At 47.6% G+C, this 230,686-nt stretch carries 207 protein-coding genes and 4 tRNA genes (1 of these 211 cut by a window edge); 109 read left to right on the forward strand and 102 right to left on the reverse strand.

Annotated elements, in window-relative coordinates; all coding sequences use genetic code 11:
• A partial coding sequence (locus tag Q369_RS0106085) for a transposase (protein ID WP_031526922.1) occupies positions 1-251 on the reverse strand: 251 nt, incomplete at its 3' end.
• Between the two features lie 105 nt (positions 252-356).
• Positions 357-458: a helix-turn-helix transcriptional regulator gene (locus tag Q369_RS29825; RefSeq protein ID WP_084165657.1), complete on the reverse strand. Its 102-nt coding sequence runs from the start codon at positions 456-458 to the stop codon at positions 357-359.
• A 264-nt stretch (positions 459-722) separates the two neighbouring features.
• Between Q369_RS29825 and Q369_RS0106090 the strand changes: the two genes are divergently transcribed.
• Positions 723-944, forward strand: coding sequence for a hypothetical protein (locus Q369_RS0106090; protein ID WP_031526923.1), 222 nt, complete (start codon positions 723-725; stop codon positions 942-944).
• Between the two features lie 205 nt (positions 945-1,149).
• On the opposite strand, the gene Q369_RS28235 is transcribed toward Q369_RS0106090, so the two are convergent.
• The 5 genes from Q369_RS28235 to Q369_RS0106130 form a co-directional block, all read right to left on the reverse strand.
• The gene (locus Q369_RS28235; protein WP_051663941.1) at positions 1,150-4,530 is read right to left on the reverse strand and encodes an ExeM/NucH family extracellular endonuclease; all 3,381 of its coding nucleotides are present in this window, start codon (positions 4,528-4,530) and stop codon (positions 1,150-1,152) included.
• Positions 4,531-4,573: 43 nt separating this feature from the next.
• Entirely contained in the window at positions 4,574-6,322 is a 1,749-nt protein-coding gene (locus Q369_RS0106100) for an alkaline phosphatase D family protein (protein ID WP_031526925.1), read from the reverse strand.
• A gap of 397 nt (positions 6,323-6,719) precedes the next feature.
• A complete protein-coding gene (locus Q369_RS29830; RefSeq protein ID WP_084165658.1) occupies positions 6,720-6,962 on the reverse strand; it encodes a T9SS type A sorting domain-containing protein in 243 nt (80 codons plus the stop codon).
• Positions 6,963-8,653: 1,691 nt separating this feature from the next.
• Complete coding sequence (locus Q369_RS29455; RefSeq protein WP_229206751.1) at positions 8,654-8,995, reverse strand: site-specific integrase; 342 nt, start codon at positions 8,993-8,995, stop codon at positions 8,654-8,656.
• Between the two features lie 445 nt (positions 8,996-9,440).
• Positions 9,441-9,513: transfer RNA gene (locus Q369_RS0106130), tRNA-Lys, on the reverse strand.
• A 292-nt stretch (positions 9,514-9,805) separates the two neighbouring features.
• Between Q369_RS0106130 and Q369_RS0106140 the strand changes: the two genes are divergently transcribed.
• Together Q369_RS0106140 and Q369_RS0106145 are read left to right on the forward strand one after the other, a co-directional pair.
• Positions 9,806-10,420 carry an SH3 domain-containing protein gene (locus tag Q369_RS0106140; RefSeq protein ID WP_229206752.1) on the forward strand — a complete coding sequence of 205 codons (615 nt, stop codon included), beginning with the start codon at positions 9,806-9,808 and terminating at the stop codon, positions 10,418-10,420.
• 75 nt (positions 10,421-10,495) lie between these two features.
• On the forward strand, positions 10,496-10,960 hold the full coding sequence (locus Q369_RS0106145; RefSeq protein WP_031526932.1) for a CHRD domain-containing protein: 465 nt from the start codon (positions 10,496-10,498) through the stop codon (positions 10,958-10,960).
• A 67-nt stretch (positions 10,961-11,027) separates the two neighbouring features.
• Here the strand turns inward: Q369_RS0106145 and Q369_RS0106150 are convergent, their stop codons facing one another.
• The 4 genes from Q369_RS0106150 to Q369_RS0106165 all read right to left on the reverse strand — a co-directional run bounded on the left by Q369_RS0106150 (position 11,028) and on the right by Q369_RS0106165 (position 13,810).
• Positions 11,028-12,263 carry a DEAD/DEAH box helicase gene (locus Q369_RS0106150; RefSeq protein ID WP_031526933.1) on the reverse strand — a complete coding sequence of 412 codons (1,236 nt, stop codon included), beginning with the start codon at positions 12,261-12,263 and terminating at the stop codon, positions 11,028-11,030.
• A 78-nt stretch (positions 12,264-12,341) separates the two neighbouring features.
• A complete protein-coding gene (locus Q369_RS0106155) occupies positions 12,342-12,641 on the reverse strand; it encodes a chaperone modulator CbpM (RefSeq protein ID WP_031526934.1) in 300 nt (99 codons plus the stop codon).
• A 12-nt stretch (positions 12,642-12,653) separates the two neighbouring features.
• Positions 12,654-13,535 (reverse strand): DnaJ C-terminal domain-containing protein, encoded by an 882-nt coding sequence (locus Q369_RS0106160; protein ID WP_031526935.1) that lies wholly within the window; start codon positions 13,533-13,535, stop codon positions 12,654-12,656.
• A gap of 47 nt (positions 13,536-13,582) precedes the next feature.
• On the reverse strand, positions 13,583-13,810 hold the full coding sequence (locus Q369_RS0106165) for a VF530 family protein (RefSeq protein WP_031526936.1): 228 nt from the start codon (positions 13,808-13,810) through the stop codon (positions 13,583-13,585).
• An 83-nt stretch (positions 13,811-13,893) separates the two neighbouring features.
• Between Q369_RS0106165 and Q369_RS0106170 the strand changes: the two genes are divergently transcribed.
• Positions 13,894-14,877: a Gfo/Idh/MocA family protein gene (locus Q369_RS0106170; protein WP_031526937.1), complete on the forward strand. Its 984-nt coding sequence runs from the start codon at positions 13,894-13,896 to the stop codon at positions 14,875-14,877.
• A 224-nt stretch (positions 14,878-15,101) separates the two neighbouring features.
• Here the strand turns inward: Q369_RS0106170 and Q369_RS0106180 are convergent, their stop codons facing one another.
• A complete protein-coding gene (locus Q369_RS0106180; RefSeq protein ID WP_229206753.1) occupies positions 15,102-15,416 on the reverse strand; it encodes a hypothetical protein in 315 nt (104 codons plus the stop codon).
• Between the two features lie 3 nt (positions 15,417-15,419).
• On the opposite strand from Q369_RS0106180, the gene Q369_RS0106185 reads away from it, so the two are divergent.
• From Q369_RS0106185 to Q369_RS0106215, 6 genes are all read left to right on the forward strand, one after another.
• Complete coding sequence (locus tag Q369_RS0106185) at positions 15,420-16,352, forward strand: methylated-DNA--[protein]-cysteine S-methyltransferase (RefSeq protein WP_229206754.1); 933 nt, start codon at positions 15,420-15,422, stop codon at positions 16,350-16,352.
• 157 nt (positions 16,353-16,509) lie between these two features.
• A complete protein-coding gene (locus Q369_RS0106190; RefSeq protein ID WP_031526940.1) occupies positions 16,510-17,115 on the forward strand; it encodes an outer membrane beta-barrel protein in 606 nt (201 codons plus the stop codon).
• A gap of 94 nt (positions 17,116-17,209) precedes the next feature.
• Positions 17,210-18,112 (forward strand): hypothetical protein, encoded by a 903-nt coding sequence (locus Q369_RS28240; RefSeq protein ID WP_157488072.1) that lies wholly within the window; start codon positions 17,210-17,212, stop codon positions 18,110-18,112.
• Positions 18,102-19,088: a tRNA (adenosine(37)-N6)-dimethylallyltransferase MiaA gene (miaA, locus tag Q369_RS0106205; protein ID WP_051663943.1), complete on the forward strand. Its 987-nt coding sequence runs from the start codon at positions 18,102-18,104 to the stop codon at positions 19,086-19,088. The genes Q369_RS28240 and miaA overlap by 11 nt, the downstream gene beginning before the upstream one ends.
• Positions 19,085-19,537, forward strand: a complete 453-nt coding sequence (locus Q369_RS0106210) for a hypothetical protein (protein ID WP_031526943.1) — start codon at positions 19,085-19,087, stop codon at positions 19,535-19,537. Before miaA ends, Q369_RS0106210 begins: the two co-directional genes overlap by 4 nt.
• 315 nt (positions 19,538-19,852) lie before the next feature.
• On the forward strand, positions 19,853-21,133 hold the full coding sequence (locus Q369_RS0106215; RefSeq protein ID WP_031526944.1) for a citrate synthase: 1,281 nt from the start codon (positions 19,853-19,855) through the stop codon (positions 21,131-21,133).
• 101 nt (positions 21,134-21,234) lie between these two features.
• On the opposite strand, the gene pdxH is transcribed toward Q369_RS0106215, so the two are convergent.
• On the reverse strand, positions 21,235-21,876 hold the full coding sequence (gene pdxH, locus Q369_RS0106220) for a pyridoxamine 5'-phosphate oxidase (RefSeq protein ID WP_031526945.1): 642 nt from the start codon (positions 21,874-21,876) through the stop codon (positions 21,235-21,237).
• A 104-nt stretch (positions 21,877-21,980) separates the two neighbouring features.
• Here pdxH and Q369_RS0106225 point away from each other — a divergent pair, with 104 nt between their 5' ends.
• The 4 genes from Q369_RS0106225 (at position 21,981) to Q369_RS0106240 (ending at position 24,981) form a co-directional block, all read left to right on the forward strand.
• The gene (locus tag Q369_RS0106225; RefSeq protein ID WP_031526946.1) at positions 21,981-23,885 is read left to right on the forward strand and encodes a DUF349 domain-containing protein; all 1,905 of its coding nucleotides are present in this window, start codon (positions 21,981-21,983) and stop codon (positions 23,883-23,885) included.
• Positions 23,886-23,998: 113 nt separating this feature from the next.
• A tRNA-Thr gene (locus tag Q369_RS0106230) sits at positions 23,999-24,071 on the forward strand.
• Positions 24,072-24,233: 162 nt separating this feature from the next.
• Entirely contained in the window at positions 24,234-24,410 is a 177-nt protein-coding gene (locus Q369_RS29245) for a hypothetical protein (protein WP_169739238.1), read from the forward strand.
• The gene (locus tag Q369_RS0106240; RefSeq protein ID WP_031526947.1) at positions 24,391-24,981 is read left to right on the forward strand and encodes a GNAT family N-acetyltransferase; all 591 of its coding nucleotides are present in this window, start codon (positions 24,391-24,393) and stop codon (positions 24,979-24,981) included. Before Q369_RS29245 ends, Q369_RS0106240 begins: the two co-directional genes overlap by 20 nt.
• A 71-nt stretch (positions 24,982-25,052) precedes the next feature.
• On the opposite strand, the gene Q369_RS0106245 is transcribed toward Q369_RS0106240, so the two are convergent.
• Positions 25,053-25,346: a hypothetical protein gene (locus tag Q369_RS0106245; RefSeq protein WP_031526948.1), complete on the reverse strand. Its 294-nt coding sequence runs from the start codon at positions 25,344-25,346 to the stop codon at positions 25,053-25,055.
• 194 nt (positions 25,347-25,540) lie between these two features.
• The gene (locus Q369_RS29650; RefSeq protein WP_262485481.1) at positions 25,541-25,669 is read right to left on the reverse strand and encodes a hypothetical protein; all 129 of its coding nucleotides are present in this window, start codon (positions 25,667-25,669) and stop codon (positions 25,541-25,543) included.
• Between the two features lie 146 nt (positions 25,670-25,815).
• Between Q369_RS29650 and Q369_RS0106255 the strand changes: the two genes are divergently transcribed.
• The 6 genes from Q369_RS0106255 to Q369_RS0106280 all read left to right on the forward strand — a co-directional run bounded on the left by Q369_RS0106255 (position 25,816) and on the right by Q369_RS0106280 (position 36,587).
• Complete coding sequence (locus tag Q369_RS0106255; protein WP_031526949.1) at positions 25,816-28,650, forward strand: TonB-dependent receptor; 2,835 nt, start codon at positions 25,816-25,818, stop codon at positions 28,648-28,650.
• 19 nt (positions 28,651-28,669) lie between these two features.
• Positions 28,670-29,743, forward strand: coding sequence for a phytase (locus Q369_RS0106260; RefSeq protein ID WP_031526950.1), 1,074 nt, complete (start codon positions 28,670-28,672; stop codon positions 29,741-29,743).
• 93 nt (positions 29,744-29,836) lie between these two features.
• Positions 29,837-30,442: an RNA polymerase sigma factor gene (locus tag Q369_RS0106265; RefSeq protein ID WP_031526951.1), complete on the forward strand. Its 606-nt coding sequence runs from the start codon at positions 29,837-29,839 to the stop codon at positions 30,440-30,442.
• 90 nt (positions 30,443-30,532) lie between these two features.
• Positions 30,533-31,627, forward strand: a complete 1,095-nt coding sequence (locus Q369_RS0106270; protein ID WP_031526952.1) for a FecR family protein — start codon at positions 30,533-30,535, stop codon at positions 31,625-31,627.
• Between the two features lie 35 nt (positions 31,628-31,662).
• On the forward strand, positions 31,663-35,040 hold the full coding sequence (locus Q369_RS0106275; RefSeq protein ID WP_229206755.1) for a TonB-dependent receptor: 3,378 nt from the start codon (positions 31,663-31,665) through the stop codon (positions 35,038-35,040).
• Between the two features lie 29 nt (positions 35,041-35,069).
• The gene (locus tag Q369_RS0106280; protein WP_031526954.1) at positions 35,070-36,587 is read left to right on the forward strand and encodes a RagB/SusD family nutrient uptake outer membrane protein; all 1,518 of its coding nucleotides are present in this window, start codon (positions 35,070-35,072) and stop codon (positions 36,585-36,587) included.
• 82 nt (positions 36,588-36,669) lie between these two features.
• Here Q369_RS0106280 and Q369_RS0106285 read toward each other — a convergent pair whose 3' ends face one another.
• Positions 36,670-37,215, reverse strand: coding sequence for a YciE/YciF ferroxidase family protein (locus tag Q369_RS0106285; protein WP_031526955.1), 546 nt, complete (start codon positions 37,213-37,215; stop codon positions 36,670-36,672).
• 188 nt (positions 37,216-37,403) lie between these two features.
• Here Q369_RS0106285 and Q369_RS0106290 point away from each other — a divergent pair, with 188 nt between their 5' ends.
• Together Q369_RS0106290 and Q369_RS0106295 are read left to right on the forward strand one after the other, a co-directional pair.
• Complete coding sequence (locus tag Q369_RS0106290) at positions 37,404-38,561, forward strand: zinc-dependent alcohol dehydrogenase (protein WP_031526956.1); 1,158 nt, start codon at positions 37,404-37,406, stop codon at positions 38,559-38,561.
• Between the two features lie 8 nt (positions 38,562-38,569).
• Positions 38,570-39,052 (forward strand): hypothetical protein, encoded by a 483-nt coding sequence (locus Q369_RS0106295; RefSeq protein ID WP_035333100.1) that lies wholly within the window; start codon positions 38,570-38,572, stop codon positions 39,050-39,052.
• A gap of 83 nt (positions 39,053-39,135) precedes the next feature.
• Here the strand turns inward: Q369_RS0106295 and Q369_RS0106300 are convergent, their stop codons facing one another.
• Both Q369_RS0106300 and Q369_RS0106305 read right to left on the reverse strand, forming a co-directional pair.
• Positions 39,136-40,713 carry an FAD-dependent oxidoreductase gene (locus tag Q369_RS0106300; RefSeq protein WP_035333102.1) on the reverse strand — a complete coding sequence of 526 codons (1,578 nt, stop codon included), beginning with the start codon at positions 40,711-40,713 and terminating at the stop codon, positions 39,136-39,138.
• Positions 40,714-40,769: 56 nt separating this feature from the next.
• The gene (locus Q369_RS0106305; protein ID WP_229206756.1) at positions 40,770-42,005 is read right to left on the reverse strand and encodes a PQQ-dependent sugar dehydrogenase; all 1,236 of its coding nucleotides are present in this window, start codon (positions 42,003-42,005) and stop codon (positions 40,770-40,772) included.
• A gap of 168 nt (positions 42,006-42,173) precedes the next feature.
• On the opposite strand from Q369_RS0106305, the gene Q369_RS0106310 reads away from it, so the two are divergent.
• From Q369_RS0106310 to Q369_RS0106330, 5 genes are all read left to right on the forward strand, one after another.
• Complete coding sequence (locus Q369_RS0106310) at positions 42,174-43,082, forward strand: LysR substrate-binding domain-containing protein (protein ID WP_031526960.1); 909 nt, start codon at positions 42,174-42,176, stop codon at positions 43,080-43,082.
• Between the two features lie 91 nt (positions 43,083-43,173).
• Positions 43,174-44,175 carry an NAD(P)/FAD-dependent oxidoreductase gene (locus Q369_RS0106315; protein ID WP_031526961.1) on the forward strand — a complete coding sequence of 334 codons (1,002 nt, stop codon included), beginning with the start codon at positions 43,174-43,176 and terminating at the stop codon, positions 44,173-44,175.
• Positions 44,165-44,497 (forward strand): 2Fe-2S iron-sulfur cluster-binding protein, encoded by a 333-nt coding sequence (locus Q369_RS0106320; RefSeq protein ID WP_229206757.1) that lies wholly within the window; start codon positions 44,165-44,167, stop codon positions 44,495-44,497. Before Q369_RS0106315 ends, Q369_RS0106320 begins: the two co-directional genes overlap by 11 nt.
• 154 nt (positions 44,498-44,651) lie before the next feature.
• Positions 44,652-44,942, forward strand: coding sequence for a putative quinol monooxygenase (locus Q369_RS0106325; RefSeq protein WP_031526963.1), 291 nt, complete (start codon positions 44,652-44,654; stop codon positions 44,940-44,942).
• 47 nt (positions 44,943-44,989) lie between these two features.
• The gene (locus Q369_RS0106330) at positions 44,990-45,502 is read left to right on the forward strand and encodes a DinB family protein (RefSeq protein ID WP_157488074.1); all 513 of its coding nucleotides are present in this window, start codon (positions 44,990-44,992) and stop codon (positions 45,500-45,502) included.
• Between the two features lie 6 nt (positions 45,503-45,508).
• Here the strand turns inward: Q369_RS0106330 and Q369_RS0106335 are convergent, their stop codons facing one another.
• The 9 genes from Q369_RS0106335 to Q369_RS0106375 form a co-directional block, all read right to left on the reverse strand.
• The gene (locus Q369_RS0106335; RefSeq protein ID WP_051663944.1) at positions 45,509-47,707 is read right to left on the reverse strand and encodes a polysaccharide lyase family 8 super-sandwich domain-containing protein; all 2,199 of its coding nucleotides are present in this window, start codon (positions 47,705-47,707) and stop codon (positions 45,509-45,511) included.
• 26 nt (positions 47,708-47,733) lie between these two features.
• Positions 47,734-49,599, reverse strand: a complete 1,866-nt coding sequence (locus tag Q369_RS0106340) for a heparinase II/III domain-containing protein (RefSeq protein ID WP_031526966.1) — start codon at positions 49,597-49,599, stop codon at positions 47,734-47,736.
• Positions 49,596-50,888: an alginate lyase family protein gene (locus tag Q369_RS0106345; protein WP_229206758.1), complete on the reverse strand. Its 1,293-nt coding sequence runs from the start codon at positions 50,886-50,888 to the stop codon at positions 49,596-49,598. Before Q369_RS0106345 ends, Q369_RS0106340 begins: the two co-directional genes overlap by 4 nt.
• Positions 50,889-50,978: 90 nt before the next feature.
• Positions 50,979-51,962 carry a DUF4466 family protein gene (locus Q369_RS0106350; RefSeq protein WP_031526968.1) on the reverse strand — a complete coding sequence of 328 codons (984 nt, stop codon included), beginning with the start codon at positions 51,960-51,962 and terminating at the stop codon, positions 50,979-50,981.
• Between the two features lie 18 nt (positions 51,963-51,980).
• Positions 51,981-52,388 carry an SGBP N-terminal domain-containing protein gene (locus tag Q369_RS0106355; protein WP_031526969.1) on the reverse strand — a complete coding sequence of 136 codons (408 nt, stop codon included), beginning with the start codon at positions 52,386-52,388 and terminating at the stop codon, positions 51,981-51,983.
• 42 nt (positions 52,389-52,430) lie between these two features.
• Positions 52,431-54,269 (reverse strand): RagB/SusD family nutrient uptake outer membrane protein, encoded by a 1,839-nt coding sequence (locus Q369_RS0106360; RefSeq protein ID WP_031526970.1) that lies wholly within the window; start codon positions 54,267-54,269, stop codon positions 52,431-52,433.
• Between the two features lie 11 nt (positions 54,270-54,280).
• Positions 54,281-57,424 carry a SusC/RagA family TonB-linked outer membrane protein gene (locus Q369_RS0106365; protein ID WP_084165661.1) on the reverse strand — a complete coding sequence of 1,048 codons (3,144 nt, stop codon included), beginning with the start codon at positions 57,422-57,424 and terminating at the stop codon, positions 54,281-54,283.
• Positions 57,425-57,578: 154 nt separating this feature from the next.
• On the reverse strand, positions 57,579-58,160 hold the full coding sequence (locus Q369_RS0106370; RefSeq protein WP_031526972.1) for a TetR/AcrR family transcriptional regulator: 582 nt from the start codon (positions 58,158-58,160) through the stop codon (positions 57,579-57,581).
• Between the two features lie 64 nt (positions 58,161-58,224).
• The gene (locus Q369_RS0106375; protein WP_031526973.1) at positions 58,225-58,974 is read right to left on the reverse strand and encodes an SDR family NAD(P)-dependent oxidoreductase; all 750 of its coding nucleotides are present in this window, start codon (positions 58,972-58,974) and stop codon (positions 58,225-58,227) included.
• 311 nt (positions 58,975-59,285) lie between these two features.
• On the opposite strand from Q369_RS0106375, the gene Q369_RS0106380 reads away from it, so the two are divergent.
• Positions 59,286-61,136, forward strand: coding sequence for a sulfatase family protein (locus tag Q369_RS0106380; RefSeq protein WP_031526974.1), 1,851 nt, complete (start codon positions 59,286-59,288; stop codon positions 61,134-61,136).
• A gap of 118 nt (positions 61,137-61,254) precedes the next feature.
• Here Q369_RS0106380 and Q369_RS0106385 read toward each other — a convergent pair whose 3' ends face one another.
• Together Q369_RS0106385 and Q369_RS0106390 are read right to left on the reverse strand one after the other, a co-directional pair.
• Positions 61,255-61,968, reverse strand: coding sequence for a thioredoxin domain-containing protein (locus tag Q369_RS0106385; RefSeq protein WP_031526975.1), 714 nt, complete (start codon positions 61,966-61,968; stop codon positions 61,255-61,257).
• A 179-nt stretch (positions 61,969-62,147) separates the two neighbouring features.
• Positions 62,148-63,794, reverse strand: coding sequence for an arylsulfatase (locus tag Q369_RS0106390; protein WP_031526976.1), 1,647 nt, complete (start codon positions 63,792-63,794; stop codon positions 62,148-62,150).
• Between the two features lie 245 nt (positions 63,795-64,039).
• On the opposite strand from Q369_RS0106390, the gene Q369_RS0106395 reads away from it, so the two are divergent.
• Entirely contained in the window at positions 64,040-65,332 is a 1,293-nt protein-coding gene (locus Q369_RS0106395; protein ID WP_229206759.1) for an alginate export family protein, read from the forward strand.
• A gap of 158 nt (positions 65,333-65,490) precedes the next feature.
• Positions 65,491-67,890: an ABC transporter permease gene (locus Q369_RS0106400; protein ID WP_031526978.1), complete on the forward strand. Its 2,400-nt coding sequence runs from the start codon at positions 65,491-65,493 to the stop codon at positions 67,888-67,890.
• Between the two features lie 45 nt (positions 67,891-67,935).
• Here the strand turns inward: Q369_RS0106400 and Q369_RS0106405 are convergent, their stop codons facing one another.
• Positions 67,936-69,825 carry a PAS domain S-box protein gene (locus Q369_RS0106405; protein WP_084165662.1) on the reverse strand — a complete coding sequence of 630 codons (1,890 nt, stop codon included), beginning with the start codon at positions 69,823-69,825 and terminating at the stop codon, positions 67,936-67,938.
• A gap of 190 nt (positions 69,826-70,015) precedes the next feature.
• Here Q369_RS0106405 and Q369_RS0106410 point away from each other — a divergent pair, with 190 nt between their 5' ends.
• Both Q369_RS0106410 and Q369_RS0106415 read left to right on the forward strand, forming a co-directional pair.
• Entirely contained in the window at positions 70,016-75,343 is a 5,328-nt protein-coding gene (locus tag Q369_RS0106410) for a S8 family serine peptidase (RefSeq protein ID WP_031526980.1), read from the forward strand.
• Positions 75,344-75,512: 169 nt separating this feature from the next.
• A complete protein-coding gene (locus Q369_RS0106415; RefSeq protein ID WP_031526981.1) occupies positions 75,513-75,890 on the forward strand; it encodes a RidA family protein in 378 nt (125 codons plus the stop codon).
• A gap of 265 nt (positions 75,891-76,155) precedes the next feature.
• On the opposite strand, the gene Q369_RS0106420 is transcribed toward Q369_RS0106415, so the two are convergent.
• Positions 76,156-76,596, reverse strand: a complete 441-nt coding sequence (locus tag Q369_RS0106420) for a VOC family protein (protein ID WP_031526982.1) — start codon at positions 76,594-76,596, stop codon at positions 76,156-76,158.
• Between the two features lie 453 nt (positions 76,597-77,049).
• On the opposite strand from Q369_RS0106420, the gene Q369_RS0106430 reads away from it, so the two are divergent.
• The gene (locus Q369_RS0106430; RefSeq protein WP_031526983.1) at positions 77,050-77,451 is read left to right on the forward strand and encodes a VOC family protein; all 402 of its coding nucleotides are present in this window, start codon (positions 77,050-77,052) and stop codon (positions 77,449-77,451) included.
• A gap of 88 nt (positions 77,452-77,539) precedes the next feature.
• On the opposite strand, the gene Q369_RS0106435 is transcribed toward Q369_RS0106430, so the two are convergent.
• Complete coding sequence (locus Q369_RS0106435; protein WP_051663946.1) at positions 77,540-78,127, reverse strand: RNA polymerase sigma-70 factor; 588 nt, start codon at positions 78,125-78,127, stop codon at positions 77,540-77,542.
• A 175-nt stretch (positions 78,128-78,302) separates the two neighbouring features.
• Here Q369_RS0106435 and Q369_RS28245 point away from each other — a divergent pair, with 175 nt between their 5' ends.
• From Q369_RS28245 to Q369_RS0106465, 4 genes are all read left to right on the forward strand, one after another.
• On the forward strand, positions 78,303-79,253 hold the full coding sequence (locus Q369_RS28245; protein ID WP_084165663.1) for a FecR family protein: 951 nt from the start codon (positions 78,303-78,305) through the stop codon (positions 79,251-79,253).
• A gap of 86 nt (positions 79,254-79,339) precedes the next feature.
• Entirely contained in the window at positions 79,340-82,894 is a 3,555-nt protein-coding gene (locus Q369_RS0106445) for a SusC/RagA family TonB-linked outer membrane protein (protein ID WP_031526986.1), read from the forward strand.
• Positions 82,895-82,947: 53 nt separating this feature from the next.
• Positions 82,948-84,399 (forward strand): RagB/SusD family nutrient uptake outer membrane protein, encoded by a 1,452-nt coding sequence (locus Q369_RS0106450; RefSeq protein ID WP_031526987.1) that lies wholly within the window; start codon positions 82,948-82,950, stop codon positions 84,397-84,399.
• A 900-nt stretch (positions 84,400-85,299) separates the two neighbouring features.
• Positions 85,300-85,962 (forward strand): hypothetical protein, encoded by a 663-nt coding sequence (locus tag Q369_RS0106465; RefSeq protein ID WP_031526990.1) that lies wholly within the window; start codon positions 85,300-85,302, stop codon positions 85,960-85,962.
• Between the two features lie 402 nt (positions 85,963-86,364).
• On the opposite strand, the gene Q369_RS0106470 is transcribed toward Q369_RS0106465, so the two are convergent.
• A tRNA-Lys gene (locus Q369_RS0106470) sits at positions 86,365-86,437 on the reverse strand.
• A 347-nt stretch (positions 86,438-86,784) separates the two neighbouring features.
• Here Q369_RS0106470 and Q369_RS0106480 point away from each other — a divergent pair.
• Positions 86,785-88,125, forward strand: coding sequence for a WG repeat-containing protein (locus Q369_RS0106480; RefSeq protein WP_084165665.1), 1,341 nt, complete (start codon positions 86,785-86,787; stop codon positions 88,123-88,125).
• 170 nt (positions 88,126-88,295) lie between these two features.
• On the opposite strand, the gene Q369_RS28250 is transcribed toward Q369_RS0106480, so the two are convergent.
• A complete protein-coding gene (locus tag Q369_RS28250) occupies positions 88,296-88,532 on the reverse strand; it encodes a hypothetical protein (protein WP_051663948.1) in 237 nt (78 codons plus the stop codon).
• A gap of 219 nt (positions 88,533-88,751) precedes the next feature.
• Here Q369_RS28250 and Q369_RS0106490 point away from each other — a divergent pair, with 219 nt between their 5' ends.
• Complete coding sequence (locus Q369_RS0106490; protein ID WP_031526992.1) at positions 88,752-90,050, forward strand: amidohydrolase/deacetylase family metallohydrolase; 1,299 nt, start codon at positions 88,752-88,754, stop codon at positions 90,048-90,050.
• 68 nt (positions 90,051-90,118) lie between these two features.
• On the opposite strand, the gene Q369_RS0106495 is transcribed toward Q369_RS0106490, so the two are convergent.
• A complete protein-coding gene (locus Q369_RS0106495) occupies positions 90,119-91,519 on the reverse strand; it encodes a Gfo/Idh/MocA family protein (RefSeq protein ID WP_031526993.1) in 1,401 nt (466 codons plus the stop codon).
• A 158-nt stretch (positions 91,520-91,677) separates the two neighbouring features.
• Between Q369_RS0106495 and Q369_RS0106500 the strand changes: the two genes are divergently transcribed.
• The 3 genes from Q369_RS0106500 (at position 91,678) to Q369_RS28255 (ending at position 94,027) form a co-directional block, all read left to right on the forward strand.
• A tRNA-Leu gene (locus Q369_RS0106500) sits at positions 91,678-91,761 on the forward strand.
• A 42-nt stretch (positions 91,762-91,803) separates the two neighbouring features.
• The gene (locus tag Q369_RS0106505) at positions 91,804-93,015 is read left to right on the forward strand and encodes a tyrosine-type recombinase/integrase (RefSeq protein ID WP_031526994.1); all 1,212 of its coding nucleotides are present in this window, start codon (positions 91,804-91,806) and stop codon (positions 93,013-93,015) included.
• A 52-nt stretch (positions 93,016-93,067) separates the two neighbouring features.
• A complete protein-coding gene (locus Q369_RS28255; RefSeq protein WP_051663949.1) occupies positions 93,068-94,027 on the forward strand; it encodes a hypothetical protein in 960 nt (319 codons plus the stop codon).
• Between the two features lie 23 nt (positions 94,028-94,050).
• Here Q369_RS28255 and Q369_RS0106515 read toward each other — a convergent pair whose 3' ends face one another.
• The 17 genes from Q369_RS0106515 to Q369_RS0106605 all read right to left on the reverse strand — a co-directional run bounded on the left by Q369_RS0106515 (position 94,051) and on the right by Q369_RS0106605 (position 112,684).
• The gene (locus Q369_RS0106515; protein WP_031526996.1) at positions 94,051-94,506 is read right to left on the reverse strand and encodes a DUF5675 family protein; all 456 of its coding nucleotides are present in this window, start codon (positions 94,504-94,506) and stop codon (positions 94,051-94,053) included.
• Between the two features lie 5 nt (positions 94,507-94,511).
• Positions 94,512-94,841 carry a hypothetical protein gene (locus Q369_RS0106520; RefSeq protein WP_031526997.1) on the reverse strand — a complete coding sequence of 110 codons (330 nt, stop codon included), beginning with the start codon at positions 94,839-94,841 and terminating at the stop codon, positions 94,512-94,514.
• A complete protein-coding gene (locus Q369_RS0106525; RefSeq protein WP_031526998.1) occupies positions 94,828-95,145 on the reverse strand; it encodes a hypothetical protein in 318 nt (105 codons plus the stop codon). Before Q369_RS0106525 ends, Q369_RS0106520 begins: the two co-directional genes overlap by 14 nt.
• 3 nt (positions 95,146-95,148) lie before the next feature.
• Complete coding sequence (locus tag Q369_RS0106530; protein ID WP_031526999.1) at positions 95,149-95,523, reverse strand: hypothetical protein; 375 nt, start codon at positions 95,521-95,523, stop codon at positions 95,149-95,151.
• Between the two features lie 216 nt (positions 95,524-95,739).
• Positions 95,740-98,067: a hypothetical protein gene (locus tag Q369_RS0106535; RefSeq protein ID WP_031527000.1), complete on the reverse strand. Its 2,328-nt coding sequence runs from the start codon at positions 98,065-98,067 to the stop codon at positions 95,740-95,742.
• A 39-nt stretch (positions 98,068-98,106) separates the two neighbouring features.
• On the reverse strand, positions 98,107-98,931 hold the full coding sequence (locus Q369_RS0106540; RefSeq protein ID WP_031527001.1) for a hypothetical protein: 825 nt from the start codon (positions 98,929-98,931) through the stop codon (positions 98,107-98,109).
• Positions 98,928-99,911 (reverse strand): DUF6712 family protein, encoded by a 984-nt coding sequence (locus tag Q369_RS0106545; RefSeq protein ID WP_031527002.1) that lies wholly within the window; start codon positions 99,909-99,911, stop codon positions 98,928-98,930. The genes Q369_RS0106540 and Q369_RS0106545 overlap by 4 nt, the downstream gene beginning before the upstream one ends.
• Positions 99,889-100,557: a hypothetical protein gene (locus tag Q369_RS29365; protein WP_205624305.1), complete on the reverse strand. Its 669-nt coding sequence runs from the start codon at positions 100,555-100,557 to the stop codon at positions 99,889-99,891. The genes Q369_RS0106545 and Q369_RS29365 overlap by 23 nt, the downstream gene beginning before the upstream one ends.
• A gap of 512 nt (positions 100,558-101,069) precedes the next feature.
• A complete protein-coding gene (locus Q369_RS0106565) occupies positions 101,070-101,771 on the reverse strand; it encodes a hypothetical protein (RefSeq protein WP_157488076.1) in 702 nt (233 codons plus the stop codon).
• 92 nt (positions 101,772-101,863) lie between these two features.
• The gene (locus Q369_RS0106570; protein ID WP_157488078.1) at positions 101,864-102,952 is read right to left on the reverse strand and encodes a hypothetical protein; all 1,089 of its coding nucleotides are present in this window, start codon (positions 102,950-102,952) and stop codon (positions 101,864-101,866) included.
• A gap of 20 nt (positions 102,953-102,972) precedes the next feature.
• A complete protein-coding gene (locus tag Q369_RS0106575; protein ID WP_031527008.1) occupies positions 102,973-103,509 on the reverse strand; it encodes a hypothetical protein in 537 nt (178 codons plus the stop codon).
• Between the two features lie 30 nt (positions 103,510-103,539).
• Positions 103,540-104,385: a S49 family peptidase gene (locus Q369_RS0106580; protein WP_031527009.1), complete on the reverse strand. Its 846-nt coding sequence runs from the start codon at positions 104,383-104,385 to the stop codon at positions 103,540-103,542.
• A 118-nt stretch (positions 104,386-104,503) separates the two neighbouring features.
• Complete coding sequence (locus Q369_RS0106585) at positions 104,504-105,352, reverse strand: LamG-like jellyroll fold domain-containing protein (protein ID WP_031527010.1); 849 nt, start codon at positions 105,350-105,352, stop codon at positions 104,504-104,506.
• 4 nt (positions 105,353-105,356) lie between these two features.
• The gene (locus Q369_RS0106590) at positions 105,357-107,462 is read right to left on the reverse strand and encodes an SGNH/GDSL hydrolase family protein (protein ID WP_031527011.1); all 2,106 of its coding nucleotides are present in this window, start codon (positions 107,460-107,462) and stop codon (positions 105,357-105,359) included.
• A gap of 6 nt (positions 107,463-107,468) precedes the next feature.
• The gene (locus Q369_RS0106595) at positions 107,469-108,011 is read right to left on the reverse strand and encodes a hypothetical protein (protein ID WP_031527012.1); all 543 of its coding nucleotides are present in this window, start codon (positions 108,009-108,011) and stop codon (positions 107,469-107,471) included.
• 136 nt (positions 108,012-108,147) lie between these two features.
• A complete protein-coding gene (locus tag Q369_RS0106600) occupies positions 108,148-108,690 on the reverse strand; it encodes a hypothetical protein (RefSeq protein ID WP_031527013.1) in 543 nt (180 codons plus the stop codon).
• A 109-nt stretch (positions 108,691-108,799) separates the two neighbouring features.
• The gene (locus Q369_RS0106605) at positions 108,800-112,684 is read right to left on the reverse strand and encodes a hypothetical protein (RefSeq protein ID WP_031527014.1); all 3,885 of its coding nucleotides are present in this window, start codon (positions 112,682-112,684) and stop codon (positions 108,800-108,802) included.
• 241 nt (positions 112,685-112,925) lie between these two features.
• Between Q369_RS0106605 and Q369_RS0106610 the strand changes: the two genes are divergently transcribed.
• The gene (locus tag Q369_RS0106610; RefSeq protein ID WP_031527015.1) at positions 112,926-113,918 is read left to right on the forward strand and encodes a hypothetical protein; all 993 of its coding nucleotides are present in this window, start codon (positions 112,926-112,928) and stop codon (positions 113,916-113,918) included.
• A 32-nt stretch (positions 113,919-113,950) separates the two neighbouring features.
• On the opposite strand, the gene Q369_RS0106615 is transcribed toward Q369_RS0106610, so the two are convergent.
• The 9 genes from Q369_RS0106615 to Q369_RS0106655 form a co-directional block, all read right to left on the reverse strand.
• Positions 113,951-115,381, reverse strand: coding sequence for a hypothetical protein (locus Q369_RS0106615; protein ID WP_031527016.1), 1,431 nt, complete (start codon positions 115,379-115,381; stop codon positions 113,951-113,953).
• A gap of 4 nt (positions 115,382-115,385) precedes the next feature.
• A complete protein-coding gene (locus Q369_RS0106620) occupies positions 115,386-117,386 on the reverse strand; it encodes a DUF5977 domain-containing protein (protein WP_031527017.1) in 2,001 nt (666 codons plus the stop codon).
• Between the two features lie 65 nt (positions 117,387-117,451).
• Complete coding sequence (locus tag Q369_RS0106625; RefSeq protein ID WP_031527018.1) at positions 117,452-118,045, reverse strand: hypothetical protein; 594 nt, start codon at positions 118,043-118,045, stop codon at positions 117,452-117,454.
• Positions 118,042-118,530, reverse strand: coding sequence for a hypothetical protein (locus Q369_RS0106630; RefSeq protein ID WP_031527019.1), 489 nt, complete (start codon positions 118,528-118,530; stop codon positions 118,042-118,044). Before Q369_RS0106630 ends, Q369_RS0106625 begins: the two co-directional genes overlap by 4 nt.
• On the reverse strand, positions 118,527-118,799 hold the full coding sequence (locus Q369_RS0106635; protein WP_031527020.1) for a hypothetical protein: 273 nt from the start codon (positions 118,797-118,799) through the stop codon (positions 118,527-118,529). Before Q369_RS0106635 ends, Q369_RS0106630 begins: the two co-directional genes overlap by 4 nt.
• Positions 118,796-120,106 (reverse strand): hypothetical protein, encoded by a 1,311-nt coding sequence (locus Q369_RS0106640; protein ID WP_031527021.1) that lies wholly within the window; start codon positions 120,104-120,106, stop codon positions 118,796-118,798. The genes Q369_RS0106635 and Q369_RS0106640 overlap by 4 nt, the downstream gene beginning before the upstream one ends.
• A gap of 1 nt (position 120,107) precedes the next feature.
• Positions 120,108-120,419: a hypothetical protein gene (locus Q369_RS0106645; RefSeq protein ID WP_031527022.1), complete on the reverse strand. Its 312-nt coding sequence runs from the start codon at positions 120,417-120,419 to the stop codon at positions 120,108-120,110.
• Positions 120,420-120,679: 260 nt separating this feature from the next.
• Positions 120,680-122,236, reverse strand: a complete 1,557-nt coding sequence (locus tag Q369_RS28265) for a terminase large subunit domain-containing protein (RefSeq protein ID WP_051663950.1) — start codon at positions 122,234-122,236, stop codon at positions 120,680-120,682.
• Positions 122,205-122,840, reverse strand: a complete 636-nt coding sequence (locus Q369_RS0106655; protein ID WP_031527024.1) for a hypothetical protein — start codon at positions 122,838-122,840, stop codon at positions 122,205-122,207. Before Q369_RS0106655 ends, Q369_RS28265 begins: the two co-directional genes overlap by 32 nt.
• A 153-nt stretch (positions 122,841-122,993) precedes the next feature.
• Between Q369_RS0106655 and Q369_RS0106660 the strand changes: the two genes are divergently transcribed.
• From Q369_RS0106660 to Q369_RS0106670, 3 genes are read left to right on the forward strand one after another with little or no spacing between them, the layout of a single operon-like run.
• Positions 122,994-123,701 (forward strand): hypothetical protein, encoded by a 708-nt coding sequence (locus Q369_RS0106660; RefSeq protein WP_031527025.1) that lies wholly within the window; start codon positions 122,994-122,996, stop codon positions 123,699-123,701.
• Positions 123,702-123,736: 35 nt separating this feature from the next.
• Positions 123,737-124,585: a hypothetical protein gene (locus tag Q369_RS0106665; RefSeq protein WP_169739239.1), complete on the forward strand. Its 849-nt coding sequence runs from the start codon at positions 123,737-123,739 to the stop codon at positions 124,583-124,585.
• Between the two features lie 41 nt (positions 124,586-124,626).
• A complete protein-coding gene (locus Q369_RS0106670) occupies positions 124,627-125,556 on the forward strand; it encodes an HNH endonuclease (protein ID WP_031527027.1) in 930 nt (309 codons plus the stop codon).
• A gap of 60 nt (positions 125,557-125,616) precedes the next feature.
• Here Q369_RS0106670 and Q369_RS29835 read toward each other — a convergent pair whose 3' ends face one another.
• The 10 genes from Q369_RS29835 to Q369_RS0106725 form a co-directional block, all read right to left on the reverse strand.
• Entirely contained in the window at positions 125,617-126,324 is a 708-nt protein-coding gene (locus Q369_RS29835) for a DUF3850 domain-containing protein (RefSeq protein WP_205624306.1), read from the reverse strand.
• Positions 126,324-126,584, reverse strand: coding sequence for a hypothetical protein (locus Q369_RS0106680; RefSeq protein WP_031527029.1), 261 nt, complete (start codon positions 126,582-126,584; stop codon positions 126,324-126,326). Before Q369_RS0106680 ends, Q369_RS29835 begins: the two co-directional genes overlap by 1 nt.
• An 89-nt stretch (positions 126,585-126,673) precedes the next feature.
• Positions 126,674-127,045 (reverse strand): hypothetical protein, encoded by a 372-nt coding sequence (locus Q369_RS0106685; RefSeq protein ID WP_031527030.1) that lies wholly within the window; start codon positions 127,043-127,045, stop codon positions 126,674-126,676.
• Positions 127,045-127,239, reverse strand: a complete 195-nt coding sequence (locus Q369_RS0106690) for a hypothetical protein (protein WP_031527031.1) — start codon at positions 127,237-127,239, stop codon at positions 127,045-127,047. Before Q369_RS0106690 ends, Q369_RS0106685 begins: the two co-directional genes overlap by 1 nt.
• A gap of 8 nt (positions 127,240-127,247) precedes the next feature.
• Positions 127,248-127,649 (reverse strand): single-stranded DNA-binding protein, encoded by a 402-nt coding sequence (locus Q369_RS0106695; protein WP_031527032.1) that lies wholly within the window; start codon positions 127,647-127,649, stop codon positions 127,248-127,250.
• Between the two features lie 37 nt (positions 127,650-127,686).
• Entirely contained in the window at positions 127,687-128,010 is a 324-nt protein-coding gene (locus Q369_RS0106700; protein ID WP_031527033.1) for a hypothetical protein, read from the reverse strand.
• 273 nt (positions 128,011-128,283) lie between these two features.
• A complete protein-coding gene (locus tag Q369_RS28270) occupies positions 128,284-131,103 on the reverse strand; it encodes a BT4734/BF3469 family protein (RefSeq protein WP_051663951.1) in 2,820 nt (939 codons plus the stop codon).
• On the reverse strand, positions 131,100-131,387 hold the full coding sequence (locus Q369_RS0106715) for a hypothetical protein (RefSeq protein ID WP_031527034.1): 288 nt from the start codon (positions 131,385-131,387) through the stop codon (positions 131,100-131,102). Before Q369_RS0106715 ends, Q369_RS28270 begins: the two co-directional genes overlap by 4 nt.
• Before the next feature lie 233 nt (positions 131,388-131,620).
• Positions 131,621-131,797, reverse strand: a complete 177-nt coding sequence (locus Q369_RS28990; protein ID WP_157488080.1) for a hypothetical protein — start codon at positions 131,795-131,797, stop codon at positions 131,621-131,623.
• Between the two features lie 176 nt (positions 131,798-131,973).
• A complete protein-coding gene (locus Q369_RS0106725; RefSeq protein ID WP_031527035.1) occupies positions 131,974-132,330 on the reverse strand; it encodes a hypothetical protein in 357 nt (118 codons plus the stop codon).
• A gap of 129 nt (positions 132,331-132,459) precedes the next feature.
• On the opposite strand from Q369_RS0106725, the gene Q369_RS0106730 reads away from it, so the two are divergent.
• The 3 genes from Q369_RS0106730 to Q369_RS0106740 all read left to right on the forward strand — a co-directional run bounded on the left by Q369_RS0106730 (position 132,460) and on the right by Q369_RS0106740 (position 134,556).
• Entirely contained in the window at positions 132,460-133,164 is a 705-nt protein-coding gene (locus tag Q369_RS0106730; protein ID WP_031527036.1) for an XRE family transcriptional regulator, read from the forward strand.
• Positions 133,165-133,212: 48 nt separating this feature from the next.
• Positions 133,213-133,800 carry a hypothetical protein gene (locus tag Q369_RS0106735; protein ID WP_031527037.1) on the forward strand — a complete coding sequence of 196 codons (588 nt, stop codon included), beginning with the start codon at positions 133,213-133,215 and terminating at the stop codon, positions 133,798-133,800.
• Between the two features lie 273 nt (positions 133,801-134,073).
• A complete protein-coding gene (locus Q369_RS0106740; RefSeq protein ID WP_051663952.1) occupies positions 134,074-134,556 on the forward strand; it encodes a hypothetical protein in 483 nt (160 codons plus the stop codon).
• 8 nt (positions 134,557-134,564) lie between these two features.
• On the opposite strand, the gene Q369_RS0106745 is transcribed toward Q369_RS0106740, so the two are convergent.
• Positions 134,565-135,179, reverse strand: coding sequence for a deoxynucleoside kinase (locus Q369_RS0106745; protein WP_031527039.1), 615 nt, complete (start codon positions 135,177-135,179; stop codon positions 134,565-134,567).
• A 183-nt stretch (positions 135,180-135,362) separates the two neighbouring features.
• On the opposite strand from Q369_RS0106745, the gene trhO reads away from it, so the two are divergent.
• The gene (gene trhO, locus Q369_RS0106750; RefSeq protein WP_031527040.1) at positions 135,363-136,349 is read left to right on the forward strand and encodes an oxygen-dependent tRNA uridine(34) hydroxylase TrhO; all 987 of its coding nucleotides are present in this window, start codon (positions 135,363-135,365) and stop codon (positions 136,347-136,349) included.
• Between the two features lie 2 nt (positions 136,350-136,351).
• On the opposite strand, the gene Q369_RS0106755 is transcribed toward trhO, so the two are convergent.
• Complete coding sequence (locus Q369_RS0106755) at positions 136,352-136,846, reverse strand: GNAT family N-acetyltransferase (RefSeq protein ID WP_031527041.1); 495 nt, start codon at positions 136,844-136,846, stop codon at positions 136,352-136,354.
• Between the two features lie 117 nt (positions 136,847-136,963).
• Here Q369_RS0106755 and surE (Q369_RS0106760) point away from each other — a divergent pair, with 117 nt between their 5' ends.
• Both surE (Q369_RS0106760) and Q369_RS0106765 read left to right on the forward strand, forming a co-directional pair.
• Complete coding sequence (gene surE, locus Q369_RS0106760) at positions 136,964-137,731, forward strand: 5'/3'-nucleotidase SurE (protein WP_031527042.1); 768 nt, start codon at positions 136,964-136,966, stop codon at positions 137,729-137,731.
• Positions 137,732-137,745: 14 nt separating this feature from the next.
• The gene (locus tag Q369_RS0106765; RefSeq protein WP_031527043.1) at positions 137,746-139,311 is read left to right on the forward strand and encodes a GH3 family acyl-acid amido synthetase; all 1,566 of its coding nucleotides are present in this window, start codon (positions 137,746-137,748) and stop codon (positions 139,309-139,311) included.
• Here the strand turns inward: Q369_RS0106765 and Q369_RS0106770 are convergent, their stop codons facing one another.
• Positions 139,312-139,926: a LysE family translocator gene (locus tag Q369_RS0106770; RefSeq protein WP_031527044.1), complete on the reverse strand. Its 615-nt coding sequence runs from the start codon at positions 139,924-139,926 to the stop codon at positions 139,312-139,314.
• Position 139,927: 1 nt separating this feature from the next.
• Positions 139,928-140,473, reverse strand: coding sequence for an NUDIX domain-containing protein (locus Q369_RS0106775; protein WP_031527045.1), 546 nt, complete (start codon positions 140,471-140,473; stop codon positions 139,928-139,930).
• A gap of 47 nt (positions 140,474-140,520) precedes the next feature.
• Here Q369_RS0106775 and Q369_RS0106780 point away from each other — a divergent pair, with 47 nt between their 5' ends.
• Together Q369_RS0106780 and Q369_RS0106785 are read left to right on the forward strand one after the other, a co-directional pair.
• Positions 140,521-141,534: a cation diffusion facilitator family transporter gene (locus Q369_RS0106780; protein WP_031527046.1), complete on the forward strand. Its 1,014-nt coding sequence runs from the start codon at positions 140,521-140,523 to the stop codon at positions 141,532-141,534.
• A 24-nt stretch (positions 141,535-141,558) separates the two neighbouring features.
• Positions 141,559-142,482, forward strand: a complete 924-nt coding sequence (locus tag Q369_RS0106785; RefSeq protein WP_031527047.1) for a sugar phosphate isomerase/epimerase family protein — start codon at positions 141,559-141,561, stop codon at positions 142,480-142,482.
• A 192-nt stretch (positions 142,483-142,674) separates the two neighbouring features.
• On the opposite strand, the gene folE is transcribed toward Q369_RS0106785, so the two are convergent.
• Together folE and Q369_RS0106795 are read right to left on the reverse strand one after the other, a co-directional pair.
• The gene (gene folE / locus Q369_RS0106790; protein WP_031527048.1) at positions 142,675-143,364 is read right to left on the reverse strand and encodes a GTP cyclohydrolase I FolE; all 690 of its coding nucleotides are present in this window, start codon (positions 143,362-143,364) and stop codon (positions 142,675-142,677) included.
• Entirely contained in the window at positions 143,324-143,740 is a 417-nt protein-coding gene (locus Q369_RS0106795; protein WP_031527049.1) for a 6-pyruvoyl trahydropterin synthase family protein, read from the reverse strand. The genes folE and Q369_RS0106795 overlap by 41 nt, the downstream gene beginning before the upstream one ends.
• A 342-nt stretch (positions 143,741-144,082) precedes the next feature.
• Here Q369_RS0106795 and Q369_RS0106800 point away from each other — a divergent pair, with 342 nt between their 5' ends.
• The 5 genes from Q369_RS0106800 to Q369_RS0106820 all read left to right on the forward strand — a co-directional run bounded on the left by Q369_RS0106800 (position 144,083) and on the right by Q369_RS0106820 (position 149,035).
• On the forward strand, positions 144,083-145,309 hold the full coding sequence (locus Q369_RS0106800; protein ID WP_031527050.1) for a sugar MFS transporter: 1,227 nt from the start codon (positions 144,083-144,085) through the stop codon (positions 145,307-145,309).
• A gap of 3 nt (positions 145,310-145,312) precedes the next feature.
• Positions 145,313-146,404, forward strand: coding sequence for a GHMP family kinase ATP-binding protein (locus Q369_RS0106805; RefSeq protein WP_031527051.1), 1,092 nt, complete (start codon positions 145,313-145,315; stop codon positions 146,402-146,404).
• Positions 146,405-146,477: 73 nt separating this feature from the next.
• On the forward strand, positions 146,478-148,481 hold the full coding sequence (gene ispG / locus Q369_RS0106810; RefSeq protein ID WP_031527052.1) for a (E)-4-hydroxy-3-methylbut-2-enyl-diphosphate synthase: 2,004 nt from the start codon (positions 146,478-146,480) through the stop codon (positions 148,479-148,481).
• A gap of 21 nt (positions 148,482-148,502) precedes the next feature.
• A complete protein-coding gene (locus tag Q369_RS0106815) occupies positions 148,503-148,682 on the forward strand; it encodes a DUF6728 family protein (protein WP_031527053.1) in 180 nt (59 codons plus the stop codon).
• Positions 148,679-149,035 (forward strand): MmcQ/YjbR family DNA-binding protein, encoded by a 357-nt coding sequence (locus tag Q369_RS0106820; protein ID WP_031527054.1) that lies wholly within the window; start codon positions 148,679-148,681, stop codon positions 149,033-149,035. Before Q369_RS0106815 ends, Q369_RS0106820 begins: the two co-directional genes overlap by 4 nt.
• A gap of 80 nt (positions 149,036-149,115) precedes the next feature.
• Here Q369_RS0106820 and gldC read toward each other — a convergent pair whose 3' ends face one another.
• Positions 149,116-149,457: a gliding motility protein GldC gene (gene gldC / locus Q369_RS0106825; protein ID WP_031527055.1), complete on the reverse strand. Its 342-nt coding sequence runs from the start codon at positions 149,455-149,457 to the stop codon at positions 149,116-149,118.
• Positions 149,458-149,515: 58 nt separating this feature from the next.
• Positions 149,516-150,244: a DUF4197 domain-containing protein gene (locus Q369_RS0106830; RefSeq protein WP_031527056.1), complete on the reverse strand. Its 729-nt coding sequence runs from the start codon at positions 150,242-150,244 to the stop codon at positions 149,516-149,518.
• Positions 150,245-150,350: 106 nt separating this feature from the next.
• Between Q369_RS0106830 and Q369_RS0106835 the strand changes: the two genes are divergently transcribed.
• Genes Q369_RS0106835 through Q369_RS0106855 form a run of 5 tightly spaced genes read left to right on the forward strand, consistent with a single transcriptional unit; the run spans position 150,351 to position 155,537 of the window.
• Complete coding sequence (locus tag Q369_RS0106835) at positions 150,351-151,622, forward strand: competence/damage-inducible protein A (protein WP_031527057.1); 1,272 nt, start codon at positions 150,351-150,353, stop codon at positions 151,620-151,622.
• A gap of 49 nt (positions 151,623-151,671) precedes the next feature.
• The gene (locus Q369_RS0106840; protein WP_031527058.1) at positions 151,672-152,952 is read left to right on the forward strand and encodes a dihydrolipoamide acetyltransferase family protein; all 1,281 of its coding nucleotides are present in this window, start codon (positions 151,672-151,674) and stop codon (positions 152,950-152,952) included.
• The gene (locus Q369_RS0106845; RefSeq protein WP_031527059.1) at positions 152,952-153,485 is read left to right on the forward strand and encodes a 5' nucleotidase, NT5C type; all 534 of its coding nucleotides are present in this window, start codon (positions 152,952-152,954) and stop codon (positions 153,483-153,485) included. Before Q369_RS0106840 ends, Q369_RS0106845 begins: the two co-directional genes overlap by 1 nt.
• Positions 153,482-154,159, forward strand: coding sequence for a response regulator (locus Q369_RS0106850; protein WP_031527060.1), 678 nt, complete (start codon positions 153,482-153,484; stop codon positions 154,157-154,159). The genes Q369_RS0106845 and Q369_RS0106850 overlap by 4 nt, the downstream gene beginning before the upstream one ends.
• Position 154,160: 1 nt before the next feature.
• Entirely contained in the window at positions 154,161-155,537 is a 1,377-nt protein-coding gene (locus Q369_RS0106855) for a sensor histidine kinase (protein WP_031527061.1), read from the forward strand.
• Positions 155,538-155,763: 226 nt separating this feature from the next.
• On the opposite strand, the gene Q369_RS0106860 is transcribed toward Q369_RS0106855, so the two are convergent.
• The 3 genes from Q369_RS0106860 to Q369_RS0106870 form a co-directional block, all read right to left on the reverse strand.
• On the reverse strand, positions 155,764-156,510 hold the full coding sequence (locus tag Q369_RS0106860) for an acyl-CoA desaturase (protein ID WP_031527062.1): 747 nt from the start codon (positions 156,508-156,510) through the stop codon (positions 155,764-155,766).
• A gap of 134 nt (positions 156,511-156,644) precedes the next feature.
• Positions 156,645-157,304 (reverse strand): DUF4159 domain-containing protein, encoded by a 660-nt coding sequence (locus Q369_RS0106865; protein WP_031527063.1) that lies wholly within the window; start codon positions 157,302-157,304, stop codon positions 156,645-156,647.
• A 202-nt stretch (positions 157,305-157,506) separates the two neighbouring features.
• A complete protein-coding gene (locus Q369_RS0106870) occupies positions 157,507-158,220 on the reverse strand; it encodes an RsmE family RNA methyltransferase (protein ID WP_031527064.1) in 714 nt (237 codons plus the stop codon).
• A 390-nt stretch (positions 158,221-158,610) separates the two neighbouring features.
• Between Q369_RS0106870 and Q369_RS0106875 the strand changes: the two genes are divergently transcribed.
• Positions 158,611-159,621 (forward strand): glutamine synthetase beta-grasp domain-containing protein, encoded by a 1,011-nt coding sequence (locus Q369_RS0106875; protein WP_031527065.1) that lies wholly within the window; start codon positions 158,611-158,613, stop codon positions 159,619-159,621.
• Positions 159,622-159,697: 76 nt separating this feature from the next.
• On the opposite strand, the gene Q369_RS0106880 is transcribed toward Q369_RS0106875, so the two are convergent.
• Positions 159,698-160,249: a hypothetical protein gene (locus Q369_RS0106880; RefSeq protein WP_031527066.1), complete on the reverse strand. Its 552-nt coding sequence runs from the start codon at positions 160,247-160,249 to the stop codon at positions 159,698-159,700.
• 36 nt (positions 160,250-160,285) lie between these two features.
• Positions 160,286-162,472 carry a glutamine synthetase III family protein gene (locus tag Q369_RS0106885; protein ID WP_031527067.1) on the reverse strand — a complete coding sequence of 729 codons (2,187 nt, stop codon included), beginning with the start codon at positions 162,470-162,472 and terminating at the stop codon, positions 160,286-160,288.
• A 150-nt stretch (positions 162,473-162,622) separates the two neighbouring features.
• Between Q369_RS0106885 and Q369_RS0106890 the strand changes: the two genes are divergently transcribed.
• A complete protein-coding gene (locus Q369_RS0106890) occupies positions 162,623-164,458 on the forward strand; it encodes an LTA synthase family protein (protein ID WP_031527068.1) in 1,836 nt (611 codons plus the stop codon).
• A 37-nt stretch (positions 164,459-164,495) separates the two neighbouring features.
• Positions 164,496-165,824: a tRNA (N(6)-L-threonylcarbamoyladenosine(37)-C(2))-methylthiotransferase MtaB gene (gene mtaB / locus Q369_RS0106895; protein ID WP_031527069.1), complete on the forward strand. Its 1,329-nt coding sequence runs from the start codon at positions 164,496-164,498 to the stop codon at positions 165,822-165,824.
• Positions 165,825-165,926: 102 nt separating this feature from the next.
• Here the strand turns inward: mtaB and Q369_RS0106900 are convergent, their stop codons facing one another.
• The 3 genes from Q369_RS0106900 to Q369_RS0106910 all read right to left on the reverse strand — a co-directional run bounded on the left by Q369_RS0106900 (position 165,927) and on the right by Q369_RS0106910 (position 169,182).
• Entirely contained in the window at positions 165,927-167,246 is a 1,320-nt protein-coding gene (locus Q369_RS0106900; protein ID WP_031527070.1) for an ammonium transporter, read from the reverse strand.
• A 45-nt stretch (positions 167,247-167,291) separates the two neighbouring features.
• Positions 167,292-168,488, reverse strand: a complete 1,197-nt coding sequence (locus tag Q369_RS0106905) for a porin (RefSeq protein WP_031527071.1) — start codon at positions 168,486-168,488, stop codon at positions 167,292-167,294.
• Positions 168,489-168,834: 346 nt separating this feature from the next.
• A complete protein-coding gene (locus Q369_RS0106910; protein ID WP_031527072.1) occupies positions 168,835-169,182 on the reverse strand; it encodes a 4Fe-4S binding protein in 348 nt (115 codons plus the stop codon).
• A 166-nt stretch (positions 169,183-169,348) separates the two neighbouring features.
• Between Q369_RS0106910 and Q369_RS0106915 the strand changes: the two genes are divergently transcribed.
• A complete protein-coding gene (locus Q369_RS0106915) occupies positions 169,349-170,326 on the forward strand; it encodes an acyl-CoA reductase (RefSeq protein ID WP_229206760.1) in 978 nt (325 codons plus the stop codon).
• Positions 170,327-170,330: 4 nt separating this feature from the next.
• On the opposite strand, the gene Q369_RS0106920 is transcribed toward Q369_RS0106915, so the two are convergent.
• The gene (locus tag Q369_RS0106920) at positions 170,331-171,137 is read right to left on the reverse strand and encodes an alpha/beta hydrolase (RefSeq protein ID WP_031527074.1); all 807 of its coding nucleotides are present in this window, start codon (positions 171,135-171,137) and stop codon (positions 170,331-170,333) included.
• Positions 171,138-171,241: 104 nt separating this feature from the next.
• On the opposite strand from Q369_RS0106920, the gene Q369_RS0106925 reads away from it, so the two are divergent.
• The 7 genes from Q369_RS0106925 (at position 171,242) to Q369_RS0106955 (ending at position 178,580) form a co-directional block, all read left to right on the forward strand.
• Entirely contained in the window at positions 171,242-171,949 is a 708-nt protein-coding gene (locus tag Q369_RS0106925; protein ID WP_031527075.1) for an esterase family protein, read from the forward strand.
• 36 nt (positions 171,950-171,985) lie between these two features.
• Complete coding sequence (locus Q369_RS0106930) at positions 171,986-173,143, forward strand: glutathione synthase (protein WP_031527076.1); 1,158 nt, start codon at positions 171,986-171,988, stop codon at positions 173,141-173,143.
• Positions 173,144-173,167: 24 nt separating this feature from the next.
• On the forward strand, positions 173,168-174,268 hold the full coding sequence (locus tag Q369_RS0106935; RefSeq protein ID WP_031527077.1) for a carboxylate-amine ligase: 1,101 nt from the start codon (positions 173,168-173,170) through the stop codon (positions 174,266-174,268).
• Between the two features lie 137 nt (positions 174,269-174,405).
• Entirely contained in the window at positions 174,406-175,248 is an 843-nt protein-coding gene (locus Q369_RS0106940) for a type 1 glutamine amidotransferase (protein ID WP_031527078.1), read from the forward strand.
• Complete coding sequence (locus tag Q369_RS0106945; protein WP_031527079.1) at positions 175,241-176,431, forward strand: hypothetical protein; 1,191 nt, start codon at positions 175,241-175,243, stop codon at positions 176,429-176,431. Before Q369_RS0106940 ends, Q369_RS0106945 begins: the two co-directional genes overlap by 8 nt.
• A gap of 49 nt (positions 176,432-176,480) precedes the next feature.
• Entirely contained in the window at positions 176,481-177,692 is a 1,212-nt protein-coding gene (locus Q369_RS0106950) for an aspartate aminotransferase family protein (RefSeq protein ID WP_031527080.1), read from the forward strand.
• Positions 177,693-177,701: 9 nt separating this feature from the next.
• The gene (locus tag Q369_RS0106955) at positions 177,702-178,580 is read left to right on the forward strand and encodes an aldose 1-epimerase family protein (RefSeq protein WP_031527081.1); all 879 of its coding nucleotides are present in this window, start codon (positions 177,702-177,704) and stop codon (positions 178,578-178,580) included.
• A 21-nt stretch (positions 178,581-178,601) separates the two neighbouring features.
• On the opposite strand, the gene Q369_RS0106960 is transcribed toward Q369_RS0106955, so the two are convergent.
• From Q369_RS0106960 to Q369_RS0106980, 5 genes are all read right to left on the reverse strand, one after another.
• The gene (locus Q369_RS0106960; RefSeq protein ID WP_031527082.1) at positions 178,602-178,997 is read right to left on the reverse strand and encodes a hypothetical protein; all 396 of its coding nucleotides are present in this window, start codon (positions 178,995-178,997) and stop codon (positions 178,602-178,604) included.
• Positions 178,994-179,185, reverse strand: a complete 192-nt coding sequence (locus Q369_RS29840; RefSeq protein ID WP_031527083.1) for a type II toxin-antitoxin system HicA family toxin — start codon at positions 179,183-179,185, stop codon at positions 178,994-178,996. Before Q369_RS29840 ends, Q369_RS0106960 begins: the two co-directional genes overlap by 4 nt.
• A 105-nt stretch (positions 179,186-179,290) precedes the next feature.
• Positions 179,291-179,623 carry a thioredoxin gene (gene trxA / locus Q369_RS0106970; protein ID WP_031527084.1) on the reverse strand — a complete coding sequence of 111 codons (333 nt, stop codon included), beginning with the start codon at positions 179,621-179,623 and terminating at the stop codon, positions 179,291-179,293.
• Between the two features lie 86 nt (positions 179,624-179,709).
• Entirely contained in the window at positions 179,710-183,360 is a 3,651-nt protein-coding gene (gene dnaE, locus Q369_RS0106975) for a DNA polymerase III subunit alpha (protein ID WP_031527085.1), read from the reverse strand.
• 52 nt (positions 183,361-183,412) lie between these two features.
• Positions 183,413-184,084, reverse strand: coding sequence for a DUF2461 domain-containing protein (locus tag Q369_RS0106980; protein WP_031527086.1), 672 nt, complete (start codon positions 184,082-184,084; stop codon positions 183,413-183,415).
• A 337-nt stretch (positions 184,085-184,421) separates the two neighbouring features.
• On the opposite strand from Q369_RS0106980, the gene Q369_RS0106990 reads away from it, so the two are divergent.
• From Q369_RS0106990 to Q369_RS0107010, 5 genes are read left to right on the forward strand one after another with little or no spacing between them, the layout of a single operon-like run.
• Positions 184,422-184,715 carry a type II toxin-antitoxin system RelE/ParE family toxin gene (locus tag Q369_RS0106990; RefSeq protein ID WP_031527088.1) on the forward strand — a complete coding sequence of 98 codons (294 nt, stop codon included), beginning with the start codon at positions 184,422-184,424 and terminating at the stop codon, positions 184,713-184,715.
• Between the two features lie 24 nt (positions 184,716-184,739).
• Positions 184,740-185,717, forward strand: a complete 978-nt coding sequence (trpS, locus tag Q369_RS0106995) for a tryptophan--tRNA ligase (protein WP_031527089.1) — start codon at positions 184,740-184,742, stop codon at positions 185,715-185,717.
• Positions 185,714-186,289 carry a phosphatase PAP2 family protein gene (locus Q369_RS0107000; protein WP_031527090.1) on the forward strand — a complete coding sequence of 192 codons (576 nt, stop codon included), beginning with the start codon at positions 185,714-185,716 and terminating at the stop codon, positions 186,287-186,289. The genes trpS and Q369_RS0107000 overlap by 4 nt, the downstream gene beginning before the upstream one ends.
• A 38-nt stretch (positions 186,290-186,327) precedes the next feature.
• The gene (locus Q369_RS0107005) at positions 186,328-187,272 is read left to right on the forward strand and encodes a ribose-phosphate pyrophosphokinase (protein WP_031527091.1); all 945 of its coding nucleotides are present in this window, start codon (positions 186,328-186,330) and stop codon (positions 187,270-187,272) included.
• A gap of 36 nt (positions 187,273-187,308) precedes the next feature.
• Positions 187,309-187,872, forward strand: a complete 564-nt coding sequence (locus Q369_RS0107010) for a 50S ribosomal protein L25/general stress protein Ctc (protein ID WP_031527092.1) — start codon at positions 187,309-187,311, stop codon at positions 187,870-187,872.
• Positions 187,873-187,932: 60 nt separating this feature from the next.
• On the opposite strand, the gene Q369_RS0107015 is transcribed toward Q369_RS0107010, so the two are convergent.
• A complete protein-coding gene (locus Q369_RS0107015) occupies positions 187,933-188,859 on the reverse strand; it encodes a 2-hydroxyacid dehydrogenase (RefSeq protein ID WP_031527093.1) in 927 nt (308 codons plus the stop codon).
• 96 nt (positions 188,860-188,955) lie between these two features.
• Between Q369_RS0107015 and pdxA the strand changes: the two genes are divergently transcribed.
• The 6 genes from pdxA to Q369_RS0107045 all read left to right on the forward strand — a co-directional run bounded on the left by pdxA (position 188,956) and on the right by Q369_RS0107045 (position 197,383).
• A complete protein-coding gene (gene pdxA / locus Q369_RS0107020) occupies positions 188,956-190,062 on the forward strand; it encodes a 4-hydroxythreonine-4-phosphate dehydrogenase PdxA (RefSeq protein WP_031527094.1) in 1,107 nt (368 codons plus the stop codon).
• A gap of 214 nt (positions 190,063-190,276) precedes the next feature.
• Positions 190,277-191,164 carry a YicC/YloC family endoribonuclease gene (locus Q369_RS0107025; RefSeq protein WP_031527095.1) on the forward strand — a complete coding sequence of 296 codons (888 nt, stop codon included), beginning with the start codon at positions 190,277-190,279 and terminating at the stop codon, positions 191,162-191,164.
• 4 nt (positions 191,165-191,168) lie between these two features.
• Positions 191,169-191,807: a DNA-3-methyladenine glycosylase gene (locus Q369_RS0107030; protein ID WP_031527096.1), complete on the forward strand. Its 639-nt coding sequence runs from the start codon at positions 191,169-191,171 to the stop codon at positions 191,805-191,807.
• Positions 191,808-191,965: 158 nt separating this feature from the next.
• Complete coding sequence (locus Q369_RS0107035) at positions 191,966-193,756, forward strand: tetratricopeptide repeat-containing sensor histidine kinase (protein ID WP_031527097.1); 1,791 nt, start codon at positions 191,966-191,968, stop codon at positions 193,754-193,756.
• 51 nt (positions 193,757-193,807) lie between these two features.
• On the forward strand, positions 193,808-194,995 hold the full coding sequence (locus tag Q369_RS0107040; protein ID WP_031527098.1) for a class I SAM-dependent methyltransferase: 1,188 nt from the start codon (positions 193,808-193,810) through the stop codon (positions 194,993-194,995).
• Between the two features lie 66 nt (positions 194,996-195,061).
• Positions 195,062-197,383 carry an efflux RND transporter permease subunit gene (locus Q369_RS0107045; protein ID WP_031527099.1) on the forward strand — a complete coding sequence of 774 codons (2,322 nt, stop codon included), beginning with the start codon at positions 195,062-195,064 and terminating at the stop codon, positions 197,381-197,383.
• Positions 197,384-197,443: 60 nt separating this feature from the next.
• On the opposite strand, the gene Q369_RS0107050 is transcribed toward Q369_RS0107045, so the two are convergent.
• Positions 197,444-198,181: a proteasome-type protease gene (locus Q369_RS0107050; RefSeq protein WP_031527100.1), complete on the reverse strand. Its 738-nt coding sequence runs from the start codon at positions 198,179-198,181 to the stop codon at positions 197,444-197,446.
• 186 nt (positions 198,182-198,367) lie between these two features.
• Here Q369_RS0107050 and Q369_RS0107055 point away from each other — a divergent pair, with 186 nt between their 5' ends.
• The gene (locus Q369_RS0107055) at positions 198,368-199,195 is read left to right on the forward strand and encodes a maleylpyruvate isomerase N-terminal domain-containing protein (protein WP_031527101.1); all 828 of its coding nucleotides are present in this window, start codon (positions 198,368-198,370) and stop codon (positions 199,193-199,195) included.
• An 88-nt stretch (positions 199,196-199,283) separates the two neighbouring features.
• A complete protein-coding gene (locus tag Q369_RS0107060) occupies positions 199,284-199,964 on the forward strand; it encodes an SGNH/GDSL hydrolase family protein (protein ID WP_031527102.1) in 681 nt (226 codons plus the stop codon).
• A 3-nt stretch (positions 199,965-199,967) separates the two neighbouring features.
• Here the strand turns inward: Q369_RS0107060 and Q369_RS0107065 are convergent, their stop codons facing one another.
• A complete protein-coding gene (locus Q369_RS0107065; protein ID WP_031527103.1) occupies positions 199,968-200,873 on the reverse strand; it encodes a diacylglycerol/lipid kinase family protein in 906 nt (301 codons plus the stop codon).
• 84 nt (positions 200,874-200,957) lie between these two features.
• On the opposite strand from Q369_RS0107065, the gene surE (Q369_RS0107070) reads away from it, so the two are divergent.
• The 9 genes from surE (Q369_RS0107070) (at position 200,958) to Q369_RS0107110 (ending at position 210,408) form a co-directional block, all read left to right on the forward strand.
• Entirely contained in the window at positions 200,958-201,692 is a 735-nt protein-coding gene (gene surE, locus Q369_RS0107070) for a 5'/3'-nucleotidase SurE (RefSeq protein ID WP_031527104.1), read from the forward strand.
• Positions 201,693-201,862: 170 nt separating this feature from the next.
• Positions 201,863-203,161 carry an MFS transporter gene (locus Q369_RS0107075; RefSeq protein WP_031527105.1) on the forward strand — a complete coding sequence of 433 codons (1,299 nt, stop codon included), beginning with the start codon at positions 201,863-201,865 and terminating at the stop codon, positions 203,159-203,161.
• Positions 203,162-203,212: 51 nt separating this feature from the next.
• Positions 203,213-205,531: a DUF7133 domain-containing protein gene (locus Q369_RS0107080; protein ID WP_031527106.1), complete on the forward strand. Its 2,319-nt coding sequence runs from the start codon at positions 203,213-203,215 to the stop codon at positions 205,529-205,531.
• A 92-nt stretch (positions 205,532-205,623) separates the two neighbouring features.
• A complete protein-coding gene (locus Q369_RS0107085) occupies positions 205,624-206,178 on the forward strand; it encodes a TetR/AcrR family transcriptional regulator (RefSeq protein ID WP_031527107.1) in 555 nt (184 codons plus the stop codon).
• Positions 206,179-206,229: 51 nt separating this feature from the next.
• Positions 206,230-207,141, forward strand: a complete 912-nt coding sequence (locus tag Q369_RS0107090) for an NAD(P)/FAD-dependent oxidoreductase (protein WP_031527108.1) — start codon at positions 206,230-206,232, stop codon at positions 207,139-207,141.
• 36 nt (positions 207,142-207,177) lie between these two features.
• Entirely contained in the window at positions 207,178-208,344 is a 1,167-nt protein-coding gene (locus Q369_RS0107095) for a THUMP domain-containing class I SAM-dependent RNA methyltransferase (RefSeq protein WP_031527109.1), read from the forward strand.
• Between the two features lie 86 nt (positions 208,345-208,430).
• On the forward strand, positions 208,431-208,601 hold the full coding sequence (locus Q369_RS28995; protein WP_157488086.1) for a hypothetical protein: 171 nt from the start codon (positions 208,431-208,433) through the stop codon (positions 208,599-208,601).
• 267 nt (positions 208,602-208,868) lie between these two features.
• Positions 208,869-209,756, forward strand: coding sequence for an AraC family transcriptional regulator (locus tag Q369_RS0107105; protein WP_031527110.1), 888 nt, complete (start codon positions 208,869-208,871; stop codon positions 209,754-209,756).
• A gap of 82 nt (positions 209,757-209,838) precedes the next feature.
• Positions 209,839-210,408 (forward strand): hypothetical protein, encoded by a 570-nt coding sequence (locus tag Q369_RS0107110; protein ID WP_031527111.1) that lies wholly within the window; start codon positions 209,839-209,841, stop codon positions 210,406-210,408.
• On the opposite strand, the gene treZ is transcribed toward Q369_RS0107110, so the two are convergent.
• Positions 210,403-212,241: a malto-oligosyltrehalose trehalohydrolase gene (gene treZ, locus Q369_RS0107115; protein WP_031527112.1), complete on the reverse strand. Its 1,839-nt coding sequence runs from the start codon at positions 212,239-212,241 to the stop codon at positions 210,403-210,405. The genes Q369_RS0107110 and treZ overlap by 6 nt on opposite strands.
• Positions 212,238-214,418 carry a glycogen debranching protein GlgX gene (gene glgX / locus Q369_RS0107120; protein WP_031527113.1) on the reverse strand — a complete coding sequence of 727 codons (2,181 nt, stop codon included), beginning with the start codon at positions 214,416-214,418 and terminating at the stop codon, positions 212,238-212,240. Before glgX ends, treZ begins: the two co-directional genes overlap by 4 nt.
• Before the next feature lie 217 nt (positions 214,419-214,635).
• Here glgX and Q369_RS0107125 point away from each other — a divergent pair, with 217 nt between their 5' ends.
• From Q369_RS0107125 to Q369_RS0107155, 7 genes are all read left to right on the forward strand, one after another.
• Entirely contained in the window at positions 214,636-214,890 is a 255-nt protein-coding gene (locus Q369_RS0107125; RefSeq protein ID WP_031527114.1) for a hypothetical protein, read from the forward strand.
• Positions 214,891-214,992: 102 nt separating this feature from the next.
• Complete coding sequence (locus Q369_RS0107130; RefSeq protein ID WP_035333113.1) at positions 214,993-216,591, forward strand: response regulator; 1,599 nt, start codon at positions 214,993-214,995, stop codon at positions 216,589-216,591.
• A gap of 8 nt (positions 216,592-216,599) precedes the next feature.
• Positions 216,600-220,205 carry a response regulator gene (locus Q369_RS0107135; protein WP_031527116.1) on the forward strand — a complete coding sequence of 1,202 codons (3,606 nt, stop codon included), beginning with the start codon at positions 216,600-216,602 and terminating at the stop codon, positions 220,203-220,205.
• A gap of 195 nt (positions 220,206-220,400) precedes the next feature.
• Positions 220,401-220,763: a response regulator gene (locus Q369_RS0107140; RefSeq protein WP_374754345.1), complete on the forward strand. Its 363-nt coding sequence runs from the start codon at positions 220,401-220,403 to the stop codon at positions 220,761-220,763.
• A gap of 9 nt (positions 220,764-220,772) precedes the next feature.
• Entirely contained in the window at positions 220,773-221,582 is an 810-nt protein-coding gene (locus Q369_RS0107145) for a CheR family methyltransferase (protein ID WP_031527118.1), read from the forward strand.
• Positions 221,564-222,145: a chemotaxis protein CheB gene (locus tag Q369_RS0107150; protein WP_031527119.1), complete on the forward strand. Its 582-nt coding sequence runs from the start codon at positions 221,564-221,566 to the stop codon at positions 222,143-222,145. The genes Q369_RS0107145 and Q369_RS0107150 overlap by 19 nt, the downstream gene beginning before the upstream one ends.
• Positions 222,146-222,267: 122 nt before the next feature.
• Positions 222,268-222,642 (forward strand): DUF983 domain-containing protein, encoded by a 375-nt coding sequence (locus Q369_RS0107155; RefSeq protein WP_031527120.1) that lies wholly within the window; start codon positions 222,268-222,270, stop codon positions 222,640-222,642.
• A 143-nt stretch (positions 222,643-222,785) separates the two neighbouring features.
• Here Q369_RS0107155 and Q369_RS0107160 read toward each other — a convergent pair whose 3' ends face one another.
• Positions 222,786-223,658: an AraC family transcriptional regulator gene (locus Q369_RS0107160; RefSeq protein WP_035333115.1), complete on the reverse strand. Its 873-nt coding sequence runs from the start codon at positions 223,656-223,658 to the stop codon at positions 222,786-222,788.
• Positions 223,659-223,845: 187 nt separating this feature from the next.
• On the opposite strand from Q369_RS0107160, the gene Q369_RS0107165 reads away from it, so the two are divergent.
• From Q369_RS0107165 to Q369_RS0107180, 4 genes are read left to right on the forward strand one after another with little or no spacing between them, the layout of a single operon-like run.
• Complete coding sequence (locus tag Q369_RS0107165) at positions 223,846-224,862, forward strand: phage tail-like protein (RefSeq protein WP_157488088.1); 1,017 nt, start codon at positions 223,846-223,848, stop codon at positions 224,860-224,862.
• 58 nt (positions 224,863-224,920) lie between these two features.
• Entirely contained in the window at positions 224,921-225,616 is a 696-nt protein-coding gene (locus Q369_RS0107170) for a T9SS type A sorting domain-containing protein (protein ID WP_031527123.1), read from the forward strand.
• A 49-nt stretch (positions 225,617-225,665) separates the two neighbouring features.
• On the forward strand, positions 225,666-226,658 hold the full coding sequence (locus Q369_RS0107175; RefSeq protein WP_031527124.1) for a phage tail-like protein: 993 nt from the start codon (positions 225,666-225,668) through the stop codon (positions 226,656-226,658).
• 4 nt (positions 226,659-226,662) lie between these two features.
• Positions 226,663-227,667: a T9SS type A sorting domain-containing protein gene (locus Q369_RS0107180; protein WP_031527125.1), complete on the forward strand. Its 1,005-nt coding sequence runs from the start codon at positions 226,663-226,665 to the stop codon at positions 227,665-227,667.
• 34 nt (positions 227,668-227,701) lie between these two features.
• Here Q369_RS0107180 and Q369_RS0107185 read toward each other — a convergent pair whose 3' ends face one another.
• From Q369_RS0107185 to Q369_RS0107195, 3 genes are all read right to left on the reverse strand, one after another.
• Positions 227,702-228,235: a DUF4199 domain-containing protein gene (locus tag Q369_RS0107185; protein ID WP_031527126.1), complete on the reverse strand. Its 534-nt coding sequence runs from the start codon at positions 228,233-228,235 to the stop codon at positions 227,702-227,704.
• 121 nt (positions 228,236-228,356) lie between these two features.
• Positions 228,357-228,839: a response regulator transcription factor gene (locus Q369_RS0107190; RefSeq protein ID WP_031527127.1), complete on the reverse strand. Its 483-nt coding sequence runs from the start codon at positions 228,837-228,839 to the stop codon at positions 228,357-228,359.
• Between the two features lie 86 nt (positions 228,840-228,925).
• Positions 228,926-229,297: a hypothetical protein gene (locus Q369_RS0107195; RefSeq protein WP_031527128.1), complete on the reverse strand. Its 372-nt coding sequence runs from the start codon at positions 229,295-229,297 to the stop codon at positions 228,926-228,928.
• Positions 229,298-229,488: 191 nt separating this feature from the next.
• Here Q369_RS0107195 and Q369_RS0107200 point away from each other — a divergent pair, with 191 nt between their 5' ends.
• Positions 229,489-230,686 carry the 5' portion of a CocE/NonD family hydrolase gene (locus tag Q369_RS0107200; RefSeq protein ID WP_051663954.1) on the forward strand. 728 nt of this gene lie beyond the right edge of the window, so the window shows 1,198 of its 1,926 coding nt (coding positions 1-1,198); the start codon lies at positions 229,489-229,491; the stop codon falls past the right edge of the window.

The raw sequence follows: 230,686 nt of genomic DNA on the forward strand, positions 1-230,686 counted from the left end.
ACCTGAAGTTCTCCGATCTTGGAATACAATTCTTTCTCCTTTGTATTTTCAGTGTCATTCCCAGCCGTCGGTACCTCTTTGCTGAACACGAGCTCCGCCTTTTCCAGAAACTCCCGCTTCCAGGCCGCTATCTGCGTTGGATGAATCTCATACTTGGAGGCTAGTTCCTGGACGGTCTGAACCTCTTTGATAGCTTCAATGGCCACTTTGGCTTTGAAGCTTGCGCTGAATTTTCTGCGTTCCTTTTTCATAGTCAACTACTAAAATAGAAATTTAAGTAGCTGTCCAGATTTTTGGGAGTATTATAGTATATAGACATGTAATATCGGACTCACCCAAACCGAACCCCAATCAACTCAACCCCTCGTCTCAATCGTAAAATTGCTATTCCCTTTCACCCAGGAATTTACAGTCTGGGGAGTTACCTGCAATTTTTCCGCTAAATCCTTTTGGCTCATTCCAAGTTTTCGCAATTAGGCGAGGATATTAATCGCGATAATCCTTGATTTTTCAAGGGCTTTGGGATTTTCGGCTTTGCGGCTGCGCTTGAAAAAAATACAATCCAGCAGCTTCCCTCTTCCAAGTCGGGAGCTGAATGATCAATTTTGCACCTTCAAGTATTTTCTATTAACCACTTCAATTTTTACCAATTGTTATTGCCTGCTATAAGTTTGCTGCTCTGCACATTTTTGCAACATGATCCACCTGCAACCAAGCGAAGTGTGATTCGATATGATAAGCTGCCCGTGTCCAGGAGCGGCGATACCTTGCGTTTTTCGTCGGATGATCTTCAAGTGTCTTTCATTGATGTCAAAGAGAAAGGAATTAAAGTATTGTCTAAGGCTAAGTCAGGTGCTATTCAGCATTTTAGTGAGCCGACCGTTGGCATTGAAAGTTGCTCCGATACTGCATACGCTGCGGATCTAAATCATTACGGCGCCTAAGAATAAGCCGCTGTCTAACCTTACAGAAGCAGATCGGCGCAAGCTAATGTCGAAACAGCCGCGGGATATGATTCAATTCTTAAAATACGAGGATAAAACCCAAATAAAAATCTGCTGCATAAGCAGTATTGTACTTAGGTTCCATTAAAAGCTGTGCGGTTCGTTATTCCCGCACAGCTTTTTGACAATATCCAAGACACACCTGCTATTTCACAACCAATTTAACTTGCTGCTTACCAAGCCCAGCTGTCATAAATTCAACATAATATAGCCCGGCAGTCAATGGGCCTTTTGTTTGCAACAAAAACTCATGCATATGCTCACCTTTGGTTACAACGATATTTACTTGCTGGCTAGTGATTCCAAACATCCGCAATGATTGAATATCAGCATTAGGCGCTAATAGTGTAAAAACCCCATGGTTTGGGTTTGGATAAATTACATTTTGCAGATTCTCAGAATCAGCTTTCACTGCAATAATTCGCGATAATTCGAAAGTGCCTTGAAAATCGTGTTGTTTAAGCTGATAGTAATAAGTTTTTCCCGGCTGTACATGGACATCACGAAAAGCATAATCATTACGCTGGTTTGTAGTCGCATTACCTGATACAAAACCGATCTTCTCGAACTGCATTCCATCCATGCTCTTCAAAACCTCGAATCCTCTATTATCTTCTTCGCCCGCCGTTTTCCAGCTCAACTCAATACCTTGCTTTGAAGCCGTTCCTTCAAATGAAATGTAGCTTACCGGCAAAGCTTTGTCCAGTGCCAGACCGATCAGGACAGGGTCGTGGTCGGAGGACCGGAACTGGTCAGCGCTATACAGACTGCTCACCTGAGCCGGCGATTTAAACTCCGTATTGTAATCCATTACATTAGGCTCGTCCGCATTGATGTGCCATTTGGCTGCGCCGGTTACCTGCCTGCTCAATGAGCCGCTCGCCAATGCATGGTCGAGCGAACCGACCTGTCCATCAAAAACATAAGAATAGGACGTTTCAGGAAGCAGGTTTTGGTAACCTGCCGCCGCCAGGATGGTAAGCGGATCTTCCTTGGCGTATGCATTTAAGTCACCCAAAATCAAATAGTCCGGATCCTCACTGCCCGTAGGTTTCAATGCTAGCCAGGCAGCCAGATTGATTGCTTGTCTGCTGCGGGTACCATTTGAAAAGCCTTGTCCGTCTCCGGCATCTCCATCCCCCGCGCCACCTGAGCTTGATCCTTTGGATTTGAAGTGATTTACTACGACAGTAAATTCTTCTCCATTTGAATTTTGCGTAAAAGTCTGAGCCAGGGGCCGACGGCCTACAAGGTCAAATGCGGCGCTGGTGGTTAATGTAGCAGCATTGCCTGACGGTGTTACCTGGCTGGTTTTGTAAATGATCCCGACTGTGATCGCATCTGTTGAGATTGGAGCGCCTGCGCTGGCAGGGTCTATAAATGCGTAATCGCCTGTACCTTCCGCGTCTGCATTCAGGCCGCTTACCAGGTCTTCCAGCGCGCTGGTTGGCGTAGCTCCATTGTGCTGAATTTCCATTAACCCGATCAGATCTGCGCCAGACCGGATCAGTGCTTTGATGATTTTGGTTTTTTGACGTTGAAATTCCTCTGCCGTGTTAGCGCCGCGATATGCGTCGCCGCTCACGTCGAGATTCACAAAATAGTTGAGCACGTTCGCACTGCCGACTTTAAGCGATGGTGATCCCGAAACAGCGCCTCCAGTGAGCGCGGGCGGCGTATCGGAACGTGGATTAACGGGTTGAAAATTGACACCTGTCGCTGTTTGGATGCGGTAACCTTCCAGGCGCTCGTCCAGAATTCCGACGATGCTCGCCACCTGATCGCCTCCGCGCAAGGTGTTGGACGCACTGAGCGGGTTTCCGCCGCGACCGAAAATGATCGGATCCGGGTTCTGGCGCGTGCTGCCATCATCGAGTAAGATTTGCCTTTTAGCTATTTGGGCCAGATAAGCACTGTATCCGGCTGCGTCAGGTGCATTAAACTGCGTAAACTGGTCGAGCCGCGCATCGGTTCCCGGCTGGTTACCATCCCCTTCAACCGAAAGTAAAACCTGTCCGTAACGCCCCAGCTCGAAAAACTCAGTGACAGTAAGATTTCCAGTGGTGGCACTCAGCTCCGTCAACATTCCTTCGTACTGTTCCAGATTTGCCACATCTGCTACCGGCAATTTTACTGCAACAGGCGTCGGCATTGCAGCCGGGCCAAGATTTGTAAAGCTGGTCAACGTTTTGATCTCGGTCAATCGCGTGGTAACGCCGCTGGTGGTGCCTACGAAATCCACGACGGTACCTGTCAGATTTACCTTATCTCCCTGGTTCGGCGTAACCACTCCAACAGGATCAGCCGCAACATTATACACGAAAATACCTTCTGATGTAGTCGGGTCTGAGTCGGCGTCAGCATCTTCTTCCTGCACATAAAAACCATTTAAGCCATTTGAACCAATAAAAGTACGCGTCACCACGCCTTCAATTGTGTATTCACCCGTAAGCGCAGCTAACTGCCCGCTTCCCTGAATCGCATGGATTTTCGTCGCTGTGCCAGGAGGCGCAATGGTCGTGAAAGTCCAGGCAATAGCATCGGTTATGCCTGAAAAATCATTGCCAGCCGCATCACTGAACGCACCGGCCGGCAAGGTGACAGCGTAAAGCTTGCTGTTCAGCAAAGTAACACCCGAGATGGTGATAACCGCACCATTCACAGTCACATCAGCCGATTGAATGTCAACTGACTGCGTAGTATTATCAGTTGTATTGGTGATTGTAAATGCCCCCGCTTTTTTCACCACATTCTCCGACAACGTCAGCACCAAATTGCTGGTTAACTGAACGTTGGTTGCATTCTCTTGCGGAGAAAGGGAGCTGATTACCGGCGCGGTCACATCCGGCCCCGATACAGTTTCATCGATTGATACATCGTCCAAAGCAATGCGGTCGCGGCTACCTGTCAGTCCGACGGACGATTCCCAGTAAATCCATCTCAATTGCACCAGGTTCTGGTTTTCCAAAGCCGCAGGAAGCATTATAGAGAACGACGCTGCATGCCCGGCTACATTGCCTGCTGATGAGTAAACTTCTGCCGCCGTACCCAGGTCTGAGAAGTCGCCGGAGTCGCCGATTCGGTATTGCAAAGCAAGGCTGTTGTCCCGACTTGCTTGCTGCTGTATCGTGCGCGCCGTCCATTCGACCAGGATGTTCGTTTTTCCAATGGTATTAATCGAAATCACAACAGCACCGGCCGCATTGGAGCCGGAAGCGAGCATTGCAATCCCGTTTTCTCCATTAGTTCCTGCATTGAGCCAGCCGCCGGACGTACTGTTGGTCAGATAAGGCAGGTCGCCACTTGCCGGGCTAGTCGTCCTGCTGGTTGGAATAGCTGCGCTGGTTGTTCCAAAACGGTGGACAGCAACGCCCGCAGGGAGTGTGCCACCTGCTATTTCCGTGTAAGAAAATGGCAGGCTTTGTGCCGGCGGCGAGGTTTGTGCGAATGCGCCAGGCGCCAGGACAAGGATCCAGGCTGAGCGCAAAAACAAACTGATATGCTTCCGTGATAGATTATACTTCATAGTAATGGAATTTATAAGTTGATGTAAGTTTCAGCGAGGCAGGTTATGCCATGATGGTTTCGGAATGGCCGATCGTAGTTGCTATCGTGGGCGAAGTAATGCTAGCTACATAGCGCCATTCACTTACAACCTTACTTGTACTGAACTTAGCCATTACATATCCCCGGCGCGACGCATCCAGGTATTGCAGGTCATCGACGAGCAAGGCCAGTGCCTGCTCAAAACCGCCAAGGGAAGCCGGGTCCGCGCCAAGATATTCTTCAAAACCAGGCGAAGTAACCGACGGAGCAGCCAGTTCCCAGCCTGCCCGGGACTTATCATTTGCATTCAAATGAGAATACCACCCATTGTGCGAATCGCCTGCAAGTGCGATCAGCTTTTTGCCTTTTGCCATTGCATACACCATTTCGCGCTCCACGGGATAACCGTCCCAGGCATCGAGGTTATAAGGAAGTACCGTCTGGATACGGCCTTTTTCCTGTGGCGTCAGTGTAGGATCGCCAGCCCGCAGCCGCGCTTTCAATTGAGTGAGTTCTATCAAAGTTGTCTGAAACATTTTGAATGTTGCCGGGCTGGCAGAACCCGTTGCATCCACTTCTCCCACGATCTGAACAATTGCGAGCAGCAGTTCAGCGGGTACGTACATTTTCCCCATCAAAACCTGTTGTCCCAAAACCTGCCAAGTCCCTTTCCCTGACCCAATGGCCGATCCCAGCCAGTTAAGCTGCTCTTTTCCCAAAATAGTCCGGTTTGGATTAAGCCAATCTTGCTGAAATGCCGCCGCGTCCAATCCGGTTTGCGTCAAATAATCGGAATACGAAAGCTGCTCGTCGCGCCCGATAATGCGGGTATCGAGCATGTGCAGATCCATGATATTCCCGAACGTAAAGCTCCTGTAGATCTTTTCGTCGACAAGTGTTCTAACACCGATATATTCGTGATAGGCTTTAATTGCGCGCTGTTTTCTTTCCAGAAAGCTGCCTTCATTCTGGTTGTGGTTTTGTGCGCCGTCTTTGAATGCATCGTTCGCAACTTCATGGTCATCCCAGACGCATATAAATGGTTTTTTCTGGTGGGCCAGTTGCAGCTGCGGATCGCTCCGGTATTGTTTAAAACGCGTGCGGTAATCGTCCAGCGATAGGATTTCATTCGCCGGTTTGTGAAGACGACCCAATGCAATGGTGTCCGGATTGGAACCATACTGCCCTGAGCCATATTCATAAATATAATCCCCCAAATGCAAAACCACATCTGCCTCCGAAGCGGCAATTGCACCATATACATTGAAAAGTCCCGCCGGATAATTCGAACAAGAACAAACCGCCAGCTTCACTTCCTCCGTCTCCCCGGCCTTCGCCAGCGTTTTCGTCTCCCCTGTTGGTGAGATTACATTGGTATTTGTAATGCTAAAACGATAGTAGTATTTGGTATTAGACTTCAAGCCGCTGATGTCGACGCTCACTGTAAAGTCATCATTAACGGACGCGTCAAGCATTTCAGTTTTGACAATCTGCGCAAAGCCCGCGTCTGTGGCAAGATCATAAGTCAGTGTTACTTTCGGAGAAGACGTGTTTGCGGGAGACACCCTTGTCCAGAGAATGATCCCGCTATCAGTAGGATCGAAACTGGCCACATTATAATCAAAGCTGCCATTCTGATTCGGGTCATTCGGGTCTGGTATGTTGTGATCTGTGCAGCTGCCCACCAGAACGGTTGATAAAATAACACCTCCTGCTCCCAGCATGGAGCGCTCCAAAAATTTCCTGCGGTTAATCGTAGTGTTGCCTTTCATACAGTTATGGATCATTTGAGATTAATCCATAAAGCTACCGCACGCCTGTTTCCAGGATGTCACCAGAAGTTTAACTTGCTATTAAGATATTAGTATAGACGTACCGCCGCAGGATCCAACTTATGTCCTGATAGCTATGTCAAAGAAAGAGACCGAATCGGTGTTCGTCAATTGTTACAGCTTGTTTTGATGCCCATCCGTAGCCAGAATGTGGGCTGCGGCTTACTGGGGATTGGTTCACAGAACGCAGGTAATCACAAATCCCGACACAGGAGAAGGGAATTAATATTTCAAACCGTAATCACGGACTACTATCAAAACATTCCCTTCTCACTCCTGGTCAAAGGTTTGTCCGGTTGCAAGCCACCAAACAAAAGGACCAGCAATCTTTTTTTCATCACGACCTGGTAATGACAAGTTTTGTTTCCTGAAAACTACCGTCTGAAAGAACCATTTTGACCATGTGTAATCCGGGCGACAAGTGGCTGATATCAAGTCCTTGTGCAGTGACACGTTTACTTTCAAGTAATCTCGCGCCTGCGGCATTGAACACTTCGATATGGTTTACCTGCTGATAATTACCAATTGAAAGTCTTTCGCTTGCCGGATTAGGACAGGTTACCGAAGCTTTGATCTGGATTGAATCAAAATGATATACTTATCTTCGAAAACAGTGAAAAAGGACGTTTATAAACGAAAAAAGCGCCCTTTGGAGGCGCTTTGGTGATCCCGCTGGGATCATACTTTTTGAGGTAACAAATTGTTCATCAACTGTTTATGCCCTGTCAAATCCTCTACTCACCTTGTCACTCACCAAATTGTGGTGAGTGGCTTGCAATTAACTCAAAGATAGAAATTTTATTAATTTCTTATTACGCTAAAAATAGACCAATTCCGGCGCAACTCTCCTTAGAATAGTGCTTTTGACCCTACAATTGAGTCTTTAGCCTGAATTCCGATTGGTTCGCATAAATTTCGATGAATTCTTTTGCCTTCTCTATTGTCTCCGGGTATTTGACATAACCTTTGATTTTCAAGGGGTCAACGTTCGCAAATATATGTTCATAAGCGAATCCATTCTTATACAAATATTCAGCCACTTTCCATTTATTAATGCGGGCACGTCTCGGAGGGCGAAACCTGTGGGTCAACATTACGGCCGCTTCCTTGCAGTCGGGACATTTTTGTGACTGGTTCTGTCGAACGGTAGCATCGGAGTTCAGATTAAATGCTTTTCTACATCTGAAACAGACAAGCTTATGTCCCATGTTTTATTTCTGTCTAATTGAATGTTGGACCATGCTAATATACTCGAAATGCTGCAAATCTTTATGTAGCTGTTGGTTGTTTGGCTTGATGGGCGTTAAGAGAAAGTGACTTATCAAATTATGGCTAGCTAAAAATATTACAAAAATCTCCCGCCAGCGACTTCGGAGCGTTTGGGCGGGCCTGATTAGATTGTGACACAATCTGACATCTGGCCGATTGCGGGTAAGAGACAATCGACACTTTTGAAGCATAATATTTACTTGTGAAGAGAAAGAGGAATAGTCCTAGTGTCGTTCCTATATTGGACGAGCCCGGTAAAATTCCTTAGTTTTGTAAGTAACGTCTAATGGACTTTTTTGAAACAATATTAGCGGTATGGGACATAAACATGTCTGCCTGCCTGTCAAAAGGCTGTGAATTTAAATGCTGATTATACCATAGCGGAAAAGCAATCACGAAAATGTCCAGGATGTGGAGGAACAATGGCGCTATATCCGCACCGGTTTAGACCGCCGAGGAAAAACGCTAATAAAAAAATGGGCTGTGATCCGTTATTTATATCAGAACGGCCTTAACTATCATCATATCACTGAACCTGGCAGACACGGATATTCTGAGTATCCAGAAACGATGAAAGAAGCAATTGAGTTTGTGAAGAGATTAGAGTCTAGTCAATAAGGTATCTAAGTAGTACGTATCCTGCCTAATCAATGGACTCCAAGACTCTTTTCATAAAAAGCACTACTTATTTTCGGCTTGTCACCTGGCAAAAGCAGGATGGTGAGGAGTGGTGCTATATAGGCACTGAAAGAGACTTTAATCTAGTGAGAGCTTCTAAATTGCTATCCACGTTAAAAGGAGAGCAGATATACTTTGTAACTGATCGGCATGTTTCAGAGCTTGTCGATAAGAAAGATCTGCTAGACTCTTTGAAAGACAGAGTGTTAGCTGGCAACTTTATACTATGGGATCTCGCATTCGAATCGATTGTCGAATTCCACCGGATCGGAGTGGCTAGACAAGGCTTTCGACCCTAAGTGCAAGGTAAAACTTTCCGATTTTTCACCTTCTTTCTCGCGATCCCCTCTCACAAACAGGAGGGGTCGTGAGAGAGAAGGTGCAGCGCCAACCTTCCGTGCCAGATCTTTTTGAAAGCCGTCCTTTCAATGCCTGCATATCTTTACTAACCTTTGTATCCAGGATCTTCGCATAGATCTGCGTCGTTCGAATGTTAGTATGCCCAAGCATTTTGGAAACACTCTCAATCGGAACACCATTTTGCAGAGTAATGGTCGTCGCAAACGTATGCCTGGCTACGTGTGAAGTAAGTACCTTATCGATGCCACAGATAACAGCAATCTCTTTCAAATAATCATTCATCTTCTGATTACTCGGTACAGGCAACAGCAGTCCGCGCGATTAGCAAAGCGGATGGTCTTTATATCTGTCAATAATTTCAAGTGCTTCCGGCAGCAGCGGAATATGTGATTTGACATTCGCTTTCGTCCGCTGGCTGAAAATGCACTGCTCACCACCGATTCCTCGTGCTATTTGGCTTGTTTTGAGCTTCTGGATATCAGAGTAGGCCTGGCCGGTGAAACAACAAAGAGAAAAGTGTCGCGAACCAGGTAGTCTTGCAGGCCTAATCAGCACAAGATGTTTACGCCGTAAACAGGTCGTAATGCAACGAGTGCAGCGATTCTGGTGAGTAAAATTTGCAGATTCTTGAACTCACCGAATTACTCGCCAAAAATTTGTTGAAAATTGAAAAATTTGGCATAACCAGAAAAGAAAAAGCCTGCAATCTGTTGATTTGCAGGCTTTTGATGCTTTTTGTTACTTCTTCAAGTGATCCCGCTGGGATTCGAACCCAGGACCCATACATTAAAAGTGTATTGCTCTACCAGCTGAGCTACGGAATCGATTTATGGTTTTTTGTTAGCGCTGAACCATACTTTAAAAGTGTCGGTCCGGCGATCCGGTTGCTCTACCAGCTGAGCTACGGAATCTTGTATTTTCTTGTGATTTGCAACCTTGGATTAACCGGTGCCTTTTCCGTAATTGCGATGCAAAAGTAGAATTCTTCGAAGTATAATGCAAGCCCCGTTAAAGAAATACCTGTTGCTCCAATTCATAATATCTGTTGTTTTTAGTTCTCAGCCGGCGATTTGTGCGAATCTAAAGGAGCTAAAAACTGCTGATTCTCTGTTTGCTATGGGCAGGTACCCCGAGTCACTGGTACTTTATCGAAAAAATTTCAATTCCGACGAAAAAAATAATCAAAGCCTGCTCTTAAAGCTCGCTTTCCTTGCTGAAAAGACCAATAACTATACCGATTGCCTCTATTACCTCAGCAAACTTGCCCTCGCCAATCCTTCCCGCCGCTTGTTTGAAAAAATGGATAAGCTGGCCAAAGAGCAAAACCTGGCCGGGTATGAGTTCGATGATTATAACTACTTCATCATCTTCTACCGGAGATACGGCGACTATGTGCCGCTTTTTCTGCTGACACTGGGCATCTACATCGTCGTGATTATGATTACCAAAACCCGCAGGCGGGAACCTATTCTACAAATCCATAAAATTTCTATTATAGTTTACCTGCTCGTTTTGCTCGGAATCCTGAACATTCCTTCGCTTTACCAAACCTGCATTGTCATCAATGAAAATACGTTTCTCAGGGATGAACCTTCTTCTGCTGCCCCTGTGATAGAGCGCGTTGGGAAAGGGCACAAGCTCACAATCCTGGGTTCGGTGGATCATTGGAACCGCGTGATATGGAACAACCGGATTGTTTACATCAGAAAAACCGATCTTTGGAATATCTGACCGGCAAATGGTATCATTTTTGCTGCGTATTAGTTTGTATGTATATTTAAGGGTTTAAATTTTAAATTAAATTGTATGAAAAAGCCAATGAAACGTTTTTTACTATTGATCGCAGGGGTTTTAATGTTGGGTTTTGTGTCTTCCTGCAAAGAGGAAGGTCCTCACAAGGATGACATCGTAAAATTCTCGGCTGTCATAAATAGTACGCCGACTGTTCCGAAAGCTACTTCCTCTGCACAAGGAACCGGGGTTTTCGAATACAACAAAACCACGAGAGACCTTAAATACAACATCACGTACCAAAATATCACCCCAACATCTGTTAACATCCACATGGCGAACCCGGCTTACGAAGCTGGACCAATGGTGTTTGCACTTGCACAAAACCCTACCGGAAATCAGGTTCAGGGTAGTGTGAAGCTGAACATCGAACAACAAACTGCATTGGTGGTAGGATTGATGTACGTGAACATTCCAACTGCTGAAAACATTTACGGAGAAATCCGTGGCCAGATCCTGGCAGATAAATTCGAAGAGTAATATCTTACTGCTATTCAAAATCAAAGGCCGGCGCTCAATGCACCGGCCTTTTCTATGTCCATTTCGCTTACTTCTTCTTCTTCTTTTTCTTGAAGCCGTGAAAGTCCTCGACCTCCTTCATTAAAGCTTTCAGGTCATTGTCCTGATCAGAAGTAAAGTCGAGCGTGGCTGAATAATCTTCGGTACTGATCTTTAAAACGTCAATCGGCTTGTCCAGATATTCCTGGATCTGATCTAAGATCGGCTTTTCTTCGGGGCTGCAAAAGGAAACTGCAAGCCCCTTTTGCGTACCGCGGCCAGTTCGCCCTACCCTGTGCACATAATTTTCGGGCTGCTCCGGTAAATCGTAGTTAATCACATAGTCAACATTCGGAATGTCAATCCCACGCGCACTCACGTCCGTGGCTATCATCACTTTGGTGTCGCCGGATTTAAACTGATTCATTGCTTTCAATCGATCAGCCTGCTCCTTATCGCCGTGGATAGTTATACTTTTGATTTCCATTCTTTCCAATGCGGCATGTACCCTTTCTGCGCGCACTTTCGTCCGCACAAACACCAGTATCTTGCTATCGATGTTGTTCTTAATGGTTCTTTCGAGAAAAAACCTTTTATCATCCATATCAACAAAAGCTACGGAATGGCTGATATTTCTCGCTACCGGGTTATTCGGGGAGATCTGGATCCGGATTGCATTGCGAACCAGTGAATAAGCCAGTTTTTTGATGGTTTCATTGATAGTAGCCGAAAAGAAAAGCGTCTGGCGCTTCTTTGGCAGCAACTTGATCAAATCCTGAATGTCTTTGATAAAACCCAGGTCCAGCATGTGGTCGGCTTCATCCAGGATCAGGAACTCTACTTTATTCAACTTAATATGACCCTGACTCGCCAGGTCAAACATTCTGCCCGGTGTGGATACCAAGATATCAATCCCCTTTTCCAGCTGCGCAATCTGCGGCCCCTGCTCTACCCCGCCAAACACGCTGAAAACCTTCACTTTCGTGTACTTTGCGATTTTGGTAAAAACCTCCGTAATCTGAATGGCAAGCTCACGCGTTGGTACCATTACCACGCATTTGATACCTTCCGAACGCACGGAGGATTTTTGACGAGCCAGCAGATCAATGACAGGAATCGCGAAGGCAGCCGTTTTTCCGGTACCTGTCTGCGCAATCGCCAGTACATCTTCGCCTTTCAAAATAGCCGGAATGGCCTTGAACTGAATGTCGGTCGGACGCTTGAAACCGGCATCTTCCAGGTTTTGCTTGATCTCGGGCGAGATATGGTAATCTTCAAATTTCATAGACAAGAATAAAAGCGGGGCACAATGCGCCCCGCGATGCAAATACATTCAAAAGTAGCTTAAAAGAAATGATTATCGTTAAAGGTCCTGCTCGTAGAAGCGAAGCCTGTTTTTAAGCGAAAGAATTTCCCTGTGCATTAAATCAACCCTAGCAAGGAGGTTATCGACCGCCTCGATCCCGGCCACATTGATATCCAGATCGCGGTGAAGGCGGATCAAACGTTCGATGCGCTGCAAATGCGGAATGTGTAAAAACCGGCTGCTGTTTATCTCGACAAGTTCGATCAGGTCACTGTTCCGCAGCGATTCGACAAATGCATACTCCACTTCATAATAGGTACAGAAAGTGTCAACAGCTATCAATTGATCGTTTTCCATAACATTTTGGATTTAGGATTTAGATAGTTCCAAAAACAACTCGCGCTGGCGCTCGGTCAGGTTGGTGGGGACTTTCACATCAAAAGTCACATACAGATCTCCGAACTCACCTTCCTTTTTGTAAACGGGGAAACCTTTTCCTTTTAACCTTACCACGCTCCCATTCTGCGTCTCCGGCTTAATGGGCAGCTTCACTTTTCCGCTTAAAGTTTCAAGGATCAGCTCTCCGCCCAGCACTGCCGTATACAAGTCTAGGTCAGCTTTGATATGCAGGTCTTTCCCGGCGCGCCGGATCTTCTCGTCATTCAAAATCTGGAACGTGATATACAAATCTCCTGCCGGGCCGCCATTGCTGCCAGGGCCACCGTGACCTGCTATTTTAATCGTTTGCCCATTCTCTATCCCTGCCGGAATGGTGATCCTGATGTTCTTACCGTTCACAGTCAACGTGCGCTTATGCGTTTCATACGCCTGCTGTAAAGTCAGGGTAACTTCGGCCTGATAATCCTGGCCGCGGAACCTTGCCTGGCGGCCGCCTCCAAACCCGCTTCCCGAACCGAACATAGATTCGAAGAAGTCCGAGAAGTTATCTCCGCCGCCTCCGTACCATTGCTCCTGCTGTGCGCCTCGCGCTGACCTTGACTGGCGGGCGCGTTCAAACTCGTCGCTATGCTGCCAGTTTTCACCATACTGATCGTACTTCTTGCGTTTCTCAGGATCGCTGAGCACTTCGTTTGCCTCGTTCAGCTGCTGAAACTTCTTCTCAGCCTCTTTGTCATTCGGGTTGAGATCGGGATGGTATTTTCGTGCAAGCTTACGGTAAGCATCCTTAATCGCTTTGTCGTCGGCATTCTTGTCGACTCCCAAAATCTGATAATAATCTATAAATGGCATAACCAATGCACTTAGGTGTTTAAATGGAAGTATGTGTAAGCCGGACGTTATCTTCTTTCCAGCATTTCAATGTACAAATCTTCTACTTTCTTTCTCGCCCACGGTGTTTTCCTCAAAAACTTCAGACTTGATTTCACGCTCGGTTCGTGATTGAAGCTGTTGATATTAATGCGATAGCCCATTTGTTCCCATCCATAATAGTCCACCAGCTCATTCAGAATTACTTCAAGCGTTTTTCCGTGCAGCGGGTTATTTGGTTGACTTTGCGTCTCCATGATTATTGAAACAGTTTTAAAAAGTAGATTTAGCCTCCAGAATAATTATTAAGCGAATAGTTTAGTTCAAATCTTTTCTTCTGATGGATCAAGTCAACTGGGGAATCATCGGCTGCGGCAACGTGACCGAGGTAAAAAGCGGCCCTGCTTTCAACAAAGTACCAAATTCGAAGCTCGTAGCTGTTATGCGCAGGAATGCCGAGCTCGCTGCCGACTACGCTCACAGGCACAACGTACCGAAATGGTATGCCGATGCGGATAAACTGATCAACGATCCCGAAGTGAATGCCATTTACATTGCTACCCCGCCCGACGCCCACGAAGCTTTGGCAATGAAAGCAATGCAGGCAGGAAAGCCCGTTTACATTGAGAAGCCAATGGGCCGGAATGCAGCGGAATGCGAGCGGATCAATGCAGAAAGTGAACGAACCGGCGTTCCGGTCTACGTAGCTTACTACCGCCGGGCACTGGATTACTTCCTCAAAGTAAAAGAAATGATTGACCAGAAAGCGATCGGAGAAATCAGGTATATCGACATCTGCCTGCAATGGCAGCCTTACGAAGAGGAGACCGGCGCAAATGCGAAACCGCGCTGGCGGGTAGATCCGGCTGTTTCAGGCGGCGGCCATTTCCACGATCTGGCTTCCCACCAGTTTGATTTCCTCGAATTCGCATTAGGCCCGATCAAGTCAGCCAGTGGCATCGCCCGCAACCAGGCCAGTTTATATGCTGCTGACGACATTGTTGTAGCCAACTTTGAATTCGAATCCGGCATTCTCGGCAAAGGAAGCTGGTGTTACACCGTCGACAAGGCGCAGCGCGAGGACAAAGCACAGATTATCGGCTCGAAGGGACGGATTACCTTTTCATTCTTTGAAAAATTTGACATCATCATTGAAACCGGCGAGCAAATCGAGAAGCTGAATATCCCTTACCCGCAACACGTGCAGCAGCCACTCATAGAACTGATCGTTCGCGACTTGCGCGGAGAGGGCAAGAGCCCAAGTACCGGAGAAACGGGTGCGCGCGCCAACAAGATCATGGACTGGATCACACAGCAGCAATAAATTCGATTTTGGCAGATACAAAATCTGATCTTAATTCTGTTATTTGTAAACTCTAACTCAATTCAAAAGTCATGGCAAAAGGAAAAAATCTGGATAAAGGCAGCGCAAAAAAGGAGCCTGAAAAGTCACTGAAAGAGAAACGTGCAGAGAAACAGGCGAAAAAAGCCAGCAAGAAAGACTACTGATCCAATAACGAAAGAGCTCCACGACGGAGCTCTTTTACTTTAATATACTTCCCGATTGTTCTTGTATTTTGCGAGCCTTTTTCTGGACCGGATGATCTTCGAATTGATTTTGTTCTTTTCATCAGGAGACATATATCCGTCGGCATTCGATTTCTCGATGGTCATTTGTATGATACCCTGCTCCTCTTTTAGTTTGCGGTACTCGTTTTCAGTTAACTTTTTGCTTTTGTAATCGCTTTCAATCTGTGCATTCAGTTTTTTCAGTTCTGATTTAAAGTCCTGTGAAAAAGCATTGAAAGAACAAATTAATGCAAGTAGCAGCGTGATCTTGAAGCATTTAGTCGGAAGCATCATTGAATGGATTTGGTTGAGGAAATGAGCAAGTTTCAGGTTGAACAGGCTAAAAATACGCACGAGATTTGTATATCAAAATCATTCATCCAAATGGACCAGCAAACTTATCATTACGATAAAATAGCAAAAGCGATTGAATTCATCGTCGCCAATGCAAAGGAACAACCCTCGCTTTTCGACGTAGCCGAGGAAGTAAGCATCAGCCAGTTTCACTTTCAAAGGATCTTTTCCGAATGGGCCGGCGTAAGCCCCAAAAAGTTTTTACAATACATCACAGCGGGTTACCTGAAAGAAAAAATCCGGGAAACTGCCAACCTGTCCGAGCTGGCCGAAGCGGCCGGATTATCCAGCCAGAGCCGTGTTTATGACCATTTTACATCCATTGAAGCCGTAACCCCGCAGGAATTCCGGACCTCAGGGAGAGGGCTTGATATTAGTTACGGCATTCACGAAACGCCATTTGGTACCTGCTTCATCGCCGTTACGGAGCGCGGGATTTGCGCGATGGCATTTACAGATGCCGACGACAAGGAAGACCAGCTGATTCGCCTGGCGAAAAAGTGGCATTATGCCAACATCCACGCCGACCAGCAAATTACCGCAGAATACATTCAGCGAATTTTCCAGCCGGGCCAAAAATCGCCTGATAAACTGCCGCTGCTTGTTCAGGGGACTAACTTCCAGCTGAAAGTGTGGGAAGCGCTGCTGACCATACCGAAAGGAGCCGTGACCACTTACCAGCATATCGCACAAAGTATCGGAAATCCCAATGCGGTACGCGCGGTGGGAACGGCAGTCGGCGACAACCCGATCGCCTACCTGATACCTTGTCATCGGGTAATCAGGAAAGAAGGTGTATTGGGTGAATACCGCTGGGGAAGCCTGCGCAAAAAAGCATTGATCGGCTGGGAGGCCGCACGGCAGTTTGAGGAATAATTTGCACAATTTACTTACATGTAAATAGCACAATAGGATGTGATAGAAAGTGTAAACAGCTGGCTAATAACCACAAAATACAGTAAACAATTCAACTATTTCATGATGGACTGATATTGGATGCATAGTAGTTATCAACCAATTCACATGATCAGACATGAAAAAGACACTAACTCGTTCCCTGGCTTTTGTGGCATTTATGGTCGCGGTAAGCACAGCAAGCTACGCACAGTTCTCACTTGGACTACAAGGTGGTATCGCCAAATCCGATGTGGAGGATTCTAAAACCGTTGCAGGTGGTGGTGTAAACTTACGCGTTTTCACTTCTCCGAAATTTGCATTCGGTGTGGCAGGTAAGATTTACGCAGATGGAAGCGACTACACCATCGCAGGACAGACACTTAGCAGCACAGGTACATTAATGCCGGTAACCGGTACGCTGGACTATTTCTTCGCAGAGGGGGTAATCAGACCGTATATCGGTGGCGACGCAGGTGTTTACTTTTCGAAATACGATGCGAAATTCAATGGAAATACGATTATAGAATCTTCCAAGCACAGCAACTTCGGCGCAGCGCCGCGGGCTGGTTTGGTGTTCGCATTCGGCAACCTGGGCATACAGGTAGAGGGTATTTACCATTTTGTCTTTGGTAACAAAAACCTGCGCTCCACAACCGGAAGTGCCAACAACATTGACTTTGAGTCGACCTCACAATTTGGTGGGGTGAATGTGGGTATTATCTTCGGTTTGGGAGGAAAGTAACAGCACCTGTACACATTCAGAAAACGCGCTCAACGGCGCGTTTTTTTGTTGTTGTCGGTTATCAAACCTAAATTGCCCGGAAAAACACCTCCGCTTGAAACCTGCATTTCCATTCCATGAACAGCTTTCTCAATGGTTTTTGTCGATGGGTTTTCAATGCAGCCGGCAAACTCCCCTGGCGGGATATTTCAATGTACTCCATGTCCACGGCGAGCAGCGCATTTTACTTACTCTCGTACTTGTCGACTTTGATACCTGGGCAAATACGAGTGCGCCAACCCATTGGTCAGAATGCATTCAGTTTGTTGAAAGCGAGCGCGCGGCCGGCAGGAACTGCATATTAATCTGGGAGGATTTTTGGGTTAAAAAACGGGAGATCGTTCAATCGCGCCTGCTAGCTTTACTAGGCAGAGCACACCGGATACCGGCTCGGCTTACGGTGGCCAAACGGATCGATAAGGCAGCTGCCGATGCATTCCTGGAACAAAACCACCTGAATGGCGCGGTGATGGCGAAGTATAAATATGGGCTGTTTCTTCCTGCCCGCTATTTCAGGGTTTTGAGCAGTGCATTAATCCCGCCCGCTTCCAATGAACTGCTGGTAGCTGTGGCTACATTCAGCTTTCCACGGATTTTCAACAAGGATACGCAGCCGCTCCGTTCACACGAGCTGATCCGTTTTGCCAGTTTAGTGGACACCAATGTAGTTGGCGGGCTCGACAAATTGCTGCAGGCTTTTATACGAGACAAAATGCCGGGAGATATCATGACTTATGCGGATCTGGAATGGTCTGCGGGCAAGAGTTATGAGAAACTCGGCTTTGAAGAAATCATCAGAACCGCGCCGGAGGATATTTATCTTGATCCCATAAACATGGAGCGCAGCAATCAGAATGCATTTGAGGCTCCACACCTGCTTAATATCCGGAATATGGGCAGTATAAAATTTGTAAAAACTATTACTCCCACCTCAACCCGGCCTATCGATGAACATTGAAGCGCCTTTCCCGGTGATACTCGGCCCAACTGCCTCAGGAAAAACGCGCCTGGCGGTTAGGGTAGCACATGAGCTCGGAGGTGAGATCATCAGCGCCGACTCGCGGCAGGTGTACCGGAACATGGATATCGGGACCGGCAAAGATCTTGACGAATACGAATCTGGCGGAAAGAAAATCCCCTACCATTTAATCGACATCGTGGAAGCAGGAATGCAGTATAATGTCAATGATTTCCAGCAGGATTTCAGCAGCGCTTTTAAGCAGATAGTAGACGCTCGGCGCGTTCCGGTCGTCTGCGGCGGCACAGGTTTTTACATTTACGCACTCCTGAAAGGTCACGCCTACTCGGCAATTCCGGTGAATGAAGCGTTGAGGGAAGTGCTGGAAAACAGTTCAGCGGAAGATCTGCTTACAAAATTCAACACCTATCAAACAAGCTACCAGGAGCTGGCCGACACTTCGACCCGCAAGCGACTGATTCGTGCAATTGAGATATCAGAGTTCTTAACTAAAAACCCGCAGAAGCATGTAACCTTCGAGAGAAATGCGCTCTCGGACAATGCAATCATCTTTGGATTAAACCCGCCGGTGGAAGTACGCAGGCAACGCATTACTGCCCGCCTTCACGAGCGGCTTAACAATGGGTTGATTGACGAAGTGGCAGAGTTACTAAAAACCCTCTCCCCTTCCCAGCTTATTTATTATGGTTTGGAGTACAAGTACGTAACTCAATACCTCACCGGCGGACTCAGCTTAGAGGAAATGAAGACGAAACTGGAAACCGAAATCCACCGTTTTGCCAAACGCCAGATGACTTTTTTCAGGAAAATGGAAAAGGATGGTCTGGTTATTTCATGGCTCCCGGACGATTGGGATGAAAGTGAAAAAACCAAGTTCATCACCAGCCGCTACCTGGAATTTAAATTATCAAAAAGTAAGATTAAACCACATCAAGCTACGTCCAATCTACAATGAACAAAAAAGTGAGCAGCCTGCTGTTGCTGCTGGTTTTAAGCATTACCGACGCCTACCTGCTGGCACATCCTAATCTGATCGGGAGGATAGGCGTTTTTGTATATAAACACACCTATATACGCAACTTTCCCCGCGCCCTGCTGACGGTACTGCTCGTAGTTGGTATTTCGCTGATTTTGTGTGAGCTGGCCTATCGCTTCTTAAATAGGAGAAATGCATTGTTGCTATACGCCGCGCTGGGAGCAGTCGGCGTTGCCTGGTTCATTTACATTTACAGCACATTCTCGACGTTTTCGTACCGGCTTACAGGCAAGGCGTTTATCTACGGAGCCCACTTGCTGCCCATTATTTTGGTCGGACTTTTCAGCAGGTACCTTCTAAAAAGTTGGCTGTCAAAGCCGCAGCAGGAAGTGAAGCCAGGTGCAGGCGACCAGCCGGAAATAAGGTAAGTTTAAGTGAATGCAGGCTAACCGAAAGTGGCTTTAAAAGGCAGCCATATATTATTGGTACTATTCCATTCTATTATAAAATATTATTGCTCAGCACTTGAAATTTCACAAATTAAACATGGATATTAATAGAAAATACGCGGTTTTTTAAGATATTGCGGCTTGTCCCGGGAACGTAAACAAGCGGTTCCGGAGCACTTAACACAAAATTAATTTGAAGGATAAGTAAATCAGTATCAAGCAAAATCTTTGGAATAAATTGACCTGATTTGGACCTATCTCGTCATTAACCTTTTTAATTTTATTCTTAATTATATGTCCCAAATAGCTGAATTGACCCTTGACGGTAAGAAGTATGAGTTTCCGGTAATTGAAGGAAGTGAGCAGGAAAAGGCGATAGATATTGCGAAACTACGTGACCAGACAGGGTATATTACTATTGACGCCGGCTACAAAAATACCGGTGCTACAAAAAGTGCCATTACATTTTTGGATGGTGAAGAAGGTATACTGAATTACAGAGGATATTCGATTGAGGATCTGGCTGAAAAGGCTTCGTTCCTGGAAGTAGCTTACCTGCTTATCTATGGTGAACTTCCTACTGAAAAACAATTCGCGGACTTTGAACATGAGATCAGAACGCATACACTCGTAAATGAGGATATGCGTAAAATTTTTGAAGGCTTTCCGGTGAATGCACACCCGATGGGCGTACTTTCTTCATTGGTCAGCGCAATGAGCTCCTTCTACCCCGACGCGGAACAGAGCGGCGAGGAAGTAACCCAGCTGCACATCATCCGCCTGCTTTCCAAGTTGCCCACAATTGCAACCTGGTCATACAAAAAATCACAGGGACATCCGGTTAACTACCCGCAGAATGACCTTGATTATTGCTCTAACTTCCTGAATATGATGTTTTCGCTCCCTGTGGCGAAATACAATGTAGATCCGGTTGTTTCAGCTGCATTAAATAAACTATTGATCCTCCACGCAGACCACGAGCAAAACTGCTCAACGTCAACAGTGAGGTTGGTGGGATCCTCTCATGCAAACATTTACTCTTCCATTTCCGCGGGTATCAGCGCATTGTGGGGCCCGCTCCACGGAGGTGCCAACCAGGAAGTGATCGAGATGCTGGAAGCCATTAAAAACGACGGTGGCGATACGCAGAAATACATCGATATGGCCAAAGACAAAACCAGCGGCTTCCGTTTGTTTGGCTTCGGTCACCGCGTTTACAAAAACTTCGACCCGCGCGCGCGCATCATCAAGAAGGCCGCAGACGACGTTTTAAGCAAATTAGGTATTAATGATCCCGTTTTGGAAATCGCTCAAAAGCTTGAAAAAGCGGCATTGGAAGATGAATACTTCGTACAACGCAAGCTTTATCCAAACGTCGATTTCTACTCCGGAATTATTTACCGCGCATTGGGCATCCCAACCAATATGTTCACGGTAATGTTCGCAATCGGCCGTCTACCAGGCTGGATCGCACAATGGAAAGAAATGCGCACCAACAAAGAACCGATCGGCCGCCCACGTCAGGTGTATGTAGGCGCGCCAAAGAGAGATTTTGTTCCGATGAGTGAGAGGTAAATAATTTTGAATGAATGAATGAATGAATGATTGAATGTTCATTAGAATATATTCAATCATTCAGTCATTCAATCATTTAGTCATTCACTCATTCAAAATTGTCAAGGCGAAAGCCTCTCTATCTTCCAGATTCCACTTTCCTCCTTCGTAAATGCCAGCCTGTCGTGCAATCTGCTTGGCCTTCCTTGCCAGAACTCTATAAAATCAGGCACAACGCGGTAGCCGCCCCAGTGCGGCGGGCGTGGTACTTCTGTTCCTTCGAACCTAGCTTCGGTCTCTCTGGTCTTTTCTTCCAAAAACTCCCTGTCGGGAATGATGTCACTTTGATGCGAAACCCAGGCGCCGATCTGGCTGCCTCTTGGCCTGACAGAAAAGTATTCGTTTGATTCTGCCTCGCTGGTTTTAGCAGCCCTGCCTTCTACCCTCACCTGACGTTCAAGCTCCTTCCAGAAAAAAGTGAGCGCCACGTGGCTGTTCTCCTGAATTTGCCGCCCCTTCTTGCTTTCATAATTGGTAAAAAAAGAAAAGCCGGCTTCGTCCAGGTCTTTGAGGAGCACGACGCGAGCAGAGGGACGACCTTCTGAGACAGTACTCAGGAGCATTGCATTCGCTTCCGAAACGCCCGCCTTCAAAGCTTCATCAAACCATAACCTGAACTGTTTCAGCGGGTCAGGGTTCAGATCGTGTTCACGCAGACCCTGCAAATGATAATCGTGACGGATTTTGGCAATATTATGATCCATTTGGCACTAATATGTGATGTTGGGAGCTCAAAATTAGCCATTTCAAGGGAAAGATTATTAGATTTGTAATCCGGAGAAGACGTACTTACGAAACAAGAATCACGATGGCACAAGAACAACAAGAAGGGGTCAGGAGCGACGAGCAGGAGGACCTGGAACCAAAAACGATTGACACCCTTGAAATTGATCTTAACAATGAGTTAACCGAAGAGCATGAGGAGGCAGCGCCGGATGTTGATTATACCCAACTATCGAAAGAACAGTTGGTTAGCTTGTTAGAGAACGAACTGGAAGCTATCCGGGCTGAGGGTGCTAAGCCTGCACAGCTAAAAAAGGCCGAAGCGGTTGCGAAAGAGATACGCCCGGTTCTTGATCAAATAAAATTTAAGGAAAGAGAAACCGCTTTGCAGGCATATATCGCTGACAATGGAAGCGAAGAAGGTTTCGAATACAAGTACGACGCCGAAACACAGAAAATTGATTCTCTGAGCCGGGAGATCAAGGGTTTGAAGAACTCGTATTACCAGTCTCAGGAGAAAGAAAAAGAAAAGAATTTCAATGTAAAAACTGCCTTGCTGCAGCGCTTGCGCCTGTTACTCGACGAAGAAGGCGGCCGCGAAACAGACGCGACTGGATTGAAATCAAGCTGGGAGGAATTCAAGAAGATTCAGGAGGAATGGAAAGCAGCAGGTAACATCGCTTCTCCGCACAACGGGACACTCTGGGCGACCTACAATGCCTTGATTGACAGGTATTTTAGCAACAGAAATATATATTTTGAATTAAAAGAACTAGACAGGCGCCGCAATGCAGACCTGAAAGCGGAACTTTGTGAGAAGGTAGAAGAGTTGGGCAAATCATTGGAAAACCGGCCAATGACCAAGGAGATCCTGAACGAGGCAAACCACATTTTCGAAGAGTACAAGCACCTTGGCCCTGCCCCGAAAGATGAGCAGGAGAAGTTGTGGCAGCGTTTTAAAGAAGCACTGGATGTACTTTACAATGCGCAAAGAGGACAGTTTGCTGAGCAGAAGAAGTTGATGCACGAAAATTATGAGCAGAAACAGGCCATCTATGAAGCGATCGTCCCATTCACCACGTACAATTCAGGTAGTATTAAAGAATGGAATGCGAAGACCAAAGAGATCATGGCTTACCAGGATCAATGGGTTGCATTGAAAGGAATAATGCCGCGGGAAGAAGGTAAAGAGCTTAGCAAGAAGTTCTGGGCTGCATTGAAAACCTTTTTCAATAACAAAGGTGAGTTTTTCCGTCAGCTGGAATCGAAAAGAGAGCAGAATCTGGAACAGAAAACCCAGCTCTGCGAAGAAGCCGAAGCACTGCTTGCAACCGGAGAAGACAATCCGGCGACTACTCAGAAAGTGATCGAGCTGCAAAAGAGATGGAAGGCGATCGGTCAGGTTCCAGAAAAGTATAAGGATACCATTTACGACCGCTTTAAAAAAGCATGCGATGCCTACTTCGACCAGAAACGCGCAAAGAATAAGGTTGTTGAAGAAGAATTCGAAGGTAACCTTTCACGCAAAATTGAGTTGATCGAGCGCATTGAAGCAGCTGCGAAAAACAAGGACGAATCGTCGCTGAACCTGCTGAATGCATTCAAGAGCGAGTGGGCCTCCATTGGTTTTGTACCCAAAAAGGACATGCAAGGTATTCAGAAGCGCTACATCGCAGCGATCAATACTTATGTAGGAGCAATTGGTCAGCTATCCAGTAAAGAGAAAGAGCAGGCTGTGCTTGAAAGCGAAGTAGAGTTGGCAAGAGACGGCGAGAGCAGCCGGACGCTTTACCGTAAAGAAAGCGATATCCGCCGCAAGATCACCCAGCTTGAAAATGACATCGCGCTTTGGCAGAATAACATCGAGTTCTTCGCAAAGTCGAAAACTTCCGACCGCCTGAAAGCGGATTTTGAAAGAAAGATCAATGCGGCGCTGAGCCAGCTGGATGAGTTGAAACATCAACTTACTATTATTCAGGAAGCTATCTAAAAGCAGCAAAAAAGTTTAGAAAAAAATAACGCAAAATGTTGCTTTATATAGTCTACAAGCCTACTTTTGCACCATGATAACGGAACAAACACCGACATCATAAAATAAAAAAGGCCTCCATAGCTCAGCTGGTAGAGCAACTGACTTGTAATCAGTAGGTCGTTGGTTCGATCCCGACTGGGGGCTCTTGAAAATTCAAAGCACTTAACAATCTGTTAAGTGCTTTTTTGTTTTAATTAAATAAGTTGGTAGTCTCAATTAATTAGCCCAGCCTCAATCGATTTCTTTTTTGTATCTTGTTGTGGAAATTGTTATTCGTAACATTTTAGAGGTTTTAACTGACAGATTATGAAATATACAGGCAATACAATATCAAAGCCAGTTGTCGGTAAAGAAGCGAAAACGTTACTTAAAGCCGTCAACTCCGGTAGTCACGTTGCATCCGATCAAGGTAGAGTGACAGCAAAGAAGATTGCAGAAAAGATATTTCAACAGCAGAAAAAAAATGGTGCAATCAAGATTTGACGGAATTGACTTTTCTGAAGCTGTTGTTAAAGAATTAAACCCTGACCTGGATAATCTAGGCCAGGGTTTTAAATGTATAAGAAATGACTTTGCAACTTATATTAAGGGGCGTAAAATCCGGAATGAATGTAAAGCCTTAACAAGCAGGTGCTGGGTAATTGAGCATGATGAGAAAATCGCAGCATACATTACCCTTATGGCTGATAAGTTAATGACCGAATTGCCGCTGTTAAAAAATGAAGGCGTGGGATATATCACCTTTCCAGCAATAAAAATTGGCTGGCTTGCATCCGACAAGCGTGCAAAAGGTGCAGGCACTAGGCTTTTAGAGTGGGCTTTGGAATATGTTACTACTGACCTCATTAATCGAGTAGGTATTAGATTTATTACAGTTGATGCACTGTATGACCCTGATACAGGCTATGACATTTCTGGGTATTATGAAAGGTTTGGCTTTAAATATGTAAATCCTGAGGAAGTTATTCCACCTCCATGCAATTTCCGGACTATGTACTATGACATAAAGGCTGTACTTGACGAGCTGGAAGCTTTGCACGCTGCTAAGGATTAGCATTATTAATAATTAAATAAGCAAACTCAATAAAATCTACATTCCAGATTCTTGCGCCAGGCAATAATTCTTCATAGCAATTGCCACAAGTAAAGCAACCCGAACAACACCTGAACAATCACAATAGCAAAGCACCTGCCTCGCGGCGTTCGTACAGTCGAAAGGAAAATCGCCAAGGACAGCAAGGTGACAACTGCTGCTACAATAGAGAGCGTTCGCGGATCTACCCCGCCTAGGAAACGACTGAAATACGTTTTGCGCCTCGAAATGTCCGGATATGCGTAGCATGCAAGGCCCCAAGCTGCTGTGAAATAAACATTGAAGAGCAGCGAAGCAGTGAGAAGTACGCGTGCAACCTTTTTCATGTCCAGGTATTTGCATGACAGTTACAGGAAGATACGCACCTGTCGGGACATAAAAAAGCAACCGCCTTGAAAAACGGTTGCTCACTACATACCAATCCGCCGACTACTTCACGCGCTTGCCGATCGCCTCAAAGTTGTAGATGAACCTTTCAGATTATCTTCATCGATCTTCGCCAAATCAATTGATAACTCCCCTACTTCGGCAGTTTCGAAATAGATTGCGATCCGGTCTGCGCTTTCCCCGGTTTTGTGATCGGACGCTTGGCGGCGGCAGTGTCAGTTGCATTGGAAAGCTCGCCGGTAAGTTTTACATCTTTACGCACCAGATCCGTTAAGAATTTGACATCACCTTACATCTATCGTTTTTCGCACGGATGAAAGAAACACATCGGTAATAATTTGGCAACATTAAGTTAATGCAGCCGCAACATTCCCCGCGGATCTTTGTCGATCAATCAAACGAGGAATTATGCCTGTATTTAATTTTACAAAACTCACCTTCCTTATTGCCCTCTTCTTCACGCTGCAATACGAAGCAGTCGCTCAGAAAGGCCTTATTACCGGAACTATCATGGACGCTCAAAAGCTGTCACTTCCGGGAGCAACGCTGAGAATTACACCAGGAAATCAATATACCATTTCGGATGTTCGGGGAAAATTTGAATTCCTGAATGTGCAGCCCGGCACCTACAAGCTGGAAGCCACCTATATGGGATACCGGACTTTTCAACAGGAGATCGCCGTGGAGAATGGCAAAGTTACGGCTGCCGAGCTGATCATGCAGGAAGGCGGACTGGATATGAATGAAGTGGTAGTGCTCGGCGATCGGCTGAAAGGTCAAGCCAAAGCACTGAACCAGCAACGCAATAATGAGAATATCACCAATATCATTTCCTCCGATCAGGTGGGCCGCTTTCCGGATGCTAACATTGGTGATGCATTGAAGCGTGTACCCGGCATTACCATGCAAAACGACCAGGGCGAAGCGCGGAACATCATTATACGCGGTCTGGCACCTGAACTGAACTCCGTCACGATGAACGGCGACCGCATTCCATCTGCCGAAGGCGATAATCGCCGCGTGCAAATGGACCTGATCCCTTCTGATATGATCTCCACGATCGAAGTTAACAAGACACTCACGCCCGACCTGGATGCGGATGCAATTGGCGGCTCGGTTAACCTGGTCACACGCGCGGCCCCGAATGGACAGCGCATTTCTGCGACATTGTCGGGCGGCTATAACCCGATCCGCGGCAAAGCACTGTATACAGGCGGCTTTGTTTACGCCAACCGTTTTGCCAAAAACGCGATTGGAATGGTATTAAGCGGCTCTTACAATAACAATAACTACGGATCCGATAACGTAGAGGCTTCCTGGAAGCAGGACGATTTTGGTAATGTTTACGTCAACGAAAGCCAGATCCGCAAGTATGATGTGCAGCGGATCCGTCGCAGTCTTTCTGCCTCTTTTGACTTCAAACTAAGCCAAAACCACACCATTACTGCCAACGCCATGTACAACTGGCGCTACGATCGCGAGAACAGGTACCGCCTGAGTATTGATGACATCGAGCCGATCTACGATGAAGCGAACAATATTACCGGGTATGAAGGCCGCGTGGGCAGGCAAACCAAAGGTGGGATCGAGAATAGCCTCAACAAGGGAACCCGCCTGGAAGACCAGCGCGTGCAGAACTACTCAGTCAAAGGTGAGCATTTGCTGGGGCCGAAAGTGGACATGGATTGGAGCGTAAGCTACTCCACTGCCAGTGAAGACAGGCCAAACGAACGCTACATCAACTTCCGCGAAGGTGGCAATGCGCTGGTATTCAATGGCGACAGCCGGGCTCCGCTCTTTACGGCACCGGATCTGGACCAGGGATCATTGGGGCTGAACGAGATTTCCGAAAATCACGATTTTACAAAAGAATCTGAGTTGGGAGCAAAAGTGAATTTCCGCTTTCCATTCTCCATTGTGGCTGACCAGAAAGGCCGGCTGAAAGTGGGCGGAAGATTGCGCGTCAAGAACAAAGAGCGCAACAATGTATTTTACGAATACTCACCCGTGAGCGAAGATATGATCAGTACTCTTGGAAGTACGGGCACGGTAAACTGGGCTGGGAACAATTTTCAAGCCGGCTCACATCTGGTACCCGGGGTTTTCACGAGTAAAAACTATCTGGGAACCCTCGACCTTACCAATGCCGGCCAGTTTGAGCAGGAGGCAGTTGCAAGCGAGTTTTTAGGAGCCAATTATAATGCAAAAGAAAACATTGTTGCAGGATATGTGAGATGGGATCAGGACTTTACCGATAAGCTTTCCATGATCCTGGGAGCGCGTCTCGAAAATACTTCCATTGACTACACAGGTAACCTGATCACCGACGAAGAGGAGCTTACTGGTACGCGCACCGTGAAAAACGATTACCTGAATGTAATGCCATCGGTTTCCTTTAAGCTAAAAGCGACCGAAGACCTGATCCTCCGTGCAGCAGTAACTACTGCATTGGCCCGCCCCAACTACTATGCGCTGGCTCCCTATATCAGCATAATTCCCGGCGACCGCGAGATCACTGCCGGTAATCCGAATCTGAAAGCAACTTACTCCTGGAATTTCGATTTCATGGCCGAGAACTACTTCCGTTCTGTGGGCTTGTTTTCAGCAGGTGCTTTTTACAAGAACCTGAAAAATTTCATTTACACTTACCGGAATCAGCAATATACCACAGCGAGCTTCGCAGCAGATTTTCCAGGCGAGGTTAACCCGATAGGGGCTGGTGAGACCTGGGATTTTTACCAGTCAAGAAATGGGGAAAGCGTGAATGTATTCGGGATTGAAGCTGCATTTCAGCGCCAGCTGGATTTCCTTCCAGGTTTTTGGAAATACTTCGGAGTCTACGCCAATTATACCTATACCAAATCTTTTGCGAATGGTGTATACAATGAAGATGGCGACGTGAGGACTGGCGTAACTTTGCCGGGAACTGCACCTCACATGTTCAATGCATCGCTTTCCTGGGAAAACAGGAAGTTCTCGGCACGTTTGTCTGCCAACTACACTGCTGCTTACCTGGACGAACTCGGAGGCAATGAATTTGATGATATCTATTACGACAAGCAGTTTTTCCTCGATGCCAATGCAGCCTACAAAATCACCAAAACCCTCCGCGTTTTCGCAGAAGCAAACAACCTGACCAACCAGCCGCTGCGTTACTACCAGAGCATTTCTTCCCGGACAGTGCAGGCAGAGTACTACCGCCCGCGCTTCAACATGGGACTGAAATTCGATTTAACCAGATAGTAACGCTTAAAACACCTTCATGAAAGTTATATTTCTTCCAATATATTTTACGTCAATAATCATCCTGGCTTCGTGCAGCAGCAAGCCGAATGAACAAACTGCATCTGCTGATCGTGTTCAGATTGATACTACCAAAGCGATCCAGCCAGTTATCGTTACCGATTCTGTCAAGCACGATACCGACGATCCGGCGATCTGGATCAATCCTGCCGACCCGGCGAAAAGCCTGGTGCTCGGTACCGACAAGAATGAAGACGGCGCGCTGTATGTATTCGACCTGAATGGAAAAATGATTGCTGATAAAGTGGTCCGCAATCTTCAAAGACCTAATAACGTTGACGTCGCTTACGGACTTAAAATCAATGGGAAACTGACTGACATTGCGGTACTTACCGAGCGCAAAGCCAACAAAATCCGCGTATTCAGCCTGCCTGACCTGAAACCGATCGACAATGGAGGAATTGAAGTGTTTGCAGGAGAAACCGAACGCGACCCAATGGGGATTTCGCTGTACACGCGGCCGGCTGACAAAGCTATTTTCGCGATCGTAAGCAGAAAATCTGGCCCTGTGGACGGTTATCTCTGGCAATACGAGCTCTCTGGTGATCCGAAAGGAAATGTGAATGGCAAGGTTGTTCGAAAATTTGGTAAATACAGTGGCAAGAAAGAAATAGAATCTGTCGCCGTAGATAACGAGCTGGGGTATATCTACTATTCCGACGAGCAAGTGGGCGTACGCAAATATTACGCGCACCCGGACAGCAGCAGTACCGAGCTGGCATTGATCCCGAATACAGGTTTTGCAGAGGACAATGAAGGTATTTCGATCTACAAAACGGGTGATAAAACGGGCTATCTGCTTGTGTCCGACCAGGGCGCCGACCGGTTCCACATTTTCAGCCGCGAAGGTTCAAAAGAAAACCCGCATTTTCATAAGCCGCTCAGGATTATAAAGGTAGCAGCCCACAAGAGCGACGGTTCCGACGTAACCAGTAAAGCATTGAATGCGACTTTCTCAAAAGGATTATTCGTAGTAATGTCAGAAGGAAAGGTTTTCCACTACTATCGCTGGGAAGATATTATCGGAAAGTGATAAAACTTATACAAGAATAACGGGTACTTTCCAAAGCCCGAAGTCTTTTGATTGGAACCGCTGCATACCCGGCGGTTCCAATCAAAGCTTTGGATGAAAACGTTCAACGTCGGTTCACTTTCAGAGAACGAGATCACGCAGTACTGGCAAGCTGCATTGGCCGGCGACCGGGCTTCGTTCCAGAAGCTGCTCGAAGGGACTTACGATCTAATGTACCAATACGGTCAGAAATTCACCCGGGACCCGGAACTCGTAAAAGATGCGATACAGGACGTTTTCCTGGGAATTCTCGAAAAAAGGGCAACTGTAAATGCCAGCATTCCCCCCAAACCCTATCTGCTCGCCTCCCTGCGCAGGCGCCTCCACCGCCTCGGTCAGCGCGGCAACTGGCTGCTTGACAGCGGAGTGGATCACGGATTTGATTTCGATATAGAGTTCAGTTCTGAGTACTACTTCATCATTTCCGAAGAAAACCGGCATTTGGCGCAGCAAATCACTTCGCTCATGAATGCGCTTCCGGCGAGGCAAAAAGAAGTGATATACCTGCGATTTTTCCAGGACCTCGACCGGGACGAGATCGCCGGTATCATGCACATACGCCCGCAGTCAGTGTCCAACCTGCTTCAATCTGCATTTAAGTGGCTTCGCGAACAATGGAAGCCCGCCATATCCGTATTCCTCGCATTATTATTCCAATAATTTTTTTGAAAAAATTCGAAATAAACCCAAGTTAAGACAGTATCTGCCCAGTCCTCGTGTCTAATGGTATTTGAAAGGTCAAATCCGGACATGAAAGAATACCAAAATTTCTCGGCAGAAGATTTCTTGTGGGACGATGCATTCAGGCGGTGGGTATTGCAGCCCAGCCCGCAAGATCACGCTCGATGGGAAAGCTGGCTGGCCGACAACCCGCAAAAAGCGGAGACGGTGAACCGGGCGCGTGAGCTGGTCAAATCAATCGGCCCCACTCCCGCTCACTTGTCGGAAGCTGATAAAAACAGGGCGATTTCAACCATCCTCAATCATTTTGATGAATATCCCGAGACCCGGTCTGCAAAAAAGCAGTTATGGTTTTCGGCAACCTTCTGGTTCCGTGCGGCTTGTATTTGCCTGCTAACCATCGGTTTTGTTTGGTTTTTCAGTAAAAATCAAAACAGACAGGCAGATGAAAACATGTTTGCAGAAGCGGGCTTACGGACAGTTGCAAACACCGGCGATGCAACTTTGCGCGTCAAGCTCTTTGATGGCAGTGTGGTATACCTCTCGCCCGACAGCAAACTCAGTTATCCCGATCATTTTTCATCAACCAAAAGAACAGTGCACCTCAGTGGCGGCGCATTCTTCGAAGTAGCCCGGCAGCCAGGCCGTCCATTCTATGTTTTTGCCGGAAAGCTCGTTACCAAAGTACTGGGTACCAGCTTCCACGTCAGGTCATTCGACGGCGAGCGCAATGCCGTTGTTTCAGTAAAAACGGGCCGCGTAGCCGTATTTGCCAGAGAAAAGAACCTCCGCCCGGGCGATGAAGTAAGCGAGCAAGGGGGCGTGGTCATCGAACCTAACCAGCAGATCGTACTGGCACATGAAAGTGTGAAAATGACCAAAACCCTCGTCGCCGACCCCGAGCTGGTTATTGCGCCTGACGAGGTTATCAACTTTAATTTCAATGATTCCCCAGTTTCTGACATCTTCAAAACCCTGCAAAAAGCCTATGGTATAGACATCATTTTCGATGAAAAAACAATGAAACATTGCCCGGTAACCGCCACGCTCACCGACCTGTCCCTGTACGAACAACTCGATTTGATATGCAACGCAGTAAGCGCCAGCTATGAGGTGATCGACGGGCGGATTGTTGTAGACGGGAAAGGTTGCGGGGAAATGTGAAAGACAATTCTAAACACTTAATCAATTCAGTAAGTATGAACAAAATGGTACAATCCCCGCATTGCCTCTTGCTGCTGCGGATCAGTCTGTTACAAATCTGCCTCGCCATGTGCTTTTTCAGCCAAGCGATCGCCAGTCCCGCAGGCGCACAGGAGCTGCTTGGCAGAAAGATCACCGTGAACGTAAACGCGGAAGAGCTTAGCCAGGCATTGAAAAAGATCGAAAAGCAGGCAGACGTACGTTTCGTATTCAGCTCGAAGCTGATACAGGCTAGCCGGAAAATATCCTTCTCGGCAGAAGCAAAGCCGCTTTCTGAGGTACTCAGCGGCATTCTGACACCGCAAGGTCTGGTGTATGAAGTGAAGGGAAAGAATATTGTCGTAAAACCGGGTGAGAAAACCGGCGAAGCAAGCAGCATGAATATTACTGCGCCGCAGCAGCCTGGCGCAGCGGAAATCACGATCAAAGGAAGAGTCACCGACGCTCAAAACTCCGAGCCGCTTCCCGGCGTGAACATCCTCGTCAAAGGAACACAGGTGGGAACATCCTCAGATGCCGACGGAAATTACTCCATTCAGGTACCCGACGGAAATGCGACTTTGGTATTCAGTTTTGTGGGTTATACCTCGCATGAAGCAGTGGTAGGCAGCCAGACGCAGATCAATGTCAGTCTGAAAACAGACAACAAATCGCTGGAAGAGATCGTGGTGGTAGGTTATGGAACGGTGAAGAAAAGTGACGTGACCGGCTCGGTATCATCTGTGAAAGCAGAGGAAATTACGGCATATCCGGCATTGGGCACAGTGCAGGCTTTGCAGGGCCGCGCGGCCGGGGTGCAGATCCAGGCCAACAATGGCGAACCCGGTTCTACATTTAAAGTACGTGTGAGAGGCAGCAGCTCCATTAATGCAAGCAGCGATCCCATTTATGTGGTTGACGGGTTTGTTGGCGGCGCCATACCGCCTCCCGAGGATATCGAATCCATTGAAATCCTGAAAGATGCATCTGCGACAGCTATCTATGGTTCGCGTGGTGCAAACGGGGTGATAATGGTCACTACTAAAAAGGGTGTTTCAGGTAAACCTAAAATTGACTTCAACACCTCGTTTTCGTCCCAAACAGAGATCAACCGTCTCGACCTCCTGAATGCATCCCAGTTCCTCAGCTACGTACAGGAGGCCCGGCCCAATGTAGTAACACAAGGGGCAGATACCGATTGGCAGGACCAGATTTTCAGAAAAGGCGGTATTCAGAATTACCAGCTTTCCATTGCCGGTGGCGGGGATAATGTAAAATACTACGTTTCAGGCGCGCTTTACGACCACAAAGGGATCATTATCAATTCGGGCTACAACCGCTTTTCGGTGACCAGTAACATTGATATACAAGCCGCAAAAAGACTGAAACTGGGGCTGAACCTCTTTGCGCAGCGTGTCTCGCGCGATCAGTCCAAAACACAGGAAGGATCTTCGGGATTAACGCCGGGCGTAGTAGCTTCCGCATTCAAGTTTGAGCCCGACCAGCCGATCCGTGACGCGAACGGAAGGTTTACAGTAGCTAGATTGAATGACCCGATCGACAATCCTTACGCCATTGCCACGCAGCTGGAAAACCAGTCACTTACCGATCGCATTCAGGGCAACCTCTACGCGGAATACAGCATTCTGGACGACCTGAAATTACGGGTAACACTGGGCGCGACTACCAACAGCGGCCGAGCGGGCACTTACCTGCCAGGTACATTGAACGACGGGCGCAACATCGGCGGCCGCGCGACAGTAACAGGAACCAAAAGCACATTGCTTCTGAATGAAAACTACTTGTTATACAACAAGAAGATCGGCACCAACCACGACCTGTCGGTGATGGCGGGCTACTCCTATCAAACCTCTTCCAGCGAGCGCTGGGGCGGTACCGGACAGTCATTTATAACAGACGCAGTTTCATTCTGGAACCTCGGCGGATCTTCCGTTTGGCAGAGTCCGACTTCCGAACTGATCGAATGGCAGCTTGCTTCTCTTTACGGAAGGATTACTTACTCGCTCGCGGATAGGTATCTTTTCACAGCCAACATCCGCCGCGACGGTTCATCGAATTTCAGCAAAAACAATAAATGGGCGATGTTTCCTTCTGGAGCATTTGCCTGGAAAATGTCGAGCGAACCCTTCATGCAAAACATGCGGGCGATCAGCCAATGGAAATGGCGCGTAAGTTATGGATTAACCGGAAACCAGGCGATTACACCATATCAGACTATGGCGCGGTTCTCGAATGTGTACACGGTGATCAATGGTGTGGCAGTCAATGCCGTTCGCCCCACTACCGTAGCTAACGACGATCTTACCTGGGAAACAACCAAGCAATTTGACATCGGCACCGACGTGAGCCTGTTCAACAACCGGATCAATCTGGTGCTAGACTACTACCGCCGGGTTACAAGCGACCTGCTATTCAGCGTGCCGCTGCCGCAGTATTCGGGTTATACCAACCAGCTGCAAAACATCGGCTCTGTTGAGAATAAAGGTTTTGAAATCACCTTTAACTCACGCAACCTGATCGGGGATTTCAAATGGAGCACAGATCTTAACTTTTCGATCAACCGCAATAAAGTGCTGAAACTGCCCAATGGGACAGATATTTTCTACAACTCTGCGCCGGGTCACATGGTAGGTCTGGGTCAAACGCAGATACTGCGCGAAGGTCAGCCGGTGGGCAGTTTCTACGGCTGGCTTTACAACGGGGTTTATCAGCAAAATGACAGTTTCATTCCCGGTGGCGGCTTTGAAGTGGCAGCAGGCGGCGAGAAATTCAGGGATATTGATGGTAAAAAAGATGCGAATGGAAAGCTCACAGGCGAACCTGACGGAATGCTCAACAGCGACGACCGCACCATCATCGGAAATCCGCACCCGAAATTTACCTGGGGCCTCAACAACGATTTCAGCTGGAAAGGATTTGACATGAATGTATTCTTCCAGGCTTCGCAGGGCAATGATCTGCTGAGCTACACATTAATGGAGCTGAACCTGCTTTCGGGTATCAACAATGCAACCACAGAAGCATTGAACCGGTGGACACCAGAGAATACTAACACCAATGTACCCAAAGCAATGGCGGGCCGCACGCGCCGGGTTTCAACGCGCTGGGTGTACGACGGAAGCTTCGTCCGCCTGAAAAACCTGGCGTTAGGTTATAATTTACCAAAACCGGTACTGGAAAAGTTGAGGATCAGCAAGCTGCGGTTTTACGTAAGTGCACAGAACATTCTCACTTTTACCAAATACAAAGGCTACGATCCCGAGGTTAACTATTCTTCCGAAGGCGACACCGACGGGAACAGAAACCTGGGTCTTGACTACGCCAGCTATCCCAATGCGAAATCCTACACAGTGGGCCTGAACATCGGTTTATAGTTTTTTGCCAATCCTAAAAAAAGCATTTTATGAAAATATACATGAAAAAGCTGGCCATTCTGGCGCTTCCTGCCCTGCTGCTGAATTGCGCTGATCTGTCCGAAAAGCCAGTCGGACTGCTGGCTCCGGAGGCATTGTTCAAAACTCCGAAAGACGTCGAAACAGCCATTTCAGGCGCTTACGGCTGGATCGCCTCCGAGCGGCTTTACGGCCGGCAATTCGTGTCAGCGCTGTCGTTGCGCGATGATATGTGCGATATCGGCGACCGTGGCACGCCCGCTGAAAGGCAGCAGGTCAATGACTTCAATATGGACGACAACAACAACATGGTCAACCAGTTCTGGCCATATTGGTACCAGGTAATCAGCGCGACGAATGCGGCTATCGCGGGTGCCCAGCAGCTGGGATTACCTGAGGCAGAAATCAATCCACTGGTCGCAGAGGCGCGGTTCGTACGTGCATTTTCCTATTTTCACCTGGTTCGCGTGTTCGGAGATGTGCCTTACATTGATTTCTTTATTACCAATCCGGCTGCCGTAAAGCAGTTGACGCGCACACCCGCAGCAACGGTTTACGCCGGTATCCTGGCTGATTTCGAGTTTGCCAAACAGAACCTGCCTGATCAGCAGCCTGCCAATGTGCGCAGTCGCCCCACAAAGGGAACTGCTGCTGCTTACCTCGCCTCCGTGCATCTTACATTGCAGGATTATGCCAAAGCGTACGCGGAAGCAAAGTGGGTAATCGATAATAAAGACAAATTTGGATACGCACTGGAAGAAGATTTTCAGACACTTTTCCGTGCACCCCAGGCAAATAACCTGAAAGAGCACATATTTGCCATTGATTTCCTAGGATTACAGTCGGGCGATGGTGGGGCGAATGATGATATTATGGCGCCGATGACGGGAGTACGTGGAGGCGATGCCCCAAGAAGTGGCTGGAGTGTTATCGTACCATCCCAAAAAGTGTTCGATACTTGGGACCCGCACGACTACCGGAAAGAGGTTAGCTTCGATGATTCGCTCCTGGTGGGCGGTAAATTGGTACCATATACCCAGTTTGCAAATACCAAAAGACCACACATTGCCAAGTATGCCCGTTTTGCAGGTACCTCCAATGCAGAAGGCCGCGATTCCGACCACAACTATTCGGCAATGCGGTACGCGGAAATCCTGCTGATCGCGGCGGAAGCAGCGGCGGAAGTGAATGGACCTACTGCCGAGGCAATCGGGTATGTCAACGAAGTGCGCGCCAGGGCACGCAACTGGGCTGGCAAGCCTTCCGCCTTTCCGGCAAATGTGGCACCAGGACTCAGCAAGCAGGCTTTTATCGATCTCGTACTGGAAGAACGTCGGCTTGAACTCGCATTTGAGTACAAAAGGTGGTACGATATCCAGCGCCGGAAGCTGGGTGATGTGGTATTTAAAGGTGCCAATTCACTTGAACCGCATCCCAATTTCAGTGCGGCACGAGACTATCTGATGCCGATACCCCGTGTGGAGCTACAGGTAAACCCCAACCTGGCACCGCAAAATCCGGGATACTGACATTTAGTACTTATATGCAAAAAAGCGAAGCTGGCCTAATGTGGCCAGCTTCGCTTTTTTGTATTCAAATGAATATTGCTTCTTATTCAGCAGAAGCTTGCTCGTTCACATAGCTTTCTGCAAGTTCGGTAAGGATGTGATCTGTTTCACCTTCCTGATCCAGCGTTTGTTGCAAAAGAGTTGCTGCATCTTCGAAGCCCAGCGTTCTTGCGATGTTACGGAGCGTACCGTAAGATGCGATTTCGTAGTGCTCTACTTTTTGTGCTGCCATGATCAAGCCGCAGTCACGCACCATTGTGCCTTTTTCTGTGCTCTCGATGATTTCGTTAGCCTCTTCAATCAAGCCTTCCATTGCAGCACATTTTTTAGCCTGTGCCTTTTCGCCGATGATTTCAAATACCTGTTCAACAGTCTTGATTTGCTCTTCGGTTTGTGTGGTATGCAGCTCGAATGCAGATTTAAGCTCTTCTGAAGTTGCGTTCTTAGCCAGTTTCACCAATGCTTTCGCAAGGTTTTTCTCTGCCCAATAGATATCTTTCAGGCCGTCTACGAACAATTCTTTCAATTTTTCACCATCTGCTTCGGTGATCTGCTTGCTTGCTTTCGATGCACTTTTCTTGGTTGCCATCTTGGTTGTGGTTTTAGTTGTGGTATTCAATATCGTTGTCGCCCCATTTAAAAAAGTCGTTCCAGCCCGTGGCGCACTCCCAACGGCTCACCGGTGGCATATTAATACCCGAGGGCGCGCTGGAATAGTTTTTTAAGTACCCGGCCGTTTCACATGTTCAACATCATCAACCAATTAACGGTAAAACTATGTTAGCAATGAATTATAGAGGCCCGTACCGGGTCAGAGCTGATCGCAGTAAACCGATGCCCAAAATTGAGCATTCCGGTGACGCGATCGTTCGGGTTACACGCTCCTGTATCTGCGGGTCCGACCTTCACTTGTACCATGGGCTCGTGCCTGACACCCGGGTAGGAACCACATTTGGTCACGAGTTCATCGGGGTTGTAGAAGAGATCGGCGATTCAGTTCAAAACCTGAAAGTGGGCGACAACGTGCTGGTTCCATTCAACATTGCTTGCGGTAAATGCGTGTTCTGTGAGCAGGGACTTTTTGGTAACTGTCACGAGTCAAACCCGGAAGCTACTGCTGTGGGCGGGATCTTCGGATATTCACACACTGCCGGCGGTTTCGATGGCGGACAGGCAGAATACGTGCGTGTACCTTACGCTGACGTAGGCCCGATGATCATTCCTGACGATATGGACCATGACGACGCAGTATTATTGACTGACGTATTCCCAACCGGCTACCAGGCTGCTGAAATGGGCGGGATCAAGCCCGGGGATACAGTAGTTGTGTTTGGTGCGGGACCTGTGGGAATCATGGCGGCGAAATCAGCCTGGCTCTTCGGCGCGGGAAGGGTAATCGTGATAGACCACCTGGAATACCGGCTCGAATTCGTGAAAAACTATGCGCAATGCGAAGTGTACAACTTCCGCTCGCTGGGAGATGTAGTATTGTTTCTTAAGAAAACAACCGACTGGATGGGCGCAGATGTTTGTATCGATGCCGTGGGCTGCGAAGCTGCAGGGGACGCCATGCAGACCATTACCGGACGTAAGCTGATGCTGCAATCCGGCTCTGCTACGGCACTGCATTGGGCGATCAATTCCGTTAAAAAAGGAGGTATCGTATCTATCGTCGGTGTGTACGGACCAACCGGAAACCTGATCCCGATCGGAAACGTGGTGAACAAGGGGATCACAATCCGCGCCAACCAGGCTTCTGTGAAAAGGCTGCTACCTAAGCTGATCGAGCACATTCAGTCAGGCAGGGTTAGTCCGAAAGACATTATCACCCACCGCATTCCGCTGGAAGAAGTTTCGGATGCTTACCACATTTTTTCAGCCAAACTGGACAATTGCATTAAGCCAATCCTTATACCACCATCAGCAAGAAAATAATTAGCAATATGAAAAAGACAGCACAAGATTATAGTCACATTAATGGTTGGGGAATTGATTCCGATCCGCTGGACGTGCCGGCTTACCCAATGAAAAGAAGGACTGAAAATGATAACAAAGGCATGATCTGGGAGCGGCCGCCACAGCAGCCGGAACTTGTGGAGGTGCTACATTCCAACGAGCGCCCCGGGCTCACTGCCGTGTTCGGAACACCCAATCCGCCGAAAGGTTTAAGCGGCAAAATCCGCCGTTATGCATTCACTTTCAGCGAATCGATGATCAGGCACTGGCTGTTGCTGCTCCTGGCCGACCGCGTCAATATGATCGAGGGCATACACGAGGATATCAACAAGGGACATTTCCCCGACGTATTCTCAGAGCTCGGCGGTAAGTCAGAGTTGAAATACAATAAAGTGGGATTCACACGGAAAATCGCTTTGGGAGCTGGGATTGCAGTACTTGCAATCGCATTCCTGCGTACGCGCCGGTAGTTGCCTGCTTACATTTGGTTCTATATAAAAAGACCCGCTTGCGGCAAATGCTACAGGCGGGTCTTTTTATTTGCTCTTCTCAATTAAACCTCGCTTTGTGACCCGATCGGGACTTGTTCCAGATCAAGGCGGGTCGGGCCTGTGAGCACCTGCCCGTGCGCATTGAAGCGCCCGCCGTGGCAGGGACAATCCCAGCTTTTCTCAGATCCATTCCACTTTACGATACAGCCCGTGTGAGTACAAACGGGATCAAGTGCATGCACCTGTCCTTTGGAGTCCTTGTAAATCGCCAGCTTTTGACCATCATACTCCACGATATCACCGGAATCGATTGCGAGCTGCGCCACAGAGTCGATCTTGTCGATGCCGATACGGTCTGCGACAAAGCGGTTTGCTACGTCGGCATTTTCTTTAATAAATTCGGTAAATCCGGCAATCGGCTTAATCCTGCCCGGATCGAAAAGATCTTTAAACTCGCTGTCCCCGCGCATGATCAGATCGCTTACTACGATCGCCGCCACAGTGCCCAGAATGATCCCGTTCCCGTTGTATCCCGTCGCTGCGTAAATGCCCTTCGATGCACCAGGTAAGTGCCCGATGTAAGGAAGCCCGTCAGTAGGCACATAAAACTGCGCCGACCATTTGGAAGATACTTCCGCCACCTCGTAGCAGGATTTGGTGAAGTTAATGAGATCTTCAAAAGACTGCTCCGGATCCCCGTGACCTGTTTTGTGGTCGTGCCCGCCAACTATCAGGTATTTCTGTCCGTCCACCTCATGAGTTCTGAAGTAGTGATATGGATCTTTCAAATCATAGACGAGCGCATCCGGATAAGCATCGTCCCGAAGCGTTGCGGCGATTACGTAGCTGCGGTAAGGCGCATTACGGAAGTGCAGCAAATTCACTCCGCCCGGCGGAATGTGCGTCGCGTAAAAAACCGCATTTGCCTTGATCTCCTTGTCAGGCGACTTCGCAGTATGTACCTCATCTTCGGTGGAAATTTCTTCTATCCGTGTGTTTTCCAGCACTACCCCGCCCAGCGATACAAACTCCCTTTGCAGCGCCAGAATGTATTTTAATGGATGAAATTGGGCCTGGTGGTCGTATTCGAGCGCTTTCAGGTATGGCTGCGGCGCAGGTGCATTTTGGGTAACTTCCACCTGCACGCCAGCGCGTAAGGTGCTTTCCAGCATATCGTCCAGCTCTTTTACCTCATCTTCTGTTTGCGCATATACATAAGCCTTCTTGCGCTCATATTCGCACTCGATCTCATACTTGTCTACCAGCTCAGTAATCAGGCTCACGGACTGTGATATCGATTTGGCAAACTGTTTCGAAGCTTCCTCGCTGAATGCGCTCTCGACTTCGGCATAAGTGCTATCCGCAAACGTATTGATGTGTGCAGTAGTACCGCCGGTGGTACCGTAACCTGCGTGATGCGCGTCGGCAATAATGCATTTACGTCCGGCGCGCTGCAGCAGCAATGCGGCGGTAATTCCCGTAATGCCCGCTCCCACGATTAATGCGTCGTAGACGAAAGAGGGATCAAAAGTGCCATTCTGGTTCCCCAGATGCATATTTCTTTGCCATAAACTTACATTGTGCCCGTCCCGGGTTACAGCGCGCTCACTTCCGAAATGCTGGTTTTGTTGATTTTCCATTTGAATACAGTCGTGTTTGGTGTTAATTCAAAGTGGCGTTCAGTCGCTACTTTGTTTTATTTATAAGATACCCTGTAAACTACCCCGTTCGTATCGTCGGAGAAGAGCAGGGATCCGTCTTTGTGAATGGTTACGCCCACAAGCCGGCCGAAATGTGCGCGGTTGTTGTTGACGATGAAGCCAGTCACAAAATCATCGAAGCGTACAGGTTTGCCGTTTTCAAAATGCATTCGAACTATCTTGTACCCCACCGGAGAACTTCTGTTCCACGATCCGCGCATTGCTACGAAAGCATCGTTCTTGTACTCCCCCGGAAACATGGCACCAGTATAAAATGCCATTCCCATCGGGGCCGAATGTGCCTGGTAGGTCATCGCAGGCAAGGTGGTTTTGGCGAGATACTGCTTGTAAGTAGTGTCGCCCTGCGGCCTGTCGCCCGGGTTGTATTTGCCTTCTCCATAAATGTAAGGCCAGCCATAATCTGCGCCCTGCTTGATCAGGTTAACTTCCTCTTTTTGCTCATCATCGCCCAGCCAGTCGATTCCATGGTCCATTCCCCAGAGTTCGCTGGTTTCAGGATGCCAGCCAAAACCGATCGTATTTCTCAAACCTTTGGCAAAAATCTTCCGGTTAGACCCGTCTTCATCAGCGCGGAGAATAGTCGCATTTTCAGGATTAGGTTCCGGGCAGGAATTACAAGTACTGCCCACCGTGAGGTACATTTTATTGTCGGGACCGAATGCAATCGTACGGTTGGGGTGCTGACCGCCGTCGGGAAGATCATTGATCAGCATTGTAGGCTGGCCAAGTGTCCCGTCAGCGTTAATATCAGCTACATACACTTCCTTCACAGCCACCATATACATTTTTCCATTATGAACAGAAAGGCCGTGCACCTGCTTGATGTTCGCTACCGTTTTCTTGTCATCGGCAGTCCCGTCATTGTTTGCATCAGTAAGCATGATCACAATCCCTGCTTCCCGGTCGGTAGCATAGACGTGGCCATTGTGCGCAATCAGGATCCTCGGCTTACCCAGCCCCTCGGCAAACTTGTTGATCGTAAAACCGGCCGGTACTCTCAGTTGTGCCACGTTTGCGTCTGTCGGCTTTTGAACTGCCGGGTAAAACACATAACCTTCGATCTGGGTAGAAGTTGGTTCTTCATCTGTTTCCGGAATAAAAGCATCCCAGAAATTATCGTCTTCTTTGCAACCAAAAACGAGCGTGCCGCAAACCGCCATTAATACCGGAGCTCTCCGCAACGTTTTCCAAAAGCCATAATGGTTTTTCATGATAGGTGATCTTTAGTTTTGATGAATTTTTGTGTTCAATGAAGAAAGGAAGAATGCGACGGCTAAAAAGCTGTGCCAGGATGCGTATAGTAATCCGGTCCAGTGAAGCTGAACCTACTGTTATTTAAATCTGCCAGGGGCTGCGGCCGGTACTATTAAAATTGAAATATGATTGCATTGAAAACCGTGGACTACCGGCTATTGGTAGTGTATACCGTCGGACAGAAGCTCAGCTTCACCAAAGCCGCGCTGGAACTGAACATCACCCAGCCCGCCGTGACCAAGCACGTGCGCGAAATGGAGCAGCAGCTGAATTGCCGCCTTTTTACCAGGAATGGCAACACGATCGGGCTTACTACAGAAGGCGCATTGTTTCTCAGGTACGCGGGGAAAATCATTCAGCTTTCGCGTGAAATGGAATCTGAAATCGCGCAGGTGGCGCATGCGCATGGCGGCGCGATCCGCATCGGAGCGAGCACGACTGTCGCGCAGACGATACTTCCTAAGCTGCTGGCGCTCTTCAAGAAAAGCTACCCGAACCTTTCTTTCACATTCATCCAGGGCAACACCGACCTTATAACCAAACACATACTGGACGAGACAGTCGATATCGCGATCGTGGAAGGCGCAGGTTTTCATGCGCAGATCAGCTACACACCCTTCGTGAAAGACGAGATCGTGCTTGTTACACAAACCAAAGGCAAGTATGCCAAATGGGGCGAGATCAGTCTGAAACAGCTGGCAAGCATTCCCCTGGTACTCCGGGAGGCTGGCTCCGGAACTTTGGACGTGCTCCGGAAAGCGCTGACAAAAGCAGGTCTCGCGTTCAGTGATCTCACGATTGAGATCGAGCTCGAAAGCAGTATTGCGATCAAGCAGTACCTGCTGCATTCACAAACAGCCGCGTTCCTGTCCGTCCAGTCGGTGGTAAATGAGCTGAAATACAACGAGCTGACGATCCTGGACATCAAAGGCCTGGAAATTTACCGCGATTTTCAGTTTATACATCTTCATGGAAAAACGTCGGCACTCAGTGAGCTTTTCATGCGTTTTTGCAAAAGTCATTATAACATCTAGTTATATAGAATAACAAATCTTCATTGGCCTTTGGCAGTGGAATGTGGCAGTTTTGCATTGGACTAACCAATGCACATTTAGCCATTATAAAATGATCACCACTGACATATGTATTATCGGATCGGGGCCGGTTGGCCTGTTCGCTGTTTTTGAAGCAGGTTTGTTAAAAATGCGCTGCCACCTCGTGGACGCGCTCCCGCAGGTGGGCGGCCAGCTCTCAGAAATTTATCCGCAAAAACCTATATACGATATTCCCGGCTTCCCGTCCATTCAGGCGCAGCAGCTGGTAGATAACCTGATGGAGCAGATTGCCCCATTTAAGCCGGGGTTTACCCTGGGCGAGCGCGTCGACTCTGTAAGCAAGCTGGAAAACGGTTTTCTGGTGCAAACACACGACGATACCAGCATTCTTTGCAAGGTAGTTGTAATTGCCGGCGGGCTGGGCTGTTTTGAGCCGCGAAAACCTGTGATCAATGGATTAGAGCAGTTTGAAGGAAAGGGGATTTCCTATTTCGTCAAAAACCCAGAAACCTTCCGTAACCGCAAGGTGGTACTTTCCGGCGGCGGCGATTCGGCATTGGACTGGGCAATCTTCCTGGCTCCCATTGCATCTGAACTGACGTTGGTACATCGCGGAGAAACCTTTCGCGGTGCTCCGGACTCCGCCGAAAAAGTAGTAGAAATGGCGCACCAGGGACAGCTCCGCCTCTTGTTGGAAGCACAGATCACCGAAGTAGCGGGCAACGGGCACTTGCAGTCCCTGACCGTTTCCACCAAACAAAACGGCCTATTCAACCTCGAAGCCGACCACCTTATCCCGCTTTTCGGATTGACACCAAAGCTGGGCCCGATCGCCGACTGGGGACTGGCGCTCGACAAATCCGCCATTGAAGTGAATGTCGACGATTATTCCACCTCCATTCCCGGGATATTCGCAATCGGTGATATCAATACATATACGGGAAAACTGAAATTGATTTTATCGGGATTTCATGAAGCAGCTTTAATGGCGCAAAGTGCCTTTAAATACGTGTATCCCGAACAAAAACTGAGCTTTAAGTACACAACTGTAAACGGCGTCAATGCATTTTGAAATGATAGAGCTGACAGTAATTGATCGCCAGGGGCAGGAGAAAGCGCTGCAACTGGTGGAAGCCGAAGAGGCTAACCTCATGGAAACACTGAAAAACCATGACTATGAAATGCGCGCAACCTGCGGCGGGCTCGCGCTTTGTGCCGACTGCCATTGCCTGATCCTGAAAGGACAAGATCAGCTTCCCGAACCGCAGGACGAAGAGTTGATGACGCTGGAAACACGCCCCGACGCGCAAAATAACAGCCGCCTGGCGTGTCAACTCAAAGTCAGTAATGAGCTGCACGGCGTGTTATTGCAGCTCACGAATTATGCTAATTGAGCAAAGTGAGCAGCAAGGCGCGGCTTTAATGAGTTGTATCTGAGCGACCTGGAAGTCGTACTCACAAGCAAGTGAGTATTTGGCAGCGAAAATACTTTTCAGAATGATAATCACAGGATATATTGGCACAAGGTTAAACTAACAATTCGAACATATGTCAATGTATCTAACAGCGATAATCAAGAGCAAACCGGAGTTTACAGCGGAGGTAAAGGAGATTCTCGAAAAAATGGCGATCGAAACCAGGAAAGAGCCTGCATGCGTGCTTTACGATCTGCATCAGGGGATCGACGATGAAAACGTGTTTGTTTTTTACGAGATATGGGAGAACCAGGCTGGTCTCGACAACCATAATCAACAACATTATATCAAAGAATTTGTGAGCCGCGCGGATACCTTGCTAAGCGAAATGCCGACACTTCACCTGATGCGGAAAGTTGACTAGCAAGCCTTGAAGCTGTACTTGTAGAACCATTCAATTTTTACAAAACCGTGGAGCTGGACAGATACAAACAACTCTTAGATTACAATGTGTGGGCAAACAGAAGATTAATGGCCCAGATGAAAGAACTCCCGCCAAGTGAATTCCATCTGGAACTCGGCGGGAGTTTTCCTTCTTTGCGACTGACCGTGATACACCTGCTCGAAGCGGACTGGCTCTGGCTTCACCGGTGGGATAATCAGCCACTTGCAGCAGTCCCAACAGACTGGGATACCTCCACCGCAGCAAGTGTCGATCGGATCTGGACTACTATCCAGGAGCAAATTGCCGCAGTTTACAACAATCGACTTGCCGGACACATGGATACCATTCTGCATTTCAATACGAAGCGGGGCGATCCTTACAGTATGCCGCTTTGGCAAACGCTTCATCACGTTGTCAACCACGCTACCTACCATCGCGGGCAGCTTTCCAATATGATCCGTACTTTGGGCTACAAGCCGGTGGGAACGGATTTGTTTTTGTTTTATGATGAAGAAAACCGGCGGACTGATCAGCAGTAATCCCCTTTATTTGAAATTCTGAGTTACACTCTGTCCCGCCATTCCTTCGGCGGGCAGTTTGAAGTTCAGCAGCGTACTTCCTTTCGAATTTCCTTTGCTTACTTTAACAAGATCTGAACTCACACTGAGCGTTTTACTTACTTCCAGTTCAAGTGAACTCAACTTTTCAGTAGGGTCAGAAACAGTGATCTGCTTCACTGAATTCCCATTTGCTTTCACCATCACCATGCACGGATCTTTTGCTGTAATCGTGAGCTGATCGTCAATTTTTTGTGTACCCGGTTTGTAAAACACCATTTGTGTGATACCCAAGCCCTGGTGCTGTACCGCCTGGATTTCGGGGCTGTTCGCGAGAATGCGCACAGGCAGCTGCTCTCTGTAAGCGGCGATCTGTGCTGCATTCATGCCAGGAACAACAATGTACTCGTAGCTGCTGCCCGCGGGTTTGCTGCCGTGGTCCAGCCACAGCTTGAATACCTCCTGCTTCACCTCCTCGTCGGTAGCCCATGAATGGTGATTGATCTGCCACCAGCTACCTTTTTGAGTTACATTGCTCACATTCAGCTTCGTCGGTTTGGTAAAAAGGTAAGCTACGCCATCGTGCTCGACCCAGTCTGCCGCTTCCAGCTGATGCTCGCCGGTTTTTAAAACAGCTGTTTGTTTGTTCGCGCTCACAGTTACTTTGCCGGTTAGCAAACATTGGTTCAAAGTCGTAGCAACCGGGTGTTCTGCGTCCGAGGTAATGCCCGCGCCCAGACTGACAAACTCCTTATCAAAGAAAAACCAGGCCTTTTTAGCTTTCAATGGATCATGTACGCTGGCGAAGTCGAATGAGGCGGCGCCATAACGTTGATCGGCGACGCCGCCTGTAAAGTCATTCAGCCCGGGTTTGGCAAGTTCTTTCCAATGCGCTACATCAGGCTTTTGAACTACTGTGGCACCCGGTATTTTTTGCCAGTCCCATACCGGAAAAATGCCGTCGAATTCCTTGCCAGTCTGGGAGATAAAGTTGCTTCCGTCGCCGTAATGGTGGTTTTTCAATCCCTCCTCATTGTGCGGCTGCTCCATATTCGCGGCGCGTTTGCTATGCATGCGCACTGACACATAATAGTCGGGACGCTGGTGGGTGTAGTAATGCGAGTGCCAGAAGTAACGATCGCGCGTCAGGTTGGGCTTCACCTCTCCTTTTCTGATCCTGACAATATTTTCAAGCTCTCCTTTTCGGTAAGAAGTGGCCAGAAGCAGGTTTTCAGCCAGCTCCGGACCGGCGGGCTTCAATGCACCTTTCCGGCTAATTCCGCGGTTTTCGGCTCCGGGATCCGGGTACCTTCCGTAAATGTGGGACTGACAAATCCCATCCAGAAAGTAGTCGACCAGCAGCTTCATCGGTTCGTCGGGCAGGCTGTATTTCGTGCCTGCTGTTTTCACGGCCCAGTAAGCGAATGCATTTGCGTAACCTGTACCGTAAGCCAGTGTGGAGATTACATTGTCAGTCCGGTGATGAAAGCTCAGATCGGGCTTCAATCCCCGGCCGGTGGACACCTTGATCTCCGAAACAATCACTTTCATTACACTGGCCAGTACCTCGGGATTTCTTTGGAAAAGCGCCTGCTTGGCGCGCATTCCTGCAATCTGGATCAGGTCGCCGCCTGGCCGCGCTCCGGAAGCTTCCAGGTTAGCCCGGCCGGCTATTCTTACTCCCTCTTTCTTTTGGTTTTCGGTTAAATCCTCATCCATTACCAGCAAAATACTGATCATCAGATTAGGAGTCCCCATTTCATTCCACCACCAGTTTTCACATATAAAATCGTTGGCAAACCAGTAATCAAGCGCATTTGCAACTGCCTTCTTCACTTCCGGTTTACCGCTAAATGGAGAACCTGGCTTCTTGAATGCACGCGCCAGTTCCAGCGTATTGTTGAGGTGCACGCTATGTTCAAAGCCCGTGCGGGATACGTCGGTGTAGTTGATCCCGGGCCAGGTACCATCTTGTTTTTGAGTTTTGACAAGATCCCCAACCTTTGCCGCAATTACCTCAGGTTTAAGCAGGTCGGCTATCACGCGTGCTCTGATCTTTTCAAGATCTGCATCGGGCTCACCTGCACCTGCCTCGACTGGAATGGCCACGTTTTCACCGGGCTTACGCAACTGCTGCGCGGTAGCAAGCTGCGTCAGGATAACAAAAAGTATGAACAGCTTTTTCATAAGGTTCAGGATGGGCTGGGAGCTTATTACTTCCAGGAAGCAAGCGGCTTCACCTGTGGAAGTTTGTTTGTAGGTGTAAAAAACGCATTGAAGCTGGCGGAGGAATTGGCAGGTAAGCTTACCTCAAAGCCCACAAATTGCGTATCCGGATTGGGCGCGTCGTAATCATGGGTAGGCGTGGTCGGCCAGGTTTTTATTTCAATATCAGCCTTTGTATCAAATACGAGCAGCATTTTCTTTCCATTCTGCGCAAGCTCCACGGTTTTGTCATCGACCACTTTCACGTCAGCAGAAGTCAGCAGGTTCCAGCGCATCCGGGCCGGCTTATCGCCTGTTTTCACTTCATCCCTGATCACAACCGAACGCGCATCCCGGATCGCAACACCGCGTTTTGCAGCAGCAACCTGCCCTTTGTACATATCTGAAAGATCAGTCACAGCCCACATTTCCGACTTACCTTCGGACCACGAATCGATCTTCGCATATCCCGTTGCATTCATTAGCTGGCCGTCGAAAGACAAAGTGTTATGGGCAAAATTGTTGAGCCGGAAAACTTCCCAGCGCTGCGAATTCTGCGTTCTGTTCCACAAATCCACGCCTTTTGTTTCCAGGGAATTGTAATCCTGCATTCCAAAATCAATTGCCCAGCGTTCCCCCTGCGCATCGATCACGAAAGAGCCTACGTCCATGTGCGCGTGGTTTACAGCGGGCGAGCCCGTCTTCAATCCTACAAAAATCGCATTCGGGTCTTCCCAGGAAGTGCGCATTAATGCAACAGGGGAAGGCCCCTGCCCTACCCATTGCTTTTTGGCCGGGGGCTTTACCGCGTCGAGATCTGTCTTGGCGCCCCACACCAGCAAGGCAGGCAGTATCCGGTTGCGAATGTTGTTCCCTGTTTTGTCGGACAGCAGCTTCTTTTGCGTCCAGAGCAGCGACGCGTCTCCCGTTTTTTCAGCATACCAGAACATGGCCGGGCTCAAACCTTCTTTCAGCCCGCTGTCTCCCCAGTTATGCGCCAGCCCGGTAGGTCCGACCAGATTTTGCAGAAAACCGGCTGTTTTGAGAAAGCCCGGCGACTTAGAAAGACCGAAATCCGTGTCCAGCGCCTTTTCAATCGCACTAATAAAAAGCACATTAAAGCTGGTTCCGTAGCCCCAGTAACTAAATCCCTCCGGATAAGCGCCGTCGGGCTGGTACGAGGGTACCATTGCTTTTGGAATAGAGGTAATGGCGCGCGAGATCATCTTCGCCGCAAGTTCCGGTTCGCTCTCCGCAATAGCCAGCGCACCGAAAGAAATCCCTGCATTGCATACCTGGTTCCAGTTGTGCTCTGCATTCAGGAAGGAGCTATATCGTTTTTCAAGGGAAGGTTCAATTCCTTTTTTGATAATCGCGTTCCTGATTTTGCCTCTTGATTCCTCAGAAAGCCCGTCGTAAAGCCAATCGTAACCGATCGCCACCGCCATCGTCATTTCTGCCACATCCAGAAAGTGCGTCGGGTTCCAGTCTTCAAATGCGGCTACCGCCAGCATTTCTTTCTCGGCGCGGCGGAGGTACTTCTCGTCTTTGGTGGTGCGGTAAGCATAGGATAGTTGAAAAACACGCCTCAAACACTCGCGCGATTTATCTAGCAGCCGCTTGCCGATCTTAATGCGCTCCACAGGCTGCGTGTCCAGCAGCTTATCGCATTCTGCCAGGATTTCCTGGTGAACCGCATTCCATTCCGGGTGTTTTTTGACTTGAGATAAGATCTCCTGCTCCTCTCCTTGCAGTAAAAGCAGCCTGGGATGGGCTGTTTTGAGCGATTTGAGTACATCGCTGTTGGACTGGCTTTGCCCGGGCGTACCAAGGACGGTCAGCATTACGGTGAGTAGTACAAGGAATGTTCTCATAACTGAATATTTGTGTTTGTGAGCAGTAAAAGGCTGTTCTCTTCATGATCGTCCTCCGCCAGTCCCGACAGATCGATATCCGGGTACTTGCCGGCAACTGCTCTGGCTGTTCGGGAAAAGGAGCCGAAATGAATGGGTTTGATCTGCTGGTGTGTCCAGGCTTTTTTGTTTTGGGCAAATGGAAGCAGCCACTGGAAAGCTGCTTTAATGCTCTTTCCGTCTGGCGTAACGTAGTTCCAAAGATCAATTCCCACGTGATCTGCCAATGCAGCCAGCTGGAAAAAGCCGTCGAGGTTCATGACAGAGTAGTTCCAGGAAATAGTGCGCGCCAGTTCGTGCGGCTGGGCTCCGCTGCTATCGAGCTGACTGCTGATCCGCTTCATCGTTTGCTGTTCCAGGATCTCCTTCGCCAGCGCAGGCTGACCAGTAAACAGCGCCATTGATACTGTCTGAACATCGTACCAGGTACCGTGGTTGTTATGCTCATCGGCTTCATCGAGGCCGATCGGGCTTGTTCGCATCCAGTTAAGAAAGGCGTGGTACCATTCCTGCATTCCGCGGTATTCGGCAGCTGAAAGGCTTTTAGAGTCTTTCAGGATCTGTACACCGTCGATGAGCACAGCGAGTGCGCGGGTGTCGATGATGCCGATGCCCCTTCCATTGGTGCGGCCGGGTATTGCTTGCCCGAAATTCAGGTTCGGGTTCATCCTCGTTTGTTCATCCAGAAACCAGACCTTTAACAGTTTCGCCGCGTGATCCGAATATTTTGCTTCTCCTGTGAAGTACCAGGCAAGCGAAAGCCGGAAAACGTCACGGCAGAGGTTCCCATGATAATCTGCATCTTTGATACTGAACCGCTCGGGATTCACCTGACCGTCTTTCCGGATGTAGGGCAATCCATCCGGCTTCGTAGAGTCCGGCCACCAGTAGGGGCCGACGCTCATATAATCGCGCTTGTCGCCGCTTGGAGGCACTTTGGTTTTGTCGGTAACCGAGTAAGGTCCCGACTTCAAGGTTTTCTCAGCCTCAGCGACCAGGTTCTGCAATGCGCTTTGAAGCTGTTTGTCTCCCTTTTTTAGTTTGCGTTTGGAAGTTTCCAGAAATTTTTTTTTGACCAGAAACGGCTGCGAATCAACTAAGTAAGAACTCGCGTTTATTCTAGTAGCAAAAACAATTTGCTGCGAATGCGGCGGAGGGGCAGAGCAGATCGGATTTGATTTGGCAAAAGTTGGAAAACACAATGCCAAACTGGTCACCACCTGGGCGGCCAATGCAATTTTCTTCATCATTAAGGGTGTTAGGAATGGAAGTAAATGCACATATCCCGCAGGTTGCAGAGATCACAACCTGCGGGAAAGCAGTGTATTTGTTCAGCAGGATTATTTCATCTGATAGCGCTTGATGCTGATCTTCGCGCTCTTCGTATTGTTGTTGACCGAATTCACATAAACATAGGCGCGGTATTTCCCATCCTGTGTCTCCACCCACACACCCGCCTCCGACCGGAGGTTAATAGCATAGTCCGGAGCCGAGGCGATATCCAGCTTTTGGAAATCAAGATCGTCGATGTACACGCCGAACTGCAATCTTGCCAAATGAAAATCGCGCAGGTTCCACACCTTCTGAACCCTGGAAGTGCGGTTTGCCCCAGCCGGAAGGTTCACGCCGGGCAGGTAAGTTTTGGCAGATGGAGACACCAGTCCGTGTGAAAAGGTAATGTTCGGAATGGAGCGGTACAGGTATACCAGGTCGATCTTGGATGCATTAGCAGCGGCATCCGCAAGACTGTAAACCGCCATATCTTCGATCGAAATATAGGCTTTGGTACTGTCTGTTACGTCAAGGTCCAGAACCATATCCATCTCAGCGATTTTGTAAGGTCCCATTGAATAGTTCACCGACTGTCCATTGCTCGCTTGGGCAGAAAATTTGAAAGAAACTTCCTTTCCGCGCGCTGCTGACGGAATCCGGTAAAAGTACCTTAGCGTAGCAGCAGCTGTATCTTTGTTGAACGTAACGGTCGTTTTGCCGCCGCTGTTCACCGATTTGCTTCCTACCTCTACACCCACGTCCTCCCCGCTTCCATTGGTATAAAAAGAGCGGTTTTCAAGGTAAGTAGATTCGCCGCCGGCAATCGTGGCTTCCACTTCCGCAGAAACCAGCTTGCCCATTGACTTTGGTATCGCCATTGCATAAGCAAACTCAATATCCATCCCGACCAGGTTCGGGCCGATCGTTCTTTTGATCACATCGTTTTGAAGCTCCTGTTTGAGTGTCGGAATCGCGTACTCTTCTTCCTCACAGGATGAAAGGGATACCAACCCGATCAAAACAAGAAAGTAATACAAATAGGTATGTTTCATGATCTTGCTGTTTAAGGGTTAAGGTGTTTGCACGGTCAGGTTGACAGTATAGGTTTTCCTGACTTTACGATTGCCCGACACAACGGTATACTGCTTGGGCTTCGAGAGATCGGAAAAATCTTCTTTTCCGGTGATTTTCGGATCCAGCTTCGCGTCGGTTACCAGGGAGAATTGCGGATACAGGTTTTTAAGATCCGTTCCGTAAAAAACTTTCACATTGATCGTTTGGGCAGTGGTGTCAATTACCGCATTCTCCACCCTCACAGTCTGGAAGTCAGCGCCGAGCAGCTCGAAGTTACTGACATAGCACTGGCTGCGCGTTGTGATCAGCAGCCCGTCTTCATCCACAGGGAAATCTTCTTTGCAGGATACCAGCATGCTGAATGTCAGCATGATTGCGGCGATCCATTTTATATCTTTTTGCATTGGATTAAATATTAATGTTTTAACAAATCGTATCACAACACCTTATAGCCAGGGCGTATTCTGGGTCAGGTTTGGGTTACGGTCGCGCTCGCCCGGCGGGATGCGGAAGATGTAATTCTGCTGATAAGTACGCTCCGGCGTGTTCTGGAAATACCTTTGCTGATTGGCTCCGTGCGTATCAATCCGCCAGAGTCCATCGGTGTAAGGCGCTCCCCACACGCGCTCCTGTGCGCGCCATCTGCGAATATCAAAGCCTCGATGACCTTCGCCCAACAATTCAATAATACGCTCCTGTTCAATGGCGGCGAAGAATGCATCGGCGCTCGCCGTCTTGGCTGCAGTAAGTGCAGGCAGATTGCCACGGTGACGGATTTTGTTGACCAGCGCAATCGCATCGGCGGTCGGACCTTTCACCGCATTGGATGCTTCTGCGTACATCAGGTATACATCTGCCAGGCGCATTACCGGGAAGTTGTAGTCACCATCGCTCCGTCCCTGTCCTGCGTAGTTGCGCAGGAACTTGCGGAAAACATAGCCGGAATTCTGTCCATCTGTATTGTAAGTAGTGTATTTTACACCGTTAATGGTAATAGGCTGGTTCCAGGTTTTATAGATAAAAGGAACCCATCCCGTTGATTTCAACGAGATCATACCCACACTCACCTCATAGTCCCACATGATGGAAGCTTTCATACGATAGTCACGGTTCTTGTAACTTTGCGGGTTCACTGCGGAGTTCGGCGCAGTACGCGCACCTGGGTCGATTGGGTTCATGGGCACTAGCTTAGGTGCAAAATCACCTGTTAAAGTAGACTGATAACGGTCAGCTATCTCATAACGAGGAGCTACAAAACACTGCGATCCTTCATGTGAGCGGCCTGCAAAATCTCGCATTAGCTCTTCTCCCTGTGCAGTTCCCGTTCCTCCGTGCGTAAAGCCCATGATGATCTCGGGGTCGTTGTTGGCTACGGGCGTGAACAGGTAATAGTAGTTAGGCAGCTTGTCGGCTTTACCGAGGGAATCAATGTCTCCCGGCTCTCCGTTGCGGAAAAGTACCAGGCCGTAATCGTTGATTACGGAGTTAAAATCAGCTGCTGCTCCAGCGTAAGCAGCCGGTGCCAGGCTCGCATCTGCTTTGAAAGTTTCAAGCTCCGGCCAGCCGAAACGGTTCCAGCATGCCCAGTACAATTGCAGCTTTCCGCGGAATGCAAGTGCCGCAGGTTTCCCGGCGCGGCCTGCTCCCGCTGCTTTTGCAGGAAGCTTTTCGTAAGCATAGGTAAAATCAGCCATAATGGAGTCCTTCACCTGCGCAATCGGCGTGCGCGTTAAAGTGGAAACATCTGCATTTGACTCTGCTATTTTGGTAAAATACGGTACATCACCCCACATCGAAATCAACCGGAAATAAACCATCCCACGGAGCAGCTTAGCCTCTCCTACGATTGCTTCAAGCTTTGCGATCGACTCCGGCTTAGCGGTCTTCAACATATTTTCGACGTTGGTGATCACATAATTCGTGCGGTTGACACCTCCGTACAAGTACCGGTACATTTTGTCAAAATTGTCGCCGTAGCCGCTTGGGTTGTAATCGCCATCGTGGTATGCATCGCCGAGACGCAGGTTATCTCTGGTCGCGCTTGTACCCCGGGTACGTACATATTCACCGTGTCCGTCCAGGTAATAATCCCTGTCAAATAAAGGGCGCACGGAAGCGTAGGCTCCATTGAGCGCGAACGTAGCGTCGTCTTCGGTCTTCCAGAACTGACCAGCCGCCAGCTCCGTGGTAGGCTCCTGTTCGAGCAGGTCCTGAACACAGGAACCCGTTCCGAAGATGAGTCCCGTGAGAGTTATTGCTGATAATATATGTTTGAAACTTTTCATTAGAATGGCTTTTAAATTCCTATGTTGATACCAACTGAATAGGATTTGTTCAAAGGATATGCATCGCTTCTGTTTCCTGCTTTTTCAGGATCAAGCCCGCGGAATTTCGTCAGCGTTGCCAGGTTCTCGGTAGAAGCGAAAATGCGGAAATTGTTGATTCCAAGTTTCTTGGTAAGCGTGATCGGCAGGTTGTAGCCCAGCTGGATATTCTTTACCCGCAGGTAAGAAAGGTTGTCAAGCCAGAAAGTGGTTTCCTCCCGGTTTGCATTTCCATTCAGTCTCGGCCAGGCACCGTCGCGGTTCTCCACAGACCAGGGGTTATCCCAGTGAGCCTGTGTCGATGCGTACCGCTGCGCTCCAAAATTGACGTTATTGTAGATATTGATCCAGTAATCTTTTCGACCCGCGGCTCCTTGCAGCAGGAATGTAAGGTCAATTCCACGCCATGACACGTTACCGTTTAATGCGAAGTTGGTTGTCGGTCGGTCACGCTGCACTTTCGGGTAAGCTACTCTGTCATCGTCCGAGATCCTTCCGTCTCCATTGATATCCTTCCGGAGAATATCTCCCGGCGAAGCGTTTTGCGGCGTCGCATTGTACACATCCTGCCAGGTCTGCGCAATACCCTGATCCTGGTAGGTGTACAGATACCCGTAAGGAAGACCCAGGAATACAGCGTTGCCGGAATTGGTCGACGTTCTTGAAAGAAATTCATTCCACTTTTCCAGCTTCGTTCTGTTGTAAGATGCGTTTAATGCAAGGGTATAATTCACGGCACCTTTCCGGTCGCGCCATGTCAGATTACCTTCTATTCCACGGTTACGCAGGTTTCCGATGTTCCTTCGTGGTGCATCGTATGCGCCGGTAAGCAGGATCGACATTTCAGACGGGCGGTTCATGCCGGTTGTGAGGCGATCGTAGTAATCGATCTCAGCAGTAAGGCGGTTGTTCAGGAAGCCAAGGTCCAGACCAAGGTTAAACACTTTGGTAGTTTCCCAGGACAAGTCTTTATTTACCAACTTCTTGTTAACAAAACCCTTCACTATCTGTCCATTCACCATATAATTGCTTGCTCCTAGTGTCGACTGCTGCTCAAAACGGCCTACGCCGCTGTTATTTCCCAAACTTCCGTAAGAAGCACGGATCTTTCCGTTTGTAAGTATACTGCTCGTATAGCGGTTGATGAAAGCTTCCTCAGTAAACCGCCAGCCCAATGCAGCTGATGGGAAAAACCCGAATTGACTGCCTGGAAGGAACCTGGAAGAACCGTCTGAACGGAAGTTTACTTCAAGCAGGTATTTGTCGAATGCAGCATAGTTAACCCGGCCAATGTAGGATCGTAAACCCTCCGTTGCCGAGTTACCGGCAGTGGCCTGAATATCAGTCAAAGCAGCGTCTACTTCATGCAAAGACGGGTGCAACCTGTCATTTCGCGAGGTGGCCTGGTAACGCTCGTACCAGTATTCTTCACTGTACACGAACATGGCGCCGATCTCGTGATTTTTGGCGATGGTCGTGTTATAGTTCAAACGGCCGTTGAGAAGGGTTTTATAACCTGTATCAGTGAAATTACCAACTCCCGCATTCGGTCCTACATACACGCGGCTCCCGAACGAATTCGTCTGAAAGTTGTACGATTGATTAGGCATTGGTGCATTCCAGCGGAACTGGTTGAAATAGTTTAGCGCGTAATCAATGCGGGCAGTAAGTCCCTTAACCGGCGTCCAGTCGATGTACATATTCGCATTGGCTTCCTGACGGTTCTGCCTGTTGAGCTGGTTTACGTAGAGCGTGTAGGGGTTATATGCCTGGGGATCTTCATTATACGCCATTACACCACCAAAGTAGCCAGTCACCGGATCGTAAGGCAGGATACCCGGGATTGCGTACTGCATGTCAAAACCCGCTGTATTGGCAGCATCATCGTCCGTAAATCCATCTTCCAGCGCGTAGGTCATATTGGACCAGTTACCCGTGAATTTTACCCCGGTATTGATGTTCTTCCGGATCTTGTAATCGTAGTTGAACCGCGCATTGTAGCGTTTGAAATCATTGTTGATCTGCAAACCCTTCTCGTTCATCAGACCCACTGAGATGAAGAAGTTGGACTTGTCGCCGCCACCTGATGCCGACAGGTTGTAGTTCTGTACAGAGCCAGTCCGCATGATCACATCCCACCAGTCGGTGTTCGGATAAGCCACCGGATCGATCATACCCAGCGCCATCCATTGGTCAATGGTACCGTTTCGGAAGTTGAAGTTCTGGCGTAAAGTATTCACTGCCGCTGCACGCTGGTGGATAGTCAGGGTACGCGGATAGTCAGCCAGGAAATCATAAGCTCGTGTGGGTGTTTGAAAACCGTAGTTGCCTGAGAAGTTGATCGTCGCTTTTTCCTGTCCCTTACCCGACTTCGTCGTGATCAGGATAACCCCGTTTGCAGCACGGGAACCGTAAACGGACGAAGAAGTAGCGTCTTTCAGTATAGATACCGACTCGATATCGTTCATGTTGAGCCGGTTAATATCCACATCTGGCATACCGTCCACAACTACCAGCGGACTCGCATTGTTAACGGTACCCAAGCCGCGGATCACCAGCGAAGCGTTGTTCCGGCCTGCCATACCTGAATTCTGGTTTACTGCAAGCCCAGGTACCAATCCCTGTAAACCGGACGAAACGTTGCTGAGCGAGCGGTTGGTAATCTTATCGTCGATTTGAATCGCCGAAACCGCCCCGGTTACATTCACTTTTTTCTGTGTTCCGTAACCTACCACCACTACTTCATCGAGCGATTTGTCTTCGGGCGCCAGCTGAATGCTGATCGCCGTGCGGTTGTCGATGGTTGCCTCCTGGGAAATGTAGCCGATGAAGCTGAATGTCAACACCGACGATGGTCCGGCTACTGTAATCGTATAATCTCCGTCGGGGTTGGTGGTGGTACCATTGGCAGTACCTTTTTCAATTACATTCACGCCCGGCAATCCTGCGCCTTTTTCGTCTGTCACCTTACCGGTAATCGTGACAGCTGCCTTCACTTCGTGCCTGACTCTGGTCAGGGTGCCGCTTCTTGCCTCGATCTGAAAGCCCGGGTGCAGCCAGATTCCTGACAGTACCGCAAGACTTCCCCACCGAATGCACGTAGAGGATTTTTTCATAAGGTTTTTTGGTTTAGAGAAACATCATGTACCCCCTAGTGACGTGAATCCCCAAAAATCACCCTTACTATCCTTCTAGTTTTTATAAAAATAGTTTTACCTGGAACGGCGTAGAAAAATATTTTCCTGCAACAGCCTGTGATCGAAGATGTCACTAATCCAGTACTGACAATGTGATTTTGATAATATCCTCAAAGAATGACCTGTCAGTAACGGATTTGGCCGAAACACGTATTCCTTTTACATTATTGAAAATGAAGCGGGCGAGCGCCCTGGCGTCTTGTGTATTTGCTATTTCGCCGCTTTCCTGGCCTTTCCTTATGGCGCGAAAAAAAGCGTCTTCAATCCATTCTTCGTTCCTGCGCACGATCTGCTTTACCTCTTCGTCGTGCGACGCGATCTCGACTTCGGCATTTACCATAAAGCAACCTTTGTGCTGCTCATCGTTGAGGAGGTCTACGGTAACCAGTTCGAGTAATCGCCGGATTGCTTGCCGGGCAGATGTGGATTCGTTGATGATCTCGCACATTTTGCCTCCGGAAGTATTCTGATAATGTTCCAATGCCTTGACGTAGAGGGTATGTTTGTCTGCATAAGTATCATACAGGCTCGAACGGCTGATTCCAAGGTGATCCACCAATTCCTGCATTGACGTACCATTGTACCCCTTATGCCAGAAAAGGCACACTGCCTTTTCCAAAACCTCCTCCTCGTTGAAATCCTTCGTTCTTGCCATTGCAGAAAAGCTTTACCCGTTACTGAGCAAAGCTATTCAATTTTGTACTAAAAATTAATCCTGATTACCGGATACCGCCACTTGCGAGGATCGTTTCGCCGGTAAGCCAGCGTGAATCATCGGACGCCAGGAACACGGCAACCGGTGCGATATCCTCTGGCTGACCAATGCGGCCAAGCGGAGTAGTTTGCTCCATCGCTTTCTGCATTTCGCTACCGATAAACCCGGCGGTATGTGTACCCTCTGTCTCTACCATTCCCGGGTTGATCGCATTCACACGTATTTTTCTAGGGCCCAGTTCTTTCGATAAAACCTGCGTAATCGAGTCTACGGCACCTTTGCTAGCTGTGTAAATTGAACTTCCCGCAGGTGTGATCCTGCTTGCAGTTGAGCCGATGTTGATGATACTTCCGCCGTTTTCACCAAAACTTTTCACCGCACCTTTAGTTACCAAAAGCAGTCCGAGCACGTTGGTTCCAAACTGCCGGTTGAACTCTTCCGCGGTAACATCCTCGATCGCGCCGAACTGGTACACACCCGCATTATTCACAAGAATATCCACGCCGCCAAAAGTCTGCTTTGCTTCGGTAAAAAGGCGGGTTACGTCTTCTTCATTGGCCACGTTGCCCTGCACTGCAATTGCCCGGCCCCCGTCCTCAACGATCTCTGCTACCACTTTTTCAGCACCTTCTCTGGCAGATGCATAATTGACCACCACAGCTGCGCCGGCTGCGGCAAGACTTTTGGCTATACCTGCGCCGATCCCCTTGGATGCGCCTGTTACTACTGCTACTTTGTTAGCTAACTTTTCCATTTGTAATGATGTTACTTAAACCTTTTCGGAATGATTGTTCCGATATAAAAACACCTAATCGGAACAATCGTTCCGATTAGCGATATTTTTTACCAGGAGGTATTTGAGCGCAATGCAATGCAGCTACCGACCCAACGCGGCTGTTCACTTGCATTTGTTTGTTAAAGATTATTATATTGTCTACCAACTTTGTAGGATAATTGCGACTAACTAAAACGAAACGGTTAATAAAGCTCACGCAGTCCGGGTAAACGTGGCGAATGCCCGGAGCTGCAAAAAATCTGATCACATCATCTTAAAGGCCCATTTGAATGAAAGCTTCTTTTCAAAAGTTGATATTCTTTCTTGTCTCCATACTGACTTTCACGATTGTAGAAGCGAAGCAGCAGGATCATTCTGCCCTGGACAGACCTAACATTCTATGGATAGTGAGTGAAGATAACAGCCCGTTTTTGGGCGCTTATGGTGATCAATATGCCACAACGCCGAACCTCGACCGATTTGCGATGCGGGGAGTATTGTATAAAAATGCATTTGCAACTGCCCCGGTTTGCGCGCCTTCCCGCTCTACGCTGATTACAGGCATGCACCCGCCTTCGATGGGCACGGAGCACATGCGGAGCACTTACCCGGTCCCGGAGTTTGTCAGATTTTTCCCTCGATATCTGCGTGAGGCGGGCTATTACACGACCAATAATGCAAAAAAAGACTACAACACAATTGATCAGACGGAAGCCTGGGACGAATCGAGCGGCAAGGCTACTTACAAGAACCGCAAGCCGGGGCAGCCGTTTTTCGCCGTTTTCAACCTGAATGTTTCGCACGAAAGCAGCATTCACACACCTGAGCCTACCGAAAAGCTGAAACACGATCCGGAAAAAGCACCATTACCGCCTTACCATCCTAAAACGGCGGAAATGAAGCACGACTGGGCGCAGTATTATGATAAGGTAGAGGAAATGGACCGCCAATTTGGTGCGCTTTTGAAAGAGCTCGACGAGCAGGGACTGACGGAGAATACCATCGTTTTTTATTACGCGGACAATGGCGGCATCCTCGGCCGAAGCAAGCGGTTTGTGTATGAATCGGGGCTTCGTGTGCCGTTGATCATTCACGTTCCGGAAAAATTTGCCGCATTGGCGCCTGGGAAAGCCGGCACGCAAACTGACCGGATCGTCACATTCCTCGACTTTGCACCCAGCATTTTGAGCATTGCTGGCATTAACATACCTGCCCACATGCAGGGAAAAGCTTTTTTAGGAAAACAACAAGTAAAGGAACGCGATTATGCTTACGGATTCCGGGGCAGAATGGACGAGCGCACTGATCTTTCCCGAACGGTTCGTGACAAGAGATTCAGATACATCCGCAACTATCTTCCACATAAAATCTATGCGCAGCATCTGGAATATTTGTGGAAAGCACCCTCGATGCCTTCGTGGGAGGCGGAGTTCAAGGCAGGGCGGCTCAATGAGGACCAATCCAGATTTTGGCAGGAAAAACCGGCTGAGGAGCTTTTTGACATCGAAAATGACCCACACAACATTCACAACCTGGCTGCTGATCCAAGGTATAAAGCGACGCTTGCCAAACTGCGCGTGGTGAACCACAACTGGCTGATCGACTCAAAAGATGTCGGCTTCATTCCAGAGGCGCTTTTGAGTAAAATCTCCGGAACCACGTCGCTCTTTGAGTATGCCAAAAGTGGTAAATATGATGTGAAAAGAGTTATTGAGACTGCAGAAATTGCCTCTTCTCGTGACAAATCAAAATTGAGTGAAATCACAAAAAGGCTGGGAGACAAAGATCCGGTGGTTCGCTACTGGGCTGTGATCGGTACAATAGTCTTGAAAAATGACGCTGCTTCTGCTAAAAGCCAGCTGCTTACGTTGCTGAACGACCCTGAAATAACGGTCCGCATTGCCGCAGCGGAATCGCTGCTTGCATTGGGTGAAACGGAAAAGCCGGTGCAAACACTGAGTGAAGCGCTCAAAGACAGCAGTCAAATGGCACGGGTCCAGGCATTAAATGTGCTGGAAACGATCGGCTCCAAAGCACAGCCCGCGGTAGCCAATGTGAAATCGCTTTTGAAAGAAAATCCGAAGGATTCCGATTATGATGTGCGCGCGGCAAAACAGATTTTGGAACAGCTTAATAAATAGCCATTTACTCAAAAAATTAAGGTTCTGTTTGCTTTACTGATTGTTGCGGCACAGACCTGAGTAAAAAAACCGGCAGTGCATAATGCACTGCCGGTTTTAACAACTACCCTATTCGTCCTTATAATGCCTGATTATTCAGGATTTCTTCAATCTCGGCTTTCGTTGCGTTACCTTTTTTCTGCCAAACGATCTGGTTATTTCTGTACAGGATCAATGTGGGCAACCCTACTACGCCGAGTTCTTTCACCAGACTTTTATTCTCGTAAGCCTCAATTTTGATCACTTTTACGTTGGAAGCCTGCTCCGTTTTGATGGAATCAATGGTAGGTTCGAGTTTTTTGCAGCCAGGGCAGTAGCGTGAGCCAAAATCGACCAGTACCAGTTTGTCGCTTTTTAGTGAAGCGGTGTATTCATCGAGTGATAAGCCTTTTCCGGTTGTGGAAATCACCGGTCTGCCCAACCCGATCCATTTGCTTAGACCGCCAGGTACCTCCGTCACATCTTTGAATCCTGCATCTCGCAATTGCTGGGCGAGCACGCCGCTGCGTCCATTGCCGATCGAGTAAATGAAAGTAGGCTTGTCTTTGCTCAGCTTCGCGCTTTGCTTTTCGAAATCCGCCTGATCAGCAATGCTAAAACTCACCGCGCGTTCCAGGTGGTTTTGCTGGTATTCCTCGGGGAGCCGTGCATCCAGGATCTGCGCGTTCCTGCCGGCAGCTTTCAATTTCGTTTCAAATGCATCAAAAGTCAGCAGCTCCCGCTTTTGCGCAAATGCATTGGTCAGCAAAAAACTCGCCAACAGCAAAATAATCATCGATCTCAGATTTCGCATAGTATTAGAAAAATTAGGTTTTAAGTTCAAAAGAATGTGATCAGAAAAGAAAAGCAACAAATACAACCCGGAACGCTCCATCATATACGTAGCCCGAAAGCCAATAGCTATCAGCAATCGGCTATCGGCTACCAGCTAATGGCTAACCGCTAAAAGCTCACAGCTACCAGCCTACCGCCTCAAAATGCCGGCGGCCTCCTGTCCGGTCGTGTAGCCTGTGCTCCGATCGGATTGGCAGGTTTGATCTTTTCGTAATCAACCACACCGGTCCTTTCCGCCCAACGCGTGTAATCAGCCGAGAGCTCATTGACGATATCTGTTCTGCTGGCTGCAATGTCTGTAGTCTCGCCGCGGTCGGTTTCCAGATCGTACAGCTCCCATTTGTAAGCAGGAAAAGTTGACACGATTTTCCATTTTCCCTTCCTCACCGCCCGGTTGCCCGCGCGCTCCCAGAAGATCGGCTCTCCTCCCCTGTCCACAACCTCGGCCTTGCCCGTCATTACAGGCAGCAGACTTTTACCTGGCAGCGGATTGGTATTTATACCTTTCATCAAAGCGGGGTAAGCTGCTTTTGCCAAATCGTAAAACGTGGGCGCAAGATCAATGAGGTGTCCTGTACCTTTTACGATTGTTCCGGCTTTGATCTGCTTCGGGAACCAGGCAATAAATGGCGCACTGATCCCACCTTCATGCATGTTGTTCTTGTAGGCCGAATGCGGCGTATTGGATACATAAGCCCAGGGCTGGTCCTGGTACACGTACGAACCGGCTGTCCCGGCCGGACCTGAGTTGCGCTGCGGTTTCCGGGGCGAAGCGCCTGCGTAGCCGCCCTGTGCACCATTGTCCGAGATAAAGATAATAAGTGTGTTATCGTCTTTCTTCAATGCTTTCAGCCGCTCCCGCAGCTTGCCGATGTTCTGATCTACCCGGTCGACCATTGCTGCGTAGATTTCCATTTTCCGTTCCCAAAGCAGCTTTTCATCATAGGGAACGTTGTCCCAAAGCGGCACATCGGGATCGCGTTGCGCCACTGCCTGTTTGGGATCTGCAATACCAAGTTCTTCCTGCCGGCGGAGCCGCTCCTGCCGCAGCGAGTCCCAGCCGATGCTGTACCTGCCTTTGTATCGGGCAATGTCAGCTTCGTGTGCCTGCAATGGCCAGTGCGGCGCATTGTAGGCCAGGTAGAGAAAGAATGGCTTGGCTGTTTTGCTCTGCTCTTCGAGGAAGGAAATGGCGTGGTCGGTGATCTCGTCGGTCAGGTACTTGTCTGGCGGCAGGTTAATGCGTTTGTTATCCTCCACCAGTTCCACTTTCGGACCGTTCCCGTATTTACCGATATCAAAATAGTTGCTCGCGCCGTTGATAAAGCCGTAAAACCGATCGAAGCCGCGCTGGTTTGGCCAGGCCAGACTATCGTTTCCGACATGCCATTTTCCACTCAAAAGTGTACTATAACCTGCATTCCGAAGCACCTCACCGAATGTGAGCGACTCTTTGTTCAGGTAACCCTGGTAAGCGGGCAGCCCCAGGTTTACATTGAAATACCCTACTCCGGCTTTGTGCGGATATTGGCCCGTAATCAACGAAGCGCGGGTGGGCGCGCAGATCGAATTGTTGTAGAACTCACGAAAACGAACGCCCTCGCTGGCAAGCTGATCAATGTTTGGCGTCTTGATTTCAGAGCCGTAGGCACCAATGTCAGAGTAGCCCAGGTCGTCGACCATGACCAGGATGATGTTCGGGCGCGGGTCGGGCGCGTTCTTCTTTTGGGCAAATACAGGCGAGACGCCCAAAAGAGCAAGCGAAAAAAAGGTAGAGAGCTTCATAGTTAAACACCGGCTTTTAAGCAATATAGATCAACCCGAACTTGTCAGAACAGGAATAAAAAAATACGCGTGAGACGATCCTGCCGGTGGTTAACAGAATACTCTATAAATTTGATAGACAAAGTAAAGTGTTTATCTTTGAACAGCCAAGAAATATTTTCAAAAAACTCACTTCTACTCAGAAACTGATCGCAACTTTACTGCCCCGAAACTTACATCCGACAGGAGTATATTCTAAAAAGCTGGTGCGTTACCTAGTATTGTTTATCCTGTTTACAAGCCCGGCGCTCCGCGCTTCTGCCCAGATTGCCGACACTTTGAAGCATGAGCTGACAGTTGATTTCGAGGTCCGGCCGCGGTTTGAGTTCAGGAACAATTTCATGCTCTCCCCTGCCGACCCGGTGATGCCGGAATTGTATGCAACACAGCGGAACAGGCTTACGATCAATTACAAGTCCCGCGGTTTCAGGTTCCATGCTTCTCCGCAGGAAATACACGTGTGGGGCCGCAGGGACAAGCTGTCGCAGGTTGGCAGCATCAATGCATTTGAGCTGTTTGCCGAGCCCGCATTGGCCAAAAACTTTTCTGTAAGAATTGGCCGGCAGGCATTATCGCTGGACAATGGCCGGCTGTTTTCGGCGGCCCCCTGGGCACAGCAGAGCCGGGCGCACGAGGGTTTGCGTTTTTTATACAACGGAAAGTTGAACACCGACCTGACAATCGCATTCACACGACCATACAATGAGCGATTTGAGGCCGCTTATTCGCCCGTTTCCTCACATCAGTACAAGTTACTACTAGTCCACCACCTCAAATACCAGTTTAAGAACAAGCTTACGCTTACCACGATCAACGCGATGGACGTTTTCGAGAAGCCGGCTGAGCACAATAACTATTATCGGCGTGTGACCAATGGCGGTCGCGCCGAGTATGCACACGGGCGGCTTTATGGAACCGTGAATGCCTATTTCCAGTACGGGCACACGGCCAATGCACGGAAGCTCCGCGCCTACTATATCCAGCCGGAAATGAGCTTCAATGCAGCCAGGACTGCGTTCCGCCTGGGTGCCGAGCTACTGAGCGGCGATAAAGCGGGCATTCCTAAGTCCAGTTCCAACTCTTTTGTACCGCTTTACGGAGTAGCCTGGAAGTTCATGGGAAATATGAACCTGTTCACGCGCTTTCCTGCGGATGTGAATGAGAAAGGCTTGGTGAATCCCTATGTTTTTGTAATCCACCAGGCAGGCAAAAAATTGTCGCTGCGCGCCGACGCACATCTTTTCTACTCCCAACATTCCCTACTAAAGTCAGGCGACGCGCTAGCTGGTAAATACCTGGGCTTCGAAAGCGACGTTTCCCTCAATTTCAGGCCGGTCAAAAACCTGGAAATCATTTACGGAATCTCATTTACGCTAGCAGAAGAACGAATGGAATTACTGAAAAAAGCGCCTGACGCTGGTAAGATCCCCGTCTGGAGCTACCTGATGATTTCCTATACGCCCAGGCTTCTGCACATCAAATCCTATCGCAAACAGTAGCGGGCAAGCACGTTTAATGCGCTTCATTTATTTCAGATGTCGCCGGTCTACTTTATGCAAGCAATATGAATTTAACAAAAACATCTTTAATATAAAGTATATTTATATATACAGTTTGTTTTGGTATTAAACAAAAAAAAGACCTAAACACTGCACGTATGCTTTCACATTATCTTACTCTTTCCTGGCGCCGGATGTGGCGGGAACGGCAGGTCAACCTGATCCGGATCGGGAGCCTGAGCCTGGGGCTTGCCAGCGGGCTGGTGATCTTCCTGGTTGTTAATTACATGCTGAGTTTCGACAGGTACCATCCGCACATGGAGCGATCTTTCTGGGTCGTGACTGATGTAAAACGGGAGTCGGTCATGCAAACCGACGCTGCACCGCGCCCGCTTGCAGAAGTACTCCGCAGGGATTACCCTTTCGTGGAAAGTGCAGTAAGGCTGGAAACCTTTTTCGGTCGGACCATCAATGTGCCGAACGAAAAAGGCGGCGCAGCCAGGAAGTTCAGCGAAGCCCGCAATGTATGCTTTACAGAACCCCAGTATTTTGACCTTTTTGGCGTAGAATGGGTAAGCGGCAATCAGAAAAGCGCATTGTCATCACCCAACACGATCGTGCTCAGTGAGCGATATGCTGAAAAGTACTTTAACACCAAATCACCCCTCGGCCGCACATTGAGATTGGATAACCGCGTGAATCTTACCGTCACGGGCATTATCAAAAACCCGCCTTCCAACACCCAGCTGCGCTACGATGCGCTGGTATCCTACGCTACCATTCCGGGACTGGAATCCCCCAAGGCAATGCTCGACTGGCAGGGGCTTCAAAGTATGTGCTTTGTACTGCTGCGCGACGGCACCGAACAGCAGCAGCTGGCAGGCGCATTGGACATCGTGCGCAAAAAACACCTCCCCGCCAAAGAAGCAGCGAACTTTGCGTACCATGTTTTTCCGCTGGAAGACCTCAATCACGAACGCAGCGGAATGGCGCCGCGACCGGTATTGTATGCATTAATGGCGGTCGGCCTGCTACTGGTAGCTGCTTCCTGCATTAACTATATCAACCTGGCCACTGCACAGGCACTGCAGCGTGCACGTGAGGTAGGCGTACGCAAAGTGGTTGGCAGCAACAGGTTTCAGCTGCTCAGACAATTTATGCTCGAAACTGCATTACTGACGGTGGCGGCAGCGATATTTGCCTTGCTGCTCACGCAAATGGCGATGCCACTCGTCAACCAGACACTGGCCGATCAGGATCAAACGCTTCACCCGGACATTTCCATTCTGGACTTAGTGCAGCCCGGTGCATTCCTCTGGTTCGGTGCGCTTGTTGCGGGTGTAATGCTCCTGTCCGGCTTATATCCTTCCTGGATTTTATCCGGGTTTGATCCTGCAAAGGCGCTGACCGGACAGCCTACCCGTGCAAAGGGCGGCTTCACGGTCCGCCGCGCATTGATTACCGGTCAATTTTTACTTACGCAGCTGTTCCTGATCATTGTTCTGGTTATTACCGCCCAGCTGCGGCACATGCAGGCGGTAGACTGGGGCTTTCGCCACGATAATTTGCAGGTTCTCTGGCTGCCGCAACAAGGCAGTGTACCACATCAGCAACTACGCGAAACCCTGCTGAATGTACCCGGGATAGAAGCAGTCACATTCGCGAGCGACCCGCCGGTATCTCCTTACAACAGGCCAAGTCAGTTCAGCTTTCATATTGCCACCGAGCCGGAAGCGTTTGAAACAAGAGTCCGCGCAGCAGATGAAAGATATTTGTCCACTTTCGGGCTGTCGCTCGTCGCGGGCCGCAACTTCAATGTGAGCGACACGACGGGACACGAGGTGATGGTCAACGAAACACTGGTGCGGCAACTTGGCGTGTCGCCGGTCAGTTCCGTAGTAGGAAAAAGAATGCGCATTAAAGATGGTGACCGCACGATTGTGGGTGTTGTTCAAGATTTCCGCTCTGGCGACCTGCACCAGCCTATCCTGCCTGTGACCCTGATCCACGATTTGCAGCATACCGCAATGGCCGTCCTAACCCTTTCACCGAAACATCCCGCAGGGACGGAACAGTCAATTCAGGCTGTATGGGACGCGACCCTCCCCGACCAGCTCTATAAATCCGATTTACTGAACGACCTGCTGAACTCTTTTACGCGAATGGAGCGCCTGCTTGCGGGTTTTGTGCAGATTTTTGCATTGATAGCGGTGGCCACCAGTTGCCTGGGACTATACGGTCTGATCACATTTATGGCTGAAAAACGCGCGAAAGAGATTGGTGTGCGCCGGGTATTGGGCGCCCGTACCGAACAGTTGCTCTGGGTTTTCGGGAAAGAATTCGCACGGCTGCTTGTAGTTGGCTTTCTGCTTGCGGCGCCGCTGGGCTGGTGGCTCACCTCGGGCTGGCTGCAGCAATACGCCCACCGCATTCACCTGAGCGCGTGGCTGTTGCTGGCTACCCTGGGACTAATGGCCTTCATTACGGTTGCTACGGTGATCGGGCACGCATTGAAGGCCGCTTCGGCAAACCCTGTCAAATTCCTGCGGGCAGAGTAGCTGTACGGTTTATCTGTTGAACATACCGGCGATCGTGCCGCAGAATTACAGGTCGGGCACGATCGCTGGAAAAGTTACCTTAAATGTAGTTCCCAGTCCAAGTCCCGGACTACTTACCTGAACGCTGCCGCCATGCAACTCGGCGAGCTGTTTGACCATCGACAAACCCAGCCCCAATCCGCCTTGCGAGCGATCAATAGCCACATCGATCTGATAAAATGTTTCAAAAATATTTTCCAGGTGTTCTTCCGAAATGCCCACTCCATCGTCCTGAACATGTACAAATACCTGGTCTCCCTGCTGTTCAACATGCACTTGCACGTGCCCCTCTGGCAAAGTGAATTTGGCACCGTTATTCAGTAAGTTATTGATGATCTGAACCACGCGGGTCATATCGCCATTGATGTAAATAGGGTGATCCGGCAGATCGACAGTCAGAATACGGTTGGCAGAATTAAACATTGGGCGGGACATCTCGGCCGCACGCGCTGTCACAGTCACCAGGTCGATCGGCTCAGGGCGCAGCGCTATTTTTCCTTTGACAATCCGGGTCATATCCAAAAGGTCATTGATCAAACGCACCATGTGGTCTACCTGCCGCGATAACATTTCTAGCGAAGAAGTCAGCGATTCATCCTGACTGTGTGTCATTTTAAGAACATGAATTACATTCCGGATGGGCGCGAGCGGATTACGCAGTTCGTGCCCCAGCATTGCCATGAATTCATCTTTCCTTTTATCAGCCTCCCTGAGCGCCAGCTCCATTTGTTTTCTCTGGGTCAGATCCCGGGCTACCTTAACAAAGCCGACGAGCTGGTTGTCCGGATTGTAGAGCGGCGACATCACGCCCGACAAGTACACCAGCGATCCATCCTTCCGCTTGTGATAACGCTCATCGAGAGCGCGACCCTCACGCCAGGCAGTAACCTGCTCCTCTTCGTGCTCTCCCTCTATCCGGTCCTGCTCTGTGAATATCAATGCGTCAGGCTGGCCGACTGCTTCTGTCTCGGTATACCCGAATATTTGCTGTGCCCCTGAGTTCCAGCTCGTGATGATACCATCGGGGTCGTGAGTGATAATGGCATGGTCAACAATACTTTCCACGAGTATGCGCAGCCGTTCCTCAGACTCTCTCAGCGCTTCGATTGCACGCTTTTGCTGGGTGATATTGCGGCTTATTTTGGTAAAACCGACCAGTTCACCGTTGCGATCCCGGATCGCCGTGACGATCTCATTAACGAGGATTAAATTACCCCCTTTAATAACCCGCCAGCTTTCGCGCTCCGACCGCCCTGTCAGCGATGCCTCTTCCAGTTCACCTTCCAGCTCTTTTGCCGCAATTTCTTCGGCAGTGTAAAATATGGAAAGGTGCCGGCCAAGGACTTCCTCCGCCGTGTAACCTTTTACCCGTTGCGCTCCTTCCGTCCATTCAGTGATAATTGCCTGAGGGTTGAGCCTGAAAATGGCGTAGTCCGGCAGGTTTTGTACCAATGTTTCGAAACGATCTTCGATCTCCTGCTTCGCCGCGGCGTCGGACATTTGCCGCTCCGGAACATCCACGATAAAGCCGATCCATTTCTCGATGGCGCCATTTGAATTTCTGATGGGTACCATCCTCACATTGGTCCACTTCCAGCCACCCTGAGCTTGCTGCAGGCGAAACCCGGCATTGAGTGGCTGACCAGTAGTAATTGTTCTCGTCCAGGCAATCTCCGCTTCCGATCGCTCGCCCGGGTGAACGGCAGCCAGCCAGCCGGCATCCAGCCAGTTATCAAGAGTTTGGCCCGTATATGCACGCCAGGATCTTGCATCTTCCATCACCTTCCCATTCACATCTGCTTCCCAAACAGCCCGGGCAAAAGCCGAGACGACCACCCTTAGATCTTCGGGTGAAAGCGGCTCAGGTTCTCGTTCATACATCGGTCGTATTTCCATACTTGCTTACTATTTTGGTCATTTCCTGCTTACACTTTGTCGGCGCGCGGACCTGTATAAATTCCATACCAAGAAAGAAGAAGACGCTTTGGCGCCATCATAATTACACCGCATAATTGTGTCGGGTAAATTGCACGTTGACTATAAATTTTTGACTATTTTCGCGCCCCCTTCCATCAGTTACATGTGCATGACCTCAAAAACACGGACAGCTTGTCTGGTACTTCTGCTATTAGCCAGTTCAACCGGAATCTTTGCGCAGCAGCTGGCGCAGCACCGGCTATTTCTCAAAAACAGAGTTATCTCCCTGCCGGAAGGCATACCTGAAGAAAGCGGAATCAGCAATGGGAGGTTACAGGAAAAGGATCATGGTAAGTCGCTGATCATTATTCAGTTCCATGCGATTCCTGATGAAGCTGCACTATCGTATCTCAAAAATAGCGGTGTCGAACTGCTGGACTACATTCCAAACTTTGCGTATACCGCCACAGTGACCGGGCTGATCAACAGCGAAGCATTGAAGAATGCGGGAGTACGGGCAGTTTTCAGGCCGGGAATGGAGGATATTCTCCACCCTTCACTGCAGACTGGGGCAATTCCTGATCATGCCAAAAAAGTCGCCGGAAAGGTGGATGTGACATTGTGCTTCGTCAGATCGTTCAAATCCGATGAGGTAATCCGCGACATCCGGACAAGCGGTTTCGAGCTGCTCTCCGAAGACCTTAAATCCTATCAGCAACTTGAAGTGAGGATCCCTGAAACCAGTATACGCTCCCTTGCCGCATTTCCGTGGGTGCAATATCTCGCCCCAGTCCCAGCCGAGTCTGAAATGCTTAACGATAAAAGTACAGCAAGCACCAAAGCCAATGTACTGGGTTCGACAGCGCTTTTGGGGTATCAGCTTACAGGAGAAGGCGTTGTCGTTGGTCTGGGCGATGATTCGAATCCAATGTTACATCCGGACATCGGGCGACGTGTGATCAGCTATGACATGCTTGACAATACGTGGCACGGGATACATGTGGGTGGAACAGTTGCGGGATCCGGGCTGCTGAACGAGAAGTACAAAGGATATGCGTCGCAATCCAAGATCGTATTGCGACGTAGAACCAACATCCTCATTGATGCCCCGCAGCTTGCCCGGGATTATGGAATGGTGGTTACCAGCAATACATACGGCAGCTCAATAGGTTGTGGTCTCTTTGGCGCATATAGATATGACTCGCCCTTTCTGGACCAGCAGGCGTTCGAACTCCCGCATTTGCAGCATGTTTTCGCCGCCGGGAATAGCGGTTTGGAAACAAACTGCCAGGTATCGCCTTCTGGTTTTGGTACAGTCCTTGGCGGTTACCAGTCAGCCAAAAATGTGCTGACCGTAGGAATGACGCAGGCAAACGGGATTATCAATCCGACCTCGTCGAAAGGTCCTGTCGAAGACGGACGGATCAAGCCGGAAGTCACTGCACCAGGAAGTGCCATCTCTTCCACGGTGCCGGGCAACACGTACCAAAGTGCTTCGGGAACGAGCATGGCAACACCCGCAGTCACAGGCGGCGCGGCCTTACTTTACCAGCGATACCGGCAGCTGAACCAGGAGCAAAACCCTAAAAATGCATTGATTAAAGCACTGATCACTAATGGTGCTGCCGACCAGGGCCTGCCAGGTCCCGACTATACCTACGGATTCGGGCTAATGAACCTGCTGCGCTCGGTCACCATGCTGGACAAAGGCCATTTCTTTTCCGGTACGGTCGCGCATTCGGCCAGGAATACCCACCAGATTGTCGTTCCGGCAAACACGGCGAAGGTAAAAGTGCTCATTTACTGGAACGATCCTGCTCCCTCTGTGCTCGCGGGCGGCAGCGCATTGGTTAACAACCTGGACTTATCCGTGATCAGGCCGGACAACACCATAGCGCTGCCTCAATTTCCTTCGGCAGCGGATCCAACAGCGGCGGCTACGTCAGGCATTGATTCGGTAAATAACATCGAGCAGATTGTTCTGGATGCGCCTGTGGCGGGTACTTATACAGTTGAAGTGGCAGCAACACGGATTCCGCAGGGGGTGCAGGAATATTTTATAGTTTACGATATCATTGAACCTTCTCTTAATATCACCTACCCGCTGGCCGGAGACCATTTGACAAGAGGCGATGCCCTGAATATATGCTGGGAGTCGTACGGAGATGCGCTCAGCACTTTCAATGTCTCGTACTCTCTCAATAACGGAGCAAGCTGGACAACTCTTAACGCCAACGTTCCCGCAGACCAGCGCCAGTTGCCGTGGACGGTGCCGGAAGCAGCGACGGGCACTGCAATGGTCAGGGTAGAGCGGAACGGCAGCACCAGCGTGAGCGGAGCATTTGCTATTATCGGTGTTCCTTCCGTCACGCTTCAATCCGCTCAATGCGAAGGCTACATTGCATTGCAGTGGAATGCAGTAAGCGGGGCTTCTGATTATGAAGTAATGCTTTCGATGGGCGGCGAGATGAAGTCAGTTGGGCTTACAAACGCATTGAAATACACATTATCAGGGCTTTCGCCGGATTCTGTCTATTATGTATCTGTGAGGGCCAGGAAAGATCAGGTGCCGGGCAGGCGCTCGTTTGCGATCATCAGAAAGCCAAATACGGGGACTTGCATTGGAAGTATTTCAGATAATGATCTGAAATTGGAAGCCGTGCTCTCTCCACTTCCAAATGCCAGAAAGTTTACCCACGCCGCCTACTTACCCGAGCATTCCATTCAGATCCGGATCAAAAACCTGGATGATCAGCCGCAGGCGGGACCTTTCGAGATAGGTTACTCACTGGGAGGAGCAATGCATTGGGAAACTGTAAATGCGCCTTTGGCGGGGCTGGCAAGTACTGACTATACTTTTCAGAAGAAGGTTGACTTGACTTCGGTAAATGAAGCTACATTAGTGGTGCGCGTGCGACTTCCCGGCGACCCCGTGAAAGAAAACGATTCCCTTGCTATCAGCCTTCGGCAGGTGCCTAATCCAAAGCTGGCGTTACCTTACTTACAGCATGCCGGATCTCTCCCGGCAATGGAAGTTCGCGAAACAACAGTGGCTCTGAACGGTGCGGAGGCGTACGATTTCATCAGGATAGATGGTGAAGGGCGGCTTAGGACAGCGGTGAAGCCAGGGGAATGGTCTTCTTCACAAGTCGCATTTGTTCTTGATAAGCCGGAAAATAAATTTGGAATGGCCAGGAGCTATTTGGAAGCAACGTATAACCTTTCAGGCTATCGCGTACAGGACGACGAAGTCCGGCTAACTTTCAGAAACAATAACTTCTCTGTCTACCACGACTTCAACAGGGTGTACATTCGCGGTAGCAGCGATGCTCCCTGGATTCACGCATATGCCCAATCTGCCGGAACTTACGGCGAGATTGAGAACGAGTTCAAGGTGGTATCTATCGAGGTTTCACAATTACTCCGAAACAATGGACAGGATTTCACAGCAGGATTTCAGGTCAGATGGGCCGCTGAGACATTCTACACCTACCCGGAAGATGATTTTGTAATTGATAATATCAAGTTATTCAAAACGACCAGTGATATAGAGTTCGCCAGGCTGCATGCTCCTGCGGTAAATCCTTGTGAATCGATTATCCCTCTTTTCATGGAAGCGGTGTTTAAGAATAATGGCAGCGACAATTGTGTCAATGTCCCATTTAAAATGTCCATCGATGGTAAAATCTCGGAACATATCATTCACATCATCAGAACGGGTGATAGTACCACAGCGAATTTATACTACCCCTCTGAGCTATACGCGCCAGGAAAGCACCTCGTCAAACTATGGTGCGAGAAAGACGCTGATATTAACCGGGGCAATGATACGCTGCAGGTTGAGCTCTTCACACCAGCAATGATCACCATTGACAACTCGCGCCTGGAAAACTTTGAGCTGGGGAATGGCGGCTGGTTCACGGAGGGCGACAAATCTTTGTGGCAGTTTGGCACGCCCGACGGAACCGGGAATTCGGTTGCTGCAAGCGGTCTTAATGCCTGGAAGACAGATCTCAGTGGTGCCCAAAGCAATGGAGAATCATATTTGTACTCGCCCTGTTTTTACCTGAATAGGTATCCGTCATACCTGAGTTTCAGCGCGAAGATGGACCTGGAAGCCTGCGACGGGAATGATTGCGATATGTTGTACTTAGAGTTTAACACCGGATACGGATGGTATCGGCTGGGCGCCAATGAAGCTGGAACAAACTGGTATAATCAGGAAAAAGACGGGCTGGGTTACTGGAGTGGAAAGGCAGCAACCGGTTGGCGCGTATTTACGGCAATGCTACCGTTTTATGGAAACTTGCGGCTCCGTTTTGTTCTTAAAACCAACAGTAGTGTCGCCAGAAATAATATCGTCATCGATGACGTACATATTTACAGTATGCCTTACGATATCTATGATGGCGGTTCCGATACATCCCAAACCGGTCCTTCCTATTTGCCTGATGGAGAGTGGGTGCCGTATTTGTTAGGTGGTCAAATTGCCATGGCAGTCGACCCGCGCGGGCAGGATATTGCGCATATCAGTCTTAACTCTTATCTCAATGAAGGCGCATTGCGATTCAGCAAAGACCAGCTGATCCTCGACAGGAATTTGATGATCCATTCGGAAGGCAATCTGGAAAAGCCTGTGGGCTTCCGGCTGTACATTCCTGAGGCGGACATAGAGCGGCTGGTATCAGCCACAGAACACCCGGACATGCGCAAGCCTTCGTCAGTTTACGACCTTACCCTGACAAAATACGCAGGACCAAACCAGGATGGTGATCTGGCCAACAATACAAACGATGGCTGGGACTACTTTCCCCGTGAAAAGGTCGCAAAGGTTCCCTATCAAAACGGGTATTACCTGGAATTTGAAACAAAGACCTTTTCGGAATTCTGGCTTGCGGAAAGCTACATTGGTACAGGCACACCTCTGCCTGCCGAGCTGATCAGCTTCAATGCAGAGAAAAGCTATTCCGGCGAGCATACAGCGGTTCTATTGAAGTGGGCGACTGCTTCGGAGAAGGCTTTCAGTCATTTTGTTGTCCAGGTGGCGGTTGGTTCTGATAATGTAAAAAAGGGATTGTTTACCGATCTTGGGATCATCGAAGGGAAAGCAATGCAGGGTACGCAGCACTACTCTTTTGTTGACGCTAAATCCACCTTTCGCAACACACATTATTATCGCCTGAAAATGGTTGATGCCGATGGTAGTTTCACCTACTCAGCAGTGCGTGCGGTCATTTTCAATGCAATACCAGACTGGCGCGTTTTCCCAAATCCATCCCGGGACATTTTCAGGCTTGAACCGCAAGGTGAAGTAAAAGGACCTCTTGAAGTCGATATAATAGATCTTTCCGGCAAGGTTCGAAGGCAAATGAAATTTCCGAAAGTCACATCAGTTCTGGATATAAATCTCGGTTCACCGGACCTGCCCGGTGGGCTTTATCTGCTCAAAGTGAAGTCAGAAGAAGGAGAATCACGGCTTAAACTTTTAAAGGAGTAGCAAGAGGTACATGCAGCGTCAATCGGCTCATTCCTAACGAGTTTGACCGATCGTCGGTGAGTTATAACCATTGAAATTCTCTTTTTTTAATCAGGGTGAGGTCGATTTCTTTCGTGTAAAGGGCATAACTTGGCGCAGAGATGCAAACAAAACAATAACAATTTATCACATGAGTACAAATGAAAATGCTGCTGCACCAGCAGTACCGATTTCAAAAGCATTGGTTTCCAATGGATTTCTGTTCATTTCTGGTCAGATCGGCTCGGCTGGCGGACAGCTGGTGACAACATCTTTCCAAGATGAGGTAAGACAGGTATTTACAAATATTGAAACAATACTCACCGAGCATAATCTAACATTCAGTCACATTGTAAGCGTTACGGTATACCTGACGGATATGAGGTATTTCGACGAGCTGAATGCTGTGTACCAAACCTACTTTACCGACCGCTTTCCGACCCGCACATGCATTGCCGTCGCAGGTTTGCCAAAGCAAGCGAGGGTAGAGCTGACTACCATGGCCAGCTTGGAGTTAAAAGCGAGCTAGCCGGAAGGAGATAAATTGATTCGTCATTGGCGCGAACGTTAATGAGAATGTCCTGTGGAGCCTCTTGTAAACTCGCAGATAATTTGATGATGATTGTCAAAACCCGTCTGCGATAAACAGGAGGCCCCGCAGGGGCCTTATCACTATTTGCATCCACCTTCTACAAAGGTGAAGCCGCTCTGCGGCTGGCTGTTGCTGGGCCTTAAATGCGCGCCGCTCTGCGGCTATATTTACATTATACTCTCAGGCGGCCTTTTTTCTTGCATTAATTATCGCTGTCGTAGTTCGGATCAAACTCTACAATCCACTCAATCCCGTATTTATCCCTGAACATTCCGGCGTATGTACCCCAGGGACTTTCACCCATTGGGCCTTCTACATTTCCGCCTGCTGATAGTCCATTGAACAACTTGTCGGCCTCTTCCCGGCTTTCTGCACTGATTGATATCTTGGACCTGTTTTCATTTTCATTTACCCGTCCCATAAATGCCGGAACATCGTTGGCGATTAGCACATTGTGTTTTCCGATCGGCAAAACAATGGTCATTATCTTATCCGCTTCGCTTTCCGGTATCGGGAATTCATCGCTTGCCAGGTCTTTGAAGCGAACGATCTTGGTAAAGTCGCCACCGAAAACTGATTTGTAAAACGTGAATGCCTCTTCTGCATTTCCATTGAAGTTGATCCAGGGATTGATTGTTCTCATATTTTTTGTTTTAGGTTTATTCTGCTCACCCTTTTTAGCATTCCCGTTTGCTGATTAACTGAAATGCTGTTGTTATGTCAGCATTGATTGAAATTGATGCTGACCACGCAAAGTTGAAATTTACTCCTGCAATTAAACCTGTGCAAATGCGACAATTTAGAGGGTGAATACCGCCAAAAAGGAGTCTTTACCCTTATCAATTAAACCAAGTTCCAAAGCATCCAAAATGAAGTTTGCTCACCAATTTACCCTCCTGGTCTTCGCCAATATCTTCACGTCCTGCAAGAAAACGCAAGATAGCGGAAGATAGTCCACCCGGGAATAAGCGGCGCACAGGATTGAGCTGTGCCATTTAAGTGTCAAAAGAAAAGTTTTACGAATAGTCGGCGCTGCTGACACACTGTTGTCATGCGGTCAATGTTGCTTTGAGGAAATATTTGATCCTTATTAACTATGACATTCAATTCAACACGGATTATCACCGGCAACATCAATGCAGTTATCGATTTTTATCAGCAAATCACCGGATGCTATGCTCACCGGCTCACCGAAGACTTTGCCGAATTCCGCACTCCCCTGGCAACATTAGCGATTGGCAGCACGCGCACGCTCAACTTTTTTGGTGGAGAAAGTGTGGCAACGCCTTCTACAAACCGTTCGGTAATTTTAGAATTTCGGGTCGATGATGTGGATGCGCACTATGAACGGCTGTCTCATTTTCTCAAAGATGTCATTGTACAAATACCAACAACAATGCCCTGGGGTAATCGATCATTTTTGTTCCGGGATCCCGATGGTAATCTTATCAATTTTTTCACCCCCACTACGCCCGAGGCGGCTCAGCGCCTTAAATAGACTAATCTGCTGATGATTGGGCGATCTACCAACTTTGGGAGTATACCAATGCCAGTAACAGGAATGGGTTCGAGGGAAAACGGCTTTGTCAATGCAAAAATTTAAACATCAGCATGAACAACACGAAATCTTTCAGCCGGAAGCGCAGTATCCGAAGTGCGCGGGTGAGATGGTATTCAACAACTTTTGAAGAAACATTCAGACGGTCGGCGATTTCCCGGAGCGACAAATACTCCTGCCGGCTCATTCTGAATACCGCCTGAGCCGGCTGCGGAAGCTCTTCGATTGCCTCAGCCAACCTCGACTGTAACTCGTCGAAATCAAGGGTTTCGTCTGTAAGATATTTCCCCTCAATTCCCTGCTCATACAGCTCCTGATGAACACGCTCGCGTACTTGCTGCTTGTCGATGTAATCGTAAATCTGGTTCCTGATTGCTTTATAAAGGTAAGCTTGCAAAGACGAGTGAATGCTGATCTGATCCCTTTTCAGCCAAAGCTTTGTAAATAACTCCTGCACCATTTCTTCGGCCATTACCCTATCGCGAAGATGATTGTAGGCGACAGCATATAATGGTGTCCAGTACTGTTCATATATCCTCCTGAACACCGCCTCGTTTCCGGCTTTCAGGTCGGAAATCAATGCGTCTTGTTCTGGCGATGAAGAGGAAAGCTGCATGAAGATAGGAGATATCTGACCCTCTAAATAAGTCTAACAATATTAAGTATTATCCTAATCAGACCACCATGTAACCCCCGGATTTTATTTTTTTATGAAAAATCAAAGATTTTTCTTCACGGCAGTTTAGGAGGTTGTCAGTGTAAACCGTCATACAATACACCGACCAAACTGTATGCACCCAAAACAACTACGCTATCTGATCCGCCGCTTCCGTGAGGGCACCGCTACCGCCGAGGAACGCGAGCTTCTTGAAATGCATTGGAAGCACATGCTCGACCAGGAGGCCGATGACGGGCTTTCCGAATCGCAGCGATCTGTTCAGAAGCATGATGTATTTCAAAATATCGTCAGCACTATACAGCAGCAGGAACCGGGCTCATTCCGGCGCATCCGGCCGTTGTACCGGAACCGGTGGCTTACCGTCGCAGCCAGTTTGGTGGGTATCGTGCTGATAGTGACAGCTTCCAGGCTGTGGCTATCCCGCTCCGCGCCGCTCGAATACCAGACTGCCTATGGAGAGCGAAAGCATATTGTACTGCCGGAAGGTTCGGAAGTTTGGCTCAACGGCCATTCCAAGTTACGCTATGCGCCCGATTCGCTCGGGAACAGGGAAGTGTGGCTCGACGGAGAGGCACAGTTTTCAGTGCGGCACACTGCCAATCACAACAAGTTTGTGGTACACATGGCCAACAGGCTGAATGTGGAAGTGCTAGGTACTGTATTCAATGTGGTAAACAGGCACGGCGACGTCAATGTCGTACTCCGCTCAGGTGCGGTTCGTGTCGTGGATGAAACGCGCGGCACCCCCGACGTTATCCTGAAACCAAATGAAATGATCAGCCGGAGCCGCGCCAGGCCTCTACTTGCGAAAGCCGCCGTGCAGGCTCAGCCGCGCCTCGGTTGGAAAGACGGCGCGATGTACCTGGAAAACAAACCATTGGGGGAAATCTTCGACTGGATTCGGGATACTTATGGCATTCATGTCCAATGCGTGCCCGAACTGAGGGATGAGACCTTCGCAGGGACGATCCCGACAGACTCTATTGATTCTTACTTCACTATGATTGAGAAACTCTATCAGGTTAAAATCCGCAAAGACGGTCAAACCTACCTGATAGAATGAAAATACTCACCTGCGCTTCCGTCCCCGCCAAGGTAAAAAGCAACAGGTGATCTTACTTATTTCCAAACCCTAAATTTAGTATTCAAATGAAGAAAAACTTACTGTTTTGCAGTGGCTGGCTGATTTTTAGCGCCGGGATGCTGACGCATTCCAGTGCACGCGCGCAACTGGTCGCTCATGCGCCCACCTTCGTTCAGCAAAAGCCAGCTCAGCCTGGCAAAGAAACCAAGGTAACCCTGCCCCAACTTTTGAAAAGTTTATCAACAAAGTACGGAGTAGCTTTCAATTACAATTACAGGCAAATGAGCCAGAAGGTCGTGGACGCGTCCCTCCTGGACCGTAAGACCGGCAAATTGGAAACTATTCTGACGGAGGTACTCACACCGCTCGACCTGATTTTCGAACAGTCTGAAAAGAAGTCATACATGATTTACAGCCGCCCTGCAGCGGCACCGTCGTCCGGCTCTCCTGCCGTGCCCGAGCGGGCGCAGTCTTCTGTAAGCGCGATCGAACCATCGCAGGTTGTCAGGGCCGAGCGCTCACTAAGCGGTGTTGTTAAAGACGAGAAAGGAGAAGCGCTTCCCGGTGTAAGTGTCGTGGTCAAAGGCACCCAGCGCGGAACCAGCACCAATATTGAGGGAACATACGAATTGTCGGTGCCCGATGGCCCTTTCACCCTGATTTTCAGCTTTGTTGGTTACGTACCTCAGGAGAAGAGTATTGAAAATGAGACCGTGATTGACATTACCCTGCAAACGGACACCAAGGCTTTGGAAGAAGTGGTGGTAGTCGGTTATGGTACGCAGAAACGCGCAGATGTGACAGCAGCAATTTCGTCGGTACCGATGAGCGAGCTGCGCGATATGCCGGTTTCCAATGTGGCTACGGCGCTCCAGGGAAAAATCCCGGGCGTGGTAGTTCAGCAAAACAGCGGTTCGCCCGGTGCCACGCCTGCGATTAAAGTACGCGGATTTGGTTCGATCAGTGCCGGCAATTCGCCGCTGATCGTAGTTGACGGCAACATTGTAAACGCCAGCATTTTCGCCAACCTCAACCCCAATGACATTGAAAGTATGGATGTATTAAAAGATGCATCGTCAACGGCCATTTACGGTTCCAAAGGTTCGAATGGAGTTATCCTCGTGACCACAAAACAAGGTAAAAGCGGCAAGCCGAGCGTGAATCTTGATATTTTCACAGGCTTTCAGCAGGTCAGTAAGAAGCTCGATCTGATCAATTCACAGCAGTTTGCCGAATTCGGAAAAGATGCTTCCAATAATGCGTACCTGGACAATATTCCCGGGGCGAACATTTCAGATCCGAACAGCCAGCGCCCGACTGATTACCTGCGTTACCGATATCCAAGAGGCGAAGTTTTCGAGTGGCTGAACTTCGACGACCCGGCGAAGGTAGCAGCGCTTCCTTATATTGATTATCAGGACGAAATCTTCCGCACCGGCAAGATGAGCAGCTATCAGCTTTCGGCTTCGGGGGGTTCAGATAAGGCGCGTTACAGTATCAGCGGTGGGTATTTGACGCAGGATGGTGTGATCCGGCGGTCGGCAATGGACAGGTATACCATGCGTGCCAATGTGGAAGTGAATGTGCTTCCGACTTTGAAACTCGGTTTGATTATTAATCCTTCGTACAGGACACAACAGGAAGTGCGCGACGCAGGCCACTGGGCGGAAAATGCGGTGGTCAACTCCGCACTTTCCATCATGCCATTTATCCCGATTTATGCGGCGGACGGCTCTTATACTTCGCAGACTGCATTTGCAGCACCCTATAATTATCCCGGAACTACAAACCCCGTGGCCAACATCACGGAATACAACAGTCAGTACATAACCACCAACTTATTAGGAAATACTTACGCGGAGCTCAAACTCTTCAAAGATTTTACCTATCGCGTAACAGGAAACGTGAACTTTATGGGCAACCGGCGCAATGCATACCGCACTTCCAGAATGCCGCTGAACCAGATTCTGCCGCCGTCTGTCTCCACCGGTACCGCATACTCCGACCAGGGGCTGAGCTGGCTTTTTAACCAGACACTGAATTACAGCAAGTCTTTGAATGACATTCACAATTTTGATGTGCTGATCGGGATGGAATCGACCAAATTTCAGTATCAGGACAGTCAGGGAACCGGCAGCTCCTACCCTAACGATGTGGTGGAAACACTGAACGGAAGCGCCAGCGGCACTACCACAACCGCAGTTTCCTTCCGAGTGGAAAATGCATCTGCTTCCTATTTTGCCCGGGCGAATTATAATTACAAAGGAAAATACCTGGTGAATGTGTCCGTGCGTCGCGACGGTTCTTCCATTTTCGGGTCTGAAAACCGGTGGGGTACTTTCCCGGCGGGATCGTTGGGCTGGCGGATCAGTGAGGAGGATTTTGTGAAGAGTATCTCAGCGATTTCCGAGGCTAAGTTACGTGTGAGCTATGGTCTGGCAGGGAACAATGCATTTACAAACAACTATCCTTACGTGGCCACACTTCGTTCCGACAATTACAGTTTCAACAACTCGCTGGTCAACGGACTGGCGCCTTCGTCCCTGGCTAACCCGCAGCTTGGCTGGGAGCGCAGCCAACAGCTGGATGCCGGGATTGATGTGGGTTTGTTTGGAAACCGCGTTTTCCTGATTATAGATTATTACCGCCGCATTACCAAAGACCTGTTATTATCCGTGAACGTGCCTACGGTGACCGGTTTCGGAACGGCAGTGAAGAATATTGGTAAAATGGAAAACAAAGGCTGGGAATTTGCATTGAACACCCGCAACCTGACCAAAGCCTTTGTTTGGAACACCAGCCTGAACCTTTCATTAAACCGTAACAAAGTACTGGCACTCGGACCCACGGGCGATCCGATCCGCAGCGCCAGTGGTGTGGGCGAGACCAACATTACACAAATCGGGTCGCCGATCGGAAGTTTTTTTGGATTTAAACAAATCGGCGTGTTCAGAGATCAGGCTGATGTAGACAGCCACCCGCACGACGCGACTACCCGCCCGGGCGATGTGAAATATGAGGATATCAACGGCGACGGAAAGATCGACGCGAACGACCGGACGATTATAGGCAACAATCAGCCGGATTTCATTTATGGAATGACCAACACATTCACCTACCGAGGTTTTGACCTGAACATCGCGATTCAAGGCACGCAGGGTGGGGAAATTCTGAACCTGAGCCGCCGGTTTATTGAAAACCTGGAAGGGAATGCCAACCAGTTGAGCACCGTACTGAACAGATGGCGATCCCCGGAAAATCCCGGTGACGGCGTAACACCCCGCGCCAATGCACGTACTACCGGTAACAACAATGCGATTTCGACGCGCTGGGTAGAAGACGCGTCTTACCTGCGCATTCAGAATGTGAGCCTGGGTTATCAGCTGCCGACCTCCCTGATCAGCAAGGCCAGATTGCAGCAGGTGCGCATTTACGCTTCGGCGCAGAACCTGTTCACATTTGCCAAATACCTCAATTACAATCCTGAGGTAAGTAATTATGAGGCGGCAACGATTGTTACCACTGGAGTACCGCTGCCCGGGCCGCTGGCAGCCGGGGTGGATTACGGGTCGTATCCTCTGGCCAGGACTTTTACGCTGGGTATCAACCTGGGATTTTGATCAGGATATAAACCGTCCGAGCGATCGGCATTTCTTTTAAAACATTGAACACGATGAAAATAGCAAGATCATACATTTTCCTGGTCGCCACTGCCCTGCTGACTTCATGCAGCGACAGCTTCCTGGACCTCCAACCCATTTCGACGCCGACCAGCGACAATTTTTACAAAACCGCCGACGATTTTAGAAATGCGGTCAATGGCGGTTACGCCGCATTACAGTCGGGCGGACTGGCTGGCAATAGTTACGTTTTCGGTGAAATCGCTTCCGACAATACTGTTGCGGTAGCTTCCGGCTCTATAACTGATCAGGATGAATTTGACAGGTTTTACATCCGAACTACCAATCCATTTATTTCCGCTCGCTGGAACGAAGCTTACAATGCAATCGCGCGTTACAATACCATCCTGGAAAGAATAGGCGGGGTAACAATGGATGAAAATTTGAAAAACCGGTATATCGCCGAGACGAAGTTTTTGCGTGCGGTGGTGTATTTTACTTTGGTGCAGACTTTTGGCGACGTTCCGCTGATTTTGAAACCTGTTGCCAATCCCGATGAAGGTTACGCTTTTGGCCGGACATCCAAAACAGAGGTATATGCGCAAATTGAAAAAGATTTCGCCGAAGCGGAAAGTGTACTGCCTGTCACCTACCCTGCCGCTGATATTGGCCGGGCGACAAAGGGTGCTGCGAGAGCGTATCTGGGCAAAGTGTATTTGACACAAAAAAAATACGCGCCCGCCGCAGCCAAACTGAAAGAAGTAATAGACCAGGGCACTTATGCACTGCTGCCATCTTACGCGGATGTTTTCAGGGTTGCAAACAAAAACAATAAGGAATCTGTATTTGATGTGCAGTACAAATCGGGCGGCGCCAATGAAGGAAATAGTTGGCCAAACTCCTTTGCCCCGCAGAATTCCGGCAACTCGGTGATCGCATTTGGTGGTGACGGAAACAATGCACCGACATTGGATATCGTGAATGCATACGAGACGGGTGATCTGCGAAAAGACGTTTCTGTGGCTACCTCTTATACCAACGCAGCCGGCCAGGTGATCCCCGACCGATTTATCAAAAAGTACTACGACGTGCCTGTTGCCAAAAACGATAACGGTAACAACATACCGCTGATCCGCTACGCAGATGTACTGTTAATGTACGCCGAAGCCCTGAATGAAACTGCTTATCAGGCAAATGGAGAGGCATTTACATACCTGAACATGGTGCGCACCCGTGCCGGTCTTCCTAGCAAAACATCGGCCAACACTGCTAACCAGCAGGCGTTTCGTTTGGCGATTGAACAGGAAAGACGTGTGGAGCTGGCATTTGAGGGCCACCGCTGGTTTGACCTCGTCCGCACCGGCCGCGCAATACCTGTACTGAACGGTAAAAAGGAGCAGATCAGGCTGGTCAATGAGCTGACGGAGAACAACCTCGTTTTCCCGATTCCTCAAAGTCAAATTGATATCAACCGCGACAAAATCACGCAGAACCCGGGTTATTGATCTTTGTATTTTTTTTGGAAAGCCGGCGAATGAACATTTGCCGGCTTTTTTCGGCTTCAAAAATTACGGTGCTTTCGATATAAGTAGCGCTGACGTTATCGGCGACTTCTGTAAGTCTTGCCCGTTATGCTGGAAGTTTGTATACTCATAGAGCAAAAAACATTTGTTGTCTTTTTGCTTGTACCAGACATCCAATGTGTCAGAGTCAGACATATTCAATTGCAAAATCAGCGATGATTTTCCGTTTTTATTTTTGGCACAATCCCCGGAAAAAACATACCCTTCGGCAGCGGGCAGATACTCTTTATTTAAATAGATCCATTCGTTCTCCCCGGGATCAAAAAGCTTAATGGAATCCACCGAGTAGTAAGATTGCGTTGTACCCACCAGATTTTTGCCTTGGGTACTAACAATCGAAAACCTGATTGGTGCTGTGACCGGAGCATCGACAGTGTCCGAACAATTTTCACAGGCAAAAAAAGCGGATCCAGATGCTGTGAGAAAGAGCAATAAAGTAAATAGATTAGGACGAGATCTCATTTAATAGTCATTTAGAGCCAGACAAAACTAAACTAACTTCTGTTATAGCGTCTGTACTATTTACGTGGAAAGAGTTATTTAGCATCCAAATACGACGTGATATGAAAAGCCGCTTTATCGTAAGGAAATATGAAGATATCGATTAAAGTCTCATACAGCCAACTGCTGTTTCCGGCAATAAAGAATCTGAGGATTATTTCAGGGCTATCAATACAATGAATGGTTACATTAAACTGTAGGAGTCTCAATATATCAGGCTGATTGAGTAAATGCATTTGCTCTAAAAGATTAATTACCGCTAGCGGATTGCATTATACTAAAGCGCATTATGCAATCCGCTAGTCAAAATCCTATTAAATTATGAATCATTTTAATTTTGAGTATAGCCGCATTTGGGTTGCGGCTGGCCTTTGTTTGCTTGGCTTTGGTATAGCTATTTCAATTGCTCTATTGCTTCCAGACTTTGGAGAGTTTTTAGGGATACCTATCACTCCAATCGCATCTTTCATAATTGGGTTTATTTTCTTTCTATCGAACCGAAAAAGATGGAAAGGGATTGGTGAAGCTACTATCCTTGAAAATTCACTGGAAATAACATTGAATGGCAAAGCCAGGATCATTCCATTTGAAAGCATCACGTCGTTCCAAGTGGAATACGGTAATGGTACAGCGCTGGAAATATGGTTACTTAGCGAGCCCAAACTCAGCATTTTTGCTAATGAAAACTTCTGTAACGCAGCACCGTTTAACACCTTTTGCGATGAATTGGAAAAAACCTTAATTCTTTACGGACGAGCCAACGATTTGGCTCCAATGAGAAAACCGTCGCTTTACGAAAGTAAATGGGCTCTTCCGATCCTTGTGTTAGTCACCGTCGTTTATTTCGGTGTTTTGATCCGTGCTGGTATGCTACACAAAGAGCTGAAAAGGAGTGCTATTTACGGCCTGTTCTTTATCTCTATGCTCTGGACTGCATGGTTCGCCGCTTGGGTAAAAAAGAGCAGGTTGAAGGAATTGAAATAGCAGATGCTTCACCACAGCATTGTTTCCCACCTTACGAACAGAGCGTAGATAGAACTTATAGTCTGCAATGAATGCGAAATCAATGCGGCTAATATCGAAGTCCGTAACATTGTAATTTGCCTTTAAGAAGTTTCCGTGTGGCGTCAGTTTAGGCTCACAATCCCGACCGGTCGCACGTGTAGTCTTACAAGCCTAGTCAGCGCAAGATGTCCATCGCGTGGACACGTTGTCTTTCAATTAGTTATGCGATTTCTGGTGAGTAAACTTTGCGGGCAACTGACTCACCGAATTACTCACCAAAACTTTGAGAATATTTGAACGTCTTGGTATAGTTGCGGCAAACAAAAAAGCCTGCAATCATTTGATTTGCAGGCTTTTAATGCTTTTTGTTATTTCTTCAAGTGATCCCGCTGGGATTCGAACCCAGGACCCATACATTAAAAGTGTATTGCTCTACCAGCTGAGCTACGGAATCGATTTTACTCGATTTACAACCCGCGAAAATGTTGTACAATGCCAAGCCTTTTCGCTAATTGTGGTGCAAAAGTATATGGGAAATTGTACGAAACAAATTTCGCAGACCTGTTTTTATGATATTTTTTTCGGGACACGCATATACGTCTCGAATTCAGGTATTTGGCAGGACGATATTTTTGAAAAATTTTCTAAACAAAATTTCAAGAATGTAAGTGCGTCCGTCTGAAATCTGACAAACCCTGCCATTTACCACAAAACACTTTCGCCAAAATTGGTCTAAACAACGCGCCTTGCCTATATTAGCTGGCATAGAATTAATCTACCCTGATCAAAAAACCTTTCTGAATGTTTTCTGTAGCTGCCAGGTACTTTGCACATCTCATTTCCATTCTTGCTTTCAGCATTTGTCTGCCCATTCTAGTGGCGGGGCAATCCAAAGCCTGGCTCGAGGAATATACGGGGCATACTGCCTACGGCGACGTGTACGTGGTAAAGAAAGTAGCTGTGCCTTGTACTTCCTACGAAACTTACCTGGTTGATAAAAACGGCAAAAAGCTGACACCCGCGTTCCGGGATATCGGCGATTTTTCAGAAGACCTGGCTGAATTTGTGCCGATGGAACTCGGTCCGGATGGAAAAGGGCTGCACGGTTTTATTGATCGTTCCGGCAAGGTAGTAGTGCCGCCAATTTACGCCGGAACTGACAAGTTTATCGACGGAAAAACCTGGGTTATTTATAAGGTAGGCAAACAATTCGGCCTTTCTTACATTGATAAACAAGGAAATACCATTTACAAAATTCCCATCGAAAACTACAAAAACGACTTCCTGATCGCGCAGGCTGAGCAGGAGCACGTTTGTAATCAAGACACCAAAGAAGATATTATCTGGTGGAGAAAGGGTGATATGTTCATTCTCAACTGGAATTTCAGCAAGTTCAACGAGCAGGAAATCAAGCGCTCCGAGCACATTTACCATTTCAATTTTAGGGGCAAATACGGGATCATTGACAAAAATATGATTCTCAAAGTACCAGTCGCGCTCGATGATATTGACCCAACCTATAAATATTCAGGACAGGGAATGGAGCGCGTTCAGTATGGCGATAAATTCGGGTACATCAGTCCATTCACCGGTGACCTGATCGTGCCATTTGAATACACTGACACCCGCAAGCCGACTGCCGGGCTTTTCTGGGTCAAAAAGAACAACAAATGGGGCTGCATTGACAAAACGGGAAAAGTGAGAATCAATTTCCTGTACGACGAAGCGACAGGTTTTACATCAGAAGATCGTTCCGCCGTCGCGATCAATGGAAAATTCGGGCATATCGATAAGAAAGGACGCATCCGCACGCCGCTTAAATACGATTTCGCTTCTTACTACAACCACGGCTTGTCGATGGTGCGTCTCGATGATAAGTACGGCTACATTGATACGACAGGCAAGTACATCACGGAAGTAATTTACGACGAGGCACTTCCATTTGATAAAACGACGACAACCGCAGAACGATCTTGGCTCAGGTATGAACTATCAATGGACGGTAAAGAGACTTTCGTGGGATTTTCTTACAAGCTGAATGCAGTTTTTATTCTTCTCGCATTGCTGCTGTTCGTTCGAATTAACAGTTATTTATTCAAAAAATATCAGGGTAGAAAATGGTTCAGACGGAGCAAAGCTTGACCATTAAGCCACTTTATTTGCCCTTCCCGACACAGCAGCGCGAAGATTAAAGATCCACTTTCTTCTTCAAAGCTCGCTTCTCCGCCTCTGTGCGCGCAAGCTTGAATGCTTCGCCAAGATACCCGGTGGATTTCACCGCATCTACTGACCGCGCAAGCGATTCCTTGATCTCAACAAAAGGCCCATTGGTAACTATGCCGCCTGGCTTCAATACTTTTCCTTCGGTAGATAAGCCTTTTCCACCGAAAAACCGGTTTGCGGGCTGCGATATCCCCTACCCAGTTATGGTACATTTCCATAAAACCCTGCATTTGCTCCGGTGAAGGCTGCGCTTCTTTTGTCAGCAGGTCAAGGCGCATCAGAATCAGGTACTCGTCCATTTCCCGGCGATCACTTTGCTTTTCCATAAAAATCAATTTTTTAAGTTAAATACCGGTTTTTACATTATTACAAATGAGTTCTGAAAGACAGGACATTGACGCGCGGAAAAATCTAAAACAGCCCACATGGCTCAGCTCCTCCTGCATTACTGTTTAAAATAATTGCCCGCGAAAACAGATGATTGCAGTAAATTGCGCATTCCCTCGAAAGAACGGACTTTTTCATACCTAAATCCATTACCTACCATGCAAGTACATCGACTGTTTCTCCTTTTAGCGTTTTTTATTTGGTCAAAACCAGCTTCTGCACAAGACAAAAAATACAGTATTATCATCAAAGGCGGTCATGTGATTGATCCCAAAAACAATGTGGATGCCGTGATGGACGTCGCGATTGAAGGTACACCGGGAGGTACCGACGGCAAGATCGCCCTCGTGGCCAAAAACATAGATCCCAAGCTCGCGGTGCAGGTAGTTGACGCAAAAGGAATGTATGTCACACCCGGCCTGATCGATATACACGTGCATTACTTCTGGGGTACCGACCTGAAAGGTACTTACCGCAATGGGCCAAATGGTTTGCAGGCTGACGGATTTACGTTCAGGACGGGCGTTACTACGGTGGTAGACGCAGGAAGCTCCGGCTGGAAAACGTTCGAAACTTTCAAGGCACAAACGATTGACCTCTCCAAAACACGCGTTCTTACGATGCTGAACATTGTTGGCGAGGGAATGGCGGGAGGAAAATATGAGAATAGCCTCGACGAAATGGATCCTGCAAAAACAGCCGAAATGGTTAAGAAGTATCCAAATGATATCGTAGGGATCAAGCTGGCGCATTTCAGCGGGCACGACTGGACACCAACCGACCGCGCCGTGGAAGCAGGCAAGCTGGCCAACGTTCCGCTTATGGTGGATTTCGGAGGCGCAGACCCGGTACTTCCGTTGGAAGAGCTTTACCTGAAAAGATTACGCGCTGGTGACATTTACACGCATTGCTTCGGTGGGAATAGTGATAACAGCGGAAAAGGACGAGAATCGATCGTCGACGTTTCCACGAATAAAGTAAAGCCTTATGTGATCGAAGCGCAGAAAAAAGGCGTCGTATTTGATGTGGGTTTTGGCGGCGCGAGCTTCCTTCTTGCACAGGGACAACCTGCTATTAAACAAGGATTTTACCCCAACTCAATCAGTACCGACCAGCACATTTCCAGCATGAACGGACCGATGAAAGACATGAACAATATCATGTCGCTTTTTATGGCATTGGGAATGGACTTCAAAAACGTAATTGCAGCAAGTACCTGGAACCCGGCGAAAGAGATCAGGCACGAGGAGTTGGGTCACCTGTCTGTCGGCGCCATTGCCGATGTGGCGGTACTTAACCTGCGTAACGGGAAGTTCGGGTTCTATGCACGCGACGGGAAGATTGAAGGCAAGAAACGCATTGAGACAGAACTGACGATTAAAGGCGGAAGTATCGTTTATACTTTGAATGCGCAGGTAGATCCGATCAATCTCCCGCGTCCGGCTGTCAGAAATTAAATTTGACGGTAATCGGAAAAGCAAAAAGCAACTCAGGAGAGAGTTGCTTTTTGCTTTTATTGAAAATATCAAACTGCTTTCACAATTTTCATATCCTCCGGATTCCAGTGCACTACCGTATTCTCAAAGTAGCTTTTATTGGATAAAAGTGCTGGCCCGGCGGCGCGGAAGCCAAAAACCGCGTCTTCAACGATCGTTCTGTTTCCGCGCATTGCGTCAAAGAACAAAGCAAAATGGTCAAGCCGGTCGTCATAACCTTGCGGTGCTTTGTATTCCTCAAAATCAGGTTCTGACATTTCCGGAATCACCGGATATTTTGCCCGGTACTCAGCCAGAAACTTCTCCTGCATATCTTTCGGGAAAGTGTCGATCGTATATCCCGGCGCTTTGGCCATTTTCTTTTTCTTCACAGTAACAGTATTGCCCGACAATGTGATCTGCCCATCGGTACCTACAAAGCGGAAACCTGAGCCTCCGCCGGATCCGTCGGCGAAATTCACGCGCAAGGTGAGGTTAAAGGCAGGGTGACTTGCTGTTTTAGGATAATCATAAATCCCTACCATCACGTCGGGCACATCGCGCCCGTCTTTCCAGTAACGCAAACCGCCGCTCGTCATAATGCGCGTAGGCCCTTTGCTGTCAAGTATATAATGCATTCCGGAAAACAAATGGACGAAAAGGTCGCCCGCCACCCCGGTACCATAATCCTGATAGTTTCTCCACCTGAAAAAACGCAATGGATCATAAGGCATTTTCGGAGCCTTATTAGAAAGGAAACGCTCCCAGTCTACGGTTTTCGGAGAAGCGTCAAGCGGGATTGAATATTGCCACGCACCCTGGGCCGAGTGGCGATCGTAATATACCTCCACAAAGTTCAGCTCTCCAATTGCTCCGGCCTTATAAAGTTCTTTTACTTTGGCATAAATAATGGAGCTTACCCGCTGGCTTCCAACCTGGAAAACCTTCTTGGAATCGTTCTGCGCCTTGATCATATCATAACCCTGCTCGATTTTATGCACCATTGGCTTTTCGCAGTAAACCGCCTTTCCGGCCTTTAATGCCTCAATCCCGATTTGTGAATGGAGGTGGTCGGGCGTTGCGAGAATGATCGCGTCGATATCTTTCCTGTTCAGGATCTCATTATAGTCTCGGGTGGTTTGAATATCATTTCCAAACAGTTCTTTGGCCCTTACTAAATGTCCGTCGTACAGATCTGCCACGGCCATTAACTTGACACCAGGAACCTGCAATGCAGTGCGCGTGTCGCCCATCCCCATAATGCCCGTACCAATGCAGGCAATCTGGATTTTGTCGTTCGCCGCTATTTTCCTGTTGAGCCAGGGCAGCTCGTGAGAAGTGGATTTCCTGTTACCGGCTAATAATTCATGAACGGGGCTCGCCGCCAGCAATGCGCCTCCTGATAATTTCTTAATAAAATCTCTTCTGTTCTTTTGGTTGAAATATGGCATAGGATCAGGGGTGTTAGTATTTGATTCTCTGTGGGATGAAAATAATAACAAAACCTGCAAAACAGGCGGTCCCTGCTTTAATATATCTGAGTTAATAAAAAACCTAAGGCTGCTTCTTGCGACGTATCATTTAAATATTACTTTTGCATCCAATTAGCGGCCAGGTGGTGGAATTGGTAGACACGCTACTTTGAGGGGGTAGTGCCCGTTTGGGTATAGGAGTTCGACTCTCCTTCTGGTCACATTTTAAAAGTGCGTTTATTAGCTTTAAACGCACTTTTTTTATGACCGAAATCCCGAAAAAGATAAGCGGGACAATTTTGGGACAATTTTTGGCTGGCAAATACGGCCTGTTTTTCTCTCCTGAAAAGATCTTCCCTTTCGAGCCGGCCGAATTACAGCGCCCGAAAAAGGCTCCTTGGTATGTCTCGTTTTATGTTTTTTCAATCAAAGAGGGAAAACTAAAAAGGAGAAAGAAAATTATTGCCGGTGAAAGCCAGAAGGAACGCAAGGAAGCTGCGCGGATAGTTATAGATGAAATTAATACAGTTTTGAAGGCAGGGGCGCACATTGACCCGATCAAAGAATTTCGGGAAACAGACGAAATGCCGCTCATTGTGGCAATGGGCGAATTTATGAAAGAGAAGCGGCGCACGCTCAAAGAGCAATCCGTGAAAACATACGAAAAGTGGAGCAACTACTTTTCGATGTTCATGGAAGAATATGAGCTGACCGACCTTAATTTGAAAGATTTCGGGACAGAGCACGCCTCTGATATGCGCAAACACGCGCTGGAAACCTTGAACATGGGCAACAAGGCTTACAACAATTATAAAGCCTTTGTGAGCGGTTTTTTCATATACAGTGCGCCGACATATAAGCTTACATCGAATCCAATAAAAGATACACTTTCCAGCCTTCCTACAAAAACCAGCAAACACATTGCTTACAGTACCGCCCAGGTTAGTGAATACAAGGCGACATGCGAAGAATTGGGATTGCCGGAATTGTGGTTTTTTGTCCGTATGATTTACTACACGTTTTGCAGGCCCTGGGAAGAAGTCCGTAAAATGCAGGTCAGCGATATCAAAGATGATCATATCTTCATCTATGCTGACACATCCAAAACAAACCACAGGACGGTAATGATACCGCCCGCGCTGGAAGCTATATTTAAAGAGTGGAATGTCAGGGACTACCCACCCACTTTTTATATTTTCTCACACGGCTATAAGCCTGGAAAGACGCTTGTCAGCCATAATTTTTTCTACGATAAGCACATCAAGGTTTTAAAGAAAATGGAACTGGCAGGGCAGGGATATGACATATACGGTTGGAAACATACCGGCGTGATAGCCTTGTACAAAGCAACAAAAGACCTAATGCTGGTTAAGGAACAATGCGGGCATTCTGATATAAGCCAAACGGTACAATATCTCCGCGATCTTGGGGTTTTTCATTACGCTACGGGCATTAACCTATTCCCTGAGATATAAAGAGGCGTTCGTTCACATTTAACTGTTACGGTAACTAAAAACGATCAATAAGATGGAAGAACCACGCGAGGAACAAATTTCAACAGTCACTTTGCAAGACAAGCCAAGTGAATTGCGAAAATGCTTTGTTATAATGCCTATTGCCGATCCCGCTAACTACGATCCGGGGCATTTCGATCGGGTCTTTACCGAGATAATTGAACCCGCCTGCTACCAAGCAAAATTTAAAGCGGAACATGCAGCGATTCCTGCTGAAAGTCACAAGATAATGACTCATATTTTGAAGTCGATTATATCGTTTGATATGGCGTTGTGTGATTTAAGTTCCAATAATCCGAACGTTTTCTACGAGCTGGCGATTAGGCAAATGGCAAAAATGCCAGTGGCAATTATAAAGGATGACATCACTAAGAACATGTTTGACGTTAGTAACTTTCGTTACCATAGCTACTCACATTCATTACGGTCAGACCTCGTGAAAAAGGATGTTGAAGCAATAAGTAAGGCGATCACTCAAACCTATAACAATCGCGAAACGATTACGAGCGAGTTTTTAGATGATATATCAGTAAAACTACAGATTGACCCTAAGAAATTGGAGATCAGCAAAGGCGAAGCGGTACTCTCTGAAAAATTAGATTTATTGTTATCGAAAATCTCTACTTCAGATGCGAAACATACATCGCGCGCGAATGATTTTATGCCGGACGTGCTCGGTGCTCCTATTCGACCTGGCGACTTTTATGCCACATCATTTTCGCGAGGCGCAAATCTCCCGAAGGATCAGAGATATAATATTCATCTATTAGCTAAAATAATGCCCGAAGCCGATTGCATATTGTCGGTTAGCGTGTCAGATGCTTATTCGGGAATATCTACCCGTGTACTTGAACGTATCCGATCGGGCGAAACTGGATACAAAAAATTGGATCCCAACTGGATTCAGGAAAACTATCCAGAGGAGTATAAGGAAATACTTAATAGAGCTGGCAAGTATTTCGCTAATAGATAAAGTAAGGGCCTTTTATCGGGCCCTTACTTGTAGTCTGTTCGAATTGTGATCCAAATTTCCAGCCCTTTTTTGGCGGCAGATGAAATTTGTTTAAAAAGCTTTTCGAATGCTGTCCGGCTGGATCCCACGCAATATTCTTTATCCTCTCTATAATTGGTTATCCCAGGCAGTAAACACCCTTCGGTGTTGCGAATGGTATTACCTGGATGAATAAGAATACCGGAATAGCCAGGTACATCGACCAGGCGCGGCAGCAAGCGTTTAAACCTGGTCGAATGGGAAACAATCACTTTGTAGCGGCCGGTAGGTATGGCCGTTTCCTTTTTGATTTTGATCGCGGCGATTTCTACCAAAGTCATTTCTGAATGCAGGCCCCGGTCTTCGTCTTCTAAAACAAAATGGTGCGCTTTTCCATCGACGGTTACACTTGACAGGGTGCTGGCGTTGCCCTGCCAGCGTCGGGTCACAATAATTTCCATTGGTACTACCAGTTATACTTAGTTAAAAACTTACCCAGGCGATCGTCTGGACGGCATGCGCGGTAAATGATCAGCCGTTCGGTGATCACCGCGAAAAGAAGCAGGATAAATTCACCGGTAGAGAATCCCCAAAGGATCCCGGCTACTCCGACCAGAATCAAAAGCCAGCGGTACACGATCCGGCCGGTGGTATCGGTTCCGATTGTGCTGATCTCTGCTTTCAGAATAGCCCTACTGTTCTTTTTGATCTGGACGTGCGACCGTAGAGTGAGCACGATAATAAAAAGGGAAAGCGCCACTACGGCGATCGTGCTGGCTAGGTTAAATGCTTCCATCGGATTTGTCGATTTTGTTGGATACATACTTTTTAGCTCCGCCCATGATCAGTTCGAAACAGTAGACAGCCAGGGCGGTAAAGACAGCGGCCAGGAATGGATTTTCGACCTTTGCCCAGTACACGACCAGGCCAGGAACTAACAGCGCGCTAGTTAGCCCGGTAATGACAATCCGAATCGTTTTTCGCCTGCCCAGCGCTTCTTCCGGTTCGTAAACCTTATAAAACACAATCAGCACGGCGGCAAAAATGGACACGATCCAGTTTTCGATCGGGACGCCCAGGCGTTTCAAAATTTCTTCCATCTGTTATTTTGTGATTAAAGCCCCAATGACTAGCCCGCCAACAAACCCGGCGAACAACCATCTTTTATTTTTTTTGGGCTGATCGGCCAGCTGTGATTCAAATTTCTGGATCTGGCCCTGGTGCTGAAAGGACAAAAAGCGTTGTTCGTTTTTAGCGGCCTGGTTCTCCTTAACCAGTTGCTCGTTTGTTTTTTGAAGGAAGAAAAGGCGGGGTTTAATGGCTTCAAACTTTATTGCACTGTCTTGCAGGGCTTCGAAGAATCGCTGGTCAATATCCGTTTTTGCGTTCCCACTCTGCGCGATACTTCGCCCGCTCGAAAGCCCTACCAGCAGGATCCAAACTATCCAGCGAAGCGCTTTTTTGTGTTGCTTTCTCATATTCGTGATTGAAATATTTTGCTGAATCGCTGTGTATTATTCGGCGCTCATTGAAATAGCGGATACTGTCCCGGATCTGCTTTTCGGATTGCTGCGCAGGGCGTGGCTGTAACCAATGGTAAAAAAACAAGCAGGTACCTGCGGCCAGAACTAGCGCTATCAGGATCCCGGCGAATCTAATGCTGCGGTGAAAGACTTTTGGTTTCATGGTCAGGATCAGATTTTGAGCAAAACGGGTTTGATCAAAGTGCTGTGAACAGTCATAGAATACACTTTACCTTTGTAGCGGTATTCGACTGTATGTAGGTCGGTATCAGCGTAAGGGTTCAGGTAAAAAACTGCCAGCTGTCCGTCTTTCTCCTGAGCATAAACGACGCCGCGTTTTTCGTGGTAGGCGTCCACAACATCACCAATGCTTTCCTTATCCACATTGCGAAAATCGCCTTTGCCATCCAGGCGAAAATCCAGGAAGCTGGCCTGGCCGCCGATCACCTTTGCAAAGGTTTCTATGTACAGCCTGATACCTTCGGCCATGCTGTATTCAAATAGCCCGCCCGCGAATTCTTCCTTTTCATCCCAGTACGGGAACTGGTCGATTGGTGAATAATCGTTCGCACCACGTTTCAGCCAAAGATTACCAGAGGTGTAATGCCATTCCCTGGAAAACCTGAACCGTTCGTTATTTTTCGGGCTGGCTCCCCAGGGGATGATCCCGCGCCCGAAACACTGGGCCAAAAACGAAATAGTGGTCACTTCGGCCGGGTTGTACTCCTGCTTCGTGGTTTTAAAGAAAGTCCCGTCTGGGTAGTAAACAGCCCGGAAATTATTAGGGTTGTGCTCGTGCGTGCTTTGTGGGAATAGAACCTGGTCTATTCCAGCCAGGTTTGCGATTTTAGCGGAATAGATAAACTTGTAGGGTTCATCCCTGGTCAGATCCGGCGATTTTAAGTAATAAGCATAGCAAACCAGGTTCGTTTTTTCCAGCGTCCCGCCCGGAAGTAATTCTGAGCCTGGCCACTCGCTAATAGGAGTACGCAGCATCTTTTTATTTAAGGCCCTGCCACCGCTGCCCAGCGTCAAACCTTCGGCGTCAAACTTTGTAAAGTAGTTCCATGCAAATGCTGGCTGGATCCCTTTTGGTAGCCATTCTGCATCCAGTCGCTCCCGGAATACCTCAGTAAAGCCACGAACGAAAGCCCAGTGCGTAGAAATTGCGTGATCCTGCTCCTTGTTCTCAAAAACAACAACTGGCATTGAAACAGTAAACCTGCGCCCAGCTTCGCGGCCTTCCTCATAAGTCAAAGGTTCGGTTTGCCCTTCCCGATATGGCCCAAAAAACCGTTCGTTCCAATTGTTGGGCCAGCCGACAGTAATCCACTCTCCCGCCTCGTTTATCCTACCAGGTACCCACCTGTTTGCGCCAGGCCCGCGATCCTGCAAACCGAATTGCGCGTCGGTTTTTGGGACTTCATTGTACATTCTTCCAGCTCTCTGGAACTCCTGCCAGTAAGGCTTCTTGTCCAGGGCATAGTTGGAAAAGTGCGTCACTCCTTTTCTGATCAGCAAATACGCGTCGTCCACTCCTATCGGCATTACCCATATCTTGCCTTTGGGCAGCTGCATATCTGGCATGAAGTCCATCCAGTGCGCAGTCTGCCTTCTTACATCATAGGCGCTATCTGCCGGTTGAAATAAGAATGAAGCGAAAGGTAAAAAGTCGTTATGGCTGAAAGTCTGGCCACCTTCCGCATCCCACCAACCGCCATCAGTACCCCACTTAAAGATATTTTCAAGGCCCTTTTTGATTTGGGCCTTCCAGATTTGAAGCGGTGTATTAGCTGGCCAGCGGTAATTCTTAAGCGGTACCGACTGCTTAATAATGTGGTTATTGATCCCGTACTGAAATTCGTACTTGTCGTTTACCGGTAGGAATTCGGTTGAGTCAGAAAACAATCGTGACCCGTCCGGCAGGGTCACGAAGTAAATGTTCATGTTTTCTTTCAACCCGGAAACGATCTTCTTTACTACCGTTTTACCTGCGCCTGGCGCCGTCACTGGCGGCACTGGTATATCGACGCTACCCTGATCAGATTTGATATTAAACTGGGTTTCTGAGTCGGCACTTTTGCAGGACTTACCGCGAATCTTGAGCGTATAAACACCGTTCGGCAGCGGGCCATAAGGAAGCTTGATAATGCTGGTTTTTGGCGCGACAGAATCCGTCTTTACCAGGCCCGCGCCGGTCAGGTAAACATCGTAAGCGATATTGTAGACTTCTTCGCCGTCAAACTGGACTGTAATGCTGCTGTTGTTGTAGGAAAGCACTTCCCGGATAACCGGCCCCCTCTTGCAATCTTTCAGAACCGGCGCGGTCGGCACATCAGGTTTTACATTCGCGTCTTTCAGGGCCTGTTTTACGTAATTTTTCAGGTACCCTTTACCGACCAGGCTATCGGGCAGGGCCACTTCCATTTTCAACGTCTGGGCAAATGCGCCAGGTACCACAAGGGCCAGCGCAAAAAGCAAGCTTAATAATCGTTTCATTTTGATAGATTTTGAGGTTTACAGAATCATTTTAAGCGCTTAACGGCCCTTTTTTTCGGCCTGTGCTTTGCGTAGTAGCTCGTCGTTCTTTAACTCAATAAACGCCAGTACATCTGCCAGGGGCCTGGCCATTACCTGGTCATATCCGCCGAAAACGTGGCTTTCGGCTACCTTCACCACCTGGCGTTCCCAATCCTGGACAAATACGCCCGGGCCGATCGGCGCGGCGTCAGGGTCTTTGCTGGCCATCCCGAACAATGAAAGCAGGCGGTTTGCCGCGTTGTTGAACCATTGGGCCGTCACGATCATTGTAACCAGGTCGCATTTGTCGAAAAGTCTGGCGCGGGCGTCACATTTCGCAGAATTATACGCTTCCCTGGGATCACCGTTTTCCTCTTTTTTCAGCCGTTCCATTATACCAGGCTTCGGCCGCGCGATTGTGGCCATAAACTTGGCCAGGTGGCTGGCGTGGTGCTCTTTCGCATTATAAAATCCGATTAGGTGCGCCGTGGCCACCACAAATTCTGCCGTTCCCAGCTGGTGCAAATCATTGTCCGGCAGCAAGAAATCACGTCCCTTTAACCGAACCGACGCAACCGGGCGAAACTCCGGCCCTTTCAGTACCCAGTCCATTGTCTGGATCAACCGCCAGGTTTGGGAGTGGTTTTCTGGCCGTTGTAGCAAATCCCAGATTTCAGGCGGGCACGAAAAAAGAGCTTTCAAAAGGGAAATCTTAGCCTGCCAGTCGTGCGGGTTCAGGTAGACGGCGCGAATAACCCCGATCATATCCTTTTGTTTCAGATCCTGGAAGCTGTCGCAAATCGCGCAGGTTGCGTTCAATTCTTCAATAAAAACCTTTTTCAAAACCGGAAGTGTTTACGGCCCGCATTATCGGGCAAAGTCCATTTTTTACTGTCGTTGGTGCGGTACAAGCCGGACGCATAGTACTGCGGGAACACGGTAGAACTAGCGGTACCGTTCAAGTACATACGTAAGCTTGTTTTTGCCTGCTCCACCTGCTTTTCCAGGATCCCAGTCAGCCAGGCGATTTGCGGATCACTGACCGCCTTTTCATCTTGCAGATTGTTAAATACGGAAGCAATCCTGATACCTGCCGGTGAAATCTGGACGCTGATCCAGGGCAATGCATTAAGCAGGACGGCTGGTGCTGCAAACTCCTGACAAAGCTCTAAGAGGGCCTTGTGGTTTGCGTCCAGGGCCTGACCACTTCGAACCATTGCTTTCAGCGAATTGTAAAGCGCTTCGCCCGTAACAGTTTTGACGGTTTTAAGCTCTACTCGATACATAAATCGGCGTAGAACCGAATACATCCGGTAGCTTTTGGGAACTTCCGGCAATGCGCGTTCCAGGGCGGCAGGGGTGCTGATCAGGTAGCCGTAGTTCTGGGAAAATTCGTCTGAATCTTTATAGAGCGGGAAATCTGCCAGGTTTGCTTCCAGGAACATCATCAGGGCTTCTATGGCTTCGTCGGCCTTCCTTACAATATCCTTTTGTACTGCATCTTCCTGATAGCGGAATAGGCTTTCGAATTTCTCGCTTTTAGTTTTCCCGATTCCACTACCGCCGAACTCGTAAGATGCTTGGTACCAAGCATCTTGGTACCCATTCCAGACAATTGCGTTTTCTACCAGGATCTTTAATTCTCCTGCCTTCCCCTGCTGTTCTGCCTCCAAAGCTGCCAGCTGATCGGAACCAATCAGCCCGGCCAGTAGCTGGTTTTCTGCCTTATCCAGGTAAGGTTTTAAGATTTCGAAAGAATTATCCTTTCGAACTGCTGAACCGATCACGGCCCGTACTTGCTCAATCTTGGTTATAAGGCTCATTTGCTAAACTTTGGATTCTGGCCCGCTCATTGGCGGCCGCTGTTTTGGCTTCTTGATGCAATGCCAAATACTTGGCATGTGTTTGCTCGGCTTCCGGGTAGCGCGGATCATTCACGCGCTTTTTCCAGACCGAAACGTTCTTAGACAGGTTGCGAACCGCCAGGGCTAATTCAATCCCGGCCGCTGGAATGTGGTAATCCTTTCGAAATTCCTTTACTGGCTCGTCTGCCGGTAGCATTCGTTTCTCTTGGATATACTTTCGGCGGGCCAGCTCCTTGCGGTACAAATCATCATAATGAAGTGTTTCCGCTACTTCCCTGGGGAATGCCTGGTCTTCTGGCAGGTCGCCCAGCCGGTCGGCCAAATCCGCCGCTTTTCGGTTGTGCTCGTCGATCAGCTGGCAGGATTTGGCAAACTCGACCTTATACTGGTCAGGCGTAAGCGGTGTACCTGGCTTTACTTCGCCTTTGGCTTGGGTTGCGTCCGCGTCCGCTTTGGTTGATCCACTGGCACCGCTGGCGCGTCGTTTACCTGGGTCTGCTCCGCTTCCGGTTCCGCTTCCTGATCCGCTTCCGGTTCCTGATCCGCTTCCGGCTCCTGATCCGCTTCCGGCTCCTGCCCTGCTTCCGGCTCCGATCTCGCCCAATCTACCAGCTTGGACATTGTTTCCGGGTCTTTCAGGGCTTCTTCCAGATCCACTTCCGATTCCTGGACCTGCGGGATTTCGTAGGCCGTGCCCAGGAAGGCCAAAAACTTTCCCACCTGCTCGTCGGCCTGGTCTGCGAATTCTTCCAGATCCTGGCCGGTTACTTTGTTGAAATGGGCGGCCGCTTGCTCTGGCGTGAATATGCCACGCTGGATCTTTTGCATGATACCATGCAGGGCAATTTTGATTTTAACATTCATTGTAATTGGGGAAAAACAAGTAGAGAATTGAAACAAAGGCGCCGGTCTATGATTTGGCTGTCTCGGCGGTGGCTGGTTTCCTCGTGTAAAGCTCGAACCAAGTAGGGAATTGCTTTTTGAGCGCCAGGGCCACTTCCTGGTCTAGTGTTGTCCATTTCGGGCCAGGATAAACCCAGTGGTAGGTTTGTTGGATCCAAAAAGGGACTGGCTTTTCTGATTGAAAAGCCAGTCTGATTTTTGCGGTTTTGCCCATTATGCGCCGCCCTCTGCTTCAACTTCCACCATGCCAGGCAGGGCCAATGTTGCTGGGTAAAATGGCGGCTCTGTTACGTATGAGTCATTATCTCCGCTCACTGCATACCCGCGCTTGTCGCCTCCTTTTTTGCCTGAATCACCTTTGCTTTTCAGAATAATCGGCGACAGCTTAGAGCCAACCACGCGAATATCTCCGTCAAAATACTCGGCGAAAAGTATCACGCCGGTGTTCAAAAGCTTACGAAATTCAACAGACTGAGCTTTTGACTGGCCAGCAATATCGAAAGCTACCCCGTGCTTATAAGCCTGATAAAAGCGGTCGCCCTGGATTTCGAAATTAAGGTTGGCGCTATTATCGGCCGGGGTAATAATTGCGACGGTCTTACCGGCTTTTAGCGGCACCGCCATAGTGACTTCCATTGTGGCAACATTGATATGCGGGCTCAATCCTGAACCTCTGGGCCAGTCGATTGTCGAATCGTCAAGATCTGCCACGGGGACAATCCCAAAGCGACGGATACCTGCCGGGTTGGCGGTTTGCTCTTCAATGTTCTTGAAACCGACAAAGGAAGCGATGACGGCCAGGGAGTAACCGCCCACGGATCCGGCCGCGCCGTACAGATCCTGTATTTCAGGGACGATATGCACCGCCAGGATTGCAGCGGCCGCAACAAAAAGGAAATTCAAAAACTTTTTCATACTGGTTGCTTTGGTTGTGGGAATGCTACCGTTTGGCAGCATTCCCGTAATTAGTCGGTAATTGATAAATGGAACTGATAGAGAGGGATTTACTAAACTCCTGCGTTTACCGGTCTGGCGCGAAGGTCGTTTGTGGCGATCAGGTCAGAACGGTGATAATTCGGCGTGAAATTCATATCGCCAACGATAGCAATAGAGCGGTCACGCTTGCTATAATCCGTATCCAACTGGATGCCTTCTTCGGTGCGATCGGAAACAAAAACCAGGTTTTCGTCAGGCGTGATCGTCATTGTGTCAGTCCCCGCCCAGGCTAAAACCGGCTCGACAGCGATGTTTTTCGACCAGAACAAAACAGGCTGATTAAAAGCATTGTAGATGTTCTTATCACCGTACTTTTCCAGTACGGCAAACTCGTATTCAGAAGCCCTTTCAGGCGCGCAACGCAGTGTTGCTGGCTTATTTGCATACGCTGGCAACCTCGTTTTGAAGATTTTTGTCAGGTCGATCATCTCTTGAATGATATTATCTTGCTCCAAGAAAAAATCAGCCTGGGAATGCGTTAAAATCATTGTTTCTGGAATAGCGTCCGTCTCAATGTCGTTGTCAATCATTGTCAAAATGCCGTTCACAACATCCTCAGGGTTTGTTCCAGTCGAATTTAAAACGCCCATCCATACCGCATTCAAAACATCTACACCGGTCTGGTCAATGATCCACTGCCAAACGTGATCAGCAAACATATAATCTTCCGGGTTTTTCGCGTTGTGTCCTTCAACTTGTGCCCAGTACGTAGATTGCAATGCTCGGGCTTCTTTTTGGCCTATTAAAAGGTCAATTTTTGCGGGGCGAACTTTTGCTATCCTGGCTTCGATTTTCAAAGCGTTTTCCTTTGGGTTGAACGTCCCTTTTGCGCCAGGTTGCAATAAGGTTCTGCCCGTCAACGAACCTAATACAAGCTCGTCGGCAGTGCGGAGTTTCTGGAAACCAGATAGCTGGCCCCAGCCATCTATCATTCTTTTGGTAAATAAAGATCTGGCGCCGTCTCTGCGAACTTGCAGTGATCCGTCCAGGCCGGTTAAATCAACACTTGGCATACTAGTTTTTATTTGAGGTGGGAAAAATTGGAAAGCGTTTTTAATGCAGCCCCTTTGCCTGGCTCGATCAGGCGCAGGGTGCTGCATACACCCTTTTTGTCAATGGCCTACGCCTGCGGGTTATTTCGTTTATAAGCTTCACGCGCTTCGATATCGGTCTTTGTCATACCGGCGTTCTGCTTTTCATTGGTTTCTTTGTTAGAAAGATCTTCGTCAGCCATTGGGTTGACAGCCTGGCGCAGCTTGCTGTATTTTGCCTCGGAAGCAGAAAGCGCACTTTGTGCAACCGTCAACTTTGCTGTTGTGCCTTCGTGGGCTTTTTTTTCGCTATCCAGTGCGGCGTCGGCAGCTTCCAGGCGGGTAGTCAGTGCTTTTACCTGGGCTTGCAGATCCGTATTTGTCGGCCCTGAATTGGATGGATCCGCATTCTGTGGGTCGCCCGATTCGGTTTCTTGCTGGGTTTCGGTCCCGCTTCCGGTTTCCTCCGTTTCCTCGGTTTCCTCCGAATCTTCTGGCTGCAAGGCTTCCGCATCCTGAACAAACTGGTTGAATTGTTCGGTGCTCAACGTCTCCGAAATCGCTTTAAAGCTATTTTTGAATGCGTCGCCTAACCATTGCGCGGCGCTCTTTTTGGGCTTACTCATTGCTTATAAATTACAGGTGAAAAAATCGGGTTATGCTGCCAGCTGCAAAGCGCGTTTTGTAGCGGCTATCAAATCGCCTTTCGCGTCTACCAGTCCCAGCGCCAGCGCCTGGTCTGCGTTGTAAGTCTTGGCGGTGAAAACTTCATCGGATTTGATTTTTCCAGCACGGCCACGTCTTACAGCGCCTTCAAATTCGCGTTGGCAAGCGTCGCAGCTGGCTTGCAGATCTGCTTCGGCTTCGGCGCTTAGCTCCTCTATCCAGTTGGCGCGGGCCTTGTCCGTGCTTTTCTTAGCCCGGATAATGCGCATGTCAATACCTTGATCTTTCAGGTACTGCGCCCAGCCTTCGTAGATAATCAGGGTTCCGATGGATCCCACACCGCTGGCCGCCTGGTTCTCGATGAAGATTTCATCGCACTGGCTGGCTACGTAATAACCGGCGCTGTAACAGGAAGCGACGCTGGCGACAATCGGCTTAACTTTTTTGAATTCGACCACCGCCTGGGCGAATGCTGGCGTACTGTCGGCAGTGCCGCCGCCGGTGTTAAACTTCAAAACCACACCTTTGATATCGGGATCCGTGGCCGCCGCTTTCAACTGGCGGATATAGAACTCGTTACCGTAACCGTACCATCCACCGCCCCGGCTCATTTCGCCCGTAACAGGCAGAACCAGGATATTTTTATCCGGGGAATAGGCATCTATCAGGTAATTGTTCCAGGCTTTGGCAAGTCCCGACGCTTTTACCGCAGGCTCGTAAGCCTTCGGTAGTGCAGGGCGGCTATTCGCAGGTTCTACGCTGTGAAGCTTCGCCACTAAGGCTGGTACCTCAATTTCGTTGATTTGCCAAATGAATTGGTTAGATAGCGGCGTCATGTACTTTATTTAGCTGTGAACTAATGTTGGGTACAATTTTAACCGGGTGGCGCGCCGCTAGAAAGGACACAAAAAAAGCCCGGTAAAAGCTACCGGGCTGCTGTCAGGTTCGCGCCTTTTAAGCGTTAGGTCGGTGCGGTGAGTTTGCCGCATACTCTTGCGCAACAATGGTGTCAGGATTTAATCCAGCGACATCCAGTCCTTTCATAATGGCTAAACGACCCAGCTCTCCATCCCATCCATCGCCAATAGTAAGCGGAACCGTGTTATTTGAAGCGAGCATTGAGGCCGGGAAATTAGTTGTTCGGGTAACTACCGGCACCCCGTTCCGGTATACCTTCGCCAGGCGTGTTTTCCCGTTGTAGCCTTCATTTCGGCCATACATAGCAATGTGCACCCATTTGTTGTATTCAAACGATAGCGCACCTGCTTGCGTAACATCGACGCCAGCAAAAAATATATTCATTTCCCCCGCTACAAAGCCGTACTGAAAGTTGAGATTATTCTTTGCGTTCCCTGTGGCGGGATCTGTAGAAGATAACGTCAATACTGTGCCGCTCTGGCGTACCGAACTGATTTTTACCCACATAGTGACCAAAACATCAGTTGTCTGCCCCTCAATTCCTATCGTAGGGTAAGGCGCGGTAGCGCTGCCGTAAATCAGCCGGTCGGCCGGTGCTGACGATCCTGCATTTACAATGCTCTGAAACGACAAGCTTTTGTTTGCCGCAGAAAAAGGAATAGCCGATCTTTCTGCAACCAGGCATTCGTTCGGCGCAGGGCCACTTTTAGCCAGGTTCACGAATTCATACCCGTTAGGCACCGGGTTCGTTTGCGGCGGGTAAGTTTTTGACTTCCGGAAATCTACCAAAAGAACTGTCTGCGGGTAGTCCAAAACATCCGTTTTAACCTTTACCCCGTTTGGGACGGCCAGCGTTCCCGGCGACGTTATAATAGTTGCGCTCATGTTACTATTTTCTAAAAAGTTTGTAAAAATTATTTGCGATAAATGGCCCGCCTAACGTGCCTGGATGAATCCGGTCTGCACTCATAAAGCCAGCGTTTACCTGCGCCTGGGAGAATTCGCCCATTGCAGAACCGTGGTTAATAAAAGCGCCGTTATTTTCCTGGGCCAGCTCGAACAGCACCTTTGCGTAGTCCAGGAATTTGTAAGTTTTGGGGATCTCTGTTTCGAATTGGGTGTATGTTGGGCACCCAAAAACCAGATCACAACCCGGATTAATCGTGCGGATCCTGTTTACTGCCGTCTGGATATTGGCTTTCATTGTGGCGGGCGCAGTATTGCTGTTCATTTCGTTGGTCGTGAACATGAACACTACCACTTTCGGGTTTAGGAACGAAACCGATTTTTGCCAAAGGTCATTATTGCCAAATAGTGCCGCCGTGCCGCCAGAAATGCCGCATTTATGCACATTTAAAACATTGCCCAGATTGCGACCGATTGCGCCAGCGAAGGTAATCCCAGCTGCAAGCGCCTCGAATTGAATAACGAAGTTTGCCCCTTTTGCCGCTGACGCGATAACCAGCGCGCCGATGTCCTGCACGGCGCTGGAAGTGCTGACAATCGCCCAGGCGTCCTGTTCGGATTCCTGGAAACCGGGCTTGAAGAATCGCCACCTGAAATCGCCACCGCCCACATCTTTTTTGTATAAGAGGGTGATAGTGCTGGCCGCCTCAGTGGCTGTCAGGGTTAATACCGTGTTTGCTACCTGAGAAACGATGTAGCCATCGACTCCGATATTAGAGACGGTACTTGCCGACCAGTCCGCAGTTGTATAAGATACTTTCAAAGTGTCTTTCACGGATTGGTTAATGCTTGCTTCGGTTGCGCCGAACCTGTTAAAACCACACCATCCCGCGCCGCCATTCCCGTAGCCCTGCGCCATTATCAGGTTGTATAAGTGGCGAATGAAGTAAAGGCCCTGCGTGAAGCTGTCGCCTACGAAAACCAAGTCCATCGGCGTATTTTGAAGTATAATCCACGCCATCCAGGATTTAAGCCTTTCTGACCCCCAGATATTTGTCGTAGGAAGGCCCCGCGCACCGATCAAGCCAGAAATCCGCTCGTTTATGTTAGATCTTGTGCCCCTGGCTGCCGCAATTTCGGCGAAGGCTTCGGTTAAACCCGCTGGATTGGATGAATCTGTATTATCAGCATACTTGCACCAATAAACGTCACCATTGGCGTCACGTTGAATATAAATGGCAAGCTTGCCATTTACGAAAGCTTCTTCCTCAAAAGAAACACTGCCCCCGCCAAAAGGCACCTGACCTTCAACAGCACCATTATTTAAAATCCACGATTGGCCGTTTTTGGTTAGGATAAGCCCGTTCGAAATACCAACTTCAAATTTGGGCTGGGTGAATGTGGTACCATCAACAAACCAGGCTTCGTAAACATCTCCGTTAGCGTCCCTGTATGTGCGCAGGGTCTCTTTGCCGTTGACAATGGCCATTTCCTCAGTTTCTCCAACAGATAGCCTAATATCAAAACTAAGCTTACTATAAGAAACCGAATCGTCGCCAATGCTGCTGGTATTTGGACGCCATACAAACACATTATCTACCCCGTTCCAGTGGATAGCATCGCCTTTGTTCATGTCCCTGGCCGTGCCGGTAATACTCGAATTCCCGGCAGCGTCTACGATCCAGGCGTCACCATGCGTTTTTGTTGTTGTCGCAAGATTCGGGGTATTTGTGGCAATGGTATAGTTGCCGCGCGGGCGGAACCCTTGCGTAATCAATGCCTGAATCTGTCCAACGTAAAGCAAGATTTCAGCGCTCATTTGCTGCCGCAGTTGCTCTGTCAGTAATCGCTGTTGCTCTGCCGCAGATTTGAAAGATCCCGCATCCGTCGCAGACTGCTGGGCGGTGTTCTTCAGCGCGGTCATTTGTGCAATACTATTTTGTATTGCCGTGCTTGAATTAGTTTCAAAAACAAAGTCGGCCATTTTGGCCAATCCATCCCTGAAATCATTTTCAGCAATTGCCCTTGCTGTGTTGTCGGGGAACGTTTCCGTTACCCATTCTTTGAATTGGTCTAGTGTAAAGCCCATTTTTATTTAAGAGTTAAAACCGATAGAAAAGCCGTAGGAAAATGCCGCGTCGTTGGGGAATATGTCGCTATCCTCGTAGGCAAGCAAGGGAAAGAAGGGTGCAAGCTGGTTGCCCGAAAAAGTGAAGACCATCGGGTTTGCGTCCCTGGGGCCGGATCCTGTGGTGGCCTGAAATGCGAAATCTAGCCCATCAGGCGTGCCACCGAAAGCCCGGCAGGTCCCGTTATAATCTTCCGCAATAAGGATCCACTGCGTTTGCGCGTTGGTCACAACCCATTCAGTGATAGAATCCAGAAAGTGAGGGAGGGAAAAGCTGATCTGCACCTGCCAGAAAATAGAACCGGATTCGGCTTTCTGCTTTTGAACACTGGCTACGCATGAAAGATCAGACGGGAAAATGAATTCGTAGAACTTGAAGCTGGACTGCGGCACCAATCCGACGGAAGGGAAAACAAACAAATTATTCGAGCTGGTTATTTTAAGCCGCCGAATGCCGGATTGGTTGAGCGGGAGGGGTTGCCAGGGCTGGGTCGTGAAGATCGTTTGCATATCTCAAAAGTAGAGCTACAAAAGGGTCAGGGAAAGGACAGAAAATCAGGGGGGCGTAAAAACAAAAACCGCGTCTCCTATTCAGAAACGCGGTTTTTGACCCTGACAGAAATAGCTTACCCCTGACAAAAAAGACTCAAACCGGACAAAAAGCGCCTAGCCCTGACAAAACCGGCTCCGAAACTTTACGGCTCGTTAATAATTTCGAGTCGAGTTCTTGCCGGTGATCCCGGTAGATTTTCTTTGCCGCCTCCCATTCCATGTCTTTGTCTAGTGAGTCGCTTACAACTATGTTTCTACGCGCCAGAAAAGACCGGACGCACCAACCATAGTCCCAGCCACCGTGCAACAAATGAACAGCGGATACTTCACGAATCAGCGACGCCCGGAACTGCTCAATAAAAAAAGCGGAAAGCGCTGCATAGCGATCAACAGGAACGTCAAAAGCCTTCTTTTTGCACTTGTAGCGGATCGTCAGGATTTCGTTTGACTTCGTTTTTGCTGGCGTTTCAAATGTCTGATTGTAGTGGATCATCTTAGACATACAAACAATCAATTTCCCGATTTCGCTTTTCTGTGGGGCCAGAATAACGCCTGGCCCGAGGTGATCATAATCAGGTTCTGACAAAAGAAACTTGTACACATACTTAGGAACACTTAGGGTGATTTCCTTAATCATCTGATAGAATAATTAGTGGGTTAAGAATATTAGAATAATTCTAATTACACACGTAGATTTACTTTGTAATTCAGTAATACAAATATATCTATTTATTAGAATATTCACATTACTTCAAATTACTAATTGCGCCTAAAATTCCATGTAGAACCCCATTCGCATTTGCGCCATTTACTGCGCCTTCCACACCCCTGGTCGCTCCCGTATTTTCATTGACTGCCGCCCGTACCGCGTCGATCGCGCCACGCAAGGAATTAACCTCCGTGCCCAGTACTTTCAAAGCATCTGCGACGGTTTGCCCGTTGGCTGCCAGTGCTTTCACCACAAGGCCCAAAGCCTCGCCGGTATTGTCTCCGGTGACTTCCAAAGTATCAATGATCAGCTGCAATAATCTAAGCTGTTCCTGCCCCTGTTTCTGGGACGCCTCAAAGGCCGCCTGGCTTTCTGCTGTCGATGGGTTCGGCTCACTGCCGTCCAGCCCATCAAAGGCCCCAGTGTCAGCGCTGGGCATATCGGCCGTGTATGCGTCGGCTTCCGCCTGGGCTTTGGCTGCTTCGGCTTCGGCATCTTTGGCCGCCTGCTCTGCCTTGCGCTTTTTGGATCCGAAAAGGTACATTTCGCGCGACCAGTACGGCGAGTTAAACATAGCCCCGCCGTCGCGGTAGCTGCTCTGCATGCCCGTTTCCATCGACACCGCTTTATTGCGCATACCTGGCGTTCGGGCATTCTTGAACATTTCGTTAATCAGCGGCATATTGGCCGCCGTCTGATCAGCGCTAATGATCGCTTCGTCGCCTTCCATTTCGCCCACTTCACGGCCAGAAAACCGGTCTATTAGAGCAATCCCGCCAGTGCCGTAGATATTGCCATGCTTGCCGCCCCTGATAATGGCACCATCACGTGCAAACGTCGGTTCTGGCTGGTTTTTGATCTTGGCAATCTGCACGCCGGTAACCACCGCCGCCGTGGCGGCCAGGATAATGTTTAACGGGAAAAAGTTTGCCAAAGCTTTGAGCACTGCCAGCGCTCCCGTGATTAGGGCCGTGGCAATATCGGCTTTTTTCTGGGCGCGGAAAGCTTTCTGCTTTTCGGCCATTTCAGTAGCGCGGGCCTTCCGGTTTTCGGCGGCTATCGTGTCTTCCAGGTCTGCTTTAAAATCCGCCTTTTTCTCGGCTTCGTCGCTGGCAAGTTGGATTTGTTTTTCAGAGGAACTTTCCGCGTCGGCCAGCAAAGTTTCGCTGCTTTCAATGGTGAATTCCTGCAAGGCGTCGATCATTTCCGCTTTTGCTTCGGCTTCCTCAGTGGCTAGGCGTATTTTTTCTTCACTTTCCTTTTCGGCCAGCCGGATCTTTTCTTCGATCGCCCGCTTTTCATCTTCGGTTTTAGCCAGGTTTGCCAGTCGCTGCAAATCCTGGATCTTGGCTTCTTCGGCCGCTTTCATCTGTTGCAACTGCTCTGAATAATACTTTTTCAAAGCGGCCCGCTTGTCTTCCTCTGTGGTGGTTTCGCTGGTCAGTATACGTTCAAGCTCGGCCAGCCTGGTAGTCTCGGCAGATTTTAGCGCTGTGACGTAATTGGAACTAGCGGTGATCATTGATTCGGTCACCTGCAATTCGGCTGTCAGGATCCCTATTTTAGCATCACGTTCGCGATTGGCTTCTGCTATGGCTTTTTCGGCTTTGCGCTGGGCTAAATCATTCAGGAAGGAAACGGCGGCCTGGGCAGCCTGGGCGCCTGTCTCGTAGTTGGCCATATCAGCACTTAGCCGCTGCTGCCAGGCTGTTTGGTGGCCTTGCACGATTTGGGCCATACTTGCCGTGAATGCGGAAATATCGCCATCCAGTAGCGATTTGAACATATCAGAATACGCCTGTAAATTCTGCTGTTTCTTTTCCCGCAGGTCGTCGTCAATCGCTTTTTTGGAGGCCGCATTCTGCGCCGTGGCTGTGACAGATTCCTGGTGATAGCGGGCTTCGACTGCTAGAATCGCCGCAGCTGCCTGGTCGTTGTCTGTAATATCGGCAGCGATCCGGGCCTTTTCGGCAGCTTCTTCCTGGGCCAGCTGCTCTTTAAGGTGGCCCAGCTCCATGTCCGCCCGTTCCTTGGCAATTGCGGCCAGTTGGAAGGCGTTGCCTTTGGCCTGAATCACTTTGAAGTCGAGTAGCGACTGTTCGGCTTCTTTCTGCTGGGCACTGATAAACAGCGCATTTTCAGCGCGTTTCAACGCTTGTTCCTTTTCGGCTTCCAGCGCCTTTTTGCGGTATTCGGCGGCGACTTTGGCTATTTCATCTTCCGAATTCCTATTGATCAGCACGACCGTTGCCGCTTTGGTCGCTTCGTCAGCGGTGAGTGTCTTAATTTCTTCCAGGCGCTTGCGGCGCTTTTCCTCTATTTTAGCCGTTTCTGTGGCCAGCGAGTTTTTGGCCACGATCTGGTCGTGCTCGCTTTCCAGCTGCGCGGCCATTTCCAGGGCTTTCGCCCTATCGCTGGCGCGTTTTTCGTCGTACTTCTTTTCTGCATCCTCGAAGGCTTTCAGCTCTTTTTCCTTCTCCTTAGCGCGTTTTTCGGCCTCTTTTTTCTGGGCCTCCGTGACTTCTTTTTGATGGGCTTCGCCTTGCTTTTTCCCGGCCAGTTTGGCTTCTACTTCGCCGTTCGGGTTCTTCCAAACGCCTATCACTTCCTTACTGGTAGTTTTTGCCGCTTGCCCGATTTCGGTAAAGGCTTTACGCCCATAGGTGACCGCTTCTTCTGCCGCTGCTTTGGCGCCGGTTAGATTGCCTTTTGCCAGCTCGACCGCCGCCTGGCCCAGCTTGAAAATCGACATACCCAGGTTTGAAACATGGTTGATAATCTCGGAAGCAAGGCCCTTGATGATCAGCGCGACTGTGGCGAAACCTTTTCCAAATAGCATCAACGCAGGTACACTGGCATTGATCAGATCCAGGATAGCTATGAATACAGGACGCAACCCGTCGCCGACCGTCACCATAAGGGCGTCCATATTGTCGCCCAGGTTGGACGATTTTCCGCCCAAAGTGTCCATCATTTTAGCATTGGATCCGGCTACGCCTTCCATTTCACCAAAGGCCAGGATTGCCCCGTTAATCGCTTCCGGGGTGTTGGCTACCGTCTTTTGCATTCCCTTGAATGAGAATGTAACCTGGTCGCCTGATTTCTTTGCACTGATCCCGAATTCCTTTAAACGCTCGTTTTCGCCGGTGGCAGCGTCCATGGCAGCTTCCACAAGCATATCGAAGGTTTTGCCCTGGCTGGCAGCAAGATCCGCCATTGCAATCATTTCCTTTTGCGTAGGCCGTAAACCCCGGTTGACCATTTTTACATAACCGTCGGTTAGTTCATCGACGCTGAAAGTGGTTTCCGTTCCGATTTTTTTAAGCGCTTCCATAGCGCTCCTAGCCTCTTTCTGGCTACCCAGTGCCGTGGTGAGCACCTTGTCGTACTTCTCGAATTTGGCGGTAGTGTCAAAGATCTTCTGGCCCAGCTCAAAAATGTACTGCACAACAGCCAGCGCCAGAAAAGCGTTAAATGCTCCCTTAACGGTGTTAACCCCGCTGACCATCTTACCCCAAAGCCCTTTTTTATTGGGGTCATCTAAGCCGTCAGAAAGGCCGCGCATTTCTTTACCGACTGTATTTAACCGGTCTTGCACTTCTTTCAGCTGCTTAGATTTGGCGATAAAATCGGCAGTGCCAGGTGTGAGTTTTGACTGTTCTTTTAACAGGTTCCTTACCTCGGTTTTCAGCTGATCATAGGTAAGGGCAGTCAGGCCGATTTCCTTGCGTAGCTGCGCCTGCTCTTGTTGGTTTTTGTGAAGCTGCGCGTTCAGTGTCTGCCATTCTGCGGATCCTTTCGGGATCTCCTTCATAGCATTTGCGACGTCTTTCGCTTCTTTTTCGAGCGCGGCAAGCCTATTGCGCGACTCGTCACCATCAATTTTGAGGGTGATACTTACGACTTCGTTTTGCTGTAACATTGGGTTTACATTCAGATAGTGGGATTAATCCGAATGCAAGGAAACCAGGGCGAGGAGTGGGTAAAAGGACACAAAAAAGCGCCATGTAGGCGCTTCAATGATGTTAGATAGTTAGCAAAATTTGGAGAAAGAAAATGCATCTCAGTCACTTCCCCCACATTTGCCTGATTTACACATCTAGCATAATTCTGAACCGTTATTCTTACTTTTGTTTACAACAGTATACCAACATATTCAGAATATGGATCACTTGAAAGAAGTTGTGAGGAAGCTTAAATCTCAGTCGGATTTAGATTACAAGGCTTTATTCAATGCCGATAAAACCACGATCAAGATTTCCCTCATTTCTCATGGATTACCTATCGATGACGAAATTCCTTACTCATTCGAAGGCTTTAAAAGTTTGATCTCCAATTCGCAACTTTGGAGTGACATTGTGAATAGATTTGAGAATGAGGTCTGCGATCGATCATACAAATTAATTAGAATCCAGCTGGCAATGATATTAAAGGCAAATAAATTATATCAAGAAAAATTCTCTATCAAGTTCCCGAAACCGAATCTTTCGCGACCATGCGACGACTTCGCATTAGAGAGACAGTGCGTTCAACTGTTTATAACTAGGTTCGCCTTTAATTGCCTTGCTGTAAGAGAGTTGATGAACGAAGGTTTGGAAAAATTTGAAGCTTTCGAGTTGTCAATTGGGATTCTGCTTCGCGCTTGTTTGCTAGATGTCAAATTAATTGCTTGCTGGAATCACAAGCCAGAGTTTCTTAACTTCATGGTTTCTGAATCATTTCTTCCAAATAATTTACCAAAGCATATTGATCAAAATGCATTGCAAGGCTTTAGACGGCTCCATGATTTCTACAATCCTAATAAGATAAAATTTACGTCCGACGACACAAAGAAAATGTTGGCGAATCTTGCCCCGCAGCTAAAAAAGGATTTTGAGGAACTTTATCTGTTTTATTCTAAGTACGATCATTTTAGTTTCATTCCTATTCTCTCACGTCACTCTGTTAGACAACAATTAATGCGTACTCTTCGATCTGTCGATCTGATCCGACAATTTATGTTTATGGTAATTTCTCGAAATTCTAATTTACCGAAGCAAGAGTTCTCGGAAATATTAGGGATGAATGAAGAACTAAACGAACAAACCGGTCATTATAAACTTCTTAGTGTATCCTCAAAAGACTTGCTATCGGGGGAATTTCCTGTTTTCAACTAGTTTGATTACAAAAGTAACCCACAAAGACACTTCTATATTTTGACCAACAGGCAAGCAAATTCCTTTTCGATCGGCAGATCACCGGCCACGTGGGCGACCAGGTAGTTTAAGCCTTTGTAGTGGATCGGCTGGGAAAAATCCAGGGTGGCCAGGTCTATTTCAGAAAGTGTAAAGCTTTTTCTGAGGTAGAACATTTCACGACGTAGACGCTCGGTTCTTTTCCAGCTGGTGGCAGCAATCCCGCCAGGGCCTGTTAGATAAAGCCGGATCCCTGCCAACTCCGGGCTGGCCAGCGGCTGGTTTTCTGTGATCCCGTGCCAGAAAAGAAGGCGCGGCGCTGTGGTGACTGCCAGCTGGTTAAACTCCTTTGTGACTCCGGTCTGTTTGGCCACCGGCAGGCCCGTAGTTTCATCGACCAGGAAAGTAGAAAGCCGGATCGGCACCTTTACCAGCCCGATCGCATCCCCGCCCAGGTTGCCGGTTGCGGGCGTAAAATAGTCGCCCATGATTTCGGGCTTATCCTTCATCAAACTGTCGCCGCCGTCAAGCTCAAAAGCAAGCTGCAAGCGCCGGTTAAACTCCGGGATTTTCTTATGGCCCGGCGTCGCCTTTGCTGTCCAGTCTTTGACCGGCGTAAGATCCATTTGCGGTTCCCAAAAGTCAAGTTGCAGCCGCTTATTTGGCGTGTCGAATTTGTAACGCAGGTTTGGTATTTTGCGCAGCTCGATAATAAACTGGCCGATAGTCCAGGCGGGAACGTGCCGGTTTACGGTCACTACCTGGTCGCCGTCCAGTGCCCGCCAGTTCGTCAGGATCAGCGTTTGCCATACAGGATGGGTAAGAAAAGAACCCGACAGCGTTACGCCGGTCAGCTGCGCGATCCGGTCAAGTAGAAAGCTCACGAATAGCATAGGGACTTTGGGGCCAGCTGCCGCGTAGGCGGTGCCGGTATACTCATTAACGATCCCCGTGAAAGGCGGATCGAGGGCCGGGCCGTTGGTCCCGTAGTAGTCAGGGTTTAGGATGGAAGGAAAGCAAACCGCCTTCTTGCCTGCCATCATAAGATCGGCTGTCAGCACCGGCGGCAGCTCGACAGTACCCAAGTCTAATTCAGTCAGCGGCAGATCGGAAAACAGGCCGAAAAATCTTCCTAGATCATCGGTAGCATCCAGCGCATAGCCGGTTTGCGGATCCGATTCCTTCACGTAAGCATTACCCTTGTAGACAATAGCGCCGTTATTGATTACTTCGCACAGGTAAGAATATAAATCGTTCCCAGCTTGCGGCATTTCGGCATATTCAAAGATCCGCTGGTTCCGTACGGAAAAAGGAATATTCGGGATATTGGCCACGCTATTGGGGATTTGCTCATAGGTTAAATGAGGGTTGACCAGGTTAACTGGCAATTTGGGCGCTTCGCCCAAATCCAGGCTTTCGCCGTCTATTCGAATGTCGGTATACATAGTATTAGACTGGGATTACTTCAATGACCAGCGGCTGGTCAGAGCTATTAATTTGTACATTATCCAGAATGTAAAAGCCAGGGCCGGTAACGGTCAACTCTTTGTTTTTACCGACTGCTTTTAGTTTGCAAGCCTGGAAGGGTGGAGCTTTGTATTCAACTTCCAAAACCAAGTTTTTGACGCCAGTTTGGATTGTTGTATCTGACTGCCGTACCGTGGGCGTGGTCTGCCCTGTGGTATTCGTTACCAAAACGCTGCCGTCTATACGTAAGTCAACGACCGGCCCATACTTACCATTTGCAATCACCTTTAAATCGTTCATCGCGATCTTATGCAGGATAGCCACGTAAACGGGAATGTTATTGACTTCGCACAAGCCCTTAGAATTAGCGTACTGCTGGGTGTTATAGGTGGAAAACTCGGCTTCTGCCAGCGTATCCGCATCGCCGGGCATTTCGCCGCCATACTTACCGGCCTCGATCGCCACGGTAGGCGCGGTACCCAAAAAGCCCTTCCCACACCCTTGTCTTTTAAAGTCTATCACTCTGGCAATTGCCTTACTAGGGTATGGAGTAGATCCGGGACTGATTGACTCATCCCGCCAGGGCTTAATATAGTCGGGGTCGCCGGGAATATTAGCTTTAACAGCGTAGGGGATCACCTTGCTACCATCATCAGAGTAAACCTTTTGCAATCGCTCCCAGGTTAAATTCCCCGTCCTTTTGCCTTTTACGTCCAGTACGGCCCTAGATGAAAAACCCACCCATTTACTGGCACGTGCCGCGATTGGCGCAGCCGCTGGCATGCGGCTATAATTTTTGTCTGAATACGTCCTTTTTAGCTGGAAAGTGCGTTCGATCAACCCCGGGCGGTCTTCGCTGTATTTGAGGTTGTCAGTGATCAGGTTCATTGCCTCAAAGCCGTACTCGCTTTCCATCAGCACTACTTCCGAAACCATCAGTTCGCGCAGGTAATCAGCGTAAGTAGCCGCGTCCTTCTCAAAAAAGCCTGTCGAAAACTGGATCCCTGAATTTTCAGTTACGCCTATTATTTCCAGCTCTGAAAAGTCCAGGCCCTTACCAGTCGGCCGCTCCTTACGCGTCGTCGCTTTGGTCACGTCGGTTTCCTGGGTCGCTTTCCCCAGCACGCGCAATGTATCAAACCCGCCCAGGGAATTGGAAAAAAGGACAAAGCGCTCGAATGGGTGGTGCCTGCGATCAACATTAAAAGCCCTTACCTCCGTAAATCGCCGGTTTTCTTGATCAGAAAGCCAGATTTCGTAACGTGTGACATCATCGCCCATCCCCAGAGCCTGGACAGACACAGGACAGCAAATGACCTGGAATGGCCGCAGCCCTTCAATGGTAGAATGCGTGATGGTTTCCCTGACCCCGTTCGCCTGGGTGATGCGGATCCTTAACCGGATCTGGCCAGGAAACGGCGCCATATTAAGCAAGAAGTATAAATACTCTGGTTGTTTGGGACTAACCATCTTTTCGTTTGGCTGCCAGGTTAGAAACTGCCGCTTTTCGGATTGGTACCGCGAAAAGAAGTTATGCTGATAACCGGCAAAGTCCCTGGCAGCAATACCCGCCCTGATAGCTGTACGGACGGTCAGGGATTTGTCCCATAAACCAGGCTCTATTCTTTCCCGGATCACGTAGGGCGTAGTCAGCGAAGCTATGGCCGTCATTTCATTCGCGCCACGGTCAGGCAGGGTAATAGAAAGCTGCCCAGCCAGGATTTCTTCCAGGCGAAATTCGCAACCTTCGTAGATCTGTGCGCCAGCTGAAAGGGTCGGCGGCTTCTCACGTCCTTCCAGAGTCAGCATTGTTTCAAAGACGGGCGAAAGTGGGAATTCTGGCAATTTCAAATCCAGGTAGTAGCGCATTTCCGAACGATCCGGATATAGTTCGGGATCCATTGCTGGGATAATGTGCGGCAACTCGTTTCTAACCAGGTAGGCGTCCGACCAGGTCAAACCCAGTTTTTTAAAATCTATCATACGGTTTCAGAATTAAATTTTGTTTGATCAGCTGATATCAACCGGACGGCCGAAATATTGTAGACCTATTGACGGTCTTTCAGCGCTTTTTTCATTGTATTCATTACCGCTTGGGCTGCGGCGGCCTGGATATTCACCTCAATTTCTCCGTAAATTTCCTTCATGTAGTTGCGGATATACCAGCCACGGCCCCGACGCGTGACCACCGGCTGGTAAAGCCGTGAACGGGCAATGGCCCAGGCTAGCTGGTGGGCGGCCACTTCTTTATCCACTGGGAAAGTGCCGTTCTTCCGGCCGGAAATAAACGTGAATGGCTTTTTACCTGCCTGTCCTTCCATTACACGCCGAACCCAGGGCAAAAGCTCGTTTTCTTCATCTTTGACCGGCATTTGCTTATCGTAGGTCATTTGTCGAAGATCCTGGAAGCGGCCGTACATTTCGAACTGCATAGCCATTTCGGTAATCCAGCCCGTGTTATTCTGGCGGACTTCCCGGAATATTGAGCTTTTCAAATTGCCGGTCATTTCCAGCCCTTCTTCGGCCAGTTTTTCTTTCAGCTCTTCGATACCGCGCCCGCTGATCTGGTTGGTGATCTGGTTAACGACCAGCCAAATGGTATCATAGTCAATATCTGGCGTCCAGGTTACTATCTCGCTCATACTCCTACCAGCTCGTTTGTACTGGTAATCATCGTTATGACCACGTAATAACCTACCGCGCCATCAGTTCCATATTCCCACGGCGCCATTTTGTAGTAAAGCTTTTCTAGCCTGAAAGTCCGGTTTTTAGAATCGCGCCGCAAACAGCGAAGGATCCGCCAGGCGGCCATTTGGCCCAGCTTAAAACCAGCCAGGCGGCCGTCGTGCGACTTATCAGTAGGGTAAAGGATGCAAAAACCGACATCCTGCTTTGCTTCGAAATTCCCCATTTCGTTATCATCACCGGTAATTACCGGCATAAGCAGCGCCAGGGCTGGAAAGCTGAATTCGTCAGTTTTAGCAACCTCATTGAACCTTTCCATTTCAAACGGGCTGTTAGAGGTTTCCAAAACCAATGTTTTCAGCTCTGGATCTTCTGCGACCAGGGCCGAAAAGTAAGCTTCCATGCTCACGACATCGGACTGTAACAATGCGAACTTGCTCATAGTTTTGTCGTTTTCCAGTAGTCAATCCAGATCCATTTCATTAGCTGGCCAGCGGCAGCAAACGACCGGTGGCCTACTGCGCGCTTCCCGCACTTGTAGAGTGAATAAGGCAGCAATACAGTAAAAACGCCTGCTTTGATCGTCAGCACAATGGCCACTAAAAGCCATTTAAGAAGAAAGCGTAATGCCTGGTAGATCCCTTCCAGGATCAAAAAAAACAAGGCATAGAGAGTAAAAAATATAGCCTGCAAAAATGAGTCGTTTTTCATTGCGTGTTTGAGGTTGCGGCCTGCTGGCCAGTCGGGTTTTCGTCTAAGGTAGTCATTTCAATATCAGTGAAATGATATTCGTATTCTTCCAGGTCAAAGCCCATCACTTCCAGGGCCAAATCCAGCGGGCCTTTCAACAAACGGCGGTAAGAAGGTGTCATAAACCGGATGTGGTACATGACAGAATGCATTAATTCAGACCCGCTACCGCCTAATTTATCGCCTTCCGCGATACCGGCTAGCCCTGGTAAAATGCCGTGACCTTGCGCCTGTTTTACGCCTGCCTGCTTGATCAGGTTCATATACGCGTCGTCAGTCATTTTGTTTTCAATCGGCGTGATTCTGATCAGCTTCCGGTCGCCAGCGCCACCGGTGCCCATGATATTACCGATTAAAACCAGCGCTTTGTCTGCGTTGTTGACGCCAGATAGGTAGTCGTCCATTCTGGCCATGAAATCATCTTTGCGGCCCTCAATTTTCTCCTGGGTTTCGGGATCTTCCAAATCGTCAGTATCTAACACAAAGTAACTTTCGTCGATTTCGATCAACAGCTTAACATTATAGCCATTTTCCAAACCGGATTTGTGATATTGAGGTGCCATATTATCTACTTGCGTCCAGACCTTAGTCCCCCACCAAAGGCCCTGGTTATAAAAATCAGCTCCGATCTGGGCTTTTTTCAGCACGATCACGCTTTCCAGCCATTTGTCCGGCTGCTCCGGATCGAAGATCGGAACGGCTACCGTATGTTCGGCCTTAATTTGGGAATTGGTGCCAAAGAATGGATTAATTAAAACCCGACTGATTGGCTGGCCGTTGGCTGGCTTTTCAAAGCGTACTTTGTTAGGCTGGATTGTTTCTAAAAGCACCTGGCCGTCGTCCTGAATTGAAAACCGAACAAATGCCATTTCGGCAAAATGCAGGCTCAACGCGGCCAGTTCCAGGTATTTCGAATAGACCTGTTTTCTGCGAAACCAGGTTTTCAAATCGGGATTTTTGACCAGCAAACGTTCTTCTTTTCCTTTCTCGTTGATTGTGGTTTTCATCAACTTGACGCCTGCCCCCAGCATGAATTCTTTCGCCTTGTCCATCAGCTGCGGTTTGCTTGGAGAATCCCAGCACAAACGAAGCATTTCCAGAAGTTGGTTATCGTTTTTGCCCCACTTGACCCACTCGAAACCTGCCTTTTTTTGTGCGGCAGCTTCCGCGCTGTCGGCCGTGGCCACGTCCAGAACCGGGTTTGTGATCCTAACCGTGTGCTCTGATTTGGCCAAGTGGTACAGGTTCCTTTCGATTTGTCTTACCATATCAGTAATTTTTATGAATGATGCGTAACCATTGATTTGTACGGGGCAACCTAATAGCAATAATCAGGCGGTTTCTAAGCGTGAACGGACGCCCCAGCCCGTCGATGTCTTCCAATAGCACAGACCCTTTTTCAATCAGATCGTAGCGCAGCTTGCCTTTCGTACTTTCGCCAGCGAACCGCTTACCGGATTTCCCCAGGTTCTGTTTCATACCAAAAGATCCGTCACCCGCCTTTCGGTATTTCAAGTCAAAACCCCGGCTGGCAGGATCGTGTAGTATCTTCCAAAAAGTATCTATGCTGATTGCTTCCATGATCCAAAACTATGGCCTCGTGTGAGCGCTCGAAAAGACAGAAAAAACCGCCGAAAAGGCTTCCAATTTCTATTTTTGGCAAATATCAGGTAATCAGTAACTTACCACATTTCTAGGTCGAGATCGGCATTTCATTTTCCAAAACTCCCCCAGCTAAGGCGGCACCCTTTCCATTTCCGGTAATTACCGCGAACCCGATTTTTCGAATATCTTAAAGCCCTTCGGTCGGTGCGGCTGTCCGGTGATGGGGTGCGGGGTGCCTAGCTGCCACCCACGAACCGCATGCTGCTGCCTTTGGACTTTGGTCTGCTCGATTCGGCAGAATACTTGTAGTAGATCAGGTAATCGAAGCAATCACTTAGGTGTGTCGCATACTCTTGCTGCAAGCTTGTTCCTTCGCTCGACTTGTCTTTCTTGTACTCAGGGCCAATCGGTGCATTCTGCATGGATATGATCAATGCCTTGCAGGTGTTCTGGTTGATACGGACGCGCGGCAGGCTTGCGGATCCTTCGGCCAGGATCCGGTCGATCAGGGCGAACCGGGCGCGGTGTTCCGGGTTAGCCTTCAATACCCGCATGTACACTTTCCAGCCCAGGCGGCGCAGCTCGGCGGCCACCTGTTTAAACATTGGCTCTTTGGATCCTGCGCTTTTAGAGCTGGCCGACGCGTCACCATACACGATCATATCCTTTTTTACATGGTCTGCATACGCGTCGTTCAGGGCGATTGCCAGCGTTTCGGCAAGGGTCTTTTCCTCCTTTGCCTGCTTGACATATACGTTATTGATCACCTTTAATTTGCCGGGCACCTCCTGGGCCACAATACCGCAACAGATATAATTATTAAAGTCCAGGCTTACTTCCAGGGCCTTGTTAGGTTGATAGTCCGAAAACGTAGGCAGCCACAAATCAGCTGGGCCGTTTCCATCACCTGATCTTTCGTAGGTAAAAACGTTTGCCGTGGTGTGCTTTTCATCATCAAACGAAGGGTAATAACTATTCGGCAGCTTTCGTAAGCGCTCGTTTAATACTTCCACTCGGAAAACCAGGGGTTCTGTGTTTTCCTCCATATTGGAAATATATTCCGGGCTTAGTGTTGGATTGTCCTTTGCCGTCCCCTCTAAAAAAAGGTACTTTTCGGGGTTTTCCTTCATTAGTTCTTCCGTCTTGAAAACCCACTGGCCCGACTGCATCCAGGGGTTAGACGTGAAATCGTAAAAGGCATTATGCAAATGGTTGTCTTTAAACCGCCAGCTATTGGCCCGGTATAACGTGGCCATTAGGATTTTGGAAACCCACTCACTTTTAAAAATGGCGCTTTCGTCAATTAGCCCCCCGTCAAAATTATGGCCCCTGTTTACGTCTGGCTTTTCGAACGAAAGTAATTGCAGGCAAAAACCGCTGTCAAATGTGATACAATGGTTGTAGCTTTTCGGGGATTTGTAGGGCTTGGGCCAGTCTGGAGGCGGCTCTTTGAACAGGACGTAATTCCCGAACGGATTTACCTTTTCGTGGTATTCATACCAGCCCATACCCGCCCAGGCATCGGCGCTGTCGGTCAGTACAATGTCCAATAGTTGTTTGAAAGTACGCCCGGCCAGGAAGAATTTCGCCCTGGGCAGCATCTTTGCAATGTAGCCGACGCAAACCAGCAAAGTATAGGTTTTACCAAACGCACGCCCGGCCAATAGCGTTTTGCGTTTGGCTTTGCTGGCCATAAATATTTTTTGCTTCGCCGACAGAAATACGATGTTCGCCCTATCGGCCAGCTGCCGCATTTTGGCTTTATTCAGCCTGGCTTCCTGTTCCGGTAACATCTTCGTAGGGGGTTTCTTCGATTTCTCTGTACATATCCAGCGCCGCTATATCGTCGGTAAAAATGATATTCGGGGCCACCTTGTATTTGTTGGGGTTTTCGACCTTGTCCTTTTCCATGAGGCCCCGGATCTTGGCAGCACTCATTCGGATTTTGGCGGCTTGCCCCAGTATTTTGGCGATTTTCTCCTGTACGTCCGGGTCAATTTTATACACCGGATCGCCGTCAGCGTCGAAGGTGACCGTTTTATAGTCGCCTATAACAGCATTCCCCATTTCTTCCAGGGTGTGGGCCATTTCCTCCAAACGGACGGCGTAGACCTGGCGCTGGGCCAGCTTCTTTGCATTGCCGAAATCCAGGGCGCCAAAGATCTGCTGGCAGCCGTTTACGACGTTATAGGCCATCGATTGGCTGATACCGCCCACAGGTGGCGGGCTGAACATGAGGGTTTCCACCACCTTACGTTCGCTTAGTCCGTCCAGTAGCAAGGTGAATGCGAAGAAATAGCGGTCGAAGTACTTTTTATCAGCTTCGCCCAGCTCTTTACCGGTCTGGATGTGATCCCGGTAACGTTGTAGTTTGTCTTCTTTTACGATCAGCTGCATAGCTTGTTTGCTTTTTTGAATGCAAGCTGGCTATGTGACGGGTGCGATGTAAGGACACAAAAAATGTCTATTTTAGCAAAGAAAAATGCCTGTCTCAGTTTGGCGACGTGACAGGCATTAAAAAAAGTGGATATATCAAACAGATCAAATTTAATGAAAAAGAAGGTCGGCTACACAGTGTGGAAAAGAATTGATGAAGTTTTTGCCGGAAATAGAGATCTATTCATTGTTTCTACGGCTGAAAACAAAGCGTTAATTCTAAACGATTCAGATCCTGAGTCTGATTTCTTTTTTGAATTTGGCTTTGGCGATGGTAATGGTCGTTACGAAACTAAATACAAGCCTAATAGCCCCAGCCAGGTATTTACGACGGGTGACAGGTTTACAGAAGATGAACTTGTAGTGCACCTAAAACACTGGCTTAAAATTCTTAGAGAATTTCAAAATACACCTTCACCGTATGACCATCCGTTCGAAAGACAATTCCAAAAGGAATTTTATGAAAGTATCAAATCCAATGATTTAGACGCTGATTATGCGGCGTTCGACAATCATAAGATGATTTTATTGTACGACTATCTAAATGATGCTAAAGCTCATATTGATAACTACGAGGGCCATCCAAAAGATCAGGCAAAGCTCTACTTAATTAGAGAGCTTTGTTCTGAATTACAGGAGAACGTTCAGAACATGACAAAAAATGAAGCTATCAATAAACTTGCAAAAATATGGGCAAAGTCTAAGACAGTCAGCATCAGTTTAATGAAACAACTGCTTGCAGAATTTAAGAAAGGAATATTCAAGGCAATAACCGATGGTGGCATGAATGCTGGCAAAGAAATTTTCGACTATTTGAGCTAACGTTTATGAAAACCAACCATTTACTTTGCTTCTTCTTGGATATCTCTCTGTCAGAAATTACCGAAACCCTAATGAAAAACACTAGTAGTTTAATAATCGTAATTTTAGCGATCCTTATTGCCGTCACTCAATGCTATAAAGACGTTAAGGATCAAAAAGAAGCTGATGAAAAAGACAGACAATTAACAGCAACCCATAATAAGCTCGAAAAAGCAAACGATGAAATAAAAGCTGCTAACACCGAAATACGCATAAAAGCGGATTCTATCCAGAAATTGCAAGAGGAATCAGGCAAGGAAACAAGAAAATTAGCCGATATGCAGAGCGATGCAATTAAACTTCAATTACTGCTGAATGAACATGTTACTGGTGGCGCTAATAAGCCCATTATCGAGATAATGAATGTCGGGACTGCCCCTTACCCCGGCATGAGTGACCTACCTAACGCACCAAGGTATAAACCCGTAGATATAACTTTAACTAACCCTGGCAACGTTCCTCTCCGAGAATTAACAGTGCGAATATCTGGCAGTCTGGGATTCAAATTTATAGGACAAAGAGGGAGAGATTATGCAGAATACAATAGTGCTTTGCCCAAAGTTGACGATTACATAACTTACGGCCCAATTACACTACCTGCAAACAAGACCACAAAAATATTTACCGCAAATTACGAGCCATTTACCAACTCAGCTAAGTATGCTATTGATATAACTTGGGAAAATGGATACTACACAATGTTTGTAGATTTACAGCCTATTGACATGATGGGCAATTTTGTGACTCCACAGCAAGCTCCCCCGCGTGCCCACCTACGGGTAAAGAACGTCAAATACATGGTGGGCCATAAGGAGGTCGATCCTAACGATTATTTCCGAAGATAACTCTGACTAAGATCTGATTCAACCTCTTACCCACAGCTAAGATGCCAATTTGTATTATTTGTAGGAAAGAAAAGCAGAAGTTCAATATTGAGCATATTATCCCTTTTGCCATCGGTGGAGTATTGACAACAAACAGGGTTTGTGCTGAATGCAACAGCTTTTTAGGCACCCAAGTTGATTGTCACCTCACAAACAACTTTTACATCGAAATGAAACGCCGCGATTTAGGCATCAAAGGCAGAAAAGGAAACTTACCTGATCCACTTGCAGGCCCGGCAAAAGTGAAGGATACAGGACAATCAGTTATCATAAAAAGGGGGAAAGATGGTCAGATTGTTATCTCTAAACCCCCAAAGTTAGAGGTGACTAGTTCTGACACGCTGTCGCTTAAAATGACTGGCCCTGCTTCTGATTTGCCTGCACTAGACAAAATGCTTGACCGATTTTTGAAACAAAATAATCTTAAAAGGGCTGACATATCTAGTCAAGAAATTAAAAGCGTTATCGAAAAAGCTCCAGAGGTGGTTAAAACTTTTGAAACGCAGATCTTTCGACTATACTTGGCGCAGCTGAAAATTGCCTATGAATTTACAACACTACTGATACCCGGGTATTTTGCCGACGAACGAGCACATGAAATATCGGACAGGCTATTGAACTATGAACGTGATTCAGAATATCCAGATTCCTTTTTACTAGGTGAGAAGTTCAATGATGTATACATGAAGGGCGTTGGTCAATATTTTGACTTCAATAATGATACTCATTACCTCGTAGTGTTGCAAACAAAGGCCGGATTGATGTGTCACGTTAATCTATTTGACTTAAGTATTTATTTTATGGTGTCCACTAAACAGTATTTCACTCCTGGCGAGACGTACGCATTCAAGAATGACGCAATTAAAAAAGAAGGTCGCTTTTTTACGTTTGAAGATATTCTTCGCAATGTTCAAAGTGGATTAATGATGTAAAATAGCTATTTACTGACCATGCATAGCTTTGTCATGCATGGCCAGTTGGTTTCAGATCTTTTAAGGTGTGGAATTTTCGTTTTCTTTGGCCGCTTTAAGGCCAATCTCAGCAATTATGATACTCAGTAGCATTGTACACGCCATTTGTATAACTGATAGTCCCCGATTCGGAACATAATCGTAAATGTGAGTTTCGACCCCTTTAATTACTAAATTCAGAAAAATGAAGGGGATCAGGATCGAAGCCGTGTAAGAAATCGCTTTTATCATTAGTAGCCTTTTTTGAGAATTACTAGGTAAAGTTGACATTGATAGCATCACATAGCCAGGTTCGATTCCCCAGCTTCCACCTTCTAGTATAGAAGTAACTTGCCTTACCACTTTCCGACCTGTGTATTGTTCATTGTTTGGCTCCCATTCTTGCAGTACTAGCCGATCGCCAATCCTAAAATTTCGATCGTTAAACCGCATTTCTGCTGTTTTTAGACCACTTTGTACCCATTGGAATGGCCCCGGCAAAGTTTTGAGATAGTGGACACTGGTCAGCTTGTATTCTTCCCGGGGTGGGAGTTCGGGGGAGGGGTTCCAGTTCGCTGGCCGGGCTCCTTCTTGACCTTCCCTTATCAACCTTCCAGTGGGCGGGGGTGGCGGATTATGCATTCCTGGAACCTGCCCAACTCTTGACTGTGAATCCTGCCATGCTATGTATGCTTCATACGATCCATGCAGGGCGATTTCGTCCGCTAGTTTGTGTACGATTGATGACATTAGTTGTAAGACGCGTTAAATGCCCGGATTTGGGCACGTAAGTGTTCAACCTGCTCTAATATTTCACTTGGTGCATGGCCTGAATAATAATTTAGAAGGGATAGTGTGTATTCGCATCCGAAGAAGAATATTTCCTTGAACACTTGCTTTACCTCGTTTTCTCCTTCCATTTCAGGCCCTCCGACTTTCTTAAAAACTTCTTCAAAAATTTCATTAAAATCCAGCTTTTCTATTTCGGGTAACTTATCTGTTTTTTCCATGATATTGATTAGATATGCCCAGCTGAGCGGTGATCGTGGAACAGGCTACTGACCTGTTCCACGGAATAGATTTAAGTGGATACTGTGGGCTACCTTCCTGCGTCCAGATCCTTATCCAGAACGACGGCCACCATTTTGTCCAGGCTAGATTCCGCAGCCTTTGAAGCTCTTAAAACCGTCTGCTTCTCTTCCTTATTCTCTTTCGGGATCCTGAAATATTTGTTTTGAAGATCCCGAACGGCCCGCACCTGGGCGGCGAGTGTTTCGATCGTTACCGAATTTTCCATGATTAGTTGATTTAGATTAAAAGTCTTATTACTCCCCTTCAAAATGTTGTCTTCAAAATTCCAATCTTCCACAGCCATTTGAAGGTCTAAACGGCCTTTAACCCGCTGCATGAATGCTGTCAGATCCTGGATCCTTTGCGCATTAATTTGCTTTGTTATGGTAGCGTTGTTCATTAGCTGATTCGTTTGACTAGATCCCTCGAATGTTCGGTTTTGTCGTCCCAGTAGCGGCCATTCAGCTGCCAGTACCTTTCCCCTACCCTGACCGGCGTACTGCCGTTTTCTTCCAGTACTTCGTCGATGGTGACGGTTTCTTTGTTGCGTTGCTGCCAGACCTGGCCAGCGGCGATTTGTTCAGTGTTTTCCATTGACTTGTTTAGAATGGTAGGTCATCGCCTTCATCACCTGGCGATCCTGGCGCGGCCGGTGCTGCTGGCATAGCGGCGCTTCCTGCCTGCTGTCCATTATTTGCAGCTGATAGCAGTTTTACTTTATCAGCGTTGATTTTTAGATCCGCGACATAATGGCCGGAACTATCATCCCGGCGGACGGTCACACTTAATTCGCCCTGAACAAATACGGACGTTCCTTTTTTGAGGTATGAAAGCAAACTTTTTTGATTCACAAAAACCGAAAACCAGTCTGTTTTTTCCTTCGTTTCTTCCCCTACTTTCCACTTTTCCGACGCTGCGACCGAACACCTTACAAACTCGCGGCCGTTCGTGCTGTGCAGCGTTGCGTCCTTGCCAATGTTCCCGATAATCTGGATCTGCTTCATTTTAAAAAATTGGTTTGATTGAAAAATTGTAATTGTCTTATGCAGCTGCCTGCGCTGTTTCTTCCACTATTTCTTCCGGCATTGGCTTTTGCCACGGCTTTAATTTCCCCTGGATCACAAAATGGATAAAGCGGTGAATGTCCATGTATTCGGCCCGTTCTTCTTCCACGATTATCAGATCCAGGGCGACCCGTTGCGGGTAGGCGGAAAAAGGCTGTCTGGGATCCGTTCCGTGATAAAAACCGGCCACAATCAACAGATGTCCTTTATCGTCTGTCCAGCGGCTGAATTTGCGCACATCGAACCGATCGGCGTTAAATGCTGGAATTGATTCTGTTGTACTTTCCTGGGATTCTTCCATGATCGAAAAAAAAATTGTTTTGCTGTTCTCGTAGGGTGTGTTTTTACTACACTACATACTTTCCATAACTATTTGAAAATGAGCGACGTATATCCATGCATTTTGTAGTACGGCCCGTACTACACTTACTACATATACTACAATACTACACTTTTACTACACTTTTACTACACTTTTACTACACCTAAACCATTGATTATTAATTACTTATCTTACTTTGTAGTATTGTAGTGCGAAAAAATCCTTTATTTTTTTTTAAAAACACATCTATTCTTAATGGATATTTCCCTGCCTGTTAACAAGGTCAATACCAAAATTCTGTTGTAACTGCTTATAATTCAGTTCGCATGATCCTGTTTGTGGCATGGTCAAGGATTTGGAATTCGAATCCGCTTCAGTCAAAAATCGGACGGTCTTCGAAATGGCTTCCCACTCGGTTTGTCCTGAAAGTGTAGTAAGCTCTGACTGAATTGTGTCCCGATCGGGCGGTGACTTGAAAAATATCTGTCGATACTTCTGTGCAAACAAATTGTACAATTTCCTGAAATGGATCTGTATAATTTCTCCGTTTCCAACAAACCGGAAGTGAAAGCCTTCGTGAATCTGATTTGCTTCAAATAGGCCCTGAATGATCTCGAAGAATTCAGCGACCGCCTTACTATCGTTCTGAATCCTGAACTGGCGCATAATGAAGTTTTCGGCCACTTCCACGAATTCGGCCAGGATATCGGCTTCGTCCTCGGTCTGAATTGATAACATGTTAATTTTCCCCAGGCAGTGAAGGGCGAACGGCGCGGCCAGAATCTGGGACATATTGGCAAAAAGCCGTTCTGGTATGTTTTGACCTTTAAACCTGGTTTTCAACGAATTATAAAGGCGATTATAACTAAATGCATAGTTGTCGTTCGCCTCCAACAATCCGCGATACTTTAAAAGCTCGACAGTCATGCAGCCCAGACCGGCTTCCTGGATGCTTTCCAGCTGGTCGTAAGCCTTCCGCTGGGCGTCGGTTTTCTGCTGGGCCGTGATCGGGATAAATACGCACCTGGAAAAGAAAATGGGGTTTTCGGGAATGTAATTACTTGTCAGGGCTAGGGCGCTGTGGATCTCGACGGCCGCCGTGTCGATACTGTTAAAATCCGTCGTTGACTTGTGATAGCCGTCGTTGTCGTATGCAGCCTGCAAAAGCCCTTCATTTGTCAATTCATTATGGAATTCATCGAACCAGATTATCTGGTTACTGCTCTGGCTCATTAACTTAACCAGGGACGCGTCCGTATTTTTTGATTTCAGATTGACGCCCTCCTGCTTTCGGCCAAACCCAGCGGTCAGGATCCGAACCATAGAAGATTTTCCAGTACCTGCCCCTCCTTTCAAAAAAAGGATAGGGGAAAAGTTTTTGTATTGCAGGCCCATATCCCTGAACAGGGAAAATATATAGAAACAGACCGGAACAAAGCCATTTTCTGGCAAATGGGCCATTGCGTAGAGCTTCCAAAAGTCGCCAAAAGTTACATTCTGATTTGTGAGCGTGTGGCGCAGCTGTCGGGCCTTTGGCGGCTGTGGCGCTGATAGGTGCTTTTTGTTGGCTTCTACGATCCCGAATTCGTCCGGCGTCAGTAGTTCATTAGTGACCAGGTTCAGCGCTTTATTTGCGAAAAAATACACCTTACTGTCAGGGTGATACCCGTATCGAACCACCTTTATAGCGCTCGAAAACTCGGTCTGGGTGAACAAATAACTGTGTAGTTCGTCCAGGTGATTGTCTTTAATTTTGAATCCCAGCCGCCTTGTCGCCAGCATACTTTTTAATTTACGGGCACTGCAAAAATCATCGTGGATCACTTCGATATATTCAGAATTCCCGTCCGCTTTTCTGATCTCTAATACCCAGGTTACGTTCTCCTGTTCATCTTCGGTACGGTACTTAATGTAAACCTGAAAATTCTGCGCTACATGGTCGAAATACCGCCCACCTCTGATTTTCATCCCCCCCGTCTTTGTATACCAAACCGTAAATGGGATTTTGTCTTCGTCTGCGTCGTCTTCGTAATCAGCCTGCGTTTTTTTCTTCTTCTTTTTTTCGAGTTTCGCTTCTGCTTCCTGGACATCACGGTTTATTTGGGCTAATACAGCGATTTCCTGCTTTGTTAAATCTTTCGCCTTCGCTTGCTTCTCAGCCTTCGGGCGGCTTACGTCCAGCCCGTAGTCCTTACAAATGCTGAAAAACTTGGCAGCCGTCGTAAAGCGGGTAGTTTGTAGGGCATTATCAAATTTTTCGTCCGCGTCCTTCTCGCTGTACTTTGCATTCTGGGCGCTGATCCGGTGGAAGTAGGAACGGCCATTTTCGCCCAGGGTAGCCATACTGAAAGCAATTAGTAGCCATTCCGTTCCATATTCGTTGCAAATGTCCATTTTGTCGGCTTCGATACGCTCAACCACGGCGGCCACGTGCTTTTCTACGTCCGTTGCATCCTGTCTAATTTGGTGCTCGGTTTTCGGCTTTGGCGGGATCTGATTTTGGATCTTGTAAACCTTTGATTCGCCCCTATAAAACGCGTCTGGATCCCAGGAAAGGAAGCACGGCCGGGATACATCACTGCCAGAAGGATCTACTTTTTCATTGTCCGGTAGCCTATATACGTTATTAAAATAATGCGCTAGGTCTGCAAAAACTTCTTTATGCTTTTCGGTCTGCTCGATCCTGATCACCGCCTTAACTCCTGCCCCGCTGGGCGAAATAAAGCAGGCGGCCACATACGGATCCGCTACCAAGTGCATTTTCAATGCCTGGGCGTCTTGCAGCTTATCAAAGTCAATTACAATAAGCCCGCTATGTTTTTCAAGATTAGCCGCAGCCCTGACCGGGAATATTCCGCTGAATGTCACAAAGTCCAGGCGCTTTTTATGGAAGCTTTTTTCCTTGTCATTTCCGGCGCTCTGTACGGCTTTCACAGCTTCGGCATACCTGCCGTCGCGGATCCAGTCAATTACTTCGGCCAGGGTAGTTTTAGCGGACGGCTTTGTGACTTTGGCCCCGCCTTTGAAAAAACTAAACTCTGATTGTGGGCTATTTTTGGTACTCTCGTTCATTGGTGTAATTGATGAAGTGCTGGTGAAATAATCGAGACTGCCCGCCTTCTCTGTGCCTTCGAGGCATTAGCCAGCTGCATTTTGCGGATCTGCTTCAAAATCGTTTCATAGCGAATTTGCTCCTTTTCCAGCATCTTGGCTGTTACCGGGTTTGATGTTGTCCGCCACGCCGCAAATGCTATACTGCTGGCATGTTCCAGGACTGCTTCGCAGGATCTCAAAACCGCAGGGTGCGCGGGAAGCTTTCCGCTCTTATAGAGCGCTATTATCTGGATCAGGTTCATTGATCGTCTTAGAAATAAAGGTCAGAAATGATAAAAAAGGGTAATTGAGTTATTGGACAGAATCCCAGTCAGATTCCGTAATAGTGTGTTGGCAGGCTACGCAGTTGTGTATATAGGTGTCCCAGGGGTAGGTTTCGATAACTTTCGCGGTCTGGATTTTTCCGCAATTCGAACATTTAATGTGGTCGATCCTGAACGGTAACTGCTCTAAATCTTTGACCACTACCGGCGCTTTAATCAGTGGTTTTTTCATCGCTTTCATCTTGATAATCCGGCCTATCGTAATCCTCAGATACAATAAGCGGGTGATTGAATTCATAAATTATATGCGCAACAATGCCAATTAATGCCCCGAAAATCATAGCAAAGAGAATATCAACAGGATCAAAGAGTGCGAGAAATGCTATCATTTTTAAGAAGTAAGAAGGTTGAACAAATGATCAGTGAAATGGGGATTATCAGTATTGCAGTTGCCCAGGGATCAGGGTCACGAAAAAAGTACATTAGATTGTCCATCATTGTTATCGAGCTAAAAGGTGGGCTGCAAAGGTGCGATTGGAACAGGGGTAAGAAAATGACAAAATGTTTATTTGACCGGCGTCCGCGTTGCATTCTGCTTTCTGGGGCGTTTCAGGCTCGCTAAGCTCCGCGAAATCGCCAGCGCCCTGGCCTCCTTCATCTGGGTTTTGGATACCTTCGGGGCGGGGTGCTCTTCCTCTTGTTTCAGGATCTTCCGCATATCATTGACTAACTTTTGATAGCCATCAACCCCGGCAAGGCCCCGTTTCGCATTTCTCCATACGTGGCCCGCTTCGTCGGTCTTGTGATATTCGTCGAATTCTTTTAGAAGGTTGCGCCATTCGCGCCCGTTCTTTTTTTCCTTTAAAACGAGGAATTCACCGAATAGCCTCCCTTTAATTCCGCTGACTAATTGTGACTGCATTTTCGATTGGGTTTTAGTACTTTTACACTGTAATTTTTACACTGTAATGATCTACACTGTAAAAGTATCCCAAATGGACTAATTAAGCAATCCATTTAGGATAATTTTTTACGAAATAATATTACAAAAATGCAACAACTTAATAAGCAGGCCATTACAGACTTAAAAGCTCAGCGTTTTGCACAAATAAGGAAATTATTGGACTTAAACCAGGAAAAAATGGGTCTGCGGGTTGGAATCGGTCAGAGCCACGTAGCCCAATATGAAAAGGGAAAAAGGCCAATTGGCAAGAATGTAGAGTATCGAATTATCAACGAATTGAACATTAATCCTGACTGGTGGCATACTGGCGAAGGTGAAATCTTCAATACTCCCAAGCCGGAATCATCAGATCCTATTATTGAAAACGAGTCGCTTAAATATGAAGAACTAACCTACATCAGCACCAAGGCGAGGGCCAGTTTTATGGAGTTAATGGACGTGAATGTGGAACATGAAACATATTGGGTACTTAAACCAAACCCGGAAGAAAGTTATGCTGATCAGGTTGTAATTGAAATTGGGGGCGATAGTATGGAACCAAATTACTGGGACGGCTGCAAAGTGAGGTGTAAGGTTGTTCCGAATGGTGACTGGGTTTATCTTAACAGTGGCGTATATGCCGTTTCGTACGGCAACTTTTTTGTTGTTAAAAGGGTGAAAAACAGCCCCGTAGATGGTAGAATTATCTTGCATTCTGACAATATCGAGACTGGCGGCAGTACAGAAGTACCACTGGAAAAAGTCCGCAGGATCTGGCGGGTTTTACGAATTGTTGACGCGCCCGCCAGGTAGTAATTCTTCAGGTTAAATCTACTATCCGAATAAGCCCCGACGCCTACAATGGATATGATCCATAGAATATATTTTGCCATCCTTAAAATAGCCGCCCGATATGGCGGTATTTCGACGCGGTGGTCGTCGGTTAATCTTGAGGATTCTAACTATAACATACACAAGAAGGCGTTTAACTTTCATAAAAACGGGGGACGAGAGTTTCCAATTGACAAAGATGTGTTTTTTGCAATGCAGGCAAAAGGACTAATTATTGATGGTTCAAAAGGGGGGCTTTTAATTGGGCCATCGCACGAAGAAGGCGGGATCCTTGTCATAAGAGACTATGGCACAGATCAATGCTTGGTAGCAGAAATTGAAGGTTGGGAATACCTTGTAAGTTCGCCCGCGACAAAAATCCACCGCGCGGAGATTGTGAGAATAAACAGCTACTTCCAGAACCAGGTTGGATATAGATATCGGAAATACGACAGCATTCCATCAAATGTTACAACACTTGATCTGAGACATAAACTCGTTGATGGCAAATGGGAGCGCCCGTTTCTCTTGATTAGCGGGCCTGAACAATGGTGTGTAAACAAGCACTCAACGCGACTGTTTTTGACTGAACTTAACAAATACAATCAGTCCATATAAGTCGGGACAATTCTAGGACAATTAGTGTCCAAAATTCGTCTTTTTTACAAAAAGTATCATTTTTTAACTGGCTAATAATCAGCATACGTTAAAAATGTCCAGAGAGTTCGACTCTCCTTCTGGTCACATTTTAAAAAGTGCGTTTGAGCAATCAACGCACTTTTTTCATTTCAGGAAGGTAAATTCCCGGTTTAAAGAGCTTATTGCTAGTTACTTGCTTTGTAGCTGTTATCTTTAAACAAAGATCGAATAACCTAACTCAACCTGAAATCATTGAAGTACAAGCTCTACTCCTACCCGTTTCTCTCCATCCTGATCCTGTCAAGTCTGATTTTTCCTGCTTCCTATGTTTTTGGCCAATGCAAGGAAAAGGTAAGCGAGGCGAATCGTAAAATCGTGCATTATCACGATATCAGGCTGTCCGACAAGGGAGAGTACCTTACATTTACCCGTTGCGACAAAGAGAGGCTATTTTCCTATAACAATGAGGAGCTGGAAATGGTGTACCACGTGCGGATGTTCACGGAAATCCGGGTGTTCTCTTCCCGTGGCAATTTTTCTCTGTACACTACTAAGTCTGAGCGGGCGCCGTGGCAACCTTTAATGACGCTCTGGACGCCGATTACTCCCACCGAATTGCAGAAAATGAAAGGTATCACGCGCATTGAAGTGATCTTTTCTGAGGAAAAACGTGTGTTTGTTTTCAGCGCTGCCAGCATCAAGCTCCTTCAAAAAGCATTGGCCTGCATGAACTGAGCAGTTGATTATATATAGAAAAGCTCTTTGTTCAGCAATGTGATGATGGTTTCGAAATCCGCCTTGTTGGACGCGAAATCCATTTGATTTACATCAATTTCCAGGATTTTACCGTGGTCGTAGTTTTTGGCAAAATCTTCGTAATAACGGTTGAGGCCTGATAAATAGTCGACTGAAATGTCCGCTTCGAACTCCCGGCCGCGCTTTTTGATCTGAGAAACGAGCTTAGGTATATCGGCTTTCAGGTAAATGAGCAGATCAGGCTGAGAAACAGTATTAATAATGGATTTGAAAAGCAGCAGGTAAGTCTGGTAATCGCGCTCGGCCATCACGCCCGATTCGTACAAGTTTCTTGCGAAAATATAAGCGTCTTCATAAATCGTACGGTCCTGAACAATGGTAGAATACGTCGTCGCGCGGATCTGCTGCACCTGGGCAAAGCGGCTGTTTAGAAAGAAGATCTGCAAATTAAAAGCCCAGCGCGGCATATCATGGTAGAAATCTGCCAGGTAAGGATTTCCTTCCACAGCCTCATACATCACATCCCATTTATAATATTCTCCCAGCATTTGGGTGAGCGTCGTTTTTCCAGCGCCGATATTACCGATGATCGCGATATGCATAAATAGAATGTTAGATTTTCTGACGGGGTGTTTTTGCAAAAATATGTATTTCAAAATGAGTTAGAACTGCACCCGTCCGATTTTCGTTAAAGTTGTGTTATTTGTATATTTGTGATCGATTTTGACGAAAAAAGCCAATTTGCCAGGTACTTTTCCTCTCTTGTTAAAACCAAATCAGTTGTAATGAAGCCGTTCAGGGTTATTTTATATTATTGCTACTCTCCTATTGCCGATACCGAAACTTACCGGGACGAGCACCACGTATTTTGTGTTGAACACAACCTGCTGGGCCGGATTATCATCGCGCCGGAAGGATTGAACGGCACTGTTTCGGGTACGCCGGAGGATTGTGAAGCTTACATGGAGTACGTTCGCTCAGACGCGCGTTTCAGCCACGTTCAGTTCAAAGTGGAGGAGCATGATAAAATTGCATTTCAAAAATTGCACGTGCGGGTGAAAGACGAGATTGTCAATTCGGACCTCCCTGTAAATCCCCTCGAAAGAACCGGAAAACACCTGGAACCTGCTGAATTCAAGAAGCTGCTCAACGACCCTGACGTGGTATTGGTTGATATGCGTTCCGATTATGAGCATGAAGTGGGCAAGTTCAAGGGAGCTATTACATTTGATATGCATACCCTCCGCGAACTGCCTGAGCATATTCACGAGATCGAGCATTTGAAGGATAAGAAGATCGTCACCTATTGCACCGGCGGCATCAAATGTGAAAAAGCCAGCGCGTATTTGCTAGATCAGGGATTTAAGGATGTGTACCAGCTGCACGGCGGCATTATTAGGTACGGACTGGAAGAAGGCGGCGAGAATTTCGACGGTAAATGCTACGTCTTCGATAACAGGATTACAGTTGATGTAAACAGCGTGAACCCTACCATCATTTCAAAGTGCTACATCTGTAACGAACCCTGCGACCGCATGATCAACTGCGCCAATGCAGAATGCAACACGCACGTACCGGTTTGTATCAAATGCGGTGAAGAAATGGAAGGGGCCTGCTCGCCCGAGTGCAAGGCTCACCCAGGCAAGCGGAAGTACGATGGAACCGGATACTATGTAAGTCAAAGCAACCATTACCATCCATTGCAGGGTTTGAAGAGCCAGAAAAAGAACTTGAAGAAAATGAAACTGGCCCAGCAAGCACAATCTGCTTAGGATTAAGTCAGCGTCCTTTCAAGTATATAGTCATTCATCCAGTAGGGACCGATCGGAATGTCTTTTTCTTCAATCACCCGGTAACCTTGCTTTTCGTAAAAAGCTTTAGCCTTGTTATACCTGTTGACATTCAGGAGCATTACTTTGCCTCCTGAATGTACGACGTAACGCTCCGCCTCATTCAACAGGAATTTGCCCGCGCCGGTACCCTGCATCGAAGGAAGTACATATAATTTATGTAATTTAAACGTTCCGGGTTTTTCCTCGGAAACACCCGCGAAGCCAGCAGGCTTATTTTCACTCAGCAGAATCAGAAAAGTCTGACCTTCCTGCATTTGGGTTTTCAATGCATCGGAAGAATATATTTTATCAAACATATAGTCGATTTGTTCCTTGCTAAGGATTTCACCATAAGTAGGTTCCCAGGTCTCTTCCTGGATCGAAATGATCGCCGGTATATCTTCCGGGTGCGCGTGCTTTATTGAGAATGCGGGCATAATGCTTAAATTTGAGCTTAAAACTGCAAATAAATAGTTATAAACCTAAAAACCAGCATTACTTCATCGCAGCTGCCGGAGCATGCATCCTAGCGTCCTGCCGATAAGTAGAAATATATGAAACCCCTTATTTTAGTTACAAATGATGATGGCATAACATCCAAAGGAATCCGAACACTGGTAGAAATCATGCAGGAGTTGGGTGAGGTAGTTGTAGTGGCACCTAACAGTCCGCAATCCGGTATGGGCCACGCCATTACGATCGGCGAGCCGCTCCGGCTGTACGCTACCCACATTTTTGAAGATGTGACAGAGTACGAATGTTCAGGTACGCCTGCCGATTGCGTGAAAATCGCCAAACACCACATTCTTTTGGACAGAAAACCTGATCTGGTGGTAAGCGGGATCAATCACGGAAGCAATAACTCGATCAATGTACTTTACTCGGGCACCATGTCTGCGGCAATCGAAGCTGCAATCGAAGGTATTCCGGCGATCGGATTTTCGCTGTGCGACTTCCGCGAGGATGCGGATTTCAGTCACGGCGTGCCGTTTATCAAATCCATTACCGAAGAAGCGTTGAAGAATGGAATCCCCGTTGGAATTGCATTGAATGTCAACATCCCAGCCAAAAGTGACCTTCCGCTCAAAGGCGTGAAGGTGTGCAGACAAGCGCTCGCTAAATGGCAGGAGAAATTCGATTACCGCGTCGATCCGAATGGAAGAGGATATTTTTGGATGGCAGGCGAATTCGTCAATTTTGACACAGAAAAAGAAGATACGGATGTCTGGGCACTTGATAACAATTATATCTCAGTTGTCCCTTGTCAATATGATCTGACAGAGTATGAAGCTTTGAAACAGCTTGCAACCTGGGATTTATAATTAAACAATAAGCTATGGCATTAGTAGGTCGGTTATTAAAACGAGGCATACATTTCAGTAATATCGTCGCTAACAGGCGCAAGGGAAGTCTTCACCAGCAACAAAAAAAGACACTGGCGAAGCTGCTTGCAAAAGCCAGGTACACCGAGTTTGGTGAGAAGTACAACTTCGATGAGCTGCTTTCATCCATTCTTTTCAGTGAAAAAGGCGCGTTTTACGAGCTATACAAGCGTTCAGTGCCCGTTTACGATTACAACAAGATCTTCAATGAATGGTGGCACAAATCACTGGAAGGTGAAAAGGATGTTTGCTGGCCGGGACAGATTAAATATTATGCATTAAGCTCAGGAACATCGGAGGCTTCGACAAAGCATATTCCGGTTACCAAAGCGATGTCCCGCGCAATCCAGAAAACAAGTATCCGCCAGATCCTGTCACTCGGGCATTATAAGAACCTGCCGGACGATTTGTATGAAAAAGGCTTTCTGATGCTCGGAGGAAGTACGAACCTCAACAATCAGGACAAACATTTCGAAGGCGACCTGAGCGGGATCCAGGCCAAGCAAATCCCCTACTGGTTCCGTCCCTACTACAAGCCAGGTGAGAAGATCGCTGCTCAGAAAGACTGGGGGCTTAAACTGGAAGAGATTACGAAACAGGCGCATGAATGGGATATCGGATTTATTGTAGGTGTTCCCGCCTGGATTCAGTTGTTAATGGAGAAGATCATCGCCCATTATAATGTTAAAACCATTCACGATATCTGGCCCAACTTGCAGGTTTTCGCCCACGGCGGGGTTTCTTTTGAACCTTACCGGAAAGGCTTTGAAAAGCTGCTAGCACGTCCTCTCATCTACATCAATACATATCTTGCCTCGGAAGGTTTTATAGCTTACCAGACCAGACCCGGCGCGCAGGGAATGGAGCTGGTGTGTGACAATGGGATTTTCTTCGAATTCATCCCATTTAATCAGGAGAACTTCGATTCTGACGGTACCATGCAGCCTAATCCCACGACGCTGATGGTCGATCAGGTAGAAGAAGGAAAAGAATATGCACTACTGCTCTCCACCTGTTCCGGGGCGTGGCGTTACCTGATCGGCGATACGATCAAATTTGTTGATAAGGCAAAAGGCGAGATCGTTATCACAGGCCGTACCAAGCATTACCTCAGCTTATGCGGAGAGCACCTGTCTGTCGACAATATGAACAAAGCGATCGACCTGGTTTCTGACGAAATGGGTTTGACCGTGAAAGAGTTTACAGTAAGCGGCGTGGAGCATGGTTCGATGTTCGCGCACCAGTGGTACATTGGCGTGGAGGAACAAAATGTGGATACAGAATTGCTGAAAAAGAAACTGGATGCAAAACTGTCGGAGTTGAATGACGATTACGCGGTAGAGCGCCGCCATGCATTGCAGGAGGTATTTGTTACCGTTTTACCCAACCAGGTTTTTTATGATTGGATGAAATCAAAAGGTAAAATGGGTGGCCAACATAAATTTCCGCGTGTATTCAAAAACTTCCTGATTGATGAGTGGAAAGCATTCCTGAAAACCCAGGGATATGAAATGAAATAGTTATTTGATAAAATTGGTATAAGCGATCTGACAGGCGATTAGGATAAAAACTACGCCTGTCACTTTGTTAAATACCGTTACTACTTTGGGTGTAAAAAGCCGCTTCAACCTTTGTGCGGAGAATGCAATCCCGCATTCAACCACAAAAACTGCAATTACACTCGCCCCGAAAAACAGCAGAACCTGGTTGAGGTCATAATGCAGATTGGTGCGGATATAAGAAGCAATCGTGACCCAGCTGATGAAGTTCACAGGGTTCAGTCCATTCAGCAAAAAACCTGTTGTAAAATAGTAAACCAAGCTGCCAAGGCTGGTTTGCGGATAAGCAATCTTCGGCTGACCTTTGATGAGATTACTCAGCCCGAGTATGAGCAGAAATACCACACCAGCGCCTGCCATGTATTGCTTGAAATTGGGAATATCAGGCAGCAATGCAGTACCGAAAATGGCGAAAAACACGAAAATGATATCGCACACAAAAACGCCGAATGCAATTTTGACACCGGCCCGAAACCCGTTGTCGACGCTATTCTGAACCAACGAAAAAAATACGGTACCGAAGGTAAGGCATAAGGCAATGCCGGTCAGCGTACCATAAAGCAGCGATTCCAGCATATCAGATCCCTTTCAGCCGGGCAGTCATGAGAATGGCGCAGACAGACATTGAATCAGTAATCTCAGAACGCATTACCATTTCGACAGCCTCTCTAAGCGGCACTATCCTGACCTGCAGATCCTCGGTATCTTCCGGTTCGGCTTCCTGTTGGGTGAGCTCCTCTGCGATGTATAAAAAAGCTTCCTCGTTTGTAGCGGAGTTGGAGGTATGAATGCGGGCAAGTTTAGTCCATTTGTTGGCTACCAGGCCGGTTTCTTCCTTCAATTCCCTTCGCGCCGCGGCAAGTACATCGGTACCCAGCAACCCGCCGCCCTCAGGAATTTCCCAGGAATATTCGTCAATCGCATAACGGAACTGACCAACGAGATAAATGTTATCGTTTTCGTCAACCGGAATAATGCCAATAGCCTGATTCTTAAATTTCACCAACCCGTAAATGCCTTTGTTGCCCGAGGGATTGATCACGTCGCGGTGGCTGAGTTCGAGCCAGGCGTTTTCATAAACAGTTTGTGACGAAAGTGTTTTCCAGTTATTTTCTGTGGACATAACCCGCTTTTTCTTAGTAATTTTAACCTCGGAATTTTAGCTCCCAGATGCAAATAAACCAAAATAAGCTCAAACAACGTCTCATTTTGCTGTCTTTTATAGCCAGTATTCTTCTGACGGGTTTGAAGTTTTTTGCCTACTATATTACTTCTTCCAACGCCATTCTGAGTGACGCACTTGAGTCGATCATCAATGTGATTGCGAGTGGTTTTGCTTTTTACAGTATCTATCTTTCAGCCCAGCCGAAAGACCGCAATCACCCTTACGGCCACGGGAAAATTGAATTTTTCTCCGCAGGTTTTGAAGGTGCATTGATTATGATCGCCTCGCTGTTCATTATCATAGAAGCTGTGAAACGTTTGATGGAGCCAGCGCCAATCCAGAATCTGCTGCAAGGCTCGGGGTTCATTGTTTTTACAATTTTTGTGAATACCATCATCGGGTACAGGCTGCTTCGCGAAGGAAAAAAAGCCAACTCGCTCGCATTGATCGCCGACGGCAGGCACTTGATGTCGGACAGTATCAGCAGCCTTGTGCTGATCGTAAGTGTGGGCCTGATTATACTCACCGGCCAGGTCTGGATCGATAGTGTTGCTTCGCTGCTTTTCGGCGTGTTCCTGGCTTACAATGGTTTTATCCTCGTAAGCAAATCGGTCGCCGGATTAATGGACGCAAGCGACGAAGCGCTGCTCGAAAAAGTAGTACACACATTGCGGGACAACAAGAAGCAGGACTGGATTGACGTTCATAACCTGCGTGTGCAGCAGTACGGCTCCGACCTGCACATTGACTGCCACCTGACGTTACCCTATTATTGGGAACTTCAAAAAGTGCACGAAACAATTCATAACTTTGAAAACACACTCAAAAACAGCCACGCAGGCGAAACTGAGATTTTTGTGCATGCAGATCCCTGCCTGTTTCAATGCTGCTACTTTTGCAGGATCGAGAATTGCCCCGTACGCCAGCATGCCTTCGTCCACGATATCGAATGGGACGCGGCAAAACTTGTGAAGAATGAGAAGCTTTACACAGAAGCGAAGATCAATATACAAGAGTAACTTTTAATCTAAATTCTAACCAAAATGTACGTTTCCCGACGCGATTTCCTAAAACAGGCAGGCGCTACTGCGCTTGCTGCCACCACCTTGACCGATCTTTTTGCAGCCGATCCAGCCAAAAAGCTCTGGTTTGACATTTCCCTTGCTGAATGGTCGCTTCACAAAGCATTGTTTGCCAAAAAACTGACCAACCTTGAATTTCCTGAACTGGCCAAGAAAGAGTTCGGCATTTCAATTGTTGAGTATGTAAACCAATTCTTCAAGGACAAAGCTGAGGATAAAACGTACCTCAACGATTTGATTAAGAGACAAAAAGACAACGGAGTGAAAGCGCACCTGATCATGATCGACGGTGAAGGCGGCCTGGGCGAACTCGACGCAGCAGTACGTAACAAGGCAGTAGAGAATCACTACAAATGGGTTGAAGCTGCGAAATACCTGGGTTGCAAAACCATTCGCGTGAATGCATTTGGAAAAGGATCCGATGAAGAAATCGCAAAAGCTGCGATAGAAGGTTTAGGTAAATTAGGCGAATTTGCTGCCAAAACAGGCATTAACGTGATCGTAGAAAACCACGGTGGTTCGTCTTCAAACGGCCAGTGGCTATCCGGTGTAATGAAGCAGGTAAACCTGAAAAACGTGGGTACCCTACCCGACTTCGGCAATTTCTGTATCAAAAGAAAAGCAGACGGCTGTGAAGAATCTTACGACAGATATCAGGGAACAAAAGAACTGATGCCTTTTGCAAAAGGAGTAAGCGCGAAAACTTACGATTTTGACGAAAAAGGAAATTGCATTGAAACGGATTACACCAAAATCCTGAAAATCGTAAAAGACGCAGGCTTCAAAGGGATCGCAGGTATCGAATACGAAGGAAGCAAGCTTTCTGAATATGATGGTATCAAGGCAACGAAGGCGCTTTTGGAGAGAGTTGGGCCGATGGTTTAGTTTGATTTATGTGTACAACAAAAACGGAGCTTGCGATATGCAAGCCCCGTTTTTTGTTGCTGACAAAGCTTTTTTGTCACCCTGAGCGCAGTCGAAGGGACGTGCAGCCTGCCCTTCGACTGCGCTCAGGGTGACAAAAGTTGACGCTCAGCGTCACAAAGCGAGGAAGCTCAGAGTGACACAAGGAAAGCACTACTTTCCCAGATAACTCAAAAACTCCTTCTTAGTCACCTCGTTCTCAAACTTCCCACCATAATAAGCGGTCACCGTCGAGCTTCCTGAATCGCGGATTCCGCGGGATTGTACGCACATGTGCTGCGCGTCGATCACCACCGCAACATCCTCGGTTTGCAGGGCCTGTTTCAATTCATTGGCGATTTGCACGGTAAGCCGCTCCTGTACTTGCGGCCGCTTCGAGTAATATTCTACAATGCGGTTGAGCTTGGATAACCCGATCACCTTGCCACTGGAAATGTAAGCTACGTGCGCTTTTCCGTAAATGGGGACGAAGTGGTGCTCGCAATTGGAAAACACCGAAATATCTTTCTCGACCAGCATCTGGTCGTATTTGTATTTATTGTCAAACAGCGTGACAGCTGGTTTATTCTTCGGATCAAGGCCGCTGAAAACTTCCTTGATGAACATTTTCGCAACTCTTTTGGGTGTTCCTTTGAGGCTGTCATCGGTCAGGTCCAGGCCCATGATTTCCATGATGTGCCTGAAATGCTTTTCAATCAGTTCCATTTTCACCTCATCTTCCATAGCGAAAGCATCCTTCCGGATCGGCGTTTCAATGGAGTTGAACACGTGATCGTCACCGATTTCTTCCAGGTCCAAAATTTCAGTTGGCGGGATATTCGACAAAGTTCCGTTCGGTTTCATATAATCTAATTTTCAGGTCAAACCCCGAATCAATTTTGGGTCTTAAAATGGAGTAAATAACGATCGCGATGTTCTCTGCGGAAGGATTCAGGGATTGGAATTCAGGTACGTCGAGATTCAGGTTCTTGTGATCAAAACGATCAATCACGAACTCTTTCAAAATGGTACTCAGCAATTTCATGTCAATCACATAACCTGTCTCAGGATCAACCGGCCCGGTTACCTGGACGATCAGCTCATAATTATGCCCATGAAAATTGGGATTGTTGCATTTATCGAATACTGCTGCGTTCCTTTCATCCGACCACTGCGGGTTATGAAGACGATGAGCCGCATTGAAATGCTCCTTCCGGAACACAGCCACCTTTTGCACCATTTTGTAAATCACTTTAATTGTTAATCCTTAAATGTCGTAACAAAGTATGTGTCCAACACATTTAAGGTCTGAGCCTGCGTGAAATGCTCAAAGGAGTCACTTGCCTTTGGTAAACGCCATTCATTTCTAAAATGTTCACATCAATGCGAAATCATCTGCATGAATCACGTTGCGCGCCAGAATTATTTAATTCGTAAAAAAATTAAAAAACTGCTTATTGCATGTAAATTGCGGCCAAACGCAGAATAAAGAAGAGCCTGAATAGCCATTATTCAGTATTGTATGTAAATAGTTAAATTTCGCGACAGATAACCCCCGGCATCCAAATCAACCATTATTTAAATGAGCAAAAAAAATAACTACCTGGTCCCTCTCCTAATCATTGGTATCATCTTCTTTATTATGGGTTTCGTGACCTGGGTCAACGGAACACTGATCAGCTTTTTCAAAAAGGCATTCTCGCTGGATAATACCAGCTCCTACCTGGTTACCTTCGCATTCTTCATTTCTTACACGTTAATGGCGATCCCATCTTCTCTCGTTCTGAAAAAAACGGGCTTTAAGAATGGTATGTCACTCGCATTGCTGGTTATGGCGGCTGGTACGCTGATCTTTATTCCTGCGGCTTCCATGGCATCCTATCCATTGTTCCTCGTCGGTTTGTTCACCATCGGTATCGGCCTTACTGTACTGCAAACCGCCTCAAACCCTTACGTAACCATTCTCGGCCCGCGCGATAGTGCTGCCCAGCGCATCAGTATCATGGGGATTGCCAATAAAACAGCAGGTGTAATCAGCCAGCTGATTTTCGGTCAGCTGCTGCTGGCAGGCGCCTCGTCGGTGGACCCAAAGGACGAACTCGATAAAGTGGTAACCCCATACATTGTACTCACGCTGGTACTGATTGCCACGGCTATCATGATCCGCCTGTCCAAAGGTTTGGTTGAAGTAAGCGAAGAGGAAGAAGAGCCGGTGGCGAATACATCGCAGCAGGTAGTTGTGAATAAAACGAGCGTACTGCAATTCCCGAACCTTGTGATGGGTGTAATTGCATTGTTCTGTTATGTGGGTGTAGAGGTAATCGCAGGCGACACGATCATCAGCTATGGTATCGACCTCGGCTTTGCAGAAGAAGAAGCGCGTTTGTTTGGTACTTATACGCTGTATGGAATGATGTTCGGCTACATTCTCGGCGTCGCATTGATCCCGAAATATGTTTCCCAGCAGGCTTATCTCAAGTTCTGCGCGATACTTGGCGTGATTGTTACCCTGGTCGCAGTAAATTCAACCGGTTTCACTTCCGTACTCTGCATTGCGATTTTAGGTTTTGCCAATGCGGTTATCTGGCCTGCACTCTGGCCATTGTCGCTGAGCGGATTGGGTAAATTCACGAAAACAGCCTCTGCACTACTTGTAATGGGTATTTCCGGGGGCGCGATTCTGCCGCTCGTTTACGGAGGCATCGCCGATTCAATTGGCAGCACACAGCAAGCTTACTGGATCATGTTGCCGCTCTACCTATTCATTCTCTATTTCGGTCTTATCGGCCACAAAAAGAAAAGCTGGTAGTTCATGAGGATTTCAACTTCCGGCCGCATTTGCCTTTTCGGTGAACACCAGGATTATCTGGGACTACCGGTGATCGCAGCCGCCATTTCACGCAGGATCAGTATCGACGGCACTTACCGGAACGATGATCAGGTAGTATTGCATTTGCCGGACCTGGGCCTTCGGCAGGATTTTTCGCTGCACGATACTTTTCCCTATGTGATGCAGCGGGATTACTTCCGCAGTACAATCAATGTGCTGAGGCGAAGGGGACTTGTTTTTTCAAAAGGTTTTGAATGCCGGATTCAAGGGAATATCCCGATCAACTCCGGCACGTCAAGCTCCTCTGCGCTCATTGTTTCCTGGGCGCACTTCCTGGATAAAATGAGCGACAATCCTGCTCACTTTTCTCAGAAAGAACTCGGAGAGATCGCCAATGCGGCTGAGGTACTTGAATTCGGAGAGCCCGGCGGCATGATGGACCATTACTCAACTGCCATCGGGAATGTAATATACCTCGAATCCACACCGGAGATCAAGGTTGAAACGCTCACACCGAAGCTCGGCACGTTCGTTTTGGGTGATTCCCTTGAACCAAAAGATACCCTCGGGATTTTGGCAAGATGCCGGTTTGGAATGGAGGACGTAATTAAAAAAGTAACCTCTTTCAACCCACAATTCTCCATTTTCAGCACCCCGCCCGAGCATCTTGCAGACTACCGGAACATTCTGTCCGAAGACGAGCTCGGACTCCTGCGTGCGAATGTAGAGGACCGGGATATCCTGTTAGAAGGAAAAATACTGTTGAGCAAAAACAGCGAAGAAACTGTCGATCAATCGTTTGACGAACACTTCGGCAATTTGCTCTACCGGCATTACAAGAACCTCCGCGATTTCAAGCGCACTTCCACTCCCAAGATAGAGCGCATGATGGACGCCGCTTTGCTGGCGGGCGCATTAGGTGGCAAAATAAACGGATCGGGAGGCGGCGGCTGTATGTTCGTTTACGCGCCGCAAAACGCTGAGCAAGTAGCCGAAGCCATTGAAAGAGAAGGTGGAAAAAGTTACATCATCACAGTGGATTCTGGTACGAGGATTGAAGATGTAAACCCTTAAAAAGGCACGAATGTAATTCCGATTGTGTTATTCTTTTAAGACCTTTGTGCATACCGGATCACATTCAAATCCCATGATTATCGCACCTTCTGAGATAAAAAGCAATCTTTACTGTCCCTCGCTGACAGCATATCAACGCAGAAAAACCATTACCATTCAGATCGGAGACCTGCCCATGGGATCCGATTATCCCATCCGCGTACAATCAATGACAACCGTTGACACGATGGATACCCAGGGTTCCATCGACGAGGTGGTGCGAATGGTCGAATCCGGATGTGAGTACGTGCGGATCACAGCTCCCAGTGTGAAAGAGGCCCAAAACCTGGAAAATATCAGAAAGGGGTTACGCCAAATGGGAATAAATGTGCCGCTGATTGCCGATATTCACTTTACTCCCAATGCGGCGGAGCTAGCTGCCCGCATTGTCGAAAAGGTAAGGATTAACCCTGGAAATTATGCCGACAAAAAGCGCTTCGAGATCATAGATTATACCGACGCTTCTTACGCAGCCGAGCTCGAAAGGATCAGGGAGAAATTTATCCCGCTGGTGAGGATTTGTAAAGAATATGGCACAGCAATGCGCATTGGTACCAACCACGGTTCGCTGTCAGACAGGATACTTAGCCGCTACGGCGACACGCCGCTCGGAATGGTTGAATCCGCACTGGAATTTCTGCGGATTTGTGAGGAACTGAATTATTATAACATCGCACTGTCGATGAAATCCAGCAACACGCAGGTAATGGTAGAAGCCTACCGACTGCTGGTACAGCGCCTGGATGAAGAAGGGTTGAAGCCTTATCCTCTGCACCTCGGCGTGACGGAGGCCGGTGAGGCGGAAGACGGTCGTATTAAATCGGCTGTCGGGATCGGCACCTTGCTGGAAGATGGATTAGGGGATACGGTTCGGGTATCACTCACGGAAGCACCTGAAAAAGAAGCTCCGGTTGCGCGCGCATTGATTGAAAGATATACAAGCCGTGTTCCGCACGATGAAATAGAGCCGATTGCCGGCTGTCCGATTAATCCATTTCAATATACCCGAAGAGATACTTACGAAGTCAATAATATCGGCCATTTGAACGTGCCGCGCGTAATTGCTGATTACTCTGATATTCCGGTTCAAAACTTGTCAGATCTTAAAAGTATCGGGCATTTCTTTCTTCCTGTGCCGGACAAATGGGCTATGAACGATCAGGGCGCCGACTACATTTACACTGCACAAAACCCGGTTCCGTTTATGCTGCCCAATGGATTGAAGGAAATCCTGGATTACAGACAGTGGTTGCAGCACCCGGAGAGAGACAGTAAATTCCCATTGTTCGAAGCAGCGGAATGGAGTACGAGAGAGAGTGAGTCAAGTAAGCAGCTCAATTTTGTAAGAGGCGATATCCACTCTTTTGGAGACGCTTTTCTGAGTGGTATCAGCTCTGCCGAGAAGATAGTGCTGGTACTTTTTACCCGGAACAAACATGCAATGCCCGAGCTGCGCAGGTTGTTTTACAAATTAACCGAGCTGAAAATTAAGGTACCGGTTATTATTCAGAGAAATTATAAGACAGATATCGGCGACAAGCTGACGCTCTATTCTGCTACTGACGTAGGCGGTTTACTTGTCGACGGATTCGGTGACGGCGTAATGCTTAGTCCCGATTTTGCTAAAAATACGCTTCACGACGAGAAGCTGACGATCGCTGGCTCTTACAACAGTATTGCATTCGGCATTCTGCAGGCAGCGCGGACAAGAATGTCGAAAACGGAATATATCTCGTGCCCATCTTGCGGCAGGACACTTTTCGATCTGCAGGAAACGACTGCGATGATTCGTAAACATACCGAGCACCTGAAAGGCGTGAAAATCGGAATTATGGGCTGCATTGTAAACGGACCCGGAGAAATGGCTGACGCAGATTATGGCTACGTGGGAATGGGAAAAGATAAAATTGCGTTATACCGGGGCCAGGAAGTGATAAAAAGATCGGTAACTGCTGCAAAGGCAGTGGAGGAACTGATTGAGCTTATTCGTGAGGATGGCCGCTGGATTGAACCCAGCGAACGTGAAATTTTGGTTTAAAGCATTAATCAGTCAGATATTATGAAAAAGTACTTTCAACTGGGCGACGTGTTTTACTACTTCGTTCGGGTTTTCAAGAAAAAAGACCCAAATGCGCCCGACTCTTTTAACCTGCGCATGATGCATGGGATCAACAGGATTTCTATCATCATGTTCTTGATTTGTCTTATTGTAATGATCGTAAGAGCATTAACCAGATGAACTTAGAGACGCTGCGTGAGTTTTGCCTCAAACAACCGGGTGTTACCGAGGAACTACCTTTCGGACCGGATACCCTTGTTTTTAAAGTAAAAGGCAAAGTATTTCTGCTGACCTCCCTGGATTCGCCGCAGCTTGGATTCAATGTGAAATGCGATCCTGAAAAAGCAGCAGAGCTAAGAGAACAGTACCCGGACGTTCAGCCCGGGTACCACATGAATAAAAAACACTGGAATACTGTCAATGTAACAGGCAGTATTTCCAGTGAATTGTTGTTTGAATGGGTGAAAGACTCCTATAACCTGGTCGTAGCCAGCTTGCCGAAGAAGGAGCGCGAAGGATTAGTAGCGCATTGACACTTCGACTGCGCTCAGTGTGACAAGATTAGTTGAAGCCTTGTCACCCTGAGCGCACGGGGTCGCCCGGCAGCCGAAGACTACTTTGCCGCCTTCATTTCCTCGTCGAGCTTTTTGCTGAGCGTTTCGCACAAGCCTTCGATTGCCTCTGCCATTGCGCGGTCGTTTGTCGCTGTGAGCATGGTATCCGCAATTCCGCTCATGAGCTCGATATAGAAGCGCTTCATTTCAAAAACTTCCATATCCTTTGTCCAAAGGTCAATTTTGAGGGTACCTCTGTGGTAATGGTCCCAAACCGCAATTGCAATGGCGCGGGTGTCGTTGATACCTTCATTTGGGTTGTCGGTCGCATCCCAGAATATCTTTTCAGGTATATTTTTATCGTCTAATTCAACGGTGAAATGTATTTCTGACTTTTTCATAAACGGTGTTAATTTTCAGCAAAAGTAAGCATTTGGGGTTTATAAAAGCCGCGTAATGCTACTTTCCCGCCTTGCTGAAAACTTTTTTCAACAAATCCGTAACCCTCGCGCCAGGGTTCTCCCGGATCTTTTTCTCCTCCTGCGCAATCAGAACATACAGTCCGTCAATGGTTTTCTGGGTAGCATATTCTTTAAGGTCGGGATTCACTTTCTTCACTAGTGGGATCTGGTTATAGGTATTCACAATGTCCTCATAATATTCGGTCGCCTTGTTGAGGTTCAATGTACTGTCCACCACCGGATAAAACGTTTTGAACAAATCATCATTGGTCGATTTCCGAAGATACTGAGTCGCAGCATCATCCTGACCTTTCAGGATGCCAAGCGCGTCCGGCACTGTCATGGAAGTGATCGCTTTAACGAAGATCGGCTTTGACTTTTTCGCTGCATCTTCTGCTGCGCGGTTAAGGGACAATGTAAACTTATCTACCTGGGCACCCAGTCCCATTTTCCGTAAGGTTTCAGCGACTTTTTGCGCCTCGGGCGGTACCGCGATTTTGATCAGCTCATTCTTAAAAAACCCGTCTACCTTGGAAGCCTCAGCCGATCCATTACTGATCCCGACATTCAAAGCTTCTTTCAAACCCTGAACGATCTCGTTCTCACCGAGTCCGGTGTTATTCTTCCCTCCCACCTTATCGAACACTTTTCCGAGGTTGAACTGGGCCATCGAATCAGTTACGGAAAGCAGGGAAAACAACGTGAGAGCTATGATTTTATGTTTCATTACAAAAGACTTGGTTGGTGCTGTACTAAGGTTCAAACGTACTCAATAACGATTAATTTTACTTATTTTTGGGAATTAACGGTTCTTAACAATCCATTTCAAAGAGATGATTTCTTCCACAAGGGCTGAAATAATTACCATCGGTGACGAGATACTTTTTGGTCAGATTACCGATACCAATACTCAATGGATTGGCACTCAATTGACTGACATCGGCATTCGTCCTGTGCGAAAAACTTCTGTCGGAGACAACAAGCAGGATATACTCGATGCATTCACAGAAGCCAGCCAGCGTGTACAGGTGGTTATAGTTACAGGCGGCCTCGGACCTACCCGTGACGACATCACGAAACACACTTTCTGCGAATACTTCGGCACTGAACTTGAAATCAATCAGGAAGCGCTGGCGCTGGTAACCTCATTCTTTGCCAAAAGGGGACGTACCATGACAGAACTCAATATTCAACAGGCAGCACTCCCCAAAAACTGTACCTACATACCGAACTTATGGGGAACAGCGCCGGGAATGTGGTTTGAGAAGGACAATGTCGTGTATGTTTCATTGCCAGGAGTTCCTTATGAGATGAAGAACCTGATGGAACATGAGATTCTGCCCAGGCTGAAAGCGAAATTCTCTACAACCATCATCCAGCATAAATCAGTACGCACGATCGGGATAGGTGAATCTTTCCTGGCCGAAACGATAGCTGAATGGGAAACTGCATTGCCCAGCCACATTAAGCTCGCTTACCTACCCCATTTCGGACAGGTCCGCCTGCGGCTGACAGGTACCGGCACCGATCAGGCGCTTCTTGAAAAAGAGTTGCAGCAACAGGTGAACACACTTTTACCATTGATTGAAGAACACGTTTTCGGCTTCGACCTTGATGAGCTTGAAACGGTAATCGGATCCTTGCTCATTGACAACCAAGCTACATTAGCCACCGCAGAAAGCTGCACAGGAGGCTATGTAGCCAGTCGCATTACAGCAGTACCTGGCTCTTCCCGTTACTTCGCAGGCTCTGTTGTGAGTTATAGCAATGCAATCAAAATGAATGTGTTGGGCGTAAAAAAAGAAACCCTGGACGCATTCGGCGCTGTGAGCGAGCAAACCGCGCGGGAAATGGCCGAAGGAGCAAGAAGCGTGCTGAATACCACTTTTGCAATCGCCACGACGGGCATTGCCGGCCCTGACGGAGGTACACCGGAAAAGCCCGTAGGTACAGTCTGGATCGCTTGTGCAGCGCCCGGCGGAACCGTCACGCAATTGCTGAGTTTGAGAAACGACAGGAAAATAAACATTGAACTTACATCTTCCTATGTACTTAATCTTTTAAGGAAAACCACCTTGAAAGGTAATCTGGTTGCGAAGGCTTAAGTAATTGATCAATTACGGGCGACAATTGTTGCCGGTTAATATAGTCTGTATGAAAATATTAGAAATGGTAATGCCTTCAATGGGCGAAAGCATAATGGAATGCACTGTTTTGCACCTGCTGAAAAAAGAAGGCGAAGCAGTGGTAATAGACGATTCTGTTCTGGAAGTAGCGACAGACAAGGTAGATACCGAAGTACCCTGCCCCTACGTGGGCACATTGGCCAAGTGGCTTGTAAAGGAAAATGACGTGGTACCGATCGGCAGCCCCGTCGCGCAGATTGAAGTGGAGGATGATACGCCTGGCGAGCCCGCAATTTTACAGCACGCACCCGCCGAAGAGACCGAAGAGGTAGTAGTCGCGTCACAGCTGGAAAAGGACTTTGAACAAGCGCTCGCCCAGAAAGAAATATTGACGGGCAGTCACGAAGCCGGATTGAACCCCTTTTATTCCCCTTTGGTGCTGAGCATTGCACGCGAGGAAAATATAAGTGAAAAGGAGCTCGCCTCCATTCACGGTACCGGAATGGAAAACCGCGTCACCAAAAATGATATCCTTTCATTTCTTGATACCCGAAAGCAGGTACCGCAGCCCGTGCCAGCCGCAACTTCCATGAATGGAGGCAGCGATATTGTGGAAATGGACCGGATGCGAAAAATGATCGCACAACGCATGGTAGATTCCAAGCGGATCTCCGCCCACGTTACTTCCTTCATTGAAACAGATATGACACCCGTTGTGCAATGGCGGGAGCACATCAAAAACGAGTATCGCAAGAAGTCCGGTGATAGTATTACGTTTACCCCAATCCTGATCGAGGCGGTGGTGAAAGCAATCAAAGATTATCCGCTGATCAATATCTCGGTAGACGGAGACAAGATTATCCGGAAAAAAGAAATAAACATCGGAATGGCGGTGGCGCTTCCCGACGGTAACCTGATCGTGCCGGTCATACATCATGCCGATCAGTATGATTTGCCTGGCCTGGCGCGTAAAGTGAACGAACTTGCAAGGCGCGCGCGTGAAAACAAGCTCAAAGCCGACGATCTTGCAGGAGGCACTTACACCATTTCCAACATTGGTGCATTCGCCAACTTGATGGGCACACCCATCATCGTACAGCCGCAGGTGGCAATCATGGCATTCGGTGCTATCAAGAAAAAGCCGGCTGTAATCGAAACGCCGCAAGGGGATTTGCTCGGGATCAGGAGCCTGATGTTTATCTCGCATTCGTACGATCACCGCGTGGTGGACGGTTCATTGGGAGGCTTGTTCCTGAAACGTGTAAATGATTATCTTGAAAATTTTGACACGCAAAGAACGCTGATCTGATGCTGAGACTGACCCTGGACATGGACGATGTGCTGGCAGATACCCACGAGAAACTGATCAGCATTATCCTCAATGATTTTGACACGATCCTGACAGCCGAGCAGCTGCGTTCGAAGGCGCTGCGTGAGCTGCTCCATCCGAAACAGCTGACCAAGCTCAACAAAATTATAGATACGCCGGGCTTTTTTGCAGATATTAAGGTAATGGAAGGAGCGCAGGAAACTGTCTACAAGCTATCCAAATATTACGAATTGTTTGTTGCCACAGCCTGCATGGAATTTCCCACCTCATTTCGGGATAAGTTCGACTGGCTCAAAAAACACTTTTCATTTATCCCCTGGACCAACATTGTCTTTTGTGGATATAAAAGCATAATCCATTCAGATTACCTGATTGATGACCATGTTCGAAATCTGGCTGCATTCCAGGGGCAGGGTATTTTATTCACTGCTCCACACAACCTGAAAGAAAAGGGCTATAAGCGCGTTTCCGACTGGAATGAAGTTTCCGAGCTATTTTTACCCATCAAATGAAGCTACTACTGATCGAGGATGAACCGAAAACATTGCAGTCCATCAAACAGGGACTGGAAGAAAATGGATACGAAGTTGACATCGCTTACGACGGTCTGATTGGAAAACAATTAGCAAAAAATAATACTTACCAGCTCATAATCAGCGACATCATCATTCCCGGAATCAATGGTATCGAGCTTTGTCGCGAAATAAGGACCTGGGGAGATGAAACGCCGATACTCATGCTGACTGCATTGGGTACTACCGACGATAAAGTAACCGGCCTGGATGCAGGCGCGGATGATTATCTCGTCAAACCGTTCGAATTCAAGGAATTACTTGCCCGCGTACGTGCATTAACCAAGCGGGGCGCGACGGTTGGCCACACTGCGCAGGTACTGCGTTTTGCTGACCTGGAAGTTTCCCTGGACGCTAAGACAGTTCATCGTTCCGGCAACAAGATCAACCTGACGGCACGTGAGTTTAATTTACTGGTGTACCTGATCCGCAACCAGGGCCGGGTTATCTCAAAAGTGGAAATTGCGGAGCAGGTTTGGGATATCGGATTTGATACGGGTACCAATGTAATTGAGGTTTACGTTAATTATTTACGTAAAAAAATCGATAAAGATTATCCTGTCAAGCTCATCCATACGCTTTTTGGAATGGGCTATGTGCTAAAAGTAGAGTAATATGCAGATCCGCACCCGACTTACGGTTCAGTTTTCCTTACTGGTAAGCGGTATTCTTCTTATTACGTTTCTCGCTATCTACTATTTCTCTTACGACAACGTTACGAAAGATTTTTACGCCAGGCTCGGCTCCAAAGCCAAGTCCCAGGCAGAGCTGCTTTTAAAGGTACCTCAGGTTAATATCGACGTACTGAAAGCGTTAGACGAGACCAACCGTGATCTGATCTACGACGAGAATACCTTTATTTTTGACGAAAAAAACCGTCTCATTTACAGCAATCTCGCCTCTCCCCAATCCAAAGCATTGCACGTTTCTGACTATTGGCTGGACGAAATCAGGAAAGCGGGACAAATCCGTTACATGGACGGCGATTACAAAGTCGTTGGATTGTACTACAAGTATCCATTCAACCGCGCAGTAGTAATGCTGGGGGCAAAGGATTTGTACGGAGAAGCAAATCTATCCAACCTCAGTACACTGCTGACTGTGCTATTTTTCATAGTGACATTCATTGTTGCCATAGTGGGCTGGATCTTTTCGAAACGCGCATTACGACCCATATCGAAGGTAATGAATTCGGTAGAGCGCATTTTGCCCCAGAACCTCGACACCCGACTCGAAGTACCTAATCAAAAAGATGAGATCGGAAGGCTGACAACAACATTTAACAAACTGCTCGATCGGATTGAGACTGCATTTCAAATGCAGAAGATATTCGTTGCCAATGTATCGCACGAGTTGAAGAACCCGCTTACGAAAATCAGGTCACAGCTGGAAGTAAGTATGTTGAAGGAGCGGAATGCATCGGAGTACCAGGTTACCATTATGTCCGTTTTGGAAGATATTCAGGAACTGGCGCAGCTTTCCAATACATTGCTGGAACTTGCCAAAGTAAGCGAGCACCAGCGTGAACTCCTGACGGAAGTTGTGCGCGTAGACGAACTGCTGCTCGACTGCCGCCTTAACCTTACCGAAGCAAATCCCGCCTACAATATCATCCTCAATTTCGATGAGCTGCCGGAGGATGATACGTGGCTTGAAGTAACGGGAAACTCTACGCTGCTGAAAACTGCATTTCTTAATTTAATGGATAATGCGTGCAAGTTTTCCGACAACAATGCGGTCCACATTAACCTGCAACCTTCAAAAGACCAGATTACGATCGGCTTCACGGATCAAGGCAAGGGGATTCCGAAAGAAGACCAGAGCCTTGTCTTCCAGCCGTTCTTCCGCAGTGACAATACCGCCAATATCAAAGGCTATGGAATTGGCTTGTCGCTGGTGGAGCGGATCGTTAAGCTGCATAATGGAACAATCTCCATTCAGCCGAATGAGCCAAAGGGTACCACCTTCCGGCTAAAACTTTCTCACCTCTAAGCAAATTCTAACGCGTAATTAACGTGCTTTTAAGTATTGCGCGATTAATTTGTATTGTCGCAATATTCAAAACGGCGACATGCTATCGAATTTCATTTTTTGTGGTGTTAATAAGCAAACTTGGCAGGTGTGTCTCACGCCTGCCAAAAGTTTTTTGTGGGGACCATAAATGAAGCGCCCTTCGACTGCCCGGCAGTCGAAGGGGCGCTCTAACTTGGCATTAAGCCTAATGCTTCTTCCTAATCTCGATAATCTTCAACTTATTCAGCAATTTAATCACCGGGTAAGTGGGGTCAACTTCGTACCATCTTGAACCGAAGTTGATCGAATTCGGGCGTTTGTGGTGGTTGTTCTGGAAAAGCTCGCCGAGCATCAAGAAATCAAAAATCAGCGAGTTCTTCGATTTATCGTCGTTGTCGAAGTTCTGATAACCGTATTTGTGACCACTCCAATTTACGATTGCACCGTGGATCGGGCCCATTAAGAAGTGGATCGGCAAAAGGAAGAAAAACGCCCAGTGCATATCCAGGTATACATAAGCCAGGATATAAAATGCCATGTAAAGCAAGCCCCAACCGATACGCGAGATCCAGGAGTCACCCAGCTTTTCTACAAAATTCCATTCAGGATAATTTCTTTCAAAACGTGTTTCAATAGCACGTTTGCGGCTTAGTACTGCATTATAGATATGCTTTGTTTCCCACATCATTGTAAATACATTTTTGGTATGATGGGGAGAATGCGGATCTTTTTCGGTGTCACTGAATGCATGGTGCATCCGATGGAGAATTGCGTAAGCACGCGGGCTCAGGTACGAAGAACCTTGTGAAATATAGGTGAGCAAATAGAAAAAACGCTCCCATGGCTTGCTCATGATGAACATCTTATGAGCAGAATAGCGGTGCAGGAAGAATGTCTGGCAGAATAGAGAAAGGTACCAGTGTAAAACAAAAACAATAAGAACAATATACATGAAACGCGTGCAGAATTTTAAGAACGAAGTTTGTACAAAAGTAAGCGTAAGCGGGGTAAAAAACGAAATTTCAACAGGTAAAATGGAATATATCGTTACGGCCTCAACACACCCGGGTTGACTGGCCGCGCATGTTACTGGATCATAAATGCATAGCTCAGTAAATTGGCGCCCATTTGAAGCGCTTTTCTGCGCATTTCCTCAGGGTCATTGTAAACGCTCTGATCTTCCCATCCATTGCCAAGATCGGTTTCGTAGCTGTAATAACAAACCAGTCTTCCCTGCCAGATCAATCCGAAACCTTGCGGCTGCTTGCCGTCGTGCTCATGCACCTTGGGTAAGCCTTCCGGGAAAACATATTTGACGCGGTAGATCTGGTGATCAAATGGAAGCTCCACAAACGTAAGCTCCGGAAACACCTTCTTCATTTCGCGCCGCACGAACTGGTCCAGGCCATAATTATCGTCAATGTGCAAGAAGCCGCCAGAAAGCAGATAGTTCCTCAGGTTCTGCGCCTCAGCGTCACTAAACACCACATTTCCGTGGCCCGTCATATGCACGAAAGGATATGTAAAAATATCAGGGCTGCCGACTTCAACCACATCCTCCGCAGGATTGATATTCATTTTCAACTCTGTATTACAGAACTTGATCAGGTTAGGCAGAGACGTTTTGTTAGCATACCAGTCACCGCCACCGCCATACTTCAACTTGGCTATCTTCAGAGAAGATTGCCCAAACGATGCCAGGGACGCACCGAAAAGCAAGGCAAAAAGGGCGAGGTGGGGTTTCATGCGGGAATGATTGAATGATTGAATGAGTGAATGACTGAATGAGTGAATGACTGAATGAGTGAATGACTGAATTTGATGAAGAATTGGAAGTAATGCTTGCACTTCCGATGGCTATACTGATGGATTTAAAATTAAGAAAGACTTAGAAAACTTATATGTATTAAAACCTATTCAATCATTCAGTCATTCACTCATTCAAAATTCACTTATTCACCTCTTGGGCCAAATTAATCGCGTGACAACCTGCGACGGCGGCGGTTTCGGTTCTTAGGCGGGTTGGGCCGAGTGATACGGTGGTGAAGCCTTGTTCAAGAGACAGCTCTATTTCCTTTTCACTGAAATCACCTTCGGGACCTATTAATAAAGTCGTACCAGCACCTTTTTTAACTTTATTGAAAACATGTTCAACCTTATTTTGATCGGGCACGTAGGCAATCAGCTTGGTACCGGATGAAACACTTTTGATAAACGAATCGAACCGGTTATTTACTGTAATGATCGGTTTATAAAATTGTTGAGACTGCTTCATCGCACTCGCGGCAATCCGGTTTAGCCTGCCCAGGTTCACCACCCGGTTGAGCGTTTCCGGATTTGTATGTTCGGTAACGATGAAGTCAATGCGCTCCACTCCTATCTCTGTCATTTTCTCGACCATCCATTCATTGCGCTCCGCCTTGCGGGTTGGCGCAACTGCTATATTTACGGCAAAAGGGCGTGGTTCGATCAGCCTGGTTTCAATTACTTCATACCCCACTTTCCGGCCCTGAATGTTCAGCACGCATTTGTACAGCTGACCCCGCCCGTTTGTTACTAAAATCATATCCCCGGATCCCAGTCTGAGTACTTTCGTACTATGTTTTGCCTCTTCTTCTTCCAACTCAAAAATCCCGTCCTCAGGTTGATAAAAAATGTGCATTTCCAAGATTGGCTCTCGCCATTTAATGTATGGTTTTGTCCAAAAATAGAGAAATAATCGCGATTTGCTGAACAGCAGCCGAATTATCTATGGCGTTATATGCGACAATATCGTTTAAAGCTGTTTAAGGGAGTTTGCATGCATTTTCCTAAATAATCCGCTGTTTTAAGAGGCATTTCACAAGTTTTTGCAAGTTTTTTTGTGAAAACCGCTCGTGCTAAAACTTCCCTCGATTATAAAAAAAGTACATCTTTTACTGACAATACTACCACAAACGCAATATTATTCTGCGTATACCGAATTTTTCTTATTTTTTATTTTTTGGAAATACATTTTTGCATTAATATTGTGCCGTTCAAATTATTCGTCACCACTTTATCTAGTACTATTATGTCTAAGTCCAAGCTGGAATATATTTGGTTGGATGGCTACAAGCCGACCCAAAGTCTACGCAGCAAAACCAAAATTGAAGATAATTTTAGCGGCAAATTGGAAGATTGCAGCAACTGGTCGTTTGACGGTTCGTCAACTGAGCAAGCGCTGGGCGGTTCTTCTGACTGTTTGTTGAAACCTGTCTACATTATTCCGGATCCACAACGTAAGAATGGATATTTGGTAATGTGCGAAGTATTGAACGCCGACGGTACTCCTCACATTTCAAATGGCCGTGCAACTATCGAAGACGACGATAACGATTTCTGGTTTGGTTTTGAGCAGGAGTATTTTCTTTGGGACAACGAAACCAACAAGCCACTGGGCTTCCCTGCAAACGGGTACCCTGCACCACAAGGTCCATACTACTGTTCAGTAGGCGCACAAAACGCATTCGGCCGCGAGATCATCGAAGAACACCTTGATGCTTGTCTTGAAGCAGGCTTAAATGTAGAAGGTATCAATGCAGAAGTTGCTGCCGGTCAGTGGGAATTCCAGATTTTTGCAAAAGGCGCGAAAGAAGCTGGTGACCAGATCTGGTTGGGACGTTACCTTTTGGAGCGTATCGGCGAGAAGTATGGTGTATCTATCAACTGGCACTGCAAGCCGCTTGGCGCACTTGACTGGAATGGTAGCGGTATGCACGCTAACTTCTCTAACACAGCATTGAGAACCGCCGGTAGCAAAGAAGTATTCGACAAAGTTTGCGAATCTTTCCGTCCGGTTGTGAAGGAACATATCGAAGTTTACGGTGCAGATAACCACCTGCGTTTGACTGGAAAGCACGAAACTGCTTCTATCCACGATTTCAGCTACGGTGTTTCTGACCGCGGTGCATCAATCCGTATCCCTGTTCTGGTTCCTCAGAAAGGATGGAGCGGATACCTGGAAGATCGTCGCCCTAACTCGGCTGCTGATCCTTACAAAGTAGCTGCACGTATCATCAAAACTGTTAAATCTGCGATTTAGTCGCATTGACATACGATTAACAAAAAAGCCACCTTGCGGTGGCTTTTTTGTTGTATCAACTTGAAGATCAATCGGATCAATCCTCGTCTTCGCTTCCTGTGAAGGAATACAATGTCGGGTCAAGCTGAACCCGGTCTGCATTGAACAATGCAATAAATTCATCTATTACCTTGTCAGTGATCTCCGTTTTGTTCAGACCAACTTCCAGGCCCACACCGTATTCAAATGTATCGTCGATCTGCACATGCTCGCGGACGGTGATCTCTTCATTTTCTTCGATCTCTTCGATAAATTCCGTGAGCAGCAATTCGGCTTCATCTTCATCTTCCTCGCTGATCTTATAGTCTGCGGGACGCTCATCCTGTGAAACGTAATGCGGCATTTCCTTCTTCAAACGCTCCAGAGCAGCGTCGTAAACAAGGGTGGAATGGTGTAACCGTAATGTATAAATCAATGCGTCGTAAATCACTTCCGACTCTTTATACATACCAACAAACTGCACGTGTGCATGTTCGTTGTTTTCATCTTCGTCTTCAAATTCATCATCAACGTAGATGAAGTTGGCTCTCTCGGCTTTGCATTCCCTTCTCAGCTGAGCAATTTCTTCTGGATCGAATCCCGGATTCATGATTTACAATGTTTGTTACTTAATAAGCTGTGTAATTTACTCCAAAAATAGCATTTCGCGGTACTTTGCCAAAGGCCAATCTTCATCATCGATCAGCAATTCAAGCTTATCGACGTGGTAACGGATCTCTTCAAAAAATCCTTTCACCTCTGAACCGTAGTGTTTTGCGCGTTCAAAGAGGTTTTCAATGTTGTTTGCGGTCTTCCGGCTTTCTGTCATTTCGTGTACCAGACGTTTGATCACGACAATGTGCGTGGAGATATCCCGGATAATTTCCTTGATTGGCTCCGCTTCTTCCAGCATTTCCAGGTCGGTAAGTGCCCGGGCTGTCTGCGCAAGCTTAAACTGGTACTTAACCACTGTCGAAACAATGTGGTTCAATGCAAGGTCACCGATCACACGTGATTCAATTTGCAGCTTTTTGACGTAGTTTTCCAGCTCGATCTCATAGCGCGCGTGCAGCTCTCTTGAAGTAAGAACACCCATTTTCTCGAAAACAGTGATCGTCTTTTCCGTTTTATAAGCATAAAGCGCATCATAGGTAGCGCTGATATTGCTTAATCCGCGCTCTTTTGCCATTTGTACCCACTCCTCGGAATAACCGTTTCCTTCAAAAAGGATGTTTTTGGATTCGGTAAAATAACGTTTGAGGATTTCCACGGTCGCTACTTTCTTCTCTTCTCCTGCGGCCAGCCGCTCGTCCATTTCCCTTTTAAACTCCATTAACTGATTAGCTACGATCGTGTTCAAAACTATCATGGGAGAAGCACTGTTCTGCGCACTTCCCACGGCGCGGTACTCGAATTTATTTCCCGTAAAACAAAAAGGCGAAGTCCGGTTCCGGTCTGTATTATCGCGCTGTAAGTTGGGAATGCGGGATATGCCTAGCTTATAGTAAAAGTTCTCTCCTTTTTCGAGCGTGATTTCTCCTTTGTTGACCAGCTCTTCCAGCATGTTTGTCAACTCATTTCCCAAAAACACAGACACAATGGAAGGCGGGGCTTCATTCGCGCCCAGGCGATGCTCGTTACCAGCAGAAGATATAGACGCGCGCAGCAGGTCAGCGTGATCGTGGACTGCTTTGACAACATTCAGAAGAAAAGTGAGGAAGCGCAGGTTCTCTTTAGGTTTTGAAGTAGGCGCGAGCAGGTTAATGCCCGTGTCAGTACCCAGCGACCAGTTATTATGCTTGCCGCTTCCATTGATTCCGGCAAAAGGTTTTTCATGAAAAAGGACCTGGAAATTATGCTTGTCCCCTACCTTCTGCATTAAATCCATTAACAATGCATTGTGGTCGATCGCCAGGTTCACTTCTTCAAAAGTGGGCGCGCATTCAAATTGGCCGGGTGCAACTTCATTGTGCCGGGTACGCACGGGAATTCCCAGCTTTAAAGCCTCAAATTCGAAATCTACCATAAATGCATTGACGCGCGGAGAAATAGATCCGAAGTAATGATCGTCAAGCTGCTGTCCACGCGCCGGGCTGTGACCAAACACGGTTCTTCCCGCCATCAAAAGATCGGGTCGGGCGTAGTACAAGGCCTTGTCAACCAGGAAGTATTCCTGCTCAATGCCCAGCGTTGGAGTGACCTTGCTCACATCGCGGTTGAAAAACTGGCACACCCCGGTGGCAGCTTTGTCGAGCATAACCAGCGAGCGCAGCAATGGAGCCTTGTAGTCCAGCGCCTCGCCTGTGTATGAAATGAAGACGGAAGGAATGCACAAAGTTTTGCCGCCGGCGCCATTGTCCATTAAAAATGCGGGTGAACTAGGGTCCCAGCCGGTATATCCCCGTGCTTCGAATGTGGCGCGCAAGCCGCCGCTTGGAAAAGAAGAGGCATCGGGTTCCTGCTGTACAAGCGCGCTGCCTTTGAATTTTTCAACCGCGCGTCCATCCATTGTCAAGTCAAAGAACGAATCGTGCTTTTCAGCGGTTGTACCTGTCAAAGGCTGAAACCAGTGCGTATAGTGAGTTGCGCCTTTTGAGATTGCCCAGGATTTCATAGCTGCGGAAACTTCGTCTGCTACTTCCCGGTCGATCGTTGATCCTGAACGGATTGCAGTTGAAACCTTGGCGTAAGCCTCTGCCGAAAGCAGGGTTTTCATTACTTCATCATTAAAAGTATTGCTTCCGTACAGATCGGCTACTTTTTCAACGGGAGGAGTTAAGACGGGCGAAACCCGCCCTTGGGCGATTTCAAATGCCTTGGAACGAAATGTCATGTATTCAATCAGTTATATTAAATCTCCCCAAAATTATTTATTTAAGGATAGCAACAACAATGCTGGGTACATTTTCACATTTATGTTTTGTCGCTGATCGCACATAATACTCATTTTTAAGAACTTTACGGAATATTTTGATTGACACCAATGCGTAAAAGAATAGAATTGTTTGCCCTGTACGGGCTGAGCTGGGTCCTGCTTTTCCAGTTTTTCCGCCTCGTTTTCCTGACATACCACTACCCGAAAACGCTCGAACTTCCCTCTTCCCTCTGGGTGCAAAGTGCAACACACGGTCTGCGAATGGACATTTCCTTTGCAGCTTACATATTGGCGATCCCGACGATCCTGCTGATTTTCACTGCCCGGCAATGGAACTGGTACAAGCGCTTTATGCTCGTTTACAGCAGTGTACTCGCATTTTTGATCGTGACACTCACAGTAATTGACCTCGAACTTTTCAAAGCTTGGGGATTTCGGATCGATAGTACTTCCCTTCATTATCTTGAAACTCCCGGAGAAGCACTTGCCTCCGCAGGCGCCGCGCCGGTACTGCCGCTTTTGGTATTATTGATCGCCTTGCTTGCACTCACCATTACAATATTGCGCAACATTGTAACGCGGAGTGTGGCCGACTTCGATTTTACGAAGTTCGTTTACACAGTACCGGTTTTCCTGGTCCTTTCGGCTGCATTGATTATCCCGATACGCGGAGGCTTTCAGCTGGCTCCCATGAATGAAAGCGCAGTGTTTTTTTCGGACAAGAGCTTCGCGAACTACGCTGCTGTCAACGTTCCCTGGAACTACATGAGCTCCATTATCAATGCCTCTTATTCAAACAAAAATCCATTTATATATAGTGATGAAGCGCAGGCGCAAAGGCTTGTTCACGAACTTTATCAAACCCAGGGAGATACGGAGCACGTACTCGATTCAACATCAAAGCTGAATGTGATTGTGATTATCTGGGAAAGTTTTACGGCCAAGATTTCGTCCAGTTTTAATGGGGTACCGGGCGTTACGCCGCAATTTGACAAGCTTGCCCACGAGGGAATTTTGTTTACAAACATGTACGCGAGTGGCAACCGGAGCGACAAAGGCCTGGTAGCGATCATGAGCGGGTACCCTGCCCAGCCCACGCATTCTATCATCAAAATACCTAAAAAGACGAGCACGCTGCCTTCCCTGCCGAGAGAGTTTCGGAAAAATGGCTGGCGGACTTCGTTTTATTATGGCGGTGAAACCGAGTTTGCCAATATGAAATCCTATTTGCTGCAGGATAATTTTGACAGGATCGTTGACAAGAATGATTTTCACAAAGCGGATATGAATTCAAAATGGGGCGCTCACGATCACGTGGTGCTGGACAGGCTGCTGACTGATCTTGACAAAGAAAAAGAACCGTTTTTCGCAACCCTTTTCACGTTGAGCAGCCACGAGCCGTTTGAAGTTCCCGTAAAAACGGCCATTCAAGGCAATGATTCTGAACATCTTTTCCTGAATGCGCACCATTATACCGATGCGGCAATCGGCAACTTTATTCGAAAAGCGAAATCAAAACCCTGGTGGAAGAGTACGCTCATTGTGATACTCGCTGATCATGGCCACCCGCTGCCTTATACGAAAAAGACAAAACCCTCGGAGTTTCACATTCCGATGCTCTGGCTAGGCGGCGGGCTTGCAAGTTCAAACAGGAAGGTAGATGCTCTGTGTTCTCAAACAGACCTGGCCGCTACATTGCTGAACCAAGTCAAATTACCCGCCGGACAATTCGTTTGGAGCAAGGATATTTTTACTGCCAACCGGAATTCGTTTTCCTATTTCGCATTCAATAATGGACTTGGCTGGATCAGGACGGGCGGTTTTTTGATCCGGGATAACATTGGTGGAAATATCACGGAAAAGGAAGGAACGTTGGATCATTCGGAAGAGGATCTGGCGAAAGCCTACCTGCAAGCTTCTTTCGGAGATTATATAAAGCGTTGAGGATAAAAGCTGTATTTTTGCGGGATAATCAGGAAAAATGAAAAAAGTCGCTTTTTATACACTGGGCTGCAAGCTCAACTACTCAGAAAGCTCTTCGATCGCGAGAATGTTCGAAGCCAAAGGGCATTCGCGCGTTGAGTTCAATGAAAGCCCGGATGTTTTCATAATCAATACCTGCTCGGTCACCGAGAATGCAGATAAAAAATGCCGGAAAATCGTGCGGGAAGCCCAGAAGATCAATCCCGACGGGTATGTTGCAATCATTGGTTGTTACGCACAATTAAAGCCTGCGGAAATTTCGGAGATTCCCGGAGTTGATGCAGTACTAGGTGCTGCCGAGAAATTCCGGCTTGCGGATTTGGTCGATACTTTTGAAAAAACACCGGTAGGTCAGCCAGCGAGAATTATGGCTTCGCATATTGATGAGGCAGTTGAGTACCATACCTCTTACTCGCTGAATGACAGAACGCGCACATTTTTGAAAGTCCAGGATGGATGCGATTATCCTTGCTCCTACTGCACCATTCCATTGGCCCGCGGCAAAAGCAGATCCGACAGCATTGAAAATATCGTGAAAGCCGCCAAAGAGATTGCAGCACGTGAAGTGAAAGAGATCGTGCTCACCGGCGTAAACATCGGAGATTTCGGGATACAAAACGGAGAGCGCAAAGAGAGCTTTCTGGATTTGGTAAAAGCATTGGACGAAGTAGACGGCATTGAGCGGTTCCGCATTTCGTCAATCGAGCCTAACCTCCTGACTGACGAGATTATCGCATTCGTAGCCCAGTCCAAAAGATTTGTCCCCCACTTCCACATTCCGCTGCAATCCGGTTCCAATAAGGTATTGGGATTGATGAAGCGCAGGTACAAAAGAGAATTGTATGCCGAGCGGGTTACGAAAATTAAATCTTTGATGCCCGACTGCTGCATTGGAGTCGACGTTATTGTAGGTCACCCCGGCGAAACACAGGAGCTCTTTGAAGAGAGTTACCGCTTTTTAAACGAACTTGACATTTCTTACCTGCACGTATTTACCTACTCAGAAAGAGAAAATACAGCTGCTTTGGCGATTAAGCCGGTGGTACCGAAAAACATCCGAGCTGACAGATCAAAAATGCTGCACATTCTTTCTGACAAGAAACGCCGCTTCTTCTATGAGCAGCAAATCGGAAAAACTGGAACTGTGCTCTTTGAAGATGAAGTTCAGGACGGGCAAATGCTCGGTTTCAGCGAAAATTATGTGCGGGTTTCCGTTAAATACGACCCTTTACTTATTAATGAAACCAAGTTTGTGAGATACGAGCAGCTGAATGAGGCCGGATTAATGGAGGTGACAGAGGCGGAAGCTGAAATACTTGTTCATTAAAGGGTAGCTGTTTTAGTCAAGGAATAGAAGATAGTAATGCAAAAAAGGGAAAGCCCGGCACTTGCCGGGCTTTCCTGATATTTATATAAACGTTGAGTAAAATCAAGCCTCAACTAAGAACTCATCGTGTTGGCTGACATCCAAACCTGCTTTCTCATCCTGCTCAGAAACACGAAGCGGTAAAATTAGGTCGGTAACTTTCAAAAGAAGGAACGAACCGGCGAATGCGAAGGCAGATACGCCTACCAATGCAATTACGTGGTTGATGAACAACTTGGTTTCACCGAACGCAAGTCCCTGATCAACTACCAGCGAATTAACGCCGCTTGTAGCGAAAATACCGGTCATCAACATACCTACCATACCGCCTACACCGTGGCAAGGGAACACATCCAGTGTATCGTCCAAAGTAGAGCGTGTACGCAGGTGCGCTACATAGTTACTGATAATCGATGCAACAGTACCAATGAAAAGTGCCGCAGGAACAGTTACGAAACCAGCAGCAGGCGTGATCGCAACAAGACCTACAACCGCACCGATACAGAATCCAAGCGCAGATACTTTCTTGCCCTTTGCAGCGTCAAAAAGAACCCAAGCAAGACCAGCAGCACCAGCAGCAGTATTTGTAGTTGCGAAAGCAGTAACAGCGAGAGGACCAGCTGCAAGTGCCGAACCGGCGTTGAAGCCGAACCAGCCAAACCAAAGCAGACCTGTTCCCAAAAGAACAAACGGAATGTTTGCAGGCGGTAATGTATGATCTTCCAGTAGTGATTTACGTCTTTTCAGGTAAAGTGCGCCAGCCAATGCAGCCCAGCCAGCAGACATGTGAACCACAGTTCCACCAGCGAAGTCAAGCACACCCATTTTGAAAAGGATACCGTCTGCATGCCAGGTCATGTGCGCAAGTGGTGCGTAGATGAAGATACAGAACAGGATAATAAACAATACATAAGAGCGGAAATTGATACGCTCAGCCATTGAACCTGTTACCAACGCAGGTGTGATCACCGCGAACTTCATCTGGAACATTGCGAAAAGTGCGAACGGAATGGTTCCCCAAACAGGACCGTCCAAAACACCTTTGAACATAAAGTGCGTAAAAGGATTTCCGACAACTCCGCCGAAATCGTCTCCGAAAGCGATACTAAAACCTACCACTACCCACAGCACGCTGATTACGCCCATTGCGATAAAGCTTTGGAGCATTGTAGAAATCACGTTTTTGTTGTTGACCATCCCGCCATAGAAATAAGCCAGGCCGGGCGTCATCAGCAATACCAGCGCGGCCGAAACCAGCAACCAGGCTGTATCACCGGCGTTCACTCCTTCGGTGACAATTTGAGTCGGAACATTAGGTACGAAGGCACCGATAATGGCGATTACCAGAAGGATAATCAGTGGGATGAAACTGCGTTTTTCCATTGTAAAAAATTATTATAGGTAGATTAAGAAGGTATGTTATAAAAATTAGAATTTGTAAATAAAGGCAAGCCCAAAAGTGGTCTGACTGTTCTTGGTCCAGTTACCTTTTGAATCTTCGAATTGCTGCTCTTCGCCAGCGCCTGAAAGCTTAGGATAAGCGTCAAGACGGAACTCAGGCTTTACAAGAATGTGGCCGTCCGCAAGGCTGATGTTACCTGTTAGTGTGACAGAGTTAACCTTTGTTCCGGCTTCACCACGCGTCAGTAATCCACGTACGCCATTGTCATTGTTAAAGTATTCGTAACGTGCTCCGATTCCGAAGTTTTCTGTCACTGCTGTATTCGCATAAACAGCAACTCCGCTCCACGATTCTGTCCTGGCAGGTCCGTCTGCACCCTGGAAATCTCCTTTTTGGCTTCCGTAAGCTGCATTCAAACCGAGCAGGAATTTCTCTGAGACCTGAAAACTGGTAGTCAGGTCAAACACCTGATACAAACCCTCCGGCTGATTGCCCAGACTGTCAGAATTAGCTTCGTTGCTTCCAATGTAGTTCACATACACGTTCCAGCCAGAAACTGGTTGCAGGTACAGCTGGCTGATAATACCTTTTGCGCGGTTATTATCACCAAGTCCGTCTACATTATTAACAACTCCTACCATTAAAGATGCCTTATCAGAAAACGCGTAAGTCGCTTTCAGACCAGCGTGATAGAATGGACCATTGTTGAACAGGTTTGACAAAGAATAGTTGAAGTTGGCCGGTGCGTCGATCACTTCATATCCGATGTGCGTTCCAAACTGTCCCGCGGTCATTGAAAACTTATCTGTAAATCTGTAAGTGAAATACGCTTGTTTGATAGCAAGTGCGGTGCTGAACAAGGCATTCCCGTAGTTACCCATATTGGCATTCGGGCCGAATGTCAAATCTACTACTGCTTCTGACTTTGCATTGGTGTAAGCTACTCTTGTCTGAACGAGACCTAATGAAAACTGTCCGGAGCGCTGATCGAATACGCGTGCATTACTTGCACCCATGTTTGACCGGGAAGCTGGCTTGTTAAAATTGGCCATATAATAAGAGTCAAGATAGCCTGAGAACGCGAATGCGCCCTTTCCCTCTTCCTCTGCTGCTTCCGTAACAACTGTTGTATCAGCTTTAACAGCCTTTTTGTCTTCGCCAGACTTTGCAAAACCCAAAAAGGGGACCATTAAAGATAATACTGTACAATAGACTTTTCTCATAATTATATTCTGTTTAAGTTTAGATTACTCTCCGGCAGGATTTATGAATCAAATATTGTTTATAAATTATATTAATCAAATATCTGACGTGATTTTTATCTAATAAAATGCAATTTTCCTGTTTTTATGCTCTTTTTTACCAGATAATACACATAAAATGCAGTAGTAAACAATAATTTACTTAAAATTAAAATTTTGCATAAATAGATATAAACAGAATATTATTCCTAAACAACTCACCTCATAGCGAAGAATATTTATTCTTAAAATGACATTCTGGTAGAATTTTGGGCACAAAAAAAGCCCTGCCAAAGGCAGGGCTTCATCATTTTATATCCCGAACAGGCTATTCGCCGTGCATCCAGGCCTTCTTAGCTAGTAATGTATCTTCTTCCTCTTCATTGTCGGGATCCGGCACGCAGCAATCAACCGGGCAAACCGCGGCACATTGCGGCTCTTCGTGGAAGCCAACGCATTCAGTACATTTATCGGTAACAATATAGTAGAACTCATCTGAAACAGGCGCTTGCTTCTCCTTGCCGCTCACCACTGTACCGTCGCCAAAATCTACTTCATCTAAACTGGTCCCATCTCCCCAGGTCCACTCTACCCCGCCTTCATAAATTGCTGTATTGGGGCACTCTGGCTCGCACGCCCCACAATTTATGCATTCATCGGTTATCATTATAGCCATAGTCGCCGGATTGTTTATATTTGTTGCTATTCTTCTGCTTAGAGTAACAAATATAACTATTTATAGTTTCCCAACAATCAGAAAAATAAAAACGGCAGGTTAGTAAAACTTTTTAGAGTTCATAAATATGTTAGCAAGGATCAGGCGGGAAGAGGCGTTCATAAACTTGGGAAAATTCATCACAGAAGCCGGGAATGCGGATGTTGTGCAGGAATGGGTGGAATCAGCTAACAGCCGGAACAACTGGTTTACTCCCGAAAATGTCAGAAAGTCCCTGAATGCAATTGCCAACGAATTTCTTGATCCCGAAAAGCTGCGTGCATGGTCGGCCCGTTACCAGGAACCGCAGGAATCCAGGAAAGTAGGCGTTGTCATGGCCGGGAATATTCCGGCAGTCGGGTTTCAGGATGCTTTGTGCGTATTGATCAGCGGGCACACGCTACTTGCGAAACCCAGCTCTGACGATCCGGTGCTGATTTCTGCATTGCTTAACCAGCTAATGCAGATCGAACCTGAGCTTACGCCGCAGATCAGGTTTGTGGAACGGCTCAATGAGGCAGACGCTTACATTGCCACAGGAAGTGATAACACAGCACGCTACTTTCATTACTATTTTGCCAATAAACCCAATGTGATCCGCCGGAACCGGACTTCTGCTGCTGTTTTGACTGGCAATGAAACACACGAGGAACTACAATGGCTGGGCAGGGATGTACTTCAATATTTCGGTTTGGGCTGCCGCAACGTATCCAAGCTCTTTGTTCCTGCCGGATATGATTTTACCAAGTTTTACGAAGCCATTGAAGACAGGGCGCACCTGTATCTTCAAAACCATAAATACTTCAATAACTACGAGTACAACAAGTCGATTTTCCTGATTAACAGGGTTCCGCACCTCGACAACGGTTTTTTAATGATCACCGAAAACAGTGCGCTCGTTTCTCCGATCAGCGTATTACATTTTGAAACATACACGGATTTGGAAACTGTAAAATCCGCGTTGCAGGAGTCGGCTGAGAAGATTCAATGCGTGGTAGGCAATGCAGGTATTCCGGGAAATGTGCCGTTCGGAAAATCGCAGGAGCCGGGCCTGCTCGATTATGCGGATGCTGTGGATACCATGACTTTCCTTAGCGAGCTCTAATATCTTATTCCAGATTTGCTGAAACCCATTTGAGAAATTCAGGCATCACCTGCGACCAGGTGGCCTGATCGTGCCGCCCATCGGGAATTTCGGTGTAGAAAACGTCCTGGTTCCAAATCGCTCCTTTTCTTTCCAACTCGGCAATGCATTCCAGCGTATCCTGTATAGAGTCGATCACACCGTCGCCGTCGCGATCATCATACTCGTCCTGAGAGCCGCATTGAAACCAGCACTTTAATGCAGGTCTTACCGGAAGATCCCTGATCTGCGCGTGCATAATCCTGTCGGAATCCTGGTAACCTTCGCCAATTGCCTTCTGCCTCCACCACAATGCGCCGGAGAAAACGCCTGTGAGCGGGAACAATGCCGGAAAATGCAAAGCAATGTCCAGTGCCATGAGTCCACCCAGCGAGCAGCCCGCATATGCATTGCCGAAGGATCTTACCTGGTAATGCTGTTGTAAAAACGGCAAAAGCTCCACGGTGACAAACGAGGTAGTTTGCTGCGCCTCACTGCCCCTACCCGCATAATCAACCTTTCCTGCTGTTCCGTATTCGTAAATGCGGCGGTCGTTTGCGTGAATTCCTGCGATCACCACTGACTTCATTTCCCCTGCTCTTTGCAATGCGTAAGTTGTTTCTGCCAGCCTCAGCCCGGCAAAATCCTGTCCGTCGTTGAAAAGGATTAATGGATAAAGTTGTGCACGATCAAACCCCGCAGGCAGCAGCAAAGTAACACGAACCTCCCTTTTGAGGAAGTTGGAATAGATATTGATATCGTCAAAAAATGTGGAAGAATGCGTTGCGCTCAAACCCTTATACCGCTAAAATGAACCAAAACAAACGTGCAAGTTATTAATTTGCTTCCTATGATTTGTTTTGTATATTTCATTTATAAAATTTAACCCCCGCTGATTTGGAAGAGAAGCACATTAAATACTACTCTCACCACCTGGACAGAGACATTGATATGCTTGTTTACGGAAACTGGGGGTACCCTATCCTGCTTTTTCCAACCACCCTCGGGCGCTACTACCAAGCAAAGGATATGGGACTGACCGAATCAGTAAGAGCCTTGATTGACTCGGGTAAATACAAGCTCTATTGTGTCGATTCGATAGATGCGGATTCCTGGTACGCCAAACACCTTAACCCGCAATACAGGGTTCTCAATCACATTCAGTACGACAAGTTCCTGGCAAACGAGCTGGTACCTTATATAAAGGCCGAGTGTAACGTCGGCAGAATTGGCGTGGCAGGATGCAGCTTCGGAGGTTTTCATTCCGCCAACTTCGCTTTCAGGCACCCTGATCTTGTCGCCTATCTGGTGAGCATGAGCGGCGCATTCGATATCAGGACCTTTACCGATGGATTTTACGACGATACCGTTTACTTCAACAATCCTGTTGATTTCATGCCCAACGAGCAGGGCTGGCGGTACGGGCACATGAAGATTGTGCTGGGTACCTCTGAATGGGATATTTGCCTGGACAGCAATGTAAGAATGTCCGATATTTTGAATGCAAAAGGCATAGATCACTGGCTGGATATCCGGGGCTGGGAGAAACACGATTGGCCTTTGTGGACAAAGATGTTCCCCGACTACCTTTCAAGGATCATGTAAAACGGACTATATCAATAACAAAACCGCGTTTTTAATATGAAAAAAATTGGCATACTGTTTGGGATGGAGAATACTTTTCCAAATGCATTTATAGAAAGGGTGAACAGTAAAGGAGAACCAGATATCATCGCTGAGGCAGTGACCATTGATAAAGTGGCACAAGCCGCGCCGACAGAATACGCAGTGATCATCGACCGGATTTCACAGGACGTAACTTTTTACCGTGCTTACCTGAAAAATGCGGCATTATGCGGTACCGCGGTGATCAATAATCCATTCTGGTGGAGCGCAGACGAGAAATTCTTCAACAATGCACTCGCTGAACAGATCGGGGTGCCGGTCCCGAAAACGGTTCTGCTGCCTTCGAAGCAGCGGCCGGATAATACAACCGAAACTTCATTCCGTAACCTCGCATTTCCGATGGCCTGGGAGGAGATATTCCAGTATGTAGGTTTTCCCGCTTACATGAAACCACACGACGGCGGCGGTTGGAAAAGCGTTTACAAGGTTGTAAATCCGCAGGATCTGTGGTTTAAACATGAGGAAACAGGTCAGCTGGTGATGATGTTGCAGGAAGAAATTGAATTTAGCGATTATGTTCGCTGCTACTGCATTGGCCAGAAAGATGTGCTGATCATGCCTTATGAACCCCGTAACCCGCACCATCTAAGATATGCGTCGGAGTTGAAGGCCACCGGTGAGGAAAGAGAAAAGTTGCTCGAAACAATCAAAGATTATACCCTTAAACTGAACAAGGCGCTGGGCTATGATTTTAATACGGTGGAATTTGCCGTGCGCGACGGGGTTCCTTACGCAATTGATTTTTGCAATCCCGCACCCGATGCAGACATTTACTCAGTTGGCCCCGACAATTTCGAATGGGTGGTAGAAGCAGCTGCAAACATGGCGATTGAGCGTGCGAAGGCGCAGGTTCCCGGACAGGTGAACCTTACCTGGGGCACCTTCCTCAGCAATGCAGTCCAGGCGGGTATTACACCAGCACAAACAGCTCAGCCAGCTCCCATTCCTTCGGCCACGGAAGTCAATATCAAGGCGGTAACACCTAAAAAATCGGTTAAAAAGCCGACAGCTGGCAGTTCAGAACCGGTCGCGGAACCGGACCCGCAGTTGCCTACCAACAAAGCTGCGGTGACAAAAGCGCCTGCCAAGAATTCCAAAATGAAAAAGTCCTGATCAAAGCATTCCAAATCGCCCTTTATGGCCACTTTCACACTAGGTATTGAAGAAGAATTTCAAACGATAGATCCTGTTACCCGCAACCTGCGGTCGCATATGTCGAAGCTGGTTGAAGATGGTAAGATCACATTGAAAGAACGTGTGAAAGCCGAAATGCACCAGGCTGTCGTGGAAGTAGGTACCAATATTTGCCACAACATTCAGGAAGCGCGCGAGGAAGTGACTTATTTGCGCAAAATGATTTTGGACCTGGCTGAAAAGCAGAATCTGCAGGTAGCCGCAGCGGGTACCCACCCATTCGCCGACTGGGTGGACCAGCTCATTACCGACGATCCGAGATACGACGAAATCATCGACGAAATGCGTGACGTGGCGCGCGGCAACCTTATTTTTGGTTTGCACGTACATGTAGGCATTGAAGACCGCAATGAAGGAATTCAGATCATGAATGCGGTGAGGTACTTTTTGCCGCATATTTATGCACTATCTACCAACTCACCATTCTGGTGCGGACGAAATACAGGCTTCAAATCCTACCGGTCGAAGGTTTTTGATAAGTTTCCAAGAACCGGGATACCGGACTATTTTTCAAGTGCATCTGAATACGACGAGTATGTGAACCTGCTGATCAAAACCAAATGCATTGATAACGGCAAGAAGATCTGGTGGGATATTCGCGTCCACCCATTCTTCAATACGATTGAGTTCAGAATGTGCGATGTACCAATGCGAACTGACGAGACGATTTGTCTGGCTGCGATTATGCAGGCGCTGGTTGCAAAAATTTACAAGCTGCACAGAATGAACCTTAGCTTTCGCATTTACGACCGAATGCTCATCAATGAAAACAAATGGCGCGCGGCCCGGTATGGAATACAGGGAAAACTCATTGATTTTGGGAAACAGGAAGAAGTGGAGTACAGACTGCTCGCCGGCGAGCTGCTCGAATTTATCGACGACGTGGTTGACGAGCTCGGAAGCCGGAAGGAAATCGACTATATCCACCAGATTATGGAAATGGGAACAGGCGCTGATCGCCAGCTCGCCGTTTTTGAACAAACCGGCAGCATGAATGCAGTGGTAGATTATATCGTAGCAGAGACAAAAATCGGTCTGGTATAGCGAAAGTTGCCTTCTTTTATTTCCCTCAACCGAACTTATACCCTGTCGTTTTGTTTAAATACTTTACCGAAAATAAATCTACAAAGCTAAATGCTTTAAGCTGTCAGCCAAAATGCGCAGCTTAAAGCCCTCACAAAATGATTAACAATACACGACATTTCCGGGTGGCGATTCTGGATATGTACGACGGGTTCGAGAATGAAGGGATGCGATGCATCAAGAAGATCGTCACCAGTTTCGGTGAGAGAGAAGCAGTACCCGTTGAATATACAATTTTTGATGTACGCCAAAAGCTCGAAATCCCTGGAATAGACTTCGACGCCTATATTTCCACGGGCGGGCCAGGTAACCCTTCACCAGTAGGAGAAGCCTGGGAGAAAAAGTACTTCTCGTTTCTGGACCAGCTATTTCAATACAACCTGAAACGTAAAAACCGCGTAAAGAAGCATTTATTCCTCATCTGCCATTCATTTCAAGTGGCCTGCATACACTGGCAGCTGGCGCGCGTGAGCAAGAGGAGAAAGACTTCATTTGGTACGTTTCCGGTCCACAAGACCAGCATTGGCCGGAAAGATCCGCTGCTTAGCGCGCTTGCTGATCCATTCTGGATCGTTGACTCGCGCGACTTCCAGGTAACCCAACCTGATCAGTCAATGTTCGATGATCTGGGCGCCAAATTGCTTTGTCTCGAAAAAATCCGTCCGCATGTACCACTAGAACGCGCTGTAATGGCGATCCGCTTTTCCGGTGAAATCGTCGGAACGCAATTTCACCCGGAAGCTGACGCGGAAGGAATGTTGCGGTATTTTCTTCGTGAGGATAAAAAAACCGCCATTATTGCGGCACACGGAGAGACAAAATACAACGACATGATCGCGCATTTGAACGATCCTGATAAGATACTGCATACTGAATCTGTCATCTTGCCTGCATTTCTTAAAAACGCATTAAATAAGTCATTCACGCCCGCCTATGCATAAGGAAGCCCGGGAAGCATTCAATCGGTCTTTTTCCGAGAAAAAGTACCAGGATTTTGTGGCTTACATAGAATCCGCATTCCCAGGCCAGCTCGACTTCCGGGTTGCCGAAACACCGGTATTTGTTCCAAAAGCGCTGAAAGAGAAGATACTCGAAGCTTCGGAGCAGATCATTGAAGTATTGCGCTCGCCAGACTTCAAAGCGAAAACGGAACGCGCCGTTCCCGAGGAGCAATTTGTACCGGGCGAAAATGCGCATACTTCTTTCCTGGCCATTGATTACGCGATTTGCAGGGACGAAAGTGGTGAGTTGGTACCACAATTGATCGAGTTGCAGGGATTTCCGTCTATATTCGGGTACCAGGCATTTTTGTCGGAAGCATTCAAGATGCATTTCGATGTACTTTCTGAATTGCAGTACCTCTTCAATTGCGACGGATACAATGCTTTTGTACAAAAACTGAGGTCATTGATCCTGGCTGACGAAGAACCCGAGTCCGTGATCCTGCTCGAAATATTTCCTGACAAGCAGAAAACGCGCGTTGATTTTGCTGTAACCGGGGAAATGTTGGGAATTCAACCGGTATGTTACACCAAGTTAATCCGCGAGGGAAAATCGCTTTTTTACGAAAAAGATGGACGTAAGATTCAAGTTAAACGAATTTACAACAGGCTGATATTTGATGATCTGCTGAACTATCCCGACCTGGTCACAAGCTACCGCCTGACCGATGAAGTGGATGTAACCTGGGTTGGGCATCCTAACTGGTTTTTCCGGATCAGCAAGTTTTCTATGCCATTTCTCAAAGGTCCGTACATTCCGGAAACGCACTTTGTCAGCGACTATGAGGGTAAATTTCCGGACGATCTTGAAAATTACGTTCTGAAACCACTTTTTTCATTCGCTGGCTCCGGCGTGCGTTTGCAAGTTACCACAGCGAACCTGATTGCATTGCCTGATCCTGAAAATTACATTTTACAGCGAAAAGTATTCTACGAACCGGTGATACAAGCACCTGACGGATTGGTGAAATGTGAGGTAAGGATGATGTATGCCTGGGAAGATCATGCTGACAAGCCGGAGCTGCTGATTAGTCTGAGCCGGTTGAGCCGGGGAGAAATGATCGGAGTTCGGTTTAACAAGGATTTTACCTGGGTAGGCGGCAGCGCCACTTTTTTCGAATAAAAACAGATATTTAAAGAACTATACTTAATAAAAGTATCAAAAGTAAAGAATGTATACCACACATCGTCAACAATTTTTCGATCATCTGGCACAAACTTCCGACTACCCGCTCGCGCTCGAAATCGACAGAGCTGAGGGAGTTTACATGTATGGCGCAGATGGAAAGTCATACATAGATCTGATATCCGGCATTGCGGTAAGTAACGTGGGTCACCGGCACCCGAAAATAATATCCGCCATTCACGAGCAGCTCGAAAAGCACATGCATTTGCTTGTTTATGGCGAATTTGTGCAAAGTGCGCAGGTGCAACTGGCGGCTGCATTGACAAAGACTTTGGCTCTTGCCCCGCCTGTGTCCTCCCCTTTCGGGCTCATCGATAATGTATATTTTACCAATTCCGGCACTGAGGCTACCGAAGGTGCGATGAAGCTTGCAAAGCGGTTCACACGCCGGCATGAATTTGTATCATGCGTAAACGCCTATCATGGCGCCACGCAAGGCGCACTAAGTCTGGCGGGAGCCGATTTTTTTAAACAAAACTTCCGTCCCCTGCTTCCCGGCATGCGACAGATTCGTCACGGAAATACTGCGGATTTGGAGCTGATCACAAACAAAACAGCAGCGGTGATCATCGAAGTTATTGGTGGAGAATCTGGCGTGAGAGTTCCTGAGAAGGAATTTATGATCGCATTGCGACAAAGATGCACAGAAACAGGCGCGCTGCTGATCCTGGACGAAATTCAAACAGGTTTTGGCCGGACAGGGAGTTTTTGGGCATTTGAACAGTTCGACATTTATCCCGACATTTTACTAAGCGCGAAAGGAATGGGCGGCGGAATGCCGATCGGCGCATTTATGGCCTCACAGGAAGTAATGGGCGTTTTCAAGAACAATCCGATTCTGGGCCACATTACTACATTTGGCGGACATCCGGTTTGCTGCGCTTCTTCCCTGGCCGCTTTGAATGTGATACTAGACGAAAACCTGCAACAGTTTGCCATTGAGAAAGGCGAGTTGTTCAAATCTCTGCTTGTTCACCCGGCGATCAGCGAAGTAAGAGGAAGAGGCTTGATGCTGGCTGCGCAAATGGAGTCTTTTGAAAAGCTGAAAAATACGATCGACCGCTGCATTGAAAATGGCTTAGTGACTGACTGGTTCCTCTTTTGCGACAATGCAATGCGCATTGCGCCACCGCTGGTGATTTCGGAAGAAGAAATCCGTACCGCATGCAAGGTGATTATTGATGTTTTGAATTCTTAAACCAAGCTTATGGAATATTCAATTGAGAATGAGTTTTTACGCATCGCCGTGCAACAAGCCGGTGCAGAATTGCGCCGCATTCAATCGACGGTAACAGGCCTGGATTTCATGTGGAATGCGGATCCGGACGTTTGGCCGAGCTATGCGCCCGTTTTGTTCCCTGTCATAGGAGCGATTAAAAATGGCTTTGCTCGGTACAATGGCAAGGATTATGCGGTACCACGTCACGGAATCGTGCGCAATAATCCTGAGGTAATCCTTCTCGAACAAACTGAATCAAGCCTGACATTCGGGTTAAAATCCTCGGAACAAACACTGGAAATTTATCCTTTCGCATTTGATTTCCAGATTACTTACCGGTTGGACGGACGGAAGATTGTGGTAAGTCACGAAATCGTTAATGAGGGAGACAACGAGATGCTCTTCTCTCTTGGCGGGCATCCTGCATTTAAGTGCCCGATACATGACGGTGAGGATTATAACGACTATTATCTGGAATTTGAAGCAATTGAAAACGACTCAACCTGGCTGCTGACCAAGGATGGATTAGTCGGAAATGAGACCAAAAAGATTTTTGACAATACCAATGTGCTCCATTTGAACCACCACTTGTTCGACAATGACGCATTGATTTTCAAACATTTGGTCTCGAAGCAGGTAAGTTTAAGAAGTACCAAATCTGCACAGGTAGTTACCGTCCGCTTTGAAGATTTTCCATATCTGGGTATCTGGGCAAAGCCAAAAGGAGATTTTGTTTGCATTGAACCCTGGCTGGGCATTGCAGACAGCGCTGATTCGGATCATAATTTTGAAACAAAAGAAGGAATTTTGAAGCTACCTGCCGGAGAAACTTTTAAGGCTGATTTTTCAATAGAGATCAACGAGTAATGTTGCTATTAGCAGTAAGGCTCAAAGCTTTACTGCTAATAGTTCACTCCCCAATTTGTGCAGAGCCGCTTCGATTTTCTTAGCTTGTGCGGGCCGCGGCTTTTTCAAGCCTGAGGCATAATGATTCAGCAGCTTCTCATTTATTCCCGTAATCTTGGCTATCCCGGTTTGGCTGAATATGCCTTTGTAATATTTCAAAAAACTTCCGACATCAAGCTTCCACTCAATCTCGTACTCGCCTTTCAAAGCGGCAGGAATGTTTTTATCATCAAATGATTTAATAATGTCAATACATTCATACACAGATTTTTTCACCTCCTCGATCGTTGCGCCTCCTCCATTTATTCCTTTCACATTTTCGGAGTGAGCGCCGAAAAAATCTTTGCTTCGAGCTATAATTATCTTAATTGTTCTCATTGCTTCTTTAAGTCTAAGCCCATCATCTTAATTGCCTCCAAGCGTGTAGGTTCCGCCATTTCTTTGGAACCGTGATTTGCGACAGCATAGGTTTTGTTACCTTTTTTATAGATGTAATGACTGCCACGTGACCTGATACAAACCCATCCATTGCGTCGTATAATGCGGTGAAATTGCGAATATTTCATAGTGTGTACCCGAGATTAAAAGTATACAATAATATACCTTTAAGCAAGTGGCCACAAAAAAAGCCCCCGAGCGGGAGCTTTCAATTATCTATCGGAAGTATGTAATTATACAGTCGCTTCGATCTGCGCATTCAATTTGTCTTCCAGGGTTGTTTTAGGTACAACACCTACCACTTTGTCAACTAATTGACCGCCTTTGAATATCATTAAAGTTGGGATACTGCGGATACCGAACTTCGCTGGAACCGATGAATTCATGTCCACGTCCATTTTACCAATAACTGCTTTCCCCTCGTATTCTCCTGCGAGCTGCTCTACAACCGGCCCGATCATCTTACAAGGTCCGCACCACTCAGCCCAAAAATCAACAAGTACTGGTTTTTCGCTTTGGATCAATTCTTCGAAGGTGCTATCGGTAATTTCAAGTGCTTTTCCCATGTTTGAAAATGTCTAATGTTGTTTTATAAATCTGATGTAATAAGGATAATTAGTGCCTAAAAGTTCCTGAATACGGCTAATGTAAATCAGTTCAAAGAGAATTGTACACCATGAAATCCGCGAAGTACTTTGAAGAGCTCGTTGGTAGGCGCAACGCGATAACCACGCGACAGCATCTCCACTTCCAGCCTCGTATCCGGATCCACAACCGTCATGTTAACAGCACATTGGCCCGGGTGGTGACTGAGTGTATCGCTCAAAACATGAATGAACTGAGCATCAATCTGGTCGAGTGAAAGATTGATCTTGATCTTCTTGCACATTTTGCCCATAATCTCAGGCAACAGCTGGATTTGCGTGATCTTGAATTCAAACTGATCTTCCTGCTTCCAGCGGTTTTGTACCTTCCCTTTAATGTAAAGGAACTGTCCTACCTGCAAGTAATTTTTAAACCTGATGTAATCCTCGCCCCCGAGCAGCATTTCAAGTGAGCCTTTGTAATCTTCGACTTTGAAAATCATGAAATGGCTGCCGTTCTTTGACATTCTTTCCTGCGCACTCGTAACAATTCCGGCCACGCTGATTTCCTTTCCAAAATACCTGGGTGCCCGCTCGCCTTCTGCGATTTCCATAACCTTGTCCACGGTACAGTTGCAAAAATTATCAAGTTCAACCCTGAATGTATCCAGCGGGTGGCCCGAAATGTAAAACCCGACTACCTCCTGCTCATAACGCAGCTTAGCCAGATCGTCCCAGGCAGAAACATCCGCCGCTTTGGGGCGGGCAAGCGTAGAGCCGCCATCGCCCAGCATTCCGAACAATGAAGCTTGCGCCGACGATTTTTCCGCATGGTAATTGTTCGCATACCGGATCAGCTTTTCGATAAATGTACCATTCTCACCAGTTTCCACGGCGAAGTAATGCGCCCGGTGATAGTCTTCAAAACAGTCGAACCCGCCCGCATAGGCCAGGCTTTCAATCGTTTTCTTATTTACAGTCCGTAAATTAACCCTCGTGATAAAATCGTAGATATCCGAAAATGGCCCGCCTGCTGCTCTTTCTTCGATGATCGATTCAACAGCCGCATCGCCGCTGCCTTTCACACCAGCCAGACCAAAACGGATTTCTCCCCGGCTATTCACATTAAATTGCCTGTCGGATTCATTGATATCAGGACCCAGAACGGTTATGCCCAATGCTTTACATTCCTCCATGAAGAAGGTAATCTTATCAATGTTACCCAGCGAGCTCGTCAAAACCGCTGCCATGTATTCGGCGGGATAATGCGCTTTGAGGTAAGCTGTCTGGTAAGCAACGAACGCGTAACAGGTTGAATGTGATTTGTTAAAAGCATAGGACGCGAAAGCTTCCCAGTCAGTCCAGATCTTTTCAAGCTTTTTGGCATCGAGCCCGCGCTCGGTACCGCCCTTCATGAAGTCGCCTTTCAGCTTGTTCAACGTTTCAATCTGCTTCTTTCCCATTGCTTTCCGCAAGGTATCCGCCTGACCTTTTGTAAAACCAGCCAGCTTTTGCGAAAGAAGCATTACCTGCTCCTGATAGACTGTAATACCGTAAGTATCAGACAAATACTCTTCGAGCTCCGGCAAGTCGTAAGTAATTTCCTCTTGTCCGTTTTTACGTCGGATAAAGTTGGGAATGTACGCGATCGGACCTGGACGGTACAATGCATTCATCGCGATCAAGTGCTCAAAACGGTCGGGAATGAGGTCGCGCATGTGCTTTTTCATTCCGTCCGATTCAAACTGGAAGATCGCATTGGTTTCTCCCCTTTGAAATAGTTCAAAAACTTTCGGGTCGTCGAGCGGCACATCGTCGATTACAATATCCACGTTGTGGTTTTGCTTGATTAGGCGAAGCGCTTCCTTGATAATAGTCAGGTTTCGCAAACCCAGGAAGTCCATTTTAATAACCCCTGCATCTTCGATGATCTTTCCCTGATATTGGGTAATCAGAAAATCAGAATCTTTGGAAGTACTTACGGGAATGATTTCGGTCAAATCGCTTGGCGCAATAATGATACCGGCGGCGTGAATACCCGTGTTCCGTACGGTACCTTCCAGCCTTCGTGCTTCCTGTAAAACACTCGCCTGCAAATCCTTGCCCAATGCGATCTGCCGCATTTTCTTCACATTGTCCAGTTCTTCCGGTGCAATACCCTCTTTCTTCAAAAGACTGCCCTCCCCTTCCAGCGGCGCTGTGAAGATCCGGTTGAGCGTCATGTTGTAGGTAGGCTTGTCGGGTACAAGCTTGGCCAGTGCATTCGCCTCGGCAAGCGGCAGGTCCATTACCCTCGCCACGTCCTTGATAGCAGATTTAGCCGCCATTGTACCATAAGTAACAATCTGGGCTACCTGGTTATAACCATATTTTTTAACTACATAATCGATCACTTTCTGCCGGCCTTCGTCGTCGAAGTCCGTATCAATATCAGGAAGTGAAATACGGTCCGGATTGAGAAAACGCTCAAAAAGCAGATCGTACTTGATGGGGTCTATATTGGTAATCCCTGTTGCGTAAGCCACCACGGAACCGGCTGCCGAACCACGGCCCGGACCGATAAAAACGCCCATTTTGCGGCCTGCATCAATGAAGTCGGCCACAATCAGGAAGTAACCCGGAAAACCCATATTACGGATTGTATTCAACTCAAAGTTGATCCGCTCTTCAATTTCGGGGGTTATCGTGCCGTATTTAAACTTTGCACCTTCAAAAGTGAGATGTTTGAGGTACTCCCATTGATTGAGCACGTCAGCTGTCAACTCCTTTTTACCAACCATTTCCGACAATGTATGTGTCTTGAACTCGTCGGGAATGGGGAAGTTAGGGAGCAGAATATCTTTTCTCAGATCCAGCGTTTTGATCTTGTCAACAATCTCGTTGGTATTGTCCAGCGACTCAGGTAAGTCGTTGAACAGCTGCATCATCTCGCTGGTTTTCTTAAAGTAAAACTGATCGTTATAGAATGCAAAGCGGGAGCCTTTCGGAATTCCCTTGTCATCATCAAAATCCTTGGCAGAAGGTGTACTTTGCTTGTCGCCAGTGTTGATACACAGGAGAATATCGTGCGCATTCCAGTCGTCGCGATCCACATAATGTGAATCATTGGAGCAGATTACTTTTACATTATATTTTTTTGCAAACCTTAAAAGAACCTCATTAACAATATATTGATCACGAATCTCGTGGCGCTGCAATTCAACATAGAAATCATCGCCGAACAGATCCAGCCACCATTTAAATTCCTTCTCTGCGGCCTCTTCTCCCTGCCTCAGGATGGTCTTTGGAATAACCGCACCAATGCAGCAGGTTGTGGCGATGAGTCCGTGATGATATTTGACAATCAGCTCCTTATCGATCCGCGGGTATTTTCCGTACATTCCTTCTATGAAGCCGAGCGAGCACATTTTCACCAGGTTTTTATACCCGATTTCATCTTTGGCAAGAAGTAATTGGTGAAAACGTACATCTTTCTTGTCTTTCGTAAACTGCCGCACGTGCCGGTCTTCCACTACATAAAATTCACAGCCGACAATGGGTTTGATCCCCTGCTTGTTCCCCTCGGCCACAAATTCGAAAACGCCGAACATATTGCCGTGATCGGTAATTGCCACCGCCGGCATATTGTCTTCTTTGGCCTTTTTGAAGAGCTTTTTGATATCAGCCGCACCATCGAGAAGTGAAAACTGGGTGTGGCAGTGTAAGTGGGAAAATTGCATTTGGACCGGGTTGTATTAATGGAATGTCTTTGGAGGAACTTAGCGAGTCAGATCAATGCTCAGCGGGCTGTTCATACAATACATAATTCATATAGTCAGCAAAAGGTTTAAGGAGTTTGATACCTTTTAAAATCATTTTTTCAAAATCCCTGGAAGCCACTTCCTTATCTGTAAAGCGGTGCACGAAAAAAAGCTGCTTGCGTTTCAGCAGTTCAATTTCGGGATGATCTTTCGGGTAACCTTTGGGAGTTGTCTTCAAGGTATCCCCATGAATTTCGGGGAAAAATGACCGGAATTCAGTTTCTTCGATGATCGCTTTCAGCTCTTCTGCATTATAATCCACTTCCTGCCTGAAACGCGCCAGCTGTTCAGGCGTCGTTTCCCACATTCCACCCCCCAGAAACGTCTGATCGCCAGGCTGGATTTGAATGTAGTAATCAACCTTGCCCGAGCTTTTCCCTCCCGGCCCGATTCCCGCTGCCAGGTTATTCTTGTAAGGCGCCTTGTTTTTAGAGAAACGGATATCCCGGTTGATCCGCAGCAGACATTCTTTCACCTGCAAATTCCCAAGATCCTGAAACTTTCCAACCTCACTGATCAGGTAACCCACGAGCTTTTCCATATCCGCCCTGGCCTCGTCATATCGCCCTCTGTTTTCCTGAAACCATTCCCTATTGTTGTTTTCGGCTAATTGACTGAGAAAGTGAAGTGTTGCGGATTCCATTCTGATTTGGTGAAGCTATAAAATCTGATTTTACTACGATTTATGATCCAATTTAACGAATTTTGGTGAACGGGGAATAGGATCATCTTTTTAACACTCAACATTTGAATGGTATGAATGTTCAATTTTTGTCAAAAGAAAAAATGATGAAGACCTCAGTTGTAATTCCTATGAATGAGTGGAAAAAGATACAAACTCGGCTTAAACACCGTAGCTCAGATTTTTGGGAAACCTTGCCAGAGCATGTTAGAGCAAGTATCGAGAGGGGACAAAGGCAGGCAGCCACGGGCCAAACAACAACCAGCGAGAAGGTAATGCAGAAGTACGTAAAGTATTTATGAATTTACCCGTTGTCTGGACTTTTGAAGCTGAAACAGGCTTTGCTGAAATAATAGGGTACCTGGAAGATGAATGGTCAGAAAAAGAGGTTAAGAACTTCGTCCATCGTGTAAGGAAAGTGATCAAACACATATCATGCTTTCCTCAGATGTTTGAAGCTTCACCCACAAATCCCAGGGTAAGAAAAGCACTTATTGCTAAACAACAATCCCTTTTTTATCAGATCGAAGAAGACTGCATTGTGCTTTTGTCTTTCTGGGATAACCGCCGAAAGCCGGAGGACAATGATTAAATAAGTAATACATTAAAATTGCAAATGGCCAGAATTCTTACAGGCATTCAAAGTAGCGGGAGACCGCATTTAGGTAACATTCTCGGGGCAATTGCTCCTGCGATCGAACTTTCAAAAGACCCGAAAAACGAGTCTTTTTTCTTCATCGCCGACCTGCATTCACTCACTTCGCTCAAAAACGGCGCGGAACGCGAGAATTTCGTAAGAGCAATTGCCGCTACCTGGCTCGCTTTCGGTTTTGATTATAAGAAGAATGTTTTCTGGCGGCAGTCACGGGTGCAGGAGCATACAGAGCTCGCGTGGTACCTGAACTGCTTTACGCCGTTTCCGATGCTGGCGAACGCAACATCTTTTAAGGAAAAGTCTGAGAAACTGGCAGATGTGAACGCTGGCTTGTTCACCTATCCCGTTTTGCAGGCTGCTGATATTTTGCTCTACAATGCCAATATTATCCCGGTTGGTAAAGACCAGAAGCAGCATCTTGAAATGACGAAAGATATCGCTACACGCTTCAATCAGCTTGCGGAGGAAGATATACTGGTCCTACCCGAACCCCAGATTGACGAGCGGATTATGACGATCCCTGGTGTGGATGGGCAAAAAATGAGTAAGTCCTACCATAACTACATCGATATCTTCCTTCCCGAAAATGAGCTGAAAAAAGTGATCAAGAAGATCATCTCAGACTCTACCCCGCTGGAAGAACCCAAGAATCCGGATATTGATATTACATTCAAACTATACAGCCTGATCGCCTCCGATAGCGAAGTAGAAACAATGCGGCAGAACTATGTGAACGGCGGCTACGGATATGGTCACGCCAAGCAGGCGCTGCTCGAATGCATGCTGGAAAAATTCGCTGAGCCAAGACGCATTTTCAACTATTATATGGAGAACAATCAGGAGCTGGAAGCAATCCTGGTTGAAGGAGAAGCGAAAGCGCGCGTTGTTGCCCAGGAAACAATTTCGAAAGTCCGTAAAGTTCTAGGATTCAGCTCATGACCGACGCTTTGGACTTGCTGATCCGTTCAGACCGGGAGTTATTTCTCTGGCTTAATGGCCTGCATACACCCTGGCTCGACCCGATCATGTACTGGATCACCTACAAATACACGTGGATCCCGATGTATGTGGTCCTGATCGCATTCACATTAGTGGCCGACCGGAAAAAAGGCTTTGCTGCCCTGATCACGGTGATACTGGCAGTAATTTTCGCAGATCAGATTACCTCGGGCTTCATGAAACCTTACTTCATACGTTTCCGCCCCTGTCATGATCCGACGCTCCGCGGAATGGTGCATGAAGTGGCGGGATGCGGCGGTTTGTATGGGTTTGCATCTTCCCACGCCTCCACAAGCTTTGCTGTCGCAATTACCTGGTTTACCTTCTTAAAAGGCAAGGTCAAGTACCCGGGTTTACTATTCGTTTGGGCGATAACTTACTCTTACAGCAGGATTTATGTGGGCGTACATTACCCTTTGGACATCTTGGTTGGAGCTTTGGTAGGGTTGCTGGTAGGCTACTGCTGCATTCAGCTGTACTACATTTTTTTGAAGAGATACTATCTTAATTAATTGATTTTGTTTAATTTTGCGCAAATTTTAGTCTGTTCATGGGTTCTTTCAATACAGTAAAAATATTCTCCGGAAGTCAGTCAGAGTATTTGGCCAAAGACATTGCCAGATATTATGGCAAGGAGCTCGGCGGGTATAATTTACGGAAGTTTGCAGACGGTGAATTGTCGCCCAGCTTCGAAGAATCTATCAGAGGGTGTGACGTTTTTTTAATCCAATCTACTTTCCCGCCTGCTGATAACCTGATGGAGCTACTCCTGATGGTGGATGCAGCCCGACGTGCTTCTGCTCACTACGTAACAGTTGTTATTCCTTATTTTGGTTACGCAAGACAGGATCGGAAGGATAAACCCCGCGTAGCTATTGCCGCGAAGGTTGTTGCAAACCTGCTTACTTCTGTCGGTGTGGACCGTTTGATGACGATTGATTTACACGCCGGACAGATCCAGGGCTTTTTTGACTTACCCGTTGATCACCTGGAGGGAACTTCAATTTTTGTTCCTTATATCAAATCATTGAACCTTAAAAATCTGCTGATCGCGTCCCCTGATATGGGCGGAGCTGCGCGGGCAAGGAATTTTGCGAAATTCCTGAATGTGGATATGATCCTTTGCGATAAGCACCGGAAGCGGGCCAACGAAATTGCCAGCATGCAGGTGATCGGAGACGTGGAAGGAATGGATGTAGTGCTTGTCGACGATTTGATCGATACAGGTGGAACACTTTGCAAAGCGGCGGAATTGATCCTTGATAAAGGTGCAAGCTCGGTCAGGGCGATCAGTACACATGCTATCATGTCGGGCAAAGCGCACGAAAACATTGCCAACTCTGTTCTGGAAGAGTTGATTATTACCGATACGATCCCTTTGAAGCAACAGAACGAGAAAATTCGTGTATTATCAGTTGCAGAGATCTTCGCGAAAGCGATTGGCAGGATCAGAGATCATGAATCTATTAGTTCATTATTTATAAATCATCAGTAAATTTTATTTTTTTTAACTTTATTAATAAATATTCTTATGAAAAAGCATGAGATTGTAGGGTTTAAAAGAGCGAATCTCGGCAAGACGGAAGCCCAGGAACTACGTTCACAAGGTTATGTTCCGTCTGTGCTGTACGGTGGACAAGAGCAGGTTCATTTCTATGCGCCATCTATGTTGTTCCGTGAATTGCTTTTCACACCGGATATTTTCAACGTGACTCTTAATATAGAGGGCACCACATACAATGCGATTCTTCAGGAAAAGCAGTTTCACCCGGTTAATGATTCTTTGATCCATGCGGATTTTTTGCAGATCGTTGATGGAAAGGAAATAAAAGTTGAAGTTCCTGTTAAATTGACAGGTACATCCACCGGAGTAATGAAAGGTGGAAAAATGAACCAAAAATTGCGTAAATTGCGCGTACAAGGTCTGGCTGAGAACATTCCTGACTATGTAGATGTTGATGTAACTGAGCTTGATTTAGGAAAATCTGTAAAGGTTGGTGCAGTAAAAGCTGAAAATTTTGTTATATTGACAGCCGCAAGCAACCCGATCGCCTCAGTAGAGATACCACGTGCGCTTCGCGGTACACTTAAGTAAGTATTTTATTTTTCATGGCTAATAGATGCAAACGTGCCGACCATTGGTCGGCATTTTTGTTTATAACCACCCTTCAATCTGTTGAACCAACACTTCATTGATACGCACGTAACTCTCATGCGTCCAGCCGCCTATGTGTGGGGTGAGCACCACTTTCTCTGAACTTTTCAGGTAGTCAAATGTGCGCTGCTGCTGCTGTGTCAGCTTACCTATTTTTTCATTTTCAAGAACATCCAGGCAAGCTCCGCGGATCTTCCCACTTTCCAGACCTTTGACAACCGCATCAAGCTTCGCAATCTCACCTCTTGATAGATTCACCAAAAAGAATGGCTTAGTACAGCCCGCAATAAAATTATCGTCAATTAAATAGCGGCTGAGCTCTGTTAGTGGAATGTGCAAACTGATTATATCTGCTTTTTCCATAATTGCTTCCAACGTCGCCTCCGTAGCAAACCCGTCGCCGTAATTGTCACGGTACTTATCATACGCAAGTACCTCGCAGCCAAAGCCACTCAGCCTTTTCGCAGTAGCCGATCCATTATTTCCATAGCCGATAATGCCCACTGTTTTATTCATCAATTCGATACCTCTGTTACCTTCCCTGTCCCAGATACCCTGCCGCACTTCCCTATCCGCTTTAAGCACATTATTAAAAAGAGCCAGCAGCATTCCCAGCGCGTGCTCTGCAACTGCGTCACGGTTTCCTTTCCCGGCATGGAAGAGCGTTATCTGCATTCTTTTCACAACATCGAGGTCGATCAGATCAAGCCCGGCTCCTGCGCGCGCGATGAAGCGGAGCCTTTCTGCATTGATCAGCATTTCCTCGTCCAGGTAAGTTTTGCTGCGGATAAACAAGCCTTCGTAATCAGCCAAGGTAGTTTTGATGTCGTCGCGTCGGTATTCAGGATGGTAATCATACTCCCAGCCCCGCTCGTCAAGCATGTTGAAAAGCGAAGGATGCATAGAGTCGGCAATGAGGATTTTCATGGGAGCACAGGATTTTTTGTAACTTGCCGGTTTAAGGCGCTGGCAAAAATAATAGAGAATTGGTCAGCAGAATAGATTCAACCGCATTTTACCTACATGAGCGATCAACACGTTGATAAACCCGTTATCGGAATAACAATCGGGGATTATAATGGCATTGGGCCGGAAGTGATCCTTAAAGCATTAGAGGGAAACCAGTTAGCGAAACTATGCACACCCATTATCTACGGTTCCCTGAAAGTACTGAACCAGTACAGAAATTTACTGGACATGAAAGACTGGTCGCTGCACGGAATACAAAAGGCCGATCAGGCCAATCATAAACTCACCAATGTGATTACCTGTTGGCAGGACAACCAAACGGAAGTTCAGCCGGGCATTGTTACTGCTGAGGCAGGTCAGGGTTCGTTAGCCGCATTAAAACGTGCGGTTGAGGATTTGAAAGAAGGTAAAATCCAGGCGCTGGTTACCGGTCCTATCAACAAAGACAATATCCAGAGCGAGCATTTTCATTTCCCGGGGCACACTGAGTACCTGGCGCAGGCATTTGATAAAGAAGAAGCATTGATGTTTATGGTCGCCGGTGAACTGCGTGTGGGCGTACTGACTGGACATATTCCGCTTGAAAAAGTAAAGTCACAGATTACTCCTGAGAAGTTATCGGCAAAAATCGAGCAGATCCTGCAATCGCTTAAAGGTGATTTTGGTATCAAAAAACCACGCCTGGCTGTGCTCGGACTTAATCCGCATGCCGGGGAAAACGGTTTGCTGGGTACCGAGGAGCAAGAAGTTATCATACCTGTAATCAAAAGCTTCAAAGAGAAAGGCAATATAGTGGTGGGCCCGTTCCCGGCGGATGGATTCTTCGCAGCAGGCACCTACAAGCAGTATGATGCGGTTTTAGCTATGTATCACGATCAGGGCTTGATTCCATTCAAAACGCTTGCATTCAATGAAGGTGTCAATTTTACGGCCGGGCTTTCCGCAGTAAGGACATCACCTGACCATGGAACTGCCTATAACATTGCCGGCAAGAACATTGCCGAACCGGGTTCGCTGCTGCAGGCGATCTACCTGGCGTGTGACGTTTCCCGTTTTAGAATTTTTAATAAGGAAATGGATAAAAACGCATTGATTTCCAAACCACAACAATCCGAAAGTCAGCACCCGGCGAAATCGGGAGGAAAGCAGAGGTTTAATTAGGGGCTGTTAGCTGTTAGCCGTTAGCCGTCGGCTTTCAAACTTCGGCTTTCGGCTCACATTTACTTTTAACTCATGAACTTTAAACTCATGAACTATAAGCTCATAAACTTTAAACTCATGAACTTAACCTTCAAACTCCCGACACTGAACTTTCGACTTCCAATACAAAATACATTAAATCAAATTCCTGAACGGAGTTATTAACTATAAAGAAATGCTAAAATCCATGACCGGCTACGGTGTATCCAACATCGAGTCCGACTCAATTAATGTAACAGTTGAGATCAAAACACTGAATTCCAAGTTCCTCGATATTTATTGCCGCATTCCGCGCAACTATTCGGAGAAGGAAATTGAGATACGGAACCTGATCACCCAGTCGCTCGAAAGAGGTAAGGTGGAATTTACACTGACTGTTCAGCCGGTTGGAAAGGCAATTGCGTCAACTTCCGTGAACCGCCCGCTAATCAATGCATATTACCAGGACCTGCTAGCAACGGCGAATGACCTGCACTTTATACCCGACAATACTGAGCTTTTCCGCATTGCCCTCCAAATGCCGAATGCGTATAACAATGAGACTGTTGACGAATCGAGCCGGGAGAATGATTGGGCGCAGATCAAGGTGGCGGTGTTAAATGCATTGCACAAATGCACTGTTTTCAGAGAACAGGAAGGCAAAATGACTGCCGATAAGTTTACTGACTACATTAAAAATCTTGAAACCCTGTTGGCCGGCGTTACTGAGCAAGACAAGCAGCGGATCCCCAATGTGCGGGAGCGACTTGAAAAGCAGGTACGCGAGCTTTTGGCAGATGATAACTTTGATCCTAACCGTTTTGAACAGGAGCTGATTTATTACGTTGAAAAATTCGATATCTCGGAAGAGAAAATACGTTTGGCTAATCACCTTACCTACTTTATCGAGACGATGAATGCCCATGAAAGCAATGGGAAAAAGCTCAATTTCATCGCACAGGAAATTGGTCGCGAGATTAATACGATCGGCTCGAAGGCGAATGATGTTGCGATCCAGCATTTGGTAGTACAAATGAAGGATGAGCTGGAAAAGATCAAGGAGCAAACCATGAACATTATCTGATATAATGTCGGGAACCAGGCTCCCTCTTTCATTTTACCAATCCTACGATACGTGCACGCTTGCGCAGAAGCTGCTTGGCTGCGAGCTTGTGCACGAAAGCGCAGAAGGGACCACCAGCGGGATCATTGTTGAGACAGAAGCGTACCTCAGCGATGATCCCGCTTGTCACGCTTACAACCGCAGAACCTCCCGAACCGAGCCGATGTACCAGCCAGCCGGTACCATCTATGTGTACCTGATATACGGAATGTACCAGTGCTTCAATGTAGTTAGTAATGCAGCGGATATTGGGGAAGCGGTACTTGTGCGTGCCTTGCAGCCGGTGCAGGGAATTGACCTGATGCAGCAGCGAAGACGAGAAATCCACGGCAAAGCTGGGGTAAGTCTTAAAACCAAGCCGGTCAGTCTCAAAGAACTCTGCCGCGGCCCCGGCAAGCTCGTAAAAGCGATGGGAATTGATCGTGTTTTGCACAATAGCCTTACCCTTGACAATGGTGTTATTTACATCAAACCGGCTGAAATTGAGGACCTTCCTATCGTAACTACTACACGTATTGGAATCAATGTCGGTACCGAGCTCCCCTTCCGTTACTATATCTGCGACAACGATTTCGTCAGCAACCCTAAGTTAAAGTCAAATTAAAACCCATAAAGGTCAATTTCCTTGTCAGATTCATCCGGCATTTTACAATTGATTTTTTATATTTGACTTATAAAAACCCGAATACCAAACGAATACCATGAATTGTCATTCACTCTTTCCGGCTGATTTCGGAGCTCGCCGGCATGGTATCCAGACTTATGAATGAATTTCTCAGGTACATTTCGTTACTTCTTTTAGCAGGTTTGCTCTCTGCGAACCAATGCACCCGAAACGCAAATATCAGTGCGATAGAAGGCAGTTTACCTACCAGAAGAAGTGATTTTTCGGCTGATACTGCATTGATCAGACAGTATTACGCCTTTGGTAACTCCTATATTTACCTGGATGCTGACAGATCCATGCTGTATGCAAAGCACGTTTTGCGGCTTTCGCAGAAACACGACTGGGACGAAGGAAGGATTCTTGCGTACAACCTGCTGAGTACCTATTATCTGCTCGACGGTGATTACGATGTGCTGCGCGAGCTCTCCAATGAAACGATGGCATTATCGAAGGAGCTCAAAATGCCGCTTTATACTGCTTATGCCAAACGATTTCTAGCCGAGAGCTACTCCGAATACCGCCAATGGGATTCAGCCCGCATCAACTATAACCAGGCTATTCAGATCTTTGAAAGCCTGGGCGCTGACAGTGCAAAAGCAATGACGATCGAAAACCTGGGAAACAGTTATCGTGACAAGTTCATGTACAATGAAGCGATCCGTGAATACAAGCGTGCTTACCAGATTTTCGACAGCCTGGATTCGGACTGGGGACGCGCCTCTATTATGCAAAGTAAAGGTTACATGAAAGTGCGCCAGCAAGAGCTTGCTACGGCAGTCAAGTACTTTCAGGAAAGTCTCCGGCTGTCAAGAAAAATCCATAACCGTTACGGGGAACTCAACACCCTCAATGACCTGAGTAATACATATTACCACCAAAATGAGCTTGACAAGGCCATTGAAACTGGATTGCAGGCACTTGAATATTCGAAATCCTACCATTCGTCGCAACAAACAAACTGGGCGCTGCTTACACTTTCCAGGGCTTATAAGGCCAAGAATATGCCCGCCATGGCATTGAAGTTCAATGAGCAGGTGAACCATAACAGGCGAATGGTGCACGATGAAACTATAAAGCGGCAGTACACCATGTACCAGCTGATGTACGAAAATGCGGCAATGGGATCGGAAATCCAGCAAAGCACGATCAACGAGCAACGGACTATCCAGCGCATTCTGCTCGGCATCACCATTGCGATTGTAGCATTGGCCGCATTTCTGTGGCTTAATAACAAGAAGCTGCGTCGCAAGAATGCAGAGATTGAAGCAGCGCTTATCCAGGGGCAGACGATTGAACGAAAGCGGGTGGCGGCTGAGCTGCACGATCACCTGGGCGGTACGCTGGCTTCACTGAACTGGTATATGTACGGAATTGATAAAAAAATGCTGTCGACGGAAGAACAGAAGATCTATGACAGTGTTCACCAGATGGTGGGCTCGGCATACCGTGAGGTTAGAAGCCTTTCCCACAATTTAATGCCTGCTGAGCTCGAAGAACACGGATTGATCAAAGCGCTGGACAGGCTCGTTGCGAAGCTTAATGAAAACAAGAATATTGATTTTCAATTTACTCTCTCAGGATTGAATAACCGTCTCAACAGCAGGGTTGAATTTGAGTTATACAGCATTGTACTTGAATTGACGAACAATATCATTAAACACGCCGGCGCAACCCAGGCGACAATCAATCTTACAGAAAATCTAAAAACCATTTCGCTCGAAGTAAAAGACAATGGAAGCGGGATTATCGAGCCAGGGCGCCAGGGTACCGGGTTACGTAATGTGAAAAGCAGGGTGGAAAGTATTCATGGTAAAATCCGGATCAATACCAACGAAGAACAGGGTACCAGCGTGGAAATTGAAATACCTAAAACATTCAACCGTTAACTCCATTGAACCTACGCTCCTGCAAGGTTGAGCAGGAAAACAAATGCATTTATGAACATCCCTGAGAAGGTCGCAGAATTTACAGAAGCAATCACAACCAGTCTACAAGACCAGCGTTTCAGCAAGTTATCCCTCGGCAATTACAAAGGCGCGGACGAAACGCTCAAAAACATCTATATCAAGCGGGTACTCGTGAAACGTGAAGAAAAGCTGAGCTTTACTTACCGGCACAAAACCCGCGATATCACCCGCAACTACTCCATTGCCGAAGGAATGGAGGTACTGGTCCAGCTGATCGGCAGCGATTTTCACGTCGCTACTTTGCAGACCACTGATTTCGACCTGCAATTTGAGATACCGAAAAATCAGAAAGCTGTTCTAAGAAAACAGCCGGTACCCACCCGCGAAGCGCCTTCGCTCAGTCACGACAAGAATAAGAAAAGACTTATCAGTGCCTCACAGAAACCTTATTTACAGCAGCTTGGCATTACCGACGAGCACGGAAACGTATTAAAGAACGCACAGGATAAATACCGTCAGATCAACCACTACATTGAGTTGCTCAGCGGACTGATCAGTGAAGTACCTGAGCGCGAAGTCCTGAAAGTGGCCGATATGGGGTCAGGAAAAGGCTACCTCACGTTTGCGCTTTACGATTACCTTCAAAACGTCCTGAAAAGAAATGCAGAGGTTACTGGTGTAGAGTTCCGGAGCGACCTGGTGGAGCTTTGCAACGGTATTGCCCAAAATGCCGAGTTCGGGCAGCTGCATTTCACCGAAGGCACAATCGAGAGTTTCGACAGCGCCGGAACCGACATTCTCATAGCCCTGCACGCCTGCGATACAGCCACCGATGATGCGATCTGGAAAGGGATAGCCGCGGAGGCAAGCCTGATCGTGGTTGCGCCCTGCTGCCACAAACAAATCCGCCGCGAGATCGAAAAGAACAAGGCAAGCAATGATGTACAATTTCTTACCCGGTACGGTATTTTTCTGGAACGACAGGCAGAGATGGTGACGGACGGGATACGCGCAATGATTCTGGAATATTTTGGCTACAAAACGAAGGTTTTCGAATTCGTTTCTGACGTTCATACCCCTAAAAATGTAATGGTCGTAGGTGTCAAAGATCCAGGTGCTAAATCCGACCGCGATGCTATCCTTCAAAAGATAAAATCTGCCAAAGAATACTTCGGGATCGGCTATCACCATCTGGAAAGAATAGCCGGGATTGGGTGAGTAAATGCCCTTTTTTGAGCTTCCATGCCTATATTGCGACTTTTTGTAAAACCTGATTAACTTAATATGTGGAATAAAATAGCGACTTACATCATCCGGTACCGGCTTATGTGGGTTGCCCTCGTGCTGGTATCGACAGTCTTTATGGCTTACGAGGCCAGTAAAATTGAACTCTCCTACAATTTTGCAAGAATCCTCCCTTCTAATGATCCTGTCGAAAAAGAATACCAGGATTTCCGGAAACTATTCGGGGAAGATGGTAGTGTAATGGTGATCGGCTGGCAGGATTCCGAGCTGTTTAACATCGATAAATTCCGTGACTGGTATAAGTTATCAGAAGAGATAAAAGCCTCTGAGGGGATTAAAAACGTACTTTCACTGGCCAACGTTTATAAAATCGTCCGCAACGACAGTCTTTCCAGGTTTGACTTTGCACCTGTAATCAGGCAAATGCCCCAGACCCAGGCTGAGGCCGACAGCCTGAAAAAAGAGATAGCCAACCTCCCCATCTACGAAGGACTCGTAATTAACAGCAAAACCAATGCGACGCTCATCGTAGTTACCTTCAACGACAAGGAGCTCAACTCCAAGCGGCGCCTTACAATCGTCGATGACATTGAGCAAATGGCGGAGACTTTTGCCCATAAATACAACACCGACCTGCATTACTCGGGCATGCCGTACATCCGGACGGTGAACATGAAGAAAATTTCCGGTGAAATGCAGTTGTTTATGGGACTAGCCGTATTTGTGACGCTGCTAATCCTGTGGGCATTTTTCAGGTCTTTGAGGCTTACGCTTCTATCTATTATCGTTGTGCTGATCGGAGTGGTGTTTTCGGTCGGCATTCTGCATTTGTTCAACTACAAAATCACCGCGCTCACCGGCCTCATACCTCCGCTACTGATCGTAATCGGTGTGCCCAACTGTGTGTTTCTGATCAATAAATACCAGTCAGAGCTGATTGCGCACAACAATAAGGACGAGGCTTTAATGCAGATGATCCGCCAGATCGGACTTTCTACATTCCTGGCGAATATGACCACCGCGATTGGCTTTGGCGTATTTTACTTTACAAACAGTATACTTCTGGTCGAATTCGGCGTTGTGGCTGCGATCAGTGTTATGGTCACCTATGTGCTTTGCCTGTTGTTGCTCCCAATAACATTGCATTACATGAGCGTACCGAAAGCGCGCCACCTCAAACATCTGGAAGGTAAGTGGGCAAATGGTTTCCTGACCAAAGTTGACTACCTGGTGCATTATAAGCGGAAGGAGATTTATATCGCAATGGTGGTTTTGATCATCATTTCAGCCTTCGGTATGACCAAAATCAAAAGCATCGGCTACGTGGTAGACGACCTTCCGAAAAAGGACATTGTTTACACTGACCTGCGGTTTTTTGAGAAGAACTTCAATGGGGTACTTCCTTTTGAAGTGATGATCGACACCAAACAGCCGAACGGAATTTTTGCAGATCAGGCAGAGGCGCTTTACAAGATCAAGGCATTTCAAAACGAAATGGCGAAGTTCCCTGAATTTTCAAAGCCTGTTTCCATTGTTGAAGCTTCCAAATTCCTTTATCAGGCATACCGCGGTGGAAGCTCCAAATATTACGCGCTACCCGGCGTGCTTGAACTGAACAAGGTATCAAACTACGTCGAGGGACAGCAAGGCGCTGCCAAACAATTGAATTCCTTTTTAAATGCGGATAAAAGTGTCACCCGAGTAAGTTTCCAGATGGCTGATGTCGGTTCTGAGCGTATTAAAGAGTTAATGCAGCAGATCCGTCCAAAAGTAGATTCTATTTTCAATCCTGCCAAATACAAGGTCAGCCTTACCGGTCACAGCCTCGTTTTCCTGAAAAGCAACGATTACCTGCTCAGCAACCTTTACGAAAGTTTGCTTATCGCCATTATACTGATCGCCATTGTGGGACTGGTACTTTTCAGGTCAGTACCTATTATTTTGTTATCAAAACTACCTTGTCTGATCCCGCTCGCACTTACTGCCGGGATTATGGGGTACTTTGATATCTATTTCAAACCCACTACAATCCTGATTTTCAGTATCACTTTCGGAATTGCCTCGGACGGGACCGTTTACTTCCTGACCCGGTACCGCCAGGAACTATACGAGAATGGATTAACGCCGACGAAAGCAGTTACGCGCTCAATTTTCGGCACGGGACTGAGCATGATCTATACAGCGATCATTTTGTTCTGCGGGTTTTCGATCTTTGCGGCTTCCAGCTTCGGAGGTACCGCAGCAATGGGCGTAATGGTATCCATTACGCTGCTGGTTGCAATGTGCACGAACTTGATCTTGCTTCCTGCGCTACTGCTATCAATTGCAAAAAGGCAGGGGAAAGATGTGAAGCCAAGTTAACCTACTTGGCCTCGTAACATCCTGTTAATTAAAGAAGAAATTGCTGTTCAAAGCCCGCTCTTACGCGGGTTTTGATGGTAGTATCTTTTCAAAGCTCTGGTCCATCCATTCTTCCGGGATATCGTCGAGTGCTTGTTTCAACTTATCAGCCCAAATTTCCGAGATCGCCTGCATATCCTTTTGCTCGTAACGGTGCTCTACAATCTGGAAGCTGTCTTTTTTGTACAAAACCACGTCAATCGGAAAGTCCACGTCATTGTTGCTCACGCGTGTGGAGTCAAATGAAAGGAATCCGGCTTTCAGCGCCTGCTTCATGGTAGATTCCTGGTTAAGTACCCTGTTGAGAATTGCTTTTCCTTGTCCGGAATTCCCGATGATCACGTATGGTGAACCTTCATCTAATTCTACCCAGTTGCCTTCGGAGTAAAGCAGAAATAGCTTGTGTTCCGCATCGTCCCGCAACTGGCCGCCTACAATCGTATTGAGATTGAATTTAAACCCCGAACGTTCCAGGTTGGCCCGGTCTTCCTCCGCCACCCGCTTGATCTGTTCACCGAATGCATTTACCGCCTTGTACAGTTTGTTGTACACGACACCTTCGTTGATCAGCTCCTCGAAGTAATGCACCGCCTTGTCACGCACAGACCTCAGTCCGCTCGTCATGATGAACATTGAATAGTTGTCGTGCTGGGTAACGTACATTTTCTTTTTCACTGTTGTATTCGTCCCTGCGGTAATGCGCGTATCCGCCAGTGCTACAAGTCCTTCTTTTACTTTTATTCCTAAGCAGTAAGTCATTTTTTTCTTTTTAATAGCGGGCATATCTATGTTTGTCAATGATGAAAAACGGCCCGGTAAATCCCTGAACTGGTCTCAAAAGTACCAAATTGAACGGTGACCGGGCTAAAAAAAAGGCTTTTTCACGTTTTTTTCGAAAATTGCTAAATGCTAAATCTCGACCGGTACCTCTCAAAAAACTATACTATGCCCAGGAAAATTGAAACCGCGCATCTGTTTCCCCTCTTAGACCAAAAGCTTATCGAACTGCTGAAATCCCTTCCCGCAGCAGAATGGGATAAGCCTACTGTTGCAAAACTCTGGTCGGTGAAAGACGTAGCGGCGCATTTGCTCGACGGTAACCTGCGCGTCATATCGCACATGCGCGACGGCCACCTGAGTCCGCCCGACCGGGAGATCAACTCGTATACAGATCTGGTAGCTTACTTAAACCAGTTTAATGCAGACTTTATAAAATCCTCAAAAAGATTAAGTTACCAGCTGATCACTGAACTACTTGAAATTACAGGAAAGCAATACTCTGAAATCATGGCGGCTCAGGATCCCGACATTGATGCAGTATTTTCGGTTGCCTGGGCTGGTGAACAAACCTCGAAAAACTGGTTCCATATTGCACGTGAGTACACCGAAAAGTGGCACCACCAGCAACAGATCCGGCATGCCACCGGCCGTCCCGGCATTTTGACCAAAGAACTTTTCCTGCCTTTCATAGAAACGCTCCTGCGAGGCTTGCCGCACACCTACCGGAACACAGAAGCACCATTCGGAACTACTGTGAAAATCACAATTACGCTGGAAGAACCATTTTCATGGTACCTGAGAAAAGGAGAAAGCTGGGAAATTACCGATGAAGTGACCGAAGGTGAAGCGGCCACCATCGTTATTCCTGCGGACACTGCTTGGCAGCTTTTCACAAAAGCACTTTCCCCTGCCGAGGCAAGAAGGACGATAAAATTAACGGGGCACGAGCAGCTTGCCGCAGTTACATTGAACCTGATCGCAATTATGGGTTAAGCCGACTGAATGCTGGTCATAGAAAATTTAACGCTGATAGAAAGCGCACATATTGATCCAAAAGTACATCCATAATGTATATGGAAGTATGAAACTACTAGCCATTTTCTCCATTGCAATACTCCTGCTTACAGACTGCCGGGAGAAAAACAATCCTTCCGAAGCCGACAAAACAGGAATGCGTTACCTGGCCTTGGGAGACTCGTACACGATCGGTGAGAGCGTAAAGGAAAGCGAAAGATGGCCTGTGCTTTTCGCCAGAGCAATGCGAAATGCCGGAAAGCCGGTTCGGGCTCCGTACATCATCGCACAAACCGGCTGGACAACCGGAGACCTGCTGCTAGGCTTGCAGAATTACAATCCAGCCGAGAAATACGACCTCGTATCACTCTTGATCGGTGTCAATAATCAATATCAGGGACGAAGCCCGGCCGAGTACCGGGAACAATTCCGTACCCTGCTACTCCGCAGCATTGACTATGCAAATGGCGAGGCTAGCCAGGTATTTGTTCTTTCAACCCCGGATTGGGGAGTTACTCCGTATGGAAAGGGAAGCCGGGACGAAATTGCCAGGGAAATCGACGAGTTCAATGCAATTGCCCGCGCAGAATGTGAGAAAGAGCATGTACTCTTCATTGATGTCACACCCCTCTCCCGCCACGCACTGGATGACCCCACGTTGATTGCTGGGGATAACCTTCACTTTTCCGGCAAGATGTACCAGATATGGGTTGATGAAGTAATGCAGCAAGTGAAGTCCAGATTTTAACACTTATTCCTCGTCTGTGATGATGAATTCAAGTCGGCCCGGATTGATATCGATTTCAATGTCCGACGGATTTTCTACTTTGATCCGCTCGTCGTCAATGTGCAGGTCTTTGCAGCCGCACACAATTTTGACTTGCCTGGCGCGGATTGTTTTAAAAGTAAAATCCTGCTCGATCCCGTCGATCTGATGTCTCAAAAAAGATTCAAACTTTCGCCTGTTCGACGCGGTGATCAGCACTACTTCCAGCATACCATCGCCGGGATCTGCCTCCGGGGCAAGTACCAGGTTAGGACCAATGGAACGAATGTTCATTACCTCCACCATCAGATACTCGCCGGAATGTTCCTTTCCGTCGGCGAAGATCTGGCAGCTTTTGGCTTCATAAGTTTGCACGATTTCGAGTAAAGCACACCTCGCGGCATTCAGCTTGTCTTCGGCGCTCCCGCCAATCGCATCTTCAAGGCGTTCCATCAGTTTCATCAGGCGCGGGAAGACGCCTATCCCGAATGCTTCCAGAAAGAACCTGTCGCCATCCAGCCCAATAACCCTTCCGATATCGAATGGTTTCAGATGGTAATGGTGCCACTTCCTGATGATATCTTTTGCTTTCCCGTTAATCCCCAATGCACAGGCTACATTATTGGCAGTTCCGTGCGGAAGCAATGCGATCGGGTAATGCTTGTCGAGCAGCGTGCGCTTCAAGAGGATCTTGGCGATCCGGCGAACGGTTCCATCGCCTCCTGCAATGATCAAAAAATCAGAATGCTCATCAAACCCTTCCCAACCGTCTCCTTTCACAGAAGAATAGGCACACTCAATCCATTCTTGTCTGATCAGTTTTACCAGCTCTTCTTTGCTGAAATCGCTGTCCCCGGCTGTCGGGTTGTGAAGCAGGTGGGCTTTTTTCATAGGTTGCGTGTCGTGATGATGTGAATTTATCAAAAAACATACCAGGCATAATTTTATTGGCACTACACAAAAACGTGATTGTGTATGAAAATTCTGGTAACAAACGACGATGGGATATACAGCCCCGGCATTGCCTCCCTGGCGAAAATCGCCGCAAGGTTCGGTGAAGTAAAAATCGTTGCACCCGATGTGGAACAATCTTCCATGGGCCACGCGATAACCGCTTCACGTCCACTTTCCTACAAAAAGTCTCCCATAGATTTCAACGGTATCGACGCTTACCGCGTGAATGGTACGCCCGCCGACTGCGTGGCCCTCGGCCAGCACTTGTGGGACAAGCCTGATGTTGTGCTCTCGGGTATCAACCTCGGTCCCAACCTCGGCAATGCAATGTGGCATTCAGGTACACTCGCCGCAGCCAAACAGGCAGTACTGTTCGGGATTAAAGGAATTGCATTGAGCACACCCACTGATGTAGAGCCCGATTTTGACGCACTGGACCCATTTGTAGAAAAAGCGCTGGACCTTCTTTTCAAGAACCCGCATTTGAACCTGGTTAATGTAAACTTTCCTCCGCAACCCCAGGGGGTAAGATGGACCAGGCAGTCGGTACGGCTGTACGACAATAAAATCGTCCCCGGTCTTGACCCAATGGGAAGGAAGCATTACTGGTTTACAGTAGTCCCGCTCGAACCGGCAGAAGAAGGAACCGATCGTTGGGCAGTCGAGAATGGATTTGTCTCCATCACCCCGCTCCGCCTCGATCTGACGAACGAAGCAGAGCTCATCAAAGCACAGCTCGCTTACCCGATTGCCTGATATATTTTAACCTGGATTCAATTGAATAACCCCGATCCCGCCCTCTCAGGCGGGATTGTTTTTTTGAACTCTTTACCATAGTCGTAAGGGGTAGAATGGCAAAAATGCAGTCTTATCCGAAACAGTTGTATTTTTAACCATTCCCTGAATCCAAGAATCTGTACCTTATTATGGAACAACCCAAAATTGGCAATTACCGCTGGATTATTTGTGCGCTCCTATTCTTTGCAACCACTATCAACTATATAGACAGACAGATTCTTGGACTATTAAAACCAACACTCGAAACAGAATTCAACTGGACGGAAAGCGATTACGCCAACATCGTGATGGTTTTCGCAGGCTGTTACGCATTGGGTTACATCGTTTTCGGGAATATCATCGACAAGATCGGCTCCAAACTCGGCTACGCGATTTCGATCGTAGTATGGAGTATAGCCGCTATCGCACACGCATTTGTAAGAAGTACTTTCGGGTTTGGTGCGGTTCGCGCATTGCTTGGATTGGGCGAGTCCGGAAACTTCCCGGCAGCCGTGAAGGCAACGGCGGAATGGTTTCCCAAACGGGAGAGGGCGCTTGCAACCGGTATTTTTAACTCTGGAACCAGTATCGGCGCAGTGGCTGCACCCATTCTGGTTCCCTGGCTTCTGGGCGCTTACGGCTGGCAGGAGGCGTTTCTGATCACAGGCGCATTGGGTTTTATCTGGCTGATATTCTGGTGGATTTTCTACGAGATCCCTTCGAAGCACAAGAAGATCACGCCGGAAGAATATGCATTTATACATAGCGACAACGAAGCCGCAGAAGGGGAAGGCAAAAAGCCGATCCACTGGACCAAATTGCTGCAACTGCGCCAGTCGTGGGTTTTCATCGTAGGTAAATTCCTCACTGACCCGATCTGGTGGTTCTTCCTTTTCTGGCTTCCCTCCTATTTTGCAACTACATTCGCGCTCGACCTTAAAAAGCCAAGCCTGCACCTGGCTATCGTCTACACAGCAACCACATTCGGCAGCATTGGCGGGGGTTACCTTTCTTCTTATCTCATCAAAAAAGGCTGGGCTCCGCTCAGGGCGCGCAAGGTGACGCTGCTGGTGGTCGCCTTTGCGGTACTTCCCATTATCCTGGCACAATTTGCCAGCAACGTCTGGGTGGTTGTCGGGATCATCAGTATAGCAACCGCGGCGCACCAGGCATGGAGTGCCAATATTTTCACGATCGTTTCAGATATTTTTCCAAAGCGGGCGGTGAGCTCCGTGGTGGGTATCGGTGGAATGGCGGGCTCGCTGGGCTCCACGTTTTTCCCGCTTGTAGTAGGCGCGCTGCTTGATTACTATAAGGCCGCCGGCAACATTGGAGCAGGTTACAATATCCTGTTTGTCATTTGCGGACTGGCGTATTTTGTAGCCTGGGTGATCATACATTTTTTAACTAAAAACATGAAACCGGTTGAAGAATCGTTAAGAGATTAGCATTGTTCAGCAATTCATAACCCATTGAACTTAGAGGAAATATCTCTTCAGATGAAAAAGTACCGCTATCCTTTTCTTTTTCTGGCTGTTTCGTTCTCACTTGTTTATTGTAAAACAAACAAGCAACCCGCAACTGCCACCACCGCAACTGTCGCATCCGCGCAGCAGGAAGAACCTGTTTCCCAAAAACCAGGTCAATCCCCCTTTATCTCGCCCGAAAATACGATTGCTCTGATGCAGGTCGAAAATGGTTTTGAGGTGAAGCTGGTTGCTGCCGAGCCGCTGGTTAGTGCACCTGTGGCAATGCAGTTCGACGATAAAGCCCGCATGTGGGTGGTTGAAATGACGGGCTATATGCCTGATACGATCGGTACCGGCGAGGATATTCCCAACGGGAACATTGTCATTCTGGAAGACAAGAATAAAGACGGCGTTTACGACGACCGCCAGGTGATCATTGATTCACTGGTATTGCCAAGAGCTATTTGTTTAATAGAAAATGGAATACTCGTAGCGGAGCCGACCAACCTGTGGTTTTACGAAATCAAAAATGACAAAGTCGGTAAACGCACGCTCGTTGATCCTAAATACACCGAAGGCGGTAACGTAGAGCACCAGCCAAATGGACTCCTGCGTGCCATGGACAACTGGATCTACAATGCAAAATCTGACAAGCGCTACCGGAAAGTGGGTAATAAATGGCTGATTGAGCATACACATTTTCGCGGTCAATGGGGTATTTGCCAGGATAATTACGGCCGGCTTTATTACAACAACAATTCCCAAAACCTGCTTGGCGATTACTTTCCAGCCGGCGTAGGCGCGTGGAATACCAACCAGAAGGGAGTGGCAGGATACAATGAAAAAGCGGTCGCCAACAATAAGGTATACCCGCTTCATCCTACTCCGGGCGTGAACAGGGGTTATATGAAGAATATCCTTGACGATAGCCTGCGTCTCAACGATTTCACAGCAGCAGCCGGGCCGGTCGTTTACCGGGGCGATCTGTTCGGTGCGTCGTACGACTTCAATGCATTCGTCCCCGAACCTTCCGCCAACCTGATCAAAAGGAACATACTTGCTCAGAAAGGTTATCTCGTCAAGGGCGAGCAGGCTTACAAAGGCCGCGAGTTCCTGGCAAGTACCGACGAGCGGTTCAGGCCGGTGAGCTTGTATAACGCACCTGACGGCGCCATGTACATTCTTGATATGTACCGCGGGATTATCCAGCACAAAACATACCTGACACCTTACCTCAAAGAGCAGATCGGCAAGCGCGAGTTGACACAGCCACTGTCAAGCGGCCGCATTTACAAGGTTGTTCCAAAAAATACGCAGGCAAAACCGGTCATGATCCCATCCGACGCCGCCGAGCTGGTAAAGCTTCTTGGCCATTCCAACGGCTGGGTACGCGACCGGGCACAGCAAAAGCTGATCGACGGTAAGTACAACCAAACGGTACCAGCTCTGCGCGAAGCGGTGAAGCAAACGGGCAATCCGCTTCTGGCAATACACGCATTGTGGACATTGGAAGGTCTTAATTCCTTGAAAACAGAGGAAGTGGTGAGCTGGCTACGACGCACCGACTGGCAATACAAAATGCAGGGTTTCGCAGCGACACCGTCCATTATTACACCGGCGTCGTATCGTCAGTTCGCAGCATTGTTTGAAGAAATGGTCGACCAAAACGACACACTTGCGGCCCCTTATGTAGGTTTCATGGCGAAAAGCGTTTCGAAGTTCGATACAGTCGCGTCCAAGAACCTGCTGACCAAGCTGGTTACCAAATACCCGAACAACCGCTATGTAGCCGACGCAGTGATCAGCAACCTGCAAGGGAAAGAGGAAATGTTCCAAACCGAGCTGACCGCCTCTTTAAACGACCAGAACCTGCTGGTCAACAAGCAGCTGCAAAAGGTAATCACGTCGGTGCGGAGCGCACAGGGTAACCGGAACCCGGAAATGCTGAAAAGACAGTTTCCGAAGGGCGAGGCGCTGTTTACCTCCGTTTGCCAAACCTGTCACGGACCTGATGGCGGAGGCGTAAAATCCCTGGCACCTCCATTGAACCAGTCGGAATGGGTGACGGGCAATAAAGACAAGTTGATCTCCATCGTGCTTTTTGGCTTAACAGGCCCCGTGAAAGTGAACGGACACATTTATCAGACACCCGAAGTGAGCGGCGATATGCCCGGTATCGGTTACGATAAAGATATGCCAAATGAAGACATTGCCCAGCTGCTCAGCTACATCCGCAAATCGTGGCGCAACAATGCCGATGTGGTCAGCACAGAAGAAGTAAGCAAGGTGCGCCAGAAGCTGACCGGCCGGGAAAAGGCATTTACGGAAGCTGAATTGAATGGTATCTAAAATGCGCTGCTAAAAAAGAAAGCTTAACGGGAACGAAAAGAATCAAAAGAATGTCTCAGAAACGGGACATTCTTTTTTTATCCCCAATGACCATGAAAGATACCGAGCAAAGCATAATTGAAGCTGCAATTCTGATCTTCAACGAGGACCTTTCAGCACCGCTTGAAAAGGTTGCCGAGCAGGCGCAAACTACTAGGCGAACTTTACACCGGTACTTCAAAGACCGGAATGAGCTGATGAAAAGCTGCAAGAACGAGATCCGCAAAGCTTGCCACCTCGCAATGGAAAACGCCTACAACAGTACGGAAGATCCTGTTCAGAAGTTGGAGCGGATGTTTTATGCCGGCATTGAATGTGGCACAAAAGACACCTTTCTGCATAAACTACATACACTTCACGATCACGAACATCAATCGCATGACCAGGAATGCTCTGATTATGACGACACTTTCTCCATCTGGAAATCGCATTTGAAGTACTTGCAGGCACAGGGACTGATCAGCCCGATGATGACTATTGACTGGGTACACCAGCTGTTTCAGGGTATCGTAGCTGCGTCCGTTACTTCCCGTAATATCAAGGCAATGCAGCTCAATGAAGTAAAAAAGCTTGGCTGGTTTTCATTCAGCCGGGGTATTGGTTTGTAAAAATTTTTTATCCACTCATGTCTCATTTTTGAGACAAAAACATATATTCTTATGCATACGAATCCTGATTTTGATGTGGTTATTGTCGGCGGAAGCTATGCCGGCTTATCGGCGGCGATGTCGCTGGGGCGTGCGAGATGGAAAGTTGCGGTGATCGACAGCGGCAAACCGTGCAATGCACAAACGCCGCATTCCCACAATTTTATTACTCACGATGGCGCAGAACCAGCCGCCATTTCAGCAGCCGCGAGGGTGCAGGTACTCTCCTACCCGACAATCGAATGGATCGAAGACCTGGCTGTGACTGCCACCGGTCAGAACAATGCGTTTACAGTCGAAACCGGCTCCGGGCAACGCATTACAACGAAAAAGATCCTGTTTGCAACGGGTATCAAAGATCTGCTGCCGCCTACTCCCGGCTTAGCAGAATGCTGGGGAATCAGCGTGATCCATTGCCCATTCTGCCACGGATACGAGTACAGCGATCAGAAAACGGGTATTCTGGTCAATGGTGAAACTACACTGGACTTTGCCAGACTGATCCGCAACTGGACTCCGGACCTTGCGATCTTCACAAACGGCCCTGCCGCCTTTGACGCACATACCAAAACAACATTGGAACAAATGGGGGTACCGGTTCACGAGCAGCCTGTCGACCGCATCGTGCATGAAAATGGGTACCTCACACATCTGGCTTTTCAGGACGGAAGTACCGCAGCACTTACAGCATTATACCACCGTCCGCCTTTTGAACAGCATTGCAAAATCCCTGAAACGCTGGGAGTCGAGCTGACTGCGCAAGGTCACATTGCGCTGGATGGGTCTCAAAAGACAACTGTACCTGGGATTTATGCAGCCGGCGACAATACCACGATGATGCGCTCGGTTGCAAATGCAGTGGCTGCTGGCAGCTTTGCAGGCGCGCGCCTGTCCCACGAGTTGATTAGCGAGCAATATTCTTAGTATGTTTGCACGTAATCACCCGCTTAACAGCTTACAATGTCAGTTTTTCAAAATACAGCCAACATTATCATCACCTGCTACCGGCGCCTGGCTCCGTTCCTTGAGCCGGAGGTACGGGCACTTGGATTTGATGTGACTGAAACTTTTCCCACGGGCATTCGCACGTCAGGTACCATGAATGATTGTGTCCGGCTGAACCTGAACCTGTACTGCGCAAGTCAGGTATTGTACAGCCTGGGTACGTTCCGTGCGAAACATGCGGATGATGTCTACCGGTTTTTATCCCAAATAGCCTGGGAAGATATCCTCCCGGCGGAGGGTTACTTCTCGGTAACCAGCAATGTGCATACGGAGAGCGTCAACAATTCGATGTATGTGAATGTGCGGGTGAAGGATGCAATCGTCGACAGGATCAGAGAAAAGAAAGGCGTCAGGCCATCGTCGGGCTCGGATATGAAAAATGCAGTGGTGCATTTGTTCTGGAAAGAAGAGCAGGCCGAGATCTTCATAGATACTTCCGGCGAAACGATCGCCCGGCATGGGTACCGTAAAATCCCGGGCGCAGCACCGATGCTCGAATCCCTTGCCTCAGCAACTATACTCGCAAGTCAGTGGGACCGCCGCTCCGCCTTCGTGAACCCGATGTGCGGCTCCGGAACCCTCGCCATTGGAGCCGCGCTCATCGCAACCAACAGCAAACCAGGTCTTTTCCGGAATAACTATTCCTTTATGCATTTGCTCGGTTACGACGAAGAGCTCTACTACGCGGAACAGGATAAGCTGGAAGATCAGATCATTGAAGTGCCCGATTTGCGCATTATTGCTACCGACCATAGTGAAGCAGCCATTGAAAACGCGCGGAAGAATGCAGTAGCCGCCGGCGTAGCAAACATGATCGAATTCCAGGTCTGTGATTTTGCAGAGACGGAGATACCTGACGACAACAAGGGCGTGTTCTTCGTAAACCCTGAATACGGCGAGCGGCTGGGGGAAATCAGCGAACTTGAAGAAACCTATGCCCGCATTGGCGACTTTATGAAACAAAAATGCAGAGGTTACTCCGGCTATGTATTCACGGGTAACCTGGACCTGGCTAAAAAGATTGGTTTGAAACCGAGGCGACGGATTGAATTTTATTCCGGCAAAATCGACTGTCGCTTGCTGGAATACGAACTATATGAAGGCACCAAGCGTACTTTTTAGTTTTATTCCAGTAAAGTATAGCGTTATTCTTAGCTGGCTTAGCACGGTATTTAAATGAAATCTCGTATAATCAAATACAATTTGTCATGAAACAGTCACAAAATTCGGGGATGATGCATCAGAATCAGAGTTCCCGGGCAATGCCTGAAAACAAAGACAATTTGGACAGCAGGCACAGAGAAGAGGAAATGGTAAAAGGCGATGACCTTACCAATAATCGTAAGGAACATCACAGCCTCAACAAACAAAAGCAATAGCTTTTCTCTGTGTTTATTGTGATTAGAGTGAAGCCGGGTTCAGAATTTTTCTGGATCCGGCTTTTTTGATGGGTAGATGTAAGATTTTCTCATACCAAAAAATACATGCAGCACCTGGGCTAGCAATACAGCTAAACTTTGGCAGGAAGCATTTTCTGAATTAGCGACGGTTAAAATGTGCCGGAATTACACTTTTGTTTGCAAAAACAAAAGTCGGGGAGATCATAAGTCCGCAAATTTGTTGATTTGATCTTTGCACAAATTGATATGGAGCTATACCGAAAATATTTCAGCCAGGAACAACTGGAAGCACTGGCAGGCTCCGAACCGAACTGGGGAGTATCTATTTTGAACGTCGGCCATAACCTGCACCCTGCCGGCAAAACCTACCCCGACCAGAATCACCCATCCAGCTACTATTTTGACTGGGACAAAGGGCGTGTAATCAACGAATTTCAGCTCGTGTACATCTCAAATGGAAGCGGCGTTTTTGAGACTGAAACCATTCCGCCGACAATCGTAGAAGCGGGTACTGCATTCCTGTTATTCCCGAATGTGTGGCACCGTTACAAGCCTTCGCAGGAGACCGGTTGGGAAGAGTTTTGGGTAGGATTTGGCGGGCATTACTCCGAGTACTTAATGCGCCAGGAGTGTTTCAATGCAGATAATCCGCTGATCCGCATTGGCTTTAACTCCGAACTCCTGAATGTATTTATTCGCCTGGTGCAGACACTAAGGTCAGAAGGGATAGCTTACAAGCAAATCGCTTCTTGCCTCGTAATTCAGCTGCTAGGGCTCATTTACGCGTCTGCATTGATGACCGATCACGCGCGATCGCACAAGGAAAAGCTTGTGCACCGGATGCGGTACCAGATACATGAAAGCAGCGCGGCGAACCTGGATATGGAAAAATTGGCGAAGCAGCATGGCGTAAGTTATGGCTGGTTCAGAAAAGCATTCAAAGAGGTGATTGGTACCTCGCCCGGGCAATATCACCTGAACCTTAAAATTGAAAAAGCCTGTGAGATGCTCCGGGAAACGTCGTTGTCCGTGGCCGAGATCGCTTACAAAACGGGATTCGAGTCGGAATTCTACTTTTCAAGAATATTCAAGAAAAAAATGACCGTACCCCCAACTTCCTATCGGGAAGGATAGTATTGAACCCGGAAACGCATTTGCACATTCAATTTTCCTGAAAAGCGGTCGTTTAAGGAATTGTTCTAAAATGTCTGACTAAATGAAATACATAATCGCCCTGGTGCTGCTGCTTACGGTTTCCTCCTGTGAATGGATCGGCAATTCTCCCAGCTTTGGTGACGATTTTATAACCTACACGATCCGCAAGGGAAACCACGAGGTCGACAATAACCTCAACACCCCTTTCACTTCTTCTTCCATGCACTTTCAGGCGGTGTTCGACAGCAGCTGCGTTTACCGGAATGCGATCCCGGAAAACCAGAACGATATTAATAAGCTATACGGATTTTCGGATTGCAGCTCAGGGCATCAGAGCAACAGCGCCAGGTTTGGCTGGAACTGGCGGGAAGGCGCGCTCAGGATTTACGCGTATGTGTACGTGAATGGCGTGCGACAGGAAAAAGAGCTAGGTACCGCGGAGCTCAATGAGCTTACCAGTTTCAGGATAGCCGCGCGCGACAAGTCCTACCTTTTCACTTTCCGTGGTGTAGAAACAACAATGCCGCGCCACTGTGATGGTGGCGTCGGCATTGCATATAAGCTGCTCCCCTATTTCGGTGGCGACGAAACCGCCCCGCAGGATATCAAAATCAAGATCAGGAACCTATAACTCGTTCGTGTACACCGACATTGATTCGGGCTGTACCCTGATCACCCCGCCGTCTGCTGTTTCCGGAAGATCCTTCTCGCCTCCCCATTTGGTGTCAGAGGAAACAATGAGTTTCTGCCAGTTTGACTCTCCGGGTAAGGATACTTCCTGGGCATTCTTGGAGAAGTTGAGCACGGCAGTGAGGTGCTGTTCCGGTGATACCCGCTGTAAAATGATCAGCTCACGATCTTCAAAACCTTCTACGATAATCCCGTCGCGATCGGTTTTGCGCAATGCGGGCTCCTGCTTTCTGAGTGCGATGAACGTTTTGTAATAGTTAAGCATCGTGCGGTGCGGCTCTTTATCAAGCAACTCCCATTGCACTTTCGACTTCCGAAAAGTTTCTTCGCTCACCGGATCGGGCGCGTCACCTTCCATGTGAAAGGCTGCAAACTCACTCTTTCTGCCTTTGCGCACAGCTTCTGCAAGCTCAGGATCGGTGTGGCTCACGAAGTACTGGAAGGGATTTGTCTCACTCCATTCTTCTCCCATAAACAACAAAGGCAGGTACGGGCTGATCAGTACTGCGCCTGCAAGCAATTTCTGCATTTCGAAGCTCACCAGCTGACTTGTACGCTCCCCGAGCATCCGGTTACCGACGTGGTCATGGTTTTGGGAAAATACAATAAACTGCTGCCCAGGTAATCCGTCGGCTTTCACTCCGAATTTCCGCTTCCGGTGATCTGAGTAAACCCCGTCGTAAACGTAAGCGTCTTTGTATGACTTCGCGAGCGATACAATGGGTTCAAAATCTGAATAGTACCCGCTTTTCTGCTGGCCTGACGATACTCGCAATGCGTGGTGGAACTCGTCTATCCACTGCGCATCCATTCCGTAGCCTCCTTTTTCAATGGGTTTCACAAACCGCGTATCGTTCAGGTCCATTTCCACCATCAGGTAATGCTGCCGGTTGGTAAGCTCCGAAAGCTCATTAACGCGCATTTTCATTTCCTGGAGCAAATGCAAAGGTCCAAAGTCCTTGATCGCGTGTACAGCGTCGAGCCGCAATGCATCGATATGGAAATCGTGGAACCACATCAATGCATTTTCAATGAAATACTGGCGCACAGCATCACTCCACGCATCGTCTACATTGACAGCATCGCCCCAGGGTGTATGGTACTTATCTGTAAAATAATGACCAAACTTGCCGAACACATTTCCCTCCGGCCCCAGGTGGTTGTAAACCATATCGAGTACAACTGCTATCCCTCTTCCGTGGCAGGCATTGACAAACTCCTGCATTGCCCTTGGTCCGCCGTAAGAATCCTGTACGGAATACGGAAAAACACCATCGTAACCCCAGTTCCTGGCTCCTGCAAATTGCGATACCGGCATAATCTCGATTGCATTCACACCCAGTTCTACCAGGTGATCAAGCTTGCTTTCTATCGCTTGCAAAGTCCCTTCCGGTGTAAATGTGCCGATGTGTACTTCATAAATGATATAATCCGACAAGCCCGGATTTTTCCATTGCTGGTCTGTCCATTGAAAATCCTTGATATCAACAGCCTGTGACGGACCGTGAACTCCCTGAGGCTGGTAAACGGAGGCAGGATCGGGCAGCGGCTCTTCTTCGCCCAAAACAATCTGATACAGATCGTCCGGTTTGATTTTATCCGTTTTCAACGTCCAGTATCCATAATCCGCTTTCTGAAGCGACAGATTCTTGTCTTGATCGACCAGCAAAATGCTTGCTTCCTCCGCGAGCGGCGCCCAGACGAGCACTTCCGCTTCTCCGAATTCATTGAATCTTATTCCCGGTACTGCGGGCAATGTCTCACTAAAGCTCATAATTTTTGCTCTTCCAATGCATGTTTAAAAACAACTATCGATCTGCTGTCCACTGTGAATGTGGTATCAGGCGCTATGATCTGCCCGTCTTCGGTTACGCAGCTTTCGCTTGTGTCAATTACCTTCCTCCATTCAGTTCCGTATTTTTCGGGAGGTAATCTGTATTCCACAGGTTCGTAATGCGCATTGAAGATCATATAAAAGCTGTCGTCATAGATCGGCTCGCCTTTCGGGTTCATGTGGCGGATACCCTTTCCATTCAGGAATACACCCAGTGATTTAGCGTAATCGTGGTTCCAGTTCTCGTCCGGCATTTCCTCTCCATTCGGCAAAAACCAGGCAATATCTTCCAGACCGATCCCCTTGATCGGCATTCCGCGGAACCAGTGGCGGCGGCGGAATGTGGCGTGGGCTTTACAAAACTTGATCAGCTTCTGGGTAAATCCGAGCAGTTTTTGATCTGCCTGATCCCAGTTCAGCCACGAAATCTCATTATCCTGACAGTAGGCATTGTTGTTACCATGCTGGGTCCTGCCCCATTCGTCACCCGCTACAAGCATCGGTACACCCTGGGAAAGGAAAAGCGTGGTAAGGAAATTCCGCTTTTGCTTATCTCGGAGCGCAATCACTTCCGGGTTATCAGTCGGCCCTTCTTCTCCGCAGTTCCAAGAGCGGTTATGACTTTCTCCATCGTTATTGTCCTCGCCATTCTCATCATTACGCTTCTCATTATACGAAACGAGATCATTCAGTGTAAATCCGTCATGCGCGGTGATGAAATTGATACTTGCCGTCGGATGCCTGTCTTCTCCTTTGTACAAATCTGAACTTCCGGTGAAACGCTCCGCAAACTCGGCCAGCATACTATCAGCTCCACGCCAGTAGTCACGCATACAATCGCGGTAGCGACCATTCCATTCTGCCCAACCGATCGGAAACTTACCGACCTGGTAACCATCGTGTCCGATATCCCAGGGTTCTGCAATCAGTTTTACCTGTGATATAATTGGGTCCTGGTGAATGATATCAAAGAATGCGCTCAGTCGGTCCACCTCGTGAAGCTCGCGCGCCAGGGTTGAAGCCAGGTCAAAGCGGAAACCGTCGACATGCATTTCGGTAATCCAGTAACGCAAGCTGTCCATGATCAACCGCAGTACATTCGGAAGCCGTGCATTCAGCGTATTGCCGGTACCGGTATAATCCATATAATAGCGGCCGTCCATCAAACGGTAGTAGGCCATATTGTCGATCCCTCGAAATGAGATGGTCGGTCCCATTTGATTTCCTTCGCCGGTATGGTTATAAACCACATCAAGGATCACCTCAATGCCAGCTTTGTGCATTTCTTTGACCATCTTTTTAAATTCAATCACCTGCTCCCCGTGCGTGCCAGAACTGCTGTAACGTACATCCGGCGCAAAGAAGCCTATTGAATTATAGCCCCAGTAATTGGTAAGCCCGCGTTCTTTCAAATGGCGGTCCGAAATAAAGTGATGGACCGGCATCAGCTCAATGGCATTGATACCGAGCTTTTTCAGGTAACTGATCGAAGCGGGATGCGCCAAACCGGCGTAAGTACCCCTGATCTCCTCGGGAATGTCAGGATGCAGGCTGGTGAATCCCTTCACATGCGCTTCATATATAATAGTATCGTGATACGGGATTTCCGGGCCTTTTACATCTTCCCAATCAAACAGATGATCCACAACAACCGACTTGGGTACAAAGGAAGCACTATCTGACTGACTAAAACTCAGGTCTTCATCGGGGTGACCTATTTCATAACCAAAAAGAGCATCACTCCATTGAATGGTACCAGAGATAGCCTTTGCATAAGGATCGATCAGTAACTTATTAGGATTGAAGCGCAAGCCCACCGCCGGTTCGTAAGGTCCGTGCACGCGGTAGCCGTATAGCTGTCCGGGTTTAAGGCCGGGAACGTATACATGCCATACGTAATGGGTAACTTCCCTGATCTGTATTTTAACATTCTCTGAAGGACTTTCTTCGCTGTCGAAAAGACAAAGCTCTACACCTGTCGCATGCTCGGAATAAAGGGCAAAATTCACCCCTTTCCCGTCCCACGTAGCCCCGAGCGGGTAAGGCTCTCCGGGGTATACGACTACATTATCCAGCTTCGACTGGTCGATTACTTTTTTATTGGCAATTTTTCTCATATACGCTGTTTTTTTGTCTGCGATGGTTTGGTAATTATCAGGCTAATGTGCCTTTCTAGCTGTGGAAACAGCATTTTGATGCCCGGCTGGATGCCCGGCTGGACGCCCGGCTGAGCTGTTAGTACGCAATTTGCTATAAAATTATGCCACGCAAGAACCGTGGCGCGCGGGCGATTTTTCCCCACCACAATAGCGAATAAAGCCAAACTGCATAACTATGGACCACCAGGAACTTCTCAGACTAGCATCATTTCTGGACGAGATAGCGGAGACCAATGAAGACACCGAGTTTGATTCTTCACAGGAATATTTGGTTGAAGGATTGATCAGGCTTGTTAAAGAGAAAGGCAAGACGTCTATTGTTGAGGATTTTGAAACACCTTACGTGCACCCGATGATCACCGTCCAGAAGTGGGTAGAAGAACTGAAATTGCTCGTGGCCCAGTCGCTTCGCGGGGAAACTGCTTCGTAATATTCTAAAAAATGGCTTTATTGCGCGAATTGGGCATTTAGGTATGATTTTTGTATTCCAAAAGTCACACGCACGCTCCTTTTTGTTCCTTTACCCTTTACTATGATCCTGATTGTCGACGACAGGCCGGAAAACATTCTACCTCTGAAGAAAATCCTGGAATTGCACGATTTCAAAACGGACTCTGCCGAGTCCGGCGAGGAGGCATTGAAGAAGGTGCTCAATAACAACTATTCCGTGATTATCATGGATGTGCAAATGCCCGGCATGGACGGGTTTGAGGTAGCCGAGGCTATTTCCGGTTTTGGACGCGCCAAAGACACTCCTATCATTTTTCTTTCAGCAGTAAATAAAGAAAAGCGGTTCATTGCCAGAGGCTACGCTTCCGGCGGCATTGATTATCTGACGAAACCGGTGGACCCTGATATTTTGTTATTAAAGGTAAAAACCTTCGTCCGCCTTTATGAGCAGCAGCAGGAGCTGAAATCCATTCAGGAATCACTCAGGCAGGAAATTGATATCCGCAAACACGCCCAGGATGAGCTCGCTTCCCGCATGCAGGAACTACGCTTCATCCTTGAATCATTACCGCAGATTGCATTCACCGTTAAGACAGATGGAAAAATAGAGTATGTCAACGAGCACTGGTTCCAGTACTCCCACGACGTTTCAGTCTTTCCTGAGACCCACCCTGAAGATGAATTCTGGGAGCGCTGGGAGGAATGCTTCCGCAATGGGCAGGAGTTTTCTACCGAGGCGAGGCTCAAACAGCTTGGAACTACCGACTACAAATACTTCTTGCTGAAAATCATCCCCGTCTTTCAGGGTACCGGAATTATTCGGTGGGTAGGTTCATTTACGGACATTCACCAGCAGAAAATGGTCAATGAACTGCTTGAACATAAAGTGGAACTGAGGACGAAAGAGCTGCTGGCCAAGAACAGCGAACTGGAAACCACCAACCACGAACTCCAGCAATTTGCCTGGGTAGTATCCCACGATTTGAAAGAACCGCTGCGGAAAATCCAGACATTCAGCCATTTGATCAAGGAAAAGTACCTGAACGATAACGCAGAAGCAACTTCTTACCTCAATCGGTCGATCAACTCTTCGGCAAGAATGTCGCGGCTGATCAGTGACTTGCTGGACTACTCGCGGCTGTCGGTGAAGGCTCGTTTTCAACCTACCGATCTGAACATGCTGATCAATGACCTGCTGTCGGATTTCGATGAGATTATCTTGCAGAAGAATGCAGAGATCACAGTGGGCCAGCTCCCGATCATTGATACGATCCCCAGCCAGATCAGGCAGGTATTCCAGAACCTGATCAGCAATGCATTGAAATTCTCAAAACCTGACGTACCGCCGCACATTACCATCACAGCAGAGCTCATTGAGCATAAAGATGTGCATTCGGACGCTTCACCCGAAGGCGGTTATTGCAGGATTATCATTGCCGATAACGGGATAGGCTTCGACGAGAAGTTCCTCGACCGGATATTCGTCATATTCCAGCGACTCAACAACCTGAACAGCTACGAAGGCACAGGGATCGGGCTCGCTATCGCCAAAAAGATTATGGACAAGCACAATGGGCTCATTTCCGCCCAGAGCACGCAGAATGAAGGTGCCCGGTTTATTCTGGTGTTACCGGCTGTCCAGCAGCACACATCACAGGAAACAACGCTCGAAAACACGTAAACGCATTTATGAGAAAAACTTCTAACTCTATTATCCAGCAGCTTCAAATTGTATTTTCATTTTCGACCCTGCTGCTGATTTTCAGTTTGCTTGCGTCGTATTACAGTACCCAGAAGCTGATCAATAACTCAGAGCTGGTAAACCACACCAATGAAGTACTGCTGGAAGCAGAGGCGATCATTTCGCATATGAAGGACGCAGAAACGGGCCAGCGCGGGTTTCTGGTCACACTTGAACCGGCGTTCCTGGAACCTTACAATGGCGCTTACGAAAAAACAACGCGTAGCTACAACCGCCTCACGGAACTCACCGCCGAAAACCCTGTCCAACAGAAGTACCTGCGCGAGGTAAAAGCATTGTACGAAGCCAAATTCGGGCAAATGCAGAATGTCATTGACATGACGCGTAAAAACGCTGCTTTTGCGTCTGGCAGCGAGGCTCGCCTGCGGGAAATGCTTCGCGGAAAGAAAGTAATGGACGACCTGAGATTTGCGACGCAGCATATCAAGGATGAAGAAAATGCAATCCTGACGGACCGTCTCGAACAGCAGCAGATTTACATTAAGTACACTCCTATCCTGCTGATCATCGCGGCACTGATTTCTATCCTGATCACGGTATTCGCTTATTTCAGGATCAAGAACGACATGGACAAGCGCATTGCATTGCAGGAGCTTGAAAACCGGAAATATGCTGAAACCGAAAGGCGGATCAGATACATCGAGGAAGTTACCCAGCAGGTTTCCGACGGGGACTATACGGTAAGAAGTACAGATGAATCGGAAGATGAGCTGGGCAGGATCTCGGTCGCGCTTAATAACATGACGAGCTCTCTGGAACAGACATTTAATGATCTGAACAGCAGGAACTGGCTCCAAAACGGATCGGTCAAAATCAGCGATGCGATACGGGGCGAGCGGGTACTCAAGAAACTGACAACCAACCTGCTGAACACGCTCACAGAATATGCGGGCGCGAGTCTGGGCACGATCTATATCATTGATAATGACTGGAATTATCGCCTCACAAGCAGCTTCGCGGTTCAACAGGTGCCGGAAGTAATAACCCCCGGCGAAGGATTGACCGGCCAGGTGATTGAAAGTAAAAAACCATTGTTTGTCAACGATATACCCGACAATTACCTGCGCGTTACTTCATCCCTGGGCAATGTAAGCCCGGCGGCTGTGGCGATACTGCCGCTCACTTATGCGTATGAATGCATCGGCGTGATCGAGCTGGCATTCTTGAAGAATCCGGACAGCCTGCAACTGCAGTTTTTGGAAAACAACCTCGAAGCCATTGCGACGGGTGTCAATTCTGCATTGGACTATCTGAAACTGCAGAACTTCCTGGAAGAAACGCAGGCACAGGCCGAGGAGCTGCAGACGCAGCACAACGAGCTCGAAAACCTGAATGCGGAGCTGGAAGCACAGTCGCAGAAATTACAGGCTTCTGAAGAGGAACTGCGCGTACAGCAGGAAGAATTACAGCAAACCAATGAAGAGCTGGAAGAAAGAAGCGGGCTGCTGGAAGAGAAGAACATGGAAATTCTCAAAAAGGCAGAAGAGCTTGAACTGACTACCCGATATAAATCAGAGTTTTTGGCAAATATGTCGCACGAGCTGCGCACGCCGCTTAACTCTATTCTGCTGCTGAGCAGGCTGTTATCAGAAAATGACGACAAGAACCTGTCAAGTGAGCAGATCGAGTACGCTACTGTGATACAGTCGTCGGGCAATGGATTGCTTGGCCTCATCGACGAGATCCTGGATCTTTCGAAAATTGAAGCGGGCAAGATGGAGCTCGATTATGTGAAAGTATCCATTAAAGAGATTTCCGACGACCTCAAAGGTTTGTTCGCGCCGGTGGCCCGTGAAAAGGGACTTGATTTCAGTATCAATGTCGGGCAGGGAGTTCCGGCTGTGATCGAAACGGACAAGATGCGTTTGGAACAGATCCTGAAAAACCTGATCTCCAATGCACTGAAATTTACAGCGAAAGGCTATGTGGAAGTCCAGATCACGTTGCATGAAGGTAACGACAATATGCTGAGCTTCAAGGTAAAAGATACCGGGATTGGTGTAGCGCCCGAGAAGCAGAAGCACATATTTGAAGCATTCCAGCAAGCCGACGGCTCTACCAAACGCAAGTACGGAGGCACCGGGCTGGGACTTTCGATCAGCCGTGAGCTGGTGAAGCTGCTCGGCGGCGAAATTGCGCTCACCAGCATTGAAAATCAGGGAAGTGAGTTCAGCATTATCATTCCTATCGCTGCTTCCTACGCCATTCAGGAGAAAGAAGAAAATTTCTTCAAACCAAACAGGGAAGAAACGCTGCCGGGCAAAACGGCCCCAGCCGAAGCAGATCGTCGATTTATCAGCACGGTAATCCCCGAGAGCATTCCCGACGACCGGAACACCGTTCAAGCCGGTGACAAGACGATCCTGATCGTGGAGGACGATACATTCTTTGCCAAATCACTGCTCGATTACACGCGCCGTCACGGTTACAAAGGGATTGTCTCCGTTAGGGGCGACGAGGGCTTGCAGCTTGCCAAAACATTCAAGCCGATCGGTATCCTGCTGGATATCCAGCTTCCGATCATAAGCGGCTGGGACGTGATGGACCAGCTGAAAGGCGATCCTGAGACGCGGCACATTCCGGTGCACATTATGTCGTCGCACCGGATGAAAAACGAGAGCCTCATGAAAGGTGCGATCGATTTTATCGACAAACCGATGGCCATCGATAAAATGCAGGAGGTGTTTAAAAAGATCGAATATGTGATCAGCAAAAAGTCGAAAAAAGTGCTGATCCTGGAAGATAACTCCATGCATGCCAAGGCGCTGGCCTACTTCCTGGCCACATTCGATATCAATTCGGAACTGAAAAGTGATATATCAGAAGGTATCTCGGCATTGAAAAACAATGAAGCCGACTGCGTGATCCTGGATATGGGTATTCCCGACAAGAAAGCTTACGACGCGCTGGAAGAAGCCAAGAAAAATCCGGGACTTGAAAACATACCCATTATCATTTTTACGGGTAAAAGCCTGTCGATGTCCGAAGAACTGCGGATCAAACAGTATGCAGATTCCATTATCGTGAAAACGGCGCACTCTTACCAGCGTATGCTCGACGAAGTGTCATTGTTCCTGCACGTGGTGGAGGAAAATAAAAAATCGCCGCAGCGCACTTCCGACCTGAAAACATTGGGGGGATTAAGTGAGATTTTGAGCAACAAAACGGTACTGATCGCCGACGACGACGTTCGCAACATCTTCTCGCTTTCAAAATCGCTCGAAAACTACAAAATGAACGTAGTAACCGCCCTCGACGGCAAGGAAGCACTGGCGAAGCTGGAAGACAACCCCGAGATAGATGTCGTGCTCCTGGATATGATGATGCCGCAAATGGACGGCTACGAAACAGCCCGCCGCATTCGCGAAAACCCAAGGTGGCGCAACCTGCCGGTCATTGCGGTAACTGCCAAAGCAATGACGGGCGACAGGGAAAAATGCATTAACGCCGGCGCATCGGACTACATTACCAAACCAGTAGATATCGATCAGCTGATGTCGCTCTTGCGGGTTTGGCTTTATGAGAAATTTTGAATGAATGAATGAGCCGCCGTGGAACGGGGAATGAATGATGAATGAATGAATGAATGATTGAATGACTGAATGAGTGATTGAATGACTGAATGAGTGAATGAGCCGCCGTGGAACGGGGAATGACTGAATAGTAAATGACCTAATGACTAAATGACCTAAATTTCCCAATGAGCTAATGACCAAATGACCTCCATAATGAAAAAAAGAGTTTTGATAATTGATGATGATGCGCGGAATATTTTTGCTTTGAAGGCTACTTTGAAGGCGAAAGGATTTGACTGTGTGTCGAGCGGTGGGGCGCCGGAGGCTTTGGAACTGCTGAAAACCGATGAAGCAATTCATGCAATACTGATCGATATGATGATGCCCGAAATGGATGGTTACGAAGCAATTCCGCTGATCAAGCGCATTGAGCAGCGGAAAGGAACGCCGGTAATCGCCGTAACGGCCCAGGCAATGGTAGGCGACCGGGAAAAGTGCCTTGCAGCCGGTGCCGACGCCTATATTTCAAAACCGATTGATGTAGATAAGCTGCTGGTGCTGCTGCAAGATATTTAAGTGTGGAAAATGATTGATGATGAAAATATCGACCTGCTGCTGACGGACTTATTCGATTTATACGGATACGATTTCACCAGCTATTCACGCGCCTCTCTCAAACGGCGCATTGAGCGGCTTTGCCTGCTCGACAAATTCCCCAGCTTTGCCGAATTACGTTACCGGGTCAAAAATGATCCCGATTACCTGAAAAGGTTTGTAGAAGAAATCACCGTGAACGTAACGGAAATGTTTCGCGATCCTTCTTTTTACAAATCGCTGAGAGAAGATATCCTGCCTGTACTTGGTACCAAGCCTTTTATACGGATCTGGCACGCGGGTTGCTCCACGGGTGAAGAGGTTTTTTCAATGGCGATCTTGCTTAAAGAAGCCGGCTTGCTCCGCAAATCGCTTTTGTATGCCACAGACCTGAACCCAACTGTGCTCGAAAAAGTCAGAAAAGGCATTTTTCCGCTCTCGCAAATGAAACAATACTCCGAGAGCTACATTGCGTCAGGCGGTACGAGAGACTTTTCAGGTTATTACACAGCCAACTACGGACAGGCGAAGTTTGAGAAAGAATTGTCGGAAAAGATCATAATTTCGACACATAACCTGGTGTCCGACAGTTCATTCAATGAATTCGACCTGATACTTTGCCGCAATGTGCTGATCTATTTCGATAAGGAGTTGCAGGACAGAGTGCTCCAACTATTCGACGCCAGCCTCGCGCCGCTGAGCTACCTGGCACTCGGGACAAAGGAAACGCTGAAATTTTCTGTGGTACAAAACAAGTTCAAGCAGTTGAACCGCGAAAAGATATGGAAGAAAATCATCTAGGGCAACATTGCGGCCTGCTCCTGATCGGAGGCTCTGCGGGAAGCCTGGAAGTGCTTTTCAAGCTCCTTCCCAGGCTCAAAGCTAATCTCCCCTTCCCTGTTGTACTTGTACTGCACCGCCGGAATTCTGCCGATTCGTCGCTTACCGAGCTGCTCGGGAGTAAAAGTCTGAACAAAACCGTGGAAGTAGAAGACAAGGACCCGATCCTGCCGGCCTGCATTTACCTCGCCCCTGCTGATTACCATTTGCTAGTTGAAACGGACCACACATTCTCACTTGACTACTCTGAGAAAATTAATTTCAGCCGCCCCAGCATTGATGTTACGTTCGAATCAGCTGCGGACGTATTTGGCGCAGCTACCGTGGCAATTATTTTATCAGGCGCCAATGAAGACGGGACAAACGGTCTGATGTCTGTCAAGCGCGCAGGTGGCCGAACCGTGGCTCAGCAGCCCGACACTGCGCAAATGCCCTTCATGCCCCAGCACGCCATCGACGCAGGCATTGTAGATTATACTCTCGACATTGCCGGACTGGCGAATTTTATCAACGGTCTGGAATGAGTTTTTACAATCGTTGATTTTTACCATAAAAGGTAACTTCTGTCATTTTTCCGAAGGGGTTTTCTGAAGAAATTTGTAAGGTAAACAGTTGGTACCTCCTTCACCGGATAAACAGCAAGATCATGGCTAAGCATAACAGACTATATAGCGTCTTTTTCAATAAATGTCCCCGCTGTGGCGTAGGCGATTTCTTCGTGAGCAAAAGCGCTTACGACCTCAAAAACTTCGAGAAAATGCACAAGCATTGTCCGCATTGCGGCGAAAACCTGGTACCCGAGCCGGGCTTTTACCAGGGTGCATTGTACATGAGCTACGCATTTTACGTAGCCTTCATGGTCATCGCCTTCCTGATCTGCGTCAACTTCTTCGAACAATACCTGGATTACTTCCTCTTCGCAGTCATCCCCGTCCTCATCATCCTAACCCCCTGGTTCTACCGCCTAGCCCGCCGCTCCTGGCTGGCGCTTTTTATCAAGCCAGCAGCGGAAGTTGAATGAGACGTCGTGTTACGACGGTGAAGCTGCCTTTGTCACCCTGAGCGCAGTCGAAGGGAAAGGGCGTTGTCGCATTCCCTTCGACTGCGCTCAGGGTGACAAAAAAGGTTTCCTCCATCCTCCCCTTCCTCCATCCTCCCTTTCTCTTAAATTCCTCCCCTAAACCCCTCCGGCGTCACGCCTGTCTCTTTTTTGAAAAATTTCGTAAAGTATGAATTGTCGCTGAAATGGAGCTGGTCGGCTACTTGTGAAATGGTTAGGTTCAGGTTGATGAGGAGGCGTTTTGCTTCCAGTACGATGCGTGCGCGGATGATCTCACCTGCTTGTACACCGAGGTGTTCTTTGCACAATGCATTCAGGTGGTTGGGCGTGACGTTGAGGAGTTTGGCGTAGGCTCCTGGCTGTTTGATGGTACTGAAATGCCTGTCTACCAGCTTCTGAAAGTCCCGGATTACCGGGTTTCTCGGCGTTGATTTCACATGGGTAAGCTCCGCAGGCTCGTTCCGGGCTACGTAAAAAAACAGCTGTAAGAGCAAAACCCGCGTCATATCCTTGCGGAACAAAGCCACTCCATGCTGCTGATCCAGCAGCTCTTCAAATACATCAATTACTTTCCTGAAAACGGACTCTTGAAGCTGCAAGACGTTGTTCCGGCTGTCGCTGCTGTTCAGAAAATTGAAGAAATCAAGATAATCAGGCTGCAGCAGGAAAGACTGGAAGAACGATTCCGAAAAATTGACCACATAACCTTCCGGCTCACCTTCAAAACGCCAGTCGTGCACCTGACCGGGCACCATGAAATAAATCTGTCCGGCTGCAACCTGAAAGTGGTTAAAATCAATAATATGCTCACCTGCGCCGCTGGTAAAAAGCACCAGGTGGTAAAAGCTGTGCCGGTGCGGAAACACCAGGTTCTGATGTTCTTTGAGGTATTCTGAAAACCGGCTGATCATAAAATCTTCCGCCCGGTACTCCGAAAGCGGCCCGATATCGAGGCGCGGGAAAGTAGAACGTGACAATGGTAAAATGCTGGGTTTGTAAATGCCGCAATTTAAGGAGAATCGGGGTTTGATGCGCGCTATTCAATTTTCCTTCACCGATAGATTCCTCAAAGCTACCACAGGATCAATACGCCTTCATAGCGAACAATAGCAATTGCATATTTACTCACAGCATCTATTAGCTAAATCTTGTACATAAACTGCTATGAACGATCTATCTCTACTTACACGCTTTTGGGGCCAGTGTACCTTGCTTCGTCCATTCAATGTCCTGAAAGTCGGATGTTTGCATTACTGCCTGGCCGCTATTTTGCTAGGATTTACAAACGACCGAGCAAACGCACAGGGCGTCGGAATCAACACCACAACACCGCACCCGAGCGCCGCCCTCGATATTCAAAGCACGAATCAAGGTATCCTCATTCCGCAGGTTACACTACAAAGTTTAGGCGACAACACCACTGTGCCAAGCCCAGCAACCGGTTTATTAGTTTACAATAAAAACAATATATTAAGCGGACCGGGCTTCTACCAGAATATAGGCACAACTGCGTCTCCTTACTGGGAGATACTGTCAAGGTTGAAGCTGCCTTATTCACATGGAGTATCAACCGTTACTGCATTCAATATTCAAAATTATCAGGGTAGCAGTGGGACAATAGCAATTAAAGGTTATTCCTCAGGTGTGGGAACTGGAATATTCGCGGAAAGCGATAACGGATATGCGCTTCAAGTTAAAGGCTTCCTGAAAATTTTCGGAACTGGCCAAGTGCCTGGTGCTGGCAAAATCTTGACAAGCGACGCGACTGGTGAAGCTACCTGGCGGGGACCCACCGCCTTCTCAGTCTCCGGAGTTAAAGGCGGTGGTGGAGAAGTAGTGGGACCCGGGACAAAGTACGTTGTCCCGTTTGCGAATGAAAATTACGATACCCAGAGTAGCTACACGCTTCATAACCAATCTCCCGCAAGCACCTTTACTGCGCCAGTAAATGGAATTTATCACTTCAATGTGAAAGTGCTTGGCAATATCGCGCTCCATTTAAACCTGTTAAGAAATGGCGCAGAAACAGTCCTAGCTTGGGGTAGCGAAATGCTTGTTAAGGATGTGCAATTGCTGCAAGGTGATCAGGTGTATGTTACAGTTACTCCATCTGGTAATCAGCACGCAAATATTAATACATCAGATCACTATACCTATTTTACCGGGCATCTTGTAAGGTGAATAGAAGCCGAAACTATATACAATTGAAGAAAGCCAACCATAGCAACCAACTCTCAAAATGAAAAACATATACCTCACCGTTAGCTCATTGCTTATTGGCCTGGCTGCACAGGCGCAATCTATTTCTCCGGGTGACATTTATGCGGCTGCTAATTACAACCAGTCAGGTGGCGTGAGCCTTGAATGGGTATTGGGGAGCATCAACTCCTTTTCCACCCTTTCGCCTCTGCCGGTCAAGCTGATCCGGTTTGAAGGGACATTGACAGCCGAAGGTTCGGCAAAACTGGAATGGGAAACTGCGGAAGAATATGGCAATAAGGGTTTTGAAATTCAAAAAGCCACAGACGCAGTACATTTTACAAGCATCGGCTGGGTCGATGGAGCTGGTGAAGCGAAGACCAGGAATATATACCAGTTTGTTGATAACGAGCTTGCTACTACAAGCTACTACCGCTTAAAACAGGTGGATTTTGATGAGAAATTCAGTTTCAGCAAGATCATCCGCGTAATCCCGCTCAATGAAAGCCTCGACCGTTTTAACGTATACCCCAACCCGGTAAAAGACGGAAAAGTAACCGCCACCCTCCCCGAGCGCAGCTTCAAGCTTACGCTATTTGACAAATCGGGCAGGCAAGTGAAGCAAATCCCGCAGCCCAAAACGCAAGAGCAGCTTTTAATCCCCGGCACCGGCACTTTCCTGCTGAACATTGAATCGGTAGCGGGGAACAAGACGATACAGGTTGTGCAGCCTTGAAATGCAGCATCTACTTTGAATTTTTAACCACAATTCACACATAACAACGATGGAAAAACTGTCCCCCCTATTACCAAACAAGACCCGCTCATTCCGACCAAAGTCAATGATCTGCGGCACACTACTTAGCGCTTCGCTCGCCACCGCCAGCTTCGGCCAGGGCGTAGGTATCAACACCACCACCCCCGACCCCAGCGCTGCCCTGGATATTCAGGCGACGGATAAGGGGATTTTAATCCCGAGAGTTAGTTTGCAGAGTCTTGGCGACAATACAACCGTACTGACACCAGCTAATGGCTTGCTGGTATACAACCTCAATCCTGAAATGCCAGGAGGATTAGGCTTTTTTTACAACATTGGTACACCCCAATCACCACATTGGGAAAGTATAAGAGATCTTAGGTTACCTGTAAATGCCTCCATTAGTACCAACAGCGGCGGCACCGCATTCAGGATCAATGATTTTAGCCAATCAGGATCTTCAACAACAATACATGCATTTAGTCAGGCAGGATATGCATTGTTTGCGGATGGCAAGGTAAAAATCTCTGGGAACGGGCAACAACCTGGCTCGGGGAAAATGTTGAGTAGCGATGGATCCGGCAATGCCACTTGGGAAGGCGGAGTAGCATTTAGAGTAACAGGGATATTGAAGAATGGTGCCCATATCCTCGCACGCAATGTATCGAATAAGGTACCTTTTGGCTTGGAAGCTTATGATAGATTAAACAATTATGATATTCATCTTCAAGGTGCAAGTGATACCTTCACAGCCCCACAAAGTGGAATCTTTCATTTCGACTTTCAGGTGCAATGGGGAGGTGGACCCGCATCAGTAGGACTATTCCGCTCCTCAGGTGGCGCAGTAGAGAAGATATGTTCCAATCCAGGAAATAGTATTGGTTATTATGGTGCCTCAACTGATGTAATGCTTCAAGCGGGTGACCAAGTATTCGTTTTATTCTTGCATGGCAATGAGGAGAATGTGGTGCTTGGAGAGAACTGTCATTTTACTGGGCATTTTGTTCAATCTAACAAGTAGACAAATGAAAATTCAAAATTGCATCTCCCTGATAATGTTTTTCCTGAGTTTGGATGTCCAAGCCCAATTCTCCTCCGGCAATCAATTCTTCATCGGAGCGAATACGACTGTTTCCATTCATGGTCTGGTATTACGGCCGACGTTTAATAATACCGTGTGGAGCAACAAGGTACTTACCAGGTCTCCGGATGCGATTGTCGGCAATCCCACGGCAAGTATCCACCAGGTTCACGAGTTCAATGAACCGACGGGATTTTCAGGGCTGGTGGGGTTAACTTATCTTGTGGGCAACCTGAATGGGAATACGGAAGACGATCTGCAGATTGCCTACTTCAACCCCGATGAGAAGTATGTTACAACGACTGGAAGCACTGTCGACAAAGCGATCCACATGGTGTCACGCAACTTCACTGGTTTTAACAATAGTTTCTTACGCATTACAGCAACCAATGCAAACAGCGTTTTGCCCGTTACACTTGTCAGCTTCAAGGCAGTTAAGGAAGGCCCGCAAGCACAGCTTGCTTGGAGCACGTCAGACGAAGTCAACAGTGACTACTTCGAAGTGCAAAGAAGTTCAGAAGGTAAAGTCTGGAATGCGATCGGAAAGGTGAAAGCAACTGGTGACAGCAAAATAGAACGCACCTATACCTTCGAGGACAACTCCCCTGCAAGCGCTCAAAACCTGTACCGGCTTAAAATGGTGGATTTTGACGGTACTTACACGCATAGCAAAATCGTGGTACTCGATTTTGAAAGCAATATGGCTGTCAGTTTTTATCCCAACCCGCTCACAGAAAAGCTGCTCATTCAGGCTGATAACTGGAACGAAGTCAAATCCGTGGAGTTGGTTACCAAACAGGGAAATATCATTCCAATGAATAACAGCAAGGCGGGAAGCGAGCCCGGTTCACGTGAATATGATTTTAGAAAATACCCTGTCGGGACTTATTATATTAAAATCACGCGACAGGATGGCGGGATCAAAACCCAGCAGATTGTAAAAATGTAGTTTGCCGTAATTCAGATTGCACCAGATACAAAGGTCAGGCAGCTTCGGTTGCCTGACCTTTTCTTTTTAGGATCAATGCGCAGAGCACAGAAACGATCAGCCCGACTGGCAGGATCTCGGCGTAGGTCATAAGGAGGATCACGAGGGGATTTTTGTACATCTCCTTGTACTCATTCATTTTGGCGATTTCTTGCTGGAGTTCTGCGGCGGTTGCACCTTCGCGCTTGCTTTGTTGTATCGTGAAGTCTGCGTATTTGTCCATGAAATCGGGAACAAAATAGTAGTAGTCCACCAGCCAGACCAATGCATAGACGGTAGATGCTACCAATGTGATCAATAAGCCGATCTTAAATGCTTTGCCGAATGTGACCGTACCATCGCTGTACTTGTCGCGGTAATTCTTGACACCCACAAAAATGAGTGAAAACGCCAGGAGCATGGAAGCATAGCCGACGAGGATACTCCCTTCGAAGTTCCCGTTTTCGTAACAAGCCGCTGTGCTCGCAACCATAAAGGTAGAAACGATCGCGCCGGAGATCAGACCGCAAATGAGGATAATTCTTTTCATATCAAAAAAATTAAGAGCTGGTAATGGAACAAAGGTCTGTCAACCAACGCATTCCCTACTCATACTTTCGGGTGATTTAATGCAAACCGCACATACTTCCTCCAAAAGTATGAGCCTGCAACTAGGGGATCAATGCAAGTCGCCTTGCCTTATCCACAGCCTGGATCCGGCTTTTCACTTCAAGCTTATCGAACAGATTAGAAGAATGCGTTTTGATGGTGTTCACTGAAACAAAAAGACGATCGGCGATCTGCTGGTTCGTTAGCCCTTCTGCAATTTGTTCCAATACCTGTAACTCCCGCCTGCTCAGCCCGAGGCGGATTACTTCTGCTTCATTAAGCACGAAGGTTTCCGGCGGTTTTACAAAGACCGCTTTTTCAACAATTACTGTTTGCACTTTTGGGTTGGTCAGCCGGATTGCCAGCCAGATACCCAATCCGGTAAACAGGAGTGCCACCGCGCCAATGTAAACTTCCATTGCGTGATGCATGATCAGAAAACGCAATTCCAGCCACTTCAAAAAGAAGAGTAGCCCCGCAAGTACAATCCCGTACAGAATAGTCTGACTATGCCGACGGACGAAGTAGAGGGTTGACGTTACCATTGCACAATAACAGAGGAATCAATTCAGAAACATAAAGTCGCTACAACCATTACGTTACTTCTTTTACTGTGCAAAATTAATTCCCGCTACTGCTTTTTCTGTCCTGGATTGATTACCCTGTTTAAGCCTTCACACATTCTCTTTATGCGGTAGTAACTCGTCTTGCTGTTTCGGTCCTTATCGAGGGTAATCGTCAATTTACCTGGCGACGCTTCGTAGTCGAAAATGGTTTTGTCGCTCAGCGTTGTTGTCACCTCCATATCTCCGTCAGCGGTAATATGCACAGGCGCGATCTGGGAGTTAATGAACCGCTCGACTGCTACGCTCCGGCCCGGGTCAAAAGTTGCAGAGTATTCAAAAGTGTCATCACTGTCGACAACCTTGATACGCAGGTTATCGTCGTGACCACGATTGCAGGACAATGCCAATGCAGATAAAAGAAGCAATAAGATTTTCATGGCTAATAAATGTTTAACAAGGTACTATGTAATATACAGTACCTGCACTTATTATTCCAAATACGCTACATGAATGGTCAAACCAGTACATGAATGAAAGTAGCCGGTGCGGACTGCACTGTTTTGCCAAATATTACTAAATTGGCTTACTAACCTTTACACTCCTGACTTTGAAAAACTCCCCTACTCAAATGAGCTGGTTACCGGCTCTTTGCTTTACCCGGCTTGCTTACTTTTTTGCATTCATTCTTTGCATTGCATCACATGTGATTCCAGCGCAGAGCCTGGTTACCCAGGATTCGCTGTATATCCGCGAACATTACACCAAGATCGAGCGGATGGTACCGATGCGGGATGGTGTCAAATTATTTACTTCGATTTACATCCCAAAAGACATTTCTGCTGATAAGAAGTACCCGATCCTGCTCAATCGCACTCCTTACAGTGTAGCACCTTACGGCGAAGATTTATACAAGCTTAGTATCGGGCCGAGCATGCTTTTCGCACGGGAAGGGTACATTATCGTTTACCAGGATGTGCGCGGAAAGTATATGTCGGAGGGAGAATTTGAAGCTAACCGGCCATTCATTCCAATTAAAAAAGGCAAGGCTGACGTAGATGAAAGTTCAGACACTTTTGATACGATAACGTGGCTGCTCGATAATATCAAAAACAACAATGGAAAGGTCGGCACTTGGGGAATCTCTGCGCCTGGCTTTTATACCACGATGACAGCCATTGATGCACATCCCGCCTTAAAGGTAGCCTCTCCGCAGGCACCCGTCACGGATTGGTTCATGGGCGACGACCGTCATCACAATGGCGCATTTTTTCTGATGGGAACATTTGCGTTCCTCTCATCCTATGGCGCTCCTCGTCCTGCTCCCACGCCGAAAGGAGCGCCCGGCTTTTCGGCTTATGGAACGCCGGATTCCTATGAGTTTTACAAAAAGCTGGGGCCGTTAAAAAATGTCAATGAGAAGATCTTCAAGAACCAGAACCGCATCTGGAACCAGATGATGGAGAATGAAACCTACAATGATTTCTGGAAAGCACGCACGCCGGTGCCGCATTTGAAGAACATCAAACCCGCCGTGATGGTGGTAGGAGGCTGGTTTGATCAGGAAGATTTGTACGGGCCTTTGAAAACTTATCAGGGCATTGAAAACAACAAACCCAAGTCGCCAAACCTGCTGGTAATGGGGCCCTGGATCCACGGCGGCTGGGCGCGGGGAACCGGTGAGTCGCTGGGTAACATCCGGTTTGGTGCGCGTACCAGTGAATTTTACCAAAAAGAAATCGAGCTCCCCTACTTTAACCACTTCCTGAAAGACCAGCCTGATCCCGCATTGCCAAAAGCATACATTTTCGAAACGGGATCAAACCAAT

Origin of the sequence: Dyadobacter crusticola DSM 16708, from assembly GCF_000701505.1 — a bacterium.
In the GTDB taxonomy this organism is placed as follows: Bacteria; Bacteroidota; Bacteroidia; order Cytophagales; family Spirosomataceae; genus Dyadobacter; species Dyadobacter crusticola.

Bases quoted from the DNA above. Each gene is read 5' to 3' on its own strand.
- Q369_RS29825 (WP_084165657.1), bottom strand. From the start codon at position 458: ATGAGCCAAAAGGATTTAGCGGAAAAATTGCAGGTAACTCCCCAGACT.
- Q369_RS28235 (WP_051663941.1), bottom strand. From the start codon at position 4,530: ATGAAGTATAATCTATCACGGAAGCATATCAGTTTGTTTTTGCGCTCA.
- Q369_RS0106100 (WP_031526925.1), bottom strand. From the start codon at position 6,322: ATGAAAGGCAACACTACGATTAACCGCAGGAAATTTTTGGAGCGCTCC.
- Q369_RS0106140 (WP_229206752.1), top strand. From the start codon at position 9,806: ATGGGCAGGTACCCCGAGTCACTGGTACTTTATCGAAAAAATTTCAAT.
- Q369_RS0106145 (WP_031526932.1), top strand. From the start codon at position 10,496: ATGAAAAAGCCAATGAAACGTTTTTTACTATTGATCGCAGGGGTTTTA.
- Q369_RS0106150 (WP_031526933.1), bottom strand. From the start codon at position 12,263: ATGAAATTTGAAGATTACCATATCTCGCCCGAGATCAAGCAAAACCTG.
- Q369_RS0106155 (WP_031526934.1), bottom strand. From the start codon at position 12,641: ATGGAAAACGATCAATTGATAGCTGTTGACACTTTCTGTACCTATTAT.
- Q369_RS0106160 (WP_031526935.1), bottom strand. From the start codon at position 13,535: ATGCCATTTATAGATTATTATCAGATTTTGGGAGTCGACAAGAATGCC.
- Q369_RS0106165 (WP_031526936.1), bottom strand. From the start codon at position 13,810: ATGGAGACGCAAAGTCAACCAAATAACCCGCTGCACGGAAAAACGCTT.
- Q369_RS0106170 (WP_031526937.1), top strand. From the start codon at position 13,894: ATGGATCAAGTCAACTGGGGAATCATCGGCTGCGGCAACGTGACCGAG.
- Q369_RS0106180 (WP_229206753.1), bottom strand. From the start codon at position 15,416: ATGATGCTTCCGACTAAATGCTTCAAGATCACGCTGCTACTTGCATTA.
- Q369_RS0106185 (WP_229206754.1), top strand. From the start codon at position 15,420: ATGGATTTGGTTGAGGAAATGAGCAAGTTTCAGGTTGAACAGGCTAAA.
- Q369_RS0106190 (WP_031526940.1), top strand. From the start codon at position 16,510: ATGAAAAAGACACTAACTCGTTCCCTGGCTTTTGTGGCATTTATGGTC.
- miaA (WP_051663943.1), top strand. From the start codon at position 18,102: ATGAACATTGAAGCGCCTTTCCCGGTGATACTCGGCCCAACTGCCTCA.
- Q369_RS0106210 (WP_031526943.1), top strand. From the start codon at position 19,085: ATGAACAAAAAAGTGAGCAGCCTGCTGTTGCTGCTGGTTTTAAGCATT.
- Q369_RS0106215 (WP_031526944.1), top strand. From the start codon at position 19,853: ATGTCCCAAATAGCTGAATTGACCCTTGACGGTAAGAAGTATGAGTTT.
- pdxH (WP_031526945.1), bottom strand. From the start codon at position 21,876: ATGGATCATAATATTGCCAAAATCCGTCACGATTATCATTTGCAGGGT.
- Q369_RS0106225 (WP_031526946.1), top strand. From the start codon at position 21,981: ATGGCACAAGAACAACAAGAAGGGGTCAGGAGCGACGAGCAGGAGGAC.
- Q369_RS29245 (WP_169739238.1), top strand. From the start codon at position 24,234: ATGAAATATACAGGCAATACAATATCAAAGCCAGTTGTCGGTAAAGAA.
- Q369_RS0106240 (WP_031526947.1), top strand. From the start codon at position 24,391: ATGGTGCAATCAAGATTTGACGGAATTGACTTTTCTGAAGCTGTTGTT.
- Q369_RS0106245 (WP_031526948.1), bottom strand. From the start codon at position 25,346: ATGAAAAAGGTTGCACGCGTACTTCTCACTGCTTCGCTGCTCTTCAAT.
- Q369_RS0106255 (WP_031526949.1), top strand. From the start codon at position 25,816: ATGCCTGTATTTAATTTTACAAAACTCACCTTCCTTATTGCCCTCTTC.
- Q369_RS0106260 (WP_031526950.1), top strand. From the start codon at position 28,670: ATGAAAGTTATATTTCTTCCAATATATTTTACGTCAATAATCATCCTG.
- Q369_RS0106265 (WP_031526951.1), top strand. From the start codon at position 29,837: ATGAAAACGTTCAACGTCGGTTCACTTTCAGAGAACGAGATCACGCAG.
- Q369_RS0106270 (WP_031526952.1), top strand. From the start codon at position 30,533: ATGAAAGAATACCAAAATTTCTCGGCAGAAGATTTCTTGTGGGACGAT.
- Q369_RS0106275 (WP_229206755.1), top strand. From the start codon at position 31,663: ATGAACAAAATGGTACAATCCCCGCATTGCCTCTTGCTGCTGCGGATC.
- Q369_RS0106280 (WP_031526954.1), top strand. From the start codon at position 35,070: ATGAAAATATACATGAAAAAGCTGGCCATTCTGGCGCTTCCTGCCCTG.
- Q369_RS0106285 (WP_031526955.1), bottom strand. From the start codon at position 37,215: ATGGCAACCAAGAAAAGTGCATCGAAAGCAAGCAAGCAGATCACCGAA.
- Q369_RS0106290 (WP_031526956.1), top strand. From the start codon at position 37,404: ATGTTAGCAATGAATTATAGAGGCCCGTACCGGGTCAGAGCTGATCGC.
- Q369_RS0106295 (WP_035333100.1), top strand. From the start codon at position 38,570: ATGAAAAAGACAGCACAAGATTATAGTCACATTAATGGTTGGGGAATT.
- Q369_RS0106300 (WP_035333102.1), bottom strand. From the start codon at position 40,713: ATGGAAAATCAACAAAACCAGCATTTCGGAAGTGAGCGCGCTGTAACC.
- Q369_RS0106305 (WP_229206756.1), bottom strand. From the start codon at position 42,005: ATGAAAAACCATTATGGCTTTTGGAAAACGTTGCGGAGAGCTCCGGTA.
- Q369_RS0106310 (WP_031526960.1), top strand. From the start codon at position 42,174: ATGATTGCATTGAAAACCGTGGACTACCGGCTATTGGTAGTGTATACC.
- Q369_RS0106315 (WP_031526961.1), top strand. From the start codon at position 43,174: ATGATCACCACTGACATATGTATTATCGGATCGGGGCCGGTTGGCCTG.
- Q369_RS0106320 (WP_229206757.1), top strand. From the start codon at position 44,165: ATGCATTTTGAAATGATAGAGCTGACAGTAATTGATCGCCAGGGGCAG.
- Q369_RS0106325 (WP_031526963.1), top strand. From the start codon at position 44,652: ATGTCAATGTATCTAACAGCGATAATCAAGAGCAAACCGGAGTTTACA.
- Q369_RS0106335 (WP_051663944.1), bottom strand. From the start codon at position 47,707: ATGAAAAAGCTGTTCATACTTTTTGTTATCCTGACGCAGCTTGCTACC.
- Q369_RS0106340 (WP_031526966.1), bottom strand. From the start codon at position 49,599: ATGAGAACATTCCTTGTACTACTCACCGTAATGCTGACCGTCCTTGGT.
- Q369_RS0106345 (WP_229206758.1), bottom strand. From the start codon at position 50,888: ATGATGAAGAAAATTGCATTGGCCGCCCAGGTGGTGACCAGTTTGGCA.
- Q369_RS0106350 (WP_031526968.1), bottom strand. From the start codon at position 51,962: ATGAAACATACCTATTTGTATTACTTTCTTGTTTTGATCGGGTTGGTA.
- Q369_RS0106355 (WP_031526969.1), bottom strand. From the start codon at position 52,388: ATGCAAAAAGATATAAAATGGATCGCCGCAATCATGCTGACATTCAGC.
- Q369_RS0106360 (WP_031526970.1), bottom strand. From the start codon at position 54,269: ATGAAAAGTTTCAAACATATATTATCAGCAATAACTCTCACGGGACTC.
- Q369_RS0106365 (WP_084165661.1), bottom strand. From the start codon at position 57,424: ATGAAAAAATCCTCTACGTGCATTCGGTGGGGAAGTCTTGCGGTACTG.
- Q369_RS0106370 (WP_031526972.1), bottom strand. From the start codon at position 58,160: ATGGCAAGAACGAAGGATTTCAACGAGGAGGAGGTTTTGGAAAAGGCA.
- Q369_RS0106375 (WP_031526973.1), bottom strand. From the start codon at position 58,974: ATGGAAAAGTTAGCTAACAAAGTAGCAGTAGTAACAGGCGCATCCAAG.
- Q369_RS0106380 (WP_031526974.1), top strand. From the start codon at position 59,286: ATGAAAGCTTCTTTTCAAAAGTTGATATTCTTTCTTGTCTCCATACTG.
- Q369_RS0106385 (WP_031526975.1), bottom strand. From the start codon at position 61,968: ATGCGAAATCTGAGATCGATGATTATTTTGCTGTTGGCGAGTTTTTTG.
- Q369_RS0106390 (WP_031526976.1), bottom strand. From the start codon at position 63,794: ATGAAGCTCTCTACCTTTTTTTCGCTTGCTCTTTTGGGCGTCTCGCCT.
- Q369_RS0106400 (WP_031526978.1), top strand. From the start codon at position 65,491: ATGCTTTCACATTATCTTACTCTTTCCTGGCGCCGGATGTGGCGGGAA.
- Q369_RS0106405 (WP_084165662.1), bottom strand. From the start codon at position 69,825: ATGGAAATACGACCGATGTATGAACGAGAACCTGAGCCGCTTTCACCC.
- Q369_RS0106410 (WP_031526980.1), top strand. From the start codon at position 70,016: ATGACCTCAAAAACACGGACAGCTTGTCTGGTACTTCTGCTATTAGCC.
- Q369_RS0106415 (WP_031526981.1), top strand. From the start codon at position 75,513: ATGAGTACAAATGAAAATGCTGCTGCACCAGCAGTACCGATTTCAAAA.
- Q369_RS0106420 (WP_031526982.1), bottom strand. From the start codon at position 76,596: ATGAGAACAATCAATCCCTGGATCAACTTCAATGGAAATGCAGAAGAG.
- Q369_RS0106430 (WP_031526983.1), top strand. From the start codon at position 77,050: ATGACATTCAATTCAACACGGATTATCACCGGCAACATCAATGCAGTT.
- Q369_RS0106435 (WP_051663946.1), bottom strand. From the start codon at position 78,127: ATGCAGCTTTCCTCTTCATCGCCAGAACAAGACGCATTGATTTCCGAC.
- Q369_RS28245 (WP_084165663.1), top strand. From the start codon at position 78,303: ATGCACCCAAAACAACTACGCTATCTGATCCGCCGCTTCCGTGAGGGC.
- Q369_RS0106445 (WP_031526986.1), top strand. From the start codon at position 79,340: ATGAAGAAAAACTTACTGTTTTGCAGTGGCTGGCTGATTTTTAGCGCC.
- Q369_RS0106450 (WP_031526987.1), top strand. From the start codon at position 82,948: ATGAAAATAGCAAGATCATACATTTTCCTGGTCGCCACTGCCCTGCTG.
- Q369_RS0106465 (WP_031526990.1), top strand. From the start codon at position 85,300: ATGAATCATTTTAATTTTGAGTATAGCCGCATTTGGGTTGCGGCTGGC.
- Q369_RS0106480 (WP_084165665.1), top strand. From the start codon at position 86,785: ATGTTTTCTGTAGCTGCCAGGTACTTTGCACATCTCATTTCCATTCTT.
- Q369_RS28250 (WP_051663948.1), bottom strand. From the start codon at position 88,532: ATGGAAAAGCAAAGTGATCGCCGGGAAATGGACGAGTACCTGATTCTG.
- Q369_RS0106490 (WP_031526992.1), top strand. From the start codon at position 88,752: ATGCAAGTACATCGACTGTTTCTCCTTTTAGCGTTTTTTATTTGGTCA.
- Q369_RS0106495 (WP_031526993.1), bottom strand. From the start codon at position 91,519: ATGCCATATTTCAACCAAAAGAACAGAAGAGATTTTATTAAGAAATTA.
- Q369_RS0106505 (WP_031526994.1), top strand. From the start codon at position 91,804: ATGACCGAAATCCCGAAAAAGATAAGCGGGACAATTTTGGGACAATTT.
- Q369_RS28255 (WP_051663949.1), top strand. From the start codon at position 93,068: ATGGAAGAACCACGCGAGGAACAAATTTCAACAGTCACTTTGCAAGAC.
- Q369_RS0106515 (WP_031526996.1), bottom strand. From the start codon at position 94,506: ATGGAAATTATTGTGACCCGACGCTGGCAGGGCAACGCCAGCACCCTG.
- Q369_RS0106520 (WP_031526997.1), bottom strand. From the start codon at position 94,841: ATGGAAGCATTTAACCTAGCCAGCACGATCGCCGTAGTGGCGCTTTCC.
- Q369_RS0106525 (WP_031526998.1), bottom strand. From the start codon at position 95,145: ATGGAAGAAATTTTGAAACGCCTGGGCGTCCCGATCGAAAACTGGATC.
- Q369_RS0106530 (WP_031526999.1), bottom strand. From the start codon at position 95,523: ATGAGAAAGCAACACAAAAAAGCGCTTCGCTGGATAGTTTGGATCCTG.
- Q369_RS0106535 (WP_031527000.1), bottom strand. From the start codon at position 98,067: ATGAAACGATTATTAAGCTTGCTTTTTGCGCTGGCCCTTGTGGTACCT.
- Q369_RS0106545 (WP_031527002.1), bottom strand. From the start codon at position 99,911: ATGAGCCTTATAACCAAGATTGAGCAAGTACGGGCCGTGATCGGTTCA.
- Q369_RS0106565 (WP_157488076.1), bottom strand. From the start codon at position 101,771: ATGAAAAAGTTTTTGAATTTCCTTTTTGTTGCGGCCGCTGCAATCCTG.
- Q369_RS0106570 (WP_157488078.1), bottom strand. From the start codon at position 102,952: ATGCAGCACCCTGCGCCTGATCGAGCCAGGCAAAGGGGCTGCATTAAA.
- Q369_RS0106575 (WP_031527008.1), bottom strand. From the start codon at position 103,509: ATGAGTAAGCCCAAAAAGAGCGCCGCGCAATGGTTAGGCGACGCATTC.
- Q369_RS0106580 (WP_031527009.1), bottom strand. From the start codon at position 104,385: ATGACGCCGCTATCTAACCAATTCATTTGGCAAATCAACGAAATTGAG.
- Q369_RS0106585 (WP_031527010.1), bottom strand. From the start codon at position 105,352: ATGAGCGCAACTATTATAACGTCGCCGGGAACGCTGGCCGTCCCAAAC.
- Q369_RS0106590 (WP_031527011.1), bottom strand. From the start codon at position 107,462: ATGGGCTTTACACTAGACCAATTCAAAGAATGGGTAACGGAAACGTTC.
- Q369_RS0106595 (WP_031527012.1), bottom strand. From the start codon at position 108,011: ATGCAAACGATCTTCACGACCCAGCCCTGGCAACCCCTCCCGCTCAAC.
- Q369_RS0106600 (WP_031527013.1), bottom strand. From the start codon at position 108,690: ATGATTAAGGAAATCACCCTAAGTGTTCCTAAGTATGTGTACAAGTTT.
- Q369_RS0106605 (WP_031527014.1), bottom strand. From the start codon at position 112,684: ATGTTACAGCAAAACGAAGTCGTAAGTATCACCCTCAAAATTGATGGT.
- Q369_RS0106610 (WP_031527015.1), top strand. From the start codon at position 112,926: ATGGATCACTTGAAAGAAGTTGTGAGGAAGCTTAAATCTCAGTCGGAT.
- Q369_RS0106615 (WP_031527016.1), bottom strand. From the start codon at position 115,381: ATGTATACCGACATTCGAATAGACGGCGAAAGCCTGGATTTGGGCGAA.
- Q369_RS0106620 (WP_031527017.1), bottom strand. From the start codon at position 117,386: ATGATAGATTTTAAAAAACTGGGTTTGACCTGGTCGGACGCCTACCTG.
- Q369_RS0106625 (WP_031527018.1), bottom strand. From the start codon at position 118,045: ATGAGCGAGATAGTAACCTGGACGCCAGATATTGACTATGATACCATT.
- Q369_RS0106630 (WP_031527019.1), bottom strand. From the start codon at position 118,530: ATGAGCAAGTTCGCATTGTTACAGTCCGATGTCGTGAGCATGGAAGCT.
- Q369_RS0106635 (WP_031527020.1), bottom strand. From the start codon at position 118,799: ATGAAAAACGACTCATTTTTGCAGGCTATATTTTTTACTCTCTATGCC.
- Q369_RS0106640 (WP_031527021.1), bottom strand. From the start codon at position 120,106: ATGGTAAGACAAATCGAAAGGAACCTGTACCACTTGGCCAAATCAGAG.
- Q369_RS0106645 (WP_031527022.1), bottom strand. From the start codon at position 120,419: ATGGAAGCAATCAGCATAGATACTTTTTGGAAGATACTACACGATCCT.
- Q369_RS28265 (WP_051663950.1), bottom strand. From the start codon at position 122,236: ATGTTACCGGAACAGGAAGCCAGGCTGAATAAAGCCAAAATGCGGCAG.
- Q369_RS0106655 (WP_031527024.1), bottom strand. From the start codon at position 122,840: ATGCAGCTGATCGTAAAAGAAGACAAACTACAACGTTACCGGGATCAC.
- Q369_RS0106660 (WP_031527025.1), top strand. From the start codon at position 122,994: ATGAAAAAGAAGGTCGGCTACACAGTGTGGAAAAGAATTGATGAAGTT.
- Q369_RS0106670 (WP_031527027.1), top strand. From the start codon at position 124,627: ATGCCAATTTGTATTATTTGTAGGAAAGAAAAGCAGAAGTTCAATATT.
- Q369_RS29835 (WP_205624306.1), bottom strand. From the start codon at position 126,324: ATGTCATCAATCGTACACAAACTAGCGGACGAAATCGCCCTGCATGGA.
- Q369_RS0106680 (WP_031527029.1), bottom strand. From the start codon at position 126,584: ATGGAAAAAACAGATAAGTTACCCGAAATAGAAAAGCTGGATTTTAAT.
- Q369_RS0106685 (WP_031527030.1), bottom strand. From the start codon at position 127,045: ATGAACAACGCTACCATAACAAAGCAAATTAATGCGCAAAGGATCCAG.
- Q369_RS0106690 (WP_031527031.1), bottom strand. From the start codon at position 127,239: ATGGAAAACACTGAACAAATCGCCGCTGGCCAGGTCTGGCAGCAACGC.
- Q369_RS0106695 (WP_031527032.1), bottom strand. From the start codon at position 127,649: ATGAAGCAGATCCAGATTATCGGGAACATTGGCAAGGACGCAACGCTG.
- Q369_RS0106700 (WP_031527033.1), bottom strand. From the start codon at position 128,010: ATGGAAGAATCCCAGGAAAGTACAACAGAATCAATTCCAGCATTTAAC.
- Q369_RS28270 (WP_051663951.1), bottom strand. From the start codon at position 131,103: ATGAACGAGAGTACCAAAAATAGCCCACAATCAGAGTTTAGTTTTTTC.
- Q369_RS0106715 (WP_031527034.1), bottom strand. From the start codon at position 131,387: ATGAACCTGATCCAGATAATAGCGCTCTATAAGAGCGGAAAGCTTCCC.
- Q369_RS28990 (WP_157488080.1), bottom strand. From the start codon at position 131,797: ATGATAGCATTTCTCGCACTCTTTGATCCTGTTGATATTCTCTTTGCT.
- Q369_RS0106725 (WP_031527035.1), bottom strand. From the start codon at position 132,330: ATGCAGTCACAATTAGTCAGCGGAATTAAAGGGAGGCTATTCGGTGAA.
- Q369_RS0106730 (WP_031527036.1), top strand. From the start codon at position 132,460: ATGCAACAACTTAATAAGCAGGCCATTACAGACTTAAAAGCTCAGCGT.
- Q369_RS0106735 (WP_031527037.1), top strand. From the start codon at position 133,213: ATGGATATGATCCATAGAATATATTTTGCCATCCTTAAAATAGCCGCC.
- Q369_RS0106745 (WP_031527039.1), bottom strand. From the start codon at position 135,179: ATGCATATCGCGATCATCGGTAATATCGGCGCTGGAAAAACGACGCTC.
- trhO (WP_031527040.1), top strand. From the start codon at position 135,363: ATGAAGCCGTTCAGGGTTATTTTATATTATTGCTACTCTCCTATTGCC.
- Q369_RS0106755 (WP_031527041.1), bottom strand. From the start codon at position 136,846: ATGCCCGCATTCTCAATAAAGCACGCGCACCCGGAAGATATACCGGCG.
- surE (WP_031527042.1), top strand. From the start codon at position 136,964: ATGAAACCCCTTATTTTAGTTACAAATGATGATGGCATAACATCCAAA.
- Q369_RS0106765 (WP_031527043.1), top strand. From the start codon at position 137,746: ATGGCATTAGTAGGTCGGTTATTAAAACGAGGCATACATTTCAGTAAT.
- Q369_RS0106770 (WP_031527044.1), bottom strand. From the start codon at position 139,926: ATGCTGGAATCGCTGCTTTATGGTACGCTGACCGGCATTGCCTTATGC.
- Q369_RS0106775 (WP_031527045.1), bottom strand. From the start codon at position 140,473: ATGTCCACAGAAAATAACTGGAAAACACTTTCGTCACAAACTGTTTAT.
- Q369_RS0106780 (WP_031527046.1), top strand. From the start codon at position 140,521: ATGCAAATAAACCAAAATAAGCTCAAACAACGTCTCATTTTGCTGTCT.
- Q369_RS0106785 (WP_031527047.1), top strand. From the start codon at position 141,559: ATGTACGTTTCCCGACGCGATTTCCTAAAACAGGCAGGCGCTACTGCG.
- folE (WP_031527048.1), bottom strand. From the start codon at position 143,364: ATGAAACCGAACGGAACTTTGTCGAATATCCCGCCAACTGAAATTTTG.
- Q369_RS0106795 (WP_031527049.1), bottom strand. From the start codon at position 143,740: ATGGTGCAAAAGGTGGCTGTGTTCCGGAAGGAGCATTTCAATGCGGCT.
- Q369_RS0106800 (WP_031527050.1), top strand. From the start codon at position 144,083: ATGAGCAAAAAAAATAACTACCTGGTCCCTCTCCTAATCATTGGTATC.
- Q369_RS0106805 (WP_031527051.1), top strand. From the start codon at position 145,313: ATGAGGATTTCAACTTCCGGCCGCATTTGCCTTTTCGGTGAACACCAG.
- ispG (WP_031527052.1), top strand. From the start codon at position 146,478: ATGATTATCGCACCTTCTGAGATAAAAAGCAATCTTTACTGTCCCTCG.
- Q369_RS0106815 (WP_031527053.1), top strand. From the start codon at position 148,503: ATGAAAAAGTACTTTCAACTGGGCGACGTGTTTTACTACTTCGTTCGG.
- Q369_RS0106820 (WP_031527054.1), top strand. From the start codon at position 148,679: ATGAACTTAGAGACGCTGCGTGAGTTTTGCCTCAAACAACCGGGTGTT.
- gldC (WP_031527055.1), bottom strand. From the start codon at position 149,457: ATGAAAAAGTCAGAAATACATTTCACCGTTGAATTAGACGATAAAAAT.
- Q369_RS0106830 (WP_031527056.1), bottom strand. From the start codon at position 150,244: ATGAAACATAAAATCATAGCTCTCACGTTGTTTTCCCTGCTTTCCGTA.
- Q369_RS0106835 (WP_031527057.1), top strand. From the start codon at position 150,351: ATGATTTCTTCCACAAGGGCTGAAATAATTACCATCGGTGACGAGATA.
- Q369_RS0106840 (WP_031527058.1), top strand. From the start codon at position 151,672: ATGAAAATATTAGAAATGGTAATGCCTTCAATGGGCGAAAGCATAATG.
- Q369_RS0106845 (WP_031527059.1), top strand. From the start codon at position 152,952: ATGCTGAGACTGACCCTGGACATGGACGATGTGCTGGCAGATACCCAC.
- Q369_RS0106850 (WP_031527060.1), top strand. From the start codon at position 153,482: ATGAAGCTACTACTGATCGAGGATGAACCGAAAACATTGCAGTCCATC.
- Q369_RS0106855 (WP_031527061.1), top strand. From the start codon at position 154,161: ATGCAGATCCGCACCCGACTTACGGTTCAGTTTTCCTTACTGGTAAGC.
- Q369_RS0106860 (WP_031527062.1), bottom strand. From the start codon at position 156,510: ATGTATATTGTTCTTATTGTTTTTGTTTTACACTGGTACCTTTCTCTA.
- Q369_RS0106865 (WP_031527063.1), bottom strand. From the start codon at position 157,304: ATGAAACCCCACCTCGCCCTTTTTGCCTTGCTTTTCGGTGCGTCCCTG.
- Q369_RS0106870 (WP_031527064.1), bottom strand. From the start codon at position 158,220: ATGCACATTTTTTATCAACCTGAGGACGGGATTTTTGAGTTGGAAGAA.
- Q369_RS0106875 (WP_031527065.1), top strand. From the start codon at position 158,611: ATGTCTAAGTCCAAGCTGGAATATATTTGGTTGGATGGCTACAAGCCG.
- Q369_RS0106880 (WP_031527066.1), bottom strand. From the start codon at position 160,249: ATGAATCCGGGATTCGATCCAGAAGAAATTGCTCAGCTGAGAAGGGAA.
- Q369_RS0106885 (WP_031527067.1), bottom strand. From the start codon at position 162,472: ATGACATTTCGTTCCAAGGCATTTGAAATCGCCCAAGGGCGGGTTTCG.
- Q369_RS0106890 (WP_031527068.1), top strand. From the start codon at position 162,623: ATGCGTAAAAGAATAGAATTGTTTGCCCTGTACGGGCTGAGCTGGGTC.
- mtaB (WP_031527069.1), top strand. From the start codon at position 164,496: ATGAAAAAAGTCGCTTTTTATACACTGGGCTGCAAGCTCAACTACTCA.
- Q369_RS0106900 (WP_031527070.1), bottom strand. From the start codon at position 167,246: ATGGAAAAACGCAGTTTCATCCCACTGATTATCCTTCTGGTAATCGCC.
- Q369_RS0106905 (WP_031527071.1), bottom strand. From the start codon at position 168,488: ATGAGAAAAGTCTATTGTACAGTATTATCTTTAATGGTCCCCTTTTTG.
- Q369_RS0106910 (WP_031527072.1), bottom strand. From the start codon at position 169,182: ATGGCTATAATGATAACCGATGAATGCATAAATTGTGGGGCGTGCGAG.
- Q369_RS0106930 (WP_031527076.1), top strand. From the start codon at position 171,986: ATGAAAAAAATTGGCATACTGTTTGGGATGGAGAATACTTTTCCAAAT.
- Q369_RS0106935 (WP_031527077.1), top strand. From the start codon at position 173,168: ATGGCCACTTTCACACTAGGTATTGAAGAAGAATTTCAAACGATAGAT.
- Q369_RS0106940 (WP_031527078.1), top strand. From the start codon at position 174,406: ATGATTAACAATACACGACATTTCCGGGTGGCGATTCTGGATATGTAC.
- Q369_RS0106945 (WP_031527079.1), top strand. From the start codon at position 175,241: ATGCATAAGGAAGCCCGGGAAGCATTCAATCGGTCTTTTTCCGAGAAA.
- Q369_RS0106950 (WP_031527080.1), top strand. From the start codon at position 176,481: ATGTATACCACACATCGTCAACAATTTTTCGATCATCTGGCACAAACT.
- Q369_RS0106955 (WP_031527081.1), top strand. From the start codon at position 177,702: ATGGAATATTCAATTGAGAATGAGTTTTTACGCATCGCCGTGCAACAA.
- Q369_RS0106960 (WP_031527082.1), bottom strand. From the start codon at position 178,997: ATGAGAACAATTAAGATAATTATAGCTCGAAGCAAAGATTTTTTCGGC.
- Q369_RS29840 (WP_031527083.1), bottom strand. From the start codon at position 179,185: ATGAAATATTCGCAATTTCACCGCATTATACGACGCAATGGATGGGTT.
- trxA (WP_031527084.1), bottom strand. From the start codon at position 179,623: ATGGGAAAAGCACTTGAAATTACCGATAGCACCTTCGAAGAATTGATC.
- dnaE (WP_031527085.1), bottom strand. From the start codon at position 183,360: ATGCAATTTTCCCACTTACACTGCCACACCCAGTTTTCACTTCTCGAT.
- Q369_RS0106980 (WP_031527086.1), bottom strand. From the start codon at position 184,084: ATGGAATCCGCAACACTTCACTTTCTCAGTCAATTAGCCGAAAACAAC.
- Q369_RS0106990 (WP_031527088.1), top strand. From the start codon at position 184,422: ATGAATTTACCCGTTGTCTGGACTTTTGAAGCTGAAACAGGCTTTGCT.
- trpS (WP_031527089.1), top strand. From the start codon at position 184,740: ATGGCCAGAATTCTTACAGGCATTCAAAGTAGCGGGAGACCGCATTTA.
- Q369_RS0107000 (WP_031527090.1), top strand. From the start codon at position 185,714: ATGACCGACGCTTTGGACTTGCTGATCCGTTCAGACCGGGAGTTATTT.
- Q369_RS0107005 (WP_031527091.1), top strand. From the start codon at position 186,328: ATGGGTTCTTTCAATACAGTAAAAATATTCTCCGGAAGTCAGTCAGAG.
- Q369_RS0107010 (WP_031527092.1), top strand. From the start codon at position 187,309: ATGAAAAAGCATGAGATTGTAGGGTTTAAAAGAGCGAATCTCGGCAAG.
- Q369_RS0107015 (WP_031527093.1), bottom strand. From the start codon at position 188,859: ATGAAAATCCTCATTGCCGACTCTATGCATCCTTCGCTTTTCAACATG.
- pdxA (WP_031527094.1), top strand. From the start codon at position 188,956: ATGAGCGATCAACACGTTGATAAACCCGTTATCGGAATAACAATCGGG.
- Q369_RS0107025 (WP_031527095.1), top strand. From the start codon at position 190,277: ATGCTAAAATCCATGACCGGCTACGGTGTATCCAACATCGAGTCCGAC.
- Q369_RS0107030 (WP_031527096.1), top strand. From the start codon at position 191,169: ATGTCGGGAACCAGGCTCCCTCTTTCATTTTACCAATCCTACGATACG.
- Q369_RS0107035 (WP_031527097.1), top strand. From the start codon at position 191,966: ATGAATGAATTTCTCAGGTACATTTCGTTACTTCTTTTAGCAGGTTTG.
- Q369_RS0107040 (WP_031527098.1), top strand. From the start codon at position 193,808: ATGAACATCCCTGAGAAGGTCGCAGAATTTACAGAAGCAATCACAACC.
- Q369_RS0107045 (WP_031527099.1), top strand. From the start codon at position 195,062: ATGTGGAATAAAATAGCGACTTACATCATCCGGTACCGGCTTATGTGG.
- Q369_RS0107050 (WP_031527100.1), bottom strand. From the start codon at position 198,181: ATGACTTACTGCTTAGGAATAAAAGTAAAAGAAGGACTTGTAGCACTG.
- Q369_RS0107055 (WP_031527101.1), top strand. From the start codon at position 198,368: ATGCCCAGGAAAATTGAAACCGCGCATCTGTTTCCCCTCTTAGACCAA.
- Q369_RS0107060 (WP_031527102.1), top strand. From the start codon at position 199,284: ATGAAACTACTAGCCATTTTCTCCATTGCAATACTCCTGCTTACAGAC.
- Q369_RS0107065 (WP_031527103.1), bottom strand. From the start codon at position 200,873: ATGAAAAAAGCCCACCTGCTTCACAACCCGACAGCCGGGGACAGCGAT.
- surE (WP_031527104.1), top strand. From the start codon at position 200,958: ATGAAAATTCTGGTAACAAACGACGATGGGATATACAGCCCCGGCATT.
- Q369_RS0107075 (WP_031527105.1), top strand. From the start codon at position 201,863: ATGGAACAACCCAAAATTGGCAATTACCGCTGGATTATTTGTGCGCTC.
- Q369_RS0107080 (WP_031527106.1), top strand. From the start codon at position 203,213: ATGAAAAAGTACCGCTATCCTTTTCTTTTTCTGGCTGTTTCGTTCTCA.
- Q369_RS0107085 (WP_031527107.1), top strand. From the start codon at position 205,624: ATGAAAGATACCGAGCAAAGCATAATTGAAGCTGCAATTCTGATCTTC.
- Q369_RS0107090 (WP_031527108.1), top strand. From the start codon at position 206,230: ATGCATACGAATCCTGATTTTGATGTGGTTATTGTCGGCGGAAGCTAT.
- Q369_RS0107095 (WP_031527109.1), top strand. From the start codon at position 207,178: ATGTCAGTTTTTCAAAATACAGCCAACATTATCATCACCTGCTACCGG.
- Q369_RS28995 (WP_157488086.1), top strand. From the start codon at position 208,431: ATGAAACAGTCACAAAATTCGGGGATGATGCATCAGAATCAGAGTTCC.
- Q369_RS0107105 (WP_031527110.1), top strand. From the start codon at position 208,869: ATGGAGCTATACCGAAAATATTTCAGCCAGGAACAACTGGAAGCACTG.
- Q369_RS0107110 (WP_031527111.1), top strand. From the start codon at position 209,839: ATGAAATACATAATCGCCCTGGTGCTGCTGCTTACGGTTTCCTCCTGT.
- treZ (WP_031527112.1), bottom strand. From the start codon at position 212,241: ATGAGCTTTAGTGAGACATTGCCCGCAGTACCGGGAATAAGATTCAAT.
- glgX (WP_031527113.1), bottom strand. From the start codon at position 214,418: ATGAGAAAAATTGCCAATAAAAAAGTAATCGACCAGTCGAAGCTGGAT.
- Q369_RS0107125 (WP_031527114.1), top strand. From the start codon at position 214,636: ATGGACCACCAGGAACTTCTCAGACTAGCATCATTTCTGGACGAGATA.
- Q369_RS0107130 (WP_035333113.1), top strand. From the start codon at position 214,993: ATGATCCTGATTGTCGACGACAGGCCGGAAAACATTCTACCTCTGAAG.
- Q369_RS0107135 (WP_031527116.1), top strand. From the start codon at position 216,600: ATGAGAAAAACTTCTAACTCTATTATCCAGCAGCTTCAAATTGTATTT.
- Q369_RS0107140 (WP_374754345.1), top strand. From the start codon at position 220,401: ATGAAAAAAAGAGTTTTGATAATTGATGATGATGCGCGGAATATTTTT.
- Q369_RS0107145 (WP_031527118.1), top strand. From the start codon at position 220,773: ATGATTGATGATGAAAATATCGACCTGCTGCTGACGGACTTATTCGAT.
- Q369_RS0107150 (WP_031527119.1), top strand. From the start codon at position 221,564: ATGGAAGAAAATCATCTAGGGCAACATTGCGGCCTGCTCCTGATCGGA.
- Q369_RS0107155 (WP_031527120.1), top strand. From the start codon at position 222,268: ATGGCTAAGCATAACAGACTATATAGCGTCTTTTTCAATAAATGTCCC.
- Q369_RS0107165 (WP_157488088.1), top strand. From the start codon at position 223,846: ATGAACGATCTATCTCTACTTACACGCTTTTGGGGCCAGTGTACCTTG.
- Q369_RS0107170 (WP_031527123.1), top strand. From the start codon at position 224,921: ATGAAAAACATATACCTCACCGTTAGCTCATTGCTTATTGGCCTGGCT.
- Q369_RS0107175 (WP_031527124.1), top strand. From the start codon at position 225,666: ATGGAAAAACTGTCCCCCCTATTACCAAACAAGACCCGCTCATTCCGA.
- Q369_RS0107180 (WP_031527125.1), top strand. From the start codon at position 226,663: ATGAAAATTCAAAATTGCATCTCCCTGATAATGTTTTTCCTGAGTTTG.
- Q369_RS0107185 (WP_031527126.1), bottom strand. From the start codon at position 228,235: ATGAAAAGAATTATCCTCATTTGCGGTCTGATCTCCGGCGCGATCGTT.
- Q369_RS0107190 (WP_031527127.1), bottom strand. From the start codon at position 228,839: ATGGTAACGTCAACCCTCTACTTCGTCCGTCGGCATAGTCAGACTATT.
- Q369_RS0107195 (WP_031527128.1), bottom strand. From the start codon at position 229,297: ATGAAAATCTTATTGCTTCTTTTATCTGCATTGGCATTGTCCTGCAAT.